Below are 214,763 nucleotides of genomic sequence, written 5' to 3'. Positions count from 1 at the left end.
GCGCACGTTGCCCGGCCACTCGTAGTCAACCACTGCCCGGAGCGCCTCGGGTGAGAGGCTGCGCGGCGCGAGGCCGTTTTCGTCGGCATAGTACTTGAGGAAATGCGCGGCCAGCAGCGGAATGTCCTCACGGCGCGAGCGCAGCGGGGGCAGTTCGATGTTGATGACGTTCAGGCGATAGAAGAGATCTTCGCGGAACTTGCCTTCGCGCACGGCCTGGCGCAGGTCGGCGTTGGTTGCAGCAACGATGCGGACATCCACCTGCATCTCCTGCACGCCACCCAGGGGCATGAAGCGCTTGTCCTGCAGCACGCGGAGGATCTTGGCCTGTGTATCCATCGGCATGGTGCCGATTTCATCTAGGAAGAGCGTGCCGCCATTTGCGACCTCGAAGAGGCCCTTCTTGGCGGCGACCGCAGAAGTGAACGCGCCGCGCACGTGTCCGAAGAGCGTCGATTCGAGCAGGTCGGTGGGCACCGCGCCGGTGTTGATCGGCACAAAAGGCTTGTCGCGGCGCGTCGAGTTGGCGTGCAGAGCCTTTGCGATCAGCTCCTTGCCGGTGCCGCTCTCGCCCTGGATCAGGATTGTGGATTTGCTGGGCGCGACCTGTGCAACGAGGTCGAAGATGCGCAGCATCACTTCGCTCTTGCCCACGATGTTCGAGAAGCTGTAGCGCTGCTTCATGGCGCGCTTCAGCTGCACATTCTCTTCTTCGGCGTGGTATCGGCCGATGGCCGAGCGGATATCGGCCAGCAGCTTCTCGTTGTCCCACGGCTTCTGGACAAAGTTCTGCGCGCCGGTGTGGATGGCCTCGACAACGTTGTCCACCTTGCCGTAGGCGGTGATCATGATGACCGGCAGAGAGGTGTGTTTTTCGCGGATGAGCTTGAGAATCTCGAGACCGTTCTTGCCGGGCAGCGCGAGGTCGAGCAGGACGAGGTCATAGACCGAGTTCTCGATCGCTTTGAGACCGTCTTCGCCGTTCACCGCCATCTCGATGGTGTAGCCCTCGAGCGTCAGGAGGGTCTCTAGCGATTCGCGGATCGCGGATTCATCGTCGATGATGAGAATGCGTTCGGTAGCGGTCGCCTCGGTGTTTGCCGGGGTGTCGATCGCGAGGATGCCTTCAGACATGCGCAGGTTTCCTTAACATCGGGAACTCGAGGTGGAAGGTTGTGCCCATGCCTACCTCGCTTTCCACATGAATCTTGCCGGCGTGCTCCTGGATGATGCCGTAGGTCACGGCCAGGCCGAGGCCTGTGCCGCGCCGCTGGCCTTCCTTCGGCGCCGACTTGGTAGTGAAAAAGGGATCGTAGATGCGACGCAGATGCTCGGGCGAAATGCCGGAGCCGGTATCGGAGATCGAGACGCTGACATGGCCATTGGCGACAGTCGAGATGCGCAGGGTGCCGCCCTCGGACATCGCATCCTTGGCATTCAGGAAGAGATTCAGGAAGACCTGCTGCAGTTTGCCTGCGTTCCCCAGAATCGGCGGTAGCTCGGGCAGCAGGGAAGTGTCGAGCGTGACCCCTGAGGTCTTGAACTGGTGCTCGATCAGCGTCAGCGTGTCGCGGATGATCGCGTTAAGATCGGTCTCCTTGAACTCGGTCGTGCCGGTGCGCGAGAAGTTCAGCAGGCCGTTCACGATCTCGGAGGCGCGGAAGGTCTGACTGGTGATCCTCTCAAGCAGGGGGCCGAACTTGGCATCGCCCCGGAGCTGTTTCGAGAGCATCTGCGTATAAGACGAGATCACGGCCAGAGGAGTATTGACTTCGTGCGCGACGCCGGCAGCCAGCAGGCCGATCGAGGAGAGTTTCTCTGCCTGCGAGAGCTGGGCTTCGAGATCGGTGCGATCGGTGATGTCGTCGACGAGGATGATGCGGCCGACGGTGGTGAAGTCGCGTGACACCAGCGGAGCGATGGCGATGTTTGCGGTGCGCGTTTCGCCGGTGCGGGTCTCGAAGCGGAACTTGTATAGATTGTGGACGCCGCTCTCGGCCGTCGCGCGGTGATAGGCCTCGACCAGCGCGGGGGGCAGGATGTTCGCGATCGGCTGCCGGAGAGCCTCGGCGCGGGGCAGCGCGTACATCACTTCCATCTGCGAATTCCAGCTGTCGATGCGGTCTTCGAGATCGACGGCGAGGATGCCGACATTGATCGACTCGACGATGTTCTCGTTGAATTCCTTAAGGCGCTCGTACTCGACGATCTTTTCTTCGAGGCTGGCGTAGAGTCGGGCGTTCTGGATGGCGATGCCGATATAGTCGGCCAGCGATTCGAGCAGTTCGACATCTTCGCTCGAAAGAAAGTCGCCGTCGGCGGTGCGCCCGAGGCCGATGACGGCGATGGCCTTATCCTGCACACGACAAGGCAGGTAGTAGTTCAGGTCCAGGAGTTCGGCGGCTCGACGTTCGCTCTCGGTGAGATGCAGCGCCTGCTGCGGATTCTCGAGGAAGATGTGCGAGCCCGCGTCCGGCTGGTCGAAATCCAGGAAGCTGAGCTCGAGGCGCCCCTTGCCCGCGAGTTCGTAGGTGCTTGGCGGCAGACCATGCCCGTCGGCGAGCCGGAAGCTGCCTGCGCCATCGGTGAGGAAGACGGCGATGCGCGTCACCAGCAGGGTGCGGGGCAAGCGGTCGACGATGGCGTGTAGCAGCGCCTTCAGGTCCGTCTGCGTATTCAGGCCGCGGCCGAACTCGATCAGCGTCTGGCGGTAGTCATAGCGCTTGCGGTCGAAGACGCGATCCACGCGGTCCTGGATGCGCCGCTTGATGGGATCGAAGAGCTGCGCCGTGATGATGATGACCGCGATGACGCCCCAGGTGCCGGCATTCGGCACGCGCTTGCGCACCACTTCGCCGGCAATCGCCACTACGGCGAAATAGAGGCCGACCAGAGCCGCGGTCGCGAGCGTGTAGGTCACACCGCGCTTGAAGATCAGATCGGTATCCATCAGGCGGTAGCGCACGATGGCCCAGCTGAAGGTCAGCGGCAGGAAGACCAGCGAGATGCCGGCGATCTTGGTCACCAGATCCGGCACATGGATGTTCGCGAGGTAGGGAACCGCGACGAGCAGGGCGAAGGGCATCACCGCGACCAGCGTGCCGCGCGTGAGCCACTTCAGCTGCTGGCGGCGCAGGGGAGCCGCCGTGGTCCGGTAGCTGACAAAGAGCACGACCGCGGCCAGCACATAGAACGTCGCGTCGTAACCGACGCCGATCTGGTCGAGACGATGGCGCAGCACCTCGGTCGCCGACCACTTCCACATGGCGAAGAGCCGCAGTCCGACCACGAAGACGCCCGGCACGTAAACCAGGGACATCAGCCGCGGACGCCGCCGTCCGCGTTCATCGGCGAAGGCCAGCGCGAAGTGCAGGAAGAGCGCCGGCTGCAGGGCTTCGGCAAGGATGTTGCCCCAGTAGATCGCCAGGTCCAGGCCGTCGAGCTCGCCCGTGTACTTGAACGAGTAGAGAACGAACGAAGCCAGGCAGAAGATGTAGAAATGCGTCGAGTGGGGAGCGGTCCAGCGGCGGAAGAGAACGTAGAGGCCGATGCAGAGATAAACCAGGGCGATGGCGCGGAAGCCATCGTTGAAGCTGCGATCCTGCGCGCCGAGGATGACCTGGACCTCGATGCGGATGCCTTCGCGCATCACCGTGTAGTTGATGGTGTTATAGGCGCGGGTGCGGATCATCTCCTCGGCCAGGGAGGCCCAGCGCGGAATAGCGCGGTCATTGGCCCGGATCAGCAGGTCTCCCGTCTTCAGTCCGGCGATTTCGCCGTTACTGCCGGGAGCGACACGCTGCGCCACGAGGCCGCCGGGCGCCTCTACCCAGATCACCCCGTCGGTAGGGGACTGGTAGATGTCCTCCTGCATACGGTTGAAGACCGCAAGAACCGCTGCCGCTACGGTAAAGACCGCGAGCAGCACCACGGTAATGCGGGTTTGGAAGGACCTCTCCATGGGCGGCAGAAACGAGAGTGAACTGCTCACTCAGGGTGCCTTGCTTGCAAACGCCCTGCCAAGCTGTAAAGGAACTCGACGTCTCTTTGTAACGCTCAGTATATCGTTGCAGCGTAAGGAAATACGAGCACGGGCGGAGAAATCCACGCAATCCTGCTGCCAAAATAGGCCTGAGGAAATGTAGAATTCCGTTTGCGAATATGAAAAACCATAGAGGCTACGCGGGAACGGTTGCCTCTCCTGGGAGCATTCTCCGGGTACCAGCTTTTAGACGTCTGCGACTGTCTTTAGTGGTGATCGGAATGATGTCCGTGAGCGTGGCTGCTGCGGGCAGGGCGAGTCGCCCACAGGATCGATACCGCGAAGACCGTTGCAAAGCCGAGAATCGCGAAGAGTGCCAAATCCGCCTCCAGAATGGATCGGCAACAGCATACTCCAACTCCGCTGCTATTGCCGCCCCTGTTTCTCTCGCCGAGATTCTGTGGCTTTCTGGGCTATTCGCTTCGTAGCGCCCGCAAGGGATCGACCGTCGCGGCGCGCCGTGCCGGCAGGAGCGTCGCGGCGACAGCGACGACGCCAAGGCCGATCACTGCGCCGGTATAGGTAGCGAGGTTATAGGGAGTGATGCCGTAGAGCTGCGCGCTCAGCAGCTTCGAAACGCCGATGGCCAGAGGCACTCCGAGCACCGTACCCAGGGCCGCCAGCACCAGGCTCTCCCGCAGGATCATACACACCACCTGCTGCCGTTGCGCGCCGAGCGCCATGCGTACACCGATCTCCATGGTGCGGCGGCTTACGCGGTAGGCCATCGCGCCGTAGAGACCGGTCGAAACCAGCACGACGGCGATGAGGCCAAAGAAGCCGGCAAGACGGGCAAAGAGCGCCTGCTGCGAGATCGAGACCTCGAACTGCTCCTGCTGGGTCATGGGCTGCTGTAGGGGCAGGTTCGGATCGATCGATGAGATGGCTTTCTGGGCCAGAGGCAGAACCGCCAGAGGATGTGGGCCGGAGACACGCATCTCGATATGCATCTCCCCGACGCCACCAACCTGCGTATAGAGCACCCAGGCCATGGGGATGGGGCTCTCGTCGATGCTGGTGTACTTGCTGTCCTTTGCAACTCCGACGATCTCTGCCGCGTCCGCTCCGCTGCCCAGGTGATGTCCCAGCGGGTTGGACTTGGGAAAGAAAGTATTGCGGAAAGTCTCGTTCACGATAACGACCATGGGATGTCCGGCGTCGTCCGCATCCGTAAAGTCGCGGCCCGCGACCAGCGGAATGCCGAGCGTGTGGAAGAAGTCCGGGGCGACGGTATTGCTGCGCACCATGACGTCGGGCTTTGGCCTTGCGCCATCCACCGTGACGCCAGAGGAATTATTCGACCAGCCGGTTCCGGGCCGGTTCTCCGCGAGCGAGACCGCGCGGACTCCGGGGAGCATGCGCAGGCGGCGCAGAACTTGGCCGTAGAAGGCGCGGGCCTCGGTGTCACTGTGTGTTGTCTGCGGATTCAGGCCGAAGACCACCAGCTCGTCGGTCTTCATGCCGAGTGGAATCGTCTGCAGGTTGTGCAGTGTGCGCACCAGCAGACCCGCTCCGGCGAGCAGCGTGAGGCAGAGCGCCATCTGCAACGCGATGACCGTGCGCGAGGTGCGCGATTTATCGCGATCCGTGTTTGCCGTGGCTACGGAGGTTTTCAGCACCAGCCCCGGGCCGGATGAGACTGCTGTCTTCAGGGGCGCGAGCCCGAATGCCAGTGCGGCAAGGATCAGGATGCCCAGCGTGAACAGCAGTACCGTCGCATCCGGCGCCATGCTGGTTTCGATCTGGGCCCAGTTGCCCAGCGCCCGGGTGGCGAGTTCGGCGAATCCCCATGCCGCGATGCCCCCGGCTGCCACCACCAGCAGGCTCTCGGTCAGGAGCTGGCGGAAGATCTGTCCCCGGGCTGCACCCAGAGCGAGGCGCAGGGAAAACTCCCGCAGCCGTGTGGAGTTGCGGGCCATCAGCAGCATGGCCACATTGCTCAGCGCGATCAGCAGTACGAGACCGACCATGGACATGAGCACCTCGAGCGGCTTGCCATAGTATTCGTCGTAGCCGGGAAAGCTCTTGGCTTCATGCAGGGACAGCACCGGGGGCTTTTCGCCCTTTTGCGGCTGTCCGCCCTGCTCGTAGGCTGCCGATTGGAAGATCCCCTGCACGCGGTTGACAGCCTGGGCCTTCGAAACACCCGGCGCCAGCCGCGCCAGCATGCGGATGCACCACCATCCCGGCTGGTCGATATAGGTCTTTCCGTCCTTGCTGGCCGGATGTCCCCAGGCATTGAGTTCGGCGCGGCGCTGCAAGGGGATCCAGAAGTCGGTGGAGCTTCCGGCTTCTACGCCCTCGAAGCCCTGGGCCGCGATGCCTACGATCGTCACTGGCACGCCTTTGACCGTCATCGTCCGGCCGATCACGCCCGGGTCACGGCCAAATCGCCGATCCCAGTAGGCGTAGCTCAGCACCACTGTCGGTGTATGGTTTCTCTCGTCGGCCGCGGAGAAGCCGCGCCCGCGCTCCATCTTTACTCCCAGCCCGGAGAAGAAGCCGCCGCTCACCATGTCCGCCTCGGCTTCTTCCGGCTCGGTTCCGATGCGTACAGGAATCTTGTCGGCGCTGAGAGGCACGTAGGCGATCACATCGGAAAATACACTCTTTTGCCGGCCAAGCTCCTGGTACACCAGGTAGGAGAAGGATGTGTTGCTATTGCCGGTGTTTACGGTGTTCTGGGGCATTCCCGAGGTGTTGAGATAAAACACCCGGGCCGGATCGCTCACCGGCAGGGAACGTAGCAGCACCGCGTTCATCACGCTGAAGACCGCGGTATTAGCGCCAACGCCGAGCGCAAGTGTCAGTACGCAGGTGATCGCCAGTCCGGGCGTTTTGCGCCATTGGCGGAGAGCAAACCGCAGGTTCTGCCAGACACGATGCATCGCAGGCCTCCAAAAAGAGTGTTTGAGAGAGGTGCTGAGCCAGGGATTCGCCGTGGAAAATGCACGTTCAAGGCCAAGACTAAAGGCTTTACTTTCAGAGAATTCACCGAGAAGCGTAACTCCGGATTGTCCAAATGCGGACAATGATCGGATGAAACCGGACAACGGTTCACCGGGGGACTGCGACGCTCGGGCAGGATGGCAGATCGCATGGGAGAATAGGGCTGGCTGATCCCATCATCCCGCGAGGAGATATCCCCTTTGAGCATTCGCACTCTCAGCACCCGCGAGGTTTATCGCAACAACTGGCTCAGCGTCCGTGAGGACCAGATCGAGCGCAGCAACGGCGTTCCCGGCATTTACGGCGTCGTCGATAAGGAAGACTGCGCCGTGATTCTGCCTCTGGAAGGCGATACGGTCTATCTCATCGAGCAGTTCCGTTACACCATCCAGGAGCGGGCGCTCGAGCTGCCGCAGGGCGGCTGGGAGACGGCGGGTGTCGACCCTGAAGAACTGGCTCGCGGCGAGCTGCGCGAGGAGACCGGCCTCGTCGCCGACACGATGATCTACCTCGGCACCATGTGGATCGCCTATGGCTTCGCAAAGCAAAAGCAGCACGTCTATCTGGCGACTGGACTCACCCAGCAGGAGACCGATCCCGACCCCGAAGAGCATGACCTCGTCCTCAAGACAGCTACAGTCGCTGAGTTCGAGCAGATGATGATGGATGGCACCATTCAGGACGTGTGCACCATCGCAGCCTGGGGACTTTACAAGATGTGGAAGGAACGCCAGAAATAAGGCTTTTGGGGGCGCGTATTTTGAGACTCACCGATGCCAAACTCCGGCGCAGGTGAGTCACACGATCAGGCAATCGTTAAATCTGCGGGATCAGCAGCTTAATCAGAAGAAACATGGCCACGCCGGCAAAGAACACCAGCGCCATGCGGATGCCGGGCTCGCGATTGACTTCGGGGACGAGGTCGGTTGCCGCAACATAGATGGAGACGCCGGCCGAGAGTGGCAGGCCGGCCTCAACCCAGTGTGGCAGCAGGTTGATGACCAGCACGCCCAGCACCGTGGTCAATGCCAGTACCGATGCTGAAATCAACGCGGCCGCGCGGCTGCGTCCCGAGGCCAGCATGACCGAGGCCACGGTGAAGCCCTCCGGCATCTTGTGGAGGAATACGGCAAAGAAAATCAGCCAGCCCAGCCAGCTTGAGAGGACAAAGCCCGAGCCAATGGCTACGCCGTCAAAGAGCGCATGAATGGCGAGCCCGGTGAGCACCGAATAGCCGGTATGCGCTGAGAGCTCATGATGATGCGTCTCCTCGCCGAAGTGGAAGTGCGGCGTGATGGTGTGCTCGAGCAAGTGGATCGCACAATAGCCCGCGAGAATCAGTACCGGTGACCACGTCGGCGAAAACTTCAGGCTTTCCGGGGTCATCTCGAGGATCGCAACCGAGAGCATGAAGCCTGCGCCGATGGCCACGAAATAGCGCAGGTAGCGCTTTTCCCAGTGGCGGCGCACCAGCACCAGCCCGCCGAGAACATCGGCGAGCGCGGCAATCAATCCGAGCGTGAGCGAGAGCAGCATGAGGTCGGTCAGTATGGACTCAGAGAGTGCAAAAAGACGGCTGTGTCCAATCTGCCATGATAGCAGCCTGTTAGGCCTATACCTTTTGCGGCTCGCGTGAGATCAGGACGATCAGTATCAAACCGAGGAGCAATACGCCCTGCTCGGTTTTCTCCGAAACATGATGCAGGCGATTGAATTCCGCATGGTGTGGTTCGGTTGCCGGTACCGTGTCGATGGCTCCGCCGACTGCGATCCGATCGGCTTCCATCTTGGGAATGATCCAGAACTGGGAGAAGGCGGTGAGGCCGAGCATCAACAGGGTTGCAATGACCGGCGCAGGGCCGGAGCGGAGCGCCCGTGTTACCTGTGCGGCCAGCAGCAGCACGACGATGGTGGCTCCGGCGAACAGCCCTTCCTCATGCAGAACATGGAGGCTCTTGGCGACGATCGTTCCCGCGATATGGGTGTCCGGCACGGTGCTGAACGAGTAGTACGCGAGGATGGGGAAAAACATCACGCCGCCCAGCCAGAGGACGACCATCAGCAGAATGAGGGAACGGATTGCAGTCTTCATCGATCTCTTTCTTCGTTTTCAGGAGCGAGGTCTCGCGCTATCTACTGGCGCGGGTTGCCGTACAGGCTTGGCCGGCCGATCAATCGTTCGATACGCTTTGCGATCGGCGGATGGGTCGAGAACAGGTTGCCGAGGTCGCGCGCGCTGATGACCGGCGCCACAATAAACAGGTGCGCCGTCGAAGGTGAGGCATCCATCGGCAGCCGCTTCGAGTAGGCGTCGAGTTTTTCGAGAGCCGAAGCCAGGGCGTAGGGATTGCCGGTGATTTTGGCGCCGGTGGCGTCGGCCTCGTATTCACGTGAGCGGGAGACGGCCATCTGCACCAGCAGGGCAGCGATTGGCGCAAGGATGAGCATGGCCAGTGCGCCCAGTCCTCCACCACCGCGTTCACGATCGCGTCCTCCTCCGCCGTATCCGCCAAAGAGCGAGGCCCAGTAACCCATGCGGGCGAGCATGGTCACGGCTCCAGCCAGCGTTGCGGCGATCGAGCTGGTTAATATGTCGCGATTCTTGACGTGACCGAGTTCATGCGCCAGTACTCCTGCAAGTTCTTCGTCATTCAGAAGATTGAGGATGCCATGCGTCACCGCTACCGACGCGTGCTGCGGGTTGCGTCCGGTCGCGAAGGCGTTGGGGGAGTCGGAGGGTATGACGTAGATCTTCGGCATGGGCAGGCCGATTCGTTGCGTCATGTGCTCGACCACGGCGAAAACCCGCGGGAGTTGTTCGCGGGTGACAGGCTGGGCGCGATACATGGCCAGGGCCAGCCGGTCAGAAAAGAAGTAGGAGACGAAGTTCATCCCGGCAGCGAGGAGAAAGGCCAGGACCATGCCGTTCCGTCCGCCAAAGTGCTCGCCGAGCAGCACCAGCAGAAGGGTGAGGGCGGTCAGCAGGAAGGCGGTCTTGAGAGTATTCATAACCAGGCCCACTCCTTGGGCTCGGACCTATCTATATTGTTCCACGCCGGAGCAGGGGTGTGCGGATAGCAAAGAGGCCTGTTTTCAGTGCCAAAATGGGAAGCCTGTCTGATGCCGGGTTGCCCGCATCTACGGCTTTTTGTAGGTGGCGTTCTGATAACTGGAAGGGCATGTCGTCCATTACCGGACAGTAAAGGAATCCCACCCTCAGAATTGAGGGCAAAGCCTTTGTCATCATGGCGTTAAGAGAATGTGAAAAATGTCATGAGAAAGGTATGACAATTGCAACTAGGCAGACCATGAAGATCTGCCCGCATCGCTCGTTTCGAGCTGTATTTACTCTTGCAGTGGCTCTGCTGCTGGGAGTCACGCTTACGCCAGCCAGGCTCTTTGCCCAGACCGCAACTACCGGCGCGCTTTCCGGCGTAGTTGCCGACAGCTCGGGCGCCGTTGTGCCCGGTGCGACCGTAACAGTGCGCGATACCGCAACCGGTGCGACTCTCACTGTGACGACAAATGCAGAGGGTCGTTTCTCCGCTCTGCTGCTCAAGCCTTCGACGTATGAAATCAGCGCTCAGTACACGGGACTTGCTTCCGGCAAGACCTCGGTCGCAGTCACTGTGGGTCAGACTGTCACATCTGATCTGAAGGTCACCCCTTCCGGCGAAAACACGACGGTTACGGTTTCCGCGCAGGCTGCTCAGCTGACCGACACCCAGTCGCCAGCTCTTGTAACCACTTTTACTGAGCAGCAGATCCAAAACCTTCCGGCACCTGGTGGTGACATCACCACCGTGGCCTTTACTGCTCCTGGTGTTGCAGTGAATGCTGGTGGTTCGTACGGCAACTTTAGCGCCGATGGTCTTCCGGGTACATCGAACCTTTATGTTATGAACGGTTTCGACGATGAGGACCCGTTCCTGAACCTGAACAACTCCGGTTCTTCGAACCTGAGCCTTGGCCAGGGAGAAATCGACGAAGCGAGCGTAGTGCTGAATGGCTACAGCGCGCAGTATGGTCGCGCTGCAGGCGCCATTCTGAACTACACGACCAAGTCGGGCACCAACAAGTTCCATGGCATGCTGAACTACTTCTACAACGGCGACGTGCTGAACGCGAACGACTGGTTCCGTAATTATTCGGGTGAAGGTCGTCAGCGAGCGATTTCGAATGAGTGGGCGGCCAACGTCGGTGGTCCGATCATCAAGGACAAGCTTTTCTTCTTCGCCGATTACGAAGGCCTGCGCTACGTGCTGCCGGATACTGGCTATGCCGTTTTCCCGTCGACTCAGTTCCAGAACTACATGCTGGCCAATGTGCCCTCAGACGCGCTGCCGCTTTATGAGCAGGCTTTTGCGCTCTACAACGCTTCGCCCTCGCATGCTTCTGCAGTCGCAGTGACTACGGGTAGCGGCCCGCTTCAGGATTCGACAGGGTCGTTGGGTTGCGGTGGCTTCGCTGGCACTGCCGGAGCAACGGCTGCCGGACTAGGTACACAGTATTCCTGCGAAACGGCGGCTGTGGGTTCTGCTTCTGCTACCAACAAGGAATGGCTGTTTACGGCTCGTGTTGACTGGAACATCAGCGACCGCCAGAAACTCTTCGGTCGCTTCAAAATGGATCGTGGTACCCAGCCGACCTACACCAGCTTCGTCAGCCCGGCATTCAACACGATTTCTTCGCAGCCCTCTTATGAAGGCCAGCTGAATGACACAATCGTGTTCAACCCGCACTTGACCAACCAGTTCATCTTCGCCGCCAACTGGTACACCGCATATTTTGGACCTTCGGATCTGTCCCAGACGCTGTCAACCTTCCCGACGTACTGGGGCTTCTATGATGGCGCCATCAACGGTAACGGTACTGCTTTCGGTTCGCTCGGCGCGCCTTATTACTTCCCGCAGGGCCGCAACGTCAGCCAGTACCAGTTTGTAGACGATCTTTCGTGGACCAAGGGCAGCCACACCTTCCGTTTCGGTTATAACTTCCGCCGTGACGATATCTCAGACTATGACGCGCAGGAGCTCGAGAATGGGTTCTACGAATTTCTGAGCTTGGACAATCTGGCGAACGGTCAGTTGGCCACCTCGGATGGATCGCAGTCCTACTACCTGCAGAATTTTGCAAAGCAGTCGACTGCTTATCTTGCGCTTTACAATATCGGTGCCTATTTGCAGGATGAGTGGCAGGCTACTTCCCGCCTCCATACAACCGTAGGTATTCGCTTCGACCGTACCGGCAATCCGCTTTGCAACAACAACTGCTTCGCGCGTTACAATGGCACGTTCCCTGATGCAACGACGGACGATCCTTACAACCAGGCGATCAGTGCGAACTTAGCTGATGCGTTTCCGAGTGTTGAGGCCGTGGTTGTACAGCCACGTTTCGGCTTCAACTACGATGTGACCGGCAACGGTCGCACGGTCATCCGCGGTGGTATCGGCCTGTTTGGCGATTTGCCGGCCGCCACGTACCTCGACAGCTTCGTTCAGAACTTCCCACAGCTCTACTCAGCTACCGTCACATCGGGCGAAATTGCTCCTGCCACTTCGGTGAACAGCGCTCCGTATTTTGCAGCGCAGTCGAATTCGCTGTTGCAGAGCGGTTTCAGCTCAGGTCAGACGGCAACTCAGATTAGCAACTCGCTCGGAGCGATTGGCGTTCCGTTCACTGCCCCGAATCTGACGATTTCGCAGCAGCAGTGGCGCAGCCCGAAATACCTGGAGTGGAACCTGCAGGTACAGCATCAGATCGGCCGTTATGACGCTATTATCATTGGCTATGTTGGCAATGAAGGCTATGACGAACTGATTCAGAACCCATTCGTTAACGCTTCATCTTCGACTCCGTTTGGCAATCTGCCCACGACCTCTCCAGATACCCGTTTCGGAGCTGTGAATGCCTTCCTGAACGAGGCAAACTCGAACTACAACGGTGGATCGATCACGTATAAGCATATCGATCGTGGTCTTACGGTTGATGTGACCTACAACTACAGCCACGCGCTGGATGACGTCTCAAACGGTGGCGCCGGTGAGTACTACAATGCGACGGCGGTGAACCAGATGGCATCTCCGTCGAGCATTGCGGCGCTCAATTATTCGAATGCCGATTATGACTATCGCCATAACCTGACGGCTGACTACGTTTACCAGATGCCGTATCTGAAGGGACACTCGGCTTGGGTGAACTCGGTAGCAGGCGGTTGGTTGTTCTCGGGCAAAACCTACTGGCGCACGGGTTCGCCGTTCTCCATCGTAGATAGCTCTCTGTATCAGAGCACGTTTGGTGGTTCAGCTCAGATCCTTGCGGCTGCAGTGCCGGGCGCGAAGCTCAAGTACCACTGCAACGGCAATGGCATCACTACTCCTTGCCTCTCAGATTCCGAATTTGAGACCTCCGATACCCAGACGACCTTTGGCAATGTTCGCCGTAACGCGTTTTACGGACCGCACTATGCCGATTCCGACTGGACCCTGAGCAAGAAGTTTGTGAATCTGGAACGCTTCACCGTCCAGATTGGTGCTTCTGCTTTCAACGTATTCAATCACCCGAACTTCGGTCAGCCTTCCAACGACGTCGGTGCTGGCAGCATTGGCAGCAGCGGTAACATCGTTGCTCCTCCGACCAGCCCCTACGGTTCATTTCAGTCTGCTGGCGTCGGTGGCCGTGTGCTCCAGGTGTTTGGCAAGGTCAACTTCTAAACACATTTTCTCCCCACCAAAAGGGCAGCCCTCGGGCTGCCCTTTTCCTTGCTTCGATGTTTCTACTAAATCCTTTAGGCAACCGGGGCGTTTTTCGCCGCATCAGTTGTATACAAAGTGGTAGAAATAGATAAGCCCACATCCTGATCCCCCAGGAAGTTATTGCAGCGCATGAGTTCAGCAGAAATCCTTATTGTGGATGACAACGCCGTCCAGTCGGCAACGCGCAGGGCGATCCTGGAGAGAGCAGGTCGGACGGCTGAAGTTGCCTCCGGTGCGGCTCAGGCTCTGGAGTTGCTTGAAGTTGAAGGCTTCCGGTCTGGCCTGTCCCTGGTCATCACGGATCATTGCATGCCCGGCATGATGGGGCCGGATTTTGTCCGAGAGCTGCGTGCCCGCCGCATGGGTGTACCCGTGGTGGTGCTGAGCGGCATGGCGGACGCCGAGAACGAGTATGAAGGCCTGAACGTGATCTATCGCATCAAGCCGTTTCCTCCGGATATGCTGATTTCACTGGTCGCTTCACTCCTCGACACGCCGTATCAGCAGTCGGCCTAGTTGCAGGCTGGTTGACTGCTAAGCGATATTCGCTCTCTTCGGGCGTATTGCATCTCTCCTGGTTTTCTCCCCCTCTTTCCGCACGGAACGTCTCAAATTCACAGTTTGGACCCCACGCATTGTGACGACCGTCATTGCTGAGGCGAAGTTCGGTCTGAGACAATGAGGGGTTCAATCATGCCTACATTCGGCAGCTTCGCTCTCCTGCTCGCTCTTGCGCTGAGTGCCTACACCCTCCTGGCCGGAGCTGTTGCTCTGCGTCAGTTGGCTATGGGCGCCCGCTCGCGTGTCTCCCCGGAACGACTGGCCGAAACGGCTCGCCGCGCGGGGATTGGCACTTTCGTCGCCACTACGGCCGCAGCCTTTGCTCTGGTGTGGGCCGCGTTCACCGATGACTTCTCGGTCTCCTACATCCTGCACCACTCGAACCGCGCGTTGCCCGGAGCCTACAAGTTTGCGGCGCTTTGGTCGGGGCAGGAGGGCTCGCTGCTGCTGTGGGCTTGGCTGCTTGCCAGCTATGGCTTCGTGCTGCGGCTTCGGCACAAGGTGGATGTCAAGCTCACGGCCTATGCTTCGACGATCCTCGCCGGTATTCAGGTGTTCTTCCTGCTGATCCTCAATTTTGCCGCGCCACCGTTTTCGCTGGTGACCGGCAGTATTCCGGCAGATGGTTTCGGCCTGAATCCGTTGTTGCAGTATCCGGAGATGGTGATTCATCCTCCGATGCTCTATCTGGGCTACGTGGGATTTGCGGTGCCGTTCGCTTTTGCGCTGGGCGCGCTGATGATGCGTTATCCCGGCGAGAAGTGGATCCAGATTACGCGCCGCTGGACGATGGTGACGTGGCTTTTCCTGACCTGCGGCATCTTCCTCGGCGCGCACTGGGCGTATGCCGTGCTGGGCTGGGGCGGCTACTGGGGGTGGGATCCGGTCGAGAACGCCTCGCTGATGCCATGGCTCACGGGCACGGCCTTTCTGCATTCGGTGATGATGCAGGAGAAGCGCGGCATGATGAAGACATGGAACGTGTGGCTGATCTTCTCCACGTTCATGCTCGCCATCCTCGGCACGCTGCTGACGCGCTCCGGGCTGGTGAGTTCGGTGCATGCCTTTGCGCAGTCTTCGATCGGCAGCTGGTTCTGGGCCTTCCTGGTGATCGTGCTTTCGGTGTGTCTCTTCACCTATATCCTGCAGCGCGATCACCTCAAGACAGAAAACAAGCTGGAGTCGCTGGTATCGCGCGAGTCGAGCTTCCTCTTCAATAACCTTGTTCTGCTTGCCGCCTGCTTCACTGTGCTTTGGGGCACGTTGTTCCCGGTGCTTTCGGAGTACGTGCAGGGCAATCGTGTCACGGTAGGCGCGCCCTTCTACAACCGTGTCGCAGTACCGATCGGTCTCTTCCTGCTCTTCCTTACGGGGATTGGGCCTCTGCTGGCGTGGCGCAGCTCGTCCTTCAAGAGCATTCGCAAGAACTTCGTGCTGCCTGTGATCGCGGGACTCGTGATGGCGGTGGTCGTGATCTCCTCCGGCGTGCGTCCGTGGGAGATTTTTACGACCGATCACCAGGGCTCGTTCTATGCGTTCTTCGCTTTCGTAATCGGGGCCGTGGTGGTGACCGCGATTGCCTCGGAGTTTCTGCGTGGCGCGCAGGTCATTGCGCGGCATACAGGGCGTGGTTTGTTCGCTTCGATGGTGCAGCTCACGCGCCGCAACACACGCCGTTACGGCGGCTACATTGTGCATTTCGGCGTAGTCGTCATCTTCATCGGCATGGCGGGCGGGGCGTTCGACCTTTCGCGTGAGCAGGAGCTCAGCTACAAGCAGAACATCTACATCGGTCCCTATCGCCTGGAGTGCGAGAGCTTCTCGCAGGATACGAACCCGAACTATGACAGCGAGTACGCGCTGCTCGACGTCTATCACGGCGACAAGAAGCTCTTCCAGATGGCTCCCGAGAAGCGATTCTATGCGGCAAGTCAGCAGCCTTCGACGATTGTTGCCAACCACTCCACGCTTGCGTGGGATCTGTATGTGGTTTATGAGGGCAAGAACCCCAGCACCGGTCAGCCCATCATCAAAGCCATTCTTCATCCGTTGATTGCGTGGATCTGGATCGGCGTTGGCATCATCATCTTCGGCACGGCGGTGGCGCTGATGCCGAACATGACCGCCGCACTCGCGGCGAGCCGCAGCAAGGCGGCGGAGACCACGCATCTACCCAGCGCTGTGCCTGCATCGGGAGGCGACTGATGCAGGTGTTTGCCGCTTACCGGCGCCGCGCTGGCGCCGCGGTGATGGTTATTTTGCTCGCAGTGTTGACCATGGGAGCCGCCGACAACGGCGAGCGCATGAACGACCTCGGGCACAAGATGATGTGCGCCTGCGGCTGCGGACAGGTGCTTATCGAGTGCAATCACGTCGGTTGCCCGAGCTCGGGTCCGATGCTCGACGAATTGCGTGCGCAGATCGAACAGGGGCAGGGGGACACTGCGATCCTCACGGCCTTTGAAACGAAGTATGGCCCCACGGTGCTTGCGGCCCCGATGTTCACACGCTTCAATATGCTGGCGTGGATTATGCCTCCGCTGCTTCTTCTGCTCGGCATCGGCGGCACCGCGGTGCTGATCCGCCGCTGGCGGCAGCGCGCCGCGGCAAAGCCGGCACCCATACAGACACAGCAGATTGAAGGCATCCGTGAGCGGGTGCGGCGGGAGACCGAGCTATGACCCTTTTGGCGTGCGCCCTGCTGCTGGCGGCCCTGATGATATATGTGTTCTATCCGGAGCGGAACGTTGCCGCGCAGCGGCAGAAGACTCGCCTCGAATACCTGCGAGAACGCAAAGATGCTCTCTACGACAACCTGCGCGATCTGAATTTCGAGTATCGTTCGGGTAAGTTCGTGGAAGAGGACTACGCGGCGCAGCAGGCTCTGCTCGAGAATGAAGCGGCCGAAGTGATCGCCGAGATGGAACTGCTGGAAGCGCAAGCGCGCTGAGGTGAGGAGAAAGATGAAGGCTTTCCTGGGTTCGCGGCCCTTGGCGGCATCCGTATGCACGGTGGCGATGTTCGCCGGAATTTCGGCCTTTGCTGCAACTGTAACCGGAACGGTTACGGATAAGACGACCCATAAGCCCGTTGCAGGCGACGATGTGGTCCTCATCGGTTTCGGGCAGGGGATGCAGGAGGCAGGACGCACCAAGACGGACGCTTCGGGACATTACAGCATCGATGTGCCGGACAACGGTATGCACCTGATCCGGGTCGATCACGAGAAGGCGAATTACTTTGAGCCGGTCCAGCCTGGGAAGACAGTCGTGGACGTGGATGTCTACGATGTCGCCGAGAAGGTAGAGGGCGTCAGCACCGAGGCCGATGTGATGCGCATCGAAGCTGGGCCGCAGGGCATGCAGGTGGTCGAGAGCTTCTTCGTGAAGAATGAGTCGACGCCGCCCCGCACGCAGTTCAGCAAGGAAGCCTATCCGATTTCGCTGCCGCCTGAGGCGAAGATTCAGTCCTCGGCTGCCATGGGACCGCAGGGCATGCCGGTTGCGTCCTCACCGATGCCTACCGGAGAGCCTGGGCGTTATGCCTTTGTCTTTCCGGTGCGGCCGGGCGAGACGCGCTTCCAGGTCGGTTATTCCATTCCTTACAACGGCAGTTACAAATTCACGCTGAAGCCGATTCTGCCTACGCAGAACGTTGCGGTGATCCTGCCGAAGGCGATGAAGTTCGATGGTGGCTCGACCTTCACCTCCGCGGACGTGGAGCAGGGGGCACAGACGTTCCTGGTGCGAAACGTGAAGCCGAATCAGTCCCTGGCCTTTACTGTCTCCGGCGAAGGTGTCATGCCGCGCGAGGCGCAACAGCAGCAGGGGCAGGACGCCGGCGATGGATCAGGCGCTGGCGCGCAGGCATCCCCCGAGGCGGATGCCCGCCCTGGCGGCGGCATGGCCGCACCGATCGATACGCCCGATCCGCTGCAGAAGTACAAGTGGTGGATCCTCAGCGGTCTCGCGCTTCTGCTTGTTATCGCGGCAGCGTTTTTCCTGCGTGGCAAGCCTGCGGATGCGTCTCCAGCTGTAGCGGAACCTGCTGCATTGCCCCCGACGCCGAAGCCGGCATTGAGCAGCGGCGATCCGCTGCTGGCCAGCCTGAAGGAAGAGCTCTTCGCGCTTGAGACGGAACGGCTCGCCGGACGCATCTCAGAGGAGGAGTACCAACAGCAGAAGTCTGCGCTGGAAGTGGTGTTGAAGCGGGCGCTGGCCCGCTCCTCTGCCGTGCAGGCCTGACGCGAAATCTCAAAAGGACAGAAGGCATGGTTCGAGAGAAGGGAATTGCTGACGAACGGCTGGCCTACGGACTTCTGCGTGCGCTGGTTGGGCTGAACCTGCTGATGCATGGTGCAAGCCGGATCCTGGGCGGCGTCTCTGCCTTCAGCGGCAAGATGCAGGCGGAGTTCGCGCATAGCGTGCTGCCGCCTGCGCTGACGCAGCTCTTCTTCAATGTGCTTCCACCGGTGGAGGCGCTTCTTGGGGCTCTGCTGCTCGTGGGGCTGCGCACCCGCGCCGCGCTGGTGGCTGCGATGGTGTGGATGATGGTGCTCACCTTCGGCTCATCGCTGATCCAGGACTGGCAGGCGGCGTCGATCCAGATTATTTATGGATTGGTGTACGCGGCTTTGCTGGCGCTGCACCGCTTCGATAGGCTTTCGGTGGATCGCTGGATAGGTAGTTGAAGCGGGGAATAATAATCCGGGGTGAAGTTTGGATTGATCCCATGTTTCAGAAGCGAGATGTGGGGCAGCCAATTTCTCGAAAATTTATGCCAGACTATTAGCCAAATCTGGATGGTGGATAAGAAAGATGATCAGGCTGAATGCTTGAATGAAACACAAAACAAACTCGGCAAGGATGAGCGCTAGCATGATCTGGGCTATGCGGTTGTCTTCAATCAGTTGAGTGTCCATCCCTAGTCGCCCTACTCTGAGAACTAGAGGAATAGCAAGGAGCGCTAGACATCCGCACTCTATCCATAGCCAGCCCCTTTTGGTAGCGATGGGAGCGCCGATGAAGGCGAAGAAAAAGGTCAGGCAGTAGATAAACGTTGCAAAAACCGATGCAATCCAGAACAGGAGATAACTGGTTCTGGACCGTTGGTTGCGTGCATGCGAATCATCTTGCATAAGTTTTCCTGACTATAACAACAAGCTTGTGCCTGTTACCGCGGTATTTACTCCCCGAACGCAGTCTTAAAGAACTTCACGATGCGCTGGCGGCCGTCGAAGCCATGCCATGGCTCGGGGCTGGGGTTGCCGTAGATGCCGGTGGCCAGCGGGCCGTGGTTTTCGCGTGGATACTGCACCATGTCGACGGGGACGCCCATCTGGCGGAGGGCGCGATACATCTCGAGGCTCTGGCCAAGCGGGTCGGTGGTGTCGCCTTCACCCTGCAGCAGCAGGAACGGCGTCTTCGCGTGCCCGACGCCGGAGAGCGGGCTCTGCCGCCAGGCGTCGGCCTCGTGATCCCACGGCTTGCCGTAGAACCAGCGGTCGTACCAGGAGCCGGACTCCGTGCCGTATTCGCTGTTCTGATCGATGACCGGCGCGCCCGAGACAATGGCCTTGAAGCGCGTGGTCTTGCCTTCGACGAAGCCAGCCATTTCGCCGCCGTAGCTGTAGCCCATCAGCGCCATGCGTGAGGGATCGAGCGGATAGCGCGCGAGCACAGTGTCGATGCCGGTCATGATGTCGCGATAGTCCGCTCCGCCGAGGTCGTTCTTGTTCGCTGCGGCAAAGGCTGCGCCGTATCCGGTGGAGCCGCGAGGATTCGTGCGGAAGACAGCCCATCCCTGGCCAAGCAGGAACTCGATCAGCGGATAGTAGCCATCCTCGAAGGCGCCGGTAGGGCCGCCGTGCACGTCGACGATGAGCGGGACTTTCTTCGCGGTGGCCTCGGGAGGCAGATAGAGCAGTCCCTCAATGGTCTGGCTCTCGTTCTTCCAGCTCACCAGCTGTGACTGGACCTGTCCCCAGCTTGCGGGCATCAGCGTTGGAGCGTTGAGAGCGCGTGCATTGCGGCCCAGTTTTTCGGCGTAATAGAGCGTGAGCGGCTGGGTGCTGGAAGCCCCGAGCCATACCCATCCGTTGTGCCGGTCGTTAGTGTCGAGATTTGTCACCGTGGCGGTATCAAATTTCACGGCCTCCTGCTTATCGGCAGGAGAATCCGGATTGATGCGCAGTACGCCGACGCGTGTGCCGGCCTGAACAGGAACCAGGAGGCGGCTGTCATCGGGGATAGGCAGCTGGTGCGCGAGGCTCCCGGTATAGGCGGCAGTGAGATTCCGGGTCGAATCGTCGGCGAAGTTGTAGACGAAGAGATCGCTGTAGCCCGGAGGGGCGTCCGCAGCGGACTGCCCAATGAAGTAGAGGCGTTTGCCGTCTTCGGACCATGTGGCGCTTTCGAGCGTGGCAGGCAGCTGCGTCAGCTTGCGGGGATGAGCGGGATCGCCGGTCGAGACCAGCCAGGTCGAGGCGTCCGGACCGAGATCGCCGGCGTTGTTCATGCCCCGAGCCACGACGATCAGGCGATCGGACTGCTTTGCCCAGGCGATGGACTCGGCATCCGGTTCGACGGCGACGGGCGTGAGCTTGCCGCTTTCGGGGTCGAGCAGGTAGAGCCGCGAGCCATGCGGATCGTGATCCACCCAGACGGCGTCTGCCTTCTCGTCCTTGGCCTTCTTTTCCCCCGGTGTTTCAGGATCGTGCGCGAGCAGGGCGATCCAGCGCCCATCCGGGGAAGGCGCGTAGTTTTCGACGTCGATGGGCAGCGGTTCAACCTTCGTGTCGGAGCTGTCCGCTTTCGCAGGCGGAATGGCATCGGGCAGCTTCGAGGTATCGACCGTGGGCGTGATCTTCAGGTCGTAGGCGCGTGCCTCTCCGCCCTCCATGGAAAGCCGGTAAAGCTGCGTGTGTTCGCCGCGGTGCGCAAGGAAGAGAATCGAGTCTCCATCGGGCATCCACTGGCCGTTATTCTCACCGCGCTTTTCTCCAGCGGGGGTGAAAGTGAGCTGGCGTGCGGTGTTCTGCTTGATATCGACGAGCCAGAGATGGCTGCGCGCGCCATCGGCGGTGGAGTCTGTGACGGTGATGATCACGCTGCGGCCATCGGGTGAGAGGCGCGGCTGGGCCATGCTGCGGACGTGCCGCAGGTCTTCATTCGAGGGAAAGCGGGGAGCGGGCGAGGCTGCCTGGCCGAGCGCCGGAATCACCAGCGAAAGTCCACAAGCAGAAATAAGAAGCCCGAAGGAAAAGCGTGTCACCATGGGCTACAGCATATCTTGTACGGGCGGGAATTCGACGTATGAATCCTTCGGTTGAAAACACGATCCCTGGGCGGCCTTCCACGGGCCTATGGGCATCGGTGCGCGAAGCCCTGCGGGGCTCGCACCAGGACTACACCACGGGCAGCCTGAACCGGGCGATCCTGCTGCTGGCGATCCCGATGGTGCTCGAGATGGTCCTGGAATCGCTATTCGCAGTGGTGGATGTCTTTTGGGTGGGCAGGCTGGGCGCAGACGCCGTGGCGACCGTCGGCATGACGGAGTCGATGCTGGCGCTGGTCTTTGCCGTGGGCATGGGGCTTTCGCTCTCGACCGGCGCCATGGTGGCGCGCCGCATCGGCGAGAAGGATCCCGAGGATGCCGCGATCTCCGGCGTGCAGGCCATTGCACTTGGGCTGCTGGTGTCGCTGGCGATGGGCATTCCTGCCGGCATCTATGCACCGAAGCTGCTCGCTGCGATGGGGGCTTCACCTGCGATCGTCGCCACCGGCTCAGGCTATGCGCGCATTGCGCTCGGCGGCTGCGGCGCGATCATCCTGCTCTTTCTGAATAACGCAATCTTTCGCGGCGCGGGTGATGCGGCTATCGCGATGCGGCTGTTGTGGGTTTCGAACATCCTGAACCTGATCCTCGATCCGCTGTTGATCTTCGGTATCGGGCCGTTTCATCGTTTCGGAGTTACGGGTGCCGCGCTTGCGACCTTCACCGGCCGCAGCATCGGCGTGCTTTACCAGTTTTACCGGCTGCTCAAGGGAACGGAGCGTATCCATGTGCTGACGCGGCATCTGCGCATCAACGCTGGTGTATTGTGGCGGCTGCTGCGGGTCTCATTTACGGGAATCCTGCAATTCACCATCGCCAACGCCAGCTGGATCGGCCTCGTGCGCATCATCGCGTTTTTCGGAGCCTCGGCGGTGGCAGGGTACACGGTTGCCATCCGTATCGTGATCTTCTTCATCCTGCCTTCTTGGGGCCTGAGCAACGCGGCGGCCACGCTGGTGGGGCAGAATCTGGGGGCCAAGGAGCCGAAACGCGCGGAGCAGGCGGTATGGCGTACCGGCTTCTACAACATGGTCTTTCTCGGCCTGATCGGACTCTTCTTCTTCCTCTTCGCAACCCCCGTGGTGCGCCTCTTTGTGAGCGATCCGGAGGTGGTGCCCCTTGCCGCGACGTCCTTGCGCATTATGAGCTGCGGCAATGTGGCATATGCCTATGGAATGGTGATGCTCCAGGCCTTCAACGGTGCCGGAGATACGATTACACCGACGATTGTGAACTTCTTCGGCTTCTGGGTGCTGGAGCTTCCTCTGGCCTGGTGGCTGGCCACGCATACCCGGTTGCATTCGCATGGCGCGATCCTGTCGATCGTGGTCGCGGAAGCCGCGATGGCTGCGGTGAGCATGGTGCTTTTCCGAGGCGGGCGCTGGAAGAAACAACAGATTTAGCTGCTGCGCGCAGGGCGGATCGCCTTCGGCCTACGCTCCCGATGGTCATGAGTTCGAGTGCAAGGAATGTTCCGGTCACTGATTTTCCGGTGGGCTCAAAGTCTGGCATCCGGTTTCTTTATGGGTTCCCTGTAGGAAATTAGAAAAGCGATTGTCTACACTAGAAATATGCTGGAGATTCGGAATGTGCTCCCCGCGGATGAGATCCGCCTGATCGTATTTGACCTGGATGGAACGCTGATCGATTCGAAGAAAGACCTTGCAACATCCGTGAATGCCATGCTGACCCAGCTTGGACGGCAGGCGCTTCCGGAAGAGATCATCGCGACCTATATCGGCGACGGTGCGGGCATGCTGGTGCGGCGCGCGCTTGGCGATCCCGACGGCGAAGCTCTGGTGGAAGACGGATTGCGGCGCTTCCTCGATTACTACCGCGAGCACAAGCTGGATCACACGTATGTGTATGACGGCGTGTTCTCCGCGCTCGAGGCATTGAAAACGATGCCTGACGGAACACCGCGCAGGATGGCCGTGCTCACGAACAAGCCGGTGAATCCGGCGATTGCCATCTGTGAGGCTCTTGGACTAAGCCCGTATTTCTTTCAGATCTACGGTGGCAACAGCTTCACGACCAAAAAGCCTGATCCGGAGGGGCTACGCACACTCATCGCGGAAGCCGGTGTAAAGCCGGAAGAGACGCTAATGGTGGGCGACTCGGATGTCGACATTCTTACGGCGCGTCGCTCGGGCGCGTGGGCGATGGGTTGCAGATTCGGCCTCTCGTCGCATACATTGGAATCCATCCCATCAGACTGTCTTGTAGACGCGGCAGAGGAATGGGCAGAGGCACTCAAACAAACCATAGCGCCCCGGTGAAGCAGGTGGAGAGGCGCGAACCGCCTCGGGACCTTTTGGAGCGCCAACCGCAACACCCCAGCACATCGATACGCCAGAGCAGGCGGGAGCCTGCCTGCAACCATTCTTCGCAATGCTGATCAATCCGGGCTGTGACCTGGTGTTGGCAGGAATGGAAACGATTCCCTTCGGGCAGGATGCTGCCCATTACCATCTACTGCCTGAGGTTGCCGTGAGCCGTAAAACGATTGCTCTTCTGTGTCTGCTCTCCCCCACCGCACTCGCCCACAGCCAGACAACACCCTCTCAACCCGCACTGCCGGCTGTAGCCAATGCTGCTGCTCAGCTGGCGGTCTCCGGCACTGTTGCCGATCCTTCGGGCGCGATCATTCCCGGGGCCGAGGTGGACCTTACCAACGCGAATGGCGCAACCATCGCGAAGACCACCACCGATGCTTCCGGCAGCTTCAGCATCCGTGCGCCGCAAGCGGGCAGCTACTCGGTCATAGTGACACTTACCGGCTTTCAGCCGGCGACCAAGGCCGTGACGTTGGGCGCCAGTGCAGCTGCCGCAGCGCCGCTGGCCTTCACGCTTTCCGTGGCCGAGGCTGTGCAGCAGGTGACAGTGAATGCGGGCTCGCAGGTTGACCTTACCGCGTCGGATACGAACGGCAACACCTCGGTGATGTCGGCAAGAGACATGAAGGACCTGCCGATCTTCGATAACGATTACGTAACCGCGATGGGCGCTTTTCTTGACGGCGGTGCGTCGGGTACCTCGGGTTCGGGTCTGCTGGTCGATGGCATGGAGGCGAACCGCGCTCTCGTCTCGCCATCGGCGGTGCAGGAGGTGCGCATCAATGAGGATCCGTATTCGGCGCAGTACTTCTGGCCGGGTCGCGGACAGATCGACATCATCACCAAGCAGGCGGCTGACGCGTATCACGGCGAGTTCAACTTCACGTACCGCGATTCGGCGATGAACGCGCAGCAGGACTTTTCCTCGAGCAAGCCTTTTGAGCAACGGCAGATGTACGAGGGCAGCCTGACTGGACCGGTCGCCCACTCGAAGTCGACGATGTTCCTCTTCTCGTTGAATCGCAACGTGGAGGACCTGACGTCGGTGGTGAATGCGACGGTTGCGCCGACGGCTGCGAATCCCGAGGGCACCTACGATGTGAACGTGCCTGCGCCTACGACGGATACGGAGTTTTCGATCAAAATCGGGCATCAGTTTACGGACAGCCACAGCGCGTCGGTGATGTATTCGTTCCAGAATGCGTATGCGACGAATGTGGGTGTGGGAAACCAGACGTTGCCCGAGGCCGGCTATAACACGCAGACACGCGAAGACGACCTGACGATTCACGACAACTACATCGTCTCCAGCTCGATGCTGAACGAGGCGTCGCTGGCGCTCGAACGCAGCTACGATCCGGTGAAGGATGTGCAGGAAGGTCCGATGCTGGTGGTGAGCGGCAATTACACCGGCGGCAGCGCACAGGCCGACCAGCTCAACACCGAGTACAACCTGCGCGCGAACGAGATGATGACCTGGACCGTGGGGCCGCACACGCTGAAGTTCGGCGTGAACGTACCGCACTTCGGCCGCCGCGTCCGCGATGACGAAACGAACGAGGACGGAACCTACACCTTCAGCCCCACCTATGCAGCCGATGGCTCCGTGGAGGCAACGTCGATCGAGAATCAGCAGGCTGGCATTCCTTCCGGCTTCAGCATGGCGAATGGGCAGACACGCTTTGTCTATCACCAGCAGGAAGTGGGCGCGTTTGTACAGGACCAGATCAAGCTCAAGCCCTGGTTCTCGGTGACGCCAGGCCTTCGCTATGACTGGCAGACCTTCCCCGGCGACACGAACAATTTTTCTCCGCGTGTCTCGTTCGCCTGGGTATGGGATCAAAAGCACGAGATGGTGCTGCGTGGCGGCGCAGGTATTTACTACGACCGCAGCGGTTCGGGACCGATCCTCGATCTTGCACGTTACCAGGATGCGAAGCGGCGGCTGATGGAGCTTTCTTCGAACCAGGAGACGCTCTGCTACCCGATCACGAACTGCGTCGATACGGCGACGCTACCGGTCTCGTACGTCGAGCTGGAGAACGGCATTCGCACGCCGTATGACACCGAATATGGCTTGACGCTGGAGCGTAAGGTGGGCGAAAAGGGCGTGGTTTCCGTCGGTGGGCGCATCAGCCGCTGGACCGGGCTCTATCGCTCGATCGATGAAAACGCGCCTCTGGGCCCGGACTACACCACGCGACCGGATGCCAGCATCTCGCAGCTGCGCCAGATCCAGTCCGAGGGCAAGCAGATCGGCTCGGCGCTGGACATTAACTACCGCGGCCGCTTCAACAAGCGCTTTACCGGATTTGCCTGGTACACGCTGGCTCACAGCGGCAACAATACTGACGGCATCTCGTGGTTCCCTGAGAATCAGCGCGATCCTGAAGCAGAATGGGGCCCGTCGTCGTGGGAGCAGCGGAACAAGTTCGGCGTATATGGAGCCATCAATCCGCAGCATCTGCTGAACCTGGGTGTGGGTGTCTTCGCGAACAGCGGCAAGCCGTGGTCGATTCTTACGGGCACGGATGCATATGGCACGGACCTCTTCAATGCACGGCCGGATGGTGTGGCTCGCAACTCGGAGATCGGGCCGGACTATGCGGACGTGGATCTTCGCTGGGGCTATGACTTCAAGCTGCAGCCGAAGGAGACGGACAAGAGCCCGACCCTGGGCTTCTCGGTGTCATCGTTCGATGTGCTGAATCATCCGAACGGATCCTACGTGGACACCACGGAAGGCAGCACGGACTTTGGCCAGGTGACGAGCGCGTACGCTCCTCGCCGGACCCAGCTCGCGATGCGCTTCCAGTTCTAACCAGCGAAACTGCCTCAATAAAAAGCGGAGAGCCTTGGCTCTCCGCTTTTTATTGCTCGCTCCGTTGCGCGCTTCAGTGCGCAGGGTTTCCATCGTGAAGCAGAGCCAGCGCACGAGCGAGTGAGGCCCTGTAACTCTGCGCTTTCTCTGCGCTGATGTTTTCGCCGAGCTGCTTTGCAAGCTGCTCATCGGGCACATTGGCTTTGTCGGCGAGGTCCTGCAACTGCTGCAGCGCCTGCTGGTAGATAGGAGGGAAGCGAGCAATCTCGGACTGCGCCGTTTCGGGATGGTAATGCAGGCGATCTCCTGTCTGCGAAGCATCGATCAGCGGAGCAGGAGACCAGGTGAAAGGCCACATGGCGTTGACCGCATCGTAGGCGGCGCGCAGGCGATCGATGGAACCGGCGAAGCCATTCAGTTGTCCCCGAGCCGTGAGCGAGCCTGATGCGCGGTGGATCTCCACGCTAAGCGCGTTGTGCGTGGAGCGGCTGGGGATGCGGATGATCGTGGTGAGCGTGTTGCCGTCATAGGACCAGCTTCCGCCCTGTTGGGCGAGATCTGTGCCGTTCACAGTTACAGATGCCGGCGGCCAGTCGCCGGGCAGACGCAGCTCGTAGCCGCGAGACTCCAGCATGCCAGGATATGTGCCCTCGACCGGAGCGACGCTGACGGTGAGCGCGTCACCGGATTGTGAGGCGGAAATTGGAGTCCATGCACACACGCCATTCTTGTAGGACTCCGAATCGCTTGCGTCTTCATAGAGCCGGTAGTTTGAATGCTGGCCATCGGCCAGAGGGTAGATGTTCAGGATGAGTGGGTCGACGGGCTTCTCGCCGGTGTACTGCATGGGCGGCTGCATCGGTACGATTGCGCCGGAGCGAACGTAAACCGGAATCTGATCGATAGAGAAGCTGCGTTCGATCGTGCGTGGCCCGGCAAATGCCTGGCCGCTGGCGCGCTCGATCCATGTTCCCTCCGGAATCCAGATACTCTCTTTCGCCAGATGTGTCGTCGTGTCTTCAGGTGAGGCCACCGGTGCGACGATCATCTGGCTGCCGAAGACATATTCATTCTTCGTGGTGTAGGCCGCGTCGGCATCAGGCCAGTCGTAATAGAGAGGATGGAAGAATGCGACGCCAGTGTCATAGGTGCGGCGCGCCTCGGTGTAGATGTAGGGCTCCATCGCATAACGCTGCCGAAAGGTCGCACGCATGATGTCGGCGTAAGGTTCGGGATAAGCCCAGATGCGACGCTCGGAGTCGGGATTCTTGGTGGTGTGCGTGCGCAGGATGGGGCTGAAGGCGCCGAACTGAATCCAGCGTGTGTAGAGCTCGGGTGAGACCGCACCGGGCATATGCCCGCCGATGTCATGGCTCCAGTAGGCATAGCCGACGTTGGCTGCGGTCGCGGTAAACCATGGCTGAAAGGCGAGCGATGGCCAGACGGAGACGGTATCGCCGGAGAAGCCGATCTGGTAGCGATGGTTGCCGAGCCCACCCCAGCGATGGAAGAGCAGCGGACGCTTGCCTTCGCGCTCCTGATCGGTGAAGTGGACGTAGTTGAGCCACCACGTGTTGTTGATGCCCGCGATCTTCGAGTCTGACTCCTGTTGCCAGTCGAGCCACCAGAAGTTGATGCCCTGTTTCTCGAGGGGGTGATGGAGCAGATCCATGTAGTTCAGAGCAAACTTTTTATTTGTGATGTCGAAAGGCACATATTTCCGTGTGGCCGGATCGATGCCCATCGCCTTCGCCATCGCAGGGTACGCACTCTCCCACGGCTGCACGCCGGAAGCCGGATGCAGGTTGAGCGTGGCCTTCAATCCTTCGTCATGGATATGGTCGAGAAATGCCTTGGGGTCAGGGAAGAGCAGCGGATTCCACGTGTAGCCGGACCAGCCGAGATCGTGGTCGGACTGATCGGTCTCATGCATGGCCTCAAGCTGCCGCTTGTTGAGATGCCAGTCCATGTCGATGACGAGGACATCGAGCGGGACGTTGTTCTGGTGGAAGCCGTCGACAAGCTGGTTGAGCTCCTGATCGCTGTAGGCCCAATACCTCGACCACCACGCGCCGAAGGCGAAGCGCGGCGGAAGCGGAATCCGTCCAGCGACAGTTACATAATCCTGAAGAGCCTGCCTGTAGTTGTGACCATAGCCGAAGAAGTACCAGTCCAGGCGGCTGCCGGATGGCCGTTCCATGACCCAGGGCCATTCACTGTTTTCGCCCTGGGCGAACGTGAAGTTGTCGGAGTCGAAAAGCGGACGCTGCGAATCGTCGACGAGCACCCAGCCGTTGCGCGAGACGAGTCCCTCGCCAATCGGTTCCTGGGTCTTATCTCCGAGTGCGCGGTCGAGTGTGCGCGTGGTTCCGAGCAGGTTGCCCGTGTCCGCGAGGCCGGGATGCCAGGAGACAGGTTTGCCTTCGAGTGAGAGCACAATGCTGAGGTTGTCCGCCGTAAATCTGCCGTCCCCGCGATCGGTGTAGGTCAGCGTAAGGTCGTGCGTGGTGAGGACGAGCTGCTTGCCGTGGCGTTTCGCGGAGAAGTCAGGAACCGGAAGCCGGCGATTGAGGAAGACGAGCGAAGGATGGTCTTCGAATTTCTGGTCCGCGGCCCACTCCATGCGGATGAGCTGGGGCGTAAGCACGGTAAACCGGGCGTGGCCGAACTGGACGACGGCTTTCGGATCGGCGACTGCGTTATAGGACGCCTCGGGCGCGGTTGTGGAGACCGGAGCTGGTTGGGCCTGGGCTTCAGCGTAGGTGGCGAGTGGACCAAACGGCGAAAAAATGGACGCAGCAAGGCAGAGAAGGGGGAGACGTCGCACGGAATTCATCGCGAGGCCATGATAACGGCTGCATGGAACGACTGCGAAGGAGAACACGAGTCGGACAGGCCTTCTTCGGCATCCATTACCATGATGAGCGTGGACTTTGAACTGGTAAGCGAATATACGCCGAGGGGCGACCAGGCGCGGGCGATTCCCGAGCTTGTGTCCGGCGTGAACACGGGTGAGAAGCACCAGGTGCTGCTGGGCGTGACCGGCTCGGGCAAGACCTACTCCATGGCGAAGGTCATCGAGGAGCTGAACCGGCCTGCGCTGGTGCTGGCGCACAACAAGACGCTGGCGGCGCAGCTTTATCACGAGTTCAAGCAGTTCTTCCCCAACAACGCGGTCGAATACTTCGTCTCCTACTACGACTACTACCAGCCGGAAGCCTATATTCCGTCCGGCGACCTGTACATCGAGAAGGAAGCGACGATCAACGAAGAGCTGGATAAGCTGCGGCTCTCGGCGACACGTTCACTCTTCGAGCGGCGAGATGTGGTGATTGTCTCGTCGGTCTCGTGCATTTACGGTCTCGGCTCGCCGGAAGCCTATTACGGCATGCTGCTGCTGCTCGAGAAGGGGCAGAAGATTCGCCGCGACGACATCACGCGGCGGCTGGTGGAGATCCTCTACGAGCGCAACGATGCCGATTTCCGGCGCGGTACCTTCCGTGTGCGCGGCGACGTCATCGAGGTGTATCCGACCTATGATGAGAACGCGTATCGCATCGAGCTTTTTGGCGACGAGATCGATTCGCTGGCGCAGATCGATCCGCTCTTCGGTACGGTAAAGCAGCGTTACGCGCGTCTGCCGATTTATCCGAAGAGCCACTACGTCGTCCAGCCGGAGAAGAAGAAGACGGCGATCGAGTCGATCCTCGACGAGCTCGGCTGGTGGGAGAAGGAACTCGAAGGGCAGGGGCGTCTGGTGGAGTCGCAGCGCATTCACCAGCGCACGCGGTTCGATCTCGAGATGATCAAGTCCGTGGGCTACTGCCACGGCATCGAGAACTATTCTCGGCATTTCTCCGGACGGCTGCCCGGTGAGCCGCCGCCAACGCTGCTCGATTACTTTCCGGAGGATTACCTGCTGTTCATCGACGAGTCGCACGTGACCGTGCCGCAGATTCACGGCATGTGGCACGGCGATCGCTCGCGCAAGCAAAACCTCGTGGACTATGGGTTCCGTCTGCCTTCGGCGACGGATAATCGGCCGCTCAAGTTTGAGGAGTTCGAGGGGCGCGTGAACCAGGTCATTTATGTGTCGGCGACGCCCGGGCCCTATGAGCTCACCAAGAGTGCTGGCGTGGTGGTGGAGCAGATCATTCGTCCGACCGGCCTTATCGATCCCGAAGTAGAGGTGAGGCCGATTCGCGGACAGATCGACGATCTGCTGGCTGAGATTCGCGACCGCGCGGCGAAGAACGAGCGCGTGTTGGTAACGACGCTGACCAAGCGCATGGCCGAGGATCTTGCCGGCTACTACTCCGAGGTTGGCGTGAAATGCCGCTACATGCACTCGGAGATCGAAACGCTCGAGCGTGTGCGCCTGCTGCGCGATCTGCGCAAGGGCGAATACGACGTGCTGATCGGTATCAACCTGCTGCGTGAGGGGCTCGATCTGCCAGAGGTTTCCCTAGTCGCGATTCTCGATGCAGACAAGGAAGGCTTCCTGCGTTCGAGCGGATCGCTCATCCAGACGATTGGCCGTGCGGCGCGCCACCTGAACGGCCGCGCGATTCTCTATGCTGATCGGCATACCGATTCGATGAAGCAGGCGATGGGCGAGACCAGCCGCCGCCGCGAGGTGCAGCGGGCCTATAACGAGGAGCACGGCATTACGCCGAAGTCGGTCTCTCGCTCCGCGGATATGTCACTGGCCAAGATCCTCAAGGCCGATTATGCGGACCTGACAGACGAAAGCGAGTCGATGCCGGAGTTCGCGTCGCAGGCTGAACTCGATGCGCACATCGTGAAGCTCGAAGGCGAAATGCGTGAGGCCGCGAAGAAATTCGAGTTCGAGAAGGCCGCAAAGCTGCGCGACACGATCAAGGAACTGCGTACGAAGGAGTTCCTGTTTTCGTAGAGAGGCTTTCGATGCGTATCGTTGTCGAAGGCCTTTCACGATCTTTTGTCCGCGCGCAAAAGAGTATGTAGTTCTTGCCGGTTAGTGTGTGTTTTCTACTACGGCAACTTATTCATTTTTATGGGTTAGAGTGCGTTGGTAGTTCTTGCCTCGCGAGCTCTCTCCGTTGTTCACCGCGCAGGCGTCAGAGGAACGGTAGCACTTCACGGAGAAAACCCACGTATGAACCGGTTAAGAACGATACCTGCGTTAGCTGCGGCCGTTGCAGCTGCCGCACTGCTATTCGCCCCAGCGCTCCATGCGCAGGAGATGGATCCGCCTGCGCGCGTTGCGAGAATTGGATATTTGCAGGGCGTAGTGTCCCTGCAGCCTTCAGGTGTGGATGCCTGGAATGCAGCTCCGCCCAACTATCCGATGATCAGCGGCGATCGCCTTTATACCGATCCCGGATCGCGGGCCGTCATTCAGCTCGGGGCCTCCGATGTGAGAATGTGGGGCGGTACCGATGTGACCCTGACGAATCTCACCGACAACTATGAACAGATCGGACTCGCTTCGGGCTCAGTGCATGTGCGCGTATTCGCCATCGATCCGCAGAACGTGATCGAAGTCGATACGCCAAACGGTGCAGTGATCATCGAGCAGCCCGGGGACTATCGCATTAACGCGTACGCTCCGGATGCTTCTCTGGTATCTGTGGACGCGGGTGCTGTGCAGGTCACGGGACCGGGAGTGAATCAGGAGGTTGTACAGGGGCAGGCAGTGCAGCTGTATGGCACGAATCCGCTGGAGCTGGGCCTTGTCCAGACGCCGGGCTACGACGAGCTCGACCGCTGGTCGATGGATCGCGATCGGCACATCCTGAACTCGATTTCCGCGCGCTATGTCAGCCGCGAGATGCCCGGTTATGACGATCTGGATGACTACGGCAACTGGTCGGTGACGCCCGACTATGGGCCGGTGTGGTATCCCACGAACGTCGGCATGGGTTGGCAGCCGTACACCGTGGGCCACTGGGCGTATGTGGCGCCATGGGGCTACACCTGGGTGGACGATGCTCCCTGGGGATACGCGCCATTCCATTATGGACGCTGGGCGGTGATCGGAGGCCGCTGGGGATGGGTACCTGGGCCGCCTGCGGCGCGTCCGGTTTATTCGCCCGCGCTGGTGGCCTTTGTTGGCGCACCGGGCTTCTCGGTTGGGATCAATATCGGCGGAGGCGCCGGTGTTGCCGCGTGGTTCCCGCTGGGCGTGGCCGAACCGTATGTGCCGTGGTACCAGTGCTCGCCGCGTTACGTGACGAACGTGAACGTGACCAACGTGAATGTGACCGTCATCAAAAATGTGACGGTGATCAACAACTACAACACTTTCATCACAAATACGCGCAACGTCACGAATGTAAACCAGATCAACGTCACCAACGTGAACTATGTGAACCGGCAGCGCGTGGTGGCAGTCCCGGCAAACAACTTCGCGGCAGGCGGACGGGTGCAGCCCGTGCGGCTGAATCAGGCTCAGGTGCAGCAGATTGCGCGTGCTCCCATCGTGGTGGCTCGTCCTCCGGCACCGGCTCCGCAGCGTCCGCTTCTGCAGGCCCGCCCTGCGGCATCCGTCGCCCGGCCTGCGGCTCGTCCCGCGCTGATGACACCGCATGGAAAGGTTGTTGCTACCCCGGTCGCCAATCGCCCCGCGGCTCGTCCGGTGTCGCTGCCGAAACCACAGCCCGCGGCAGCCATCAAGCCGGCGACGCGGCCTATCGCTCCCGATCTGAAGCCTGCGGCTCCTGCCGGCAATGCGGCTCGTCCTGCGGCTCCGGCAAACAATAATGCACGGCCTGCGGCAGGAAATGCTGCAAGACCGGCAGCGCCCGTAAACAATACTGCCCGGCCTACATCTCCGGGGAACAACAACTCCCATCCCGCGGCTCCAGCTGAGGCAGCTCGTCCGGCGGGGAACAACGGTCGTCCGGCAACGGCACCTGCAGCTAACGCGCCTCGTCCCGCTGAGCCAGCCTCGAGTGCGCGTCCGGCACAACAGGCAGGGCGGCCAGAGCAGCCCGCTGTTCGACCTGCAACCCGACCAGAGCAGCCTGCTGCAAAGCCCGGGCAGCCTGAGGCCCGTCCGGCGCGTCCCGGACAGCCCGCTCAACAGGCTCGTCCGCAGCAAAAGCCATTGACGAAGCAACAGCAGGATGAGCTGAGGAAACGGCAGGAGGAGCAGAAGAAAGAAGAGCAGGAAAAACAGCCGCAGTAGGAATGCAGGAAAAGCAGAACGGCCTCGCTCCGAAGCACATTCGGGGCGAGGCCGTTCTGTTTGTGGGTGTAATTAGCGGATGCGTACGTCGCCGGAGCCGGTTTCGATACGGACCACGGGACCACCGCCGTTGATGTCGCCAGTAATGTGGTGGCGTTCGAGGCTGCCGTGCGTCGAGATCGGCGGATCGCTATGGATGGAGCCCGACCCGGTGGTCGCATCGAGGGTGAATTTTGCTCGCCCGCCGGTATCGAGCGAAATGGAACCCGATCCAGTCTCAAGCTTCCAGTTGGTTGAGGGGTTGCCCGCGATATCGATATCGCCCGATCCGGTCTGGGCATAGAGCGCGCCGTCCACACCGCTCAGCCGGATGGAGCCGGAGCCGGTTTCGGCCTTTACATCGGGCGTGCCGTGCAACTCGGCGTGAATATCGCCGGAGCCTGTGCCCAGGGCCACGCGGCCGGTGAAGCCGTTGGCCTCGATCGAGCCCGATCCGGTCTGTGCCTTGAGGGGGCCGTTCAGCTCGCGCAGTTGCAGGTCGCCGGATCCGGAGCTGGCATCGAGCACCGTGCCGCGCGGCGCAGTGATTTCATAGTCGATCGAGATGTTGTGGTAGTTGGTGTGCTTGCCGATCTCAACGCTGTTGCCGTTCTGCTCAATGGGAGGGTTGTCGACGACCTGCTTGACGGCATCCTCGGGCGAACCGCCCCAGTTGCCCCAACCATGGCCCGCATGCACGTGACCGATGATATGAATCTGCCCGTCGGATCCGGGCGACACGTGGATATATCCAGCGCCGGTGGAGACCGAGAGCGAAACGCCTCCGCCAACGTGCAGGGTCTTATCGAAGTTGCCATCGGCGGCGAGCATTGCGGCAGGGGATGCGGCGAGCAGCGCGGCTGCGATCCAGGTGTATTTCATGGTCTCTCCTTCAATTTGGAAGCGGAACCGGACGAGCAGATGCTTCCCACGCATCCGGATACGCAGGCGCAGGCAAATTGGTTCCCAAGGTTCTCAGCTCAACCTATTGGGTCGTGCAATGACTAGTCTTTTCTTTGATTGAGGATCGTGCCCGGGAGCAGAAGATTTCCTCTATGCTCACTGCAATATGCAGATCGAGGGGCTAGAGCGCTACTTTTTCTTCAAGACCGACAAGCGGCAAAGAACATCTTTCCCTTCTGCCTTGAGCAGTTCAATCGCCGCCTGTTTCAGAGCCTCCGTTACTTGAGGGGAGAACTGTGTTTTGCCGCCAACCCGTCTTCCTTTGAATTTCTTCCGGATATGTTTCATCGAGCGCGATCGCACGTTTAGCCGGATGGCGTCCGCTTGTCGTTTTTTTCGGTTCTGATCGATGCCATGCAACTCATCTCGCTCCACCCGGCGGAGATCGGCGGATCCGCCATCCTTTTTTGCACCCAGGAAGCTGGCGGTGCTCTTGTTGGGCCCTTTCGTGAAGGAGTCTTCAAACGTACTCCGCCCAGCCTGTATATTCTCGCTTTCTACTTGGAAAGCCTGGAGTCCGAGTGTCGCGCGCTCATACTCCGAGCCGCAGCTGATGCTCATTAGCGCAAAGCCCTTCTTTTGCTGCTCCTCGGTCCAGCTTGGAGGGATGGTTCCCTGTGCGAAGCTCTGGAAGTGCGCGAAGGCTTCTTTCTCTGTCTCATCCTTCCCCTTGAGTTTTTCGAAGTCTTCATAAGACGGGCTGTCCTGAGTGCCGGCATAAAAGAGCAGATAATTGCCTGGATTTCTGTGAGTCTTGTGCATCAGCCGGTAATTCGTCTTCATGCTATTGCTCTTGGGGTATTTCGTATAAACAGTCGTTTCTCCCCGATCGATGGTTCGATCCATGACCTTCACGACATCGCGTGCGCTCTTGACCCGAAGATACTTCCTGCCTTTGAGGGTGGGATGTTCTTCATCTGACTCTTCCGCGTCGGAGAATACCTCTTCCTCAATCGCCGTCTGTCCGCCGAGATAGAAGGACCGAATGACTGTGTCATCATCTACTTCGTTTAAGAGGTCGACCTCGATTTCTTCCTCTGGGCTGGCTTTTTCCGCTTCCATTCGTTGAATAGCGGCGAAGGTTGCCGTTTTTACCGGCGGCGTCGCCCAAGCAAGGGATCTCTGCAACTTGGGTTGAGTGGGCGCAGACACTGCTGGCAGGTGGTACGGGAAGGGCGAGCCTCCCCGATGCACTGGAGAAGCCATGGCCGCAAGTGCAGGAGGCGCTCCACGGCTAGCCATACGGGGCAAGATTGGCGACTGGCTTGGCGTGGCTGCGGGGCGATAGACGGGAGGTGCTCCCCCAAGGTGAATCGGCGCGGCGGAAGGAGAAAACGCTACTGGACTCCGGCCGCCTGCCATCTTGGGCTGAGCCGCAGCCGATGCGTTTGGGCGATACACGGGAGGTGCGCCGCCTGCGTAGACAGGCGCACTCGTTGTGGAGAACAATCTAGGCGTTTCCACAGGCAAAGATCGATATCCGATGCCAGGTCGCTGATTCGTCATCCTTGCGAAAGAGCTTACATCAGTAAGAGCTTTCCGGCTGGAATTTTCGGCTTCCGAGTGTTCGATCAGCCGCGGATGCGGGGATTCACGAGGAGGTAGAGCACGTCCGTGGCCAGGTTCACCAGCACGTAGGTGACGCCAACGGCGAGAATGCATCCCTGGAGCAGGGCATAGTCACGGTTCGAGATAGCATCGACGGTAAGGCGGCCGATGCCGGGCCAACTGAAAATCTTCTCGGTGACGATGGCTCCGGCGAGCAGTGCGCCGAACTGGAGGCCGACCAGCGTGATGACGGGGATCAGCGCGTTGCGAAGGGCATGGCGATAGACCACCGTGCGCTCGGGCAAGCCTTTGGCGCGCGCGGTGCGGATGTAGTCCTGGCCCAGCTCTTCGAGCATGGCCGTGCGCACCATGCGGGTCAGGATGGCGGCCAGCGCGCTGCCCATGGTGGTGGCAGGTAGTACGAGATGAGCGGGGCTGTCCGCGCCGCTCACCGGCAGCCAGCCTAGCCGGATGGAAACCAGCAGGACGAGGATGGGACCGAGCGCGAATCCCGGAAACGAGAGCCCAAAGAGGCTGATGACGCTGAGCGCCCGGTCCTGCCAGCGATCGCGATGGGTCGCGCTGGCGATTCCGGCAGGGACGGCCAGTGCGAGCGCTACGATCAGCGCAGCAACGGTGAGCTCGACCGTGTAGGGATAGCGCGACAGGACGAGATGCGTGACCGAGTCCTTGAGCCGCAGCGATTGCCCGAGGTCGCCATGCAGCACGCCGCGCCAGTAGTGCAGATACTGCGTGTGCAGTGGCAGGTCGAGGCCGTAGACATGGCGCAGGGCGGAGATATCGGCAGGGCGTGCGCCATCGCCGAGCATCTGCTGGATCGGGTCGCCGGGAACGAGGTGAATGAGCAGGAAGACGACGGAGACAACCAGCCACACTACGGGCACGGTGTAGAGCAGGCGCAGGAGCAAAGCGCGCAGGGCGCGGTGGGACTGGGCCATCAGCGGGCGTGCTCCAAAGGCTGCGACGGAGAGCGGGCTGGCTTGCGCTGTGGCGCGGCTGGTTTCATCGCGCCCGCTGCCGGTTCCTCCGGGATTGTCTCGATGCGGATCCGGCTGATGCGATGGCCGTTCATCTCGAGAATGGTGAAGCGGCGCCCTTCGAACTCGATGATCTCACCGCCCGTGGGGATTTTCCCGAGGCGGGCAAGCAGGAAGCCGGCCAGGGTTTCCACGCCGCCGTCGCGGGGCAGGCTCCACTGCATCTGGGTCTCAAGGTCGCGGAGGTTCACGCCGCCATCGAGGACAAGGCTGCCACTGGCGTTGGTGAGCACGGCTTTCGCTGCTACATCGAATTCGTCATCCACCTCGCCGATGAGCTGTTCGATGGCATCTTCGACGGTAACCAGGCCAACGGTCGAGCCGTATTCATCGACAACGATGGCCAGGTGGCGTCGGCGCTGCTGGAACTCACGCATCAGGTCGAGGACAGGCTTGGTCTCAGGAACGACGAGTACTTCGCGCATGACCTGCTTGAGACGAAGATCGACAAAGGGAGCCTGTTTGAAGCGAGTGCGGGCCGAGGCGCGGAAGTGCATCAGGCGGGAGATGTCTTTCGAATAGACCAGGCCGACGATCGACTCCGGTCCCTTGGCCGGGTCATAGACGGGAACGCGGGAGTGCTGCTCTTCAATGATGCGGGCGCTGGCGTCTTCAATTAGCAGGTCAAACGGCAGAGAGAAGATGCGCTGGCGCGGAGTCATGATTTCGCGCGTGGGGATTTCGCCGACTTCCACGGCGCGATGGATCAGGGATTCCTGATACGCGGGCAGCGCGCCGGTGCGCCGCGCGGCGGTGGCGATGAGCTTTAGCTCTTCCGGAGAATGCGCCGAGGATTCGTGCGCCATCGGCGTATGGAAGAGGTACAGCACGATGCGTGCCGAGTTGTTCATCAGGCGTACGGCCGGGCGCGTGAGGCGGATGAACACATCCATCGGGCCGGCAACGGCGACGGCCATCTGCTCGGTCTTGCGCAGCGCCAGCGCCTTGGGCACCAGTTCTCCCAGCAGAACGTGAAAATAGGTAATAAAGGCGAAGGCGACCGGCACGGCAATAAGGTGCGCGTAGAGATGCGCATGCGGGATCGCGTCGAGCCACGCAACGAGGACGTCGGCGACGGCAGGCTCGCCTACCCAGCCGAGTGCCAGGCTGCACAGGGTGACGCCGAGCTGGACGGCAGGCAGAAAATCGTCCAGGTGCTGCTGCAGCCGCCGCACGAGCGCGGCTCCGGGACGGCGCTGCGCGATGAGCTGTTCGATACGGGTCTCGCGCACGCTGACCAGGGCGAGCTCGGCGGCCACGAAAAAGCCATTGGCCAGAATGAGCACGACGATGGAGGCGCCACGGAGGAACAGGAACTGGAGCATCGGTTGCATTCCAGTCTATCGCGGGCAGGGAAAAGGACGGTTACTTCGGAATGGCGGATCCGTGAATGGGCAGGCTGAAACAGCGCGAGGCGAGCTTAGGCTGGAGGCATTTTTCTTTGCCGGTTCTGTCGCAGTAGAAAGGTGCAGTGCTGCATTGCACTCCGGTGCGGGTCGCGCCAAAACGCGACAAAGCCCGGAAAGTGCGACCAACACTCTCCGGGCCTTCTTAGCAAAGGAGGACGCATATGAGGTTTAGGCTCAAATGCGACGTTCGCGTGTCCGTACGCGAATTGCTCGTATTTGCTGCCATCGTCGCCGCGATCGTAAAGCTGATTCGGCGATAGCCCATTGCCATTATCGTGGGGCAAGAGGTTGGAGGACCGACCCCACACTGCGCCTATTCTAATCCTGCGCGGACGAAACCTCGGCCAGCGTTCCGCGCATGGCATGGGCATAGCGGTCGGGCAGGTTCCGTTTCTGCATATTGCGTCCGACACAGACGTGGGCAGTTTCGGCTTCGGCGAGAAGTACCTCCGCTCCTGACTCCATGCGGAGCAGTCGGTAGCCGAATTTCACGATAGGGCCGCGGAGGAGCTTCACGCGGGTTTCGATCACCACCTCGTCGTCATAACGAGCAGGGGAGCGGTAGCGGCAGGAGGCTTCGACGACGGGGAGATGGCAGTCGTCCTCGACTTCCATGCTCTTGTAGTCGTGGCCCAGCTGACGGAAGAACTCGACGCGGCCGATCTCACACCAGACAAAATAATTAGCGTGGTAAACGACGCCCATCTGGTCGGTTTCGGCGTAGCGCACGCGGATGGTAGCGCGCGCGATAGGGGATGTCATGCGGACTCCTTAACAGGCTTTAGGGTATCAGCGCGTTGCTCCGCAATGTGGTCAGATGGAGAGATGGAACGACCCCAGGTTCACGGTCTCAATCTCGATGCCGAAACGCGCTGTACGCACTGGCATTCGCCGCTCGATGTCATTGCCATCCGTATGGCGTGCTGCGGCGAGTATTACGCCTGCAAGGATTGCCATGAGGCGATGGCAGGACATTCGATTGCGGTATGGCCGCGCGATCAGCGGGAGACAAAGGCCGTGCTGTGCGGGGTGTGCGGCACGGAGTTGACGATTGCCGCGTATCTCGCCAGCGGCTACGCCTGCCCGGAGTGCGGCGCCGGGTTCAACCCCGGCTGCCGAAATCACTACGAGTTTTATTTCGAATCGACCGAAGGCTGAGGTCTGCCTATCCCGGCTCAAGCCAAAAGCAGGCTTGAATGGGCCACCGTCGGGTTACTTTGTGCGTTCGACGTAGCTGCCGACGATCTTCGCGCACTGCTCGAGGAAGTCGCGGTCCGCAGCGGTAAAGGCTGCGAGGTTGTGGCTGTCGATATCGATTTCGCCGATGACTTTGCCGTGCGCATGGATGGGTACGACGATTTCCGAGCGGGTTTCGAGCGAGCAGGCCAGGTAGCGGGGATCACTGTTCACGTCGTCGACGATGACGGTCTGATCCTGGGCCACGGCTGCGCCACAGATGCCCTGGTGAACCGGGATGCGGACGTGCTCGGTGGGCGCACCGCGATAGGGGCCAAGAACCAGCGTCTCGGCATCCTCGGGATCGAGCATGTAGAAGCCGGTCCAGTTGTAATAGAAAAGCCGCGCGGGGATGAGCTCAACGAGAAACTCCTGTAACGCGTTGAGGCTGGGCGCGGTGGCGGCAAAGGCCTTGAGCTCGGCGAGGATCAGCGGAAAGACGTTCTCTGACATAGCAAATATTGGATGAGGATACGGCAACTTCGATGCGGAGCGTGAAAAAGCCGAAGGGGCACAGCGGACTGTGCCCCTTCGGCTTTGGTTTTTCTGAAGCCTACGGCTTGAGCTTCGAGAGGATGTTGAGCTTGGCGACGTCGTTGAACATCACAAACGCTGCGAAGAGAATCAGCATCACGAAGGCGACCTGGTAGACGCGCTCCTTAAAGTCCTGGTTGAGATCGCGGCGCAGCGTGCCTTCGATCAGGAGCAGCAGGATCATGCCGCCGTCGAGGATCGGGATCGGCAGCAGGTTGAAGATGCCGAGGTTCAGGCTGATAAGCGACATCAGCGCGATCAGAGGCTGCCAGCCGGGCATGGTGACGGCTTCGCCGGTCTCGCGGGCGATGCCGATGGGACCGCTCAGCTGTTGCATGTTCGAGCGATGCGTGACCAGCCGCTTCAACACGTCGAGGATGTAGCCCGAGTTATCGCGATTGAAGACGAAGGACTCGCGGACAGCGGCGGCAATCGGAAGCTGCTCGACGTGGAAGGGCGCCTGTGCAGGGTGGAAGCCGAGGCGATAGCCCATGCGGCCCGTGCCGTCGTCACCCCAGATGGGCTGCGCAGTCAGGTTCAGGGTTTGAGCCTTGCGGATGGCTACAATCTGAACCGGCTTGCCCTGGGTCTGCTGAAGGACGGCCATGACGGCGGAGACAGAGTGGACCGTCTGACCGTTGATCGAAGCGATGGCGTCGCCGGTCTTCAGGCCAGCCTTGTCTGCCGGGTTGCCGGGCATCACGTCACGCACGCCGAGGGGGCCGTTCTGCTCCTTGGGAAGCAGTCCGATGGACTCGATCTCGAAGTCGCCGCCGTGTGTGGAGTCCGTGAGATAGAGCTGGGTGTTGTAGGTCTGCGTCTGGCCGTTGACGACGCGCTCCACGGTGACCGGGACGGAGGAGTTCACGTCCAGCGCCGCGCGCATGCGGACCTGCTCCCAGGTGGGATTCTTGTCCTTGTCGAAGCGGACAATGCGGTCGCCTGCCTGGAGGCCGGCGCGTCCGGCCGGGGAATCCTGCGGGATGAAGTCGGTAACAGCGGGGCCGGAAAGGTAGTTCTCGACCTCGTTATGCATCATGTAGAGGCCGGTCATGAGCACGAAGGCCAGGATGAAGTTGGCCACTGGACCAGCCAGGCCGATGAGCACACGCTGCCAGCGCGGATGCGAGGCGAATTCGTCGGGATCGCCGGTACGTGCTTCTCCCGGATTCTCGCCGGCCATCTTCACATAACCGCCCAGGGGCAGCAGGCTGAGGCGATAGTCGGTGTCTCCGCGACGGAAGCCGAAGAGGCGCTTGCCGAAGCCGATGGAGAAGACTTCGACGCGCACGCCGAAGAACTTGGCCACGGCAAAGTGGCCGAACTCGTGCACCAGCACCATGATGCCGAGCACGATGAGCATGGAAACGATGGCGGTCAACGCAAATGACATAGATTCGGTAGGTTCCTACGTATGCGGATCACCCGTCTGCCGGTGGGGACAACGCCAGCTTCCGGATGGGCAGGACCGGAACAGCTCTAGGCGCCGATGGGGGCAGATGTCCGGCCAGCCGTTGCAACGATACGCCGTGCTGCCTCGCGGGCCTCAGTATCCAGGGCGAGCACTTCGGCGATCGTGGTCGGATGGGTCTCGGGGGTTTCCTCTAATACTGCCTCAATTGTACGCGGGATGGCTGTAAAGGGGATGGCTCTTTCGAGGAAGGCCGCAACCGCGATCTCATCGGCGGCATTCAGGGCAATAGTATGCGCGCCACCGATTTCGGCTGCTTCATAGGCCAGCCGTAGGCAGGGAAAGCGTTCAAAATCAGGCGTTTGGAAGTTCAGCTGCGAAAGTGCCGCCATGTCGAAGGTCAGGTTGGAGACCGGCCGCTCGGGGTAGGCCATCGCATACAGGATTGGCAGCCGCATGTCGGTGACCGAAATCTGGGCGAGGATGCTGCCGTCTACGTACTCGACGAGCGAGTGCACGGTGGATTCCGGATGCACGGTCACCTTGACCTGCGACGGAGGCATGTCGAAGAGGCGGCAGGCTTCGATGATTTCGAGACCCTTATTCAGCAGTGTGGCCGAATCGATGGTGATGCGGCGGCCCATGACCCACGTAGGGTGCTTGAGCGCCTGCTCCACGGTGATGTGCTCGAACTCGGCAAGCGGCTTGTTGCGGAAAGGACCGCCTGAGGCGGTCAGCCAGATCTGTTTGATCTCGCCGCGTTCGCCGGCGCGCATGCACTGGTGAACGGCGTTGTGCTCTGAGTCGATAGGCAATAGAGGGACATTGCGTTCGCGGGCAGCAGCGGTAAGGATTTCTCCTGCTGCCACCATGGCTTCCTTGTTCGCCAGGCCGATGGGCTTGCCGGCGAGGACCGCGGCGTAGGTGGCTTCAAGCCCCGCGACACCCACGATCGCCGAGACAACGAAGTCAGCCTCGGGCAGGGTTGCGACGCGAACGGTGCCCGAGGTGCCGTGGACGATTTCGATGCCGGTTACTGAGGCTTCCCGCAGCCGCTTCGAAAGTTGGTCGGCCAGCTCGGCGGTGGCCACGGACATAACAGCCGGGCACCAGCGAACAGCCTGGCGAAATGCCTCATCGAGATTCTGCCCTGCGGCGAGCGAAGCTACGGCGTAGCGGTCGGGGAAGGATTCAATGATGCTGAGTGTGCTCTGACCGATGGAGCCGGTGGAACCGAGGATGGCAATCCGTTTCAACTTGTTAAGTCCGTCAATCAAAAAGACTTGTGCGCGGTTAAAAGGTCTGCTGCGCTAATAGAGCGTACCACAGCACGGGGGCGGCGAGCAGCAGCGCGTCGATACGGTCGAGGATACCGCCGTGCCCGGGGAGCAGGGTGCCGGAATCCTTGACGCCGGCACCGCGCTTGATCGCCGACTCGATCAGATCCCCGACCTGTGCAGCTACGTTCAGCAGGATGGCGAGGAAGATCCAGCGAAAGAGGGAGCCCGGATAAGAGAGGATCTCGATATTGCGGGCATTGAGCGCCTGGGCCAGGAAGACAACGCCAACGCCAATAAGGACGCTTCCGCCAATAGAGGCAATGGAGCCTTCCCAGCTCTTGCCGGGGCTGATCGACGGGGCGAGCTTACGCTTGCCGAAAGAGCGGCCGACATAAAGCGCGGCAATGTCGCCGGTCCAGACCACAAAAAAGAGGAAGAGCAGCAGCGATGGGCCGTTTTCCTGTGCGCTGATGAGCGGAATCGTCGCCAGGGAAAGGCCGGTATAGAGCACGCCGAAGACGGAGAACGCAGCATCGGGTAGCGCGCGGGCGAGCGGTGAACGAAAGGCCGAGATCGTGAGCAGCGCGAGCGCAATAGCGCCCAGCAGCTGCGCGAGCAGCTCCGGACGGTAGAAGACGCAGAGGAAGATCAGCGCAACCGCAACCATGGTGGCAATGCGCGGTGTCTTTGCGCCGAATCCGTCGGCAAGGGCAAGATACTCCCAGAGTGCGAGCTCAGCGACGAGGGCAACGACAGGGGTAATCAGCCAAAACGGGCCTTTGAAGATCAGCAGCAGGACAAGCGGAATCAGAACCGCAGCAGTGAGAACACGTTTCATGCTGAAGTTGAGGATACACGGGCAAGCGGTTGAGTACGCAGCCGCGTCGGGTCTTTAGAGGACATCCGGACGTCCAAGCAACAGATGTTCCGGAATGGGGTTCACAGGAGTGGAGATCGTACTGGTCCGGAAGACCGGTGCGACGGCGGGTCCGTTGATCCGGGCCGGCCAGGGAGCAGAAAGATGAAGATGCGTGAATTGCTTGTAGCGGCGGTGTGTGTGTCTGCTATGGGTTCGGCGGCAATGGCTCAGGACGGTGCGGTGCCATCACAGTCGATCGTCACAGTCATGACCAAGGGTGCAGAGAGCCAGCCCACACTCGACGCGAAGGATTTCAAGGTACAGGTCAATGGCAAGACCGCCCAGATCAATAGCGTGACTCCTCTGCGCGGCGATCGCGCCGGGCTCGAGATGGTGGTCCTGATCGACAGCGGCGCGCGCAACAGCATGGGCCGCAATATGGAAGATATTGCGAAGTTCGTCCAGAGCCAGCCGCTGAGCACCGCGATCGCCATTGCCTATATGCAGAATGGCCGCGCTGTTTTCGCCACGCCATTTACTTCGGATAAGCTGGCAGCGCTCAGGGGACTGCATCTGCCGGGCGGTGTTCCGGGTGAGAGCGCGAGCCCGTATTTCTGCATCTCGGATCTGGCCAAGCAGTGGCCGTCGAATAGCCGCGATGTGCGGCGTGAAGCGGTTGTGATCACCGATGGCTTCGATCCCTACAATCCGCGCTTCGATCCGGATGATCCGTACTTGCAGGCTGCGATCGCGGACTCGGTCAAGGCGGGCATCGTGATCAATGCCATCTTCTGGCATGACCAGGGCTTTGCCAGCCGCACGCTGCGCGGCACGGATACGGGCCAGAACCTGATGTCCCTGCTGACCGATGCCACCGGCGGCAACTACTACTACCAGGGCTTCAGCAATCCGGTGTCGTTCGTTCCGTTCTTTGAGGATCTGCAGCGGCGCCTCAACAACCAATACGAGCTGAGCTTCTCGGCGCCTTTCAAGGGCAACAAGCCGGATGTGGCTTCGCTCAAGGTGAAGCTCGATGTGCCAAACACGAAGCTGACCTCGGCGAGCCGCGTCTTCATGCTGCCGGGCGCTGTGCCGGTAGGCCAGTAAGCCGAAGCGCGAAGAACAGCAAAAGGCCGGAGATCACTCTCCGGCCTTTTTGCTGTCTGGAAAGAGTCGTTACCGCGGAACGAGCGTGTTGCTGGAGGGTTCGTGCGAGATATCCTCCGCGTCGGTGCTGACGCCCAGGCCGCCATAGCGGCGCTCGCGGCGCTGGTAGGCCTCGATGGCCTCGAGCATGTGAATGCCGCGGAAGTCAGGCCATAACCGGTCGGTCACGAAGATCTCAGAGTAGGCGATCTGCCAGAGCAGGTAGTTCGAGATGCGCATCTCTCCCGAGGTGCGGACCAGCAGGTCGGGGTCGGGCATGTGCGCGGTGTAAAGGTGGCGCTGGATGTCCTGCTCGGTGATGGCATCGAGGCTGAGTTCGCCTGCCTTGACCTCGCGGTGCAGGGCACGGAAGGCGTCTACGAGCTCCGAGCGCGCGCCATAGTTGAGGGCCAGGGTGAGGACGGTGCCGGTGTTATGCCGGGTGGCGTCGGCAGCCCACTCCATGCTTTCGCGGACAGCGGGCTCCAGCTCCTGGATGCGGCCGATGTACTGGATGCGCACGTTGTTGTCGTTCATCCGCTGCACGTTATTACTGAGATAGCTGCGCAGCAGGCGCATCAGGAAACTGACTTCGAGACGGGGCCGGCGAAGGTTGTTTTCGAGCGAGAAAGCGTAGAGCGTGAGCCACGGCAGCCCGATACGGGATGCGGTTTCGACGACATACTGTACGGATTCGGCGCCCTGCTGGTGGCCGAGGAAACGTTTCAGGCTTCGCTTGCCGGCCCAGCGGCCATTGCCGTCCATGATGATGGCGACGTGCTGGGGCAGGCGTGCGGGATCGAGGCGGCGATAAACGGCCAGCTCGTCGGCGGGAAGCTCATGAACGCGGCTGAAATTCAGGGACAACCAGGACCTCTATCTCGTTTCGGCCACTGCCGGCGAATTGCCATGCGAAGGCACGTTTGTGTTCCATCTCCATGATAACGGGGGAAGGGCGGGGGAGGCCTGTTCCTCCCTCATGCCTGACCGTAGCACGCGGCCAAGCGCAGGAGCAATGCTAACGCGGACCAATCACGGCGATGGTTCCGGAACTCCCGGCTATTTGGGCCGCGCCATGTCGAAGCGATCCCGGGTGCGGATGTAGGTTGGGCCGCCCATGCGACCCACGGCCTGGAGAAGATCCGGATCGATCTTGTTGCCGTTGAGGACCTTTTCGTCGACATGAAAGCGAAGAACGTCGCCAAAAACGATGATGCCGCCATTGGGCTGGTCGCTGATGGTAAGAATCTGGCGCACGCGGCATTCCATATGGACATGGCTCTCGGCAACGCGGGCCGGCCGGACGAGTTCGCTGGGCAAAGGCGTAAGGCCGGAGAGCTGGAATTCATCGACTTCGGGCGCGACTTCCGCGGCGGTGAGGTTCATCCGGTCGGCGAACTCTTCGGAGACGATATTGACGACGAACTCCCCGATGGCGCGCACGTTGCTCAGTGTGTCCTTGTGGGGCAACGGGCCGGGGCGCACGGTGGTGCAGAAGCAGACGACCGGAGGGTTCGAGCTGCACGCCATGAAATAGCTGAAGGGCGCAAGGTTGGGGATGCCATCCGCGTCGATCGTAGAGACAAAAGCGATGGGGCGCGGCACGATCGCCCCGGTGATGAGCTTGTAGATCTCAGCGCTCGGGTGTTCCGCGGGGTCGATTCGACGCAACAGGCTACTCCTGAACAAAAGGCTGGGGCAGAACGCCAGGCAAACGCAGCGGCGCCGACGCGCAGCGCTGCGGGGAATGATGAGTAGAGTTAGCTGGCTGCCTGGGAACGGCGACGGCCGGAGGCCATTTCACGCACCTGGTTCAGGAACATCGACTTCTGGAAGGCGTCCAGGCGCGGGATCAAAGCGGAGATCTCGGCCAGGAAGGGATCCGAGAAGATCGCATTGGTCTCAGCCTGACGACGGCTGCGTGCATCGCGCAGCAATGCGCACACGTCCACCTGAAGCGCGAGAGCAAGGCGCTCGAGCGAGGAGAGCGTGGGCATGGCCTTGCCATTTTCGATCTTCGAGATATAGGTGCGTGGGACCTGCATGCGTCCCGCAAGCTGACGCTGGCTCATGCCGCGTGACTGGCGGATTTCGCGCACAGCGCGGGCCACATCGATATCATCCTGTGGAGTGACAGCAGGGGAAGCGACGACCAAGTGCGGCGTCTGCGGCTCGGGTTCATCGACCTCGAGAGGCTTGTGGCAGCGGCGGCAGAGTGAGTTTGTGGTGCGAAACTGCACGAGACTGCAATGCTCGCAACGTAGTACCTCACGCGCCTCGACGGTAGCTAAGGTAGTTGCCATATTTTGTAGCAGAGAGCCAGAGCGGGCTTCTCTTGAAGCCGTGGAACTGCTGGGTCTATCGGCACTTCCGCGGCAACTTTCATGAGGATGCATTCGAGGTATCTTCATTGTCAAGTGAAAACTGTGATTCTGCCAAAGAAACCGGGAAGAATCCCGGAGAAAACCAAATGATGAAAGGAATAAGGGAAAGCGAATGACGATTGCGGATGCGTATACGCGGGAGAGAGCCTGGGAGTTGCTGACGGAGTGGACGCGGTCGGCGAGCCTGCTGCGCCATGCGCTGGGAGTGGAGACCTGCCTGCGCGCTTATGGAGAGAAGGAAGCGGACGCGCGGAGCCTTGCCGGGACGGAGCGCGAAGCGTTTGTGGAACGCTACGCGATCACGGGACTGCTGCACGACTTCGACTACGAACGGCATCCTTCACTCGAAGAGCATCCCTTCGTTGGTAACCGTGTGCTCGCTGAGCAGGGCTGGCCGGAAGAGATTCGGACTGCCATCCTTGGCCACGCAACCTATTCCGGCGTGCCGCGGGTGACGCATCTCGATAAAGCGCTCTTTGCATGTGATGAGCTTTCCGGCTTTCTTACTGCCTGCGCCTACGTGAAACCGACAAAATCCATTTTTGATGTGGAAGTTGCGGGTGTGAAGAAGAAGTTGAAGGACAAGGCCTTCGCGCGCGGCGTGCATCGTGAAGATGTGTATCAAAGTGCTGAGGAGCTGGGTGTGCCGCTCGATGAGCATATTGCCTTTTGCCTCGCAGCGATGCAGGCGGATGCGGACCGGCTGGGGCTGAAGGGTTCTGAAGGAGTGGTCACGGAATTGTAACCGTGGCAGTGCAAGACGCCGTTTAGTGTGAAAGCAGGAGGTCAGCGCGAGCGTGGGGCAATGGTGGCGGCGCATATTCTGGGCTCTGTTGATCGTGCTGGGCGCGGCCGTGCTGGTGCTGGGCGTGGCCTACCTGTGGATTCGCTACCTGCCGCCGCCTTCTCTGCCGCAATCGAAGATTCTCGTGCCGGTGGGCTGCATCACTGCGAGCGCCGGGCGTGGACAGATCACCGTAGCGTGGACGCCGGTGGAGAATGCCGTCGGCTACCAGGTGCAGCGCAGCACGCATGCGAACGGACCGTTTGCGCTGGTCAGCTCCGCTTATGGTGCTGCACCGGTATTTCTCCAGAACCTGCTTGAGCGCGCCTATCCCGGTGAGCCCTTTGGCCGGCTGCCGCGATCTCCTTTTGTCGATACGGATATTCGGCCTGGCACTACCTACTACTATCGTGTGCGTGCAAACGATGGCAGCGCGTGGAGTCCGGTAGGTGCGACTGGTTCGGCTGTTGCCGCGAGCGACAGCACATCTGAACCAATAGTGCGCATTGAGGTGGATGCGGGGCAGGATGCGGGCCTCTTCGCGCACAAATGGGAGATGGCCTTCGGCTCCGAGCACCTGAGCTACATGCTGAAGGGCGACATCAACGATCATCTGCGAAACGCGGGCGCTGGCCTGCGGGCGGGAAACAGGCTGGCGCATGACACGCTCGGTATGCGCTACGTGCGGGCGCACGGCATTCTCATGGACGATCCGAGTGTCTACACCGAAGACGCGCAGGGTCACGCTCACTACGACTGGAGCAAGGTCGATCAACTGTATGACATGGTGCGTGCCGACGGCATGCGGCCGTTTGTAGAGCTGAGTTTTATGCCGCGGGCGCTGGCGGCGCATCCGGGTGCGACGACGGTGTTCACCTACAAAGGCATCAGCTCGCCGCCGAAAGATTATGCAAAATGGCAGGCGCTGGTCGCGGCGTTGACGCAGCACCTCGTCGATCGCTATGGCCAGGCCGAGGTCGAGACGTGGCCCTTCGAGGTGTGGAACGAGCCAGATCTCAAGATCACGCCCGACTTCTGGAGTGGCACCATGGAGCAGTATTTCCGGCTCTATGACTACGCCGCTGCGGGGATCAAGGCCGTTGATCCGAAGATCATGGTCGGTGGACCGGTTGTGGCCTTCACGACCTTTCAGGAGCCATTCCTGCGGCACGTGACGACGAAGGATTACGCGACCGGAGCGACGCATGCGCCGCTCGACTTCCTGGATATGCACAACTACTACCTGCCGGTCTCGGATTATCGTCCGCTGCTGCGGCGGTACGGACTCGGGAATGTGCCGGTGTACTTCACGGAGTGGGGCGTCTCTCCGGAGTACGGAGATGCCGTAAGTGATACCGCGTATGCAGCGGCAGCGGCTATCCACGGCGTATTCGACAGCCTGGACCAGGTGACGGTCCTCAGCCCGTGGACAGCGAGCGATTACTTTGAGGAGAGCGGCAATCCGAAGGCGCTGTTTCATGGCGGCTTTGGAATGATCGGTCTCGACGGATTGCGCAAGGCGCGGTACTGGGCCTTCTACGAATTGCATCGCATGGGGACGCATCGCGCAGCGATGACGGGCACAGGCGATGGCTATGGAGGGCTGGTGCAGGGCGTGGCTACGCGCGATGGTGGCACCGTCGCCGCACTGCTTGCGAACGCAACCGATGAACATGCAAAGTCGATGGGAGCGCCGGCACTCGACCGGCACGTGGTGCTGACGGTGAAAGGGCTCGTGCCGGGACAGGCCTATACCGTCGAGCATGACCGCATCGACAACACGCACTCGAATGTCTACGGCGCGTGGCAGTCGATGGGCAGCCCGAAATGGCCGGACGCGAGTGCAATGCGTGTACTGCATGAGCGGGACGGATTGCAGACACTGGAACCGGACGCGCGGATTATGGCTGATGCGCAAGGCGAGGCGGTGCTCGAGTTCGATCTACCTATGCCAGCGGTTTCGTTTGTGCGGTTGAGCCTGGATTTGGCCGTGCGGTAGCAGTTTCTCGTCCGTTCTCTGCATGAGCGCTGGATCGCGACTGAAAGAAGCGAGGGTCGAAGGCGTATCGCCCTGCGCGCAGCAGGGATCGCGTGCTATGCTGGCCGGTCGCTATGGCTGCCGGAAATTCTGCCCGTCTGGATAACACGATCGCATCGAAGCTGGACCGCAACGCTCCGCGAGCGAAGCAGCACACCGCTGCCATGCTGGCGAAGTTGGGAGAAGTGCGTCTGCAGGAGAGCAGTATTCGCGAGGGTGGCGGCACAAAGGCCATCGAGGCGCAGCATGCGAAGAAGCGGCTCACCGCGCGGGAACGCGTCGATCTCCTGATCGATGCCGAGACTGTTTTTGTCGAGCTCGGACTCTTCGCGGCCTTCGGCATGTACGAGGAGTGGGGCGGCGCGCCGGCGGCAGGTGTGATCACGGGCCTGGGACGGGTGAGCGGACGGCTGTGCCTGATCATCGCCAATGACGCAACTGTGAAGGCGGGCGCGTTCTTTCCGATGACGGCGAAGAAGGTGCTGCGGGCACAGACCATCGCGATGGAGAACCGCATACCGACGCTGTATCTGGTGGATTCGGCCGGTGTCTTTCTGCCGCTGCAGGAGGATGTATTTCCGGATCAGGACGACTTCGGACGCATTTTCCGCAACAACGCGGTCATGTCGGCGATGGGTATTCCGCAGATGACGGCGATCATGGGCATGTGCGTCGCGGGCGGTGCGTATCTGCCGGTGATGACGGATACCGTGCTGATGACCGAAGGCAGCGGGCTGTTTCTGGCCGGGCCTGCGCTGGTGCAGGCAGCTATCGGGCAGAAATATTCGGCAGAGGAGCTGGGCGGGGCCGCGATGCACGCGGAGATTTCAGGCACGGTCGACTTTAGGGAGCCGAACGATTATTTGTGCGTGGCACGGTTACGATCTCTGGTGGCAAAGCTGGGGCAGCGGCCGGGCGCGCCATTTGCCCGGATAGCCTTCGAGCTAAAGCAGGATGCTCCGAAGCATGCGGCCGAAGACCTGTACGCATTGCTCGACCCCGATCCTGCGAAGGCGTCGGCGAACAGCTATGACATGCACGAGGTGATTGCGCGCATCGTCGATCGCAGCGAGTTTGACGAATATCGGCCCGACTACGGGCGCACGGTGATCTGCGGCTATGGCCACGTGGGTGGCTATGCGGTGGGTATTGTGGCGAATCAGAAGACACCGCAACCCCAGACCAGCCACACCGGCGAGAAGCGCGTGGAGTTTGGCGGAGTCATTTACTCCGAGAGCGCGGAGAAAGCGGCGCGCTTCATCCTCGACTGCAATCAGAACCTGGTGCCGTTGATCTTTCTGCACGATGTGAACGGCTTCATGGTGGGGCGGGATGCGGAGTGGAGCGGAATCATCCGTGCGGGCGCGAAGATGGTTGCCGCGGTTTCGAATTCGACGGTCCCGAAGATCACAGTGATTGTCGGAGGCTCGTTCGGAGCAGGGCACTACGCGATGTGCGGCAAGGCTTACGATCCGCGCTTCGTCTTTGCCTGGCCGACGGCACGCTACGCGGTGATGAGCGGCGCTTCGGCGGCATCTACGCTGGTCGAGATCAAGGTGAGGCAGCTGGAGCGCGGCGGCCGCAAGCTGAGCGATGAAGAAAAGCGCGATCTGGAGAGCTCGATTCGCGCCACCTACGAAGAACAAGCCGATTGCCGCTATGCCGCCGCGCGGTTGTGGGTGGATGCGATCATCGATCCGGCGAAGACACGGGATGCCATCCTGACAGCGCTCGAGGCTGCCGCGCTGAATCCAGAGGTCGCGAAATTTCATCCGGGTGTTCTGCAGACGTAGATTTCGCAGGCATAGTCTCTGTTGTCAGGGCTACAGTGCTTCGCACACAGGCATCTTTAGTATTCTGTCGCTTATGTCTCCTGCATCGACAAAAGGTAAGCGGCGGACGGGCTCCCGCGCCAAGAGCAGTGGCGGTTGGTTGCGGTGGTGGCCGGTGGCACTGGGCATCGCCGTCACGCCGGTGGCTGTGCACTTTGCAAGCATCTTCGCGCTCGAAGGACCGGCGGCGCTGCGTCTGCTCTATCCTTACGTGCTGTTATTGAAAGATCCGGCGCTTGGTCTTTCGAGTGATATGTCGGACGGCCTCTCTCAGGGAATGATGTACGCGCAGTTTCCTATCTACGGACTGCTCATGATGCTCACCATGCGCTCGCGCGGTGTTGGCGCGGGATTTGCTTCGGCGGTGGTGATGCACCTGCTTGGAGTGTTCGTGCTCTTCCTGATGGCGCATATGCAGGTGCCCAAATGACGAATCACACAACGAAGAATAATAAGGTGAAGCTGGTCGAGTGCCCGCGCGACGCGTGGCAGGGGCTGCCGACGCAGATTCCGGTAGAGATCAAGGCCGATTATCTGCGGCTGCTCTTTGCCGCGGGATTCAAGCACGTGGACGCCGTGTCGTTCGTTTCTCCAAAAGCGGTGCCGCAAATGGCCGATGCCGAAGCGGTGCTGGCTTTTGCCGATGCGCCGAAGGACGTCGAAATTCTCGGCATCGTGGTGAACAAGAAGGGTGCGGACCGGGCGATCGCGACGAACGCTGTGACGACGATCGGCTTTCCGTATTCCATTTCTCCGGAGTTTTTGCGCCGCAATCAGAACCAGACGCCCGAGGAGAGCAGCGACGCACTCGATGCGGTGGGTGAGGCCGCGTACAAGGCCGGGCTGGGGCTGTCCGTATATGTATCGATGGCCTTCGGCAATCCTTATGGCGATCCATGGGATGAGGATGAAGTCATCACGGCCTGCGAGCTGCTGGCCGATTCTGGCATCGAGCAGATTTCCCTCGCAGACACGGTGGGTCTGGCGACGCCGGAGCAGGTAGGTTCTCTGATCGCCGCGGTGCAGCCGGTGCTGGGTGAGGGCATCGAGCTCGGTGTGCATCTGCATGCGCGGCCGGAGACAGCGGCGGAGAAGATTCGTGCCGCATACGAGGCTGGCTGCCGTCGATTCGACTCGGTGCTTGGCGGCATCGGTGGCTGCCCATTTGCGCAGGACACGCTGGTCGGCAATATCGCCACCGAAACGTTGTTGGCGGAGCTGACGCGGCTGGGGGCAGAGCTGCCGAAGCTCGAGCCGCTCGATACGCTCATTCGCGCCAGCCAGGGTATCGGGCAGAAGTTCGGGACGAAAGTTCAATAAGCCCGAGAGCCTGTTATGCCTTTTCGCGTGCCGCTCAGATAGGTTCAATATCCGTCTCGACGCGCTCCTCGATCTCAGAAAAATTGGCTCCCATCCACGACCGCGCGAAAAGGCATAACAGGCTCTAGGCTCAGTCGTGCATGGCGAGTTCGCTCTCGAGGCAAAGCTGGAGTTAGACTCTCCTGTCAGTCCGGTTGGAGGTCTCGATGGGCCGTTTCACTACCATTCTTTGGCAGAAGGAAAACCACGTTGTCACTCTGAAGCTCAATCGGCCCGATCGCCGCAATGCTTTGAACCCGGTGATGGTGCAGGAGCTGACAACGGCGCTGGAGACGGCGGCTGTGGACGATAGCTGTGGAGTGGTGGTGCTAACCGGGGAGGGGCAATCCTTCTGTGCGGGGCTCGATCTCGACCACCTGGCGACGATGGAGCAGCGCACCGCGGAAGAGCATCGGCAGGAATCGGAATCGATTGCGCGCCTCCTGCGCGTGTTGCACGATCTGCCGCGGCCGACCATTGCGGCGGTGAACGGATCGGCGATTGCGGGAGGCATGGGGCTGGCGACTGTCTGCGATATGACGCTGGCTGTGCCGGAGGCGCGGTTCGGTTATTCCGAGGTGAAAATCGGCTTTGTGCCGGCGGTGGTGTCGGCGTTTCTGCGGATGCAGATCGGCGACAAGCGTGCACGCGACCTGTTGCTGAGTGGCCGGCAGATGAGAGCCGTCGAGGCCCTGGACCTGGGGCTCGTGACGCGGATCGTGCCCGAATCTGAACTGATGGAAGAAGCTCGAAGGCTGGCCGTATGCCTGCTGCGCAACAGTCCGGCTGCGATGCAGGCGACCAAGCGGCTGATGAACGAGTACGGGCGGGCTGAGCTCGATGCGGGGCTGGCCTTGGCGGTCACCGCGAACGCAGAGGCGCGCTCCACAGCGGATTTCCGCGAAGGGGTGCGATCCTTCCTGGAAAAGCGTGCGCCAGTGTGGCCCTCACTCCAGCCCGAAGAAATTTCAAAGAGATAAATTGCCGGTTGGGCTATATTCGCAGGCGGGTGCCGGCGATGTGGAGATCGGTGTGTCCTGGGTGAACAGGAGAGCGGCCCGGACACACCAATCCCAAGAAGGAGTTCCTTCCAACGGATTCCAGCTTTGGGGAAACTCTTAACAGGTAGACGACAGCCGACAAAGAAAGATGCAGTTTTCTGATTTTTTTGTCATGTTAAGCGATAAAAAGGCAGGCTCGCGGGCCAATCGGTTTGGTTTCGAAGTGTGAGTATGGGGATGTCTCAACCTTTTGGAGGAGATTCATGGCGAAGATCACGGGATTGGGCGGCGCGTTCCTGCGGGCTCGCGATCCAGAGGCGCTGTATGCGTGGTATGAGCACCACCTGGGGCTGAAGCGCGACCAGGGATGCTTCCAGCTTCCCGCGCAGGAACATCTGGGACCTGTCGTGGTTTCTTTCTTTTCGCAGGCCTCGGCCTATTTTCCCGTGCAGCAACCGGTGATGTTGAACTTCCAGGTGGATGCGCTCGATCCGCTGCTGGACGCCCTGGCGGCAGCCGGGGTGGAAGTGGATGCGAAGCGGGAACGGTCCGATTTTGGCGACTTCGGGTGGTTCACCGATCCGGAGGGGAACCGGGTTGAACTTTGGCAGCCAAAAGGGGAGTAGCGGTTGGGCAGTCAGCAGGTAACCTGGGTGATCCTTGCAGGACTCCCCGGGACAGGCAAGAGCACGCTGGCCGGGGCGCTGGCGCAACGCGCCGGCGTTGCCGCTGCGATTCTCGACAAGGACCGGGTGCGTGCCGCGTTGTTCCCGGATGCTCTGACCGACTACACCCGCGAGCAGGATGATCTCTGTATGACGGCTATCTACGACGCGGCGGCTTATCTCACGCGTCAGGGCAAGACCCGGCTGATTCTGCTCGACGGGAGAACGTACTCCTTAAGGGCGCAGCGAGAGACCGCAATCCGCGCGGCCGAGTCCGCCGGGGCGCAGTGGCGGCTGATCCATGTAGTGTGCCCGGACGAGGTAGCCGAGGTACGGCTGTCGCAGCAGCAGGCAGGGCATCCTGCGCAGAACCGCACGCCGGAACTTTACCGCGCGATGAAGGCGCGGTGGGAGGAGATTGCGGAACCGCATCTGGTGGTGGAGATGACGGCTGAAGTCGAGGCGGCGGTAGCGATCGTTGAGCCGTATCTCAAGAAAGGTGTTTGAGTTCTTCAAGCATTCTTGTCCACGCATGCCGAGCGCCACCCAAAATCATGATGTAGTGATAGCGCAACGACGGTGTTCTGTGGATGATAATGAGGCAGTTTTCCCCGGGTACCCAAAGGGCAATTCGACAGATAGAGATCGATAAGGAGGACAACGCCATGGCGGCAGAGACAAGAAAAGGCCGGTTTGCGCAAGTGGTGAGCGCGGGCGGCGCAATCGAGGTAGTAACACGCGAGGTGAGCAACCCCGGCGCAGGACATGTACTGGTGCGGGTGGAAGCCTGCGGGGTGTGCCACAGCGATTCGATTACCAAATACGGGATCTTTCCCGGCATCCAGTACCCTCGTGTGCCGGGGCATGAGGTGGTCGGCCGCGTGGAGGCGATCGGCGACGGTGTGACCGAGTTCAAGGTTGGTCAGCGCGTGGGCCTTGGCTGGTATGGCGGACACTGCGGCACCTGCGAGCCCTGCCGCCGTGGCGACTTCGTCTGTTGCATTCGCGCGAGCGTTCCGGGCATCACCTATGACGGCGGATGGGCCGACTATGTGACGGCTCCGCAGGCCGCGTTGGCCGCGGTGCCGGAGTCTCTCGATTCGGCCGAAGCAGGACCGCTGCTCTGCGCGGGCATCACCACCTTCAATGCGCTGCGCAACAGCGGTGCGCGTCCACCGGACGTGGTGGCAATTCTGGGCATGGGTGGCCTCGGGCACCTGGGCGTGCAGTATGCCGCGAAGTTGGGCTATGAGACGGTGGCGATCGCCCGCGGCGCGGACAAGGCTTCGTTCGCGAAAGAGCTAGGCGCGCATCACTATATCGATTCGACCGCGCAGGACGTGGCCGCAGAGCTGAAGAAGCTGGGTGGCGCGAAGGTTATTCTGGCCACCGTGACGGACGCGAGCGCGATGACGGCTGCTCTCGGCGGCCTCGGATACAACGGAAAGTTCGTTGTCGTCGGCGTGCCATCCACTCCGCTCGAGGTGCCGGTGGTGCCGTTGATCCTTGCGAAGCAGGCGGTAGCGGGCTGGCCCAGCGGTACCTCCATCGACTCCGAAGACACGCTGAAGTTCAGCTCGCTTACGGGCGTAAAGCCGCTGATCGAGAAGTATTCGCTGGACAAGGCCGCCGATGCCTTCGCCCGCATGGAAAGCGGTAAGGCGCGCTTCCGCGTGGTGCTTGAAACTGGGGCATAGGCCTCTTCGCGCAAACAAAACAGCCGCCGAGTTTGAGCTTGGCGGCTGTTTTATTTTGCATATGCGGATTAAAGCTTCTGCAGGAGCGCCTGTCCGTGCGTGGCACCGACAACCGTACCGGAGATGGTGCCGGTGTCACCGAGGCCGGTGACATCGATGACCAGCTCATCGGGGTGAACGGGGACGTGCTTGAGGAGCTTAGGCTGCGGCGCGCCGTCGAGGATGAGCGTGATGTCCCTGATCTCCGTGATCGCGCCCTCCGCGGGGACGAGGCGGAGCAGGTACTGCGCGGCTTCATTCACATATTTGTGCAGATCGAGCGAGAAGCGGCCGTCTTTCCAGTCGCCGATGAGGTTGTGCGACCATAGCGCCGAAGTCGCGTTCCAGTCCGAAGGTGGCGCAACGCCTGTGTCGTAGACCGCAAGCGTGCGTACTTCCGGTTCGGCAGCAGCTTTGGTCACGGTGATGCGGACTGCGTCGACGACGGTGGACGCAACTGGCTGGATGCGCTTGTGGCCGATGGCCGACCCTTCGCCGAGCGTGGTCCAGCTCCCGTTCACTCGGCCTTCGAGTGTATAAGCGCGAACCCGCTCGCCTTGTTCGATGGACTCCTGCAGGATGACGGTATCGATACGGGTTGGGCTAGCGAGCTGGAGCGTGACCTGTGCGCCCTTGCCGGAAGTTGTTGCGATAGGCCTCGCGAAGCGGCGCCTGATTTCTGTACCGAAGGCAGTCGCTGAGGCGACATCCGCCGCGGGCAGCAGGCCGCTGGGGTCCGGCGGAATGTTCAGCATCAGCTGCGCGCCGCGGCCAACGGAGCGGTAGTAGATCGAAAACAGCTGGTCCACCCTGAGAACCTTCTTCTCGTTGTCCGGAGTCCAGAACCAGTCAGGGCGGCGGATGGAAACATCGACCTCGCTGGGCAGCCAGCGGTTGCCGTTGGGATCGCTATCGAGTGCAGTCGCCGTGCCCGCCGCCGAAGCTCCCCGGTCGACGCCGTTCCAGCAGGGATAGGGCGCGAAGCCATCTTCGTTGCCCACCCAGCGAATGGTGGCAGCGGGGCCCTGAAAGACGGCGGCGTGCGGCTGGTACTTCTTCAGGATGTCATTGACCGGAGTAGCCGTTGCGCCGTCGAACCAGATCTCGACCAGCGGACCGTAGCGGGTGACGAGCTCGGTGAGCTGCGCGCGGTAGATCTCGTTATATTTCGCCTGCTCCTCGGGAGTCTTGCAGATGCCGCCCGTGGCTGCGCCGAAATGGTCGTCGCGCGGCGAGAGGTAGACGCCGAGGCCAAGCTGGAACTTGTCGCAGGAGGCACGGAGCATCCGCATGATGTCGCCTTTGCCGTCTTTCCATGGCGAGCTCTTCAGGCTGAAGTCGGTGGTGTCCGTCTGCCAGCTGCAGAAGCCGTACTGATGCTTGGCGACGAAGACGATGTACTTTGCGCCCAGAGCGACAGCGGTGCGTGCCCATTGATCGGTGTCGAGATCGACCGGATTTACCTCGGAGGCCGGCACGGAGAAGTCATGCGAACGGCCGTTGAGATAAGTTTCATTGCCGAAGTGTACGAACATGCCGATCTCGAGATCTTCCCAACGCACCTGGTCTGCGGTGGGATGCGCGAGAGCGACGCCTTCGTGAGCGAAGGACGACAGCGAGCGGGCGAAGAGCGCGGAGGCCCCAAACGACGGCAGGGCCGAGAGCAGTCCGGCTTTGGCGGAAAGGGTGAGCAGAGTGCGGCGATCCATGGAGGTATTTTAGGGGACTCTTCTAGACAGCTATACATTTCGGAGTCACCGCCTCGGTCAGATGCCTCCTGGCGATTGCTGAGCGGGCAGAGCGACATCCTGACAAGGATCGCTGCATGAGGCCAGTTTTGGGATGACTTCTGTAAGTAATCCCGCTTTGACCCAAGATCTGCGCGAAATCCTTATTTCCCCATCATTTGCCGGGGGGCTCACCCGATAATGTGGCGCATATTCATGGCTGCCGCTTTTCAGCGCAATCTGTCGAACATGGCGATCCTGCTGCTTCTCGCGCTCGCTGCGGTGCATTGTGTGCAGTCGACTTTCTACGGCAACGTCAGCTACATCAGCCTCGAGGGCTATGTCGCCGGCACGGATCACCAGCCTTACCAGGGACGCATTGGGATGATTCCGGTGATGAGCCTCGCCTCGCGGAGCAAGGCAATGGAGCGCGTCGCGGCGTTTCTCAACACGCGCGAGCGAGGCGAACTGGGACGCGTCGAGTCGGTCTGCGCCGAGCCGATGACGGTGCGGAAACTGGCCTGCCTGCAGGTGGGCTGCATCTGCACTTTGGCTGCTGTCGCTTTGGCTTCGCTTTATGGGTGGCGGCGAATGCCGATCCTCTGGTGGCTGCCGCCGTCACTGACGATCGCCATCCTGTACGCCTCCTGCGCAGCCCGCTATCTACAGGCACTCTGGTTCCCCTATGACCTGCCACACATGTTTCTCTTCGGGGCCTGTTGCGCCTGCATCCTCACCCGGCGCTGCGGCGCCCTGATACCGTTGTTCGCCTTGGACGTCTTCTTTCGCGAGACCTCTCTTTATCTGATCCCACTCTGCCTCTCTCTTGCTCCGCGGATGAGTCGCAGGCGGGTCACAATGCTTTGTGCCACGATGTTCGCCCTCTGGCTCGTGATTCACCTGCCGATTGCGTACCACTATCGGCATAACGTAAGCGAGACGGGCAATCGCATAAGGGCGAATCTGCGAAGTCTCGAGATGCCGCTGTACTGGCCCCAGATCGCCAGCATGCTTGGGTTCCTGCTGCTGCCTGTGTGGATGGGCCGCCGGCACCTGTCGCAGCACTCCAGGACTTTTCTCCTATGGTCGTTGCCGTGTTTTGCGGTAACTGCCTTTTACGGGTTGTGGATTGAGAGCAGGGTCGCGATTGAGTGGACCATTCCGTTTGCACTACTTGCAGCCGAAGAACTGAATAGCCGATTCCAGCGGCAGGTGGGGATGGCTCCAGCCGGTGGCTCAGCCGTCATGCGAATGCCCGGCCATCCGCGCGATCCCGTGATGCCGTATCTGCCGGGGAGGGAAAAGATCAGCGCAGGTGCGGCGATTGGCACCACGGCGCACTGATCTGGCATCGCTGAGCCCTTTCCGTCCTATGGAATCGTGATGACGATGCGGGGTGAGATCGGCGCCTGCCATGCCTCCTCGATCGCGGACAGGGGCATAGTCTTTGTCGCAATCTGGAGTTTGCCGGCTGCGGCGAGTGCGAAGGTGTGTTTCACAGCCTCAAGCAGCTTTGAGAACGGTACGCTCTTGATGCCGCTGCCCATCAGCACAACGGAAGAAGAGCGGAGTGCGGCGGACGGAAGGTCGATAGAGGATGTACCTGAGGCTGCGCCGACCTGTATAAAGCGGACAGGCGTGGCGTCCTCCACGGCCTGGGTGATGGCAGCGAGGATGGTTCTCGCACTCTGCCCCCAGAGATAGTCGATCACGACGTCGATACCGTGCTCGAACACAGCGCAGAGAGCTTTCTCATAGTGCTGCGCGCCTTCTGGATCGGAACCATCGAGCGAGAAGGGAATCACGGCGTCGGCGTTCAGTTTTTCGAGTTCGATAGCATTGCGACCGCTGACGATTACCTTGCCAGCTCCGAGATGCTTTGCGACTTGTACCGCGATCCTTCCGGCTGTGCCGGTCGCGCCGTTGATGAGGACGGTCTCGCCCGGCTGCAGGTGGGCACGCTCGACCAGCGAGGCCCACGCTGACATGCCAGGATTTGCGATGGCTGCTGCGGTCACCTCGTCGAGGCCGTCAGGAATCGGGATGCACTGGCCTGCCCGGACAATGGACCTCTCAGCCAGAGCTCCGAAGGGTGCTTCCGGCATCACGAAGTAGACGCGGCGGCCGTCCGCGGTCAGACCGGTGCCGTCGATACCGGCAACTGCGGGGAAGAGACCGTCGGAGCTGTAATGCGCGCCTGTCGAACGGGACTTGCTGAACTGACTGAGCGCGGACGCACTTACGGAGATGACTTCGGCGCCTTCCTGAGCAACCGGCTCGCGAAAGCTTCCAAAAATGGGACTGCGTCCTGCGGCTGTGACGATGGCTGCGTTCATACGATTCTCCTTCGTTCAAAATCTAACATTGTTCAATAAGTTTATCGATGTTCAATTTTGGAATGTCAAGCCTGTTATCGTGAAGGCATGAAGGTGAACCGCGACAGAGTGGCGGAGGCTGGGCTGAAACTGCTGAACGAAGTGGGGCTCGAGCAGCTGACGCTGCGCCTTCTCGGCAGCGAACTGAAGGTGCAGGCGGCCACGATTTACTGGCACTTCAAGAGCAAGCAGGAACTGATCGACGAGATGGCGACGCGGGTGCTGGCTGAGGGTGCGCCGCAGATGCTTCCCGGGAGAGATGCGGCCGACTGGCGTGTGTGGGCGACAGCCTACGGAACGGGTCTGCGGCAGACACTGCTGGCTTATCGCGATGGTGCGCGCATGGTCGCGGGCTCTCATCTGACGGACACGACGTACATGAAGACGGCCGAGCAGGTGGCCGCGAAGATTCACGACAAGGGCTTCACGGTGCGGCAGACGGCGGTGCTGATGAGCACCATCTTTAACTACACGCAGAGCTTCGTGATGGAAGAACAGGCGGTTTTTCCGCGGCCGGGTGAGCGATCCCCGCAGTACGACATCGAAGAGCGCAACGCCAGGCTCGATCCGAAGGAGTTTCCGCTGATGCGGCAGGCTGGAGCGATCCTCTTCGACCGCTATGAACGCCGGTATAAGGAAGGTCTCGAGCTGATTGTGCGCGGGGCTGCGCCACAGCAGGACTAGAGCCATATAGGCGGCTGATATCCTTCCCTCACCCCTTCGGGTACAGGAGAGATATGCGGCGTCTGGTCGTTGCGGCATTTGCTGCTTTCACGTGTGTCTGCGCGCACGCGCAGAGGATTGAAGTCTCGATTCCGGCTTCGAGTGGCGTTGCGAAGCCTTTGAACGGCCACCTGATCCTGGTGTTTTCGAAAAACAAGGAATCGGAGCCGCGCTTTCAGCTGGAGGAGAACTATCTTTCCTCGCAGGGATTCGGCGTGGACGTGGTGAATCAGGATCCGGCCAAGCCGATCGTGGTGGATGCGGCGACGATCGGCTATCCGCGCAAATCGCTCAGTGATCTGGATGCGGGTGACTACACGGTGCAAGCCGTCTTCAACGTGTATGAGGAGTTCCACCTCGCCAGCGGCAAGACGGTATGGCTGCCGCCGGACAAGGGCGAGGGCCAACACTGGGACGAGAAGCCGGGCAATCCCTATGACGCGCCAGTGAAGGTGCACTTCGACCCGAAGACGAAGACGGTACTGAAGCTTTCGCTCGACAAGGTGATCCCGCCGATTGCAGGCACAGATCAGGATCCGGCGGTGATGGCGGCGAAGGATCCCGGCGCGAAGTGGCTGAAGTACGAGCGATTCCGCAGCGAAAAGCTGAGCAAATTCTGGGGACGCGATGTGTACGTGGGCGCGTGGGTACTGTTGCCGGACGGCTTCGACGAGCATCCGGACGCGCACTATCCGCTGGTTGTCTACCAGGACCATTACCATGCGGGCTTCGGCCCGCTGCCATGGATTACGAAGCTGCCCGACGGGAAGGACAAGGGAGCTGCGCGCCGCGCCGCGGCCGGCTATCGCTTCTTCCAGGACTGGACCTCCGGCCGGTTGCCGCGCGTGATCATGATCTATGTGCAGAACGCGAATCCGTACTATGACGACTCGTACGTGGTGGATTCCGCGAACCTCGGGCCATACGGATCGGCGATCAACGAAGAGCTGATTCCGTTCATCGAGAAGAAGTATCGCGGTCTGGGGCAGGGCTGGGCGCGCGCGACCTTCGGCGGGTCGACCGGCGGCTGGGAGGCTTTGGCGACGCAGGTCTTCTATCCGGATTTGTATAACGGAACCTGGGCGGCCTGCCCCGATCCGGTGGATTTCCACGGCTACCAGAACATCGATCTCTATAACGATGCGAATGCCTTTCTCCGCAAGGGCGACTTCGGCGAGATTCCAATCGCGGCCGATCGCAAGCCGGATGGCTCGATCATCGCGAATGCCGAAGGCGAATTCCGCTTCGAGTATGTACTGGGCACGCATGGGCGTTCGACCGAGCAGTGGAATATCTGGCAGGCGGTCTTCTCGCCAGCCGGGCCGGATGGCTATCCGGCGCAGGTGATCGATCCGCTGACCGGAAAGATCGACAAGCAGGTAGTCGAGTATTGGCACGAGCACTACGACCTGAACGCCTATTTGCAGAAAAACTGGGCGACGCTGGGACCGAAGCTCGAGGGCAAGCTGCACCTGGCGGTGGGCGATGGCGACACCTATTTTCTGAACAACGCTGTGCATGATCTGCAGAAATCGCTGGCTGCGAGCCGGAATCCGCATTCAGATGCCGAATTCCAGTACGGCCCGGGCGAGCCGCACTGCTATACCGGAGGTCCGGCCGAGTATTCGATGCAGGAAAACAACGCCGACTGGCCGCAGCGGGTGCTTCCGCTGATGGTCGATCACATGCTGAAGACGGCGCCCGAGGGGGTGGATGTGAAGAGCTGGCGTTATTAATCAGTAAACAAAAGGCGGTAACCGGTCACCCATTGTGGGGTTCTGCGAAGTTTTGCAGAATATCCACAATGGGTGGCCTTGTTTGCGCCGGTCGACTCAACTTATAGTGTGGTTATTCCGATGGTTCCTCCCAAGCGGAGGATGAAAAGGGAACCCGGTGAGAATCCGGGACTGCCCCGCAGCGGTTAGTAGGTACGAAAGCCACGAGGACACTGGGTCTCTTGTATCGGACCTCGGGAAGTCTGGCGAGTAGGCTTGAACCTGCGTAGTCCGAAGACCTGCCAACGGAAATATTCGCTCGCGCCTCCGAGGGTGAGGCGAGGCAATGGTGACTGGCGCTACTCCGCCTGGAGTGGCCGTTGCTGTTTCTTCGCGTGCTTTCCGGGGCCAAGGAGACTCTCCCGATGGCCGCAACTTCCGATCGCATTCCTGTACAGACGACTCTCTCCGACGTGACGCCGGGCTTCCCCGTGCCTGAAGAGACGGCAGTGATGCATGTGCGCAAGCGCAATGGATCGCTCGAGCCCGTCGACGTAAACAAGATTGTGCGTGCGGTGCAGCGCTGCGCCCATGGCCTGCAGCATGTGGATTCGATCCGCGTGGCCTCGAAGACGATCGGCGGCCTGTACGATGGCGCCACCACACAGGAACTGGACAAGATTTCGATCGACACGGCGGCTTCGCTGATCGCGGAAGAGCCGCAGTATTCGCGCCTGGCTGCGCGTCTGCTGCTGGCGACGATCATGAAGGAAGTTTCGGGCTTCAACCTGTATTCCTTCTCGCAGTCGATCAGCTACGGGCACCAGGAAGGCGTGGTCAGCAAGGCCGCATTCGACTTTGTGAACACGCATGCCCGCAAGCTGAACGACGCGATCGACGACGAGTTCTCCGATCGCTTCGAATACTTCGGCCTGCGCACCGTGTATGACCGTTACCTGCTCCGTGATCCGCTTTCGCGCCGGATCATCGAGACGCCGCAGCACTTCTTCCTCCGTGTGGCCTGCGGCCTTGCGCAGTCGCCGAACGAGGCGATCAACTTCTACAAGCTGATTGCGTCGCTCGACTATCTACCGTCTTCGCCGACGCTCTTCAACTCGGGCACCAAGCACGCGCAGATGTCGTCGTGCTACCTGCACGATTCGCCTCTGGACTCGCTGAACAGCATCTACGACACCTATAAGAATGTCGCGCTGCTGTCGAAGTTCTCGGGCGGCATCGGTCTCGCGTTCCATCGTGTGCGCTCAGAAGGTTCGCTGATCCGCGCGACCAACGGCCTCTCGAACGGCATTGTGCCGTGGCTGCGCACGCTGGATAGCTCGGTTGCCGCGGTGAACCAGGGTGGCAAGCGCAAAGGTGCCTGCTGCGTGTACCTCGAGCCGTGGCATGCGGATGTCGAGTCGTTCCTCGAACTGCGCGACAACACCGGCGACGTGGCGCGCCGTACGCACAATCTGAATCTCGCCAACTGGATTCCCGACCTCTTCATGGAGCGCGTGGAATCCGACGGCGTGTGGTCGCTCTTCGATCCGAAGGACGTGCCGCAGCTGCCCGACCTTTACGGCAACGAGTTCAAGGTTGCCTATGAGAAGGCCGAAGAGGCGCAGCTCTATCGCCGTCAGATCAAGGCTCGCGACCTGTATGCGCGCATGATGCGCACACTGGCTGAGACCGGCAATGGCTGGATGACCTTTAAGGATGCAACCAACCTGAAGTGCAACCAGACCGGCGAAGCGGGCAACGTGGTGCACCTCTCGAACCTGTGCACCGAAATCACCGAGGTGACTTCGAGCGACCAGACCGCGGTCTGCAACCTGGGCTCGATCAACCTTGGCCGGCACGTGACGTGGGATGCCGACGGACGCCCGAGCTTCGATTTCGAGAAGCTGGCGCGCACGGTTCACACCGCGGTACCAATGCTCGATCGCGTGATCGACATCAACTACTATCCGATTCCGGAAGCGTCCAGCTCGAACGCGAAGTGGCGTCCGGTGGGTCTCGGCCTGATGGGCCTGCAGGATGTCTTCTTCCAGATGCGGCTGGCCTTCGATTCGCCTGAAGCGCAGGCGCTCTCGGCGCGCATCCAGGAAGAGATCTACTATTCGGCCGTGGAAGCTTCGTGCGAACTCGCCGAAAAGTATGGTCCGCATGAGACCTATCCGCAGACGCGGCTGGCAAAGGGCAAGTTCCAGTTCGATCTGTGGGGTGTGCAGCCCGCGGATACGGCCCGCTGGGATGTACTGCGTGCTCGCGTAGCGAAGAGCGGCGTGCGCAACTCGCTGCTGATTGCGATTGCGCCGACGGCGACGATTGCGTCGATTGCCGGCTGCTATGAGTGCATCGAACCGCAAATTTCAAACCTCTTCAAGCGCGAGACTCTGTCGGGCGAGTTCCTCCAAGTGAATCGCTATCTGATCGACGACCTGAAGGCACGCGGGCTGTGGAACGAAGAGATGCGCGTTCGCCTGAAGCTGGCGGAAGGCTCGGTGCAGAGCATCGACGAGCTGCCCGAGGACGTCCGCACGCTGTACCGCACCGTGTGGGAGATTCCGATGCGCTCGCTGATCGATATGGCCGCGGCGCGCAACGCGTATCTCGACCAGTCGCAGTCGCTGAACCTCTTTGCCGAGTCGCCGAACATCGGTCGCCTCTCTTCGATGTACATGTACGCGTGGAAGAAGGGCCTGAAGACGACCTATTACCTCCGCTCGCGTCCGGCAACGAAGATTGCCAAGACGACGGTACCCGGAGCGGCAGCCCGCACTGCGGCGCCTGCACCGGCGGTGAGCACGAGCGCGGCGATTGCCTGCTCGCTTGAGAATCCCGAGTCGTGCGAGGCGTGCCAGTAGGCGCGCTTCCACCGACTGAAGGCCAGCGGTGACTGGCTCAACATGCAACATCACTGACAGAAGATAGGAGTTTTCTATGTCGGTACAGGAAGAAGCAGTACGCAGCTCATCGGTGGAGGCGCCCGAGCACATTCTCGATCCGGGCCTCTGCCTCACGCTGCGCCCGATGCGTTATCCGGTGTTCTATGACATGTTCCGCGACGGTATCAAGAACACGTGGACGGTCGAAGAGATCGATTTTCAGACGGACCTCGTGGACCTGCGGCAGCGGCTTTCGCCTGCCGAGGTACACCTGATCAAGCGCCTCGTCGCGTTCTTCGCGACTGGCGATAGCATCGTCTCGAACAACCTGGTGCTGAACCTCTACAAGCATGTGAACTCGCCCGAGGCGCGTTTGTACCTCTCGCGTCAGCTTTTCGAAGAAGCTGTACATGTGCAGTTTTATTTGACGTTGCTCGACAACTACATTCCCGATCCCGACGAGCGCGCGGGCGCCTTCGCCGCAGTCGAGAACATTCCTTCGATCGCCAAGAAGGCCGACTTCTGCATGAAGTGGATGGACTCGATCCAGAAGCTCGACCAGCTCGAGACGAAGGAGCAGCGCCGCCAATTTCTGCTGAACCTGATCTGCTTCGCGGCGTGCATCGAGGGCCTGTTCTTCTTCGCGGCGTTTGCCTATGTTTACTTTTTCCGCTCGCGCGGCCTGCTGCATGGCCTTGCCGGCGGCACGAACTGGGTCTTCCGTGACGAGAGCTGCCACCTCGAATTCGCGTACGAGGTCATCCACGTGGTCCGTGCGCAGGAGCCGGAGCTGTGGGATGCCGAGCTCGAAGGCCAGATCAAGGAAATGCTGCAGGAAGCGGTCGACGCCGAGGCACAGTTCGCCGAGGATCTGCTTTCGGGTGGCGTAGCCGGCCTTTCGCTGCGCGAGATGCGTCAGTATCTCGGCTACGTGGCCGACGCCCGTCTCTCACGCCTGGGTATCGATCCGGTCTTCAAGACGCAGAATCCCTTCGCGTTCATGGAACTGCAGGACGTGCAGGAGCTGACGAACTTCTTCGAGCGCCGCGTCTCGGCCTACCAGGTCGCGGTGGAAGGCGAAGTGGCCTTCGGCGAAGAGTTCTGAGCTTATTGCTCGGGTAATCGCGGCCTCGCCGCATTTGTACTGGTGAACGATTTGGGCAGAGCTCCCGCTGGTCGCCGCTTAAATCGTTTACTTGTTCAGTAAAAAGGGCACCGGAGGCTTCGGCCTCCGGTGCCTTTCTCTTTATGCCGCATTCTGGTCGGGCAGGCGCGGAGTTTCCGGCTGTTGCGCTGTGCTCTGCATCACGCGCAGCAGATCTTCGGGAGCCTTTACGCTGATGTCGCGCGGGGCACTGAAGCGTGCGGTGGGGAAGGCTGAAGGATAGTGCTCGCGCACCCAGTCCATCATCTCTTCACGCACCAGGCATTGCAGGTCGAAGGCCTGGCTGGAGTCGGGTGCGCCCATCAGGCAGCGGATCTCCATCGACCGATCGGTAAGGTTTGTCACCTGGCATGCTTTCACGCCGCGATCCCACTGCTTGGAGCCGTCGAGAACTCTCTCGAACTGCGCTCGCAATTCCTTCACTGGCACTTCGTAGTCGAGATAGAGATACGAATAGGTGAGGATGTTTGCGCTCTCGCGGGTCCAGTTGGCAAATGGGTTCTCGATGAACCAGCTGAGTGGAACGATGAGGCGACGGAGATCCCATATCTTGAGCACGACATAGGACGAGGTGATTTCTTCCACGCGCGCCCATTCGCCGGAGACGACGACCACATCATCGATGCGGATTGGTTCTGTAAGAGCAATCTGCAAGCCTGCCAGGAGGTTCGATACGGTGGTCTTTGCGGCGGAGGCTAACAGCAGAGAAGCCAGTCCGGCGGAGGCGAGAAGTCCGGAACCATAGTGCCAAAGTTTCGGGTCATCGAATGTCCAGAGCAGCGTGCCGGCTGTAAGGACGATGACGAAGCCAATGGCGATGCGGCGGAAGAGCTGGAACTGTGTGTGGATGCGCCGGGCGCGGATGTTGTTTGCAACCGTGACATCGTAGCGGCGCAACATGAAGTCCTGCAGCACGTATACGCATCCGGAGAAGAACCATCCGACAGCGAGCACCAGGATCATGTACGTTCCGTGGCGGATGGTATGCAGAATATCCTGCGGGACGCGGGGGATGAACTGCAGTGAGACGAGGAAGCAGGTAAGGAGGAAAATGGCGCGTGACGGGCCCCCGAGGTGCTTCTGCAGTCCCCAGCCGATGCGGGCGTTATTCTTGTTGGCGCTGTGCTTCAAAAAGCGTAAGAAAAGATATTGCCCAAGGTTGCCGAGGAACAGCGCAGCGCAAAACGCGAAGATGACGAAGAACCACCGGTGGTGGGCGAAGAGCGATGAATAGAACATGGCGCCTGCACTCCTGGTTACACAGAAATCAGCCGTGCCGAGACGTTCTCTACCCAGGTTGGACGCGAGGTGGGGCGATCAGATTGCCTCGGATCTGAAAATCACTCTGCGTCGCGGTATGAGCCTGCCTGTCACATCTCTGTATGCGATGGAAGAAACGGCGCTTTTCTGTTGGTGCTCCTATACTTTGCGACTATGCTGCGGGCATGGGCACTCCTGCGCTGGCAATCTACGGGCTCACACGACGTTTCGGCGATTTCACGGCTGTCGATGATTTGTCTTTCTCGGTGGCTCCCGGGCAGTTCTTCGGTTTCCTCGGCCCGAACGGCGCTGGAAAATCAACGACCATCAAGATGCTGACCGGGCTACTTGAGCCGACGGCGGGACGCATTGAGATCCTTGGACAGACCTTCACTGCCGGATCGATGGATCTCAAGCGGCAAATCGGCGTAGTGCCGGAAGGGATGGCGCTGCTGGGGCGGCTTACTGCGTCGGAGTACCTGCGCTTTGTGGGACGCATGTACGGGCTCGATCGCGAGACGACGGCGCGGCGTACGGAAGAGCTGCTCGAGTTCATGCATCTTGCCAATGAGCCGAAGAAGCTGGTCACCGATTTCTCGCACGGCATGCAGAAGAAGCTGGCACTGGCCGCCGCCGTGATGCACGGGCCGAAGGTGCTGTTTCTCGATGAGCCTTTCGAGGGTGTGGATGCGGTAGCTGCGGGCACCTTAAAGTCCATGTTGCAGGGCATGATTCAGCACGGTGCGACGATCTTCCTTACTTCGCATGTGCTCGAAATTGTGGAGCGGCTGTGCAGCCACGTGGCAATCATCGCGCAGGGGCGGTTGGTAGCGAACGGATCGCTCGACGAACTGCGTGCCGGTGTGGCTTCGCGGCTGCCGGGTGAGGCAGCCGAGCAGCGGTTGACGCTGGAAGAGATCTTCCTGAATGCGGTCGGCGCGGATGCGAGCGAATCTGCGGCGGAGTTGTCATGGTTGGCATAGGGGCTGGCATAGACGCTGGCGCTGGCGGCAAGACGTATGGCGCTTTCTCCGCGCTGGCACGGCAGCAGTATGCAGCCGTTGCCGCTGTGCGCATGCAGATGCTTCGCCACGGGCTGAAGACGAAGCGCGGGAACTTCGAGCTGGGCGCACGCATCTTTAGCATGGTTTTCTTTGGCGGCATTGCTGCGCTTATGGGTGTAGGGCTCGGCTTTGGCGCGTACTCCATCGCGAACAGCCACCACCTGGCGTTTCTGCCTGCGCTGTTCTGGCCTGTCTTTGTGGTGTGGCAATTCCTGCCGCTGATGCTGGCGTCTTTTCAGGAGCACACCGACTTCAGCGCGCTGCGGCGCTTTCCGCTGAGCTTCGGTTCTTGGGTGATGCTCACGCTGACCTATGGGCTGATCGATATCGCCACCATCATGGGTGTGATCTGCCTGTATGGCATATGGATAGGGCTGATTGTGGCGAAGCCCTCGGCGGTGCTCGGCATTACGCTTGCTCTGGCGTTGTATGCCGCATTCAACTTTCTCTTTTCGCGCATGATCTTTGCCTGGCTTGATCGCTGGCTGGCGCAGCGCAAGACGCGCGAAATCATGGGTGGAGTTTTTCTCTTTCTGATGCTGGCTCTACAGATGGTCAATCCGGCGATCCAGCACTTCAGCAAAGAAGGGCATGGACATGCAGTGAATCATGGTGCGATGCCTGCCTCGGTGACAGTGCTGGCGCATGTGCAGGCCTTTCTGCCTCCCGGGATGACGGCAATGGCTGCCGAGTCCGCGCTGCGCGGCAGTGTAGGACAGCTGACCCAGGCTGGCGGCGTAGCCCTCTATGCGGCTCTGGCAGGGCTCGTGCTGGGCGTGAGGCTCAAGGCAGAGTATCGCGGTGAAAGTCTCGGAGAGTCGGCCCGGCGCGAAGACCGTAAGGTCCAGGTGCGTAGTGGTTGGCTGAATGGCGCGGGGCCGATAGGCGCCATCGTTGAAAAAGAGCTTCGTTACCTAATGCGCAGCGGCGTGCTGCTCTATGGGCTGGCTGCACCGCCCATCCTGATGATGGTGATCGGCAGCGGGGGCCGTCATGGACAGGGCGGTATTCCTGGCATTGGCCATTTCGCGCTGCCGTTTGCCGCGGCATATAGCTTTCTCGGCCTGACCCGCCTGATCGCGAACAGCCTGGGTGGAGATGGCGGTGGAATTCAGTTGTATTTCCTGGCTCCGGTGAGCTTCCGTACAATTTTCGCGGCAAAGAACCTGGTACATACGGTGCTGTTCGCGGTCGAGCTGGCGCTGGTAACGGCCGTAGCCGTATTTCGCTTCGGTCCGCCTCCGTTGCAGATGATCGTGCTGACGGCATGCTGGCTGCTCTTTGCATTGCCGACGCAGCTTGCAGCGGGAAATCTCATGTCTTTGCTGATGGGATATCGCATGACGCTCACGCGCATGTCGCGTGAGCAGGGAGCGGCGGGCAATGGGCTGCTGAGCATGGCCATTCAACTGGGGATCATTGGCCTGGGAGCCGGCGTGTATTTCTTATTCGTGGTGCACGGGCAGGTCCTGCTGGCGGAACTGTCACTGCTCCTCCTGGGGGCTGGTGGCTTGTTTTTCTGGTTCCAGGTTGCAGAGAGAGTGGACGGCATTGCATTGAGGAAGAGGGAAGAGCTGATTAGCGACCTCGTGCGGTAATCTCATCCGCAAACCTCGTTTATTGGCCAGAAATCAGGCGCGCCGGGCATCCGGAATGGGCTTGAAGCTCCCCCGATAGTACGCCCGCCCCGGGTGACCAATGACTTGTCCCGAGTTACCAAATGAGGAGCACAATTTGTTGTCACCAGTGGAACAATAGGATCAGTTCGAAAGCGACGGGTGAATCCATGCCCGTCTAAACGGAGCGAACGCGATATACGGCAGGTCCGGTTTTCGGGTCTGACCCAGGCGTCCATCAGAGACTGCCGTTTCCGCTCCCCTTGGAGATTATCGAATGACGCACTCCGCTCGCCCCGTTTCCCGTCTGCCGTTGTTTGTCCTGGGCGCCAGCCTGCTGGCATCGCCCGCGCTGTTCGCGCAGAGCGCGCCAGTTGCCGCCCCCCCTCAGCAGCCCCAGCCTCAGGCTCAGTCTGCGGCTCCAGCCACGGCGGTCGCCGCAACCGCGGTCGCAACCGGTCAGACACTCGTAGTCCCGGCCGGAACCAAGATTCCTCTTACGCTCAAAGCGGCAATCAGCACATCGACGGCAAAGCCCGGCGATGCCGTCTACCTGACCAGCGACTTTCCTGTGATTGAAGGTGGCCGCGTGGTCATTCCTGCGGGCGTTTTTGTGCAGGGTTACATCGACGGCGTGGAGCGTGGCGGCAAGGTCAAGGGCCGCGCGCAGATCATGATGCACTTTGTGTCGATGGCCTTCCCGAACGGCGTGGTCATTGCGCTGCCGGGCGCTGTGGACAATGTGCCGGGTGCGAAAGATGTTCAGGTGAAGGACAAGGAAGGCCTCATCGAGAGCAAGGGCAATAAGGTGGATGACGCCAAGACTGTCGGCGGCGCGACCGTTGCCGGTGCAGGTATCGGTGGTCTTGCCGGCTGGGCGGGTGGTTCGCCGGGCCTGGGCGTCGGCATCGGCGCGGGCGCAGGTGCTGCGGCTGGAATCGCGGAGATGTTCATGAAGCATGGTTCGGACATCACGTTCCCGGCTGGCACGGACGTCACGATGGTGATGCAGCGTCCTCTCGAAGTACAGGAGCAGCAACTGCAGGGCATGACGTCGCTGACTGGCTATGAGCCGCCGGTGGCCTCACCGACGCCGGTCAATCCGCCGCAGAATCAGCTGCCCAAGCCGCAGCCTCAGTCGCAGTCCAACTGACAAGGGTGTTTTTTTGCCCGCAGCAGATGGCGCGGGCTTTGTATCGCTCACTGTCCTGGGCTCTTGGAAGAAAAGGTGAAGCCGAATACCGGCTTCACCTTTTGTGTTTTGCGGGAGAGCGCTCAGAGAGCTCATGCGTGCTGTGAGAGCGAGAGGACATTGCCATCCGGATCGCGGAACCACGCTACCTTATCGCCATTCGGAAAGGTAGCGATGCCGTGCTCGTCCTGCCCCATCCCCGGGTAGTGCTCGAAGGCGACACCTTTATCCGCGAGCTCCGCGACGCTGGTTGCGATGTCGGCGACCTCCCATCCGAGGATGGTGTGATTCGCCGGGGAGTGCGCCGGAACTTTGCTGATGCGGAGCATCGTCGGGCCATTGTGGAAGATGAGGGCGAAGCCGTCATCGCGTTGATAGCCGAGGCCGAGGGTATCGCGGTAGAACACGATGGCCTGATCGGGCAGGGCGGTAAGTAGAAAGGTCACAGGCTGGTCAAGTGGCATAGTCTCTCGCAAAGTTTGAATAGATGTCGGCGCGCTTATCGTACGCCAGCTTTGTCTTCGTGGAAGAGAAAGTTGTGTTGGGATGGTGCGCCGCCAGAACAGGCTCCAAAAGCCGATTGCCTTATCCGCACGGTCGCCGTTATCTTGCGAGACAGGATCTCGGAGGCTCGGATGGCAGGAGGTTTGAAGATGAGACGGCGGAGACTTGCGGCGCAATGTGCGCTCGCGGCGGTGGTAACGATGGGCGGTGTCGCAGCCCTGGGGCAGGACGCCATGATGGCGATGAGTGGTATGGCTGCGCCACCGCAGGATTGGGCGAAGGCGCGGCTGGAGCAGTCGCCTCGGCATCAGGAATGGGTCGATATCAAGTACGGGAACCGCACCCTGCACGCGTATGTGGTGTATCCGGAGGTAAGCAGGAAGGCTCCGGCGGTGCTGGTGATTCACGAGATCTTCGGGCTTACGGACTGGGCGCGCGAGGCTGCCGATGAGATCGCAGCGGCGGGATATGTCGCGATCGTGCCTGACCTGCTTTCCGGCGAGAAGCCTGACGGAAGCACTGCAACGAAGGACGGCTTTAGTGCTTTTCCGTCGCAACAGGATGCGATGAAGGCAGTCTCCGGGCTGAATCCGGACCAGGTAACGGCCGACCTGAACGCCGCGGCGGACTACGTCAAGAAGCTGCCTGCAGTGAACGGCACTCTGGCGGTTGCGGGCTTCTGCTGGGGAGGCGGTCAGAGCTTCCGCTTCGCAACTAACCGGCACGACCTGAGCGCAGCCTTTGTTTTCTATGGACCGGCGCCGGACAACCTGGGCGCAATCACCGCACCGGTCTACGGCTTCTATGCCGGGAACGATGCGCGCATCACGGCCACGGTTCCGGATACCAAGGCTGCGATGGAGAAGGCCGGCAAGAAATACGAGGCAGTCGTCTACGAGGGCGCGGGACACGGTTTCATGCGCGCGGGGGAAGATCCGACCAAGACCAGCGACAACGAAGCAAATGTGAAGGCGCGGACAGAGGCATGGGCGCGTTTTAAGACGCTGCTCAAGGGGCTGTAGGCGGCAGTTTTTCGCGGCATACTTTGAGGAACAATTTGTTGCTCAAAGTAAGGCCTACGAGCCACTGCTCCTTGCACAACACGGCACCTGGGGGATGCATCCACTTCTACGTTTGGTTTCACGTGGAAGTGGATGCGCTGTGCCTGAGGCCGCGGCGCATGTGAGGTTGCCATGCCGTGGGTGGTGAGATCTTCGGGAGTTTTTCTGGGAGTGATAACGCTGCTTGCGCTCGGAGGGGTCGGCTGCTCCCGGCAGAAGGCACAGGCGGAAAACAGCCCGGCTCCATCTACGCAGCCGGCAGTGAAGCCTCCCGTAAAACCGGCGCCGCCGACCCCTATCGATGTGAAGAAAAGCGAGCTGGGCCAGTCGACATGGGATCCGGCGTGGGATCGGTATGTGGAAGAGGCTCTTCCACCTGCGATGCTCTCCAACGCAGTCCCGCGCGATGTACGGCAGTTCTGTCCGCGCTTCTACCAGATGAGCGAGCTCGATAAGAAGGCCTTCTGGGCCTATTTCTTTCAGGCGGTCGCAGGAACGGAAGCGGGGCTCAATCCTGACACGCGCGTGCGGCATACCGAAGCCGCCGTTGCGGTAAAGGATGGGGTGACGGGCCGGGCGGTGCGCAGTGAGGGCCTGCTGCAACTCACATACGAGGACGCTGACCGGTATAGCTGCGACTTCGATTGGCCGCGAGACAAGACTCTTCCTCCGAACGACCCTGCGAAGACCATCCTTCAGCCGAAGAACAATCTCGAGTGCGGAGTAAAAATCCTAGCCCATCAGATCCTCGATCAGCATAAGGGACTCATCTCTCAGAGCAGCTATTGGTCGACGCTGCAGCCGGGGACCGTGCCATACCACACCTTCGTAAAGCAGATGGTGAATCCTCCGGCCGCATGCGAACTGCATGTGCATCGCGCCGAGGCAAGGCCGAGCAGCCGATAGTAAGTAGCCGATAAGATGATGCGGAAGTTTTTCGTCCAGAATGCGGTTTGTTGCGTCTAGAGTGAGTTGCGGCAGTGATTTCAATCGGGCAGGTAGCAGAGTGAAGAGGGTGTCAGGCGGCAGGCTCAGTAGGTGGTTCGGAACTTTGATGGTGATTGGCTGTGTGGCAGCATTGCCGGCCGGAGCGCAGCATCACCCCCGCTATCCGAATGCCCCGGTCAATGATCCGCAGCTCCTGCTGCCGACGGACCAGGCGCCATCCTGTTTCAATCCGCGGCCAAGCGGCGGTGGATACGACCAGTTCGAGACCTTTGACGTCTATGCGCAACCGGCGAGCAAGGGCTATCTGTGCATCGTGGTGCCGGAGGGGCGGACCTTCGTGGTCGATACGCTCTTTGCCGAGGCGGACTATGATTCGGAGACGCCTGCGCCGCCGGAATGGTATCTGGACACGACGGTTGGGCACTATGAGCAGCTGACCGGCTTCGCCGCGCTCCGGGCAGGAGGGTTGACCTCGCGTCCACACTACCTGTTGAGCCAGACGGTCCACATCCCGGTAACCGGCGGGACGACCGTGACTCTGATCATGCACAATTTCGTCCAGGGCCAGAATCAGCAGATCGTGGAGACGCCGGGCACGGCGAGCCTTTCTCTGATCGGCCACTGGGAATAGGGTGAGGGGAGCAGGGAAGAGATGGCGTTTTCGATCGATCGCATCGACCATTTGGTTTTGACGGTGGCAAATATCCCGGCGACCTGTGATTTTTACAGCGAAGCCCTGGGGATGGAAGTGGTTTCAGAGGGTGGACGTACGGCGTTGACCTTTGGCGAGCAGAAGATCAACCTGCACCAACGGGGTCACGAGTTCGAGCCGAAGGCGGCGCACCCCATGCCGGGCTCGGGCGATCTCTGCCTGATCACGGAGAGCCCCATCGCCGAGGTGGTCGAGTATCTGAGCGCGCTCCGGGTGCACATCGAGGTGGGTCCGGTGGAGCGGAATGGGGCGATGGGCAGGATGCAGTCGGTGTATGTCCGCGATCCTGACCGGAATCTGGTGGAAATCTCGAGCTACGAGTGATGGGCAGGGTTGGGAGCGAGACGGCTATTTTCGGTGGTTGTGGTTGTGTACGCAATTGCGCCCATAAAGTACCGAAATTGCGCAGAAACGCCGTGTAAAGACATCCGGTTTAAGATTGTCTGAGAGCCGAACATCGGCTTGCAGCCGTTCCCGACGGCCTGTGGAAGACCGGGTATGAATTCATTGACCCCGGGTAAAAATTGACGTATTCTAAAGTCCTTGCGCAGTGTGCGTCTGCCTGGCTGTGTGCAGTCCTCTGGCCGGGACGTGTACGTGGAAAGACCGAAGGAAGTGCGTCTGCGCCAGCCTCACGCGAACAGCATTCTGTAAGCTGCGGGGATATCCGGTCCGCGGCTGCTTTTTGCGCGTGGACGAAACATGTTTGGGGTGGCCCGAGAGGCTGCCGACCTGGGTCTCGGACGGCAAGGCCGGCCCGGTTTTTGAGGGAGAAGGAAAGAGCGATGTCGACATTTATTCCGAGCGCACACGAGATTGACCGCAAGTGGTACGTGGTGGACGCGACCGGCAAGACGCTGGGGCGCCTCGCGACCGAAGCTGCCAGCGTGCTGGCCGGCAAGAGAAATCCGAAGTATGTGCCCTACATCGACATGGGTGACCATGTGATCGTGATCAACGCGGAGAAGGTTCGCCTGACCGGGCTGAAGAGCCAGCAGAAGGTTTACCGCCGCTACACCGGCTTCCCGGGCGGTCTGCGCGAGGAGTCGTTCCTCCGCCTGCTCGAACGCAAGCCGGAGCAGATCATTGAAGAGGCGGTAAAGGGCATGCTGCCCAAGACCAAGCTCGGCCGCAAGATGGCGTCCAAGCTGAATGTCTACAAGGGCGATCAGCACCCCCACGCGGCGCAGAAGCCGGTGGCGCTCGAGATTAACGCGTAAGCACCCAAGGATCAGGACAGAGCATGGCAGATTTGGTTCAGTATTACGGAACGGGCCGCCGCAAGTCGGCGATCGCCCGCGTCTTCCTTCGCCCCGGTACGGGCAACTTCACCGTCAACGACAAGCCGAGCGAAGTGTACTTCGTCACCGAGCAGCAGCGCGTTTCGGCGCGCCGTCCGCTGGGTCTGACCGAGCTGACCGGCTCGTTCGACGTGGTGACCACGGTTCGCGGCGGTGGTGTGAGCGCGCAGGCTGACGCAGTGAAGATGGGCATTGCCCGCGCCCTGCTTGAGTTCAACGCCGAGCTGCGCAAGACCCTCAAGACCGATGGTCTGCTGACCCGTGACTCGCGCAAGAAAGAGCGCAAGAAGTACGGTCAGAAGGGCGCCCGCGCACGCTTCCAGTTCTCCAAGCGCTAGTCGCTGGCTGCTGGATCGGGCTTTAGCCCGGGTGTATCAGGTTTGCCGGTTCCTGCTTCGCTCTATAAAGGGCGAGGCAGGCGCCGGAGAGCATCAGGTAGTTCAATCTTCCCGATAGGGAATCAAGGGAATCAATCGCTGCCACGTGCAGCGATGCATTTCACGAGGAGGCTGTTTGGCCACGATCACCATGAAGGAGCTGCTCGAAGCGGGTGTTCACTTCGGGCATCAGACGAAGCGCTGGGATCCGCGGATGAAGGAATACATCTTCGGCGAGCGCAACGGCATTTACATCATCGACCTGCAGAAGACCTTGAAGATGTTCAAGGAAGCCAGCAAGTTCGTCACTGATCTGACGGCTCAGGGCAAGGTGGTTCTGTTCGTCGGCACCAAGCGTCAAGCTCAGGATGCCATCGCTGAAGAAGCGACCCGCTGCGGGATGTTCTACATCAACCAGCGCTGGCTGGGCGGCCTGCTGACCAACTGGGTGACGGTGCAGAAGTCGGTGAAGCGCCTTCAGGAACTGGATGAGATGGCCACGGACGGCCGTTATGACCTCCTCACCAAGAAGGAAGTCATCAAGCTCGAGCGCGAGCGCAAGCACCTGCAGGCGAACCTTGCCGGCATCAAGAACATGCGCCGCCTGCCGGATGCGATCTTCGTCGTCGACTCGAACAACGAAGCGATTGCCGTGAAGGAAGCCCGCAAGCTGGGTATCCCGGTTGTCGCGGTTGTCGACACGAACTGCGATCCGACGGTTGTGGACTATGTGATCCCTGGCAACGATGACGCGCTGCGCGCCATTCGCCTCTTCACCTCGAAGATCTCGGACTCCGTGGTCGAGGGTGTGCAGATGGCCGGCGACAAGCAGTATGCCGAGATCGCCGGTGTGACCACGCAGACCGACGTCGAAGTTGCGGCCGAGGGCGAAGCTCCGGCGGCCACCGAAGAAGCCACGGGTGAGGTTGTCGACCTCGAAGCGGCTCTGGGCGGCGGCATCCGCAAGGCTCCGGCGATCGTTGCGGCGCTGGATGAGGCCGAGGCAGCCGAGAGCGGTAACTAATTGCACGCGACGGCCTCTTGAGGCCGCCAACGGGCTCCGAGGGCGTGGCTGCGGGAATCATCCAGCCACGCTTTCTTTACGTAGAGCCTCTTTTGCCCTAAAGCTGGAATTCATGGCGGCTTGATCTGCCGGGTCGGCGTGGGGTGGGATTCTATAGAGAAGGAAACAGGGAAAAGGATGTCGACTGTGACTGAAAAGATTGATGCAAAGCTGGTAAAGCAACTGCGTGACAGCTCCGGCGCTCCGATGGGCGACTGTCTCAAGGCCCTGCAGGAGTCGAAGGGCGATATGGAAGAGGCCTTCGTCATTCTGCGCAAGCGCGGTATGGCGTCGGCGGCCAAGAAGGCTTCGCGCTCGACCAACGAGGGTGCGGTGGGCACCTATATCCACGCGGGCGGCAAGATCGGCGTGATGATCGAAGTCAACTGCGAGAGCGACTTCGTTGCCCGCACCGAGGACTTCCAGGAGCTGCTGAAGGACATCGCGATGCACATCGCCGCCGTCGATCCTCGCTACATCCGCAAGGAAGATGTAACGGCCGAGGACATGGAGCGCGAGAAGGAAATCTATCGTGCCCAGGCTGCCGCGACCGGCAAGCCGGCTCCGGTGGTTGAGAAGATCGTCGAAGGCAAGATGAGCAAGTTCTACGAGGAAGTCTGCCTCCTCGAGCAGCCCTTCATCAAGGAGCAGTCGGTGACCATCAAGGACCTGATTGCGACCAAGGTGGGCAAGCTCGGTGAAAATATCACCGTGCGCCGCTTCGCGCGCTTCAAGGTTGGCGATCCGAACTGGACCGTTGCCCAGGTGAAGGCGACCGAGACGGAAGAGGCTGCGAGCTAAGCTCCGCACTTCTGCTATAAGAAGGGCCCGGACCAATCGGTCCGGGCCTTTCTCTTTTGTAACCGTGCTGGTGACAGTTACAGTTTACTGGTGTCCGTCATGTTGTCCTCTGGATTGCGGTCGATCAGCTTGTTGTATGGATCGATGCCAGCCCGCGTGGGTTTCTGATCGACGATGAAGGTGATGGTGTTGCTGGCTCCGCTCAGCCATTGCTTCTCGACGCGGATCGGCTGCTCGTGATCCTTCTCGCCGGAGAAGACGCCGACCTCGATCAGGTCATGCACCGGCACCTCCTGCTCGACTCCATCGCCATTGGCCCTGAACTTGTGGCTCTGGACCTTCATGGTGACCTTGTATTTATGATCGGCAGTCTCCTGCCAGTTGGCAGATACGACGCGATTGTCATACAAGGTGATGGTCTCGAACATGTCGGTGATCAGATACTGCAATTCGGGCGGAGTCGCACCACGAAGAGCTGCGGTGAAGCCGCGCGTGTCCGGATACGGCGATTTCGCATAGCGGTTGTCGCGCAGATACTGGCCGAGTGCGTCGTTGAGCTTGTCCTCGCCGATGTAGTCGCTGAGCGCATAGAGCACGAGCGAACCTTTGCGGTACCAGACATATGGCTCGTCCTGGACGAGTACGAGTGGCGGTTCGTGGCGGACTTCTCCGGCGCGCCCACGCAGGTAGGCGTCGAGTTCATGCCGGAGGAAGCGGCGCATCTGTGCATCCCCGTATTTGTGTTCCATGATGCGCAACGCGGAGTACTCGGCGAGACTCTCGGACATCATGTTCGAGCCCTGCACGTCTCCGCCGATCAGCTGATGACCCCACCATTGGTGGGCAAGCTCATGCGCGGTCACAAACCAGGTGAAGTCGATATCCTCCGGTTTGAGCACGCGGCCGATGAAGCCCATGCCCTCTGAGTAAGGAACCGTATTCGGGAAGGACTGCGCGAACTCGCGATAGCGCGGGTATTCAAGAATGCGGTACTGCGCAAACTGGTAGGGCGAATAGTACTTCGAGTAATAGTCGAGACCGGACTTCGACGCACCGATCATCTTGTCGAGATCGTAAGGATGCGCGGGATCGTAATAGACCTCGAGGTTCACGTTGTTCCAGCGATCCTGCTTCACCGTATATCTTCCGGAGAGGTAGGAGAAGAAATCCTGGATCTGCGTAGAGCCCATGCTGTACTCGAAGTAATTGCGGTTGTCGGCCGTCCACTTCTTCTGGAGATAGCCGGGTGAGATCGCGATCTGGTCGCCACTGGTACTGACGACGGTGTGATAGGTGACCCAGTCGGAGTCAGGCCGGAAGAGATTCAGCTCCGAATAGTAGGCATCGCCACGCGGCGCCATCTCCTCGTATTTGCCCAGTCCCTCTTCGCGCCGGCGAACCGGGTTGTCGAGTTCCACACCGCGGTTGTAACCGAGGTAGGGGAAATAGTCGGCGTCGAAGAAGGTGCCGTTGTAAGCAAACTCAGCGCGCTCGTTGCCGTCCTTGAACCCATGCGAGGTATAAGCGCAGGTGAAGAACATGCGCATGCGCTCACCGGGTGCGAGAGGCGTCGCAAGGTGGTAGATCCAATACCAGTGGCGGCGATCATTGAGCGTTTGCGTTGAGGGCCGATTGAAGTGGACCTCAACGATCGATTCCTTATCGCCGCTGATGTGGATGTCGCTGATCGGTTGAGCCGAGCGATTTTCCAGGTCATACCACCCTGTAGCAGAGAACGACCGCTGTTGAGGGTAGATGTTTACGTTGGTGTCGACCGCGATGATCTTGGGCAGCGGCTGCTTCTCGTATTTCTTGTAAAGCTTCTCGTACTCCGCCTGCAGGTGCCGCTGCTGCTTTGCAGTGCGGAAGACGTTCAGCACATGTGTGTTGTAGTAGAACCAGCTTCCGCTGCCAATGGCGATGATTGCGAGCACGATGGAGATCGGTATGAGTCCCGGCAGGCGCTGGGATGCAGCATGCAGGCGGGCCCGCCATGCGAGATCGCTGCCACGGCGATGCAGCAGGACTGCGATAACCCCGAGCAGGCCTCCAATGGAGAGCCAGTAGACAAGCGACCAGGTTAACGCAGCGACGAAGTGGCCATAGCCGTTCATGTCCGAATAGGTGTACGGCGTGATCTCGCCATAAAGAACGAGTCGACTCTCTACGCCGACCCGATAGAGTACGGGGACGAGAATGAAGAAGCCAACGACGATACCGTGGCCGAGGAATTTGTTGCCGATCACCGTCTGTACAAAGAAGGCAAGCAGCGCGTAGATGATGATCTGCGCGAAGGTGATCAGATAGAGCTCTTTGAAGTACTGAAGCGGCTCGAAGTGGAAATATCCCTGCACTGCCTGCGACAGCATGCCGCAAAACATGACCACGGTGAGCAGAATGAGTTCGACGATGGCGAGGGAGCAGAACTTGCTGATCCAGTCGATCCACTCGCGCGAGGGCAGTGCGTCGTGGATGAGCTCAAATCGAACATCGCGCTCGCGCCAGATCAACTCGCCCGCGTAGAGCGTGGAGACGATGAGGAAGAAGAGCATGGCCGAGCCTTCGACCGCACCCAGCATGAGATAGGTGACCGGCCATACATTCGACTCTTCGAGGCGGCCGGCAAAGTGCCCGTTGATCATGATGTAGACAATCATGACCAGCGTGATGGCCCAGAAGGGAATCTCGCGGACCACGTTGCGGATACGTAGCCGGACAAGGCTCGTGAACTGCAGCAGTGTTGTGCGTGCGCTGAAAAGTGGATGCACGGCGGGAAGTGCAACCGTGAACAGGCGGCGTGGGGGCCTTGCTGCCTCCTGCTCCGTCTTTTTCTTTTTGTGCGACGCGCGTGCGGTCAGTGCCTCGGCGGACATGGGGAAGAAGATCCATGTAGCCGCCAGCGAAAGCAGCCCCACGGAGATCCAGAGGACACGGTTCCAGAGGAACATGCCCGTCCATGCAGGGATAAGAGAATTGCGTTCGGCGACTGTCCAGTAGCGAGTGACGTTGCCAGTCAACAGCATTCCCAAAGGATCGAAGACGGAAGGCCAGTAGACGTTCAGGCTGCGCGTCTGGTCTACGGAGATGGCGAGGATGAGATAGACGACAAAGAAGACCACGCCCTGCAGGTAGACCGTGATGATTTTGCGTGTGAGCGCAGCCACCATGAAGAAGATGGCTCCCACGAAGAAAACCTGGATAGCGGTGAAGGAGAAGAAGAGCTTCGCCATCATGCCGAGATGGATGGGAGCGATGCGCGTGTGATCGGCCCATGGCGCGAAGCAGCCCGCGATCTCACCAAGCGGCAGGCTGATGAAGATGGCCAGCGTGATGAGCAGGGAACCAAGCCATCGGCCGCCGAGGTACGCGATCTTGGAGATGGGCTTGGTAAAGACCATCTGATAGGTGTCACGCTGGAAGTCCCGCAGGATCGAGGTGCCGAAGATCGCCGACATCACGATGATGCCGAAGGCGGGAAACTCGGCGAAGATGATCCAGGTGGCGTAGGGGCTGTTGAGCATGATCTTTCCTGCCCCGGCTGGACCGAAGTCCTCTGCGGCGATGCAGAGGAAGGCGAGCAGGAAGAAGATCGCGAAATAGACGTAAGTCGAGAGGCTCTTCAACCGGAGCCGCAGTTCGAAGAGCAGGAAGTCGAGAAACATGGAAGATCTCCGGCGCGACTAGTTGACCTTCGGGGTATGGCGGTCGATCTGCAGGAAGTACACGTCCTCGAGATTGGCCTCGACATGGCGGAAGCCTCCACCCGGGTCGGACTCGGAGTAGATGCGGACCTCGTGCGCTCCACCGAGCAGCTGCACGGAGACGATCTGGCGGCTTGCTTCGATCTCGGCGAGCTCCGCATCGCTGGCAGCGAGCTTGCTCCAGATGTGTCCGCTAAGAGCCTCCAGGGCCTCGGACGGTGATCCCTCGATCAGCACCTGACCACTGCTGATGATCGCCATGCGGTTGCAGAGCTCGCGTACATCCTCGACGATGTGCGTCGAAAGAATAACGATGACATCCCGTCCGATGGAGCTTAACAGGTTCAGGAATCGATGCCGTTCGACCGGATCGAGGCCGGCGGTGGGTTCATCGACGATGATGAGTTTCGGATTGGCGAGAAGCGCCTGCGCGATGCCGAAGCGCTGCTTCATGCCGCCGGAGTAGGTGCTGAGCGCCTTCTTGCGCGCGTCCCAAAGATTGGTCTGGTTCAGGAGCGCTTCGACGATGGCCTTGCGTTCGCCGCTGTTAGTGATGCCCTTCATCACAGCGAGGTGATTGAGCATGTCGAGCGCCGAGATCTTTGGGTAAACTCCGAATTCCTGCGGGAGATAACCCAGCACGCGCCGGACGGTATCTTTTTCCTTGAGGACATTGAGGCCATCGAGCCAGATTTCGCCACTGTCGGGCTCCTGCAGTGTGGCGATGGTGCGCATCAGGGTGCTCTTGCCGGCGCCATTCGGGCCGAGCAGGCCGAACATGTTATTTCCGATGGTAAGGTTTAGTCCTTTGAGCGCCTGGACCCCGTTGGCATAGGTCTTGGTAAGACCGGTAATCGTAAGCGGCACACTCTCTCCCCTGCATGGAATGAAACGACGTGCGGCCGGAAACCAGCGCGCGAAGAAACAAACGGACGGAATGGTAGTGAAGTATACGGCGGGGCTGCCGGATTCGTTGCAATTCTTTTTTGGCGGAATCAGGGTAAACCGCAGCCGATTTGGGGTTTAGCTCTGGCGATGGTATTATTCATCTTGTCTCCTCGCTCCTGAGAGCATCTGCGGAGAGGTGGCAGAGCCCGGTTGAATGCACCTGACTCGAAATCAGACATAGTCGCAAGGCTATCGGGGGTTCGAATCCCTCCCTCTCCGCCATAAGCCATAAAATCAGTGAGTTAGAGTTGCAGGCTCAAGATCAGCGGCCACCCTTCAGGTGGCCTTTTTCATATTTTGGCGGTTAGTGCCTGCACGGCATCTGGCAACTGAGCGGCGGTCATTTTGATAGACCGAACTACCATTGTGACGATGCACGCCTGGCAGGCCGTTCGGTGAAATTGAGATGGACTTTAGCCTGATCAGTCGTATGACGACCGTGAGCCAGAGGCCGTGCTCACATGAGACCGCTCCGTGTGTCTTGTGGCCTGCGCAGACCTATATGAATCTCAGGGGCAGAATGGCTTGCGATGTTCAGCAATTGGCGCTCTCTACGGAGTCAGCTGCCGATGAGTCGTGAGGTGATTCCACACAAACTCACGCAGCAGGCCCTCGCCTGCGGTTCCCAATACGCCGAAGGCGGCACGCGTAAACACCAGCCCTGCACCTCGATCGGCGTGGGGATAGTACGCATTGGAGAGCGCGCCCGAAGTGAGATACCCCGCCACATATGCGTAGTTGATCTCGTCCTGGCCGTCGTCCCCTCGCAGAATCACCGAATAGCTGATCGCGTGCAGAAACCGTGAACGGAAAGTGCCTGTTCCCTGGTAGTAGTAACGCGGGTCCTCATGAAACAGCGATGCATACACGGCATGGCGGAAGATATCGCTGGTAAGTCCGTCGCCATAGGCCGCGGCAAAGCGTTTGCCATACCCTGCTGCGCCCTGCCCATAACCCTTATAGTCATTCCGGGCCTGTTCTATGCCCGCGGAAACGCCTGCTGACAGAAACGTGACCGGGTCCAGTTCATCGCGAAACGCCAGCGAAAACTTCTGCCTGCTCGAGAGCGGCGCAGCATCGGCAATAAAACTGGTGTAGAAGTTAGGTACGACTCCGATGATGCGCTGCTTCTCCGCTGCATGAATCTGCGCGGTTGCAATTTCTTCGGTTGTGGCAGCAACATGCACGCTCGTTGCTGCCGCCTTCAGCGCAAGCGTAATCGATAAATCCGCTATCGGCTGTGCCGCGTTCAGCAGGATGTGCGGCATCACCTGCTCCACATAGCCCGTGGCATTTACATCGACCGAATACTCGCCGGCAGTCAGTCCTGCGCAAGCAAAACTACCGTCGGCTAGAGATTGAGTCCTGCATGCTTCACGTGCAGAAGCATTCTTGACCACAATCTCCGCTGCGAGAACGGGCCCACCGGCAGGATCTCTCACCACACCATGGATGCCCGTGCTCTCTGCTCTCTGCGCGACCGCAGTTCGCACAGGAATGATCAGCAAGAGAAGCAGTGCATATGTGATTCTCTTCTTGCGACAAGAGCGAGTTTTGAGAGAAGGCTGCGCATCGCAGGAATGTCGAAAATGGATGCGTGTCTTCTGGGTCTGGTTCACTTTGATCCTCGCACTGTAGGTTCACAGTAGCGAAGTGAACTTAACCTCGCCTTAAGGCGGCAAAGACAGTAGAACCTCCTTCAGCGTCTTTTCTTGGCGAAGCGCTGAAGGAGGCGAGATCAGCAACCGGAAAGGTTTGCCGATGGGCGCAGTATGGCATGCCAAAGCTTATGCGAACCTTAACGCCGGTAAAACCGCCCGCGATGATCGCCTCCCGTTTGCCATCCTCACTGCGCCCCCTCCATAATTTGTCTGCTTGAAAAGTCAGGCTTGAAGGGGATGAGCGGCGAATGCGGATGCGAGTGGGAGTCTGTGCAGCTTTATTGTTGGGTACCGTATTTTCGGCATCGGGGCAGGCACCCAATATCCCGAAGCATGATCGTGCCGTGAAGCTCTTTGACGGCAAGGACCTGAACGGCTTCGATACCTTTCTGAAGAAAGACGGGTTAAATTCCGATCCGAACCACGTCTTTACTGTTGATCATGGGGTCGTGCACGTCTCCGGCACCGAGATGGGGTATTTCATCACGAAGCAGGAGTATTCCAACTACTATCTGCGCGCTGAGTTCAAGTGGGGCGAAGGCACCTTCGGCGAGCGGCATGGCCAGGCGCGCGACAGCGGCATTCTCTACAACATCCAGGGAGAGAATAAAGTCTGGCCACGCTCGGTGGAGTTCCAGATCAACGAAGGCTGCACTGGCGACTTCTGGATGACCGATGGTGCGGCGCTCACCGGCAAGGATGGGAAGCGGGTGACCGGTCCTGAAGGCAGTGCGATGAAGATCGATCGTTTCGACAAAGGACCTTATCAAAACGTGACCGGTTACCGCGACCCAGTGAACGAATTAGAAAAGCCGCACGGTGAGTGGAACGTCGTGGAGCTTGTAAATCGTAATGGCCACGTGTGGCAGTATGTGAACGGAAAGCTGGCGAATGAGGGCACCGATGCTTCGCCGGCAAGCGGAAGGATTCTCTTTCAGGCAGAGGGTGCTGAGATCTACTTCCGCGATATAAAGCTGTACCCGCTCAAGTAGCACTGCGTTCGTAGAGGCTGCAGGAGGACGATTTCTTAATCTCCTTTTGCAGCTTCACGCTCTGCAAAGGCCGCATATCGTCGCTCTCGTATTTGCCGATTGCCTCTTTCGGCATCCGGCCAATACCATGCGTGTGTATCTGAATCCTGAATGCCTGGGCCCTGTAAAACTTTTGCTTCTGCAACCGGAAAGTCTGTGGAGGTCGGGTTATGAGAGATCTGCTGCGGGATCTGCGATACGCATTCCGTCAACTGTGCAAGACTCCGGGATTCACGATCACCGTGCTGCTCACGCTTGCACTCGGCATCGGCGCCAACTCGGCTATCTTCACGCTGGTCAATGCCATCCTTCTCCATAATCTTCCGGTAGTAGATCCCAAGACTCTCGTACGTATCGGCGACAGAGACGATTGCTGCGTGAATGGCGGCTGGAGCGACGATGGGGACTATTCGCTCTTTGCAACGGACAGCTATCGCATGCTCAAGAAGAACTTGCCGGAGTTCGAAGAGCTGGCAGCGTTGGAGTCGGGCTATGCCTGGCGGCCGATTACCGTCCGCAGGGCCAATGCGGGAAGTCTTGCGAAGTCTGTCATGGGAACTTTTGTCTCTGGCAACTACTTTCGCGTCTTCGGGTTGTCTCCCGCGGCCGGACGCCTTTTAACAGATACGGATGACCAGAAGGGCGCACCGATCACTGCCGTCATGAGCTATGACACGTGGCAGCAGGACTACGCAGGCGATCCGGCTGTCGTTGGAGCTTCGTTTTATATCAACACCAAGCCGGCCACGATTGTCGGCGTTGCGCCGAAAGGGTTTTACGGCGATCGCATCGACACGAATCCTCCGAAGTACTTCCTCCCGATGAATTCGATGGATGGGGTTATTGGCGCACCATACTTTAACGATCCCGATTCGCAGTGGGCTTACATCATTGGCCGCGTAAAGCCCGGAGTTTCTTTGCCGGCTCTGCAGGCGAAGGCCAGTGCATTGCTGAAGCAACAACTCTCGCCGCTCAAGACATTTTCCGACCCGCGTGCCAAACAGGTTCTCTCTCGCACGCATGTGGTGCTGACTCCCGGCGGTGGTGGCATCCAGAACATGCAGGAGGACTACAAGGAGCACCTAAGGCTGCTTCAATGGATAGCAGCGATGGTTCTTCTTGTCGCGTGTGCGAATATCGCGAACCTCTTGCTGGTGCGTGGCATGAGCCGCCGTGCAGAACTTGCCATCCGTTCCGCGCTGGGCGCTCAGCGCAGCAGGATCGTGCGCCAGCTTCTCACGGAGAGCATTCTTCTCTCCAGTGCGGGAGGTTTACTCGGTCTCGTCATCTCGTACCTTGGTGCACACGCACTGTTGGCGCTTGCCTTTCCCGATCAGCACAACATGCCGATCTCGGCCTCGCCGTCCCCGCTGGTTATCGGCTTTTCTTTCGTTCTTTCTCTTGTGACCGGAGTCCTCTTCGGTCTTGCGCCTGCCGTGATGGCCGCGCGTACGCATCCTGCGGAAGCCCTGCGTTCCAATGCGCGCACAACCGCGCAGGGGGCCTCTCTCCTGCAACGTGTTCTCGTCGTGATACAGGCGGCTCTCTCGCTTGTGCTCCTTGTCGCCGCGGGGCTCTTTGCACAAAGCCTCAATAAAGCCGAGAACGTGGATATGAAGCTGGATGCAAGGAACCGCTATATCGCTCACATCAATCCACAGGCTGCCGGCTATAAGAACACGGAAGTGGAGCCCCTCTACCAGACCATTGTGGATCGCTTCCACGCCATTCCCGGTGTTGTGAAGGTCGGTCTTTCCACCTATACACCGATGGAGGAAAACAACTGGGGATCTGGCGTGAAGATAGAGGGCGAAAAAGACCTGAACAAAGGCGCATCCTGGGTGAAAGGCACTCCCGAATATTTCGATTCCGTGGGGACACGCGTCGTGATGGGCCGTGGCTTCAAGCCGCAGGACGTACTGGGCGCGCCACCCGTTGCCGTGGTGAACGAAGAGTTTGTGAAGCAGTTTTTCGGTAAGCGTAATCCTATCGGCCACCACTTCGGCAACTCTGGACCGGGGAGGGCCGGGAGAGATGGTGCACATGAGATTGTTGGCGTCGTAGAAGACACCACGTATAGCAGCGTTTACTGGAAGAATCATGCCATGTACTTTCTGCCTCTGACACAGCGCGCTGGCCTTGCGAACGATCCCGACGATCCTATCGAAGAGGATCAGTCGATGTACGCTGGAGCCATTGTCATTCAGACGGCGCACCCGATATCCGGATTTGAGAAGATCGTCAGCGACACTCTGGCGGGCATCGATCCGAACCTCACCATTGTGAAGTTTCAGACCTTTCAGCAGCAGATCGACGATCGTTTTACCGAGGAGCGGTTGATCGCGCGACTCACCTCTCTCTTCGGCCTGCTTGCATTGCTGCTCGCGGCGATTGGGCTCTATGGCGTTACGGCTTACACCGTGGTGCGCCGTACGCCTGAAATCGGCATCCGCATGGCTCTGGGAGCGGCGCGCAGCCGCGTTGTGGGAGCTGTCATAAGAACCGCAATGCTGCAGACTGCCATAGGGCTTGCGATTGGCATCCCGATCGCAATCTTCTGCGTGCGATATGTCAAGTCGCAGCTCTTCGATATCACCAGCGTTAGTGTGCCGCTTATGGCGATTGCCATCGGGGTCTTGCTTTTGGCAGCAGCTGTTGCGGGCATTATCCCGGCCAGGCGTGCTGCCTCTATCGATCCCGTGCGGGCTTTGCGCATCGAATAATGCCGGTGACCCGCATGAGCCGAATTCGTGCATAAGGCTGCGGGTGAAAGTTTATTGGGTTAGTGCACAATTAATTTGTGATGGTTCTCTTCAGCCCGGCCAATGAAACGCATCATTGGTGGACGGATTCGGTTCCACTGTGGCAGCAGCAAACTTTTCCGCGTTTGATTCTGGCCCTCGTGCTCGGAATCTGTGTCGGAGCGGAACGTCAGTGGCGGCAGCGTGCAGCTGGACTTCGAACCAACACGCTGGTGTGTCTGGGTGCAGCTGCGTTCGTGGATCTGGGACTCACCGTCGCTCCGAACACGACACAGGTTATTGCGTACGTGGTCTCCGGTGTGGGCTTTCTTGGCGCAGGAGCGATCATGAAAGAGGGCGCCAACGTTCGCGGCCTCAATACAGCTGCAACTCTCTGGTGTTCGGCGGCGGTAGGCGCATGTGTCGGCGCTGGAGAGCTTCTTGATGGAATCTTTGTTGCCGGTCTCTTGATTGCGATCAATTCAGCTTTGCGGCCGTTATCCCGTTTTATCGATCGACGATCACTGGCAGCTTCCAATCCAAGCGTCCTCTTTCGACTGAGCGTAATCTCCGAAATCGAGCACACCTCCGAAACCGAGCAGCACCTCACTCAGATCTTGTCCAACCGGGCGATTCTTCTGCGCGAGCTTCGCCGGCAAGATGACCGGGAGAGCGCAACGTCCATGCTGCAGGTGGTTCTTGAGTCACAGTCGAAAAATCTTGAAGTGCTGCAGAAAGTCGTGGCAGATCTTCGCCTATGCCCGTGGGTGAAGTCTGTGGATGTGTACGAGACCGATCCCGACAGTGAATGAGTCGAGCCAATGCTCGTTCATGCAACGATACGTGCTCCACACTAGGAGTCATGGGTGAGAGTGCCCGAAGCGATAGACGAGGCCTGTGCTGATGCGCACGTTGTTTTGCAGGTCGTTCGTGCGGTTGCTCGTGGACGTCATCATGTAATCAGCATCGACGAGTCGCAGCCACCAGTGATCGCCGAGCCGCCTGTCGATGCCCCCGCCGATGTTCATTGCGAAGACCACACCGGGATCGCTGGCTGCGGGCGTGTTTCCCTGTACCAGGGTGCCGCTCGCGTGTTCTCCGCCGAGCAGCACCTGGCCGTAAGGGTTCCACCGCTCGTGGGGGGCGGGACGGAAACGATAGCCCGCTGTAAATACTGACAGCGTGAGGTCATAGCCGGCGGGGCTGATGCCCGCAGCATGCACGACCGTTGTATCGAAGACGAACGCGGAGTAGCCCGAGTAGAAAGTGCGCGCAATTTCGCCGCTGCCGCCATTGAGCGAGAAGCAGCCGCACTCCGCAGGAGGCGCGTTCGAATGCACCCACGTGTATTCGCCAGCGACCTCGGTCTGACCCTGCCAGGTACTGGCCGAGGGCTGTGTCTGAGCGCATGCAGAGGAGACGGCCAGAGCGAGCAGGAGCAAATGGGCGATAGATAGTTTCATGGCGTCTCCCTTACTTCACCGTCAGCTGAACGGTCGTTGAGTGTTGTACGGAGCCGCTGGTACCGGTCACCGTGACGGTGTAGGTGGTCGATGAAGATGCGGCCTGCGGTAGAGCGAAGCCTGCGCCGCATCCGCTCATAACGGCCATGGTGCCGAGCAGGAGCAAGAGGCAGCCCGTGCCGGTGAGCCATGCACGCCGCATCCGCATATTCCATCTCCGGCGCGTGCGCCAGCCTGGAATGAGTATCAGAAGCGCTGCGAAGATCGGTGCGAGCCTCATCCTGGACCACGGCGTATCACTCGCAGCCTGCGCGCTCTGCGCCGCCGTCTGCATGGTCATCGTGGAAGTCGCACCCGAGGCGCCCGGAGTGACCGAGGTGGGCGAGAAGCTTACGGTCGCACCTGGTGGGAGACCGGTCGCCGCGAGCGCGACGGCACTGGTAAAGCTGCCGCCGGTGGACGCGACATTCACGGTGAAGGTCGCCGCATTCCCCGCAGTTACAGACTGTGTGGAAGGCGTCGCGGCCACGGTGAAGTCGGCGGTCGCGGGAGCCGCGGTGCCAGTGCCGGTAAGCGCGGCCGTCTGCGGTGAGCCAGCGGCATCGTCGGCCACCGAGAGAGTGGCGGTGAAGCTTGCGGTTGTGTCGGGCGCGAAGGTGACGGCGATGGTGCAGCTTGCGCCAGCCGCCAGCGTCGCGCCGCAGGTGTTGGCGCCGATGGCGAACTCCGATGCGTTCGCACCGGCGAGCGAGATGCTTGCGATGTTCAGCACAGCCGTGCCGCTGTTGGTCAGTGTCGCTGTCTGCGCGGCTGAGGAGGTTCCTGCCGTCGCGGTGTAGGTCAAGGATGTAGGCGTGAGCGTAGCGATGGGGGAGCCGGGCGGTGCGGTTGCTCCGGTTACAGTCCCGGTGAGCGTTGCGGTTTGCACGGCAAGCGGAGAGGCATTGTCGTTTACTGTGAGCGCCGCGCTATAGCTTCCCGATGAAGTTGCGATGAAACCGATGCTGACGCTGCACGTTGCACCTGCCGCAAGCGTTGTGCCGCAGCTGTTGGCCGCGATCTGAAATGCGCCGGTATTGCTTCCGGTAATGGTGATAGATGAGATGTCCAGCGTCGCGCTGCCCGTATTCGTCAGGTTCGCAGTTTGGCTTGCTGCCTGCGCGCCTTGACTGACGGTGAAACTCAACGAAGAGGGCGTGAGCGTGGCCTGCGGCGTTCCACCACCCGAGCCGGTGCCGGTGCCCGTCAATGAAATCGTCTGTGTCGACGCTGCGTTATTCAGCGAGTTATCGGTCAGCACCATCGTGCCGTTGTTTGTGCCCGATGCGGTTGGGGTAAAGTCGACCGGCAGCGTGCAGTTCTGGCCGGAGAGCAGCGTGAAGGAACTGAGACCGTTCGCTGAACAGGTGGAGGAAGCATCGAGCGCCCATCCGGGCGTCGTTACCGGATCTGCCGGTGAAGAACTGAAGGGCACACTCAGCTGGTTATTGCCGATGTCATTCAGGATGGCCGTCTCCGGATCGTCGGAGCTATCTTCTGTCCCCACCGCGGTCGGTGTCGGCCATACGAGCGCGGACTGCGAGACGTTGATCTTGCGGATGCGCGACTGCACATCGTTGGCGCTGTAGAGGTTGCCGGAGCCATCGAGCGCGATGCCCGTGGGCTCGCCGAGGTCGGCCTTGGTCGCGGGCCCGTTATCGCCCGGCGCATTCGAGTCGTCGAGCCCGGTGCCTGCGATGGACGAGATGATCCCTGTGGCGGAGGAGACCATGCGGATGTAGCTTCCATTCGCCTCCGAGATGTAGAAGTCTCCCGCGCTGTCGACGACCACAAAAAGTGGCTCGTTGAGAGAGGCGCTGGTGGCCGGGCCGCCGTCACCGCTGTCTGTATCGTTGGGGTTGCCCGTCCCGGCGACGGTGGAGATGTAACCGGTGGAGGCATTGATGACCCGTATCTCGTTGTCGTTCGGATCGGCGAGATAGAGATTGTCGCTGCTGTCGAAGGCCAGCGAATTGACGGAGACGGCCGCGTCGATGGCCGGGCTGCCGTCGCCTCCCGTGCCGTTTCCGGCGATGGTGGTAATGATGCCGTCGCTTGCATCCACGCGGCGAATGGAGGTGCCGTCCGCGATGTAGAGATTGTCGTGGCTGTCGAACTTCACATCGCTGGGGTCATGAAATCCTGCGCTGGTGGCCGGGCCGCCGTCGCCCGAATCTGTCTTGGTGCCGTTTCCGGCCACGGTGGTGATGATGCCGGTTTGCGCATCGACCCTGCGAATTCTGAAGTTCTGGTGGTCGGCGATATAGAGGTTCCCGGCGCTGTCCATGCCCAGGCCTACGGGGTAGTTCAGCTCGGCGCTGGTGGCCGCGCCGCCGTCGCCGGAGAAGCCCTCCTGGCCATTGCCTGCGACGGTGGTGATGACGCCGGTGGCTGCGTCGATCCTGCGCACGGCATGGTTGCCATCGTCAGAGAAATAGAGATTGTTTGCGTTGTCGAGTACCACGCCCTCGGGGCCGTTGATGGTGGCGCTGGTGGCCGCGCCGCCGTCTCCGGTGTAGCCGAACCCGCCCGTGCCTGCGATGGTGGAGATGATGCCTGGCGTCAAGGCGGCGAGCGGTCCGACGCCGAGCCCGTTCAGGCCGATGTTGGTGTTGCCGGTGCTCGTGACGGCTTGCAGAGGCACCGGCCGCCGCCCCGGATAGGCCGGGCTGAAGGTGATGGGGATGGTGCAGATGGTGCCCGCGGGATTCGAGGTGGCGCCATCGACGGTGCAGCCGCTGACCGTGCCGACGGTGTACTCCTGCTTGTTGCCCTGGGAGGCAGGCACCTTGAAGCTGGTGATGGTCTCGGCGGCGGTGGTGGCAAGGAAGAGATTGACCGGCGTGCTGCTGCTGGCCACGTTGGTGTTCGGGAAAGTGATCGGGCTGATTTCGCGGAGGTATTCCAGGTCAGAGGAGTAGAGGTTGCCGTTGCGGTCGAGGGCGATGCCGGCGGGCAGCTGGAGCTCCGCTTGTGGGGCCGGTCCTCCATCGCCCGAGTGGCCGTCCGTGCCGTTGCCCGCCAGGGTGGTGATGATCCCGGTCGAGCCCGAGACCACGCGCAGCCGGTTGTTGTAGGAGTCGCAGATATAGAGGTTGCTGCCCGCATCCACCTTCACGTCGGAAGGCTGATACAGCTCCGCACTGGTCGCCGCACCGCCATCGCCGGAGTAGCCTGCGGTCCCGGTTCCGGCCACGGTGGTGATGATGCCGGTGCTTGCCGCAACCTCGCGGACCTTGTTGTTGCCCCCGTCGGCAATGTAGAGATTGCCGGCGCTGTCGAGGGCGACGCCCAGGGGGTAGTTCAGCTTGGCGCTGGTGGCCAGGCCGCCATCCCCGGATGAGCCGGCAGAGCCCGTTCCCGCGATGGTGCTGATGATGCCGGTGGAGGCGGCGATCTCACGCACGACATTGTTGGCGGCATCTGCAATGTAGATATTTCCGCTGCTGTCGACCGCGATGCCTGCCGGGCTGGCGAGTTCGGCGCCGGTGGCTGCACCCCCGTCTCCGGAGTAGCCGCTCGTTCCGTTTCCGGCCACGGTGGTGATGGTGAAGGTGTCATCCACCTTGCGCACCCGATTGTTGCCGGTATCGGCGATATAAAGATTGCCGTCGCTGTCGAGCGCTACTCCTGCGGGGTGGTTGAGCTCGGCACTGGTGGCCGAGCCGTTATCGCCCGAGTAGCCAGTGGTGCCGTTCCCTGCCACGGTGGTGATGGTTCCGTTGAAAGAGCTGATGCTGCGGACGACACCGGCCACGGAGTCGCTGAAAGAAATGTTTCCGCTGCCGTCCACCACGATGCCGTAGGCATCGCTGATGCCGGCGGCAGTAGCCTGGCCTCCGTCTCCGGAATAGGTCGTGGAGCCGTTGCCTGCAATGGTCGAGATGCCCTTGACCGGGACCAGCTGCCCCAGCATCAGGCCCGTGGCCGATATCGTGAGAGCAAGAGAAAGCACGGTGCGCAGGACTCGGCAGGAGATCAACCGGCGTGTTTGCCATTTCCACATGCGGACGAGGGGAAGACTTCTCAGAATGGGCGGTTGCATCGGAGGCTCTCCTTGATTGCGTCAAAGAACTCGGGTCAGAGAATTTCGTCAAAACGGGCCTGCTCCAGGGATCTGCTGCAGAGCCACAGCCGGCCGTCGGGGAAGGCGTGCAGGTGCAGGCCATGTTGCTGGAGCAGGCGCGGCAGGGTGTTTGCGCAAGGGGTATCCGCCTCGGCCGCGTAAGCCGTTACGACAATCCACGAAGCTCCGCAGGCGGGACAGACCGGTGGCGCGGAGGAGACGTCAGGCCCTGCGCCGTATCGGGAGCTGTCGTCGGTGGATGAGGTGCGGGAGGCAGGCACTCCGCCGGGGGTAAGGACAAGGGTGAGCTTCCGCTGCTCGATCTCGATGGAGACATGACGGGTCCGTTTCATCGGCGCCTCGCGTCGCTGGACTCCGGCTGGAATGCAAGAACTCTCTTCCCGGCATGGCTTGTGAATGCAATTTGTTGTCTGAACTTACGGCAGTGTGCAGGCATAATGGCTCCGATCCTTGCTATGCGGTTCGCGCTACCCGGGACAGGGCTTTCCGGGGCAGACAGCTTCTGTCTGCGCACACCATGCCCCTCCGCTCGCCGCGCTGTCCTCAAGCGGTCTCAAAACTTCTCAGGGGTTCTCATGCCCGGTTTATTGAAGGAAATCAGCAGCTTGCGCTTTGGGCAGTTCACGCTGGACAGGCGTCTGCGTGAGCTGCGGCGCAATGGAGAACTGCTTCTTGTGCCGGGGAAAGCCTTCGACCTGCTGTCCTACATGGCGGCTAATCCGGGCCGCCCGCTCAGCAAGTCGGAGCTGTTGGATGCCGTGTGGCCGGAGACCACGGTCGAAGAATCCAATCTGAGCCAGAACGTCTTCCTGCTGCGTAAGGTGCTCGGTTCGTCCGGCGACGGTCCTATTAAGACGCTGGCTGGACGGGGATATCAGTTCGCCGCGGAGGTCATCCCGGTCGAAACCGATCCGGACCCCTCCCTGTCCGGCGTGTCGTACTCATCCCTGGCCTCGGTGACTGTCGAGGCGACGGAGACGCGGGTGGTAGTTCGCGAGGATGTGGAGGAGTCAGTTCTTCCGATCCGGCAGATCGTTTTCTGGGCGGCCGCCGTGCTGGCGCTCGCGGCGCTCGCGATTGCAGGCTGGCTGTGGCGGCAGCGGTGGCTCGATGGCTCGGAAGGAGCAGCGGTCAAGGTCGTGATTGTGCCTATGGAAGGCACCACGGGAGATCCGTGGCTGGACAAGTCTCTGGTCCAGGCGCTGCGCATGGATGTAGCCCAGAGTCCCTATGTCTCGGTTGTGCCGGCCTCTACCGTAAGCGTGACGCTGACCCAGATGATGCACAAGCCGGACGACGCGATCACCGCGGAGATCGCCCGCGAAATCTGCGAGCGCACGGACAGTCAGGGCGTCCTGTCCGGGAATATTGCGAGGCTCGGCCAGCACTTTCTGGTGACCGAAGAGGCCAGCAGTTGCGTGGATGGCGCCGTGCTGGGGCAGGCGAAGTTTGAAGCGGTGCGGGCCGAGGATCTCCCCCACGCCATTGATACGGTAGCCGCGAGCCTGCGCCGGAGCCTGGGTGAGTCGCGCCGCAGCATCGCGCGCTTCAGCATGCCGTTATTCCACGAAAACACTCCGTCGCTCGAAGCGCTGAAGGCCTTCACTCAGGGCACGCAGCTGATCCGCGAAGGGAAGGTGCCCGAGGCGATCAGTCTTCTCAAGACGGCTGTCGCCGCAGATCCGAAGTTTGCCACGGCGCAATACAACCTGGCCGTGGCTTATGCCACGGCCGGTGATGACCTGCATGTGCGGGATGCGATCGCAAAGGCTTATGCCTTGAAAGACACGGCGATGAAGCCCACGCAGTTCGGCATCGTGGCCATGTATGACTCCGTATATACGGGCGATATGTACGATATGGTGCGTAGCTACCAGAGCTGGGTCGCTCTCTATCCCAATTCTTCGCAGGCGTGGAGCGGCCTGGCCAATGCTCAGCGGGGTCTGGGTATGTTTGCGGAGGCGCTGGCCAGTCAGCAGCGCACCGTGGAGCTTCTGCCTCACGAGCAAGGCATGCTCGCCAACCTCGTCCTCGACCAGATGATCAACGGCGATCTGAAGGGAGCGCACTCTACCCTGGAGCGGGCGCTCCACGACAATCTCGACGGCGACGGCATCCGCGTCCGCTACCTCCTGCTCGCATACATGCTCCACGATCCGGCTATGCTGCAGGCACAGCAGGTCTGGCTTGCGTCGCATCCCGATGCGACGGCTGTCCTCGGTATCGAATCGCAGATCGCCATGGCAGAAGGCCGATTCTCCGATGCGCGCAGGCTGTTAGGCCGTATCCGCGATCAATATCGGCAGCAGGGGCTGTTTGGCCAGGATGACGAGGCGACCAAGTTAGGCGCCGTCGATCTTATGCAAAGCGGCGATATGGAAGCCGGCAGAGCACTCTTTCGCCAGTCGCCGATAGATCCGGAAGAAGGCCAGGAGGTGCTGGGGCTCGCTGTTTTAGGCGACTCTCAGGATGCTCTGAGTGCCATGCATGCCAGCGAGGTCAAATATCCGCGCTCCACGATGACTCAACTCTTTTGGGGGCCGAGGGTGCGTGCGGCTATCGCCATGGCCCAGCACCGGCCGGCCGATGCGGTCAGGCTGCTCGAAATGATTCCCCGCCCACTTGGGGAGACCGCTTTGCCTGTTCCGTGGAGCCGCGGCACCGCGTATCTTGCTAGCGCCCAGCCAGCCGATGCCGAGAAGGATTTTCGCTGGGTCGTCGATCACCAGGGAATCGATGCCTCCTCGCCTTACATCCCGCTTTCGTGGCTCGGGCTTGGAGAGGCCCTGGCTGCGCAGGGAAAGAAGCAGGACGCAATCGCAGCGTATCGGCAATTCTTCACGCTATGGGCGCATGCCGATCCGGATGCCACTTATCTCAAGCAGGCAAGACAGGAGTTCGCTGTTCTGTCGTCTGAGACCGCGAAATAAGTCGAGCGCATCTCTGTGCCAGATAGATATGTATTCTATCTGACTATTCCGGATACTCATTCCCGCTTTACTGCTTCAGTAAAGATAGGAAGAAACTCGAAATCTTAAGAGGCTGGGACATCGGGTGTCTGACTCGTCGTGAGTTACTGCGCACCTCGCCAGATTGTCGGCGTGATGCCTTCTTTCCGTCGAAATGTGCGCGTGAAATGGGTGTGATTGGTGAACCCTACTTCGCTGCCAACTTGAGAAACAGAGAGGTGGCTAAATCGAAGGAGCCACTTTGCCCGGTTGAATCGCTGATCCAGCAGGTATTGATGCGGAGTTTGTCCGGTGGCATTGCGGAAGAGCCGTGCAAAGTGAAAGGGACTCATCCCTGCCGAAGCTGCGATCTCTCGCAAGGGCAGATCTCGATGTAGATTGTCCGTTATGAACTCAAGGCTGGACTTCAGCGTCTTGGGAGATAAGCCACCTCGTAATTGAGGAAGTTTGATTTTTTCGTTGGCATGGCGTTGCAGCAGGAGTGTCGTTAGCGAGAGGCCGAGCAAGTCGCCATATAGAGTTCCGAGCGGCCATCCTTCAGTAGCTTCCCGCCCTATCTCACCTAGCAGGGCTCGCAACGCTTCATCATGAAAATTCCATTGCGCTTGAAAAGAAGGTTGCAGGCCATATTTGAGTTCGTTCGCGAAGTCGCGCACAAAACCTGCATCCAGTGAAACTACAAACCGTTCCGTTCCGCCTTTCCAGCGTAAACGATCGCGAGTGCCGGGAGGCAGAAGGATGAGCGCGCCGGTCAATGGACGTTCGACCGCGTTCTTGCCGTCGCACCACCACTCGAGTTCTGGGCTCCCGCTGAGTTGCAGGTGCAGGCAGAAGCTTTCGTGTTCATGTTCCGGCACTTCCAGAGTGCCTAAATGATGCTTCTCGCTCAGAAGCCTGGGCCAAGGCGATGAGATGACGTCTCGGTCTTTGGCTGGATACAGTGAAACCGCGACGTTGTTGCGGAGAACCGAGATTCGGGATCCTGTTCCGCGCCTCATTTTTAGATGATGCTTCTTGCGTGGGTTTATAGCAAGAAATGCATAGTGTGGGCCGTTGACCTCGCTAATCTCGGAAACACGGATGCATGATCGTTGCTATCCGACGGGCCCAGATTGTGAGATGAATGAGACCGCAGATCGTGCCGTGAAGTTCAGTCGGAGTGCACCGAAGCTTTCGCGCTGCAGGCCTATGACAGTTCAGTTCTTCCGATGAAGTCCAAAATGTTTGTTTAGAAAAGGAGTCTTCATGCCGCAATCTCAAATCAGTCCGACCTCTCGTCACGCGCTGGCCGAGCATATCGTCACACTCAAAGCAGAAAGAGGCCTCACGTTCGAAGATCTGGCGAGTGATACCAACCTTAGCCTGGTCTTCGTAACCGCAGCTCTTCTTGGCCAACATGCATTGCCGGAAGACGCCGCGATAGCAATCGGCAAGCGACTCCAACTGAGTGACGAGCAGATCGCCTTATTGCAGACGATCCCGATACGGGGAAGCTTGCAGGATGTCGTGCCTACCGATCCGACGATCTATCGTTTTTATGAGATTGTCCAGGTTTACGGAACTACGCTGAAGGCTCTCGTGCACGAACTCTTCGGAGATGGCATTATCAGCGCGATCAACTTCCGGCTCGACATCAAGAAGGTCGAAGATCCCGAGGGCGGCTCGCGCGCGGTTATCACGCTCGACGGCAAATTTCTGACGACCAAACCTTACTAACAAAGTTGCGAAGGAGACACAATGTCAACCACAGCGCCAGCCTTAGTACCGCCATTCACCCGTGAGACGGCCATCCTGAAAGTGCGTAAAGCTGAGGATGGCTGGAATTCGCGCAACCCTGAGCAGGTGGCTCTTGCTTACACGCTGGACAGCGTCTGGCGTAACCGGGCCGAGTTCGTTACCGGCAGGGACGAGATTGTTCAGTTCCTGACTCGCAAATGGCAACGGGAACTTGAATATCGGCTGATCAAAGAGCTATGGGCATTTGATGGGAATCGCATCGCGGTGCGATTTGCCTATGAATTTCACGACGACACCGGGCAGTGGTATCGCTCCTATGGCAATGAGAACTGGGAGTTCAACGCCGAAGGGATCATGCATCACCGCCACGCCAGCATCAACGATCTGCGAATCACAGAGTCCGAGCGACTTTATCACTGGCCCCAAGGACGTCGCCCGGATCATCACCCAGGCCTCAGCGAATTAGGCCTTTGATTCAGGCGATTCTCCATCGAAGATGGGCTCAAACAGAACGACAGGATTGGTGCTTCAAGACGCTGCAATCGCTAGCCCTAGCGGATTGGCGATTGCAGTTATCTCTTTGTCGTCATCGGCGTGGACCAGCCGTGTAGACGATAACCGATGCCAAGTTGAACGCCACTGGGACGGATGCCGAAGTGTGGTTCGTCGGTGAAGTCAGGAGAATGGAACAAGTACTGATACTGATATTGGGCGCGTACAGACCAACGCGCATTGAGACGGTAATCGAGCCCGCCAGTCGGCGCGAGAGTGAAGAAACTTCCGCTTCCCAGCTCGAAGGGATAGTGGATGCGAACAGCACCAGCCTCTATCGCTGCATAGGGTCTCCATTGTGGACTGTGTAGAAAGGTGTAGCGGGGACCGGCAAGATAGTCGCTCTCGGTCTCGCCTTCAAAGCCCTGAAACCTCAACCAAGAGGCTTCGCCCTGCACACTGATGTGGTAGTTCCAGTTGAAGTCAGCATAGGCACCTATTCCTCCCAGACGATAACTGCTCTCATATGGAAATCCTGCGCGCAGATTGCTATATTCGCCGCCTACCCAAAGCGATTGGCCTGCTCCAGTGGAAGATTGCGCAACCTGCGCACTTGCGGTCATCATGGCGCTGGCAATACCGAAAACAACTGCTGCGCTGAGTGTGAGATGACGCAGAACAGATATAGGGATTGGCAATCTCATGACCCCTTGTTTTGTGTGCATTCTTGTCCTTCGCCGTGGTTACGCCCGGGGAGTCAGAACATCGACTTTACGGTCAGAGTTGTCGTGGCAGTCTTCGTTGTAGTGACGGAGCCGTCTACCGCAGTGCCTGTGATCGTGATGGTGTATGTGCCTGCCGGTGTTCCGCCGGTTAATGTGCCGGAAGAGCCGCAGCCGGTTATGGATGCTGTTGCCAGGAATGCACAGAGGAAGACGATCATCAGCCGTTTCGCCTTCCTTCGGCTGAGCCACGGTAATAGCAGCGTGAACAACCCGCTTGCGATGGCGAGATATCCGCGCTTGTACCACGTGACAAACCCTGCAGCGGACTGAGTCGGCGCATTGGTTACGACGGTTAGCTTAGAAGAACCGCTGCCCCCGGTAACAGTTGAGGGCGAGAGCGTGCAGGTGCTGTTACTTGGAGCGCCTGAGCAGGCAAGTGCGACGTTCAGAGTAAAGCCGCTGCCTGGAGTCACCGCGACGGTATAGGTAGGCGACTCGCCCGTGTACACCGTTCGGGAATCCGGAGTGATAGAGAGGCTGAAGGTAGAGGTAATGACCTCAGTGATGGTGTTCGATGTGCTGCTCGCATAAGGAGCAGAGCCTGCGTATACGGCACTGATAGAGTGCGATCCTACCGAGAGGCTGCTGGTCGAGTAGGTTGCAACACCGTCGTCAAGCGTTGCTGTACCCAGGCTGGTAGTGCCGTCGTAGAAGGTCACGCTTCCAGCCGGAGTGCTGGAGGGACCGCTCACTGTTGCCGTGCAGGTTACCGTTGCTCCATAAGCTGCAGGATTAGGAGAACAGCTAAGCGTGTTGCTCGACGTCAGCAGAGATTCGACTACCTGTGTGAGGCTGGCTGAGGCGCTTTCATGACTGCTGTCACCGCCATACTCCGCGGTGATGGTATGTGAGCCTACAGTGAGCGCGCTGGTCGTATAGGTCGCGGCCCCTGAAGACATTGTGCCAGTGCCCAACTCGGTCGAGCCGTCGTAAAACGTTACGGTGCCGGTTGGCGTATCGCCGCTGCTCGAAGCTGTCGCGGTAAATGTGACGCTCTCACTGTAGTAGGAAGGATTGAGGGAGCTGGTGAGCTTGAGCGTCGTCTCGTATGGGATGGTGATGAGCGCGATTACGCCATCATGACTGGAAGCATAGAGCGGTGTGGTGGAATCGTTGAGATCGACGAGAGGGAAGTCCGCACCGAAACGAGCGTAGGAGATGGATGTTTCGCTGCTGAGGTCTGAGGTGGTGAGGATGTGGTCGGTCTGCTCTGCGGAGCCATTTTCTACATAGTTGTAGCGATTCGTACTCGTATTTGCGCTCAGCGTGGTGAGGTTCGTGAGTTCGGGCGACGTGGTGGTGCTGCTTGCCAGAGTTACGAGGCTGGAAGACACGGGATCACCCACGATAGCTCCGAGAGTATCGACATAACCGTCAGAGAATTGAAAAGAATTGAAACCGCCAGCGATGACGACATGCTCACCATCCTCCTGATAGCTCTCGATGAGCGAGCTTAGATATTCCGCCTGGGCGTTACGCTGCGAGCGGACATCGGCGCCGGTGGAGGTGGAGTCGATATCGGTGCGGTCGAGCAATTCGGTGTTAATGACAGTGAGGTCGTAGCTGGAAGAGCTTCCGCGAGAGATCGCAACCTTTAGCACCAGAGGCGGACGGCCAAAGAGCGTGCTGGTTGTTCCCGACGAAGAGGTCCATGTGGAAGTAGCGCCGACTTGTGTAATGGACTGAAGGCTGATGCGGCCAGTCTCATTTATCAGGAAGCCGTTGGTGAGGCCGGTGGAATCATTTCCGGCTAACCAGTAGACCGTATACGTAGGACCACCGTCAGAACTGATCTGGCTGGCAAGTGCGGATAGCGCAGAGAGGCTTTGCGCCTCCTGCACGGCGATGATATCGGGTGAATTCTCTTCGTCTACGATGGCCAAGGCTAACTTCGCGATTCGCCGCGAGAAGGCGCTGGAGCTCACTGTGCTTGTGTCGTAAAGCTCATCGAGGTTTTGTTCGGCAATGGTGATCTGACCGTCTGCGGCGGCAGAAGCGGCTGTAGCTGTCACGGTATTGCTGGCTGTGAGCGAGCTGACACTCGAAGAAGTGAGTAGTAGACCGGTGTAGCCAAGCGTGCTTACGTGGTAGTCAATGATGCCAACGAGGTTGGAGCTGCCGGTATAAAGTGTGCCCGCTGCAGCATTGATTGCAGTGCCACCGAGCGTGGTGGTGTCAACGAGCAGCAGTTGGGGATTGCCGGACCATCGTGAGACCGTAGACGGCGCGGTGGAGGGCACGGTCTCAAGTTCGCTGATGCCGGTAGCGCGAAATGGCCGGTCACTGGAACTGTCGCTATCTGTGAAGACAGCCCAGAATTGGCCATTGGTAGTTGCAGTCTCGTCCTCTGTGGTTACCGTTCCGCCGGTGGCTTGCGTCACCAGAAGAGAGGAGCTGGATGGGACGTTAACTCGCATGACTTCGAACGGCAGCCATTCCCCGAAAGTATCCGCTGAGTAGAGAGAGCAGGTTCCATCGATGGCGCTGGACATGGTGCTGGCTGAGACTGCGGATGGAAGAGAGTTGCCGGTAGAGTTTGTGACTACATTCGATGTACTCGGAGAGCTGATGTAGATTTGTGTGCCCGCATAGTCAGAGCTGTTCGAAGCTTGTACGACGCCTGTAACCGTGACGCTGTTTTCCAGTACAGCATTCGTAGGCACGCCTGTTGGCGTATAGACATAAATGCCTTCTGCGGTGCAGACATTCGAGTCCCACTCAGAGTCAGGATTCTCGATGTAGAAGCCATCCGAGAGAACTGCAACGACAATGCCTATGGTGGTTACGGTGTCACCAAGGTAAGGAGAACTGGGCAGATCGATTTGGACCGCGTGGATATTTACCGTGGAGTCTGCCCACAGGGTCGGAGCGCACAACAGAGTTCCAAAGGCAAGGAAAGCTCTCACGACTGGGAGCGCTTTCCACTGTTTCGTGGGATTGTGCCGCACTGTCTTCTCCTCGGCGCAGGGACTCTCTGAATCTTGTTGCCGTGCAAAAAAGTTTGTTGGAGATTTCTTCCAAGAAACGCAACCCTGTCTTTGACGACAGCTTTATTCGAAGTCATTACAGGCTGTTATTTATTTTTTGGGTGTTCTGTAGCGCGGAGATGCTGCTGGTAGCGCTATCTCGTCGAGATGAATGCTCTTGAGGAGCAACGTACGGAAAGGATTGTCATAACTGAGGCAGATGTCATTTACTCAGAAAATGATTCGTCTGTATGCATATCGACGGAGTGGTGCGTCCAAGCTTAGTACGAATCTTTACAGGGGCGCACGTTGAAGCATGCAACATCTGTATCCGCAAACAAATGCCGGAGTCTTCTTCTCGAAAAAGCAGGATGGCACTGTAATTTCGAATATCCTGGCCTACCTGATAGCGGCCGGAATCGTTTGCTGCATCATTCTCGCTAACCAGAAGGTCTGGGAAGTGCTGCAAGGATTTTTCATCGCCAATGAAGTCTCTGGTGTAGTTGTCGATGCAAGATCGCATCAGCCAATCGCCGGCGCATCCGTCTGGATTGAAGAGGAAAGCGACCATAGAACCTACTCAGATCGTTTCGGGCGCTTCAGCCTGGTGCCAAAGAGCAATTTCAAGTTTGGACAGATCGTCACAATCCACACAAGCGATTCGGGCCATCAGGATGAGCGCTTGCAGTTTCGTGCAGGAAAATCTTTTCAACCTTTCGAGTTGCGATCGTCTGCGTTCATCGCGGCTCACGATACGTTAGGACAAGCGGAGCAGCAGGAGTTGTCGGACGCGCACACGGGCGCCACGTTAGTTTGCCGCTTTTATGGTGCGGCGGTATCCGGAGGCGTCCAGTGGAAGAAAGACGATAGCTGCTTGATTCCGCAGGCGTCGAAACTGAATTCGGCCTATCGGGAAACGATGCTGGTTTCTTCCGGAGGAGGTGCGGGATCCACGATGAAGATTGCCGATGTTCCTGCCGGTATCGAGTTGCGGATTACTGGAGACCATGACTGGTCTGTCGGCAATCCTCACATCGTGGGAAATCAGTTTTCTCTCTTTACGAATTGCATCCCCGAGATCGCTCCTGGTCCTGGATGCTCGGTCAGAGTCGACGTCATTGCTCACTATAAGACGGCTGATCGCAGCTAATCGCTGGCTGTTGCGAAGGTAAAAGTGGGCTCTAAATGCTAAGTGAAGGGAGTAAAGAGGCAGCTGCCAGTTTGAGTGAGAAGCTTGCGTGAATGCAAGGGCACTCCCCCTCAAACGCGATGTCGCCTTTAACTGCATGGCTACACCCGATTTTTTCTCATCAGAAATGGACTATCCCGAAGCTAGGCAGTATACCGGCTTTGTTCATGCCAGGAATGCGGCTACGGCGCCGGACGGTATCCCCGGTAGTTTTCCGATTGCCTCGTTTTCCTACAGGATCATCAAGCCTGCAGTTGACCGGGCGATCATTCTCCTTGCGGCACCAGTCTTATTGCCTCTGAGCCTGCTCATTGCGCTGATTGTTTTCGTCACTTCTCGAGGGCCGGTGCTGTATCGCCACCGCCGTCTGGGCCGGTTTCAGCAGCCAATCCATGTATGGAAGTTTCGTACGATGTATCAGAACAGCGACGAGCTGCTTGCGCAGCATCTGCATGATGACGCAGCCGCGCGCCTGGAGTGGTCGTCGTGCCACAAGCTGAGGGATGATCCTCGCGTGACGCTGATAGGCCGCTTTCTACGTAAGACCAGTTTGGATGAAATTCCTCAATTGCTCAATGTGCTGACTGGCGAGATGAGCATCGTTGGTCCCCGCCCGATTGTGAACGAAGAGAAAAGCAAATACGGGATGTATCTGCAGGCATTTTCATACGCGATGCCGGGGATCACGGGGCTGTGGCAGGTCTCAGGCCGCTGTGACCTTACCTATGAAGACCGGGTGCAGCTCGACGTGCGTTACGTAACACGCTGGAGCTTGTGGATGGAGGCAAAAATTCTGCTCCGAACCGTCCTGGTGATGATTCATCGCGAAGGGGCCTATTAAGAAGGGCTGGCCTGAGAGCTTCCCTCCAGAAAAAAAGAGCGGGATGTAATCATTTTCGCCCGGTCCCGCTACTCATGAAATAGCAGTTGCTTACCGAGGCTGCTCGTCGTGAACACATTGGCGGGCAGCCATTTTTCGGAAGAACTGTCAGATCGGCGGAAGCGCGCATCGCAGTCGGAAAACAGCCGAAGTGCCTGCCGCCAGCGGAATCGCTAGAGAAGCAGGGACTTCGAAAGATGAACGCGATAGCAACTGCCGACTGTATGGACCTGGCGCCCCACGGTGAAATAAAATCGCGCTTTGTGGAGAAGTCCCGGTCTGCCAGCGAGCTCGATGACATTGATGGGCTGGTGAGGACGTATCGAGCCCAGATTCTGCGATTTGTGACCTTCACGACGGGCGATCCCGACCTGACTGAGACAATCACGCAGGACACCATGCTGCGCGCTTATATGGGCCGTGAAAGCTTTCGCGGCGAGTGCAGTGTCAAGACCTGGTTGACTGGCATTGCCATCAACCTGACCCGCGATCACCTGAGGTCGGCTAAATACAAATTCTGGAAGCAGGCCAAGGCGACCGCAATCGACGTGCATGAGATGGCAGCGTTCCTGCCATCCGCAGGCTCAAGTCCGGAACGCCAGGTGCTGGCCAAGGAAAAGGTAAAAGAGCTTGCGAAGGTACTCGCGACACTTTCCATCAAGCAGCGAACCGTGTTTCTGATGAAGTTTTCGCATGAAATTCCAGTGGCAGAGATCGGTGAGATTCTGGGGATGCAAACGCACACGGTGAGAACGCACCTGCATCGGGCTCTCAGTGCAGTTCGCAGCCAGTTGGGAGCGAAACTATGAAGAAAGATAGCTCCGTACACCTGACAGAAGAAGCATTGAACGACGCGTTGATCGGCATGAGCTCTACTGAAGAAGATCTTCATCTTGCGGCATGTGAACTTTGTCGCGCGAAGCTGCAGGCATTCGAGTCGGACATGTTGATGTTCGACGAAGCGTCGCTGGCCTGGAGTGAGGCGCGATCCGCTACCATGCCCGCCATCGAAGTGCAGCGAAAGCGTCATAGCAAGTTGTTTTTCAACGCGGCATGGGCCATTTCGATGGCGCTCGTACTTCTTGTGTGCCTGCCGACGTTACACTTCACCCATGTTTTTTCCCTGCATCGGCACGGTTCGCTGACCACGGCCGGTGACAGCGAATCGCAGATTGCGCAGGACAATGAACTCCTGCAAGCTGTAGATGTGGCCGTAAACGCAGACGATTTATCATCCATGGGCGAGTACAGCACTTCCACCCGAATCCATCCGCACTCAGGCCTCCAAAGGAGCGCTCGTTAACGATATGCACCGTCGGTGGCTGAAAGTTATTTCTCTGAGTCTCTGCCTGCTGGCCGGAGCGGCTGTAGCTGCCCATGCGCAGGCTGGGGGGCCGGGCGGACCAGGTGGTGGGCCAAGAGGCCCCGGCGGGGGTGTGCCTGGCGGTCCGTCTTCTCCCACTCCGCCTGCGGCACCGTCATCGTCCTCTAAGGTGAATGGGAATGCGACGACGGGTGGTGGCGTGCAATTCGGTCCTCCGCGGCGCTGGTGGGATGACAAATCCGCAATCAAGAGCGTCGGTATCAGCGGCGAGCAGAAAAAGAATATGGACGCGATCTTTGATGCGAACAAGCCTGCGATCCTGGAGAGCTATCAAAAGCTCTTGAAGGAGCAGGCGAAGCTCACCGCGATCAGCAAAGATTCGCACGCGGATAAGGCCAGCTTATTTGCGGAGATTGATGCGGTAAACCAGGCGCGTTCTGCGTTGCAGAAGACGGTCGCACAGATGTATCTGCAGATTAGGCAACAGATGGATGCTCGGCAGATCGAAAAGCTCGAATCGCTTCAATAGAACGCGTCCCGTGACTGTTTACGGACGGATTCGTCTGGCTTTTAAGGCTGATCGCTTCCTAAACCTGCGGCCTCACGCAGCGCCCGGTCAATCTTCGACAGTCTCTTCCAGCCGGGAGGATTGTGGAGTACATAGGTGATGCCGGTCGAGACCGTGTCCGTATCTCTACGCAGGCTGTGATTGTAATAGCCATTGAGAAGCAGGTGCCCAGGCAGAGGAATTCCTGCCGCTACTGTGAAGCCGTTGTCTTCGCTGGCCCCGTTGCCGTAGCTTACTGTGCGTGACGGGCCATTCCCGTTCGGGTTTCCAATCGTGTAGACCGTCTGGCTGCCCATCGGCAGCTGTTCATAGGCGACTGACTCCACATAGTTGTTTCCCAGGAACCAGAAGATGGTGCCGACCTGGAAGTGCGCCAGCAGGCCAACCGAGTCGTAATCCTTACTCACGAGATTATTGGCTACGCTCGATGAATTTCCCAAACCGAGATCGAGGAGAAATCCCGCACGGCGGACATAGCGCTCTGTATGGTTATCGAGGTCGAAGGATACATGGCCGGTTCCGAGGCCCTCTTCCCGATCGCCACTCGGGGCGGTAAGGGAAGCCGTCGCGATATCGGTGAGGTGAGCCGGTCGCCACGTGGAGTGGAAGCTCATTAAGGTATCCCCTGCATCGAATGAATCCAGCACCTCAGGCTGGCTCGTGCTCGAATCATGATCCAGATTTCGCACGCGCAGGTGCATGTAGAGCGGAACGCTGACGTCCGCGGAATAATGATGCGAAAAGGTATAGCTTACGGCCGGCGTTGCGAGCTCGTACCAGCCCTGAGAAGAGACATGAACAGCGGAGTAGCTGAATCCGGCGTTCAAGCCCGAGAAGAGCGTGCTCATTCCAGGGACACGGGGCACAACGTTATTCGGCTCGGAGCCGGGCTTGGAGGCGTCGGACTGCTGAGCGCTCTGCTGTGCGTCTGCTCCGAGGCAGACACCCAGGGAAAGGACCATGCAGACTATACGGTAGAAAACGGACGACAAACCTCAGAGGCTCCGGTAAAGAAAGCTAAAAGTCACCTGCGACGGCCTCGCCTTTCCGGGCTGCTGGAAGAAAAGCGAATTGCCATTATTATGCCAATTCTTGCATTCCGCACGGGCAATCGCTGGTGGCGCCTTCAGACTCTGATGTTTTTAGACTCCCGGAGCCTGTAATGGTTTATGGCCCGAAGACAGAGCATGCTTAGCTATGGTGAACCGTGACCGGTGCTTTAGAGGTTTCTGCGGCGATCGTCTTCTTACAGCTTGCGCAGATATTCCGCGTCTACCTTGAGTGAGTCCTGCCAGGGCATGTCGAACTCCTCCTGCTCGACGAATGCATACTCGATATGTTGCGACTGGGCTGCAGCTGCGAAGATTTGTCTGTAATCGATGTTGCCTCGTCCCAGTTCGGTAACTTTGGCGTCCTGTGGCTGTGCTGTCGGCGTGGCTGGCAGCTTGAAGTCTTTTACATGCAGCATTGAGATCCGGTGAGGATAGTTCTTCAGGATTTTGGCCGGATCCTGCCCCGCCACGGCTGCCCATCCGCAATCCAGCTCGAAGGTCACCTTCGCGGGATCAGTCCATCCGAGGAGCTCGAAGTACGGCGTCTTTCCCTCCAGCGTTGCGAATTCGCCTACGTGGTTGTGATATCCAAATCGGACGTCGTGCGACTCCAGCGTCGTTCCCATCTCATTGAACTGTTCCGCGTTGTATTTCCAGTCGTCCAATGTCATCGCGGCGTTACCCCCCGCATTCCGATGCCCCGGGCTTGCGCAGATGATGAACTTCACGCCAAGCGCCTTGTCATACTCCAGAATTTCATCGAAGCGCGAATGGAGATCGTTGAAGGGATGGTGTGCGCCCACGCACTTCAGGCCCGCTTTATCTAGCGCTGTCCGGATTTCAGCCGCAGGTTTCTTCGGTAGCGCCGCGGCCTCTACAACAGTGAACCCAGCAGCGCTTACTCCTGCGAATGCAGCATCGAGGTCATCCTTCATCTGGTCGCGAACTGAATAGAGCTGTATCGCCAGCGGCAGCCCAAGCGGGTTCGCCATCGCTATCGAACTTCTGAAACCCATCGCCGCAAATGCCGCTACACCGCCTGCAAACTCCCTGCGTGAAATTCTCACCGTGCCTCCTCTAAATGTTTGCCTTTCCCATCTCGTCCGCAAGATACTCCGATGCCCGCATCGACAGTGCCAGGATCGTCATCGTTGGGTTCTGCCATCCCGCACTCACAAAGCTCGCTCCGTCCACAACGAACAGGTTCCTGTGGTCGTGGCTCTGGCACCACTTGTTCAGCACGCTCGTCTTCGGATCGTCGCCCATGCGGCACGTTCCTACCTCGTGAATGCTGTACCCCGGTGGGTTTGGAATTGCGTTCTTCGCCAGCACTTCGAATCCTGCGGCCTTGGCTACGGCGCTGCTCACCTCTACTGCATCCTGGGCCATTCTGTACTCATTGTCGGTATACTTTGTCTCGACCCGTAGCACTGGAATCCCCCACGCATCAACCTTCTGCTCGTCGATGCGTACGTGATTCTCATACCGACCCAGTACCTCGCCCATCATGCTCATGTAGAAGGCGCTGCCATCGTACTCCTTCTGCTTCGCTTCCAGCTCAGCCCCGTAAGCAGCGAAGTTCTTCGCATCCAGTCCGCCCATGCTGCTCGTCACGTTCAGCGCGTATCCGCGGAGAAACCCGTCGTGTTTCGTCTCAATGTTCCGGAACCTGGGAACGATTGCGCCACCGCCCATCAGCTCCTTGGTAGCCCTCCCGTTCCGCGCCTCCGGAACAGAGCACGTAATACCAGGTCCGTACACCTGATCCATCAGGTAATGCCCCATCACCCCGCTCGAATTCCCCAGCTTCGAGTTCAATAACAGCCGTGTGCTCTCGAGTGTCCCCGCAGCCAGCACCACAATCCTCGCTTTCACATGCATCTCACGCCGCGACAGGCGATCGACGAAGTGGCATCCATTCGGCAGCCCGGTCTGTTTGTCGACTGTGATCTCGCGCACGACTGCGTTCGCAACCGAGGTGAGGTTTCCTGTCTTTTCCGCATCCGGCAGTAACAGGTTCACTGAGCTCGCCAGCCCGTCCCGTCCTCGCGCTCGCCGTTGCTTGCATACCGCCATACCGTAAGGCTTCGCTGCCTTCACGAAGCGGTCCATCGACTCCGACCAGACATCGTCTACCGGAATAAAGTTGCCATCAGGCATCTGAGGCGGTCCATCCATAGCTCCCGCTACCTGAAAAATCTCTTCCACCCGGGAGTAGTAGGGAGCCAGATCCGCGAGGCCGATCGGCCAATCCTCTCCAAAGCCATCATGCGATTTGCTCTTGAACTCGTAGTCGCTTAGACGGAACGACTGCCGCGACCAGAAAAGCGAGCGTCCGCCAAAGAGCCGCACTCGCACCCAGTTATAAGGAGTTGCCGGGTCGAAAGTGTACGGGACCTCTTCTTCATCCACCCACACATTTGCATTGAACTCGTTCGCCTGAAAGACGTGCTCCAGCCTGCCTGGCGGCTTGAATCCACGATAGGGCAGGTCGTACGCCGGCATTCGTCTCGCATCCCGCGCCACGTCCGCGACCGGTCCGGCGTTCAAGATCAGGCATCGCGCGCCCTTCTCTGTAAGTATCTTTGCAGCCATCCCGCCTGCATGGCCGGACCCGATAATCAACACGTCGAAGTTCTTATCCGTCATCGCACCTGTGGCCTCTGCATCGTTTTCAACGCGGATAAGACGGCATAGCATGTGCCGCTTTCGGCGCCGCCATTCCATGCTGAGGCAGATGTGTTGCCGTCGCTCCCAGTCCTGCCATGTCCGGCTCGATCGGCGACCAGTACAGCCCGCCCGTTACCCAGTCCTGACCCGCAGCTGCGCTTGCATCGTTCCAGGCTTTCGAATTTCTGGTTGCAGTCCGTATATCTTCGTGCGCGATGTTGACGAAATCCGCATGAACTTCCGTCGGGGGATGGTCGCTCATCCAGGTCCGCAGCCAGGGCTTGATGACTGCGTCGGCCCGTGCCGCATCGAGTTCCGCAAACGATCGCTCGTACTTCTGCTTCGCCTCTGCATGCAACCAATCCAAGCCGCCCTGATAGACCTTCTGGCGCGGTTCCCCTGACTGTCCGATCAGAAAATCCAGAAATGCCGGGGCGCCCGCCTCCACGGCTCCGGGTTTATCTCCCAGAGCTGGCAGCAGGAGCTCGCAGAGTCGAGTCAATGCCGCCAGCTGCGTCGCCGTGAAGAAGCGCGTCACGCCGTCCGCAACGCCGTCCGCGGTCTCTGTCTCCGGTAAAGGCGTCTTTGGGTTCAGTCCCAGAGTCCAGGGCACTGGAGCCGGCGGAGGTGGCGCGGGAGTTGCCGTTTGCTGACTGAGCAGCGTATTCGGCAACAATCCCGCAACCGCCAGGGACCGCAAAAAGTCACGACGCAGCATAGGCTCTCCTTTGTTCGCAGAGAGACTACACTCCCGCTCTTACGCTGGTCCAATGCAAGTGAGAACTACACCGTTTGGTCGAGGAAGCGGAAAACGTATTCGGCTCTATTGGTTGTGACTGAAGGCTGCATCGAAGCGAGCGGAGGGGCGCTTCCAAAGCAGGGAACGAACAAATTTCACCGCTTCGGCTGCTCCATGGAGCCGATCCATACCGGCGTCTTCCCACTCCACAGAAAACGGACCGCCATAGCCGACCGCACGCAGCGTGCGGAACGCATCTTCCCACGGAACATCGCCGTGGCCCGTCGAGACAAAATCCCATCCACGTCGCGGATCTCCCCAGGGCAGATGGGAACCGAGGACACCTGCGCGGCCCTGCGCCGGGCAAAGGCGGGTGTCTTTACAGTGCACGTGAAAGATGCGGTCGCGGAAGTCCAGGATGAAGCCCACGGGATCGATGCGCTGCCACATCATGTGGGATGGATCCCAGTTGAAGCCGAAGCTCGGACGATGCTGGATAGCCTCGAGAGTGCGAACGCTGGACCAGTAATCATATGCGATCTCTCCGGGATGGACCTCGTGTGCAAATCGCACCCCGTGCTCTTCGAAGACATCGAGAATCGGGTTCCAGCGGCGCGCAAAATCTTCGTACCCCTCGTCGATCACCGACTCAGGCACAGGCGGAAACATCGCTACATAAGGCCAGATGCGTGAGCCCGTGAAGCCGACGACCGTATCGACATGAAGCTTACGCGCAACCTTCGCGGTGAGCTTCATCTCCTGCGCTGCGCGCTGACGGACCCCTTCGGCCTCACCGTCTCCCCATACCTGCTTCCGCACAATCGCCTCGTGGCGAAAATCGATCGGGTCATCGCAGACGGCCTGTCCGGCGAGATGGTTTGAGATGGCAAAGATACGCAGGTCGTACTTTCTCAGAATCTCCGTACGCTCAGCCAGATAAGCATCGTCTTCTGCTCCGCGCCACACATCGAGGTGCTCACCGGAGCAGGCGATCTCGAGACCGTCATAACCCCATTCCGAGGCCAGCCGGGCTACCTCCTCTAACGGAAGATCAGCCCATTGCCCTGTAAACAATGTGACCGGTAGTGCATCGGAATTCTGCATAAACTGCTCCCTGCGGCTTCCCATCTGTGTATGACCGGAATGCTAGAAATATGAGCGCACCTGAAGGCTGCCATCGCAGATGCGACGACAGCGTCGACAATTGCGCCGATCGCAGGCTATCAGATCGGGCTGACAGGATATCCAGTTCCTGAAATTCTGCGGTACGGAAATGGCTCCTGTGGTGATGAGAGATGAGCGTCCACATACCATGATGCCCGATCAAGAACCGCACGCAGATCTTAATGGTTGTCCTGAGGGTTGCGTGGTGTCAGAGGTTGGTCGCTCATCACAAACTGCAGCGTGCCCCCGTCCATGAGTTGAGCGTGTTGGATTTGCGAGTTCGTGATGGGCTTTCCGTTGAACGTAATCTTGCTGGCATAGATTTTGCCGGACTGTGCCCCCGGTGCCAAAATCCGCAGCATATGGCCGTTCGGTAGCCTGATAGAGATATGGTCGAATCGTGGCGCTGCCAATGTGTAGACGGGACGTCCCGGGCAGACCTGATAGAAACCGAGGGCGCTCATCACGTACCAGGCGCTGATCTGCCCAGCATCATCATTGCCCGGGATCCCCGCCGGCGTATCTGCATATTGTGTGTCCAGCAGTTGGCGAACGTGTTGCTGTGTCTTTGCTGGATCGCCAGCTAGCGCGTAGAGATACGCAATGTGATGGCTTGGCTCGTTGCCCTGGTCGTATGCGTTGTGCGCGAAAAGCGTATCGAGCTCGGTGAGAAAGCGCTGTCGCCCGCCGAGGTAGTCGATGAGTCCAGGAATATCCTGCGGCACGAAGAAGGTGTACTGAACAGGCAGCCCTTCCGTGATCCATGTGGCATGTTGTTCGGGCTCAAACGGCGTAATCCACGTGCCGTTTGCGTAACGCCCGCGAGCATAGCCGGACGTCGGATCGATTACATTGCGCCAGTTGCTGCCACGCTTACGGAAGGTTGCAGCGTCATCGTCATGCCCCAGCTGTGCTGCGAGGTCGCCAAGCATCGCATCGTCGTATGCGTACTCAAGAGTGCGGGAAATCTGTTCGTTTTTGTGGAAGGCCTCGTCCAGATGGTCTTCGAGCGGAATATATCCGTACTTGAGATACGAATCGAGACCACGTCTGCCTTTACCGTCGATATACTCAGCGCGATCGCTTGGCAGTTGCAGCGCACTCTTGCGCATCAACATGTAGGCCGTGTCGATATCGAAGTTGCGAATACCTTTTTCGTATGCGTCGATGAGCATCACCGCCCCGTGGTCGCCGATCATCTCCGAGGTGTAGCTGTTCCATGCGGGAAAGATGGGGAGATATCCGCCCTGCGTTCCTTTGTCGATAAGCGATTGCATCATGGAGGACTCGAGGCTTGGATCGAGAATCATCATGAGAGGCGCCTGCGCGCGGAAGATATCCCAGATGGAATAGTCATCGAACTCGGTGCTGCTGGATTTCACATGCTCAACAGTGCCATGATCGTGAAATCGAGGGTATGTGCCGCTTACATCGCTGAGCGTGCGCGGTTGCAGCATCGCATGGTACAGAGCAGTGTAGAAAATTGTGCGCGCAGGGTCATGGCCGTCGACCTGGATCTGGCTGAGTCGCTGATGCCAGGCGTCACGAGCTTGTTGCTCGACCCGGTCGAAGTTGAAATCGGGAATTTCGGTATCGAGGTTCCGCTGCGCTTCTTCAGCTGAAATGAAGGAGCTGCCGATGCGTACAGAGATCTCCTGCCCACGATGCACTGCGCCGAAGTGAAGGTAAATTCCAAAGCCCGGTCTCGGTGCGGAGGTTGCAAGGTGTGCGCTCGCTACGGAGCTTCCGCCAGCAGGTGAGCGCGTAGCAGCGATGTTGATGACACCGGGCGGCATGCCGTCACCGTGCTGCACGCTTTGATTGTCCTTCGAATGCGCGCCGATGTATGTGCCAAAGCTGCGTACCGGGCTGCTGAATCGTGCAACGAACCATGCGCTGTATCCAGCGGGCTTGCCAGAGCCTGCATATTCGCGGCGGATCGGGACTTCAGCTTCGACCTCGCATCCATTCTCAAGCACGGCAACCGAGCCCTCCCCTGCGCGTGCATTGTCTTCGAGCACTACCCATGCATCGGGGGCATCCTCAGTGAAACGAAAGCGCATAAGGCCCGCACGCGTGGTGCCAGTGATGGAGGCAATGGCGTGCGCGTCCTTCAACTCGACTGTGTACGCATACGGCGTAGCATGCTCGCTTGTGCGATCAAAAGATGAGGAGCGAGCCACAGCATCGGTGCGCAGTTCTCCCGTTCCAGGCATGAGCGTGATGCTGCCGTAGTCGGGTACGCAGCCTCCACTCAGAAAGTGCGAACCGCGAAAACCCTGAATGCGATTGTCGCTGTAGTAATAAGGCGAGACGCATTTCGTTTCTCCGGCGCGGGTCTGCGGCGTCCAGGATGTCATGGCAAAGGGCATGCCTGCGGCCGGATAGGTCTGTCCTTCGTTGGCAGTGCCAATGAGCAGGTTGACCTGGTCTTCTACAGCTGTTTGCGCGGCGAGCGGAAGGCATACTGCGGAAGCAAAAAGAAGAAGGGAAGAGCAGCGGCAGATGGAGCGGGCAACGAAGGCGTACATCATCATCCTAGACGCTCTCCTGCTCGACCGGACGAACTGCGATAACGACAGATTTTTCTCCGAAGTGAGCATGCTTCGCTGTCAGGCGCACAGTGCCGCTCGTGTGGGTGCTACGAACCCATACAGCAGCACTGCCGCCGGTGAGGGTGAGTACTGCTGGGCCGATCAATGTGGCTGGACCTTCAAGGCGCAACTGGATAGGATCGTCTGCCAACGGCCTGCGCGATCCGAACTCATCCGTGACCCGAAAGACGACACGCGTCGCATCCGCACCATCGGCTGCGAGTTCAGAATCATCGGCGGTGACATGAAATTGCCGCGAGACTCCGGAGCCCGACATCGTGCGTGTCGCCACTAACTTTCCGCCGATATATCCCTCTACCTTCAGGTCGCCCCAAGGCACATTCATATGCGCTGTACCGGGCTCGCTGAGCGGAAAGAAGAACGGAGGATATTGCAGGTGCGGAAAATCCTTATGGTTCGGGTCCAATTCGGCGACCTTCTGAAAGCCTGCTTCCGGTTTGTCGTAGTCGAGGATAGAAACCTTGATCATCTCGCAATTTGAGCAGAAGACCGCTTCAGTGAAGATCGTCGATTCATCGCCACGGGCCCAGTGGAAGGCAGGTTCGAGTACAATCTCTGTCTTCGGATCGACCTGCGATTTGTAGAATCCAGCAGCGGGCTTGGGCTCGCGGAAGATGTCAAAGACCCCGTGATAACAGATCCGATCACCCGCGCCAAAGCTGGAATGTGTGTTGTAGTCAAAGGCGCACCAGCCGATGCCGCCGGCATACTGCGCGTTCGAGGCAATCTGATCGTGAATGCGTGCATGACGGAGTGTGTGCTCGCGCTGCCGCTCATCATCGTCCGTCATGCGCGTGGGGTAGGTGTGGCCCACAAACTCGGTATTGAGATAGAGCGGATGGTTGGGAGCTCTCAGGGGGAACCCGAAATCATTGATGGTGAAAACATCCTCGAGTAATTCGGAACCGGCAAAGTTACGAATGCCTCCGGTCTGCCGGCTCGGATCAAGCGCGTGTGCGGCCTGGTTGGTGCGCGTGTAGAAGTCGTGATTGTCCCTGGATTCGTTGATGCGGACACCCCAGAGAATGATCGATGGATGATTCCAGTCGCGGCGGATCATTCGGGTAACGTTGTCGACAGCGAGGTCCTGCCAGGCAAGAGGCCCGATATGCTGCCATCCAGGGATCTCTTCGAGCACCAGTAACCCGATTTCGTCGCAACGGTCGAGGAAGTGGCGTGACTGCGGATAGTGCGAGGTGCGAACGATATTGCAGTGATATTCCCGGCGCAGGATATCCGCATCGCGACGCTGTGCGCGTCTCGGCATGGCCTGGCCGGAATATGGGAACATCTGATGGCGGTCAAGCCCGCGTAGCTTGATCACTCGACCGTTCAGTGAAAATCCCTTGTCAGTAAAACTTGCCTCGCGCACTCCGATGCGGCGGGTGTCTTCATCGATGCGCTTGCCATGCTCGAGCAGGCGCACGCGCACGGTGTAGAGGTGAGGATCATCAATATCCCACAGCCGCAATTTTTCTTTCGGCTCAAGCGTAAGCGTAACGCGATTGGGATCGCGCGTGGCCTGAGAGCTGGCCCACACCGGCGCGGGCGTCTTCGGAAGAGTGGCTGCGAATGTCTCAGGTGCTGCATCAATGGCGACGGGCGCAGTAGCGATAGCCACTACCCGGCTTCCCTCCAGCAGTTCCGCTTCCAGTGAAAGGCCGCGCGCATTTGCAGCGGAGGCGAGGAAGCTATCGACCTCGATGCGCGGTGCGGCGCCGAGCGGATCGATACTGCGCACGAAGATATTGTCGAGATACGTCTGCGGCACTATGCGCAGCGCGACTTCGCGATAAATACCGCCGAAAGTCATGTAGTCCACTTCACCGCCAAAGGGCGGAATGTCCGCGCGCTCGGTGGAGTCGAGTGAGACCGCGAGCACATTGTCTCCGGTCTGGCGCAGGTATTCAGTCAGTTCGAAGCTGAACGGGGTGTAGCCGCCGCGATACTCGTCGAGCTTGTGGCCATTGATCCACACGGTGGAAGCTACCATCGCTCCCTCGAAGTCGACGAAGACGCGTTTGCTACGTGCCGACGCAGGCAGGCGGAAGCGCCGTCGATAGCTGGAGAGGAACTGGTAATCCTTGTCATCGAAATCATGCCAAGGCAGTGCGACCGTGGTATGTGGCACCGTGACGGTCACAAAATCCAAGTCGTTGAACTCCGGCTGCTCAAATCCGGATACGGCCCTAGGTGAAAAGCGCCAGCCGCTGTTGATCGGCAAAAAGCGAACGGAGCCAGGGTCGTTCGAGCCGGTGCCCGCAAAGGCGAGCGGCGAAAACGACCCAAGTGCGGAGGCGGCAGTCAGGGCAGCGGAAGACTTCAGGAAAGAGCGGCGTCGCATGGGAGGGAGTCTCCTGTCGTGGGGCAAAGAGCTTCTGAGATAGAAATGCAGAGGGCTCTGGTTGTGAACCCTCCGCGAAGTCGAACATGGGATGCATGAGAAGGTAAGCTTCAGTCCGGCCTGCATCACACGCGGAGGCTCCACGCCTACCGCGGTGATTTTACCGAAGCTGGTGTCGCCACGGTGTTATCTGCCGAGGTGTGCAGGACGCGGCGACGAAGCAGCCGCCGAATGACGTTGAGTGCGTTTTCAGATTGACAGTCGAAACCCGGGACACGTATACGGCTACCGCAAGCGCTTCCAGTGCTTGCAACTCACATCGATGTCCGATTTCCGGAGGCTCCCCCATGCCATTGAAGATGACCCTGCCCCAGGGGCAAGGCTCGCAGTTCGTGCGTTTCCTGTCCGCGATGCTTCTTCTGTCTTGCCTTTCCACTTCACAACATATTCGGGCTCAGGCCACTTCTTATAATCCCCCACTTGCGGTCTCTGACTGGACCCTGGCCTACAGCGGTCAGGATGCTTCGTTCGCTGCGGTCACTTATGCAGGTCAGGCTGCGCTGCAATGGCAGGTCGCTTCCGCCCTCGGCCATTCTGACTGGGTCTACGACACGCTGCCGTTGCCCACGGACGAGATGTACACCTTCACGGTGGAACTCGCTGGAACCGGTACGGCCGCACTCAATGTCTGGAATGGCGAGGAAAATGTTACGAGTGCGCCAATCCAGTTGACATCGAAGTTCCAGACGGTCAGCGAGACGGTCTCCGTGCTGTCTCCGAATCCGCAATTCCAGATCCTTGACCCGGACAGCACCACGTCCGCCGTGAATATCTATTTCACCAACCCGACTGTGACACTTGCAGGCCCGGCAAGCGGTCTCTCGCTGTATCAGATTGCATATGGCGGCCTGGACTCCACGCTGAGTTCTACAACCTACGACGGTGCGACGGCGTACGAATGGCAGGTAACCTCAGCGCTCGGTCACTCTGACTGGATCTACAGCTATCCACCATTCATTCCCGGGGACACGTACCAGATCTCGGCTCAGGTGGCCGGGACAGGGACGGTAGAGATCAATGCCTGGGATGGCAACGAGAATGTTTCCGGCGCGCCGGTGACGTTGACTCCGAATTTCCAGACGATCACTGAAACCGTCAAGATCCTTGCGCCGAATACCGTTGTGGTTGCACCCAGCACCCCGGAGTTTCAGCTGGTAGACCCCGATAATAGCGGCTCATCGGCGCTCACGGTGTACTTCAAGAATGTGACGTGGAAGCAGGTTGTCGCACCACCAGAGCCTCCCACCGGTGTGTCGGCGCAGTTGCGTGGAGACAGCATCAAGGTCGACTGGAGCGTTCCGGCCCAGTGCAGCGGCTCCGGATTGCCGACCATCACCGGCTATGAGGTGTATGTCACCGCGCAGCCTTCAGCTCAGGATGCTTCGAGTCCAAATGCGAAGGTCACCGGTTGCGGTAATGGGGTCACGAGCACTACAGTACAGCTTCCGCTTCAGAATCAGACGCAGGGATCGGGGCAATCTCAGGGCGGTGGTTTTGGTGGCAAATCCGGCGGCGACAAGGTCTTCTACGCCACGGTTGTCGCAACCAGCGCAGCGGGCAACTCAACTCCCAGCCCGCAGGTCTCTACCGATCCGCTCACCGGCTCCGATGGAAAGGCCGAGTCCGCAGTGGAGGAGTTGCAGACTTACTATGACTCCTCGACCGGATTGTTCAACACGACTGGCTGGTGGAACTCTGCGAACGCGCTCAACGCGATCATCGATTACATGAAGCGCACCGGCTCACGAACATACCTGAGCGATGTCTCCAACACCTTCGCGAAGGCAGTCAACGAGGCGCCGTCTCCGACGCCGGGTGATTTCATCGATACCGCTTACGACGATACCCAGTGGTGGGCGCTCACGTGGCTTGACGCATACGAGTTTACGGGCAACCCTGCCTATCTGCAGATGACGGAAAAGATTTTCTCGTATGTGACGCAGGCATGGACACCTTCCCAGTGCGGGGGCGGTCTTATCTGGCAGACCACAAACGCCTATACGAACTCGGTCACGAATGAGCTCTTCCTAGAGCTGTCTGCTCGCCTCTACCTGGTCACCCATCAGGCGTCGTATCTGCAGTGGGCGCAAAAAGAGCTGACCTGGTTCAATGCAAGCGGGCTTATCAACTCGTCGAACCTTATCAACGACGGTCTCACTACTTCCTGTCAGAACAATGGTCAGACAACATGGACCTACAACCAGGGCGTCATTCTTGGTGGCCTCGCCGCTCTCTATCAGGGAACGCACGATGAGACCTATCTCACGGAGGCGAAGCAGATCGCGGATGCAGCAATCAGCACGCTGGTCAGTTCCGACGGTGTTCTGACGGAGCCCTGCTCCGGATCCTGCCCGGGCGAGAATCCCGATCAGACCCAGTTCAAGGGCATTTTCATCCGCAACCTGGAGGCGCTTTACCAGGTGACAGGCGACCAGTCGTATCTGGACTTCATACACAAGAATGCATCTTCGATCTGGGAGAACGACTTGAACATCTACGACCAGATTGGCTTCGATTGGTCCGGACCGCTCAGCGCGCAGGATCAGTCCTTCAATGCCTCTACGCTGAGCTCGGGCCTCGACGCTCTAAACGCGGCTGCGCGCGCTGAACACCACCAGCATGCAGGCAGCAGTTATTTCGGAGGTCCTCAGTGAGGCGTTAAGCTGAATCCTTCGTGCAGCATTTGCCGGGCATGCTTCGAGACTCGACGCCATGCCCGGCACCGGAAGGCATCACCCTGCTGGATGGATGCACGTCTTTTCTACTGACGAGGGTGATTTTTGCAAGATACCGCTGAGCCTGATCTGCAATGCGTTGAACGATCTCTTGCTGGTGCTTATCTCCTGTCTGCCTTCTCTTCATGAAGAGATTCCGCGCTATCGGATGTAACCGCGCGAACTGCGAGATGATTGCAGGGTGCAAATGCCTCTCATAAGTTGACAATTCCCGAGCGTATCGGCACCATCGATCCATGCGATTCTTTGCCGGATACGTGACTCTGGCCAGCGCTGCGAATACTCGCGCGCTTTGTTGTTCCTCATTCGCATGTCCGTCTCTCTAAGCTGATTCCGCAATCGCCGCGAAGCTTGTATTGCATCAGCAAAATGATCGTCAGGTCTTTTTCTCCAATCTAATCGATGACTCGAGGTGTACCGGATGCGCGGTGTTGCGCAGTGGATTGTCAGCTCCCTGATGGTGGGTCTAGTAACGAATACCTCGATGGCGCAGACCGCAGACAGCGCAAAGCCAGTCGCGGCTAAGCATGCCATGGTTGTTACGATTCACCACGACGCATCGGATGTGGGCCTGCAGATACTCAAGGAGGGCGGCAACGCCGTAGATGCTGCGGTTGCCGTGGGCTTCGCATTGGCAGTCGTCTTCCCGCAGGCCGGCAATATCGGCGGTGGCGGTTTCATGCTGATCCGGATGCATGACGGGAAAGCGCACTTTATCGATTACAGGGAGAAAGCGCCCGCGGCCGCTACCGCTGACATGTATCTGGACGCGCAGAAGAACATCGTCCCGGGAGCATCCACGGTGGGATACAAAGCCATTGGGGTTCCGGGCACCGTAGCAGGACTGGCCTATGCGGAGAAGACATACGGACGGCTGACTCTGGCGCAGGTGATAGCGCCAGCGATACGGCTCGCACGCGAAGGCTTCATCCTCGCGCCTGAAGAAGCACATAGCATGAGTGTCGCGCGCAATCTGCCGAAGTTCCCTGAATCACGGAAGCTATTCCAAAGGAACGGCAATCTCTATCAGGCCGGAGAGAGATTCGTTCAGCCTGAGCTCGCGGAAACGCTCACCCGGATCTCAAAGGATCCATCGACCTTTTACACCGGAAGCATGGCAACGGAGCTCGCGGCTGAGATCCAGAAGGGAGGCGGACTGATCACCACAGCCGACCTAGCCGCATATCAGGTGAAGGAGCGCACACCTTTATATGGGAAATATCGCGGCTACGACATCCTTACTTCGCCGCCACCATCGTCCGGCGGAATCGTCCTACTGGAGTCTCTGAATATTCTTTCAGGCTTCGACTTGAGCAAGATGGGAGATCGCACGCCGGAGCAGGTCCACTACCTTGTCGAAGCGTATCGCCGGGCTTATATGGATCGTGGAGACTATCTAGGCGATCCAGATTTCACAACGAATCCGCTTCACCAGATGGCCGATCCTGCTTATGCTGCAGCATGGCGAAAGACGATCGATCCCCACGCGCCTTCGCCTTCTGCTTCGTTGGTAAGGCCGGCTGGATACCTTCCACCTGTGCCGCAAGCTGCATCCGGACATGAGTCGGACCAGACAACGCACTTTTCCGTCGTCGATGCCGAAGGCAATGCAGTTTCGAACACCTATACGCTGAATGGTCTTTTCGGTTCTGGCGTTACTGCAGGATCGCTCGGCTTTTTGCTGAACAATGAGATGGATGATTTTGCCTCGAAAGTCGGAGTTCCGAATATGTTCGGGCTCATCCAGGGGCCGTCCAACTCCATCGCTCCGAATAAGAGACCGCTCTCGAGCATGACGCCCACCATCGTGTTGAAGCATGGCAAGGTGCTGCTGGTGCTTGGGTCGCCGGGTGGATCGACCATCATCACGACCGTAGCAAATGACTTGATCAGCATCCTGGACAACCATCTCGACGTACAGCAGGCCGCGGATGCGCCCAGGTTTCATCACCAGTATCTGCCCGACCGGATCGAAGTTGAGAAGGCTTTTTCACTCGACACCGTGAGCGCATTGCGGTCCTCTGGTTATCAGGTGAATCGCTCAAATGAAGCCGACGAAAAGAATCCCGGCGTATGGGGAGACAGCGAGATGATCTATATCGATCCCATGACCCACATTCTGTTTGGTGCCGATGATCAGCGTCATAAGTTCGGCAAGGCAGCGGGATATTGAGAGCCTCTTTGCGAAGGATCAATTTATATCTTGCGGGATTTGCTAAGGCTCATTAAGATTCAGACCATGCAGAGAGCGAACAGCGGACATTATTGTCGTATGTCCACATATACCCGGCGGGTATGTGTTGTCATCTGCGGTCCAGGCTTGGTCGGTTAACGGCGACGCGAGCTACAAAAGCAGAGGCACCTGCCCACCGCACACGTGGCCACGGACGCTCTGCTTCCTCTTCGGGATTTATCCGCTCTCCATCACAATGAATGCAAAAGCATTCACAGTGATCCATGAGAAGGCACGGGCCCACGGCCGGATAAAACACCCCTTGTAGCTTGTGAGGCCATTTCTATGTCACGCCGTACTTCATTTCTCAGGCAATTCCATCTCTTTTTTGCTGCTATTGTGCTGTGGTCCTTGCCGTCGGCAGCTCAGACCTTCCGTGGAGGAATTAGCGGATCCGTCACGGATAACACAGGAGCAGCCGTTCCGAATGTCGGTGTGAAAGCGACCGCAGATGCGACCGGGCTGACCCATAGCACCGTTTCGTCCGGAGCGGGGGAATACGGCTTCCAGGATCTGCCGCTTGGAGGCTACACGATTCAGGTCGAGGCCAGCGGCTTTCAGACTCTCGTAGTCAAAGGTGTCTCCGTCAACGCTGGCGTCATCCTCGCCCTGCCTCTGAAACTCTCGGTTTCAACCGTCAACACTACGGTGCAGGTATCTGCCTCGGCGCTCTCGCTCGACTCGGCTTCAAGCGTGAACAACTCTGTCATTGCTGGGAAGTCGCTTCAAGATCTGCCGCTTGACTCGAGAGACTTCAAGAAGGTCGTAGGCTTCGTGCCAGGGTTCGGGGGCTATTCGGGCGTGCTGGGATCAGTGAACGGCGCGCGTTCGAACCAGACGAACTGGCAGATCGACGGAACGGACAACAACGATCTGTGGGCGAACAACTCCGCTATCAATCAAAGTGGTATCGGAGGCATCGCCGGCACCATGATTCCGATCGATGCGATCGATCAGTTTTCACTGCAGACGCAGTCGAATGCGGAGACCGGCCGCAATCCCGGGGCGACCGCAAACCTGATCATCAAGTCTGGTACGAATGAACTACACGGCAGTGGATATTACTTCCTCCGCAACGAAGCGCTCGCGGCGAGTCCTGTGTTTGTACCGAAACGCGAGCTACGAAATGAGAACTTCGGCTACTCCCTCGGCGGTCCAATCGTTCGCAACAAAACATTCTTCTTCAGCGCATTTGAACGTCAGCAATTTACGATTGCACTATCGGGACTGGCGACAGAGCCATCTACCGCATACCAGGGGCAGGCAGAGAGCTTGCTTGCCGCGAACGGTCTTTCCGTTAACCCAGTCTCAACGGCCTTGATCGGAGCGCTCTATCCAGCCTATGCATTAACCGGGCCAGCATCCGCAAACAACTACATCAGCCCTGATCCAGAGACGGGTTACAGCAATAACGGCATCGTCAAGCTTGATCACAGCTTCAACGATCGGAATACGATCTCTGCGCGCTGGGCGATTGGCCAAGGCAACCAGATCGCACCTGTGGGTTCGAATCTTAAGAACTTCTACGAAGTTGCACCGATACACGTCCAAAACTATTCGGTGGTTTACAACCGGATATTCAGTCCGAAGCTGGTCAATCAGATTCTTCTCGGCGTGAGCACATATAACCAGGTGTTTCATGATTTTGACACTAACATTGATGTCATCGCACTCGGTCTAAACACCGGCGCCTCGCATAGTGGAGCTCCGAGCATTAATATCTCCGGCTTTGATGGCACGGGCGAAACTCCGCCCGAGGGTCGCAATGATGTGACAGGCCACATTACCGATGCGCTTTCCTATGACATCGGCAAGCATCAGTTCCGGTTTGGCGGCGAATATCGCAGAGCGCAGCTCGACGAGTTCTATTTTCGCAATTCACTCGGCACGTTCGCTTTCGATGGATCGCAGGGTGTAGATCATACGGGGTACGCCAATAATCCGAACGGATATGGATCGACGGTGAAAGCCCTTGCCGACTTTCTTGCAGGTGAGGTGGATACGTCTTCCTTTGCGAAAGGAAATGCAGAGCGCCTGATCTATGTGAATACTTACGATCTGTTTGCCCAGGATGCCTGGCAGATCACACCGCGCCTGAATGTTAACTACGGCCTTCGTTATGACTATGTCGGCCCTCTTTATAACAACGACGACAATCTCCCGACCTTTATTCCCGCTACCGCAACGGGCCTGTCGGTTCTTGGGGAAGGGCTCGATACTCTTTATCCGCAGGACCGCAACAACTTTGGTCCTCGTTTCGGCTTTGCCTACCAGCCGCGTGAGAATGGAAGTCTGGTGCTGCGCGGATCATTCGGTGTGTACTACGACGCATCGAGCCTCAGCCCCTTCTTTGATAACCGGCCAAGCAATGGCGGCCCGAACGGTTTCGAAGGCAATCCCGCGGGAACCAGTCCTGTGCAGACGTTCACCCCATCGGGTTACACGATCGTAAGTGGCCAGCCAATTTTTGACACCGGTGCGGCTTCGATCGTCGGTATATTCTCAGTCGATCCTCGCTTCCGTACTCCCTACACCTACAACTATCAGCTTGGCATTCAGCAGAGCCTTGGCTCAAGAGCGGTCCTTTCAATCGGCTATGTGGGAAGCGAGAGCCGGAAAGAGATTACGCTTGCGGATATCAACCAAACTCCACTCAATGCCACTTCAACAACTCCTGTGCAGAGCACCCGGCCGTATTACAGCGAGTATCCGGATTATGGCGTTATCAATCAGGTTGAAAGCAACGGCAACGGGAATTACAACTCGCTCCAGAGCACGCTGCGAACCAGCAACTTCCACGGGCTTTCGACGGTGGTCAATTACACCTGGTCGCATAACCTGGACGATATGACGGTATATCGCAGCCGACTGCCTCAGAACAGCAGAAACCTGAAGGGCGATTACGGAAACAGCGACTACGACACTCGGAATAACTTCAATGCGGCTGCTTTCTATACGCTGCCGCGCCTTGGTCATGGGCGCGACTGGATATCGAGCGGCTGGGAGATCAATGCGGCTGCAACTTTCCGTGGTGGGCTCCCTTTCAATATCGCGACCTCTTCGGATAACAGCGGCACCGGTGAGAAGTATCAGCGGCCTAATCTGGTTGGAAATCCCCATGCCGGGATCACTCACTCGATCACATCGAGTGGCGTTCCGTGGATTAATCCCGCAGCGTTTGCACAGCCCGCAGCCGGCACTTATGGCGATCTTCGCCGCAATCAGATCTTCGGACCTGGTTATGGAGATATCGATCTTTCGGTGTTCAAGAATACGAAGCTGTGGGACAGACTGACACTGCAACTGAGAGCAGAGATGTTTAATCTCTATAACCGCAACAACTATGCGCAGCCTGGTGGAACCTTTGGTTCGAGTTCCTTTGGGATCGTGAGCGACACAATTGGTGATTCGAACGGTTCGCCGGGAATCGGTCCGGGTGAGCCGTTCAATACTCAGATCGCCGCAAAAATATTGTTCTGATAGAGCTGTTGATCGTTACGGTCCCTGCGAGCAACTCCGGGGACCGTGACTTTAGATGCATGTTATTGCACTGCGCCGGACTATGTGAGGTCTAGTCCTGGCAAGTGCTGTTTTTATTGCGTGTGAAATGGATTCCTATGGCCGATGTGCGGAATTTTGGTGATTTGTCCAGAACGCTCACTCGTTTTGCGCGTGGCTTCTTGCCTGTAGCGGCGCTGAGCTTGTTTCTCCTCGCCTGCAATCTGCATGCATACGCTAGCTCTGTTGCTGAAAGATCATTCTCTCCGCAAAGCGCGCGGGATCAGATCGCTGCCGAACGACACGCAATGCGCTTGCTCGCACGAGCGGATCTGCAGGTTGAGTTGCGATCGCTGGAGGCGAAGTGGAAAGCGCAGTGGCCACAATTGCTGCCCTCCACGCAGACACAAGCGCATGATTCACTGGAAGAACTGGCTTTTCTTGTGAGCCTTGAAGTCGTCAACGGTGATCCACGCAGGCCGCGCGTGATCCAGATTTCCATTCCTCCCCATACGTGGTTTCAGACGAAAGTTTCCGGTGGACGATGGGGAATCGACAATCCAGACACGCAATATTTTCTCGTTCCGGTCGAAGCGAATTCCAGCTACGTGATCAGAGGCCAGCGGCATGCTCCAGGCCCTATCGATTCCAACTTCTCCTTCAGCAACCTCGATGGATGGCGCACACTGGCGAACATCGGTCAGAAGCAGCTGGAAGTCAAAGCTGATGGATCCTATGAAATTACTTTAGACAACACGCCCGCTGGCGATCGTTCTAATCACATCCAGTTAACGGAGGCCGGCAATGCGTTGTTGATCCGAAATACGCTGGCCGACTGGAGTAAAGAAAACGTCGACAGCATCGAAGTGAGACGCGTAAGTGGTCCTCCGCCGGAGAAAGAGCAGAACGATACAGAGCTCGAGCGGCGGATTGTCGTCCGTTTGCGCAATCGGCTTGATCACATCATCGCGCATCTCCAGGCTCCCGTTCTTGCATTGCCTCCGAACGAGCTGCCGCAGCCTGGCAGGCCGGGAGACAAGGCCGGTTTCCTCGTGACGCAGCGGAATGCGCTAGGGCATTTCCGTCTTGGATCGAATCAAGGTCTCATCGTCACGCTGAATCCAGGCGGGGCATCGTACTGCACACTTCCGGTCAGCAATGTATGGGGCGTAACGCCGGACTACTGGGATCACCAAAGCAGCCTGAATAACAGGCAGGCGGTTGCAAATGCAGATGGAACGATCACGTTTGTCGTTTCGAGCTGGGATCCTGGTGTCGCCAACTGGGTCGACGCGGCTGGGCTGGAGGAGGGAATTATTATGCTGCGTTGGCAGGGATTGCGAGAAAGCGGTGATGCGGCTGGCCCGTCTGTTATTCGCACGGCGGTTGTAACACGAGACACTCTCAAGAGCGAATTGCCTGCGGGGATAGCAACCTTGAATGCGGCAGAGCGCAAGAGCCAATTACGGAGTCGCAGAGCTGCCTTTGAGCGTCGGTTTGAAGTGGAATTACTTCCATAGCTCATCGTATGAGGCTGGCAAAAAGCAAGTCATTTGCGATTTCTATCTTATATTGACGCTCTTTGCTGGCTATGCTAGTTTCGCTTCATGTCAAAGCGGCTAGAGCGCTGTTGTACCTTCTCCGGCAATTAGCTGGGTGAGCGCTGGCACTGTGGCATTCCTTCCCGACTCATCCAGAATCGACAAGTAGCCCGTTGTCGGGCTCGAACGATTATTTTTCTGGAGGAGCTTCTTGCAGACTGTCACGTATATCCGCCGTTTCTTGCTCGCCGCCATGCTGTTCGGCATGCTTCCATCTTTTTCTTCTCCCGCAAACGCTTATCAGGCTCCAGCCACAGCCTCTCCGGCCGCGCATCCCGAGACGATCGAGTGGGTATATCGGGTGCGATATGGATTTCATGACGAATGGTTTGATCTTTTCCGCAAATACCAGCTCGCGATCCTGGATCGTCAGAAGCAACTGGGCTATGTCCTCAGTTACACCGTATGGGCTCCCAGTCTTCATACAAGCGAAGAATCGCGTTGGGACTATCGCATTGTGATTACGCGCGCCTCGCATGATGCTCCCCCGGGACAATCTGAGGCTGAGGTTGCCAAGCAGCTCTTTCCGGACCAGGCAGCATTCCGTAAAGATGAGAACAGAAGGTGGGAGCTGACGACGAATCACTGGGACCTCCCAATCCATGAGGTAGATCCAAACAAGGCTGAGTAGCCAGGGAGGCATGCCATGAGTGAGATCCTGACAGAAGTCCTGAACGCAAATGAACGCTATGCATCGGAGTTTGGCGATAAGGGCAAGCTGGGATTGCCGCCCGCGCGTCATTTCGCCGTGTTGACATGCATGGATGCCCGACTGGACCCAGCGAAATATGCAGGGCTAGCAGAAGGGGATGCTCACGTCATTCGCAATGCCGGAGGCCGCGCCAGTGATGATGCAATCCGCTCACTCGTCATCAGCTATAAGCTTCTTGGCACGCGCGAGTTTTTTGTTATTCATCACACCGACTGTGGCATGTTGTTCTTCAACAACGATGGAATCCGCGGTCTTCTTGCAAGCAGCCTTGAGACGGCAGAGCTAAGTGCAGATGGCTTTCGCGATGTAGGCGCGGGGCCGGGTTCCCGAGCCGGTGAGTTTATTGAATGGCTCACGATTCCAGATGCCGAGCAGGCAGTTGTGGACGACGTGGAACGTATCCGTAATCACCCACTTATCCCAGGCGCTATTCCCATTTACGGTTATATCTACGATGTGAAGACAGGCAAGTTGAACGAAGTGAGCCGGGCGAGTGCGGTTGGCAAGCCGCGATAAGTGTCAAGCACATGCCGCAGAAGAAAGATATGGAATGAACGGGATCTTTATGCAGAGAATCCAGCATTCATCTTCTCGCATGAAGACCCCGTCACAAGAAAGGTAAACTTCAGCAGGCGTTATTCGCGCGCGGTGCCTTTGCGTCCAGTTAGCCTGCCGTCTATGTCTGCCAGCACGTAAGTGGTTACGGCGAGCAGTCCTATATTTCGGCGGAAATCTTCAAGGTCTACCTTGTCAAAGGTGTCCGCTTCGGTGTGGTGCCAGTCGAAATAGTGTTCTCCCACGGTACGCGGACTTAAGGACGGTACACCTTCGGCCACGATAGGACCGATGTCAGAACCGCCTCCTCCCGGAGACCAACCCGCGGCATCGATTGGCTTGAGCAGATCGACCAGATCGAGGAGGGTATCCACCGACTTCTTCTCCTCGGGTGAAAGTCTCTTGATATCAAAGGCGGCCCCCGGATTCACGCGCGGTGTGCCTGGACGATCATCTCCTGGTGTGCGCGGCGGCCCGAAGGAACCATATGCCACTCCCAACGGCCGCTCCGCGCCGTTGTCCATCTCGATGGCCGCGACATGATTGCCGACTTTGTCGCCAACGAGCTTTGCATAGGCACGTCCACCTGCGCCGCCATTCTCTTCATTCACCCAGAAGACGAGTCGAATGGTGCGTTTGGGATGCAATCCGAGTTTGTGCAGCAGGCTGACAGCTTCGAAGGTGGCCATGATTCCAGTGCCATCATCCTGAGCGCCCTGGCCAACGTCCCATGAATCGATGTGTCCGCCGAGAACGACAACCTGCTCGGGATGCTCACTGCCGGGAATTTCGCCGATAACATTGCCAGCTTGAACATCCGGTAATTGCTGTGCATCCATTTTCAGATGAACAGTGACTGGCCCTTGGTGGGCAAGGCGTTCGATCAGCTCTGCATCTTCGATGGAGATGGCGGCCGCGGGAATCTTCGGCGCGTCCGGTGCGTACCGCAGGGTTCCGGTGTGCGGCAGTTGCTGTGCGAGCGGAGTCGCTGAGCGTATGAGTGCTGCGATCGCACCTTTCGCCGCCGCGCGCGAGGGGCCGCCAGTGCGATAACCGGAGTTGACGCCGTAGCCGTGCCAACCGGGATTGAATACCACGATCTTGCCTTTGACTGCGCTATCGGGCAATGCGTCCAGTTCTTCGAAGGTATGTACAAAAACGACCTGCGCTGTAAGTCCTTCGGGAGGTGTTCCATCGCTCATTCCGAGACCGAGCAAGTGAATCTTTTTCTTTATAGGAGCTACAAACTCGGCGCTTTCGTCCCCGCGCACCCAGTGAGGAACATCTACCGGTTGGATCTGCGCATTTTCAAGACCTGCCTTGCGCATGAGGTCTGCGGCCCATGTAATCGCGGTGTTCAATTGAGGCGTGCCGGAGTTGCGGTTGCCAATGTGATCGCAGAGATATTCGAGATCGTTGTAGCCGTCCGTGTCCTGTAACGCCGCGGCGAGAATTCTGTCAGCATCGGGTTTATATTTTGCAGTGATTGGCCCTGGGACTGCCGGAAATACGATAGGACGCGCAGGTTCCTGTGCGAGCAGCGATGGTGCAGTCGCCAGAACCAGGGCGATGGAGACGAGATGTTTCATCAAAAGCTCCTGTTGGAAAGAGAAGACGCAGCATGGAGTGCAGGTGGAAAGGAGACGAGGGACACGACAGGGGGGCCTGCTGGCTCGCCGTAATGAGAAGAGAAAGGTGCGACCGAAGCCGCACCCTTCCTCGAGCTATGTTGAGACGGGTTAGAAGATGAACTTGCCTGCGAACTGCACATTGAAGGGTTCGCCTGGGCCAATGCCCGGCGCTCCGCTATTGTTGCGCGTTGCGGAAACATGCCCAAAGCTCGAAGAACTGAGCGTGGCGGTTGGATTGGCGAGGTTTGTGCGGTTGAACACGTTAAACATTTCCGCGCGCAACTGGAATGTAACGTTTTTGTGGATGGGCGTGTTTTTTACCAGCGCGACGTCGACCGTGGAGAACGCCGGTCCTCGATAAGCATTGCGCGCAGAGGTTCCGAAGGTATTTGCAGGATTCGCCACCCAGGAGGAGGAAGAATCCCACAGGTAGTAGGGTGCAGAGGTGGTGCTGGTTCGTACCAGGCGGCGCGTAATGCCCGCTGCCGGAGATGCTACCTGATCAGCGCGGTCCTGATTCTCACCGGTGTGGCTGTTGTCGGCTCCTGATTTTACGGAGAAGGGAGTGCCGGTGAATGCGCTGATAAAGGCATTTCCTTGCCAGCCCTTCGTCAGGAGAGGAAGATGATCGGTGAACTTCGGAGCCTCGTACACGATGTAGCCGTTGAAGGTATGGCGTACATCGAAGTCCGAGTTGCCGTATTCGCCGGAGATGTCGGCCGAATTCTGGGGAGCAAATCCACGAGTGCCAGACACGGTATCGAGAGCGTGCCCGTAGGTATAGGAACCTTGCGCCGTGAGGCCGTGATAGCCCGATGTGCGCAGGCTCAGCTGCAGCGAGTTGTAGTTTGACGTGCTAACACTGGCAATGTCGTTGATCGCAGCAATCACCTCCGCATTCGCGATGTCAGAGGCAGAGTAGTAGGGGCGCCGGGTCTGGATGTTCTTGGTAGCTGTCGTGCCCGTAGAGCTGAGCGTGGCCTGGTTGATATCTACGAGCTGGAAAAGCCTGCGGCCGAGGGAACCGACATAGCCGGCCTGGAAGATCGTGTTTCTGCTCAGCTGATATTCGAGGTTGGTGTTGAAGTTCTGGATATATGCCGTGCGGAAGTTAGGATCGACGCTTGCGAGGCCGTAGACAGACGGTGTGGTCGCATTCGTGAATGGATCGACATTGTATTTCCACTGGTAGTAGGTGCCGGTGAGAGTCTCCACGGGAGTTGCGCCTGTAGGGTTGGCCTGCACGCCCACCGCGGCGCCATTGCCTGGACGATTATCGAAGAAGCCGTTGAAGTTAATTGCGTCGAAGAAGATGCCATACGTTCCGCGGATGGCTACCCGTGGCGCAAACTGCAGGGCAAAGCCGATGCGAGGCGCAAGGTTGGTGAAGTTTCCGGGGTAGATCTTGTCGATGCCTGCTCCAGGCTGAACGAGTCCGAAGGCGTCCGCTGAGGTATTGCCTGGGCGGAAGTCAGACAACACGCCTGGCGAGTGAAACGGTGCGTTGTAGTCGTAACGAAGACCGTAATTGAGAGTCAGTTTCGGTATCACCTGGAAGATGTCCGAAGCGTACAGCGAATAGGTGTTCTGGTAGATATCGCGACGCAGGTAGCCCTGCGTGAAGGTGGAACTAGCCACGTAGCCCGCAAGGTAGTCGGCCAGCGCGCGCACGTCACTGCCGCCATAGGTTGTGTCGGTGTAGTACGAGGTTGCACCCGTCGGCAGCGTTACGTTTGTTTGCCCGGTTGAAGTGTTGACCTCGGTCGCTGTGCCATTGAATGTGAAGGTGCCGCGGACATTGCGTTGGTACTGGAGGTCCATGTAATTACGTCGAAACTCGCCGCCGAATCGTAGCTGGTGCTTGCCGAAGACCCAGGTCGCGGTGTCGGTGAGATGACCGGTGAAGTCCTTGCGGCCGAGTGGCTGCGTTTCGCCGGTGGTGTCGAGGCTGGTGATGCTGATCGTGGGCGCACCGTAAAGAGACGGGTTGGTCACGCCATCGGCAAGACCAAGCGCGGGCATATCGAAGCTGTGGTTCTCGTCGTTAAATGTTTGATTGAAGATGCCTACGGCCGCCAGAAGTTGGTTGCTGAGGTGAGGTGTGAATGCGAAGTTGTGCACGGCGGTAAAGTTTTGCGTGATGTCCGGTGCGACCTGATAGTAGTCATAGACGTTCGTTCCCACCGCGGCGTACTGCCGTCCCGTGCCTACGAATGCGCGCACGGAGAGAGACTGACGGTCAGAAATCTGCCAGTCGATTTTGCCGATTGCATTGTCGCTGTAGCCTTTCTGCGGATGCTCGTCGAGATAGTTGCCGCTGGACGAAGCGGGTCCCGAGCCATTCGCGTCCGGCCACAATGTAAGCAGGCTCTGCGAGAGCGAGTTCACCCCGAAGCCGTGAGCGGCAAGCAGATTTGTCGCAGCAGTCAGATAGGCTGCTGTCGGCTCTACAGCATAGGCGCTGTTTTGAATCGTGTACATCTGCCGTTCGTAGTTCACAAAGTAAAAGAGATGATTTCTGAGGATCGGACCGCCGACCGAAGCACCGAACTGCTGATTGCGAAGTTCGGGCTTGGTCGCGTCAGTGGCTAGAAACGGGCTGCGTGCAGAAAAGAATTCATTGCGATTGAAGTAGTACGACGATCCATGAATCTGATTGCTGCCGCTCTTGATCGCGAGCGAAATCAGGCCGCCACCATTGCGTCCGATCTCTGCATTGCCCTGTGATTGCACGCTGAACTGGTCGATCGAATCGATTGGAATCGTGACTCCGGCAATGGAACCGACGCCGCCCTGATTTGCCGCGGCGCTGTTCTGCCAGATGTCATTGTTGTCGGCGCCATCGATCTGATAGTTGTTCTGGTTCGTACGCGTGCCATTCAAAGATCCGGCGCCGTTATATCCGGGCACGATCTTAATGAGTTGGGTGAAATCACGGCCGTTCAAAGGGATATTTGCAACGGCTTTGTCGGAGACGACAGAGCTGTTGGTGGAGCTTTCGGTGTCCAGCGTCAGTGCGTTTGCGTTGACATTCACGCTCTGCGTGGAGCTGGCCAGTGAAAGCTTCGGACTCAGGGAGTAAACCTCGCCTGGGCGTGTCGTGATGTTTTCAATCCGCGCGACCGCAAAGCCGGATGCGGTAACGGTCAGCGTGTATTTTCCAAGAGGGAGATCCTGGAAAGTGTAGTTACCGTCGACCGTGGAGGTAGTCTGCCGGGTAAGGCCTGTCTCTTGTCCTAATAGCTGAATGCTCGCATTGCCGATAGCGGCTCCGCTTGGATCTTCGATTGTTCCGGAAATACTGCCGCGGAATGTCTGCGCACGAAGTGTATTCGCGGCAATCAGTGAGGCTACAAAAAGCAGTAAGACTGCACCAGGTCTCCAAAAGAGGTGTCTCATCAATAGTCCTCGCAATTGATTCAGTTGGGGCAGATGTGGGTATGTATCTGCGGCAGTTTTGAGGAAGACTTTGCCGTGTACTACGGGAATGTCCCGAAGTTTCGAGTATGTGCTGATACGACCCGGTGATCGCCAGGGGGCATCCGAAACCTGCGAGGACGAAATCTTGCCTCGAAGAGACAGTGCTGCATACACGCGATGCCGTGGGCGCGGAGATCGAGAGGGAGGGGCCCGGTTAGATCATCTCGAATCTTGTGAGACTCGAGATGGACTTGGCTGTGATAGCAAGCTTGTCAGGATATCGGCTTACCGGCGAGCCGAACATCGTCCGCACACGAAATGCGCATGGGATCTCCGTAAAGATTCTGCGCTGTGGCTGACTGGATGCATGGCACTTACCGTAACACAAAGACTACGTCATGAGTGAAATAGTCTTTGTGCTATTTCAGCGTGATACTTGCCTTGAGAAGGTAAGTGCTTGTGGGAGCGCTATGCGCAGAGGTGCAGGAGCGCGAGTATCAGCGAGGCCGCATTCTTATCATGTCTGGGTGTGTGATGAAGGCGTTGCCGCTTCTATTTAATCGTGAACGTGTGAAGCAAGCCAGTCCAGGATGGTGGCCTGCAGCGCGATACGATGATCGCTGAATGGGTGATCGGTTTTGATCTCAAGGTGCTCGGATTGGGTGTTGCCTTCGGCCTGCAACGCGTGAAGGAGCGCATCGCTGTTGGGGCCGGTTCCATCCGCTGCGGTGATCAACAAGATGGGGCGGCTCCCAAGCGCAGGAGCAAGATTGAGGAAGTCCCACTCATTGCGATGGTCGAAGACCTCTGCACCCAATGCAGCGGCTGAGGTGCCACTCAGGGGTAAAAGGTCAACAGGGTTAACGCGGGAGGTGAATTGAGATACTGCTGTCTGCTTCTCTTCCTCTTTCAAACCAGCGAAGCGATGACCGATCGACGCACCGGAGATCGAAATGGCAGCGGCTACGCCAGGATGATGCGCTGCTGCGGAGAGCGCCATATATCCGCCCAGGGAATGCCCAATCAGTACGACGCGCCTGGGGTCGACATGATACTTCGCGGCGATGTCTGCTGAGGTGATCCACTCGACCTCGGCGTCTGCATCTTCAATCGTGTGCTGATAGGAGAAATTTCCAGAGACGCCCCAACTCCCTCGATAATGCACCGCGAGTACGTTGTATCCCGCGCGGCGCAATGTCTGCGCTAAATCCAGGTTCTGTTCGTAGCCGGGGAAGCCGTGAAAAATGATTGCGGTCGGATGGGGCTGTGAGCCTGAAGCAAGGTAAAACGCACCTAGCAGTTGAGCACCGTGCGAGGGCACCGCGATCTCGACAAGGCTTGCTGGCGATGTTGGATCGGCTGGAGGGTCTACGGAGATAGGCGACGAAGATGTCTGCGCAATGAGCGCAGTCGATGAGAGAAGGAATGTACTGACCAATGGTGCAAGACGCATGCTGGGCTTCGTCCTTATGTGCGTGCGAGCGTCTTCCTGTGCTGAGACCGGGACAGATCCCAGCACAGGAAGAACAAGACTGGTTAGACTTCGAGCTTTACAGTCGGCGTCACGTTCGGGAGAATCTTCTCAACGCGCACCTTACCGTTTTGATCGAGAGGCGCTTTCATGTTGAAAGCATTGACCGGCTGAGAGCGGTTCACCCAAAGCGTGTAGTAGAGGTGATCTGCGCGCGGATCATCGGTGTTCGGATGCACCAGGATCGTGAGGCCCAGGCTGTTGAGCTGAAGCCACGGGATGACGACCGTGAGCAGGTCGTTTGTGAATCCGAAGTAGAACGAAGGCGTGACATGAGGGCCGCGCGGTGCCAGATTCCAATCCCCGAGTTCCACCGGGAATCGTTCGCCGGCCCAGCGACGGATGAGCGCCGCCTTCTCGAAGGTGTCCTGATCAAAATAAAAGTGAGCGTGGTAGCTTTTGATGTCAGTGAATGCGCGAGGCTTATCTGGAAGGCCGTTCTCTGTGCCTGGCCACAGGCCTTTGGGCTGGACAGTCGGTTGCTTCAGCGTCTCGTAGCCCCACTCGCTCACGCCGGTGTCATTTGAGACATAGGGCTTGATCGAACCGTTGAGTGCCGCAAATGCCGCTGCCGAAGCAGAGGCCGTAGCCTGCGGAGACTTGGTCTCTTCGGCTTGCGATGTCTCGCCGAGCGTGAGTCCGATCGCGGCTGCACCTGCTCCAAACAGGAATGAGCGCCGGGTAGGAGAAAGCCAGTCCGCCCATTGCTGATCGATTTCGCTGTTCTTGACGATGCGCTCATTCTGATCGATGCGCAGATGATCTGCATTCTTGTTATAGATGTCGCACATTTCTCGGCTTCCTTTCTTAGACAAACAGCTTGCGTAGGTTCCGGAGAAGCAATGGCAACCACACGTGCATCTGCATGCGCAGATATCCCAATATCGGCGGTGCCCAGAGGATGATGTTCAGGCGGGGTAAATGTCAGTGCGCGGCGGCCGAGTGTCCTGGCTCAACAGAAATGCTATCCATTCCGGAGTCCTCTCCCTCTCGCGAGTGAGCAGACCCACCTGAAACTGAGAGTTTCAGTAGCGACAACAGCGCTGGAAATGGATATAGATGAACATTGCGCTTCAGCTTATCACAGGACAGGTTTGGTCGGATCATACGGATGTGGTTTTAGACTGAAATGCCTGCCCTTCGTATGTATTGCGCAATCCAGGTAATTCGGATAGTTTTAGATTCCAACGATGATCCAGCAGAGGACAACCCGTCGATTCTGTTGTTGCCGCCTCGCTTCTTTCCGGGCGGGACATCGTTTTGTCAGCAGCCTGATCGTGCGCTGACTCGTTTCGCCCCTCCCATTGCAAAGCCTTTGTATTCGCTGCCTGCAAGCATCCTGGTGAGCCGCTGATATCCGCAGTTGACAGTCGTTGTGTCTGCTTACTGTGCTATGCGGTCTAAGGGCAGCTACCGGCTGCGCCACCGCTGGAAATATCTACAAGGAGAAGGAACTATGAAGCTGAACCGACTGTTCGCGGCGTCCGTAATTGCGATGGCACTTGGTGCTACTGCCTATGCGGATTCGATTCCTTTCAAGGCAGACCTGAAGGCCTCGTCGGAGGTTCCACCAAAGGACAGCAGCGGCACAGGGACCTTGACCGCGACGCTCGATACCACCACGCATGAATTCAAGTATCACGTCGAATTCAGCAATCTGACGGGGCCGGTTGTTGCGGCACATTTTCACGGCCCGGCGGGGGAGGGCGTGAACGCCAAGCCCCAGGTTCCGGTAAAGGGTAGTCCTATCAGCAGTCCGGTCGATGGAACTGCGACGCTTACCCCCGATCAGGAAAAGGACCTGGAAGACGGTAAGTGGTACTTCAATCTCCACACCAAGGCGAATCCTGGTGGGGAGATCCGCGGCCAGATACAAAAGGCTCAGTAAGTCATACGGAAACGAGACGACGATTCTTATCATGGGCGGATGCCATCGCCCATCTCTTGATATATGCAACGCCTGACGCGCCGCGACGACTCTATGAGTAGAGCGGCGCGCAGTTGCAAATTTGTGATTGCCCCTTTGAGGTTTTTGCGATGAACCACCGTTTGACCGCGGTCCTGCTTCTGTGCGGGGCTTCCTGTGCGATTGCCGCTCTGGCTGCGCCTCCACAGCAAACAGCTTCTCCGGCAGCACAGACCGCTGATGCGTCGGGTTCTCAATCTCATGCCAAGACAAGAAACTTGAAGGCGCTTCCGGCGGACATATCCGGAAAAGACCTGCACGCGATCATGTTCCAGTATCAGAAGGATCTGGGAGCGCCGTGTGAGTATTGCCATGAGATGGACCCTGATACAAAAAAGATCGACTATGCATCGGATCAAAATCCAGTGAAGGAAACGGCGCGCTTCATGATTGTCATGACAAACGACATCAATAACAAATATCTCTCGCAACTTGGTGATCGACGCTATGCCAGCCCCATTACCTGCGGGAGTTGCCATCAGGGGCAGGTGGAACCACCTGATTTCGATAAAAAGCCTGACGCAAAGGAATAGTTACAGCAGGCAGGGTCTTACTTACTCTTGACATTCAGAAAGAATCGACTTACTTTCATGAACATGATTCGCCTCCTTTCCAGGAACTGTTGCTCGTCTCCACAATTTGCGAGCGAACAGGTGTGCGCGCTCTCGCGCGGCTAAGCGATCATTTTCAGCGATCTCTCAGGTAAAGCCTGCTCGCCACATCCGGCGCAGCGGGCTTTTTCATTTTGTTGCCTGCTCAGCAGGTGAGTGGTGGCCCGCTCTGGGCCTGCTTGTCCGGATATCCAGAATTTCACGTCAGATAGGCCCTCCGAGGGATCTTGTTTCCCCTTGCGACGGCTTGAAGCAGCTCTCCGCATGCGTTTCTGTCATCCGGTGTGGCTATGCAAGAAAGGATCTCTGGCATGACAAGAATCGCTTCTCGCTGGTTCAGCTCACTTATCTTTCTGGCTGCTGCTGGAACTGCGGCAGCGCAAACAACCGATGGCCAATGGGATGCGACCGTAAATGTGAATGGTGTTGTGATCCCATTCCGTTTGGATATCGCAGGCGTCGGCAGTGCGCTTGCGGGCACGCTGTACAACGGAGACCAGAAAGAGACGACAACAGGCGCGGAGATCGTGAATGGATCGCTGGTGTTGTCCTTCGACCACTACTTAACGACCATTCGGGCAACGCCCAGGGATGGAAGGCTCGAAGGGAAAGTGGAGGGTCGCTTCGAAGCAGAGAAGTATCTCAGCGACTATCCATTTGAGGCAAAGCCTCACGTCGAGCAGCAGGATACGGTAGGAAATGCTCCTTCCATCGCCGGTGACTGGATTGTTCCCTACGATAGCGCCAAGGGTGAAAAGGCCTGGAGACTTATCGTGAGGCAGGAGGGAACGGAAGTATCGGCAGCCATCCTCAGGGTGGACGGCGATACCGGAGCTCTTACCGGCAGGTGGCATAGCGGTGGCTTCTTGCTGAGCCATTTTGACGGTTCGCGGCCCCTCAATGCGACAGTTCAGCCGCAGCCTGACGGCACGCTTTCGATACAATTGCAGGGCCCATTTTCGCCGACCGAAAAGCTGACTGCGTACAGGCAGGATGTCGCGCTCGCCAGGGGGCTTCCACAGCCTTCCGATTACACCACTCACACCAGCGTGCGTGATCCCAGGGAAGTATTTGCATTTAGCTTTCCCGATGTAAACGGGAAAACTGTATCGAATTCTGACCCGCAGTTTCACGATAAGGTCGTGCTCGCCATTGTGACCGGGACCTGGTGCCCAAATTGCCACGATGAGGCGCAGTATCTGGTCCAGCTCTACAGGAAGTACCACGACAAGGGGCTGGAGATTGTAGCCCTCGATTTCGAGGAGCCTGAGCAGCAGGACTCGCTCAAGCGTGAGCGCGCCTTTGTGAAGCAGTACGGCGTGCAGTACACGTATCTGATCGCCGGCGCGCCCTCGGAGATGTGGGAGAAGGTGCCGCAGGCAGTGAATCTCAACACGTGGCCGGCTACGTTCTTCATTGGCCGCGACGGCCGTGTGAAGCACATCCATGCCGGATTCGCGGCGCCTGCGAGTGGAGACTTCAACGCGCAGTTGCAGGCAGAATTCACCCAGAATATCGAGAAGCTGTTATCTGAAACTCCAGATGTGACTACGGCAGATCTGGCAAGGCCCCTCGACATCGAGTCGTTGCCTTAGCCCGAACATGGTTGTCCAACGGAGGCAGGCGTGAAGAGAAGCTTGTACTCTTCACGCCCGTTGTATTCGATGCATTTGCAGCAGGAAGGTAGCACTATGAACGTTCGTTTGTCGGCGGCTGCAGTAAGTTACGCGCTTGGCATGGTGGCGGTTTCTGCTTTAGGCCAGAGCGCTGCGCCGCAGCCCGTTCAATGGACAGTAGCGGTTGAGCCCAAAAAACAAGTAAGTGCGGGTGAAGGAATAACGCTTCATCTCGCGGCACCAATCGATCCCGGATGGCACGTGTATGCATTGAATGAACCATCGGGTGGCCCCATTCCTCTTCGAATCGCACTCGATAACGCCGAGATTGCCCAGATTGATGGCGCCATCTCCGGGACGACCCCGAAGACGCAGCATGACGAGAGCTTTCAGTCGGACACTTCCTATTACGAGGGGCATTTCGAACTCCGTGTCCCGGTCAAGCTTGCGCGTGTTCATAGTGGAGAGCAGGCACTTCCGCTGAGTGTTCGATTTCAAGCCTGCAGCAGCCGCACATGCCTCCCACCGCGCACCGTTCATCTGCCGGTTTCTGTTGAGGTGATTCCGGGTGCCTAGAGATAAAGAACACGGCAGCCTTTCAGGCCTCACACATCGAGCGCGTCTTCTTCGTGTCATCACAGGATTGCTTCTCGGGGGAGCGTTGCTGCCGCTGGGTTGGCACGCGTTTCGTGCTCATGGACAGATTGCCGTGCGAAATCAAGGTTATGTTCCTTACAGCGATGCCCCCATCAACTATCGCTCGGAGGATCTGCACGATCCTGTCGCAGCGCTGCAGCACCAACTCGATCAGGGGAAGTCGGATCTCGCATACGATCCGGAGTTCGGCTATCTGAAGTCGGTGTTGAAGGCCCTGAATGTCCCGGTCGATTCTCAGACACTCGTCTTTTCCAAGACGAGTTTTCAGTACAAGAAGATATCGCCGGATCACCCGCGCGCGCTTTACTACAACGATGACGTGTATGTGGGGAAGGTGCATGACGGAAAGGCGATCGAGATCGTCTCTTTCGATCCCACGCAGGGAGCTATCTTCTATCTTCTCGATGAGCACAAGGTAGAGCATCCGGTCTTCCAACGTGCGGAGCTGGATTGCACCCAATGCCACATCGCTGCAGGTACGCGTGGCGTTCCCGGGGTACTTTTACGCTCGATCTACCCCACTGCTACGGGCACACAGGCCTCCGAGACCCGCTCATTCATTACCGATCAGGAGAGTCCGCTCAAAGAGCGCTGGGGAGGCTGGTATGTGACCGGCGCAGCAGGCGCTCTCGCCAGCATGAGCAACGGCGTCACTCAGCAGCCGGCGGCCGGGGCGCCAGCGCAGGCTTTACCGGTGAGCCTAACGCAGGTAGGGCAACCGTTCCGTGCGGAAGAGTATTTGTCGAGTGACAGCGATCTGGTGGCTCATCTGGTGCTTGCGCATCAGACCCAGATGCATAACCTGATCACACTTACGAACTACCAGACACGACTTGCTCTGTATGCGGCGGCCGAGCGCGACAAACGGAATGGCAAGCCTGCTGACAGTCCGCTCTCGGAAAGTGAGAGTCAGCAGTTTGAACGGCCAGCCGAGCAACTCGTCCGCTATCTGCTGTTCGTGAATGAGGCGCAGCTCTCTGAAAACGATACCGTGGTGCTCGACAGGAATTCTGCCTTCGCGAAGGAGTTTTCTGCGCGGGGTCCTCGCGATCGCAAAGGGCGTTCTCTCCGGCAGTTTGATCTGCGCACACGCATATTCCGCTATCCCTGCAGCTATCTCATCTACTCGGAGTCTTTCGACGCGCTGCCGGAACCTGCAAAGAGCTACGTCTACCACCGTTTGTTTGAGGTTCTGACTGGGCAGGATAGAAGCGCAGATTTCACTCGCCTTTCCGATGATGACCGGCGGGCGATCTTCGAAATTCTACTTGCGACCAAGCCCGGTCTTCCCCAGGAGTGGAGAGACTATGCGAAGTCGAACCGCGTGCATGTCCATCTTGCACAGGCTGTGTCCGGACACAAGTCGCAGGGATAAGACATTGGAGCTTTTACTTCTTGGAGGAAAGACAGTCATGCGCATTTCAGCCGTAACCGCTTCCGCCGCTGTTCTGTTAGGCCTTGGCGCCTCACTCGCTGTTTCACAAACTACTTCCCAGGCTGCCGGTATCGATGGCCGGTGGGACGCCCAGCTTACACAGAACGGTGTCGCCGTTCCTTTCCGTCTCGACATCGCGGGGGATGGACCCACACTCAAGGGCATCTTTTACGATGGCTTCAAGCCTTATGACGGCACGACCAGTGCAACCTACCAGGATGGCAAGCTCGTCCTGAATGTGGAGCACTATCTCACGACCATCACGGCCAGCCTGCAGGATGGAAAGCTGGTCGGCAGCGTAGATTCCCAGTCGCGTGGACCCGCATCGCATTATGCCTTCGAGGCGACGCGACATGTGGATGAGAAGACAGTTGCCAGCAATGCGCCATCGATCGCGGGCTCCTGGATCATTCCTCTCGATGGCCCTTCGTCGAAGGGAGAAAAGGCTTTTCGCTTTATAGTCGAGCAGCATGGGCCGGATGTGGCGGCCTCAATCCTTCGTATCGACGGCGATACCGGCGCGTACAGTGGCACGTATAAGGATGGTAAGTGGGTTCTCAGCCATTTCGATGGCTCGCGGCCGGGTGTGATCGAGGTCTCGCTGCAACAGGATGGAACGCTCCATATCCTGCAGGCGACTGCCAAGGCCAGACCGGCAGCGAATCCTGCTTCCTCCGGCGGAGCTTATGCGCAGGAAACGGCGGATAGCCGCTACGCCAGTCAGCTCGTTGCATACCGGCAGGACGTAGCGGAAGCGAAGGGACTGCCGGAACCGGATAACTATCTGACGCACACGACAGCGCGCGATCCCAATGAGAAGTTTACGTTCAACTTTCCCGACGTGAATGGGAAGCTTGTGTCGAACGATGATCCAAGGTTCAAGGGGAAGGTAGTTCTTGCGATTGTGACCGGCACATGGTGCCCGAACTGCCACGACGAGGCGCAGTATCTCGTGGAGTTAGATAAGAAGTATCGGGATAAGGGCCTGGCCATTGTCGCACTTGACTTCGAAGAACCGGAGCAGCAGGCGAGTCTCGCGCGCGAGAAGGCATTCGTGAAGCAGTACGGAGTGCAGTACACCTATTTGATTGCGGGCGCGCCGTCGGATATGTGGGAGAAGGTGCCGCAGCTCGTCAACCTCAACACCTGGCCTGCGACGGTCTTCATCGGCCGCGATGGGCGTGTAAAGGCCGTCCATTCAGGCTTTGCCTCGCCGGCCAGCGGTGATTTCCATCGCCAGTTAGAGGAGGAGTTCACGGCGCGGATCGAGCAGTTGCTTGCCGAGACACCGAGTCAGAGCGTCGCCACATCGACTCCGGCTTCGAGTACGGCAGGACAGTAGAGGCAGGAGTGATTTCGTCGCCGGGGATGCGAAAGCATCCCCGGTCCACATTGGAAGTAGATATCTAGCTTCGGAGTTCTATCGTGAATGTAGAAAACGCCTATACGATATTGGCGAATCCTGGCCATACAAAGGTAAGGCTCGGATGGGTATCGTCTTCGACGGGGCTAACCTATTGCGGACTCTGCCTCCGCGCTCCCGTATCGCCCGAGATAGGAGCTGCCTGCGGCGCGTGCGGGGCCAGCGTCGTGCATATATTTTCGCTGGCGGATGATCCTGGCACGCTGCGGCATGCCTGGAAGGAAGCGTCCATTTCTCTGAGAAAAACGGTGGCGGAGGATCTCGTCACGGCGAAGAAGAGCAACGGTACGGAATACCGAACGGCCGAAATTCACTTATTTGGCTGAATTGAAACTAATTTAGCGGGTTTGAGTCTATAGCTGATATCGCCAGACCGATAGGAGTACACTGCGGGGATTGATGCTTAGACGTTTCTTCTACACAGCGCTGGGAGCGCTTCAGATTTTCCTCCTGCTGGCCGCCATGGCCAAGCCTGCGCATGCCTATGTCGATCCCGGCTCGGGGCAGCTTTTCCTTCAGGTGGGCAGCTCTATGCTGGCCGGGGCGGTGTTCATGTTCCGCTCCAAGGTGAAGAAGTTGCTTCGCATCGGCAGGAAGGAACCGATCAACCAGGCGCAAGATCACTCCACTACGGAGAAATCGGATAGGCAGCACGGTATTGACTCCAGCCTTTGAGACTTTCCGCGATCCCGCAGGCTCTCTTCGGATAGAAAATGACCGCGTCCTGCGCCGTGTGCATGCGGAGTATGCTTCCGAGGCTGTAGCCCTCCTGCAATCGAAGCTGATCCAGGAGTGGGTAAGTAAGGGGCACTTCATCGCGACGAAGATTTCCGAGCAGGCCGATGAGTCCGGCGACTTGCTCTTGGAGCATCCACGAGTCTTCTTCCCGTCCTATCCCTGGGAGTGGACGCCGGGAGCGTGGGTCGCAGCGGCCGAACTAACCCTCGATTTATCAGATGCTTTGCTCGACCAGGGGCTGGCGCTCAAAGACGCGACTCCGCTGAACGTTCTTTTTGAGGGTGCGCGTGCGGTCTTCGTCGATGTCCTCTCGATAGAGAAGCGGGACACGGAGAGTCCGCTTTGGCTTCCGTATGGCCAGTTCATCCGCACCTTTCTTCTGCCGCTGGCCGCCTATCGCTATCTTGGTTGGCCATTGGCCGCCTCACTGCAGAAGCGTGACGGATATGAACCGGCAGATTTGTATCCGTGGCTGTCACGAACACAGAGATGGAGTTCCCCCCTGCGTTCGCTGGTCATGCTGCCGTATCTTCTGGAGAAGCGCAGTGGAGGAAAGCCTGCGGCGAAGCCTCGGTTGCGCCAGTCTCCGGAGATAGCCGCTGCAGTGCTGAAGCGCAATCTGCGAGGCCTGCGGAATGCGCTCCATAAGCTTGCGCCGGATCACCGCAGTTCGCGCTGGAGCAACTATCCGGACGCCGCCGGCCATTACAGTGACACCGATCATGCGCAGAAACAGGAATTTGTTCGTAATGCGCTGGCTGGGATCAAGCCTGCGAAGGTTCTCGATCTCGGGGCGAACACCGGAGTCTACTCGCGTATTGCTGCGGCACAGGGCGCATCCGTAGTCGGGTGGGATACCGATATCGGTGCAACGGAGCGCAACTGGAATCAGGCGCAGAGCGGGCGTCTGGATATCCTGCCGCTCATCGCCGACCCTGCACGGCCCACGCCCGCGGCAGGCTGGCGCAATGCAGAAACCCTCTCGTTGCTTGCCCGGGCACAGGGGAGATTTGATTGCGTGATGGCTCTTGGTCTCATCCATCATCTCCTGCTTTCGGAGCAGATTCCGCTCCCGGACGTCGCATCGCTGCTGCGCGATCTCACGACAAGGTGGGCTATCGTCGAATGGATCCCGGCTGCCGATCCCCGGTTTGCAGATCTGGTGCGCGGGCGGGATGAGCTTTATGCGCATCTCGATGAAGAGGCATTTATCAAGGCGATCGACGCCCATTTCGATCGCGAGCAGAGACTGCAGCTTCCCAATGGGCGCTCACTCTTTTTGTTGAAGGCCAGATAGCGACGAATGAAGACGCGTTTGTGGCTTGAAGGCGCCGGTACAGGCATCGTGTTTTCGATTGGCCTCTGCTGGAACCAGATTTCGCCGACACACCTTTACCTGTATCACCGGCTGCTGCCGGTCACGACCATGGTGCGCGCCACGACCATCGACCTAGTGTTGGCGTGCCTCCTTGGTACGGCCATCGTGTGGCTGCTGGACAAGATCGACTCCCAGGGCCGCACGCTGCTGTGGCTCGCCTTTGCCGGGGTGATCGTGGCGCGCCTGGTCGCAGGACTGATGGCGTCAGAAGTCATTCTGAAAGCCGGCATCACTCCAGTGAAATTCTGGCTGCCGGTCTGCGCCGCAGGGTTATTGCTCTGGCTGCTGGCGCGCAAGGCTTACAGCTTCGCTGTGAATGGTCTGCGCACGCTGCTGCTGCTGCTTGGGATCTGCATCTTCTGGATGCTGCCGGAACTCGTCGCGCTCAGCCTGCAGCACACGAGGGCCGAAGCCGAGACTTTCTCCCGGAACGTGCCGCATGTTCCGTCGCCACATCGAAGGGTCATTTGGGCGCTCTTTGACGAGCTCTCCTGGAATCTCACCTTCGATCAGCGCTGGCCTGGCCTCGATCTGCCGAACTTCGACCAGCTTCGCGCACAAAGCGTGTCTTTCCCCAACCTGCAGCCTGCCGGTTTCTACACGGAACAGGTTGTGCCGTCGCTGCTGCTGGGGAAGCCTATCGAAGAGGTTCGCTCGACACCGCAAGGCTGGCTGCAATACCGGCCTACAGCGCATGGCTCCTGGCAATCCTTTCAGGGGGAGCAGACCTTGTTTGCGGATGCACATCGTCAGGGATGGACGACGGGACTGGCGGGCATCTACAACCCATATTGCCGCCTGCTGCCAAGCCAGCTCGATGTCTGCTGGTCACAACTCCTGCCCTTTGCCGATCACATGTCGCCGGATCAGTCGACATTCAGCAACGTCATGGCCCCGATCCATGCGTCCTGGGTGCGCAGCGTGCAGCATCCCGAGCAGAAGTCTGAGACCCACGACGGGGTGACTGCGATTTTGCGGGAAGCCAACACGCTCATTGCGAATGAGGATGTCGACTTCGTGTTTCTCCATCTGCCGTTACCGCACCCGCCCGGAGAGTTTGATCGCCGAACGGGACGCATTCGCTCGGGAGGGAGCTACCTCGACAATCTGGCATTAGCCGACCAGGTGCTGGGCAGCCTCAGGCAGGAAATAGCCAGGACTGGCTCTGCCGGGCAGACGACGCTGGTGGTTTCTTCCGACCATAGCTGGCGTATCCCTTTATGGCGATTCGAGCGGTTCTGGACGGAGGAAGATGAGACGCTCGCACGCAGCCAGAACTATGTCTTCGATCCTCGGCCGGTCTTGATGGTGAGTTTTCCGGGGGAATCCGCAGGTCTCGGAGTCAAAAGCAGCCTGCCTCTGCTGGATATGCATGAAATGCTTGAGGAGATTCTCTCCGGCAGGATCGCATCTTCCGATCAGCTGCAAGCCTGGGCGCTCCATGCACAGAAGACGCCCTGACTCAGATATGGTTCGATTTGCTACGTTTGTGGCTTTCTTAGACGGAGGGCAGTTGCATGCATCCCTCCCCTGTGTGCTACCGTAAATCTATGAAGTTTTCCGGCCTGACGATGTGTTGTGCGCTCTGTATGGTGCGTGCACACGTGTGTCTTCTGGCCGGAAACAGCCGCTGAGATGAGTTCCTAAACCTCAGCACCTCTTTTCGAAGAGCCCATCGCCAGAAGTCTTGGCGGTGGGCTTTTTGCATTTGCGAGCAACGCGAAGGAGTGGAAGTAGAAATGAGTGTTCCGGAGATTCAGGCAGAAGAGTTGAAACAGCTTCTCGACGCGGGCGCCCCGGTGTTTCTGCTGGATGTGCGTGACGAATACGAGTACGAAATCTCAAATATCGGTGGTCATCTGATCCCGTTGGCGGAGTTGCCGAAGCGCCTGGGAGAGCTCCAGGGGGCGGAAGAGATCGTGGCGGTCTGCAAGCATGGGCCGCGCGGCGTGAAGGCGGTTGAGTATCTGCAAACTCATGGTTTTGATCACGTTATGAACCTGCGCGGCGGCCTTCATGCCTGGTCGGATCGCGTAGATCGAAAAGTCCGGAAGTACTAATCGGTGTCAAAATAGACCAGCGGCGCAAGCCTGCAGGAGTCGTGTGCGTCCGCTATAATTTGCCCGCAGCGCAGAACTTTTCTGTAAGGAGCTTCCGGTGGCCGATACACCAGTCCGCACTTCGCTTGGCGAACAAGCAGCCTATCAACTCGCGAATGTCACTAAGACCGCGCCAATCTATGGCGCAGCAACACCTCGATGGCTGGTTCGCCTGCTGGATTGGAAGCCGCTTGAGTCGGGCATCTTCCGGCGCAACCGCGTGGTGGAAGACAAGGCCATCGAAATTGTCTGCGGTCACCTCGACGAGTCCGATATTCCGGAGACCTACGCCGAATACGAAGAGACGCCGCGTGAATATCGCCTCAGCAGCATCAATGCGCTCGTAAATGTGCAGACGCGTGTCAGCGATCTCTTCAATAAGCCGTATGACCAGGTGCGCGAGCAGCTGCGGGTCACGATCGAGAGCGTCAAGGAGCGGCAGGAAAACGAGCTCCTCAACAACGCCGATTATGGCCTTCTGCACAACGTCGTCGATTCGCAGAAAATCTCAACCCGCACCGGGCCTCCGACTCCGGACGATCTGGACGAGCTGCTGACCAAGGTGTGGAAGGAGCCCTCGTACTTCCTCGCGCATCCACGCGCCATCGCCGCCTTTGGCCGCGAGTGCACGCGCCGTGGCGTGCCTCCTCCGACGGTGACGCTCTTCGGCAGCCCGTTCTTGACATGGCGCGGCGTCCCGCTGATCCCTACCGACAAGATCCGTATTTCGCCGCGTACGCACAAGTCGCAGATCCTGCTCGTACGTTCCGGCGAGCGTAAGAACGGCGTCATCGGGCTCTTTCAGCCTGGGCTGCCGGGCGAGCAGACCCCTGGCCTCTCGGTGCGCTTCACCGGCATCGATAAGCGCGGTCTCGCCTCTTACCTGATCTCGCTCTACTGCGCGGCTTCGGTGCTCGCAGACGACGCCATCGCGGCTCTCGAGAACGTCGAGGTAGGGAACTACCATGAGTACAAGTGAGCGGTTTCCGCTTTCGCCGAACGCCGGGGGCGTCTCGCCCTCGGCCGTAGCGACGGCCATCGATCCCGAGGTGCCTGCCGGATTGCCCGATCCGGCTACGCTCGCGCGACTCGCAAATGAATTCTTTCAGGCTCTTCCCGGCGAAACTGCGGAGCAAGCGGCAGGCAAGCCGAATGCAGGCATTCCCGCTGCGCCTTCATCCATCTCGCTACCCTCGGACCCGCAATTTCCCACGCTGCCCGCAAGTGCGGACGCGGCGGGGATTGCGCCGGTGACCGCGCCGTACCAGTCCCCATCCCCAGCGATTCCCGGAGCTTTCGCAAGTGCTCCGTCCGCAGTCGATGCGCCGGGATTTGGCTTTGCCCAGGAGGCGCGGCCTATCTTCGCGGCGCCGCAATCCGTTGTTGCAGGTCCGTATCCAGATGCTGCGCCGTTCTCCGGCAGCGTTCCGGCTGCTGCTGGCCCCGGATTTTCGTTTCTCGCCGAAGCGCGGCCACTCTTTTCAGCGAGTGCGCCGGATGCTGTGCTTCCACGCGATACCGAAGGCGCATGGGCGCCCGCGGCGATTTTTGGTTTGGAACTCCGCGATGAGTATCAGCCTGCCGCCAACCTGGCGCCGCAGGCGGAGCGCGCGGAGTATGGCTTCTTCGACGGACACCGGCCGCTCGAGTTCCTGACGAGCGAATCCCCAGCATCGCTGTCGCAGGCTCCAGGCCCAATTGGTCAGATCGATCTCACCCCTCATCTGTTCGATGTGCAGGCAATACGCCGCGACTTTCCTATCCTGCAGGAGAAGGTAAACGGGCGTCCCCTGGTGTGGTTCGATAACGCGGCGACGACACAGAAGCCGCAGAGCGTTATTGATCGGCTGAGTTACTTCTATCAGCACGAGAATTCAAATGTGCATCGTGCGGCGCATGAGCTGGCGGCTCGTGCCACGGATGCCTACGAGGCTGCGCGCGAAAAAGTGCGTCGTTTCGTGAATGCTCCGTCGATCAATGAGATCGTCTTCGCGCGCGGCACAACCGAGGCCATCAACCTGATAGCGCAGGCATGGGGCAGACGCAACCTGCGGAAAGACGATGAGATCGTCATCACTTGGCTCGAGCATCATGCGAACATCGTCCCCTGGCAGATGATCTGCTCAGAGACGGGTGCGCGCCTGCGTGTAGCGCCGGTCGATGACAGCGGCCAGATCCTGCTCGATGAATACGAAAAGCTGCTGAACGCGAAGACACGCCTTGTTTCGATCACGCATGTCTCGAACGCGCTGGGCACGGTGACGCCCGCGGCAAAGATGATCGAGATTGCGCACCGCTACGGTGTAAAAGTGCTGCTCGATGGCGCGCAGTCGGTCTCGCATATGCGCGTCGATGTGCAGGATCTGGATCCCGATTTCTTTGTGTTCTCCGGCCATAAGGTCTTCGGGCCAACGGGCATCGGTGTGCTCTACGGTAAGCCCGAAGTGCTCGCTGGATTGCCGCCATGGCAGGGCGGCGGCAACATGATCCAAGACGTGACCTTCGAAAAGACCATTTATCACGGACCGCCTCAGCGTTTTGAGGCTGGTACCGGGAACATCGCCGATGCAGTGGGTCTGGGTGCGGCAATCGATTACCTCGATCGCGTCGGTATGTACAACATCGCCGAGCACGAGCACGCTCTGTTGCAGCATGCGACGGAAGAGCTCTCGCGTATTCCGAAGCTGCGTATCATCGGCACGGCGAAAGAAAAGGCTGGCGTTCTCTCATTCGTCATCGATGGACACAAGACGGAGGAGATAGGCAGCTATCTCAACGGGCACGGTATTGCGGTACGCTCCGGTCATCATTGCGCGCAGCCTATTCTGCGGCGCTTCGGCCTGGAGAGCACGGTGCGTGCATCGTTCGCCCTCTATAACACTCACGAAGAAGTAGAGAAGCTTGCCGAAGCGCTACGCAAGCTCGGATAGCTCATAGCGCTTCGGCCTAAAGCCGTTCTTAACCGGTGGGTACACCGCCGATCCTCAGGGAATATAAGGATTCGGCGGTGGTCTGCCATGCCGGTAGGGGCTGTACCAGTTATGCTCGGCAGACCATTTTGTCTGGTACTTTCCATTCTGCGGGCCGGTCGGCAGGCTATCCTCGGTGCGGATCACCCACATCGCCAGCTCTTCCATCAGGCGTGCCTGTTCTTTTTCGTGCTCCGGTTTATTGAACAGGTTCACTAATTCGCCCGGATCTTTTTCCAGGTTGTAGAGCTGGCCATATCCCATCATGTCGTAGACGAGCTTCCACTGGCCCATACGCACCATCTTCTGGTTGCCGCTCTGCGTGACTTTATTCAGTTCATCCCATGACCCTGCGCGTGCCGCATCGTGCGAGATGGATGTAGGGATATCATCCTTCTCGTCATAGTAGAGCCCGCCCACGCCTACGCCCGCATAGATGCTGCGAAACTCTTCTTCCGGATAAAGCTGGCCTTGCAGCAGCGGCCACAGGCTGCGGCCCTGCACTCCATGCGGAATCGGTGCGCCTATAGCCTCGCACATGGTCGGCATCAGATCTGCCATCGAGGTGAAAGCGCGTGCGACGCTTCTCGATGGTTGCACCCCATAGCCCCACCAGATCTGCGGCGTGTGTGTCAGGTCTTCGTACAAGCCCACGCCCTTTCTGCCCAGTCCGTAATCCATCAGGTAGTCGCCATGGTCTGCGGTGAAGACGACGAGTGTCTTCTTCGTCAGGCCGCGTTCTTCTATATGTGTAGTCAAACGTGCGATCTGGTCGTCGATCATGCGCAGCGCGCCGAGATAGTTGGAGACGTAACGCTGCCACTGTGTTTCGGTCTCAGGAAAATTATCCTGTTGCAGGCGATACTCCCAGTGCGCGCGGGGCCCCATGTGTGCGAGTGCCTCCGGTCCGGCAGTGCGTGGCGGCACGGATTCCGGAGGGAACATATCCCAGTAAGGGCGAGGCACCTGCTCGGGATCATGCGGTTCGGGGATGCTTACCTGCAGGCAGAATGGTGCATCGCCAGTCTCATCGATGAATCGGATTGCCTCCGAGACGATGCGGTAGGGAATTTGCGTTTCCAGTGGATACGGGCTCGGCTCGAGCGCCACATTGAAGTGCAGATTCTTCAGCCAGCGCTCAAAGTCTGCGACTTCACTCGGCGCATCGTTCGGGATATACCCGCCGTCGTGTGAGAATTCGCGCCACACGTCGACATCGTTCTTCGTAAGGTACGTGTGATTCTTACCCACAAGTGCCGTGCGATAACCCTGCTGTTTCGCGACCTGGTAAAGATCCTGCTGGAAGTACGCATCCTTCGCCTGCAGGTTCATGCGCACATGGTGTGCCTCAGGCCAGCGGCCCGTCAGCATGGAGATGCGGCTCGGTACGCAGAGAGGAGTCGTGCAGTAGTTATGTTCGAAGCCTACTCCGGAAGCCTGCAGCTTATCGAGAGAGGGGCTGGTGTCGACTGGATAGCCGGTGGCCTTGCTCAATCCGAAACGGCGCTGGTCGGCAATGAGAATCAGGAGATTCGGCTTCTCGATCTTTTCCTCTGCTTCGGATGACCAGCGCGTCATGCCTGCCGCCAGGGCCATGCCTGACAGCTTCACAAACTCCCGTCTCTGCATGAAGGTGTAACTGCCTCCGTTTCGTAATTGCTTTGGATGAGATGCAGCCCGATCAGAGATGGAAAATGTGGTCCGCTCCCCAGACCAGCCCGAGTGTTAAAACCGCAATGACCACCTCACCGATCGCGCCGACAAGAAAGGGGCGAAGCCCTTGCTTGCTGAGGCTTCGAAAGTCAGTGCGCAGTCCGACGCCGGCAAAGGTAAGCAGGAATGCCCAGCGAGAAAGATTGCCGAGGGCCAGCAGTTGTGGCTTTGAGAAGAAATGAACGGTCGCGAGCAGTGATATCAGCAGGAAGCCCAGGACAAACTTAGGAAACTTGTTCCAGAGGAACGCAGCCTTGTTCTGCACACCCGCAGCCTGGCCGCGCGATGCCCAGTAAAGTGCGTAACCGAGAACAACAAATCCGATAAGCGCATTGCGGCACGTCTTCGTCAGCACCGCGACCTTGCCTGCGGCATCGGAGTAGAGCGCACCGGCTGCTGCTGTCTCCGCGGTGTTGTCTACAGCGAGGCCGGTCCACACGCCGTAAGCGTGATCGCTGAGGTGCAGCGCATGGCCAATAACCGGGAAGACAAACAGGGAGATAGCTCCGAGTGCGAGGATGGCAGCAATCGCGACAGAAGAGTCTTCCTCATCCGCTTCGATCGCACCTTGCGTCGCGATAATCGCGGAGACACCACAGACAGAGGCACCGACGGAGAGCAGAGAAATCAGCTTTGGGGCAAGTCGAAAACGCTTGCCAAGCCAAGTCATAAAGAGGAGTGCAAGGCCAATCTCCACGAAGACCAGCAGCAGGGAGATTCCGCCCAGTTTCGCAATATCGCCGAGAATAAACCGGCTGCCCAGCAGCACGATGCCGGCCTTGAGCCAGAAGTCGTAAGTCGCTACGCCACTGCGAAAGATGCGCGGAATGCCTGCGGTGTTCGCAATGAGAAGGCCGATCAGGATGGCCCAGAGCACATATTCAATATTCGGCAGGACCAGATGATGACTCTTGCCATAGCGCGCAATGAACTGCTCGATGAACTTACCGCCATAGCCAACGACGAAGAGCAGCAGGATTCCAGGAATGAGTTCCAGGAGGCGGATGGCAGAGGAATTGGATCCTCCCGATGTCTGTTTCTCCGCCGCAGGATCAGGGCTCGCATGAATCTGGGACATGGATGCCTCCGGTAATTACCAGGAAACAGACTTGAGAATGCCGAAGCGGATCAACAGCGCAAGGGCGAGCGACAAGAGAACCGCCAGAGAGTCACTCGAAATACGACGCGGGTTTATGGCCATGGGATAGCTCCTATCGGGACAGCACTTCTCATGTCGCTTGGCTGCTGCAACTGAAATAAGGAGAGAGGGAAGAGGCCGCTAAAAGTGGGAGCAACAGCCGGAGAGCATGGCGAAGGAGGGAACGGCTTGTCGCGAGATGCTCATGCTTGCCTCTGTTTGTACCACAAGAGAGTAACCGCGGAAGCCCGAGCCATGTTTATTCACGCTGGTGAAACAACACGGCAAAAAGCACTTCCGGCGCGCGCGGCTACATAGAAATTCGACCTTCACGGGCGATTGCACCATTTCATGATTGAAACTGCTTGCCAATTGATTTATTTTGCACATATGGATTACCTCGACCGCACCGGCAAGTGTTGCCTGCATGGTTGTTGTTGCCTCTCGGCAAGCAACATGCGGCACAGTGCGCGTCTGGCAGGTAACCTCCTCTAGACCTCACCACCTGGACCTGATAGATGACGGCGGCCTGTACGGAACTGCGGAAGCGCAGTTGGATAAGGTCATAAAAGCTCGTCTGTAGCCACCGCTTCTACCCCAGCAAAATCGAAAATCCTAAATTCATCGGGAATTCCTCGATCTGCAGACCGCAGGTTCGATGAGGCAATCCAGGACAGTTGTGTCTCGTTTGAGTGCTGGACTGCAAGTGCATTTCAAGAAAAACAAAGGGAAAGTCAGCTTGGTTCACATGATGAGAAGCCAGAAACCACACCTCCGCCAAGTCGCAAGTCGACTGATCTGCATTCTGATTGCCGGCCTCGGCCTGGTCACGCCGTTCGCCGTAGCGCAAACCGGCGGCCAGGGCGCAGTGGAAGGCACTGTTACAGATCCTCAAGGGGCTCTGGTTCCAAATGCCACAGTTACAGCTACAAATCAGGCGACGAATGTATCGACCTCGATCAAGAGTTCGTCTGCCGGCGTCTATGAGATCACGCCTCTCATCCCCGGCGTCTACACGCTGTCTGTTTCGGCGAGCGGATTCAAGGATCTGAAGCAGCAGAACATCGAGGTGAATGGCCTTACGATCACGGGCTACAATGCCGTGCTCACTCTCGGCGAACAGAGTCAGACGGTTACGGTCACGGAAGCACCGCCACAGCTGCAGACTACCAACGCGACCCTTGGTGGGGTGATCACGAACAAGACCTATGAAAGCCTGCCTGTGCTGATGAGCAACGCGCAGCGCGATCCCACTGCGTACGCCACCCTCCTGCCCGGAGCTACCCCAGGTGCGCGCGCGCCGATTATGTCGGGAACAGGCAGCTATCTTTCCGAGGTGTACCTCGACGGCATCCCCACCACGTTGTCGAACCAGCAGAGCGACAACCGAACGATCTCACTGTCGGTCCCGGTCGAATCCGTTGACCAGATGCAGGTGATTTCGAATGGTCCGTCGGCGGAGTACCAAGGCGCAGGTGCAATCAGCTTCACTTCGAAGTCTGGCGGCAATAAGTATCACGGCACTATCGCTGACTTTGTCCGTAACACCATGTTCGATACGTGGGGCTTTACCGCGCCATACGCAACCACCACAAAGCTGGTTGACGGAGTGAGCACAACGGTCCCTGCGGGCAAGCCTGTAGAGCATCAGAATGAGCTCTCCGCCTCTATCGGCGGCCCAATCAAGTTTACCCACGACAGGGGCTTCTTCTTCTTCAATTGGGATCAGTATCACGGTCGTGAAGGCGTCCAGCCCACGCTGATGACGGTGCCGACCACGCTGATGAGACAGGGAAACTTCACTGAGTTGGGCAGCGATCCGTATATTTACAATCCGCTGACGAGTTCCTGCTCAGGCAGCACGTGCTCTCGCCAGGTATTTGCCTATAACGGGCAGACCAACGTAATCGACCCCAGCTATATCTCTTCGATCTCGCAGTATGAGCAGAGCTTTCTGCCTGCACCCTCACTATCGGGGATTTCCAATAACTATCTGGCCAGCGGCGTCTCAGGATTTGATAACCACGAATTCGCCTTCAAGATTGACTACGATCTGACCTCGAAGCAGCGCTACTCCTTTGTTGCAACGCATGGCGTGGAGCAGTACGTCGGGTATGGAGCGGAACTGCCGGTACCTTACACCACGGGCGAAGATGCGGTGGTCTCCGCAACCAACCTGATCTTTGAACACCAGTACACCCTCACCTCTCAAATGGTGAACCAGTTCAAGTATGGCTTCACGCGTTTCATCACGGTCAAGCATGCTCCGACCGAGACTGGCAATTACGCAAGCGATGCAGGCATTACGGGTTTGCCTGCCGGTCAGGCTTCGAACAACTTCCCATGCTCGGACTTCGGCACAACCACCGCTTTCCCCACTGCCATTACGGAGTGGACCGATTGCGGATCCGCAGACGCTTCCGGCTTTACCACGGCCAACTCTTACACGCTGGTGGACAACCTGCAGTGGAGCAAAGGGAAGCACGCAATCACATTCGGTGCCCAATTGCAGTGGCTGCAGGATAATGTGGCGCAGCAGAGCTCTGCCTCTGGCGTATACGTGCAGAACTGGAATGGCCTCGATACTTCGAACTACGTTGGCACCAGCTTGAGCGATACCGCAACGGGCTACTCATATGCGAGCTTCCTCCTTGGTGCTGTGCACTCTGCAAGCACCTCGGTTCCGAGCTTTAGCGATCAGGGCGGCCGCTACCTTCCGATATCTCCTTATGTGCAGGACGACTGGAAGGTGAAGCCGAATCTCACACTGAGCCTCGGGCTGCGCTGGGATTATCTGCCGCCTTATCGTGAGGTACAGGATCGCTGGAGCTACTTCAATCCTGATGGGAACAGTGGTATCGATGGCACGCAGGGAGCTCTTGAATTCGCCGGCTATCACGGCTCGGACATCAGCTGCGACTGCCGCACTCCTGTTCATACGTACTGGAAGAACTGGGGACCTCGCCTGGGACTGGCATGGTCTGTTACGCGGAAAACTGTGATCCGCGCCGGATACTCGACCTCATACACGCACGGAGGCGGTGTAGGCGGACGTTCTTACGCCGGTACCGGTCCGAGCACGCTTGGCTATGGCGCGGATATTGTGCTGCCCTCGGCAGTTACTACCGGCGCCGATGCGGCTCCTTCTTTCTATCTGAATGACAGTGCCGCTTTCACCGCTGCTGGCAAAGCGAATACCAACTTCGGCGGCCCGGGATACTCCATTCCTGCGCCGCAGACGCCATCGAGTTCTTCGCTCGATCTGAATGTGGGCAACTACGTAAGCAGCGCGGGCAAGTATGTCACGGCCGGCGCGGCGCCGCTCTATGTGGACCCGTATCTTTCGGGCAGAGCGCCGGAGTTTAACTTCTTCAACTTTGGTGTCCAGCACGCGCTCACGGACGATCTCACGATCATGGTCAACTATGCCGGGAGCCAGTCGCACTTTCTTACGGGAGCGACCGTCTCAGGATTCTGGTCCGGAGAGATGGACCCCGTTCACCTTGCGCGGCTTGGTTCGGTGCTGGCCAGCGACAACGCAACGAACATCATGAACGCGCCAGCGACAGCTGCCAACATAGCGATCGCTGAGGCGGCAGATCCCAGCATCTCGATTCCGTCCTGGTACGCGGCGGCCGGTGCGCTGAGCACGGTGCCTACTATCGGCCATGCGCTTTTGCCCTATCCGCAGTATTCAAGCTCGCCTACTCCCGCCTGGGATAACATCTCCAACGTTTCCTATAACTCGTTGCAGATTTCGTTGACGCAGCGCGAATGGAAGGGGCTCAGCTACACGCTGAACTATACGTATTCGAAAAATATCGGAGACGACGGCACCACGCGTAGCGCCTTTGCGGTGCCTGCGGCTGCATCTTCCAATGGTGCTGCCTTGCCGGGCAAGAACCGTGCGGATCGCGGCCTCACACTCACCGATGTGCCTCAGGACCTCGATCTCTACGGGCTGTACAACCTGCCATTCGGCAAGGGACATCTCGGTGGAGACAACCCTCTTCTGCGCACACTTATCGGCGGATGGTCGTTCTCCGGCGTCTTCATCTACATCTCGGGCAATCCGATACCTGTAATTGCTACGGGCTGCACCACACCGGATTCAGGCACCTGCATGCCGGACAGTGTTTCCGGTGTGAAAATCCGCAAGAGCGGCAGCTGGGGTAAGGGCGTCTACGGTAATAATCTCGGCGCTGTGAAGTATCTGAACTCCGCAGCGTTCCAGCTGCCGAATGCATTTGCGCTTCCAGCCGGAGCGAGCAGCAAAGCGGTAGCCATCACCAAGATTGGCGATGCGCCGCGTACAGGCCTCAACCTCTGGTCGCCGAGTGTTTATAACATCAACGCGAGCATCCGCCGCAGCTTCAATCTGACAAAAAGTGAACGTGTGAAGTTCATTTTCCAGGTCGACTGCAGTGACTGCACCAACAAGGTCACTTTTGGCGGCATCTCCTCAACCTGGTCAGCGGCAACGTCCAGCACCTTTGGCGAAGTTACCTCCGCCAGCGGCAATCGTGATTTCCAGTTCTCAGGCAGAGTGAACTTCTAGAGAGACTGGAAGGCATTGTTCCGTAGTAGTTCAACAGCGTGGGCCATCTAAGAGTGGCTCACGCTGTGTCACACAAAGCAACGGTATCCCTGAGAGAGCAACATCGCTACGACCGGATACCGCAACGCATGAGGGTGCATATGTTGTCATCATTTAGGCCCGGCCGCCTGAAGGCGGTACTGATGTTCACTTTTGCGGCGGGAAGCATCATTCCTGCTTATGCCGGATCGGCAGGTGCGCCGGGGGTACACGCTACAGAGAATACCGATCGCATCTCTGTAAACAATGGAAAGATCGATATAGAAGTTTCGCGCTCGGAAGGCATCATTCTTTCGATCCGTAAATTTGACGGTAAGAGCTGGCATGACCTGGGCGTAACAGAGGAGAAGGCTGCCTACGGTGAGCATGGCAACGATTATGCAAATGATCCTGAGACCGCCATGTACTGGGACGCGAACGCGGATGTAGCTGTTGTGCCGCCGGGACTGACGCCCGATAAGAAAGGTTATTACCGTCTCCATGCAGGCCAGGGCCACACGAGCCTGATCGTCAACACGCCGGATCGTGCCGAGATTTCGACAACAGCAGATCCTACACCGCTCTTCCCGTTTGCAGTGGACTATCGCTATGTGGTCTTTCGCGGACAGAGCGGCTTCTATGCCTATGTAGTTCTTCATCACGACAAATCGCAGCCTGAAGCGACGCTTTATCAAACCCGTTTCGTGATCAAGACGGTAATGGACGGCACCTTTGACCAGTGGGCAATCGGAGACGGAAAGTTCTTGCCTATTCCGCAGGCGGCCGTGGTCAAGCAGGTTACAGATGCAACCTTCCAACTCGCCGATGGCACCGTGAAAACGAAATATCTGAACTCCGTTTATTGGGCGCAGGTCCCGGTCTATGGTTATACCGGCAAGAACCTGGGCCTGTGGATGATTGAGCCGAGCCCCGAATACCATAATGGCGGACCCATCAAGCAAGGGCAGACCGTGCACGACAATGTTCTCCTGCGTGTGCTTCAGTCGGTCCACTTCGGTGCTTCGCCCGTTCATGTCGAGAGTGGAGAAGAATGGTCGAAGGTGTACGGACCCTTTTTCGTCTATGCGAATCAGGAGCCGGGATCGTCCTCGCTGTGGAAGGATGCGGACGCACAACTCACGCATCAGAAATCGCTATGGCCTTACACGTGGGTAAGCTCACCGGAGTACAGCCATGCGCGGGGTGACGTAAACGGGCACGTCCAGCTCTCATCCGGCAGCGCGAAAGGCGCGTGGGTTATTCTGGCTCCGCCCGGCGTAGACTGGAGCGCTCAGAGCAAGGGGTATAACTTCTGGACAAAAGTCGATGCCTCGGGCGCGTTCCATATTCCGAATGTGATTCCTGGCGATTACAGCCTGCATATCAGCGGTGCGGATCAGCCAACCGACTTCACTCAGGATTCTGTGCGTGTAACGGCGCATGAGAAAACCGATCTCGGTTCTCTGCAGTGGACCGCTGTCACGCATGGCACGCGCGTTTTCCAGTTAGGCACATTCGATCGTTCTGCCGGTGAATTCCGCAATGGAGATGATGCGCGCGGCTACCAGATGTATCTCCGCTACGCGAAGCAATTCCCAGATGATGTCCACTTCACCGTCGGCAAGAGCAGTCCGAGCCAGGATTGGAACTACGCCCAGTGGACTCTCTACAACAAGGATCCGGAGTGGAAGCTTTCCTTCGATGCGCATCCCTCCGGCGGAGGGCAGGCCACGCTGACTGTCGGGTTTGCATCTTCACAGCCCGCTCATGGCAAAGAGACGGATCTGCGCGTGAGCGTCAATGGAACAGAGGTCGCGCAGATTCATCTGCCCAAGACAGGCACCGCAGGCTATCGCGGAGGTGTGCAGGACTCGCCTTATAACCTGCGGGTGATCACGTTCCCGGAATCTCTGCTGAAAGATGGACAGAACACACTCGGCTTTCGCCATGCCGATGCAAGGCCTTTCAGAGATTTCGTACCCGATCCATCCAGCGCAGTGGTGCCAGCCAACGGAGCACCCGGCCAGGTGATGTATGACGCTATCCGGCTGGAGATCCAAAAATGAAGAGCTGGAGAGCTTTAGGGCTCAGGATAGGTGCATCAGCTGTCATCGCCGCCGTTCCACTCATCTCAGCGGGGCAAGCGGCACCGGCCGCTCCGCCGCGTCACGGCAAGCTGCTTTATAAGGACGACTTTCATCACGGCCTGGATCAGTGGAAGCTCGAAACGGAGAAGCCGGGTAGCGTTATAGCCAAAGACGGCGTGCTCGATATCGACGTGCCGGCCGGAGCCACGTTATGGTTTCGCACAAAGCTAAAGGGCCCTCTGCTGATTGAGTATCAGGCAAAGGTCATAGCGGAGGGTGGAGCGAACGATCGCGTAAGTGATCTCAACTGCTTCTGGATGGCGACAGATCCAAAGCACCCGGATGATATTTTTGCCGGCGATCGTCACGGTGCATTTGCAGAATACAATTCGCTCCTTACGTACTATGTGGGCCTGGGCGGAAACGGCAATACTACTACCCGCTTCCGCCGCTACATAGCCAGCCTAGTGGAGCGCCCGCTGCTGCCACAGAATGATCTGTCTTCAAAGGAGTTCCTGATTCAGCCGAATCATACGCAGACAATCCGTCTCGTCGCTGATGGCAATAACGTTGCTTTTTATAGGGATGCGCAGCGCATCTTCTCACTTGAAGACGATCATCCATACACAGAAGGGTGGTTTGCGATCCGTACGACGAAGAGCCACATCGCGATCAGTCATCTGCGTATCTATCAACTTCGTGCCGATCACCAAGGCTAACTTCCGGAGAGAATCCCATGCCTAGTCCACACACACCACGTCGTGATTTCATCAAAAAGGCAACTGCGGCGGCACTGGCGGGGGTTGTGAGCAAAGCCTCGCTGGCGCAATCGGACAAGCCCGCTTCCCGGCCTCCGAATGTTCTTTTTTTTATGTCGGACGACATGCGCGTGGAGCTTGGTTGTTATAACAGCCGCTTCGGCGCGCTCACGCCGAATCTGGATAAGCTGGCGAGCCAGGGAGTGCGTTTCGACCGTAACTATTGCCAGTTTCCGCTTTGCAATCCCTCTCGCGCGTCGCTGCTCACCGGAAGAACGCCGCTCGATACAGAGGTTCTCGGCAATCGCACGGACTTCCGTGCGGTTCATCCGGAATTGACCAGCCTTCCGCAACTCTTCCGCCAGCACGGCTACGTCACTGCGCGCACTGGGAAAATCTTTCACGGCGGGATCGACGATCAGCAGGCGTGGACCGTGGGCGGTGGCAATCATACGATTGAAAGTCTGCCAAACAATCTTGGTCACGTGAAGACTGTTCCCAGGGGGCCAGTACCGCCGCAACCGCCGGATGTGCTCGGCACCTTGCCGCTCGACAATCAGCAGGCGGCGAACTCGGATCGCATCCTGGTGCTGGATGGGTATGGTGAAGGACACCCCGAAAACCAGGTCGCAGAGACAGCTATCCAGTACCTGCGCACGTATCGCGACCAACCCTTCTTTATCGGATGCGGCTTCTCAAAACCTCATAGTCCGCCAACTGCACCTGAGCTCTTCTTCCATAAGTATGATGCCGACTCGATATCGCTGACTGAAGACTTCGCGCCGTGGCCCAGCGTGCCACCGGGGTTTCCCCGGGCTTCGATCCGCATGCGCAATGCCGACCTATTTATCGGACGCGGCGCGAGCGAAGTAGAGGCGCGAGAGGTGATTCGTGCATATCTCGCTTCTATCTCGTGGGTGGATTGGAATATCGGACGCGTTCTCGCGGAACTGGATGCGTTAAACCTACGGCAGAATACGATTGTCGTATTTGTTGCAGACCACGGCTATCAACTCGGCGAAAAGGGTAAGTGGTCCAAGGCCGGTTCCTTGTTTGAGATGGGAACGCGCGTGCCGCTGATCATCTATGATCCGCGTGCAAAAGGTAATGGTCATGCCTCGCTTCGCATCGTGCAGTCCCTTGATATCTACCCGACGCTCGTGGAACTTTGTGGCCTGCCGAAGCCGGAAGGTATTCAGGGCTCAAGCCTCGTTCCTCTGATCCAGAGTCCACACGCTTCGTGGGACAAGCCGGCGTTCAGCCTGTGGAGTGAGGACGGCAAAAGCATACATGGCCTGATGGTTCGCGACGAAAGATGGCGCTACGTCGAGTACGGTGCTTCCGGAGAAAATGGCGCGCTGCTCTTTGACACGCACAAAGACACGCTCGAGGTTCACAACCTTGCGGATGAACCGTCGCATAAGCACGTTCGCTCCCGGCTCTCTAAAGCTGTCGAGCAATATAGGACAGTAAGGTCATAGGCTGGACGGACGACTGGCAGTCGTATTGCCATCGTGGTCTTCGAACAGCGCACTCATCTCTCTAATGGCCGCCCGATTTCGCGCTCCTGCGCATGGCGTGAAGTCGGCCGGCTCACTGGTTGAGAAGAGAACCGCTCTTCTGAGCACCTTTAGAGATAGCTCAGCCACCAGCTGCGGTTTCGGTCCTTGTAGCTGCTGAACCAACTGCACAGCGGATACAGTGCCAGGACGACAGCGAGCCAGATCAGGTATACGGTCGGGAGTCCGAAACCCCAGCCGTTGAAATGGCTGGTGAAAACCACATCGGGCGTAATCCAGTATCGCCAGTCGGGTGTAATTGCCAGGGCTATCAGCAAGGCCAGTCCGTGAATGACATAGATGTGAAGCACGTAGAAGAAGAACGGGACTCGCCCGTAGACGTCGAGAAACCTACGCACTCTCGGGACCCTGCTTCGTGCTGACACTCTGTCGAAAAAAGCAAAGAGCATCCATACGATTCCGAGTGTCGCTAGCAGATAGTGCAGGGACGGCGGATACTTCTGTACTGACAACAAGGCCATGAGCCGATGGCTCGTCGTCGCCAGATGCGGAAAGCGCGGACCTGGATCTCCGTAACCGTGGAGGTCACGGAGGATGAGAAAGGTTACGAAGCTTACCGCGCCGATCCCGAAGGAGAGACGCTGCCGGAGCTGTGGAGACCTGTCAATGACTGCGCCAAAGCAGTATCCCAGTGCCATCACGCCGACCCAGGGAATGACGGGATATCCAAAGATCGCAAACGGGGACCGATGGAAGGTCAACACACCGCGCTCATGAAGAACGAGCCATGTATCCCTCCACGCTCCCAGGCTCGACGCATGCACGCCATCCATGAGGTCATGGCCGAAAATGACAGCGATGGCGAATAGTGCCAACGCGGGCAGCGGCAACCACTGCAGGCCGGCCAGTGCGATCATGCTGATGCCGATAACCCAGATGACCTGAAGAATCGGCAGGCCGAAACCGAAAGACCATCCAAAGCTGACAACTGTAATCTCCAGAAGGATGAGCCAGAGCCCGCGAAGGACCAGAGTCTTAGTGACTGCGGCAGCGCTCTTGCGCTTGCGCTGAAGATAGACGCTGGCGCCTGCGAGCAGAATAAAGCCGGGCGCGCAGAGGTGCGTGATCCACCGCGTGAAGAAGAGCGCTGGCCACGAGTGAACCGGATCGGCAGGATCGATAGCCGCGCTCGAAAAGTAGTCGCGGGTGTGGTCGATCGCCATGAGCAGCATCAGCAAACCGCGAAGTGTGTCGAGGGACTCGATCCTGTAGCTGCGGCTGGACTTTGTAACCGGCAATAGGGCTTCAGCGACTGGCAGTGTATTCATGCTCGATCCACACACGTCTGCGGAGTGACGCGCGGCAACGGGCTCGGACGATGGATAAGCGCGAGTCCTAAAACGACGACTCCCGCGCCGGCAAACTCAGCTATCGATAATGGCTCATGAGCGATGGCCCCCCACAACAATCCCCAGAGAGGAAGCAGGTACGTGACGGCCGCTACCTGTGTGGCGGAAGCGTGCGCAAGCAGCTTGTAGTAAAGCAGGTATGCGATCCCACTGCCCGCCACACCGAGCGTCAGGATTGCGAGCACTGACGAAAGATGGATGTGACCCGGATGCGGTCCGGCGAACGCAGCAGGAATCAGGGTGATGCCGGCGAGCGAAAGCTGCGTCGTTGCGAGGCCGATTGGATCGAGTCCCTTCAATTTTGTCTTAGCGATCACGGTTGCGATCGCATATCCGAGCGCTCCAAGCGCGATCACCAGGGCTCCGAACAGTTCCTGGTTGTGGAATGTGGAACTGCCCGTCGCTCCTGTCTGTGACATGACCACGAGGGCTACGCCTGCAAAGCCGAGAACGACGCCCAGAACCGTCTGGAGTGAGGCGCGCTTTCGAGTCACGGCAAGCGAAAGCAGCAGTGCCCATATCGGGGTAGTGCCATTGATGACTGCAGCTGTGCTGCTGGGAACAACCCGTTCTCCCCAGGCAAAAAAGCTGAAGGGAAGAGCATTGTTCGTGAGGGCCACGAGGAACAGCCAGACGAACAGCTTCCTGGGAGGCAACGTGTGACGGCCGGCAATCAGCACAATCCATAGAAACAACGCGCCCGTTGCACAACGCAGAAGGCCCACCCAGACAGGAGGGAAGGAAAGGTCGGCAATTCGGATCATCAGAAATGAAACTCCCCATACCGCGGAGAGTGCCAGTAGCTGGGAGAGATAGCGCGGTTTCATTCCATAAGGTTGACCCGCTCTAGTCATCGCGTCCAATGAATTGATATGATGGCTTCCATCGAAAATTCCGATGGAAAACCTGCTTGATCTGCGGCAAGTGAGAACGTTCGTAGAAGTGGCCCGCTCGCGAAGCTTTACCAGGGCTGCGAGTCAGCTGCACTATGCGCAGTCGAGCATCACCGCCCAGGTTCAGGCTTTAGAGGGCGATCTTGGTTTGCCTTTATTCAATCGGCTGGGAAGACAGGTTGAGTTAACAGATGCCGGCCGCCAGTTTCTGGTGCACGCCGAGAAACTGATCAGTGCCGCCGAACAGGCGCGGCTTTCCGTGCAGAAGAATGGGCAGATCGTTGGTCCGCTCGTCGTTGGTGCAGCGGAAAGTCTGCTTACCTATCGCATGCCCGAATTGCTGCGTGTCTTTCAGACAACTTACCCGGGCGTGCGCCTGACACTGCATGCGGAAGTTTCCTGTGCTACCTCATCAGCCCTGGAGCCGGGGGTGGACCTGGCGGTCTCTATCGATGAGCCGATTGAGCTACCGCAGCTGCTTGTACAAAAACTGCGGCAGGAACGCATGCTCGCTCTGGTAGCGGCGGAGCATCCTCTGGCGAAGCGAAAAGAGGTTACGGCCATCGAACTTGCAAATCAGCAGATCCTGTTGACGGATCGCTCCTGCAGCTATCGTGCGCTGTTCGAGCGAACACTGGCACAGGACGGGGGCCGCGTTACCAGGCAACTGGAATTCTCCAGTGTCGAAGCCCTGAAGCAGTGCGCGATTGCGCGCATGGGTATCGCTGTATTGCCGGAACTCGTCGTCTCTGCAGAATTGCAGGAGGGTTCGTTGGTCGCACTGCCCTGGCCAAGGAAACCGGTCTACGTCTATACACAGCTGGTCCGGCACAGGGATAAGTGGTTCTCTCCAGTCATGGAAGCATTCTGGACCATGGCGATGGACTTACTTCAAAAGCCTGCTCAGTAACGTTGTGTTCAGATGGCGCTGTTATGAGCCGGAGGACATAAAGCCCGCATCGAGTAAGTCCACTAATAGTTCCGCACCTGCTCCGGAGCAATCCAGCGTGGGATCGTAAATTGTCAGCTCCATCCCTATGCATTGCTTGCTGGCGAGAACGATCTTCAGTACTGCCGTGAGCTCTTCAGGACTCATGCCACCAGGGTCGGGGCTATCGACCGCGGACATCCAGCGTGGGTCGAGCACGTCCACATCGAGATGAAGCCAAAAATCGCGGCCTCCAAAATACTCCAGTGCTTGCTCTGTCGCGGCACGTATTCCGCGCCTTCGAATGGCTTCCAGTGGGAGGGAAAGCATCGGAGGTTTCGGGTGTGCCGGCGATGGATCCTGCTGCTGCGGCCAGCGAAAACCAAATACAACAACGTCGTCGGCTCGCACATATGGTTTCAGTCCGTCGATGGAAGTGAGGGCATCCGTTCCTGTGCCAGTGACGATGGCAAGGTCCATACCGGCAACCCCGCCGCTCTCCGATGTTTCCGGCGTCAACAGGTCGGTATGGCCATCCATAAATAGCAGGCCGAAGCGCCCTCTTCGCTTCAGACAGAGGGAGGATCCCAGAAGAATGCTGCAATCGCCGCCCAGGATCAGCGGAAACGATGCGCTGTCCAGGAGACTGCCCATCCGTTCGGCGAACTCGAGAGCGTAGCTTCGTATCGCCAACTCGTTTCTTACACCCGTGAACGGATCTGGCCTTTGGTCATAACTGGGAGGAGAAACTTCTCCTATATAGGAGGCAGAGAGCCGGGAAAGCAGGTCTCGCTGCAGAAGTGCCTGCGGAAGCTCGCGAACTCCTGGCTCTACTCCCGGAGCGGGAGGCTTGAGCCCTAAGTTGGATGGAGCCGATAGGACGGAGATCCGGCGCATCACATCACTCCTCGAACTTCATCGATTGGCGGGCGAGCTATTCAGAATGGCCTTCCGAATGAGGAACGCTCAGTGTGAGCAACTCGCCATCGGCAGGAATCAGCAATCGTTCTGCAGAAATGCCCTTTAGCTCTGCAGCCGCACGTAAGTTATGCCGAGAAACCGTGCAGTGGTCAAGAGCTTCAAGATGGACCGCGATTACTCTCGCGTCGCCCGCGTGCTCGCACATCTGAAGTGTCTGCGCGTCATCCATGATGAGCAGCGTATCGCTCAGCGTTGCTCCTCCGGAGTGAGTAATGATCACATCCGGCTTGACCGTGTCGATGATATGCAGCACGCCCTCCGTGAGCACCGTGTCCCCCGCCCAGTACAGTGTGGGTTCGCCAGCCGCCTCCAGGGTAAAGCCGATGACCTGCCCCATCTTTGCGAGGATCTCTCCAGTGCCATGCTGTCCTGGTGTCGGGGCGATCGTCATCCTTTGGATGCCCTCTCGCTCTGTCAATGCGCGCACGTGAGTGAAGCCCTGCTTCACGAGAGCTTCCACATCCGAAGATTGGCACAATACGGGGATAGACTTCGGTAGCGCGGCGGCTGCGGCCGGATCGAAGTGGTCGCGATGGAGATGGGAGATCACCACAAGGTCTATGCCGTCCAGTGCAGCTTCGACTGAGATGGGCAACTCGACAATAGGGTTTGGTGCCACACCGGCGATGGAAGGAGACGAGCCCTTCGCTCCCAGGCATGGATCGACGAGAATGTTCAGGCCCGCATACTTCAGGCGCAGGGTGGCGTTCCGCAGGAGTTGCAGTTCCATCTCTTACCCTTCAGCTCCCTTCAAAACGGGAGCGTTCGTGATGTCATGATTGGCATGTTCGACGCTGGAGTGTTCGCTCGATACATGGGCATCCAGCCGCTCCTGCAAGCGCGAACGAACAGTCGCAAGAGCCTCGATATGCTGATCGAGCTGTGCGAGTTTGCGAGTTAGAAAGGCGCGCAGCTCTGCATCCGGAACTGGATCGAGCACGGAAGACGTGCCATTTCGCCAGCATGGTGCATGAGCGCGGATTTCCGCGAGACTGAAGCCCACGCCGAGCAGAAGTTGGATCAGCTGCACACGATCCACATCGCTATCCATAAAGGATCGATACCGATTTGCCTCCCTCACCGGTCCCAGCAATCCGAAGGCGTCATAGTGCCTGATCGCTCGAACGCTGACGCCAGTCCGTTGCGAGAGTTGTCCGATCCGCATTCCTAAAGGTTAAACCCTGACATATATGTTAGGGTCAAGCCGGCGGCTGAACGGATGGAGCTGCAATGTCGTCTTTTGGAGTTGTCGGGATCATGATCCTCAAGTGCCACAGGTTCAGGCACTTGAGTCGTTTTTTAACGATTTATGCGTGTAAGTCATTCTCTATGTGCAGCTTAACGGGTTTTCCGGGGAGTCGCCCGAAAGCCTTTTTATCGTGGTCATAAAAAAGAAATTTGAGCGGCGCTTCCATCTGTAAAACGGGCTGACACGACTTGCATTCATGTCCAGTTGTCTATACTTTATGAAAGTTGTATGACCAGCAGACGCACTGCTGGCACGAGTGGCATGGAAGTAAATCGATTCATGAAGTGGCTTCACCGCATTTCTTTCCTGCACGGTCGAGAATTCTCTGTTTTTAGTTGGAGGCAACAACACATGAAGTTCAGATCCACAAAGCACTTGTGGGCGCTTGCTATTCCCGCTGCTCTTTGTAGCACCGGCATGGCACAGACCATCACTGGCTCGGTCAACGGCACGGTGACGGATTCCACGGGCGCAATTATCCCCAATGCAACGGTGACCGCAAAGAACGTCGACACCGGCGTTGAGACCAAGACGGTTTCCAACGGTGCAGGCGATTACAACATTCGCTTCCTGCAGATCGGTCACTACACTGTCACGATCGGCAACACCGGCTTTGAGACCTTCACTTCGGCGCCCTTCACCCTCGAAGTGAACCAGATCGCCAAGATCGATGCGAAGCTGGTCCCGGGCAGCGCAGCGCAGACAGTCACGGTCAGCGGTCAGCTGCAGCCGATTCTCGATACCGACAATGCGACTCTGGGCAGCACCTTTACGGCAAATACCGTTGCGAACATGCCGCTGAACGGCCGCAACTTCTCGTCGGTTACTGCCTTCGTCCCCGGCGCGATCTCGACTACGCCCTCCGGCATGACGGGCGTCAATGCCATCGAGCGCGATACCAACCAGCAGGGTCAGGTCTCGGTAAACGGTAACCGTAACCAGACCAACAGCTACCTGCTCGACGGTGTCGAAATCAACGAGACCATCAACAACGTCATCGGCTACAACCCGAGCCCCGACGCGATCGAGAACCTGACCGTCATCACCTCGAACGCTGGCGCCGAGTACGGCAACGTCAACGGTGGCGACGTTCTGGCCGTCATCAAGAGCGGTTCGAACAAGTTTCACGGCGGCGCCTTCGGCTTCCTCGAGAACGACAACCTGGATGCCAACAGCTGGGCCAACAATTACTCCGGTACGGCCAAGCAGCCCTTCACCGAATCGAACTTCGGTGGCACCCTCGGTGGTCCGATCCTCAAGGACAAGCTCTTCTTCTTCGTCGACTACCAGGCCGCGCGTTATCACACCGGCGGTACGGAGACCGAGAGCGTCATTCCTGAGGCCTTCCGTGAAGGCGATTTTTCGTCGCTGCTAACTGCTTCGACGCCTGTGCAGCTGTATCACTGGGTTAATGGTGTTCGTACCGCTTATGCGAACAATCAGGTGACGATCACCAATCCGGTCGCCCAGTACCTCTTCGCTCATCCCGAGCTGTATCCGCTGCCCAATAAGACGGCAACGGACGCTCTGGGTGGTGAGGACAACTACACGGGCAGCTATCGCAACACCGTACGCAATGACCAGGGCGACGTAAAAATCGACTGGCATTACGGCAACAAGGACGTGCTGGCCTTCCGTTATTCGCAGGGTGAAGCTTCGGACGCGACTCCGCAGACTCCGATCGCAATTACCTTCCCGACGACCAACAGCTACCCGTTCAAGGGCTTTGCCTTTAACGAGGTCCACACCTTTTCGCCTTCGATCGTGAACGAGTTCCGCGCCGGCTGGTCCCGCGTGCGCTGGATCCAGGGCGACCCGGTAGACTCGACGGGTGATTTCGGCACCAATGGCAATTCTGTTGTCGGCATCAACTTCTCGAATCAGCCCTGCGCCGGTTTCACCGCTCAGAGCTGGACCTCCACCGGCGGCGACGATAACCTCAGCTACCTAACCGGCATTGGTACGGATTGCTCGGGCAGCAGCCTGATCAACAACATCTTCACGTATGGTGACAACCTCACCGTCGAGCTCGGCAAGCACACGCTCAAGCTTGGCACTGAGATCGTTCGCTACCAGCAGAACAACTTCTACCCGGGTAACGACGGCATCATGGGTAACGAAGAGTACGGTGGCGGCTTCACTGGCAACGACGTCTCGGACTTCCTCGCGGACGACGTCTACTACGCTGGTGTCTCGTCTGACGTAGGCCGCTCCGGCCAGCGCCAGTACCGCGATGCCTACTTCGTCCAGGATGACTGGAAGGCGACCTCGAACCTGACCCTGAACCTTGGCATTCGCTACGAGTACGATCAGCCGATCTACGAAGTGAACAACAAGGAAGCGAACGTCGATCTGGCAACCGGGCAGTACTACTATGCTGGCACTGCAGCGGCAGGCAAAGTCTTCGGCGACGCCCGGGCGATGTATCACCCGGTCTACACCAACTTCATGCCCCGTATCGGCTTTGCGTACCAGCCGAAGGACCGCTGGGTCATCCGTGGCGGCTACGGCATCACCAACTTCCTCGAAGGCACTGGTGCTAACCTGCGTCTGAACTTCAACCCGCCCTATCAGCCGGCTTATACCTATACGGCTGTGAACGCTACGGACACCAGCGCTGGCACTCCGCTGACCGCGGAAGATGCACTCAGCAGCTTCACCAGCACCGCTACCAGCAACACGCTGCGCGCCTGGGACAGCAACCTGCGTCCGGCCTTCATTCAGGAGTTCACGCTCTCGGCGGAATACCAGCTCAGCAACCAGACCTCGGTCTCGGTGGGCTACGTTGGCCAGACCGGTCAGCACCTGGTCGATGCTCGCGCTGCCAACCAGCTGACTTCGGCTGATGCGACGGCTCCTTACTACAACCTCGTTGGTCAGACCGGCAGCATCGTCGAGACGCAGTCGAACTCGATGATGAACTACAACGGCATGCAGGTGCAGGTTCGCCATCGCCAGCACAACGGCGTGGAATACACCGTGAACTACACCTACTCGAAGGCGATGAGCAACAACCCTGGCTTCTACGGAGCCAACGCCTCGGGTAACAACGGTCCGAATTACAGCGCCTACTGGCAGGATGCTTACAACGGTCACGCCGATTACGGTCCGTCCAGCATGGACGTGCGTCACAACCTGAACGCAACGGGCGTCTATGAGCTGCCCTTCGGCCGTGGCAAGCAATTTGGCGGCAACATGAACCGCTGGCTGGACGAAGCAGTGGGTGGCTGGAAGCTGACTGGTACGGCCATGGTCTACACCGGTCTGCCGATCACCATCAGCGCTCCGGATGAAACCTCGGTGAACAACAAAGCGTCGCGTGCCAGCCAGTATCGCAAGCTGGAGATCCGCAACCGCAGCGTTGGTGAGTGGTTCGGTACCGATCCGTCGGCCACGCCTTGCACCACCGCTGGTGGTGGCTCGGCCTCGGGCAGCACTTGCGCTTACGGTGCGCCTGCGACCGGTGAGTTCGGTTCCGCCCAGAACGGCAGCGAGCGTTCGCCTGGCTTTGAGCAGGTCGACCTTTCGGCCGGCAAGGCGTTCCACATCACGGAAGGACAGAGCCTGGAGTATCGCGCGGACTTCTTCAACGCGTTCAACTTCGCCAGCTACAACTATCCGGATGCAAGCATCAGCTCGTCCACCTTCGGACGGATCACCGATACGCGCTCACAGCCCCGTATCGTGCAGATGTCGCTCCACTACACCTTCTAACCAGTTTCCTGCGAGCTGATCGGAACACGTTTAGCCCGCAGCAAATTGCTTCACAACACAAGAAAGCCCCTCCTTCGGCAGGGGCTTTTCTGCTTTTAAGTTTGTTAGTCCTAAGAAAGCAGTTTCTTCACCAGCGCATCTGTCTCTTTTTCCAGATCGCGGTGCGCGTCACCCGTAGCCGGCCCGGCAAAGCCGGTGTGGATCGCCTTTACGCGTCCGTCGCGGCCGATGAAGAAGGTCGTTGGCCAGCTGTCGAGATGCTCTACGCCCGTGATCTTCTCATTGAGCTGATCCGGCGTTCCGGTGAGCAGCACCTGATAGGTAAGGCCAAGTTGTTGAATCATGGCGCGCAGCCGCGTCGGATTGGCGAGCTGATTTTCCTCTTCGAAGCTCAGCTCGACGATATCGAGACCGCGATCGTGATACTTGCGATAGAGCGATTCGAGCAGGGGTGCTTCGTCGTGGCAGTTCGGGCACCAGCTTCCGCCGATCGACACGATGACAACCTTGCCTTTAAAGTCCGGATCGGTGTTCGAGATTGTCTTGCCGTCGAGAGTTTTGCCGGAGAATGCGAGCGGCTGCGAGGGGTTGCTCAGCCGGGTGTGCTGGAGCGGATCGTCCGGCGAGGCCAGGCCCGCTGCGCGCGCCTGCTGTGGACGCCGCGCCGTCCATGTCTGCGTGGTGCCCCCGTGCGCTGGAGTGACGAGTTGCAGCGTGCCGTCTGCCTGCGGGCGCAGAACAGCATAGGACGGACCCGCGGCGGTGAAATGGCTCACCTCATATTGCCCGTTGCGCCACTCGCCGAACAGGCTGCCGGTATCGCCGTCGATGCGCTGGATCACCGCTTCCACATTCGGTCCGGACTGCTTCACATGCAGTGTCCATGCAGATTCGTTCTTGCTGCTCTTGACCTCAACCTCCCAATCGCCGCCGATGTTGACCGGGTTGGGTGACGAAGGCTCGGCTTTCGTGTTTCTTTGCGCAGTGAAGGGGATGCTGCGCCCGCGCGAGGAAAATGTACCGGTAAGTGTGCCGTCTTTCAGACTGGCATCGATGCTATTCGCGTAATAGTCGAACTGGAGCGCCAGGTGGCCATCGGTGTAGCTGCCGCTTGAGGAAGCCGAGCGCTGCTTGCCATTGAGCAGCGCAGCCTGCAGATGATCGCCTTCGCCATGGATTTCGAGCTTCAGGGGCACTTGTTGGCCATTCGACTGCGCGGTTCCGGACCAGACACCGTCAACGCCGGATGTGGACTGTGCCAGAGCCGGAATAGCGCCGAGTGCCAGTGTGCCGGCGAGCAACCACCCTGAACGCTGCCGGGAAAAGGGGTGCTGAAGCCTGGATAGGGAAGCGAGGGCCGAAGCCATGTCCATGGAGCGATCCTTTCTGAGATGGAGCTCCGCTGTCCTCACACCTGTTTCGCCGGATGGCTGAAGCAAAGGCGGAATACAGCGGTGCCCTGCAATATCGCTACTGCGCAGGGCCTGAACGCTCCGGATAAATGAGGGGAAGTGCGATGCGCGAAGAGAGCGACGCCGGGTCAGTCGATCAGCGACAAGCTGAAAGACGACAACAACAGCGATGCATGGACGCGGAATGCATGACCTGAGCGTAGCACATGCCCTTGCAGCATGCCGTCAGCAAACACCCGAACGTGGGGCTGAAAAGTATTCGGTTCAGCTCAGGCGTAGCGGCGATCCTGCGCAGCCATCTCTTCTTTCAGTGCAGCGAGCCATTGCTGGATCTCACCTGATTCCATGCGCGCTTCGTCATCGGCAGCAAAAGCGCGCTCCAGCTTCGTCGCGAGCGCACTGCCCTGTGGCAGGCCGAAGGTTCCCAGCACCCCGGCGAGCTTGTGCGCGGCGGACTCTGCCAGCTTCTGCAACTCTGGAGAAAGAGCACCGGCTGCAAGCGCCTGTTGCGCCTGAGCGAGCACAGAGATGCGTTCTTCCAAAGTGGCGCGGCTGCTAATCCAGATACCGCGCAATGCCTGCTGTATCTTCTGTTCTGCCGAAAGTTCGGGGGAGGACTCGCTCATGGAAGTTATTCACCTGTGAGGACGCTCACGCGATCAGTTCGCCCATCCAAGAGCGTCCGAGATCTGGTGCGTGAGCGTCATCGGATCGAAAGGTTTGAACAGGATCGCTGCGACTCCAAGCGATGCGAAGCGCTTCTGATCCGCGCCCTGTACCTTCGCTGTGAGCAGGATCACCGGGATGTGCGCAATCTCCGGAATCTTCTGCATCTCCTGGAAGGTTGTCGGTCCGTCCATCCCCGGCATCATCACATCGAGCAGGATAGCGTCTGGCGTTTCCGCGCGCGCCCGCTCGATGCCGCTGGCTCCGGAGTTGGCGGTAAGAACGGTCCAGCCGCCGATCATTTCAAGGGTAAGGCCCGCTACCTCGCGGATATCGTCGTCGTCATCGATGATGAGAATGCGTTTCGGCGTGGTGCTCATCTCTCTACGGTACCTGCTGCTTCATCGGAAGAGTGCTGTGCGGTATCTCCGGCATCATGACCGTTATCGCGCAGCATGGTGACCACCAGGGCTTCGACTTCCTGTGGCTGCACCTTGGCCTTGGTGAGGAATTCGGTGCGTCCCAGCCGCAGTTCTTCCTGCTCCGGGGCGGGTACTTCCCGCGCTGAATATACCACCAGCGGAAGCTGACGCAGCAAGGCATGGGTCTTCAGCCAGCGCACGAGTTCCAGCCCATGGCCATCGGGCAATGCGAGGTCGAGGATGATGAGATCGGGCGCGGACTGCTCGCAAAGATGCACCGCTTGGCTCAGGAGTGCCGCATGGCGGATGCTGAATCCGGCACGTTCGAACGTGGTGGTAATCACCTTCGCCAGATCTTCATCGTCTTCGACCAGCAGCACGGCCGCGTTATCCTGTCCGCCCTTGAGCACGCGTCCGAGTTCTGAGAGCAGTGCCAGTTCATCGACAGGCGTTTGCAGCCATGAGTCCGCGGAGCGCGCGGCCAGCGGCTTTTCCGCAGGCGTCAGCACGCTTAGCACGACAATCGGCACGGACATGGTCTGCGGATCGGCCTTGATCGCCTCCATCGTCTCGAAGCCGTTGCGCGGCTTGTGCGAAAGGCCGAGCAAGATGGCCGAGGGAGGGAAGCGATGGGCAAGCTGCATCGCCTGCTCGCGATTTTCGGCTTCGAGTATGCGGTAATTGTGTCTCCGCAGTGGCTCGACAATGGCGCGACGCACGTGGCTATCGGGCTCGCAGACCAGCAACGTTTCGGCCTCGGGCGGAGCCAGCATCACGCTCGCTGGAACAAGCTGCGCCTCGCGGTCAGGCAGCAGGATATGGAAGGTCGAGCCCGAACCGCTGTTCTGCTCGGCCCAGATACGGCCGCCGTGCTGTTCGATGATCGTGCGGCAGATCGCGAGTCCCAGCCCAGTGCCGCCCTTCTGACGTGAATCCGACGCGTCGACCTGGTGGAAGCGGTCGAAGATGCTCTCGAGCTTATCCGCGGGGATGCCGCGGCCTTCATCGATGACATCGATGGCGAGGCCCTCAGGAGCGGGAGCCACCACGACGCGAACATTCGAGTCCTGGGGGGAGAACTTGATGGCATTGCTTAACAGGTTCGTCAGAACCTGGTTGAGGCGATCCGGATCCGCTTCGATCGAGACCGGCTCCGCCTCCACGCTGAGAGTGACGCCCGCATTGTCGGCCATCGGCTGCATGGAGTCGGCGATCTGCCGGGCCAATTCATGTACGGGGCAGGCACGCAGCGCCAGGGGCGCGCGGCCGGACTGCAGGCGTTCGAGATCGAGAATGTCGTTGATGAGGCGGACGAGCCGATCGGAGTTCGAGACGGCGATGCGCAGCAGGTTTGCTGCCTTGACGTCGATTTCGCCGAGCAGTCCCTGCGAGAGTAGACCCAGTGCGCCGCGGATCGAGGTAAGCGGGGTGCGCAGCTCATGGCTCACCGTGGAGATGAACTCATCCTTCATGCGGTCGAGCGCATAGCGCTGGCTGATATCCCGGAAGCTGAGCACGCTGCCGACCACGACACCGCGCTCGAGCATCGGCGTGATCGCAAACTCCACTGGAAAGGTCGAGCCGTCGCCGCGATAGAAAACGTCCTGGCCACTGGTCGCCTCGTGCAGCTGCAAAGCGCGCTGCAATGTGCAGGAGCGGTTGCAGCTGCCGTCGTGGTGCAGCAGCGCGTGGATCGGCTGCCCGTTCAGGCCCTCGGCCGTCGCCGAAAGCATCAGCGCTGCTGCTGGATTGGCGAAGTCGACGCCGCTCTCGGGGTTGATGCCGAAGATGCCGTCAGCGACCGAGTTCAGGATGAACTCCTTCTGACGGTTGAGCTCCTGCACGCGCTTTTCCTGCGAGGAGCGGGCCATGAATTGGCCCAACGAAGCGCAGACGGTCTCGACCGAGGCCATGGTCTCCGCATCTTCACGCTGCCTTTGGCGGCTGAAGAATTCGACCACGGCAATGACCTGGTTTACGGCACGGACAGGAACGGCCCAGCCCGTTTGCAGGCCTTCGAGACGCGCCGCGAAGCGCCGCTCGAAGACACGCTCGTCGCGAAGCTCTTCAATCCAGCGCGGTATGCCGGAGTTCCAGACGATTCCCGGCAGCCCCTGTCCGCGGCTGAAGACGCGGAAGCGGGTCTCGCGCTGAAATTCGTCGTAGATGTGGCCAGGTGTCGACCATCCGAACTGGAAGCGGATGAGATCGCTGCTCTCGTCTACCACCCATAGGTTGGCGAGATCGCAGGAGAGGCTGGCGCACAGCGCGCCGAGCACCTTGGGGAAGGCCTCTTCGGCGGTGGTCGACTCGCCGATCATCTGGTTCACCTGCAGCTGCATCCGCAGGCGGCGCTCGCGCAGGTTCTGCTGCGTCACATCGCGGAAGATACAGCGTACGGCGACCGGCCGTCCGTCACTGTAGCGGCAGCTGAGGCTGGCGGAGACCTCGACCGGCCGGCCTTCGGTGTCCTGCAGTTTCAGCAATTCGCCTTCGACATTCTCTCCCTTGAGCGCGCGACGGAACAGAGCCGCTGCATCGGCCTGCGCGATCACAGGAAACGGCGATTCGAAGCTGATGAAACTCTGGAAGCCCTCGGAGTTGATGCCGAACAGCACCTGCCATGCCGGGTTCACATAAAGATAGCGGCCGCGCGGGCTAAGCGTCGCGATCATCTCCTGCGAGTTATCGAAGAGGTCGCGATAACGGTCCTCACTCTCGCGCAGCGCCTGCTCGGCGCGTTTGGTCGAGGAGAGATCCATGGACACGCTGACCAGCCCCGTCACCTCGTCCGAGGCGCTGCGGACGGCACCGAGATACACCATGGCGGGGAAGGTGCTGCCATCCTTGCGCCGGTACTGCATCTCGATGCCGCGCACACGGCTGGCTGGCGATCCGGATACGTAATGGATAAAGCGGGCCATCAGCGATTCCGGCACCTGGGCCGTGCCTGCACGCTGCAGCGCCGGAAGCAGGGGACGCGAGGCAATGCGGCGGCCGACCCGCTCCAGCTCGCCATCCAGAAACAGCTCTTCCACGCTCAGCCGGTCCCGGGCCTCGGCTTCCGTGTAACCCAGCATGCGCTCTGCTGCCGGATTGAAGATCAGGATCATGCCGTTCAGATCGGTCGCCATGATCATGGGACCGGCAGAGTCGAGAATGCTTTGCTGCAGGTGGGTGATCTGCTGCAGCTGTCCCTCGGAGTCGCGCTGATGGCGGGCGGCGCGGAAGCTGGCCAATGCCGCGGCGACAAAAAGAAGCTGCGCAAGGCTCCATGCGAGAAGAAGCCGGGAGAGCTCAGGGCTCCGGGTGGACTGGGAAAAATCCGCGCTAAGAAGCAGGAAGGCGCCGCCGAGCGACAGCAGGAGAGCCACGGCGAAGAGAGGAACGTGAAGTCGACTGACGCGGAATTCGGCCATGAGCGGTTGCGCAGGCAAGTAATGCTTTACCCAGATTACCGAAGTAATTGTAAGGTGTCAGCAGAAATTGCGATAGCAATTCCTGTATCTGATCCACTACTTCAGTAGCCTTCTACGTCACTTTTCGGCCAAAAAGATGGGGATGTGAATCGACCTCACCCCAGAGGGTGCGGTCTTGCCGACAAGAGCGCCGCGACGAAAGTCCTGAACAGGCTCTAAGCGCGAGAACGGCGGCGAAGCTGCGACTGCACGCCGCGCTCAAAGGGAATCAGCTTGGCAGAGGTATGAGGATTTGCTGAGAGGGTTGCGCCGCGTCGCGCCGAGGAGCGACAGAGCGACCAGAACCAGGCAAAAGTAACCACGTACAGCACAGCGAGAACTTCAACGGCGAGCCACACGGCGAACTCCGAAGGGGGAAGGTGCTGGACCTGCCCAGAGGCATTTCCAAAACGCAGATATTACTCCTCGTTGAAGACGGTTCGCGAGGCCAAAAGCCGCATATTTTTGGGTATGCCAGCAGTTTTTAGTGGTCACAGTCCCTGGTTTGAGGAATTGAGGTTACAAAAGAAACCGCCCGCCGGTTTGGCGGGCGGTTTCGACTGCAAATTTGCTGCAGGAGCTAGGCGTTGACGGGCTCGAGCAGGCGCGCCCAGCGGCGGGTCGGACGCTCGGCGTGCGCATTCTTGTGGTAAGCGTAGCCCGTAACCAGCGGCAGGGCCAGCGTGGCTTCGCTATAGACCATCTGCTCGAAGGTGGTGTCGACCTTGCCCCACGAGCTGGCTTCCTTGAGGGTGCTCGAGGAGAGAGCACCGTCGCGGACGTCCGCCACCGTGATCTGGATGGCGTACTTGTGCATCGGGGCATCCTGGCCGAGGATGTCGGCGGCTACGACGATGTCCTGCGCGAAGTTCTTCGGCACGCCGCCGCCGATCATCAGCAGGCCGGTGGTCGGGTTCGCGATCTTCAGCTGGGTGATTTCGTAGAAGTCCTTGGCCGAATCCAGCGAAACCTTGGGCTTGTCGCCGCGGGCGTGCTGGTGGGCGACCAGGCCGAAGCCGGCCGAGCAGTCGCTGAAGGCCGGGCAGAAGATCGGCACGTCATACTGGTAGGCCGCGTAAACGATGGAGTCGACGCCGCCCTTTTCCGGGGTCTTGCCTTCCTTCTCGAGGTAGGCGCCCATGGCGCGGATGAACTCGCGCGAGCTGTAGGGGCGCGGATCGAGCGAATCGGCGATCTTCAGGGTCGTGTCATCGCAGATGCGCAGCTCTTCTTCGTCGATGAGCGTGTCATAGATACGGTCGATCATCAGCTCGCGGAGCACGCCGTCTTCGGTGCCCTGCTTGAGCAGGTCGCTGGCGATCCAGTGCTTGAAGCCGAGGGCTTCGAAGAAGTCCTGGTCGACAATGTTGGCGCCGGTCGAGACGATGGCATCCACCATGTTGTTACGGATCAGATCGATGAAGATCTGCTTCAGGCCGGCGGAGATCAGCGATCCGGCGAGGCAGAGGATGACGCCGCATTCCTTATCGCGCAGCATGCGCTCGTAGATCGAAGCAGCGCGGTTGAGGTCACGCGAGCTGAAGGCCATGTGTTCCATGGCGTCGACGAGGGCAACGACGTTGTGCTGCTTGATGTCGATGTGCTGGATGGGGTCAGTGAGGAGTTCCTGTTTCGTAGGCATAGCCACTCCAGAATATCAACCTTTGCCCGCGAATCTAAGGGATTTTGATGAATTTCGCGTAAGGCGCGTGGCGTCCGGCGCAGGGCTGGACAGACCGGGGAAATGGCGGCACCGGTGATACCGCGTGAGCGCTTCATCTGCCGTGAATGTGGGGACAGTTATACTCGCCGCATGAACCGCTTCGCTTCCGTCCGCCTTCGTTCGCGTTTGCTCCGTGTGGCCACGCTTGCTCTTCTTCCCATCACGGCTGTGCCGCTTTCCTTCGGCTGGGGCGATGCCGGACATAAGATGATCAACCGGCTGGCCGCCGAGAGCCTGCCCGACGACGTTCCGGCCTTCCTGAAGACGCCGGAGGCGATCAACGAGATCGAATACCTCGGCCCTGAGCCCGACCGCTGGCGCTCGCTGGCCGAGTCGGAGCTGAATGCCGCGCAGGCGCCGGACCATTTTATTGATATGGAGTACGCCGAGGTGATCGGCAAGCTGCCGAAGCGGCGCTATGACTACATTGCCGCGCTGACGGCTGCCGAGATTACGCATCCGGATATGGCGAAGGAGCTCGAACCGGAGAAGGTCGGCTTCCAGCCTTACATCACCAATGAAGTGTGGGAACGCCTGAAAGCCGCGATGCGCGCCTACCGCGAGGCGAGCGCGAAGCACGAGGACACGAAGCCCATCGAGGCGGCGATTCTCTTCTATGTCGGCTGGCTGGGCCATTATGTGGGTGACGGTTCGCAGCCGCTACACGTGACCCGGGACTACAACGGCTGGGTGGAGAAGGAAAACCCGAACGGCTACACCACGGATCACAAGATCCACTGGCAGTTCGAAGGTGTCTTTGTGGGTGCGAACATCAAGCCGGAGGACGTAAAGCCGCTGATGACGCCCGTGCATCCGGTGACCGACGAGTGGGATGAGTACCTCGACTACCTGCACCACACCGGTACGTTCATCGAGAAGACCTATCAGCTCGACAAGGTCCATGGCTTTGACGGCGCGGGCACACCCGAGGCGAAGCAGTTTGCCGAGGAGCGGCTCGCGGCAGGCGCAAGCATGCTGCGTGACCTGATCGACTCGGCATGGATTGAAAGCGCGCAGCCGGTGCCGCAGTGGCACGACGCGGCGAGCGATGCCTCGGGCAAGACCAAGAGCAAGTAGCTTCTATCTCACCGGTGCCGCGCCAGCGACACCATACACAGCGGAGATGCCTTCCCGGCGTCTCCGCTGTGTTGCGTCAGGCCTTCCTCTTCAGCGCCTTCGATGTCTCTTGCCGCATAAGCGCTCTTTATCGCGGGAATAAGTCTTCGCGGTAGAGCGTCATCCCCACATGGGAACGGCCTAAGATGCATCCAAGCAAGACACATGGTGCTGACAGGAGCCGATGAGCCAAACGCTGTTAACGGGTAAGTTCGAGAATCCGCTGCTTCGCGAATACTTTCTGGATGGTGCCTTCGATGAGATGTTCACCCCGGAAGGCGGCATTCGCCCGCAATACGAGGCGCTGCTCACCACACTCACGTCTCTGCCGCCGGAGGAGTTGAAACGCCGCAAGCAGTCCGCTGATGTGTCCTTTCTTATGCAGGGCATCACCTTCACTGTCTACGGCCGTGAAGAGGGCACAGAGCGCATCTTCCCCTATGACCTGATTCCGCGCCTGGTCACGGGTGAGGACTGGGATCGTATCGAGCGCGGGCTGACGCAGCGCATCACTGCCCTCAATCTCTTCCTGCACGACGTCTACCACGAGGGTAAGATCCTGGCGCAGGGTGTCATCCCGCGTGAGGTGGTGTACAGCTGCCAGCATTTCCGCCGGCAGATGCGTGGGTTGCAAGTGCCTCGCAATGTATATGTAGCCGTAGCTGGTACAGATCTGCTGCGGCTGAACAGCGGCGAGTTTGTGGTGCTCGAGGACAATCTCCGCGTGCCTAGCGGCGTGAGCTACATGCTCACCAATCGCCGCATCATGAAGCGCACCCTGCCGCGGCTCTTCCGCAACTATGGTGTGCGTCCCATCGAACACTATTCGCAGGCGTTGCTCAGCACACTGCGCTCAATTGCGCCCGAGGGCAGGCCGGAGCCGACCATCGTGCTGCTGACGCCGGGCGTATACAACTCGGCTTACTTCGAGCACACCTACCTGGCACGCCAGATGGGCATCGAGCTCGTGGAGGGCCGAGATCTCGTCATTCACGACAACATTGTTTACATGCGCACGACTGCAGGCTTGAAACGCGTGGATGTGATCTATCGCCGCGTGGACGATGACTTCATCGACCCTTTGGCTTTCCGTCCGGACTCGATCCTCGGCGCTGCAGGGCTCTTCAATGCCTACCGCGCGGGCAATGTAACGCTGGCCAATGCCTTCGGCACCGGCGTAGCCGACGACAAGGCACTCTATGCCTACGTTCCGGCGATCATTCGCTATTACCTGGGTGAGGATCCGATCCTGAACAATGTTGAGACCTACCTGATGACGGAGAAATCGCAGCGGCAGCATACGCTCGACAATCTCGATAGGCTGGTGGTCAAGGCCGTTGGCGAGTCGGGCGGCTACGGCATGCTGATCGGCCCGCAAAGCTCGGCCGCGGAGCGCGAGGAGTTCAAGCGGCGGATCGAAGCCAATCCGCGCAACTACATTGCCCAACCGACGCTCGATTTTTCGCGTTCGCCCTGCCTGCTGGAAGACGGCAGCATCGAGCCTCGACACGTCGATCTCCGCCCCTACATCCTTTATGGCGACAAGGTCACCATCGTTCCCGGCGGATTGACGCGCGTAGCCCTACGCAAGGGATCGCTCGTGGTGAATTCCTCGCAGGGCGGCGGCAGCAAGGATACCTGGGTTCTCAGCTAAGCGCTGCGTTGAACCGGCGCGGCACGCATCCGTAACAGCAGGAGTGACAATTGCTTTCTCGTGTGGCAGACAGCCTTTACTGGACCAGTCGATACCTGGAGCGCGCCGAGCATACGGCGCGCATGGTCGACATCAACCTCGGCCTGCTGCTCGACAAGTCGCAGGTGAGTGCGGAGCGACGCTGGCAGCGCGTGCTGGCTGCGCTCGGCATGCCGCCGGGTATCGAGACTGGCACGGACGCGTACTCACTGGTTTACAAATTGTGCTTCGACGGCACGCTGCCCGGCTCGGTGATGGCCTGCGTCTTCGCAGCGCGAGAGAACGCGCGGCAGATTCGCGAAGAGATCAGCAGCGAGCAGTGGCAGCGCGTCAATCAGCTCTTTCATGAGATTGCACGGCTCAAGCCGCCGTCGCCTTCCGAAACGCAGCTGGCCGAGTTCCTGCCTGCGCTCATCGACGGTGTACATCTCTTCCAAGGCGTAACAGACACCACATTGAGCCATGGCGAAGGCTGGCAGTTCCTGCAGGTCGGGCGGTTTCTCGAACGCGCCTCGGCGACGGCCAAACTGCTCGATATCTATCACCGCGATGTCTTCTCTAAAACCGACGAAACCGTCGACGCCTATGAGTATCTCGAGTGGATCGGTCTGCTGCGCACGTGTACGGCGTTCGAAGCCTACTGTAAGGTCTATACCGCCGACCTTACCTATGAACAGATCATCGAGTTCCTGCTGCTCGATCCCGAGTTTCCTCACTCCATCCGCTATTCCATCGACCGGCTCAATCGCTCTCTCGAAGCGATCGGCAGGGAAGGCCGCGGCCTGCACGCAACGGAGTTGATGCGCGTCTCCGGGAAGCTCAAGTCTTCGCTGGAGTATGCGCAGATCGCCGAAATCCTCGAGCATGATCCTGGCCGCTATATGCGGCGCATTGTGGACGAGTGTCGTCAGGTGCACAACCTCGTCTACGAGGTCTATATCCAGTACTCAGTGCAGACCGCGCTGGCCGTCTAAGAGGACACTGTCATGCTGTTCTATTCCATCCGTCACCTGACAAAGTTTGTCTACAGCAACGCAGTGAGCGAGAGCGTGATGGAGGTGCGCATGCACCCGCGCTCGGATAGCAATCAACGCTGCCTGACGTTTTCTCTCTCGGTGAGTCCGCGCTGCCGCGTCTTCTCCTACCGCGACCACCTGAGCAACAACATCCATCACTTCGACATCCCGGGCCAGCACGGGCAGTTGGTGATCGTGGCCGAATCGCTCGTCGAGTACCAGCCATTGGCCGATATTCCGCGCTTTCTCGCACCCGATGCCTGGGGGGAGCTCGATGCTATGGTCTCCGAGGGAGATTACTGGGAGATGCTGCTGCCGAGTGAGTTCGCCTGCCCCACGCCGCTGCTGGACCAGCTTGCGAAGGAGATGGAGGTGCGCAGGCGCGACGATCCCATGATGCTTCTGCGCGAGCTGAATGACCGCCTCTACGATGCTTTCAGCTATGCGCAGCGCACCACTCGGGTGGACTCGCCGATCGACGAAGCCCTGGCCTCACGCCAGGGTGTCTGCCAGGACTTTGCGCACATCATGATCACGCTGGTGCGTAAGCTTGGTATCCCGTGCCGTTATGTCAGCGGATATCTTTACCATGGCAAGAATCATCGCGACCGCTCGGTATCGGACGCAACCCATGCGTGGGTGGAGGCGCTGCTGCCGCATCTCGGCTGGGTCGGCTTCGATCCCACGAACGCGCTGGTCGCAGGCGATCGCCATATCCGGACCGCGCTCGGGCGCGACTACGCCGATGTGCCGCCGACAAAAGGCGTATTCCGGGGGCGTACCTCGAGCGATCTGTTCGTCGCAGTGCAGGTGACGGCTTCCGAACAGCCTCCCGCGCTCGACCAGGAGATGCCGATCCCCGAGGACTGGTCGATGCTCGTTGAAAAGGCGCAGGCGCCGCCCCCGCCCCCGGCCGAACCGCTGCTGCAATTGCAGCAGGCGCAGCAACAACAGCAGTAGCGGGGCGGCTACCGCAGCACATAAAGTACAGCCCGGATGGCAATCATCCGGGCTGTTTGCGTTCAGCGACATCACCCGGAAAACACATTGCGGGTATCCAAGCGTGAAATCTTTCAGATATATTGCTGTGGTCAGACCACTGCGTTCCAGTTCGCTCACCAGAGCATCCGCCGAAACAGAACAGGGAGCTGAAGCTTGTCTTTGATTCATCCTGACCGTCTTTTTCCTGCCGACCCGCATGCTCGCCGGATTGCGCGGGAGTTGTATGCCAGCATTGCCGACCTGCCGATTGTGAGTCCGCATGGTCACACGCAGGCGGCATGGTTTGCGCACAATGAGCCATTTCCCAACCCGGCCAAGCTCTTCGTTCAGCCGGATCATTACGTCTATCGCATGCTCTACAGCCAGGGCATCTCGCTCGATTCGCTCGAGATCGGCGTGCCGGAGATCAAAAATCCGCGGGAAGTGTGGCGCATCTTCGCCCGCAACTACTACCTCTTCCGTGGAACGCCGACGCGCATGTGGCTGGACTATGCTTTCCAGGAGCTTTTCGGCTTGGTGGAGCGGCTTTCCGAGCGCACGGCGGATCACTACTACGATGTGATCGACGAGAAGCTCCGTACGCCGGAATTCCTGCCCCGCGCGCTCTTCGAAACATTCCGCATCGAGATTCTCGCGACCACCGATTCGCCACTGGATTCACTCGCCGATCACCAGGCGGTTCGCGACTCTGGATGGAATGGCCGGATTCTTCCGACCTTCCGTCCCGACCCCGTGGTCGATCCGGATTTTGCTGGCTTTCATGACAACATTCGCCGTCTCGGTGAGCTGACAGGCGAGGATACCGGCAGCTGGAAGGGCTACCTTCGCGCGCTGGAAAAAACACGTGCGCGCTTTAAGGCGCTCGGTGCCACGGCTACCGACCATGGACATCCCACGGCACAGACAGCGAACCTCTCATCGCACGCGGCGGCCGAGCTTTTCGCGAAGATCCTCGGACCGCACGCGGACGCCGCCAGCCAGGAACTCTTCCGTGCGCAGATGCTGACCGAGATGGCGCGCATGAGTGTCGAGGATGGCCTCGTGATGCAGTTGCACCCCGGCAGCTCGCGCAACCACAATCACAAGGTCTTCCAAAAATATGGCCGCGATACCGGCGCCGACATCCCAACATCGACCGACTATGTGCACGCGCTGAAGCCGCTGCTCAGCCTTTACGGCAACGAGCCGGAACTCCGGCTGATCCTCTTCACTTTGGACGAGTCGACGTACAGCCGCGAACTGGCGCCGCTTGCAGGACATTATCCGTGTCTGCGTCTCGGGCCACCGTGGTGGTTCCACGATAGTCCTGAAGGTATGCTGCGCTTCCGCGAGATGGCTACCGAAACAGCAGGCTTCTACAACACGGTCGGTTTCAACGACGACACGCGTGCCTTCCTCTCGATCCCGGCACGGCACGATGTCGCCCGTCGCACGGACTGCGCCTTTCTCGCGCGGCTCGTCGTGGAGCATCGGCTCGACGAAGACGAAGCCTTTGCCGTGGCGCGCGATCTCACCTATAACCTGGTGCGGCAGGCCTATCGCCTATAGACGTTGGGAAGGTGTACATGAGCTCGACTGAAAAACTTTCAGCAGATCCACTCGCGGATGCCAGCGAAGCAAACCGCGGACGTGTGCGGTGGACCATCTGTGCGATGCTGTTCTTCGCCACGTCGATCAACTACATGGATCGCCAGGTAATCGCGCTGCTGAAGCCGACCTTGGCAGTGAAGATAGGGCTCACCGAGCTCAACTACGCCTATATCGTCGACGCCTTCCAGGTAGCCTATGCGCTCGGGCTGCTGCTCGCCGGTCGCATCGTGGATAGGATCGGCACGCGCATCGGTTACATGGTCGTGATGGGCGTCTGGAGCCTCTCGGCGATGGGGCACGCGCTTGCGAGTTCAGCCATGGAGTTCGGCGTCGCGCGTTTCTTTCTCGGTCTCGGTGAGTCCGGCAATTTCCCGGCTGCTATCAAAACTGTCGCCGAGTGGTTTCCGCAAGGGGAGCGCTCGTTGGCCACCGGCATCTTCAACTCCGGTGCGAACGTAGGAGCCATTCTCGCGCCTCTTGTGGTTCCATGGATTACGCTGCGCTTTGGCTGGCGCGCTGCCTTCCTTGCGACCGGCGTCTTCAGCATGCTCTGGATCCTGTGGTGGTTCAAGAACTACCGCAAGCCGACCGATCACCCGACGCTCACCGGTGCCGAGCTGCGTTACATCTACCAGGAAGCCGCGCAGCAGATGGGGCCGTCCGTACCTTGGCTGCGGCTGCTCGGCTATCGACAGACGTGGGCCTTCGCACTTGGCAAATTCCTTACCGATCCCATCTGGTGGTTCTATCTCTTCTGGCTGCCGTCCTACTTCAGCGCGAAGTTTCACCTCGATCTTTCCCATCTCGGATTGCCGCTGATCCTGGTCTACAACATGTCCGCGGTCGGCAGTATCGCGGGCGGCTGGCTCCCTGCTCCGTTTCGTAAAATGGGACTGTCGCCCGAGGTTGCGCGGCTTGCTGCGATGGGCTTCTGTGCGCTGCTGGTAGTGCCGGTATTCATGATCGGCAATCTCCATTCGGAGTGGGCGGCGATCATACTACTGGGCATCGCGGCAGGAGCGCACCAGGGCTGGTCGGCGAATATGTTCACGACTGCATCCGACATGTTTCCCCGCCAGGCCGTGGGTGCCGTCGTTGGCATCGGCGGGATGGCGGGCTCGGTAGGCGGCGTGCTGCTGGCTAACTTCACCGGCCACGTGCTCCAGAAAACGCACAACTACAGTGTGCTATTTGTCATTGCATCGAGCGTGTACCTGTTGGCGCTCGTCGTCATTAACCTGCTGGCGCCCAAGCTGCGCCGCGCGGAGTTTGCAGCATGAGTCTTTACCTCGCGACCGGCGGACCGGATCGTGATTTTTCGCCGGAAGAGATTCGGTCACTGTTATTCGAGGCGCTCGGCAAGCTGGGCGAGCGCAAGCGCGTTCTCGCGGTGCCTCCGGATCTTACCCGCTATCATTCGCGGGCCGGTGAGCTGACGCAGATGGCATGGCAGTATTACGGTTCGCAGCTGGAGGCGATTCTTCCTGCGCTCGGAACCCATACTGCTATGACATCCGAGCAGCTGACGCGCATGTTCGGCGATGTGCCGCACTCGCTCTTCCGCGTACACAACTGGCGCACTGACGTAGAGACGATGGGCATCGTGCCCGAAGACTTCATCCACGAGGTTTCAGAAGGGAAGCTGAGCTACGACTATCCGGCGCAGGTGAATAAACTCATCTCGCGTGGTGGGTTTGATCTCGTGTTGTCGATCGGCCAGGTGGTGCCGCATGAAGTCATCGGCATGGCCAATTACAACAAGAACATTCTCGTCGGCGCAGGTGGCGTGGATGGCATCAACCGCAGCCATTATCTCGGCGCGGTCTACGGGATGGAGCGCATCATGGGCCGCGCGGATAACCCCGTGCGAGCAGTGCTCAACTACGGTGCCGATCATTTCCTTACGGAAATTCCCATCGTCTACGTGCTCACCGTTGTCGGACGCAAGGCCGATGGCGCCCTGGCGCTGCGCGGTCTTTTTGTCGGCGACGATGTCGAATGCTTCCACCTCGCGGCTGATCTCAGCCTGAAGGTGAACTTCGAGATGCTCGAGGAGCCAATCCGCAAAGCGGTCGTCTATCTCGAGCCGCATGAGTTTCACAGCACGTGGCTGGGCAACAAGGCTGTTTATCGCACGCGCATGGCGCTGGCCGATGACGCCGAACTCATCATCCTTGCGCCGAATGTGCGCGAGTTTGGCGAGGATCCCACGATCGACAAGCTGATCCGCAAGTATGGCTATCGCGGCACGCCCGCCACGCTTGCGGCAGTTGAGAGGAATGCCGATCTTGCCGGCGACCTGAGCGCGGCCGCGCACCTTATTCATGGCTCATCGGAGGGCCGCTTCCGTATCACATGGTGCCCGGGCAAGCTTACTCGCGAGGAGATTGAGGGCGTGGGCTTCGGCTACGGCGATCTCGAAGCGATGACGAAGCGCTACGATCCCGAGCGGCTGAGCAACGGATACAACGAGGTCGACGGTGAAAAGATTTTCTACATCAGCAATCCCGGCCTGGGCCTGTGGGCCTACCGGGGGCGTTTCTCCAACGGTTCGTAAACAGGAAAGGGAAGCAACGTGGAGCTTAGTAAATATTCCGTAGGCGTCGGAGACCGGTTTGCGCATCAGTCCAAGGCGCAACTGCAGGCGTGCATTCTCGCAGGCAATGCAGGCGTAGAGGTCATTCCGGTATGGAATAAATCGAACCGAGAGCACACCATCATCGGCTCGGAGCCATCGCAGACGCGCCTGGCCGTGGATGCGGCGGTGAAGGCGCTGGGCTGGACAAAGCCATACTTCTGCGACGCCGATCACATCACGCTGGCCACGGTCGATCGCTTCCTCGCGCCTTGTGACTTCTACACCATTGACGTGGCCGACTACATCGGTAAGGCCGCCGAACAGACCAGCATCGATGCCTTCGTCGCACGCCACGGCGAGCTGCTTGGCAAGGTTCAGCTTGAAGGCGTGAGCGAGAGCCTGGAAATCACGCCAGAACTGCTGCGTGCGACTGCAACGAAATTTCTCTTCGCGGTGCAGGAGGCGGGCAAAGTCTATCGCAAGATCGAAAGTGTGAAAGGCGCTGGCAATTTCGTCCCTGAGGTATCGATGGATGAGACCGATGCCGCGCAGTCGCCGCTCGAGCTGCTGATTATTCTTGCCGCAATCGCGGATGAAAAGATTCCGCTGCAGACGATTGCGCCAAAATTCAGCGGCCGCTTCAACAAGGGCGTTGAGTATGTCGGCGATGTCGAGCAGTTCGAGCGCGAGATGGCGCTTGACATCGCTGCGATCCAATATGCGATCAGGCAGTATGGCTTGCCGAAGAGCCTCAAGCTGAGCGTGCACTCGGGCAGCGACAAGTTCTCAATCTATCCGGCGATTCATCGCTCCATCCGGCGCTTCGACACGGGCGTGCATTTGAAGACCGCGGGCACCACGTGGCTTGAAGAGCTCATCGGTCTGGCTGAGGCCGGCGGCGAGGGGCTTGTGCTGGCGAAAGAGATTTACTCCGATGCGTACGATCATCGCGAAGAGCTCTGCGTGCCATATGCAACGGTCATCGACATTCATCCCGACGGTTTGCCGACGCCTGGTGTGGTGAAGGGATGGAGCTCCGACGAGTTCACCTCGGCGCTTCGCCATGACCAGAGCTCGCCACTCTACAACCCGAATCTGCGCCAGCTTCTGCACGTCGGCTTCAAGATCGCAGCAAAGAAGGGAAGCCGCTACATCGATCTGCTGGAAGCAAACGAAGCGATCATTGCAAAGAATGTGACCGAGAATATTTTCAATCGCCATCTCGCGCCGGTGTTTCTCGGCAGGAGTATCAAGGCCGAAAGCAGCAAGATCGGAGCGGAGCAGATCGCATGAGCAATTCGATTCTCAGCCTTGAAGGCAAAACTGCGGTTGTCGTCGGAGGAACCTCGGGTCTCGGTCTTGCAATCAGCCTTGGCCTCGCTGACGCTGGCGCCGATGTCGTCGCCTCGGCGCGGCGCCCGGAGCAGGTGGAATCCACCGCTGCGGAGATTGAAGTGCGTGGCCGCAGGACACTGCGCCTGCCGTCCGATGTCTCCGACCGTGCCTCGCTCGAAGCATTACTTGCCGGTACGCTCGATGCGTTCGGCAAGGTGGACATCCTCATCAATTGCGCGGGGCGCATCAAGCGCGCGCCCACGCTCGATTTCGATGAGGCAGAGTGGACGGCGATCGTGGATACCAATCTGACCGGCACACTGCGCGCCTGCCAGATCTTTGGCCGCCACATGATCGAGCGCGGCTATGGGCGCATCGTCAACATCGCTTCGCTGAACACCTTTGTGGCCTTGAATGAAGTCGCAGCCTATGCGGCCAGCAAGGCCGCGGTGGCTTCGCTCACGCGCTCGCTCGCAGTCGAGTGGTCGAAGAAGGGCGTAGTCGTCAACGCCATCGCTCCCGGTGTCTTTCGCACCGCGCTCAACTCGGACCTGCTCGACAATACGCCGCGCGGCAAGGAGCTGCTGATGCGTACGCCGATGGGTCGCTTCGGCAAGACGGAAGAGGTTGTCGGCGCTGCCGTCTATCTCTCGTCGGATGCAGCGTCCTTTGTTAGTGGACAGGTGCTGGTGGTTGATGGCGGATTCCTCGCCAGTGGCGTGAACCAGTAGCGACGAGATACCTGTACATCGATTCAAGGGTGCTTTGATTAGAGATATTTATTGAACGAATAAATATTGTTTTTATGCAATAGGGCTGCTGCGGCGGCCCTATCGCTTTTTTGTATGAAAGCCCTTCGTGAGTGTCCATCTTCGTACGGTTTTTGTTGCATTAGTAACGACTCTGTCACACAATGAGCACTCACGGGCAGCAGCACACAGCCCGGATGCCGTTCTCTCATCGCAATAGAACAAAGCCAGCACACAGCCTTGCGCCCAGCAGGGGATGTGCTTCTGCATCTTTTTTTACTTTGCTCTTTGGAGGCTGTTGTGACACGACGCTGTTGTACGGTGCTGTCCCTGCTCATGTTGATGCTGACAGCTGTCAGTGCCTTTGCCCAGAATGCAACGACCTCGCTTCGCGGCGTCGTGAAAGATCCCAGCGGCGCGGTGGTCCCGAATGCCACCATCACCTTGAAAAACGCGGCTACCGGCTACACCACCACTGCTACATCAAATGGCACGGGTGAGTATCAGCTCCAGCAGATTCCGCCCGCGAAATACACCATCACCGTCTCGGCCTCGGGTTTTGGCGATCAGAGTAAAGCCGCGGAACTGCTGGTAAATCAGCCTGCGACGATCAACTTTGCGCTGGGCCTGCAGTCCTCGAACGTCGTGGTGAATGTGAGCGGCGAAGCTGAGACCCTGAACACCACCGACGCATCGCTCGGCAACTCGATGAACAACACCACGATCCAGGCGCTGCCCAGCGAAACGCGCAACGTGCCGGATCTTCTCTCGCTGCAGCCCGGTGTGCTTTACCTTGGGCCTTCGGCGTCGAACTCACTGACAGCCGATAGCCGCAGTGGTTCGGTGAATGGCGGCCGTTCGGACCAGGGCAACATCACCCTCGATGGTGTGGACGACAACGATCAGGTCAACGGTTTTGCCTTTCAGGGCGTGCTGCGCGAAACGCAGGACTCGGTCGAAGAATTTCGCGTGACCACGGGTGGCGCGAACTCCGATGAAGGCCGTTCGTCGGGTGCGCAGGTGAGCCTGATGACCAAGGCCGGTACGAACAAGTTCCATGGCGCGGCTTACGAGTACTACCGCCCTACGAACACCGTCTCGAATGACTGGTTCAACAAACAGGCTGAGTTGGAGAGCGGCGAGCCCAATATTCCCGGCAAGCTGCTGCGTAACATCTTCGGCGCCGATCTCGGTGGCCCGATCTTCAAAGACAAGCTCTTCTTCTTCGGCAACTATGAAGGCGAGCGTATCTCTGAGAACGCGCAGGTCACGCAAGAAGACCCGACCTCTTCCTATCAGCAGGGCCTGTTGACGTATCTTTCCGGCGGCAATGCTGTCACTTTGACCCAGGCTCAGGTTGCGGCGCTCGATTCCGGTTGCACGGCGAACGGCGTGTGCCCGTGGGGACCCGGTGCGGACCCTTATGCCCTGAAGTATTTTCAGGCGATGCCCGCGGCAAATGGCTTCACCGAGGGTGACGGCTACAACTCCGGCTCGTACTCCTTCTCATCGCCAAACCCGACCAGCCTGAACACCATGATCGCGAAGATTGACTTCACGCCGGGGCAGCGTCATCGCATCTTCGTGCGCGGCAATCTACAGAAGGACACGACCGATGCGACGGAGCAGTTCCCTGGGCAGGGTCCCAATTCCGTACTGGTGCAAAACAACAAGGGCATCACGGCGGGCGATACCTGGACGATCACTCCGAACCTTGTGAACGACGTGCGCTACGGTTATATCCGCGCGGGATATGGCAATGCCGGTGTCGGCAACCAGAACTATGTCGACTTCCGCTTTCTCTCGACCGAGACGGCGGAAACGCGCAGCACCATCGCCTCCACGCCGGTCAACAACATCGTCGATAACCTGAGCTGGGCCAAGGGCAAGCACAATCTTCAGTTCGGTGGAAACTGGCGGCTGGTGCATCAGAACTTCTCGACTGATGCGAACTCCTTCGACTCGGGCAGCTCGAACCCCTACTGGCTTGGTGGAACGCCTCCGGGATACGCCTCCGTCGATTCGGGCTTTCAGAACTCTTACGAAATCGCCTACGCAAACCTGATCGGCACCATCCCAGATGTGACGGACAACTACAACTACGACATCACCAGCCCCACCTCGGGATCGCTGCTTGCCGATGGCGCTTTTGTGAATCGCCACTACAAGGCCAACGAATACGAATACTATCTGCAGGACTCCTGGCGCGTTCTTCCGAATCTCACGCTGACCTTCGGTGTGCGTCACAGCATTCTGCAGACTCCGTGGGAAACCAGCGGCCAGCAGGTCGCCCCCACCATCGACACGCATGCCTGGTATCAGCAGCGTGAAGCTGCGGCTCTCTCGGGCCAGGTCTATGAGCCGAATCTTGAATTCGCGCCGACTGGTCCGTACTACAACAAGCCGGGCTACTGGCCGAAATCGAAAAACAACTTCGCTCCGCGCTTCGCGCTGGCCTATTCGCCGGACGGAAAGACCTCGATCCGCCTGGGCGCCGGCATCTACTACGATCACTTCGGTGAGGCGCTGGTGAATACCTTCGCCCAGGAAGGATCGTTCGGCGTCAGCAGCGCCATCACCAATCCGGCTGGCACGTACTCATACACCACAGCTCCGCGATTCACCGGACGCAATACTCTGCCTTTCAGCAATGGCAGCGCGCCGACGACCACGTCGTTTCCCTACACGCCGCCCGCAGGCCCAAGTGATGGCTTCGCCATCACCTGGGGCCTCGACGATAAGATCAAGACGCCTTACTCCGAGGCTCTCGATCTCTCCGTGCAGCGGCAGCTGCCCGGTGGATGGACGGTTGAGACTGCCTATGTCGGACGCCTGGGCCGTCACCTGCTCGCCAGTCTCGATCTGGCAGAGCCTGTCGACTTCGTCGATCCGCAGGGTGCGGGCGACTATTACTCGGCCGGATCCAAGCTCTCGCATCTCGTCGATCTCAACGGCGGCAGTGCCAGCGCAACCGTACCGACGATCCAGTACTTCGAGGATATGTTCCCGTTCATGGCGGGCTACGACTATCCAGGTGAAAGCGCAACGCAGGCCATCTATACCAATGAATGGGCTCCGTATCGCGCGAATCTTGGTGCGACCACGGCCCTCTCTGACATCGACTTCTACTGCTATTACAATTGCCCGGCAGGCTATCAGTCGCACTTCTGGCAGCAGCAGTTTTCCTCGCTCTACGCGCTGTCGAGCATTGGTATGAGCTATTACAACGCCGGGCAGATTACACTGCGTCATCCCATGAGCCACGGCCTGCAGGCGGATATCAGCTATACCTACTCGCGCTCGATCGACATGAGCTCGAACGCGGAACGTAACTCCGAGTTCGGCGGCAATGGTTCCGATGCGAGCAGCATCATCAACACCTGGAAGCCCTATCTGAACCGCGGCGTCTCCGACTTCGACACGACGCATCTGCTTACAGTCGACTGGGTCTACCTGCTGCCTTTCGGGCAGGGCAAGTGGCTCGGCGGTAACAGTGGGACACTGCTCAACACCTTCATCGGTGGCTGGCAGTTCTCCGGTATCGCCCGCGCTACCAGCGGTCTCCCCTTCTCGCTCTTCGAGCCCGGGTGGACGACCGACTGGCAGATCGAGAGCTATGCCGTCACGACAGCGAAGGTCAAGATCCGCCGTCACTTCGATCAGAACGGCGAGCCGCAGTTCTTCGACGATCCGGACGCCATCAACAATGGTGTCGCCAACGGATCGCCGGTGCGCCTGCCGTATCCGGGGGAAGCCGGCGAGCGCAACAACTTCCGCGGCGATGGCTACTTCGACATCGATTCCGGGCTGAACAAGTCATGGAATCTCCGGAAGTATGGCAGCCTGAAGTTTGCCTGGGAGGTCTACAACGTGACCAATACGGTGCGCTTCGATCCGAACGACATCAATGGAAGCCTGACCAGCGGCACGCTCGGCGTAGCGAGCGCAGAACTCAGCAGTCCGCGCCGTATGCAGTTCTCGCTGCGTTACGACTTCTAACGGAAACTTTACTCACTTGTTGAGAGCGCCGGAGTCAACCACTCCGGCGTTTTTCTTTGAGCGTGGAAGCAACAACAAGTTATTGTTTAACACCGCAACTTATCTTTGTGCTCTTCTCGAAATTCCCGAAATTGCCGAAAAAATATCCAGCTCCCGCCCCCTCCTCGTGCGAATATTACGAAAGTGTACTGCCCCTCCTGATTTTTCTGCCGATGCTCAACAGGACGGGCAGCAAATTGCCTCAGTGGATCGCCCGTTCTCTCTGTCCCCCTGGTTCAGTTGCTGTGTTACGAGTTAACACCTTGCAATGCATGCGGTTCCCAGGCAGGCAATGTTGGAGGCGGGTGTATGGAGTTGGAAGGTACGGGGAATATCTTGATCTCGCGTTCGCTCTGTTATGCGGCGTTGGCTGTTGCAGGCGTAGGCCTGCTGGCCCTGGCGCCCGGGATGCAGAACGCTTCGCACTGGGCATCGACCGGAGAATTCTTCCATCTGGCACAGGCCCGGCTTTCTTTCGCTCTGCTGCGCGATCAGCTGCATACCACCTGGCTATTCCTCTGGGTTTTTGCGGGGCTGTGGTCCATCGTTTCGATCTGGGTCGTCGTTGAGCGCCGACGCCTTGGCATGAGCCTGGGTGAGCCTGCGATGCACTGGTTTGGAATCAGCGCCGGCGTCGTGGCCGTTGCCGCCTTGCTCTACGGCGTTCTGAGCAACGGGCCGCTCTCGCACCAGATCCCCGGCGCCACTCCGGTGGCCGATATCGCATTCCTGGTCTTTGCCTTTTCTCTCCCGGCCTTTGCAGCCCAACGCATCCAGAGTGAGCGGGAACGGGCTGAAGACGAGTTCGAAGGCGACTTTCGCGAGCCTCTCCCGGCACCTGGCCATGGCCTCCTCGGATTGAGTGGCCTCGGCTCAGAAGAACAGGGCAGGGAAAGCAGAAAAGTGATCGCGGCATACCAGGGAGAGCGCGTTGTTCTGTATGAAGTTCCTCCCCCTGATGAGGCCACAGTGGAAGCTATGAACCGACTAATCGAGACCGCCGAAAAACCTGTGCCTGCCAGCCTCCAACCGGTAGTGGCAGAGCCTGTTTCCACGCCCGCCCGGCCCTCGGCCAGCGGCAGCTTCCGCGAGTTCCTGCGCCAGCTGAACGACTCCTGGGCTGGAATTGAACGCTCGGGCGAGGAAATTGAAGCCTGGTTCGAGCAGCACAAGGCCAATGCACTCACACGGCTGGAGACGCCCCCCGGAGCCCGGCAGCCCGGCCCGCTTCTGCCGACAGCGAGCTTCCTCGAAGAGCGCCTGGACAAGGTCGATGCTGAATGGGACAAGCTGCGGGAGGTGGTGCAGGATCTTGCCCGCTGGTTTGAACAGGGTCCCCGGCTCGGCGCGTGAACCGGGTAAAGGAGAACGACATGGATGGGATGAACGAAAACAAACAGCCCAGGATCCGCTTTGGCGGTCTGGCGTGGAGACTAGGATTGACCGGCGTCCTGCTCGGCGCGGGGCTGGTGTCTACCGTCCGCTCGGCCTCCGGAGCTTTTGAAGGCGAGGCGATACCGGTCGCCGACCTCACCGCGCAGAACGGCATGATCAGCGGCACCGTGCGCATGGCTGGAAATCGCTTCCTGCTCTACAACGGTTCGCGGCTGGAATCGATGGGCGACAGCATGGAAGTGAAGTTCGAGCGTGGCGGATCAATGGTCCTGTGCCCCCGTTCGCAGCTGCAGATTCTGACGGCCGACGCGAACGCCGGGATGATGCTTGCCTTTCAGGCAGGCGGCGCCCAGGAAGCATTCCCCATCAAGATGGGCGATCAGGTCATCACGCCCGACTGGCGTGTGGAGCTGACCAATTCGACCCGCACAGGGGATGTCGGTCTGGTGCAGATCGTCACGAACCGGCATGGGGATCTTTGCCTGCAGGGAAATGCGCAGACCGGATCTTTCTTTCGCGTGACCCCGGTGATGGGAGAGGGATCGTTCCAGGTCGCTGGTGACGGGCAGAGTTCCCGATTCTCTGACGGCAAGATGGAGAATTCGCCACAGGCATGCGGTTGCGACGCGGAGTTCTCCACGCAGGCTGAGAACCCTGCGCCGAGCTCGCCCTCCGGACGGTCGATGTCTTCTCCTTTGGATCGGTATGCCGCTTCGATCACGGCGCCCGCCGATCAGAAAAAGAAAGTGATGGTAGCCGATGCCTCGCCTGCTCCCGCGATGCCTCCCTCGACGGGTGAGGCAGCTAACGGTGTGGCTCCAATGCAGCCGCAGGATTCCGCACCGCCTGCTGCCCCGACAGGCAAGAAGGCCCGGCAGCATCCGGAGGATGTCGCCGGTTATGTGCGCTCCTTCGTGCACTTTATCTTTGGCCGCTAAGCAGACTACAGGATAAGAAAGAGCCGCGATTTCGCGGCTCTTTCTGTTGATCTCAAAAGTCTGTCCTAAACGGCCGTCTTCCTCGACGTGATGGGAGCCGCCGGAATGCCTGCCACCACGGTTTTCGCCGGAACATCGCGGGTGACCACGGCATTTGCGCCCACGGTTGCTTCGTCTCCGATGGTGATGCCTCCGAGCACGGTCACGCCGCGTCCGATCCACACCTGGTTTCCGAGTTGAATCGGCTTTGCGCTGTGGCCCGCGTCGCGGATGGTCACTGCGTCATTGCGCAGATGATTGGCATCGCGCAGGCCGGCATATTCGCCGATCATGGAGCCGTCGCCGATGATGACTCCGCTCATGGCGACGATGTGCGCGCCTCGCGAAATGACGCAGCCCTTACCGATTACGATCCGCGCCGTCCCCTGGGTTTCGAGGTGGATATCCGGATAGAGGAGAACATCCTCACCGATTTCGATATTTCCCGTGCCATAGACGTGCACTTTGCCGAGCAGCACCGCCGAAGCGGGTAGTGGATGCGAAAGCTCCGCCGCGAGAGAGGCGTGCGCGTGTATGCGTTGCAGATTCGTTCGCAGGGAGCGGGTAGCCCGCAGCAGCGCAGTAAGGGGTGCGCCAAGCAAAGTCTTGAGTGCGCGTTTCATGCGATGCTCCGGAAGATTACCATGGCCGTGGCGGTGAGACGCGGCCACCGTTCGTGTCTTTCCAGGCCTGGCGCATGAGCTGAGCCTGATTCCGCGATTCGCGGGCGCGCGCCACGCGCCGGGGATCTTTGCTGAAGGCATTCCGCAGTTCGGTGAGCCGATAAAGGGCCAGTTCCTGTGTTTTGGCGAGCCATGCCTTTGCCCCGTGATGCTTGCGGTAGTAGAGCAACGTGCTGCGCATGCGCCAGAGAACCAGTTGCGCACCGGTCGTGGACATCTCCAGCGTCTTCACCTGCCGCGAGGATTCGCCGCCGATGTGAATGACGCTGATATCCGGCCAGTACCAGATCTGATATCCCGCAGCCTGAATCCGCCGGCAGAGATCGACCTCTTCGCTGTAGAGAAAAAACGCGGGGTCGAAGAATCCGACCTGCGCGAGCACCTCGGAGCGGATGATCGAGAATGCGCCCGGTACCCAGTCGACTTCGCTGGGTAAGGACTGGTCGGCCCAGGTGCGGTCGAAGTAGCCGAAGACTTTGGACTTGGGAAAGCGCCCGGAAAGCCCGGTCATTACGCTGAGATCGCTCAGAATCCCGGGGAACATGCGCGCGGAAGGCTGCCAGGAGAAGTCGCGTCCGACAAGACGTCCACCGGCGAGGCCCGCCTTAGGGTTTTCATCCATATGCCGCACGGCGAGGCGCAGAGAATCCGGGCAGAGGAAGGCGTCCGAATTGAGCAGCACGATGTACCGCCCCGTGCAGCCTTCAAGCGCCGCGTTGTTGGCGGCTCCGAAGCCAAGGTTCGTATCGCTGCGGAGCAGCCGCACATGCGGAAACTCCTGCTCGATCATCTCCGGCGATCCGTCGGAGGAGTGATTATCCACGATCGAGATTTCGACTCTGAGGCCGGCGGCTTCTCGCTCGATCGACTCGACGCACTCCCGCAGTACGTTACGGGTATTGAAGGAGACGATAAGGATGGATACGTCAGGAGCGGAAGCTTGCGAGGTCACTGATGCCATCTGTCAATCGCTCCTCTTGTCCCTGCAATTTCCAAGCGAAGCGGCTAGCCTCTCCATGTTCTTGACCAGGTTCTTGTCCGGAGTGTAGCAGTTCGGGCGTCGTTTTCATCGCGCCATCTTGAGCTTCCGGCTTGCGGGTTTTACAGGCGGGCACCCTGCGCTAAGCCCTTATCTTGCATCCAACAGTCGACGATTGGGCTGCTTCTCTTGTGCTATCCAAACCGGAAATCGGCCTTAGTATAATCGCGGGACAGGCGGACCGATTTCCCGGAAGCCGGGTTCGGGTCGCAAGGCAGGATTCGGGCGATGAATAGGGTTTACCGGACCCTCGCTCGGCCCTGTTGCAGGATGGCAGGATGAAGGATAAGCCTATCCGGAGAGGATTCTTCCCCAGACGCCTTGAATAGCTTGCCACATCAGTCCAACCGCGCATGCCAGCCTGGAGACACACATCCATCTCCTTCACGGAAGCGCGGAAGAACGCTTGCCTGCACGCCTCGCCTCAGCGTGCTGAGCCATAGAAGTCACCGATGCAGATAGTCGTATTATTCGCGCTCGCCGCAGCCTTCCTCGTGATGAAGAGGCAATCCATCGGCAGCGCCGTGTTGAATGTCTATCTGCCGGTGCTGCTACTGGTGCCGCCGTTCTATTCCCTCCGTCTTCCGCACCTGCCGGCTCTTACCGCCGCCGACATGGCGGTCTTCCCGATAGGGCTCGCCGTCATCGGCCGCTATGTGCAGATGCGGCAGGTGAAGCGTGCGGATATCTGGCTGGCCCTCTTTGTCGTCGGGGTCTACTACTCGGAATTGAGCAATACCGGCGCTCCGAATGCCGGACTGGTGCTCTATGGCATGCTGGCCACGGGCATCATGCCCTACCTGATCGGCCGGATCATCTGCGAGGAAGACGGCATGCGGGAGCAGGTGGTGCGCCGCATGGTCATACTCCTTTTCGTAGTGGGCGTTCTCTGTTTTTCCGAGTACAGGCTCGGCATGAACCTGTTTACGCGGACATTCGGAGTCTTTTTCCCCGATCAGAAGCCGTGGGTCGCGCAGATCCGCGGCGGCCTGGTCCGCGCCTCCGGACCTTATATGGCGGCCATTCTCGCCGGCATGGTCATGTCCGTCGGCGTGATCTTCAGCCTGTGGCTCGGATATGTCGAGAAGCAGCGCGGCAACGAGCGCAAGTATCTCGGCGTGCGGCGGTCGACCATCCTGACGCTCGGCATTCTGGCCGGCCTGGGGATGACGAACTCTCGTGGCCCCTGGCTCGGCGCGCTTCTGGGCTTTCTCATCTCCCGGATCGGCCGCGCCAAGAATATCCGTCGGGCAGCGATCGTCACCACGCTGATCTGTGTCATAGGCGGGACCGTCGGCTACATCAAGGCGGATCAGTACACCTCCGGCTCCCTCTGGGACGCCAAAGATATCGAGCAGGAAAATGCGATTTATCGCCGCCTTCTTCTCGACGAATACAAACCGATCATCGAAAAGGGCGGTCTCTTTGGCTATGGCCTGATTGACTGGCCGAAAGTCGGTGGCATGAACTCCATCGACAACGAGTTCCTGTTCATCCGAATCACGCAGGGTGAACTCGGTTACGCCTGCTTCCTCCTGCTGGCCCTCGAGGTCGGGATCGCGGTGGTGGGTGCGATCCGCAGTGGAAGCCTCGTGACCGATATCTATTTCTACTTCTGCCTTGGAGGTTCCATCGCCGGCCTCCTGTTCGCTCTTACGACGGTATACATGGGAGGGCAGAGCTATCCGCTCTTCTTCCTGCTTGTCGGTTGGAGCCAGGGCCTGCGCCAGACGCAGAGCGCGATGTCGCCCGCATTGCCAGCCGACTCCTCCGAGCGCTTCAAGTTCAAGAGGGTCTTCGCGTGAGGGAAGGAAGCCGCCCTCGGACATCCTCTAGGCGCAATGCCGCTGCCGTTCGGGTTATCCTGAACTTCGGATGAACGCTGGGCCGCACGGCGGCAGCGTTCACTCCTCTGTCATCCCCCGAAGAGAATTTTCGAATTGAGGACTCAGGAGCCCTCTGGGAGACCATGCGCGTCTGTATCGTTGCCGAGCACGCTTCATATCAATTTGGCGGAGAGGCGGTTCTTCCGCTCCATTACTTCGCAGGCCTTCGTGCCCGGAACATTGACGCATGGCTGGTGGTGCATTCGCGTACCCGGCCGGAGCTGCTGGCCGCATTCCCGCAGGACCATGATCGCTTCCGCTTCATCTCCGACGCATGGTTTCACAAGCTTCTATTCCGCCTCAGCCGTTTTCTGCCACGGCGTGTCTCGGAAGCCAGCATCGGGTTGCTGAGCCAGCTGACCACGCAGTATCTCGCCCGCAACATCGTGCGTGATCTCGTCACGAGTGAGTCGGTGGATGTGGTGCATCAGCCGATTCCTGTATCTCCCCGCTTTCCTTCCCTGATGCATGGCGTCGGCGCGCCGGTCGTCATCGGTCCCATGAATGGTGGCATGGATTATCCCGCGCCCTTTCGTCACGCAGAGTCGGCTTTCAGCAGGATTGCCATTGCTGTAGGCCGGTCTTTGTCGGACCTTTTCAACCAGTGGCTTTCAGGTAAGCCAAAAGCCGAGGTGCTGTTGGTCGCGAATGAACGAACCCGGCTCGCACTCCCCGCCGGTATGCGCGGGAAGGTGATCGAGTTGCCGGAGAATGGCGTTCACCTCGGAACATGGTCGGCGAACGGGAAGAACACAGCGGACGCAGAGCTGCCTCCAAAGCCTCGCTTCGTCTTCATCGGTCGCCTTGTCGATTGGAAAGGCCTCGACATGGCCATCGAAGCCCTCAGCCGCTTGCCGGAGGGGGAGCTCGTCATCATTGGCGACGGAAACATGCGCGAGGCATGGAAGCAGGCCGGTGAACGGCTTGGCATATCGGACCGCATCCTCTTTGCCGGATGGCTTCCGCAAGCCGAGTGCGCGCCGATCCTGCATGCTTCGCTCGCCCTGGTGTTGCCGAGTATTTATGAGTGCGGCGGCGCGGTGGTGCTGGAAGCCATGGCTAGCGGGATCCCGGTGATCGCCACGAAGTGGGGCGGTCCGGCAGATTATCTCGATAGCTCATGCGGATTTCTTGTTGAGCCTTCCAGCCGCGAGGCGATCGTTCAAGGCTTTGCTGCGGCCATGCAACAGCTGATCGGGCAGCCGGAGCTGCGCGACCGGCTGGGCCGCAATGGCAGGGAACGCGTCGGGCAGTATTTCGACTGGGAGAAGAAGATCGATCTCATCTTGGAGATTTACCGGCAGGCTGGCTCTACCGGCACGCGTCCATCACCCCAAAGTAAGTAGCGAAAGCCGAAGGCTTTCGCGATAATCTAGGCTCATTCCACCCCGGCAATGCTCCTTTCATGCTCGTCCGGATCGGTTGACGTCTGAGCTTGCTGCAATGACCTGTCTTCTGGGTCATCCGGATTTCTAAAGTGTGTGGTGAAAATTGATTCAATCCTGCTTCGCCTGGGCCCGGACGAACCGATGGCCGCTGATTCTGGCAATCCTGGGAACACTGCTGCGCCTTGCTCTCATCGCTGGCACCCTTCACCACGATCACTTCTACGATGAGATGGACTATGACACCATCGGCCGGCATGTATCCCAGGGCCTGGGCTTCAAGGATGGCGATGCTGCCGCCGTCTTACCCGGAGCCGGGCATGTTGTAGTGGACCAAAGCTACTACACGGCCTATCGCGCTCCGGGGCAGCTTGTACTGATCGCCCTTGTCTATACCGTCCAGACGCACACGCCCGCGGTTGTCCTCAATCATCTGCCTGCGGCCCTGACACACGATCCGCGCCTGCTTGTAGAGATCATTGAGGCTCTGCTGCTCGCCGTTCTGCCCTTTGTCTGCGCGCGCCTCGGCCTTGCACTCGGTCTGAGTCCTTTCTGGGCAAATCTCGGAGCAGCGCTGGCGGCTTTCCATCCGGCGCTGGCCTATGCGAGCACGACGATCTATCCCACGGCGCTGACGACCGCTGCCCTTGCACTGGGTGTCTGGTACAGCTGGCAATGCATTCGGCAAAACAACGTTGGCCGGGCTGTGGCAGCCGGTGTTGCGCTCGGCATCGCAGGAGCCGCAACCACCACCTTCGCCCCGGCTGCTTTTCTCGCTGCGGTCATCATCGCGTGGAAGAAGCGCCTGAAGCTGGCAAGCATCGTCCTGCTGATCGGAATTGTGCCCGCTCTTGCCTGGATGGCGCGTAATCAGCGGGTGCTCGGGGATTTCACCCTGGCGACAAACGGCGGATACAACCTGGAGTTGGGAGCCAACGATCAGGCAACACCGCGCTCCGGCAACTGGGTGGAGCTGCAACCCGACTGGACGAAAGGTGAGGTCTACCTCGACGGTGCGGAGCGTGCCAAAGCCAGGGCATGGATTCACGCGCATCGCGGCCGCTATGTCGAGCTGGCGGTGCTGCGCGCATTTGCCGTGTTCGACTCTGCCGGAAAGCCAAAAACCGAAGGATTGCACTCGGGCCGGCTGGCTCAGGTTGCGGCCTGGTCGCTGCTGCCGATCATGATTCTCGGTGTATTCGGGCTCATTCTGTATCGTAAGCACGAGATCGCATGGCTGACAGCGGCCGTTCTCGGGCTGGTGATTCTGAGTTCAGCCGCAACCATTGCGAAACCGCGCTTCCGCTTTCCGTGCGATCCTTTGCTGTGTGTGTTTGCAGTTGCTGCCGTATCGGCAATTGCGCATCGCAGGTGGACGCCTGCGCACGAAGAGCCATCGTTCTAAGAAACATTGAGATAGGTAGGGAGCAGCAATGCGGAGAGGAAGACGGAAAGCTTCGTGAGGACGATTGACTCCATCGCCTTTCAAAAGGAGCGATACTTTCCTACGCTCGATGGTTTGCGTGCCATCAGCATCCTGCTGGTCATCACCTGGCATGTGGATGAGCACCGTTGGTGGTACCTGAGCGGCTACACCGGCGTCATGATCTTCTTCGTGCTCAGCGGATTTCTCATTCATACGCTGCTGCTGCGCGAAGAGGACAGGTCGGGCACAGTCTCACTGAAGGCCTTTTACCTGCGCCGCAGCTTCCGCATCCTACCGCTCTACTTCACGGTCCTGGCCATGTATGTGGGGATGCTGCGTCTGCCGATGCTCGCGAAGCAGGCCGTCGCATTCCGGGCAGCTCTGCCGTATTACCTGACCGGCTTCAACGATATCGCTCCCATGGCCCCATTCAACCAGAGCTGGTCCCTGGGGGTGGAAGAGAAGTTCTATCTCGTGTGGCCGCTTCTCGGCTTCGTAGTGCTTGCCGCACGACGGGCATGGCGTATCCCGATCATGGCTCTGCTGGCGGCGATCCCGCTTTTTATGGGACCACTCGGACATCTGGGCGTGCTGGTGCCGTATGCCATCATCATGCTTGGCTGCACCCTCGGCGCATGCCTGGATAACGAAGCCATCTATGAGAAGTTCCGGCGTTTCCTCGGCGGCATCGGCTTCATTCTCGTGCCTGTCGTCTTCCTGCTCTTTCATGCGCTACTCGGACTGCATCCCGATCGCTCCCGCCCTCTCTTCGGTTACCTGCTGATCGGATACACGCTTTCGACCGCGCTCGTGCAGGCATGGTGTGTCATGGGCCGGTCGCCGGTTCATCGTGTCCTCGGCTCGAAATGGGTTCGCTACATCGGCCAGCGGTCCTATGGCATCTACCTCGTGCATCTGATCTGCCTCTCGGTGACGCAGCGCCTCCTGCCACCGGTGAGCCCGATAAAGACGCGGCTCCTGCTGTTGGCAACGACAGTTCTTGCGCTCGCAGTGGCGGAGGTGCTGTACAGGCTGGTCGAGCATCCGTGCATCGCTCTTGGCAGGCGCGTGCAGGAACGCTGGCTGCATAGCAGAAGAACACAGGAGATAGCCTCTCCCGCCCTGAAGTAAAAATTAGCGCAGGCAGCGCTCGAAGGTGCTTGCTAAGACCTTCACGTTCTTTGCAAGGTCATAGTGCTCCACTACGCGCTCCCGCGCCGATGCGCTGAGCCGCTCTCGCAGGCTGCGATCGGTAACGAGAGATGCCAGCGCCTCGGCCAGCGACTCAGCCGATGACGGGGAGACCAGCAGGCCGTCCTTGTGATCCCGGATGAGCTCAGGAATGCCGGCCACATCGGTGCTCACGCAGGGAATTCCCTTTGCCATCGCCTCCATCAGCGCGACCGGTATGCCCTCCGCAAAGCTGGCCATGGCAAAGATATCGGCTTGCGCGATGCGCTCGCGGGTCTGGTCATGATTGAGCGCGCCGCCGAAAGTAATATGCGATCCCAGCCCAAGCTCTGCCGCCTCGCGCTCGAGGCTCGCGCGGTCCGGACCATCGCCGATCAGCGTCAGGTGCACGGCAAGGCCTTTCGTGCGCAGGTTCGCGAAGGCTCTGAGGAGGATGTGCTGCCCCTTCGCGGGGACCAATCTTCCGACGCAGACAATCTGTAGAGTCTCGCCCGTTTCATGCGGCGCAGGCTGAAACTCTTCTGTATTCACGCCCAGCCGAACGACATGCATCTTGTCCCAGTGCGCCGGATCACTGTACTTCATCAGCTGGCTGCGGCAGAAATCGCTGATGCAGAAGACGAACTTCGCGCGCTCGATTTTGCGCGGGAGATAGCAGGCCTCCACCTCGTAGAACTCTTCCGGCCCGTGAATCGTGATGGAGTAGTCGAACTGCCATGCATCCGCCGTCAGCATGGCGACCGTGGAGACCGGGCCTCCGAAGTGAACGTGCAGATGATGAAGCTTGCGCCTCCGCATCCAGTCTCCGACGAGAAATGCCTCTACAAGATAAAGCAGGGCATAAGCCTTCCGGTAAAGATCGAGTCCGCCCAGCCTCATGGCGCTCCGGAGGCCACGCAGGGCGACGCCGGGCCTGAGAAATGTAACCGTAAGCAGCACAGAAAGCACATGCCATACGCTGGAGTGCTTCACACAATAGGTGGTCGCGGACTCCTCCGCCTCACGGGGCGGAAGCTGCTGGATGGGGCGGTCGGGAGGATTGATGGATGCGGTCTCGATCTCGAAGCCCAGCTCACGCAGGCCGAGAATCTCTTTCAGGAAAAACGTATGGGAGATAGCCGGATACTGGCTGAGGAAGTACGCCACACGGATGTTTCCTGCGCGATTGGACATGAATTTCGCTCGTGCACCTTTGCGGGAGAGATTCTCTGCGATGGTTCTCGCGGATTGACCGGGCTGCCTGTCGCGTCCCTTGTCCTATCGATCTTAAAGAACGCGATCGGCCAATTCATCTACGAAGATGTCAGATCATGGCTTGCTGGCGTGCTCGCTCGCAATTCCAAGAAAGCGGGCATCGATCAGGTCCAGGCATTCCGCACTCCGGTCTGGCTGAAACTTCCGGGCGAACAGCTTCGGCGACGCCGCGAGCTTCTCGAAATCGTTGGACTCGAGCGTCCTTGGATAAAGCGGGTTTGGGTTCTCCCAATCGATGTATCGCAGATCGTCATTTACGATCCGGTCGCGAAACTCGGAGTTGGAAAGGATGCTTTGGAAGATCGCTTCATCGGGGATGAAAACATGCTTGAAATACCGGAGATACGAGCGGTTCTTCCGCAGGAACGATTCGATATGTGCAAGGGCCTCGCGGGAGAGGCACCACCACTGCGATCCGCCATACGGCTCCCATCCAAACGGGAACTTGCGAGGAATGCGGAAGTGGAAGGTCCGGCTCCGAAGGAAGAGTGTCCAGTGCATGACGCGCGCCATCGCCTGGAACGCTCCGCCCTGCTCGGTCCAGCGGTTCGGCTTCGTCAGCGAAAACGACTCCATGAACTCTTTGCCCTTGTTCTGCTCGAGGAACGCGGCAATCTGCTCCGTATTCTTGATCGGGTAATCCTGGCCGGAAAGCAGGAAGGCATACTCGAAGGGTCGATTCGACCGGATGGCCGTATTCACGCACGCAATCATGGCCTGGGCAATACCGAAGCTGCCCCAGTAGCAGCGGTGCCGTTTCGTCAGAAGCACCTCCGGATGGGAGGCGGCATATTCGCGCAAGGGTACGTAGACGTCATCCGCCGCGCGCTTGTCGATATGGATGACAAAAAATGCGCCGGAATGATGCAATGCGCGAACAAGACGAAGAATCTGATCGGGGCTCTTGTGGGCGACGATCAAGTAGGCGATTGCCATGGTTTCCCTTGACACCTGTAGTTTGGGACAGCAGAGTAAAAGCGGGGGAGACGAGAGGATTATACCTTCCGGCATCAGCCTCATCGCCGCGGTACAGGCGGCGCTTATCCAATGAGTTTTTAACGTCTACGTAGGCACGGGCAATCCCTGGAACGGGGTAGAGCGCGTGCGGACGGCATGCACAACTGCAAGGGAGGAACGCGATCGCGCGACAGGCGAAGCTCCGAATGACAGGCGACAAGGCCAACTACACAATGGTGCTGCCGGTGCGGCATTTCCGCATCGATGAAAATCAGGTTGCGGTCGAGAGCGCATTTGCCGAGCATCTGCGGATGCTGCGGTCGCGCATCGGAGCGGGAGCAGAGCAACTGGTCGTCGCATCGCCCGGCATGTCCCGGGCTGCATATGAAGCAGGGAAGAAAGGCTTCGCGGTCATCGATGCTCGCGAAGAGCGAATTGCGTTCTATACGCTCTTCGCGGATGACGCCGCGCTCTCCACCTCGCAGAAGCTGCGGCTTTTCCGGCCGGTGATGAAGTCGCTTTCAGCTCTGGCCAAGAAGAGTGTCTGCGTTCACAGCGGTCTCTCCTGGGATGTGTGGCTCCCCTTCGAGTTCGCATCGATCGTCTTTGCACTGCTCGCGAAGCGGCGCACGGTCTTCGTCGTCGATATCGACTACCGCAACTCGGCGTGGATGAGCTACCGCAGTGGCGAATGGTCTCGCCGAAGCTATCTCCTCTGCAAATATGTCTACGATGTGGCGCGTTCGCTTCAGGTTTGGGTGGCTGCGCGATACTGCTCAATCGTCCTGCTCAAGGGCAGGAAGATGGTCGAGGATTTCGGCGCGGGTAGACCCAATGTGAAGGCCATCCTCGATGCGTCACACAGCGAGAAGAACATCATCGATCGCGAGAGCGTCGAGCGAAAGCTGCAAGCCCTTCACGATCCGGATCAGCCGCTGAAGCTGGTCTACTTCGGCAGGCTGACGGCCTACAAGGGCATCGACCGCTGCGTCCGGGCGACAGCTGCGGCTCGCGCTGCCGGGGCGAATGTCACGCTGGACATTATCGGTGGAGGCGATCAGGCTGAGATCCTGCGGACGCTCACCGCGGAGCTCCATGCGGAAGCGTTCGTCACTTTTCACGGAGCCATGCAGTTCAATCAGGACTTCTTCCGCGTGCTCTACCCCTTTCATCTTCTGCTGGCTGCACCGCTGCGCGAGGATACGCCGAGGAGCGCGCTGGATGCGATGGCTGCCGGGATTCCTTATCTCGCATTCGACACCTACTACTATCGTGAGCTGCTCGAAAGCGGAGCAGGGCGCGTGGTGCGGTGGCCGGATGTCGATGCGATGGCCCGCATGCTGGCTCACCTTGCTGCGCATCGAGAAGAAGTCGCGCAGATGGTTGAAGCCGCGATCGTCTTCGCCCGCGAAAATACGCAGGAGATATGGTTGGAGCGGCGCATGGAGTGGACAATGGCCTCCGCGCTACAGAGCGATCTTTCGTCTACGAGATAAGTAATCCGCGCATTGCAAAAGCAGGAGGCCTCGTTCAAAACGAGGCCTCCTGCTTTTGCGCGCGCCGAGCGGACTTCTGATTGTGCTTCTAAGGTACGTAATAGATCCGGATCGTGCGGCCGGCCGTCCCCACACGGTATTGAGGAAGCAGCCATCCGTATTTTTCGGGATACCAGCGCGCCCAGGTCTCGCTCACAGCAACCCATCCCGTTACGTGCTGGCCAGGATGCGACGCTTCCCACGTCTCGAGGTTGTCCCATGGCGGAAGGCCCTCTCGGCTGAGATCCGCGGAGCCGCTGTACGCAATCCAGAGATGCTGGGCGTTCACCTGCTTCATCCGTGCGCTCAAACGGCCTATGTCCTGGCCCCAATCTAAATCGCTATCCGTTGCGATGTAGCCGGTGTATGGCGCTGCGGGTTCATTCAGGTAGGTCAGAAAATCAGGCGAGATATAGAAGCAGCTCAGCAGCTGCCAACCGGCCAGCAGGGCAACGATGGCAGATCCGAACCAACGCGGCTTCGCAATACTGTGCAGCTTCAAGAAGGAGAGAGCCGCCAGCATTGCCAGGAACGGGTAGACCACCAACACGTGACGAACGCCGAGATTCACATGTGAGAGCGTGGCAACGAGGACCGGGAAGAAGATGCCGGCCAGCGGAACCAGAGCCCAGCCATCGTTTGCCTTCCAGAGTCGATGAACTGCCAGAGCGATTCCCGGAACTCCAAGTAGGAGGAAGGGAATCGGTGTCTTCACCAGCAGGATGACGAGGAAGAAATACCAGAGGCCGCCGTAATAGGTGCGGCCAAAGAGATAACCCATCGGCGGATGGGCCTTCATGTAGGACGCTTCGCGAAGGCTCTCGATAAAGTCATAGCCAGGAATATGTCCGGCAAAGAAAGCCGCAGGCGCACGAAGCGGGCCGAACTTGTTCAAGAGATGCTGGACGTGGGCTTGCGTCTGAGCATCGCGAGTACCCATTGCTCCGATGTCGAAGTGGTAGCCCGCCCATATCGTAAGGAAGAACGCAAGGATCGCAAGGCCCCAGAACTGGATGCGCGGCGCTGTCCGCCTCACAAAGATGAAATAGGCGAGAAAAGCCATCGTGCAAAGCGCCACATAGGGGATTCCGGAAAGCTTAGACAGGCAGGCAAGGCCGACGGCCACGCCCGCGAGCAGGGCATGGAGCGCAGTGGGTTTGTCCAGCACTATCCATAGGCGATCGAGAGCCAGAAGGAACATGGCTGCAAACGCCATGTCTGTCGTGGCCAGGGCGGAGTGGGCAAGTATGGGAGGGCAGGTCGTGAAGAAAGCGATCGCAACCAGCGCAGGCCACGCTCCGAGCCATCGCCTGGTCATGCGCCAGGTGAGAAGCGCGGCAATGAGGAAGTAAGGAAGTATGCCGAGTCGAGCCGCGATGAGCGTCTTATGCGGATCGCGGCTGGCATCGATGATCCGATTGCCCTCAGTCCAGGGGTTGATGCCTTCAAGGTTCTTACGGCCTGCAATCTCTGCGCTGGGCCTTGAGCCAAGCAGATAGGGGCCAATTGCCGTCGAGATGCGCGGAAGCGGCGGATCGATCAGATCCAGAGTGTAAGTGCCGCGCGCAAGCCACTCCATCCCGGTGCCGATGTGTGCCGGCTCATCCCACGTCTGGCTCACCTGCCTGTAGCTGCCCACAATAAACAGGAGCGCGATCAGGACGAGAACGCAGGCGAGGATCGACGGAAGCCGGCCAGCCGTGTCACCGGGCTCGGTGCGATGCAGCGGGCCTGGCGCAAATGGCCGAGGTGAGGGGACTGATGCCGTGACTGACTCTGCCATGAAGGTGACATCCTTGGATGGTGGAGCTTTGTAAGTAGGCCATAACAGCGTGACAACAAATTGTTGTCACGCTGTTATGGCGAAATCTTAATAAACACGCGCCTCCCAGGAGCGCATGCGATTTACGATGGGAACAGAAATATGGATCTCCATTCGCCTCACGCGTCGGCGCATAGCCACGTGGGTGCGCGATACTCTTCTGATTTCAAAGGGCTAAAACTGATCATAGAGGGCGCAGCGCATTTTTACTGTCCCACAAATGCGCTAAGTATTACGAACTTTAGTAATGAGAAAAATCTGATTTCGCGTTGAAGGTAACAAGTTTTGCGCTTACTATTAGGTTAGTTTAAGCCTTGGCAGCAAGCTGAGGGACGTCTCTATTCGCTCGCCATCCCCTGAAGAGACGCGTTGATTTGAACACTCGATACATGCTGTCCCTGTAGACGAAGTTTCATCACCCCTCCCCCACACATCCAGCTGTTGCCGGAAAGACGACTCGTTTGTATTGCAGAAGGCGGGAGTGGTTTGTGATTGTGCGCCATCAGGTGTCAGAGCCAGAAAACAAGATCTCCAGAACTCTGTCTTCACGGATGGATGCGCTGAACCATCTGTGTCGGCGGTGGTCTTCACGCATCGCGAAAGTTCACGTGTTAGTCAAAAATTGCGGAGTAACAATTACGCGCGCGAGCGTATCTTTTACTCGACCAAAATGTAACTATTACAGCCTTTCACTACACAAGAAATTATAAGTTCGAATTTAGCTGAAATGCTTGATTTTTCACTATCGCGCACCCCTTCCTGCGTACGCCTTGCGATGTAGAATGCGGAAACACAAGCAAACAAGAAGCCCGGTGCTGTCCACTTTTCTTTTGTGTTCGGAGTAAGAAAATGACTATCTCTTTACGCTATAGGCTGCGTGTGTCCTATGCTCTCTTCACCTTTCTCGCCGCGTTTGTCATGACTGCGGCGAGCACTTCGCACGCGCAGACCTCCGGGCCCACGGTCACGATGACGGACACAACGGTCATCGGCAACAATGCTCGTCCAGGGTTGAATCTTGGCCAGCCCTCGCCCAGCTATCCTTACTTCAAGAACTACTTCGCGTATTCGAATCCCGGCTTCGAGCCGATGATGATGCAGCAGATCCTTCAGTTCCAATCTCCGCAGGCTGTCTCGTCGCCGCTGAGTTTTCAGTGGAACGTGAACAACACCCAATATGAGGGATACGACGCGAACCAGTGGGCCGGAGCCACGTTCAACGTAGTGCAGGGCTCATATGCAAGTGGATCGGCAGACCCGGCGCTGGGCTGCACAGGCACCATTGTCTCCAGCGCGAATCAGTCTGGCTCGGGTCCGATCTTCATCATCAACCCCAGCACCAGCCAGGGATCGAGTGGCTGCGCCGGAAGCCTCGGCGTCGCAGGCCAGATCATCATCGTCTCGACAAATAACAAAATGTCGAACGTATATCCCACGCCGTCGAGCATCTGGTCGAGTGGGAACAATGGCCTGCCATTCAATGTTTCGACGAGCGGCGGTGCCACCATCGCCTCGGAAACAACGGACCTTTGCGCTACCTGCGGACAGCAGTCTCTGCTCCTGACTGTCCCGGCGAGCAGCAGCATCACGCTCCTGGCTGCCAGCAATCTGAATATGCCGAGCGAGAAGACAATTACCCTGAATGGTAACTACACGGTATCTTTCTGGGCTAAGTCGAATGCGGCAACTGCGCCTCAGGTGCAGGTCGTTGCAACACCTCGTTCCGGAACAGCTTGCACGCAGACTTATAGCGGTAGCACGAGCCCTGCGATAACTTCGCAGTGGACGCAATATAGCTTCATCTGCAATTTCGCAGAGTCGCCCAGTGAGGGTGGACCTTACGGATTCCAGCTCGCATTTACTATCCGTCCGAATGGCAGCGCTGCATCGAGCCTGGAATTCGACAACCTGAGCTTTACGAACAACGCAGATACGAATCCGACAAATTACACGGATGCATTCGTAAGCGCGCTCCAGGCCTGGTGCCAGACTTCCAGCAATACCACCGGCCCTGCCTGCACTCTCCGTTATGGCCCTTCGCCCGACTCGGAAGTGATGTCGAACTGGGTTAAGCCGCAGTTTCAGCACCAGCCGTCCATCGAGACGATGGGAGCTATCTCGACGGCGTACAGCACGAATAAGACGGGCATCTACGACTTTCTCGAGTTATGCTCCTATGTCGGCGCAACCCCGATCCTGATTTTCCCGATTACGACCACAACCGAGGATGTGCAGAACCTTGTCGACTTCCTCGAAGGACCGACCTCGACGACGTATGGAGAGATTCGCGCAAGCCTCGGCCAGTCAACGCCCTGGGTTGGAGCATCCGACTCTCCGTTCTCGAATGTCTATCTTGAGTTCGGCAACGAAAACTGGAACGCGGTGTTCCTCGGCCATGCGATCGGCTATAACACCTCCGCGAGCAGTTATTACGAGGACTATCAGCTGCGCGCGAAGACGGTATTCGCGGCAGCGCGCGCCCGGCAGTCGAGCGAAGGCTACAGCCAGACTGCTACCAAGTGGGTTATGGGCTTCCAGACCGCGTCAAACGGCGATGGCGGAGCCGCGGCAGCAGCGCTGGCTGACGTGGGTGAGATCAACGGCTACACGGCATACAGCATCGGGGCGACCAGCACATCAGGCTGCCTGACCTCCGGCTCGACGAATGCGACCTGCCCACTCTACGGTCCGACATTGACCGAGCCCTACTCGAATACGCACGACGTAAATTCGACAAGCGGGTTCGACCTTTCGGTATCGCGCATTGAACAGGAATCAGGTTGCGGACCGAAGGGGACTGCACTCTGCCAGGTGATGGTGTACGAAGAAAACACCAGCCCGTCCAATGCCAGCACGAGTGGAGTTTTCAATCAGGCCGTCTCTGATTCCTTTGTCCAGACAGGTGTGCAGGGTGTGATCGCTGCGGACCAGATGGGTGAAAATGACGCGGCCGGCGTCATCAACCAGAACGAATACCAGGCGCTCCAGTATTACTACGGCGAGGGCGGTGTGAACGTTCACATGTGGGGATCGATGATCGACATCGGTGGCGATTGCTCGGTCCAGAACAGTGGCTTGTTCGGCGGCAGTTATTGCCCACGTCCCCAGATGCTGGGAGCGCAGGTCTACAACTGGTGCAAGATCGGCCCCATGGTGAGCACCTCCTGGACCTCCGCGCCCACATACAACCTCGCTGCAAACAGCAATTCGGTCGACGCAATCAGCAATGTTCCTGTACTGCGCAGCTATGCCTTCGCGCAGGGGAACGAGCGTTGCATGGTGGTTGTGAATACCGATGTGTACAGCTCTTACAACGTAAACTTCTCCGGGACGAATGCGCCCGGCTCGAATGTGACGACCTACCAGTTTGCTCCTTCATCGTTGGCTTCTACGAACGAGGTTTCGAGTCTGGGCACTACGAGTACGACCGAAGCGACGATGCATAACACGACCGCTACGAGCGTGGATGTGTCTTCGGGCTACACGGTCCCTGCGCACAGTGTGACCGCATTTATGTGGCAGGCCTCGGGATCTTCGACTACGGCTGCTTCCACGCCGTCGTTCTCACCGTCTGCCGGCACATACACAAGCGCGCAGACGGTAACCATCTCGGATTCGACGTCGGGCGCGACCATCTATTACACGACGAACGGCACGACGCCGACGACCTCT

General features: G+C 59.0%; 155 protein-coding genes, 1 tRNA gene and 1 riboswitch. Of the genes, 94 read left to right on the top strand and 62 right to left on the bottom strand.

Features of this window, described 5'->3' with window-relative positions:
* The 3 genes from QM649_RS00780 to QM649_RS00770 all read right to left on the bottom strand — a co-directional run.
* The coding region (locus QM649_RS00780) for a sigma-54-dependent transcriptional regulator (RefSeq protein WP_415197087.1) at window positions 1–1,134 on the bottom strand (1,134 nt) is incomplete at its 3' end.
* Window positions 1,127–3,991: an ATP-binding protein gene (locus QM649_RS00775; RefSeq protein WP_415197086.1), complete on the bottom strand. Its 2,865-nt coding sequence runs from the start codon at window positions 3,989–3,991 to the stop codon at window positions 1,127–1,129. The genes QM649_RS00775 and QM649_RS00780, both read right to left, overlap by 8 nt.
* 464 nt (window positions 3,992–4,455) lie before the next feature.
* Complete coding sequence (locus QM649_RS00770; RefSeq protein ID WP_415197085.1) at window positions 4,456–6,930, bottom strand: ABC transporter permease; 2,475 nt, start codon at window positions 6,928–6,930, stop codon at window positions 4,456–4,458.
* Between the two features lie 261 nt (window positions 6,931–7,191).
* On the opposite strand from QM649_RS00770, the gene QM649_RS00765 reads away from it, so the two are divergent.
* Window positions 7,192–7,731, top strand: a complete 540-nt coding sequence (locus QM649_RS00765; RefSeq protein WP_415197084.1) for an NUDIX domain-containing protein — start codon at window positions 7,192–7,194, stop codon at window positions 7,729–7,731.
* 76 nt (window positions 7,732–7,807) lie between these two features.
* On the opposite strand, the gene QM649_RS00760 is transcribed toward QM649_RS00765, so the two are convergent.
* From QM649_RS00760 to QM649_RS00750, 3 genes are all read right to left on the bottom strand, one after another.
* Window positions 7,808–8,527, bottom strand: a complete 720-nt coding sequence (locus tag QM649_RS00760) for a ZIP family metal transporter (RefSeq protein ID WP_415197083.1) — start codon at window positions 8,525–8,527, stop codon at window positions 7,808–7,810.
* Window positions 8,528–8,603: 76 nt separating this feature from the next.
* Window positions 8,604–9,083, bottom strand: a complete 480-nt coding sequence (locus tag QM649_RS00755) for a hypothetical protein (RefSeq protein ID WP_415197082.1) — start codon at window positions 9,081–9,083, stop codon at window positions 8,604–8,606.
* Window positions 9,084–9,124: 41 nt separating this feature from the next.
* Window positions 9,125–10,000: a zinc metalloprotease HtpX gene (locus QM649_RS00750; protein ID WP_415197081.1), complete on the bottom strand. Its 876-nt coding sequence runs from the start codon at window positions 9,998–10,000 to the stop codon at window positions 9,125–9,127.
* Between the two features lie 236 nt (window positions 10,001–10,236).
* Between QM649_RS00750 and QM649_RS00745 the strand changes: the two genes are divergently transcribed.
* From QM649_RS00745 to QM649_RS00715, 7 genes are all read left to right on the top strand, one after another.
* Window positions 10,237–13,704, top strand: a complete 3,468-nt coding sequence (locus tag QM649_RS00745; protein ID WP_415197080.1) for a carboxypeptidase regulatory-like domain-containing protein — start codon at window positions 10,237–10,239, stop codon at window positions 13,702–13,704.
* A gap of 171 nt (window positions 13,705–13,875) precedes the next feature.
* Window positions 13,876–14,262 (top strand): response regulator, encoded by a 387-nt coding sequence (locus QM649_RS00740; protein WP_415197079.1) that lies wholly within the window; start codon window positions 13,876–13,878, stop codon window positions 14,260–14,262.
* Window positions 14,263–14,439: 177 nt separating this feature from the next.
* A complete protein-coding gene (locus QM649_RS00735) occupies window positions 14,440–16,512 on the top strand; it encodes a heme lyase CcmF/NrfE family subunit (protein WP_415197078.1) in 2,073 nt (690 codons plus the stop codon).
* A complete protein-coding gene (locus QM649_RS00730; RefSeq protein ID WP_415197077.1) occupies window positions 16,512–16,988 on the top strand; it encodes a cytochrome c-type biogenesis protein CcmH in 477 nt (158 codons plus the stop codon). The genes QM649_RS00735 and QM649_RS00730 overlap by 1 nt, the downstream gene beginning before the upstream one ends.
* On the top strand, window positions 16,985–17,257 hold the full coding sequence (locus QM649_RS00725) for a hypothetical protein (protein ID WP_415197076.1): 273 nt from the start codon (window positions 16,985–16,987) through the stop codon (window positions 17,255–17,257). The genes QM649_RS00730 and QM649_RS00725 overlap by 4 nt, the downstream gene beginning before the upstream one ends.
* A 13-nt stretch (window positions 17,258–17,270) precedes the next feature.
* The gene (locus tag QM649_RS00720; protein ID WP_415197075.1) at window positions 17,271–18,551 is read left to right on the top strand and encodes a carboxypeptidase regulatory-like domain-containing protein; all 1,281 of its coding nucleotides are present in this window, start codon (window positions 17,271–17,273) and stop codon (window positions 18,549–18,551) included.
* A 26-nt stretch (window positions 18,552–18,577) separates the two neighbouring features.
* A complete protein-coding gene (locus QM649_RS00715) occupies window positions 18,578–18,997 on the top strand; it encodes a MauE/DoxX family redox-associated membrane protein (RefSeq protein WP_415197074.1) in 420 nt (139 codons plus the stop codon).
* Window positions 18,998–19,081: 84 nt separating this feature from the next.
* Here QM649_RS00715 and QM649_RS00710 read toward each other — a convergent pair whose 3' ends face one another.
* The gene (locus QM649_RS00710; RefSeq protein WP_415197073.1) at window positions 19,082–19,444 is read right to left on the bottom strand and encodes a hypothetical protein; all 363 of its coding nucleotides are present in this window, start codon (window positions 19,442–19,444) and stop codon (window positions 19,082–19,084) included.
* 47 nt (window positions 19,445–19,491) lie between these two features.
* Window positions 19,492–21,582, bottom strand: a complete 2,091-nt coding sequence (locus QM649_RS00705; RefSeq protein WP_415197072.1) for a prolyl oligopeptidase family serine peptidase — start codon at window positions 21,580–21,582, stop codon at window positions 19,492–19,494.
* Window positions 21,583–21,620: 38 nt separating this feature from the next.
* Here QM649_RS00705 and QM649_RS00700 point away from each other — a divergent pair, with 38 nt between their 5' ends.
* The 3 genes from QM649_RS00700 (at window position 21,621) to QM649_RS00690 (ending at window position 26,799) form a co-directional block, all read left to right on the top strand.
* Window positions 21,621–23,045 (top strand): MATE family efflux transporter, encoded by a 1,425-nt coding sequence (locus QM649_RS00700; protein ID WP_415197071.1) that lies wholly within the window; start codon window positions 21,621–21,623, stop codon window positions 23,043–23,045.
* 168 nt (window positions 23,046–23,213) lie between these two features.
* Entirely contained in the window at window positions 23,214–23,921 is a 708-nt protein-coding gene (locus QM649_RS00695) for an HAD-IA family hydrolase (protein WP_415197070.1), read from the top strand.
* Between the two features lie 151 nt (window positions 23,922–24,072).
* Window positions 24,073–26,799, top strand: a complete 2,727-nt coding sequence (locus QM649_RS00690) for a TonB-dependent receptor (RefSeq protein WP_415197069.1) — start codon at window positions 24,073–24,075, stop codon at window positions 26,797–26,799.
* 73 nt (window positions 26,800–26,872) lie between these two features.
* Here the strand turns inward: QM649_RS00690 and QM649_RS00685 are convergent, their stop codons facing one another.
* Window positions 26,873–29,626: a TIM-barrel domain-containing protein gene (locus tag QM649_RS00685; RefSeq protein ID WP_415197068.1), complete on the bottom strand. Its 2,754-nt coding sequence runs from the start codon at window positions 29,624–29,626 to the stop codon at window positions 26,873–26,875.
* A 93-nt stretch (window positions 29,627–29,719) separates the two neighbouring features.
* Between QM649_RS00685 and uvrB the strand changes: the two genes are divergently transcribed.
* Window positions 29,720–31,714 (top strand): excinuclease ABC subunit UvrB, encoded by a 1,995-nt coding sequence (gene uvrB, locus QM649_RS00680; RefSeq protein WP_415197092.1) that lies wholly within the window; start codon window positions 29,720–29,722, stop codon window positions 31,712–31,714.
* 222 nt (window positions 31,715–31,936) lie between these two features.
* Window positions 31,937–33,970, top strand: coding sequence for a DUF6600 domain-containing protein (locus QM649_RS00675; RefSeq protein ID WP_415197067.1), 2,034 nt, complete (start codon window positions 31,937–31,939; stop codon window positions 33,968–33,970).
* Between the two features lie 72 nt (window positions 33,971–34,042).
* On the opposite strand, the gene QM649_RS00670 is transcribed toward QM649_RS00675, so the two are convergent.
* The 5 genes from QM649_RS00670 to QM649_RS00650 all read right to left on the bottom strand — a co-directional run bounded on the left by QM649_RS00670 (window position 34,043) and on the right by QM649_RS00650 (window position 39,749).
* A complete protein-coding gene (locus QM649_RS00670) occupies window positions 34,043–34,891 on the bottom strand; it encodes a DUF4097 family beta strand repeat-containing protein (protein WP_415197066.1) in 849 nt (282 codons plus the stop codon).
* Between the two features lie 210 nt (window positions 34,892–35,101).
* A complete protein-coding gene (locus tag QM649_RS00665; protein ID WP_415197065.1) occupies window positions 35,102–36,100 on the bottom strand; it encodes a hypothetical protein in 999 nt (332 codons plus the stop codon).
* A gap of 443 nt (window positions 36,101–36,543) precedes the next feature.
* A complete protein-coding gene (locus tag QM649_RS00660; protein ID WP_415197064.1) occupies window positions 36,544–37,479 on the bottom strand; it encodes an ABC transporter permease in 936 nt (311 codons plus the stop codon).
* Window positions 37,479–38,903 carry a hemolysin family protein gene (locus QM649_RS00655; protein WP_415197063.1) on the bottom strand — a complete coding sequence of 475 codons (1,425 nt, stop codon included), beginning with the start codon at window positions 38,901–38,903 and terminating at the stop codon, window positions 37,479–37,481. Before QM649_RS00655 ends, QM649_RS00660 begins: the two co-directional genes overlap by 1 nt.
* A 402-nt stretch (window positions 38,904–39,305) precedes the next feature.
* Window positions 39,306–39,749, bottom strand: coding sequence for an acyl-CoA thioesterase (locus QM649_RS00650; protein WP_415197062.1), 444 nt, complete (start codon window positions 39,747–39,749; stop codon window positions 39,306–39,308).
* A 63-nt stretch (window positions 39,750–39,812) separates the two neighbouring features.
* On the opposite strand from QM649_RS00650, the gene QM649_RS00645 reads away from it, so the two are divergent.
* Window positions 39,813–40,145, top strand: coding sequence for a CHY zinc finger protein (locus tag QM649_RS00645; RefSeq protein WP_415197061.1), 333 nt, complete (start codon window positions 39,813–39,815; stop codon window positions 40,143–40,145).
* A 54-nt stretch (window positions 40,146–40,199) separates the two neighbouring features.
* On the opposite strand, the gene QM649_RS00640 is transcribed toward QM649_RS00645, so the two are convergent.
* The 4 genes from QM649_RS00640 to QM649_RS00625 form a co-directional block, all read right to left on the bottom strand.
* Window positions 40,200–40,676: a GAF domain-containing protein gene (locus tag QM649_RS00640; protein WP_415197060.1), complete on the bottom strand. Its 477-nt coding sequence runs from the start codon at window positions 40,674–40,676 to the stop codon at window positions 40,200–40,202.
* Window positions 40,677–40,776: 100 nt separating this feature from the next.
* Entirely contained in the window at window positions 40,777–42,150 is a 1,374-nt protein-coding gene (rseP, locus tag QM649_RS00635) for an RIP metalloprotease RseP (RefSeq protein ID WP_415197059.1), read from the bottom strand.
* An 86-nt stretch (window positions 42,151–42,236) separates the two neighbouring features.
* Window positions 42,237–43,424, bottom strand: coding sequence for a 1-deoxy-D-xylulose-5-phosphate reductoisomerase (locus QM649_RS00630; RefSeq protein WP_415197058.1), 1,188 nt, complete (start codon window positions 43,422–43,424; stop codon window positions 42,237–42,239).
* A gap of 37 nt (window positions 43,425–43,461) precedes the next feature.
* Window positions 43,462–44,286, bottom strand: coding sequence for a phosphatidate cytidylyltransferase (locus QM649_RS00625; RefSeq protein ID WP_415197057.1), 825 nt, complete (start codon window positions 44,284–44,286; stop codon window positions 43,462–43,464).
* Window positions 44,287–44,469: 183 nt separating this feature from the next.
* Between QM649_RS00625 and QM649_RS00620 the strand changes: the two genes are divergently transcribed.
* Entirely contained in the window at window positions 44,470–45,414 is a 945-nt protein-coding gene (locus QM649_RS00620; protein WP_415197056.1) for a hypothetical protein, read from the top strand.
* 69 nt (window positions 45,415–45,483) lie between these two features.
* Here QM649_RS00620 and QM649_RS00615 read toward each other — a convergent pair whose 3' ends face one another.
* The 3 genes from QM649_RS00615 to QM649_RS00605 form a co-directional block, all read right to left on the bottom strand.
* On the bottom strand, window positions 45,484–46,320 hold the full coding sequence (locus QM649_RS00615) for an isoprenyl transferase (protein WP_415197055.1): 837 nt from the start codon (window positions 46,318–46,320) through the stop codon (window positions 45,484–45,486).
* 192 nt (window positions 46,321–46,512) lie between these two features.
* A complete protein-coding gene (locus QM649_RS00610) occupies window positions 46,513–47,124 on the bottom strand; it encodes a flavin reductase family protein (protein ID WP_415197054.1) in 612 nt (203 codons plus the stop codon).
* A gap of 89 nt (window positions 47,125–47,213) precedes the next feature.
* Window positions 47,214–47,756 (bottom strand): helix-turn-helix domain-containing protein, encoded by a 543-nt coding sequence (locus tag QM649_RS00605; RefSeq protein ID WP_415197053.1) that lies wholly within the window; start codon window positions 47,754–47,756, stop codon window positions 47,214–47,216.
* 193 nt (window positions 47,757–47,949) lie between these two features.
* Between QM649_RS00605 and QM649_RS00600 the strand changes: the two genes are divergently transcribed.
* From QM649_RS00600 to QM649_RS00560, 9 genes are all read left to right on the top strand, one after another.
* A complete protein-coding gene (locus QM649_RS00600) occupies window positions 47,950–48,582 on the top strand; it encodes an HD domain-containing protein (protein WP_415197052.1) in 633 nt (210 codons plus the stop codon).
* Between the two features lie 52 nt (window positions 48,583–48,634).
* A complete protein-coding gene (locus QM649_RS00595) occupies window positions 48,635–50,620 on the top strand; it encodes a GH39 family glycosyl hydrolase (RefSeq protein WP_415197051.1) in 1,986 nt (661 codons plus the stop codon).
* 113 nt (window positions 50,621–50,733) lie between these two features.
* Window positions 50,734–52,452 (top strand): acyl-CoA carboxylase subunit beta, encoded by a 1,719-nt coding sequence (locus QM649_RS00590; RefSeq protein WP_415197050.1) that lies wholly within the window; start codon window positions 50,734–50,736, stop codon window positions 52,450–52,452.
* A gap of 154 nt (window positions 52,453–52,606) precedes the next feature.
* A complete protein-coding gene (locus QM649_RS00585; protein WP_415197049.1) occupies window positions 52,607–52,921 on the top strand; it encodes a hypothetical protein in 315 nt (104 codons plus the stop codon).
* Window positions 52,918–53,811 (top strand): hydroxymethylglutaryl-CoA lyase, encoded by an 894-nt coding sequence (locus tag QM649_RS00580; RefSeq protein WP_415197048.1) that lies wholly within the window; start codon window positions 52,918–52,920, stop codon window positions 53,809–53,811. Before QM649_RS00585 ends, QM649_RS00580 begins: the two co-directional genes overlap by 4 nt.
* Before the next feature lie 206 nt (window positions 53,812–54,017).
* Complete coding sequence (locus QM649_RS00575) at window positions 54,018–54,830, top strand: enoyl-CoA hydratase/isomerase family protein (protein ID WP_415197047.1); 813 nt, start codon at window positions 54,018–54,020, stop codon at window positions 54,828–54,830.
* Window positions 54,831–55,114: 284 nt separating this feature from the next.
* A complete protein-coding gene (locus tag QM649_RS00570; RefSeq protein ID WP_415197046.1) occupies window positions 55,115–55,477 on the top strand; it encodes a VOC family protein in 363 nt (120 codons plus the stop codon).
* Between the two features lie 3 nt (window positions 55,478–55,480).
* On the top strand, window positions 55,481–56,023 hold the full coding sequence (locus QM649_RS00565) for an AAA family ATPase (RefSeq protein WP_415197045.1): 543 nt from the start codon (window positions 55,481–55,483) through the stop codon (window positions 56,021–56,023).
* Between the two features lie 158 nt (window positions 56,024–56,181).
* Window positions 56,182–57,213, top strand: a complete 1,032-nt coding sequence (locus tag QM649_RS00560; protein WP_415197044.1) for an alcohol dehydrogenase — start codon at window positions 56,182–56,184, stop codon at window positions 57,211–57,213.
* A gap of 68 nt (window positions 57,214–57,281) precedes the next feature.
* Here QM649_RS00560 and QM649_RS00555 read toward each other — a convergent pair whose 3' ends face one another.
* Complete coding sequence (locus QM649_RS00555) at window positions 57,282–58,961, bottom strand: alpha-L-fucosidase (RefSeq protein ID WP_415197043.1); 1,680 nt, start codon at window positions 58,959–58,961, stop codon at window positions 57,282–57,284.
* 234 nt (window positions 58,962–59,195) lie between these two features.
* Between QM649_RS00555 and QM649_RS00550 the strand changes: the two genes are divergently transcribed.
* A complete protein-coding gene (locus QM649_RS00550; protein WP_415197042.1) occupies window positions 59,196–60,323 on the top strand; it encodes a hypothetical protein in 1,128 nt (375 codons plus the stop codon).
* A gap of 26 nt (window positions 60,324–60,349) precedes the next feature.
* Here QM649_RS00550 and QM649_RS00545 read toward each other — a convergent pair whose 3' ends face one another.
* The gene (locus QM649_RS00545; RefSeq protein WP_415197041.1) at window positions 60,350–61,315 is read right to left on the bottom strand and encodes a zinc-binding alcohol dehydrogenase family protein; all 966 of its coding nucleotides are present in this window, start codon (window positions 61,313–61,315) and stop codon (window positions 60,350–60,352) included.
* A 93-nt stretch (window positions 61,316–61,408) separates the two neighbouring features.
* Here QM649_RS00545 and QM649_RS00540 point away from each other — a divergent pair, with 93 nt between their 5' ends.
* The 4 genes from QM649_RS00540 (at window position 61,409) to QM649_RS00525 (ending at window position 67,785) form a co-directional block, all read left to right on the top strand.
* Complete coding sequence (locus QM649_RS00540) at window positions 61,409–62,038, top strand: TetR/AcrR family transcriptional regulator C-terminal domain-containing protein (RefSeq protein WP_415197040.1); 630 nt, start codon at window positions 61,409–61,411, stop codon at window positions 62,036–62,038.
* A gap of 53 nt (window positions 62,039–62,091) precedes the next feature.
* Window positions 62,092–63,813, top strand: coding sequence for an alpha/beta hydrolase-fold protein (locus QM649_RS00535; protein ID WP_415197039.1), 1,722 nt, complete (start codon window positions 62,092–62,094; stop codon window positions 63,811–63,813).
* A 104-nt stretch (window positions 63,814–63,917) separates the two neighbouring features.
* A riboswitch (cobalamin riboswitch) is annotated at window positions 63,918–64,114 on the top strand.
* A 103-nt stretch (window positions 64,115–64,217) separates the two neighbouring features.
* The gene (locus QM649_RS00530) at window positions 64,218–66,659 is read left to right on the top strand and encodes a ribonucleoside-diphosphate reductase subunit alpha (protein ID WP_415197038.1); all 2,442 of its coding nucleotides are present in this window, start codon (window positions 64,218–64,220) and stop codon (window positions 66,657–66,659) included.
* A gap of 76 nt (window positions 66,660–66,735) precedes the next feature.
* Window positions 66,736–67,785 (top strand): ribonucleotide-diphosphate reductase subunit beta, encoded by a 1,050-nt coding sequence (locus tag QM649_RS00525; RefSeq protein ID WP_415197037.1) that lies wholly within the window; start codon window positions 66,736–66,738, stop codon window positions 67,783–67,785.
* A gap of 141 nt (window positions 67,786–67,926) precedes the next feature.
* Here QM649_RS00525 and QM649_RS00520 read toward each other — a convergent pair whose 3' ends face one another.
* Complete coding sequence (locus tag QM649_RS00520; RefSeq protein ID WP_415197036.1) at window positions 67,927–69,084, bottom strand: mechanosensitive ion channel family protein; 1,158 nt, start codon at window positions 69,082–69,084, stop codon at window positions 67,927–67,929.
* 206 nt (window positions 69,085–69,290) lie between these two features.
* Between QM649_RS00520 and QM649_RS00515 the strand changes: the two genes are divergently transcribed.
* From QM649_RS00515 to QM649_RS00505, 3 genes are all read left to right on the top strand, one after another.
* Window positions 69,291–70,088, top strand: a complete 798-nt coding sequence (locus QM649_RS00515) for an ABC transporter ATP-binding protein (protein WP_415197035.1) — start codon at window positions 69,291–69,293, stop codon at window positions 70,086–70,088.
* Window positions 70,076–71,767: a hypothetical protein gene (locus tag QM649_RS00510; protein WP_415197034.1), complete on the top strand. Its 1,692-nt coding sequence runs from the start codon at window positions 70,076–70,078 to the stop codon at window positions 71,765–71,767. Before QM649_RS00515 ends, QM649_RS00510 begins: the two co-directional genes overlap by 13 nt.
* Window positions 71,768–72,062: 295 nt before the next feature.
* Window positions 72,063–72,938 carry a hypothetical protein gene (locus tag QM649_RS00505; RefSeq protein ID WP_415197033.1) on the top strand — a complete coding sequence of 292 codons (876 nt, stop codon included), beginning with the start codon at window positions 72,063–72,065 and terminating at the stop codon, window positions 72,936–72,938.
* Between the two features lie 131 nt (window positions 72,939–73,069).
* Here QM649_RS00505 and QM649_RS00500 read toward each other — a convergent pair whose 3' ends face one another.
* Entirely contained in the window at window positions 73,070–73,423 is a 354-nt protein-coding gene (locus QM649_RS00500; RefSeq protein ID WP_415197032.1) for a VOC family protein, read from the bottom strand.
* Window positions 73,424–73,630: 207 nt separating this feature from the next.
* Here QM649_RS00500 and QM649_RS00495 point away from each other — a divergent pair, with 207 nt between their 5' ends.
* From QM649_RS00495 to tsf, 8 genes are all read left to right on the top strand, one after another.
* A complete protein-coding gene (locus QM649_RS00495; RefSeq protein ID WP_415197031.1) occupies window positions 73,631–74,503 on the top strand; it encodes a dienelactone hydrolase family protein in 873 nt (290 codons plus the stop codon).
* Between the two features lie 300 nt (window positions 74,504–74,803).
* Window positions 74,804–75,448, top strand: coding sequence for a hypothetical protein (locus QM649_RS00490; RefSeq protein WP_415197030.1), 645 nt, complete (start codon window positions 74,804–74,806; stop codon window positions 75,446–75,448).
* Window positions 75,449–75,611: 163 nt separating this feature from the next.
* Complete coding sequence (locus QM649_RS00485) at window positions 75,612–76,121, top strand: hypothetical protein (RefSeq protein ID WP_415197029.1); 510 nt, start codon at window positions 75,612–75,614, stop codon at window positions 76,119–76,121.
* 21 nt (window positions 76,122–76,142) lie between these two features.
* A complete protein-coding gene (locus tag QM649_RS00480; protein WP_415197028.1) occupies window positions 76,143–76,526 on the top strand; it encodes a VOC family protein in 384 nt (127 codons plus the stop codon).
* Between the two features lie 461 nt (window positions 76,527–76,987).
* Window positions 76,988–77,422: a 50S ribosomal protein L13 gene (gene rplM / locus QM649_RS00475; RefSeq protein WP_415197027.1), complete on the top strand. Its 435-nt coding sequence runs from the start codon at window positions 76,988–76,990 to the stop codon at window positions 77,420–77,422.
* Window positions 77,423–77,445: 23 nt separating this feature from the next.
* A complete protein-coding gene (gene rpsI / locus QM649_RS00470) occupies window positions 77,446–77,841 on the top strand; it encodes a 30S ribosomal protein S9 (RefSeq protein ID WP_415197026.1) in 396 nt (131 codons plus the stop codon).
* A 175-nt stretch (window positions 77,842–78,016) separates the two neighbouring features.
* Window positions 78,017–78,904, top strand: coding sequence for a 30S ribosomal protein S2 (gene rpsB, locus QM649_RS00465; RefSeq protein WP_415197025.1), 888 nt, complete (start codon window positions 78,017–78,019; stop codon window positions 78,902–78,904).
* Between the two features lie 177 nt (window positions 78,905–79,081).
* Window positions 79,082–79,744: a translation elongation factor Ts gene (gene tsf / locus QM649_RS00460; RefSeq protein ID WP_415197024.1), complete on the top strand. Its 663-nt coding sequence runs from the start codon at window positions 79,082–79,084 to the stop codon at window positions 79,742–79,744.
* Window positions 79,745–79,821: 77 nt separating this feature from the next.
* Here the strand turns inward: tsf and QM649_RS00455 are convergent, their stop codons facing one another.
* Both QM649_RS00455 and QM649_RS00450 read right to left on the bottom strand, forming a co-directional pair.
* On the bottom strand, window positions 79,822–83,406 hold the full coding sequence (locus QM649_RS00455; protein WP_415197023.1) for an ABC transporter permease/M1 family aminopeptidase: 3,585 nt from the start codon (window positions 83,404–83,406) through the stop codon (window positions 79,822–79,824).
* Window positions 83,407–83,424: 18 nt separating this feature from the next.
* Window positions 83,425–84,312: an ABC transporter ATP-binding protein gene (locus QM649_RS00450; protein WP_415197022.1), complete on the bottom strand. Its 888-nt coding sequence runs from the start codon at window positions 84,310–84,312 to the stop codon at window positions 83,425–83,427.
* Between the two features lie 211 nt (window positions 84,313–84,523).
* On the opposite strand from QM649_RS00450, the gene QM649_RS00445 reads away from it, so the two are divergent.
* Window positions 84,524–84,615 (top strand) — tRNA-Ser (locus QM649_RS00445).
* A 329-nt stretch (window positions 84,616–84,944) separates the two neighbouring features.
* Here the strand turns inward: QM649_RS00445 and QM649_RS00440 are convergent.
* Window positions 84,945–85,886, bottom strand: coding sequence for a carboxypeptidase-like regulatory domain-containing protein (locus tag QM649_RS00440; RefSeq protein WP_415197021.1), 942 nt, complete (start codon window positions 85,884–85,886; stop codon window positions 84,945–84,947).
* A 512-nt stretch (window positions 85,887–86,398) separates the two neighbouring features.
* Here QM649_RS00440 and QM649_RS00435 point away from each other — a divergent pair.
* The 3 genes from QM649_RS00435 (at window position 86,399) to QM649_RS00425 (ending at window position 90,638) form a co-directional block, all read left to right on the top strand.
* Complete coding sequence (locus QM649_RS00435; protein ID WP_415197020.1) at window positions 86,399–87,046, top strand: DUF1080 domain-containing protein; 648 nt, start codon at window positions 86,399–86,401, stop codon at window positions 87,044–87,046.
* 209 nt (window positions 87,047–87,255) lie between these two features.
* Window positions 87,256–89,808 carry an ABC transporter permease gene (locus QM649_RS00430; RefSeq protein ID WP_415197019.1) on the top strand — a complete coding sequence of 851 codons (2,553 nt, stop codon included), beginning with the start codon at window positions 87,256–87,258 and terminating at the stop codon, window positions 89,806–89,808.
* A gap of 80 nt (window positions 89,809–89,888) precedes the next feature.
* The gene (locus tag QM649_RS00425; protein WP_415197091.1) at window positions 89,889–90,638 is read left to right on the top strand and encodes an MgtC/SapB family protein; all 750 of its coding nucleotides are present in this window, start codon (window positions 89,889–89,891) and stop codon (window positions 90,636–90,638) included.
* Between the two features lie 48 nt (window positions 90,639–90,686).
* On the opposite strand, the gene QM649_RS00420 is transcribed toward QM649_RS00425, so the two are convergent.
* The 3 genes from QM649_RS00420 to QM649_RS00410 are packed head-to-tail and all read right to left on the bottom strand — an operon-like array spanning window position 90,687 to window position 95,747.
* Window positions 90,687–91,289, bottom strand: a complete 603-nt coding sequence (locus QM649_RS00420) for an outer membrane beta-barrel protein (RefSeq protein WP_415197018.1) — start codon at window positions 91,287–91,289, stop codon at window positions 90,687–90,689.
* 10 nt (window positions 91,290–91,299) lie between these two features.
* Window positions 91,300–95,373 carry a choice-of-anchor D domain-containing protein gene (locus QM649_RS00415; RefSeq protein WP_415197017.1) on the bottom strand — a complete coding sequence of 1,358 codons (4,074 nt, stop codon included), beginning with the start codon at window positions 95,371–95,373 and terminating at the stop codon, window positions 91,300–91,302.
* 35 nt (window positions 95,374–95,408) lie between these two features.
* Entirely contained in the window at window positions 95,409–95,747 is a 339-nt protein-coding gene (locus QM649_RS00410) for a hypothetical protein (RefSeq protein WP_415197016.1), read from the bottom strand.
* Window positions 95,748–95,990: 243 nt separating this feature from the next.
* On the opposite strand from QM649_RS00410, the gene QM649_RS00405 reads away from it, so the two are divergent.
* Window positions 95,991–98,345: a tetratricopeptide repeat protein gene (locus QM649_RS00405; RefSeq protein WP_415197015.1), complete on the top strand. Its 2,355-nt coding sequence runs from the start codon at window positions 95,991–95,993 to the stop codon at window positions 98,343–98,345.
* 143 nt (window positions 98,346–98,488) lie between these two features.
* On the opposite strand, the gene QM649_RS00400 is transcribed toward QM649_RS00405, so the two are convergent.
* Window positions 98,489–99,382: a helix-turn-helix domain-containing protein gene (locus tag QM649_RS00400; RefSeq protein WP_415197014.1), complete on the bottom strand. Its 894-nt coding sequence runs from the start codon at window positions 99,380–99,382 to the stop codon at window positions 98,489–98,491.
* A gap of 247 nt (window positions 99,383–99,629) precedes the next feature.
* On the opposite strand from QM649_RS00400, the gene cynS reads away from it, so the two are divergent.
* Window positions 99,630–100,100, top strand: a complete 471-nt coding sequence (cynS, locus tag QM649_RS00395; protein WP_415197013.1) for a cyanase — start codon at window positions 99,630–99,632, stop codon at window positions 100,098–100,100.
* A 21-nt stretch (window positions 100,101–100,121) separates the two neighbouring features.
* Window positions 100,122–100,595, top strand: a complete 474-nt coding sequence (locus QM649_RS00390) for a DUF1348 family protein (protein ID WP_415197012.1) — start codon at window positions 100,122–100,124, stop codon at window positions 100,593–100,595.
* 98 nt (window positions 100,596–100,693) lie between these two features.
* Here the strand turns inward: QM649_RS00390 and QM649_RS00385 are convergent, their stop codons facing one another.
* Window positions 100,694–101,317, bottom strand: coding sequence for an outer membrane beta-barrel protein (locus tag QM649_RS00385; RefSeq protein ID WP_415197011.1), 624 nt, complete (start codon window positions 101,315–101,317; stop codon window positions 100,694–100,696).
* Window positions 101,318–101,370: 53 nt separating this feature from the next.
* The gene (locus QM649_RS00380) at window positions 101,371–104,274 is read right to left on the bottom strand and encodes an Ig-like domain repeat protein (RefSeq protein ID WP_415197010.1); all 2,904 of its coding nucleotides are present in this window, start codon (window positions 104,272–104,274) and stop codon (window positions 101,371–101,373) included.
* A gap of 406 nt (window positions 104,275–104,680) precedes the next feature.
* Here QM649_RS00380 and QM649_RS00375 point away from each other — a divergent pair, with 406 nt between their 5' ends.
* The 5 genes from QM649_RS00375 (at window position 104,681) to QM649_RS00355 (ending at window position 108,286) form a co-directional block, all read left to right on the top strand.
* The gene (locus tag QM649_RS00375) at window positions 104,681–105,514 is read left to right on the top strand and encodes a hypothetical protein (protein WP_415197009.1); all 834 of its coding nucleotides are present in this window, start codon (window positions 104,681–104,683) and stop codon (window positions 105,512–105,514) included.
* A gap of 136 nt (window positions 105,515–105,650) precedes the next feature.
* Window positions 105,651–106,394 carry a sugar transferase gene (locus tag QM649_RS00370; protein WP_415197008.1) on the top strand — a complete coding sequence of 248 codons (744 nt, stop codon included), beginning with the start codon at window positions 105,651–105,653 and terminating at the stop codon, window positions 106,392–106,394.
* Window positions 106,395–106,480: 86 nt separating this feature from the next.
* Complete coding sequence (locus QM649_RS00365) at window positions 106,481–107,242, top strand: RNA polymerase sigma factor (RefSeq protein ID WP_415197007.1); 762 nt, start codon at window positions 106,481–106,483, stop codon at window positions 107,240–107,242.
* Window positions 107,239–107,736, top strand: coding sequence for a hypothetical protein (locus tag QM649_RS00360; RefSeq protein WP_415197006.1), 498 nt, complete (start codon window positions 107,239–107,241; stop codon window positions 107,734–107,736). Before QM649_RS00365 ends, QM649_RS00360 begins: the two co-directional genes overlap by 4 nt.
* Before the next feature lie 4 nt (window positions 107,737–107,740).
* The gene (locus QM649_RS00355) at window positions 107,741–108,286 is read left to right on the top strand and encodes a periplasmic heavy metal sensor (protein ID WP_415197005.1); all 546 of its coding nucleotides are present in this window, start codon (window positions 107,741–107,743) and stop codon (window positions 108,284–108,286) included.
* Window positions 108,287–108,327: 41 nt separating this feature from the next.
* Here QM649_RS00355 and QM649_RS00350 read toward each other — a convergent pair whose 3' ends face one another.
* The 7 genes from QM649_RS00350 to QM649_RS00320 form a co-directional block, all read right to left on the bottom strand.
* Window positions 108,328–109,287 (bottom strand): hypothetical protein, encoded by a 960-nt coding sequence (locus QM649_RS00350; protein ID WP_415197004.1) that lies wholly within the window; start codon window positions 109,285–109,287, stop codon window positions 108,328–108,330.
* A gap of 284 nt (window positions 109,288–109,571) precedes the next feature.
* The gene (locus QM649_RS00345) at window positions 109,572–110,369 is read right to left on the bottom strand and encodes a sugar phosphate isomerase/epimerase family protein (protein ID WP_415197003.1); all 798 of its coding nucleotides are present in this window, start codon (window positions 110,367–110,369) and stop codon (window positions 109,572–109,574) included.
* Between the two features lie 85 nt (window positions 110,370–110,454).
* Entirely contained in the window at window positions 110,455–112,026 is a 1,572-nt protein-coding gene (locus QM649_RS00340) for a GMC oxidoreductase (RefSeq protein ID WP_415197002.1), read from the bottom strand.
* A 25-nt stretch (window positions 112,027–112,051) separates the two neighbouring features.
* A complete protein-coding gene (locus tag QM649_RS00335; protein ID WP_415197001.1) occupies window positions 112,052–112,765 on the bottom strand; it encodes a gluconate 2-dehydrogenase subunit 3 family protein in 714 nt (237 codons plus the stop codon).
* Window positions 112,766–112,870: 105 nt separating this feature from the next.
* Window positions 112,871–113,890 (bottom strand): sugar phosphate isomerase/epimerase family protein, encoded by a 1,020-nt coding sequence (locus QM649_RS00330; RefSeq protein WP_415197000.1) that lies wholly within the window; start codon window positions 113,888–113,890, stop codon window positions 112,871–112,873.
* A 239-nt stretch (window positions 113,891–114,129) separates the two neighbouring features.
* The gene (locus QM649_RS00325; RefSeq protein WP_415196999.1) at window positions 114,130–116,487 is read right to left on the bottom strand and encodes a GH92 family glycosyl hydrolase; all 2,358 of its coding nucleotides are present in this window, start codon (window positions 116,485–116,487) and stop codon (window positions 114,130–114,132) included.
* Window position 116,488: 1 nt separating this feature from the next.
* Entirely contained in the window at window positions 116,489–118,909 is a 2,421-nt protein-coding gene (locus tag QM649_RS00320) for a glycoside hydrolase family 2 protein (protein WP_415196998.1), read from the bottom strand.
* A gap of 347 nt (window positions 118,910–119,256) precedes the next feature.
* On the opposite strand from QM649_RS00320, the gene QM649_RS00315 reads away from it, so the two are divergent.
* From QM649_RS00315 to QM649_RS00290, 6 genes are all read left to right on the top strand, one after another.
* Entirely contained in the window at window positions 119,257–121,623 is a 2,367-nt protein-coding gene (locus tag QM649_RS00315) for a glycoside hydrolase family 76 protein (RefSeq protein ID WP_415196997.1), read from the top strand.
* 502 nt (window positions 121,624–122,125) lie between these two features.
* Window positions 122,126–123,877, top strand: a complete 1,752-nt coding sequence (gene ggt / locus QM649_RS00310) for a gamma-glutamyltransferase (protein ID WP_415196996.1) — start codon at window positions 122,126–122,128, stop codon at window positions 123,875–123,877.
* A gap of 345 nt (window positions 123,878–124,222) precedes the next feature.
* On the top strand, window positions 124,223–127,417 hold the full coding sequence (locus QM649_RS00305; protein ID WP_415196995.1) for a carboxypeptidase regulatory-like domain-containing protein: 3,195 nt from the start codon (window positions 124,223–124,225) through the stop codon (window positions 127,415–127,417).
* 137 nt (window positions 127,418–127,554) lie between these two features.
* Window positions 127,555–128,955, top strand: coding sequence for a hypothetical protein (locus QM649_RS00300; RefSeq protein ID WP_415196994.1), 1,401 nt, complete (start codon window positions 127,555–127,557; stop codon window positions 128,953–128,955).
* Between the two features lie 232 nt (window positions 128,956–129,187).
* Window positions 129,188–129,667, top strand: coding sequence for a hypothetical protein (locus QM649_RS00295; protein ID WP_415196993.1), 480 nt, complete (start codon window positions 129,188–129,190; stop codon window positions 129,665–129,667).
* 15 nt (window positions 129,668–129,682) lie between these two features.
* On the top strand, window positions 129,683–130,264 hold the full coding sequence (locus tag QM649_RS00290) for a beta-class carbonic anhydrase (protein ID WP_415196992.1): 582 nt from the start codon (window positions 129,683–129,685) through the stop codon (window positions 130,262–130,264).
* Window positions 130,265–130,383: 119 nt separating this feature from the next.
* Here the strand turns inward: QM649_RS00290 and QM649_RS00285 are convergent, their stop codons facing one another.
* The 4 genes from QM649_RS00285 to QM649_RS00270 form a co-directional block, all read right to left on the bottom strand.
* Window positions 130,384–131,892, bottom strand: a complete 1,509-nt coding sequence (locus tag QM649_RS00285; RefSeq protein ID WP_415197090.1) for a M20/M25/M40 family metallo-hydrolase — start codon at window positions 131,890–131,892, stop codon at window positions 130,384–130,386.
* A 150-nt stretch (window positions 131,893–132,042) separates the two neighbouring features.
* Window positions 132,043–135,333, bottom strand: a complete 3,291-nt coding sequence (locus QM649_RS00280; protein ID WP_415196991.1) for a TonB-dependent receptor domain-containing protein — start codon at window positions 135,331–135,333, stop codon at window positions 132,043–132,045.
* Window positions 135,334–135,910: 577 nt separating this feature from the next.
* Window positions 135,911–136,807, bottom strand: coding sequence for an alpha/beta hydrolase family protein (locus QM649_RS00275; protein ID WP_415196990.1), 897 nt, complete (start codon window positions 136,805–136,807; stop codon window positions 135,911–135,913).
* Window positions 136,808–136,890: 83 nt separating this feature from the next.
* On the bottom strand, window positions 136,891–137,676 hold the full coding sequence (locus QM649_RS00270) for a DOPA 4,5-dioxygenase family protein (RefSeq protein WP_415196989.1): 786 nt from the start codon (window positions 137,674–137,676) through the stop codon (window positions 136,891–136,893).
* A 665-nt stretch (window positions 137,677–138,341) separates the two neighbouring features.
* On the opposite strand from QM649_RS00270, the gene QM649_RS00265 reads away from it, so the two are divergent.
* The 12 genes from QM649_RS00265 (at window position 138,342) to QM649_RS00210 (ending at window position 151,738) form a co-directional block, all read left to right on the top strand.
* Window positions 138,342–138,773 (top strand): CHRD domain-containing protein, encoded by a 432-nt coding sequence (locus QM649_RS00265; protein ID WP_415196988.1) that lies wholly within the window; start codon window positions 138,342–138,344, stop codon window positions 138,771–138,773.
* 149 nt (window positions 138,774–138,922) lie between these two features.
* Entirely contained in the window at window positions 138,923–139,384 is a 462-nt protein-coding gene (locus QM649_RS00260; protein ID WP_415196987.1) for a c-type cytochrome, read from the top strand.
* Window positions 139,385–139,773: 389 nt separating this feature from the next.
* A complete protein-coding gene (locus QM649_RS00255; RefSeq protein WP_415196986.1) occupies window positions 139,774–141,057 on the top strand; it encodes a peroxiredoxin family protein in 1,284 nt (427 codons plus the stop codon).
* 96 nt (window positions 141,058–141,153) lie between these two features.
* Window positions 141,154–141,654: a protein-disulfide reductase DsbD domain-containing protein gene (locus QM649_RS00250; RefSeq protein WP_415196985.1), complete on the top strand. Its 501-nt coding sequence runs from the start codon at window positions 141,154–141,156 to the stop codon at window positions 141,652–141,654.
* A 133-nt stretch (window positions 141,655–141,787) separates the two neighbouring features.
* Window positions 141,788–143,110, top strand: coding sequence for a hypothetical protein (locus QM649_RS00245; RefSeq protein WP_415196984.1), 1,323 nt, complete (start codon window positions 141,788–141,790; stop codon window positions 143,108–143,110).
* A gap of 37 nt (window positions 143,111–143,147) precedes the next feature.
* Window positions 143,148–144,512 (top strand): TlpA family protein disulfide reductase, encoded by a 1,365-nt coding sequence (locus QM649_RS00240; RefSeq protein WP_415196983.1) that lies wholly within the window; start codon window positions 143,148–143,150, stop codon window positions 144,510–144,512.
* 477 nt (window positions 144,513–144,989) lie between these two features.
* A complete protein-coding gene (locus QM649_RS00235) occupies window positions 144,990–145,268 on the top strand; it encodes a hypothetical protein (protein ID WP_415196982.1) in 279 nt (92 codons plus the stop codon).
* Window positions 145,252–146,628 (top strand): class I SAM-dependent methyltransferase, encoded by a 1,377-nt coding sequence (locus QM649_RS00230; RefSeq protein ID WP_415196981.1) that lies wholly within the window; start codon window positions 145,252–145,254, stop codon window positions 146,626–146,628. The genes QM649_RS00235 and QM649_RS00230 overlap by 17 nt, the downstream gene beginning before the upstream one ends.
* A 6-nt stretch (window positions 146,629–146,634) precedes the next feature.
* Window positions 146,635–148,170, top strand: a complete 1,536-nt coding sequence (locus QM649_RS00225) for a sulfatase-like hydrolase/transferase (protein WP_415196980.1) — start codon at window positions 146,635–146,637, stop codon at window positions 148,168–148,170.
* 278 nt (window positions 148,171–148,448) lie between these two features.
* Window positions 148,449–148,769, top strand: a complete 321-nt coding sequence (locus QM649_RS00220; protein WP_415196979.1) for a rhodanese-like domain-containing protein — start codon at window positions 148,449–148,451, stop codon at window positions 148,767–148,769.
* Window positions 148,770–148,866: 97 nt separating this feature from the next.
* The gene (locus tag QM649_RS00215; RefSeq protein WP_415196978.1) at window positions 148,867–149,787 is read left to right on the top strand and encodes a family 2A encapsulin nanocompartment shell protein; all 921 of its coding nucleotides are present in this window, start codon (window positions 148,867–148,869) and stop codon (window positions 149,785–149,787) included.
* Complete coding sequence (locus QM649_RS00210; RefSeq protein ID WP_415196977.1) at window positions 149,774–151,738, top strand: family 2A encapsulin nanocompartment cargo protein cysteine desulfurase; 1,965 nt, start codon at window positions 149,774–149,776, stop codon at window positions 151,736–151,738. The genes QM649_RS00215 and QM649_RS00210 overlap by 14 nt, the downstream gene beginning before the upstream one ends.
* A 54-nt stretch (window positions 151,739–151,792) precedes the next feature.
* Here the strand turns inward: QM649_RS00210 and QM649_RS00205 are convergent, their stop codons facing one another.
* Window positions 151,793–153,406: a sulfatase gene (locus QM649_RS00205; RefSeq protein ID WP_415196976.1), complete on the bottom strand. Its 1,614-nt coding sequence runs from the start codon at window positions 153,404–153,406 to the stop codon at window positions 151,793–151,795.
* Window positions 153,407–153,458: 52 nt separating this feature from the next.
* Window positions 153,459–154,568, bottom strand: coding sequence for a YeiH family protein (locus QM649_RS00200; protein ID WP_415196975.1), 1,110 nt, complete (start codon window positions 154,566–154,568; stop codon window positions 153,459–153,461).
* 808 nt (window positions 154,569–155,376) lie between these two features.
* On the opposite strand from QM649_RS00200, the gene QM649_RS00195 reads away from it, so the two are divergent.
* The 4 genes from QM649_RS00195 (at window position 155,377) to QM649_RS00180 (ending at window position 163,530) form a co-directional block, all read left to right on the top strand.
* On the top strand, window positions 155,377–159,186 hold the full coding sequence (locus QM649_RS00195) for a TonB-dependent receptor domain-containing protein (protein ID WP_415196974.1): 3,810 nt from the start codon (window positions 155,377–155,379) through the stop codon (window positions 159,184–159,186).
* Between the two features lie 182 nt (window positions 159,187–159,368).
* Window positions 159,369–161,270, top strand: coding sequence for a polysaccharide lyase family protein (locus tag QM649_RS00190; RefSeq protein WP_415196973.1), 1,902 nt, complete (start codon window positions 159,369–159,371; stop codon window positions 161,268–161,270).
* The gene (locus tag QM649_RS00185) at window positions 161,267–162,010 is read left to right on the top strand and encodes a DUF6250 domain-containing protein (protein WP_415196972.1); all 744 of its coding nucleotides are present in this window, start codon (window positions 161,267–161,269) and stop codon (window positions 162,008–162,010) included. Before QM649_RS00190 ends, QM649_RS00185 begins: the two co-directional genes overlap by 4 nt.
* Window positions 162,011–162,027: 17 nt before the next feature.
* Window positions 162,028–163,530 (top strand): sulfatase, encoded by a 1,503-nt coding sequence (locus tag QM649_RS00180; RefSeq protein ID WP_415196971.1) that lies wholly within the window; start codon window positions 162,028–162,030, stop codon window positions 163,528–163,530.
* A gap of 149 nt (window positions 163,531–163,679) precedes the next feature.
* Here the strand turns inward: QM649_RS00180 and QM649_RS00175 are convergent, their stop codons facing one another.
* Together QM649_RS00175 and QM649_RS00170 are read right to left on the bottom strand one after the other, a co-directional pair.
* Window positions 163,680–164,897 carry a DUF1624 domain-containing protein gene (locus tag QM649_RS00175; RefSeq protein ID WP_415196970.1) on the bottom strand — a complete coding sequence of 406 codons (1,218 nt, stop codon included), beginning with the start codon at window positions 164,895–164,897 and terminating at the stop codon, window positions 163,680–163,682.
* Window positions 164,894–165,805 (bottom strand): DMT family transporter, encoded by a 912-nt coding sequence (locus QM649_RS00170; RefSeq protein WP_415196969.1) that lies wholly within the window; start codon window positions 165,803–165,805, stop codon window positions 164,894–164,896. The genes QM649_RS00175 and QM649_RS00170 overlap by 4 nt, the downstream gene beginning before the upstream one ends.
* A gap of 70 nt (window positions 165,806–165,875) precedes the next feature.
* On the opposite strand from QM649_RS00170, the gene QM649_RS00165 reads away from it, so the two are divergent.
* A complete protein-coding gene (locus QM649_RS00165; protein WP_415196968.1) occupies window positions 165,876–166,781 on the top strand; it encodes a LysR family transcriptional regulator in 906 nt (301 codons plus the stop codon).
* A 21-nt stretch (window positions 166,782–166,802) separates the two neighbouring features.
* Here QM649_RS00165 and QM649_RS00160 read toward each other — a convergent pair whose 3' ends face one another.
* Genes QM649_RS00160 through QM649_RS00150 form a run of 3 tightly spaced genes read right to left on the bottom strand, consistent with a single transcriptional unit; the run spans window position 166,803 to window position 168,945 of the window.
* Window positions 166,803–167,696 carry an arginase family protein gene (locus tag QM649_RS00160; protein WP_415196967.1) on the bottom strand — a complete coding sequence of 298 codons (894 nt, stop codon included), beginning with the start codon at window positions 167,694–167,696 and terminating at the stop codon, window positions 166,803–166,805.
* 37 nt (window positions 167,697–167,733) lie between these two features.
* The gene (locus QM649_RS00155) at window positions 167,734–168,510 is read right to left on the bottom strand and encodes an MBL fold metallo-hydrolase (protein ID WP_415196966.1); all 777 of its coding nucleotides are present in this window, start codon (window positions 168,508–168,510) and stop codon (window positions 167,734–167,736) included.
* Window positions 168,511–168,513: 3 nt separating this feature from the next.
* On the bottom strand, window positions 168,514–168,945 hold the full coding sequence (locus QM649_RS00150; RefSeq protein WP_415196965.1) for a MerR family transcriptional regulator: 432 nt from the start codon (window positions 168,943–168,945) through the stop codon (window positions 168,514–168,516).
* A gap of 435 nt (window positions 168,946–169,380) precedes the next feature.
* On the opposite strand from QM649_RS00150, the gene QM649_RS00145 reads away from it, so the two are divergent.
* Window positions 169,381–172,743, top strand: coding sequence for a carboxypeptidase regulatory-like domain-containing protein (locus QM649_RS00145; protein ID WP_415196964.1), 3,363 nt, complete (start codon window positions 169,381–169,383; stop codon window positions 172,741–172,743).
* A 110-nt stretch (window positions 172,744–172,853) separates the two neighbouring features.
* Here the strand turns inward: QM649_RS00145 and QM649_RS00140 are convergent, their stop codons facing one another.
* The 5 genes from QM649_RS00140 to QM649_RS00120 form a co-directional block, all read right to left on the bottom strand.
* Complete coding sequence (locus QM649_RS00140; RefSeq protein ID WP_415196963.1) at window positions 172,854–174,116, bottom strand: TlpA disulfide reductase family protein; 1,263 nt, start codon at window positions 174,114–174,116, stop codon at window positions 172,854–172,856.
* A 308-nt stretch (window positions 174,117–174,424) separates the two neighbouring features.
* Window positions 174,425–174,781 (bottom strand): Hpt domain-containing protein, encoded by a 357-nt coding sequence (locus QM649_RS00135; RefSeq protein WP_415196962.1) that lies wholly within the window; start codon window positions 174,779–174,781, stop codon window positions 174,425–174,427.
* 33 nt (window positions 174,782–174,814) lie between these two features.
* The gene (locus QM649_RS00130; RefSeq protein ID WP_415196961.1) at window positions 174,815–175,201 is read right to left on the bottom strand and encodes a response regulator; all 387 of its coding nucleotides are present in this window, start codon (window positions 175,199–175,201) and stop codon (window positions 174,815–174,817) included.
* On the bottom strand, window positions 175,198–178,662 hold the full coding sequence (locus QM649_RS00125) for a PAS domain S-box protein (protein WP_415196960.1): 3,465 nt from the start codon (window positions 178,660–178,662) through the stop codon (window positions 175,198–175,200). Before QM649_RS00125 ends, QM649_RS00130 begins: the two co-directional genes overlap by 4 nt.
* A gap of 619 nt (window positions 178,663–179,281) precedes the next feature.
* A complete protein-coding gene (locus QM649_RS00120; protein WP_415196959.1) occupies window positions 179,282–180,343 on the bottom strand; it encodes a 1,9-bis(guanidino)-5-aza-nonane synthase in 1,062 nt (353 codons plus the stop codon).
* Window positions 180,344–180,514: 171 nt separating this feature from the next.
* Between QM649_RS00120 and QM649_RS00115 the strand changes: the two genes are divergently transcribed.
* The 12 genes from QM649_RS00115 to QM649_RS00060 all read left to right on the top strand — a co-directional run bounded on the left by QM649_RS00115 (window position 180,515) and on the right by QM649_RS00060 (window position 197,874).
* Window positions 180,515–181,501, top strand: a complete 987-nt coding sequence (locus tag QM649_RS00115; RefSeq protein ID WP_415196958.1) for a S1/P1 nuclease — start codon at window positions 180,515–180,517, stop codon at window positions 181,499–181,501.
* 223 nt (window positions 181,502–181,724) lie between these two features.
* Window positions 181,725–183,194 (top strand): circularly permuted type 2 ATP-grasp protein, encoded by a 1,470-nt coding sequence (locus QM649_RS00110; protein WP_415196957.1) that lies wholly within the window; start codon window positions 181,725–181,727, stop codon window positions 183,192–183,194.
* Window positions 183,195–183,244: 50 nt separating this feature from the next.
* Window positions 183,245–184,207, top strand: coding sequence for an alpha-E domain-containing protein (locus QM649_RS00105; RefSeq protein WP_415196956.1), 963 nt, complete (start codon window positions 183,245–183,247; stop codon window positions 184,205–184,207).
* 15 nt (window positions 184,208–184,222) lie between these two features.
* Window positions 184,223–185,209, top strand: a complete 987-nt coding sequence (locus tag QM649_RS00100) for a transglutaminase family protein (RefSeq protein WP_415197089.1) — start codon at window positions 184,223–184,225, stop codon at window positions 185,207–185,209.
* Window positions 185,210–185,410: 201 nt separating this feature from the next.
* Window positions 185,411–186,799: a glucuronate isomerase gene (gene uxaC / locus QM649_RS00095; RefSeq protein ID WP_415197088.1), complete on the top strand. Its 1,389-nt coding sequence runs from the start codon at window positions 185,411–185,413 to the stop codon at window positions 186,797–186,799.
* Between the two features lie 17 nt (window positions 186,800–186,816).
* Complete coding sequence (locus QM649_RS00090) at window positions 186,817–188,121, top strand: MFS transporter (RefSeq protein ID WP_415196955.1); 1,305 nt, start codon at window positions 186,817–186,819, stop codon at window positions 188,119–188,121.
* A complete protein-coding gene (locus QM649_RS00085) occupies window positions 188,118–189,398 on the top strand; it encodes a lactate racemase domain-containing protein (RefSeq protein WP_415196954.1) in 1,281 nt (426 codons plus the stop codon). The genes QM649_RS00090 and QM649_RS00085 overlap by 4 nt, the downstream gene beginning before the upstream one ends.
* Window positions 189,399–189,416: 18 nt before the next feature.
* Entirely contained in the window at window positions 189,417–190,712 is a 1,296-nt protein-coding gene (locus QM649_RS00080; RefSeq protein WP_415196953.1) for a tagaturonate epimerase family protein, read from the top strand.
* Window positions 190,709–191,485, top strand: coding sequence for an SDR family NAD(P)-dependent oxidoreductase (locus QM649_RS00075; RefSeq protein WP_415196952.1), 777 nt, complete (start codon window positions 190,709–190,711; stop codon window positions 191,483–191,485). Before QM649_RS00080 ends, QM649_RS00075 begins: the two co-directional genes overlap by 4 nt.
* 318 nt (window positions 191,486–191,803) lie before the next feature.
* Complete coding sequence (locus QM649_RS00070; protein WP_415196951.1) at window positions 191,804–195,502, top strand: carboxypeptidase regulatory-like domain-containing protein; 3,699 nt, start codon at window positions 191,804–191,806, stop codon at window positions 195,500–195,502.
* A 375-nt stretch (window positions 195,503–195,877) separates the two neighbouring features.
* Window positions 195,878–196,894, top strand: a complete 1,017-nt coding sequence (locus QM649_RS00065; protein ID WP_415196950.1) for a hypothetical protein — start codon at window positions 195,878–195,880, stop codon at window positions 196,892–196,894.
* A 29-nt stretch (window positions 196,895–196,923) separates the two neighbouring features.
* Window positions 196,924–197,874, top strand: coding sequence for a hypothetical protein (locus tag QM649_RS00060; RefSeq protein WP_415196949.1), 951 nt, complete (start codon window positions 196,924–196,926; stop codon window positions 197,872–197,874).
* 65 nt (window positions 197,875–197,939) lie between these two features.
* Here the strand turns inward: QM649_RS00060 and QM649_RS00055 are convergent, their stop codons facing one another.
* Window positions 197,940–198,536: an acyltransferase gene (locus QM649_RS00055; protein WP_415196948.1), complete on the bottom strand. Its 597-nt coding sequence runs from the start codon at window positions 198,534–198,536 to the stop codon at window positions 197,940–197,942.
* Between the two features lie 16 nt (window positions 198,537–198,552).
* Entirely contained in the window at window positions 198,553–199,557 is a 1,005-nt protein-coding gene (locus QM649_RS00050; protein WP_415196947.1) for a glycosyltransferase family 2 protein, read from the bottom strand.
* Between the two features lie 530 nt (window positions 199,558–200,087).
* Between QM649_RS00050 and QM649_RS00045 the strand changes: the two genes are divergently transcribed.
* From QM649_RS00045 to QM649_RS00030, 4 genes are all read left to right on the top strand, one after another.
* Entirely contained in the window at window positions 200,088–201,440 is a 1,353-nt protein-coding gene (locus tag QM649_RS00045; RefSeq protein ID WP_415196946.1) for an O-antigen ligase family protein, read from the top strand.
* A gap of 164 nt (window positions 201,441–201,604) precedes the next feature.
* Complete coding sequence (locus tag QM649_RS00040; RefSeq protein ID WP_415196945.1) at window positions 201,605–202,867, top strand: glycosyltransferase family 4 protein; 1,263 nt, start codon at window positions 201,605–201,607, stop codon at window positions 202,865–202,867.
* Between the two features lie 145 nt (window positions 202,868–203,012).
* Window positions 203,013–204,311 carry a hypothetical protein gene (locus QM649_RS00035; RefSeq protein WP_415196944.1) on the top strand — a complete coding sequence of 433 codons (1,299 nt, stop codon included), beginning with the start codon at window positions 203,013–203,015 and terminating at the stop codon, window positions 204,309–204,311.
* A 54-nt stretch (window positions 204,312–204,365) separates the two neighbouring features.
* On the top strand, window positions 204,366–205,463 hold the full coding sequence (locus tag QM649_RS00030; RefSeq protein WP_415196943.1) for an acyltransferase family protein: 1,098 nt from the start codon (window positions 204,366–204,368) through the stop codon (window positions 205,461–205,463).
* A 3-nt stretch (window positions 205,464–205,466) separates the two neighbouring features.
* On the opposite strand, the gene QM649_RS00025 is transcribed toward QM649_RS00030, so the two are convergent.
* Window positions 205,467–206,696: a glycosyltransferase family 4 protein gene (locus QM649_RS00025; RefSeq protein WP_415196942.1), complete on the bottom strand. Its 1,230-nt coding sequence runs from the start codon at window positions 206,694–206,696 to the stop codon at window positions 205,467–205,469.
* A 135-nt stretch (window positions 206,697–206,831) separates the two neighbouring features.
* A complete protein-coding gene (locus QM649_RS00020; RefSeq protein WP_415196941.1) occupies window positions 206,832–207,713 on the bottom strand; it encodes a beta-1,6-N-acetylglucosaminyltransferase in 882 nt (293 codons plus the stop codon).
* Window positions 207,714–207,940: 227 nt separating this feature from the next.
* On the opposite strand from QM649_RS00020, the gene QM649_RS00015 reads away from it, so the two are divergent.
* On the top strand, window positions 207,941–209,230 hold the full coding sequence (locus tag QM649_RS00015; RefSeq protein WP_415196940.1) for a glycosyltransferase: 1,290 nt from the start codon (window positions 207,941–207,943) through the stop codon (window positions 209,228–209,230).
* 88 nt (window positions 209,231–209,318) lie between these two features.
* Here QM649_RS00015 and QM649_RS00010 read toward each other — a convergent pair whose 3' ends face one another.
* Complete coding sequence (locus QM649_RS00010) at window positions 209,319–211,052, bottom strand: ArnT family glycosyltransferase (protein ID WP_415196939.1); 1,734 nt, start codon at window positions 211,050–211,052, stop codon at window positions 209,319–209,321.
* 888 nt (window positions 211,053–211,940) lie between these two features.
* On the opposite strand from QM649_RS00010, the gene QM649_RS00005 reads away from it, so the two are divergent.
* On the top strand, window positions 211,941–214,763 hold a 2,823-nt coding region (locus QM649_RS00005; RefSeq protein ID WP_415196938.1), incomplete at its 3' end, for a chitobiase/beta-hexosaminidase C-terminal domain-containing protein.

This window comes from Silvibacterium sp. (assembly GCF_047605705.1).
Lineage (GTDB): Bacteria > Acidobacteriota > Terriglobia > Terriglobales > Acidobacteriaceae > Silvibacterium.
This window is presented reverse-complemented; position numbering and strand designations above follow the sequence as displayed.

Excerpts from the sequence above, each read along its gene's own strand:
- QM649_RS00645 (WP_415197061.1), top strand. The coding sequence starts at position 39,813 with ATGGAACGACCCCAGGTTCACGGTCTCAATCTCGATGCCGAAACGCGC.
- QM649_RS00210 (WP_415196977.1), top strand. The coding sequence starts at position 149,774 with ATGAGTACAAGTGAGCGGTTTCCGCTTTCGCCGAACGCCGGGGGCGTC.
- QM649_RS00150 (WP_415196965.1), bottom strand. The coding sequence starts at position 168,945 with ATGCGGATCGGACAACTCTCGCAACGGACTGGCGTCAGCGTTCGAGCG.
- QM649_RS00270 (WP_415196989.1), bottom strand. The coding sequence starts at position 137,676 with ATGTGCGACATCTATAACAAGAATGCAGATCATCTGCGCATCGATCAG.
- QM649_RS00015 (WP_415196940.1), top strand. The coding sequence starts at position 207,941 with ATGACAGGCGACAAGGCCAACTACACAATGGTGCTGCCGGTGCGGCAT.
- QM649_RS00055 (WP_415196948.1), bottom strand. The coding sequence starts at position 198,536 with ATGAAACGCGCACTCAAGACTTTGCTTGGCGCACCCCTTACTGCGCTG.
- QM649_RS00125 (WP_415196960.1), bottom strand. The coding sequence starts at position 178,662 with ATGGCCGAATTCCGCGTCAGTCGACTTCACGTTCCTCTCTTCGCCGTG.
- QM649_RS00555 (WP_415197043.1), bottom strand. The coding sequence starts at position 58,961 with ATGGATCGCCGCACTCTGCTCACCCTTTCCGCCAAAGCCGGACTGCTC.
- QM649_RS00675 (WP_415197067.1), top strand. The coding sequence starts at position 31,937 with ATGAACCGGTTAAGAACGATACCTGCGTTAGCTGCGGCCGTTGCAGCT.
- QM649_RS00620 (WP_415197056.1), top strand. The coding sequence starts at position 44,470 with ATGAAGATGCGTGAATTGCTTGTAGCGGCGGTGTGTGTGTCTGCTATG.
- QM649_RS00420 (WP_415197018.1), bottom strand. The coding sequence starts at position 91,289 with ATGAAACTATCTATCGCCCATTTGCTCCTGCTCGCTCTGGCCGTCTCC.
- QM649_RS00370 (WP_415197008.1), top strand. The coding sequence starts at position 105,651 with ATGGCTACACCCGATTTTTTCTCATCAGAAATGGACTATCCCGAAGCT.
- QM649_RS00550 (WP_415197042.1), top strand. The coding sequence starts at position 59,196 with ATGGCTGCCGCTTTTCAGCGCAATCTGTCGAACATGGCGATCCTGCTG.
- tsf (WP_415197024.1), top strand. The coding sequence starts at position 79,082 with ATGTCGACTGTGACTGAAAAGATTGATGCAAAGCTGGTAAAGCAACTG.
- QM649_RS00670 (WP_415197066.1), bottom strand. The coding sequence starts at position 34,891 with ATGAAATACACCTGGATCGCAGCCGCGCTGCTCGCCGCATCCCCTGCC.
- QM649_RS00250 (WP_415196985.1), top strand. The coding sequence starts at position 141,154 with ATGAACGTTCGTTTGTCGGCGGCTGCAGTAAGTTACGCGCTTGGCATG.
- QM649_RS00400 (WP_415197014.1), bottom strand. The coding sequence starts at position 99,382 with ATGAGGCGCGGAACAGGATCCCGAATCTCGGTTCTCCGCAACAACGTC.
- QM649_RS00715 (WP_415197074.1), top strand. The coding sequence starts at position 18,578 with ATGGTTCGAGAGAAGGGAATTGCTGACGAACGGCTGGCCTACGGACTT.
- QM649_RS00755 (WP_415197082.1), bottom strand. The coding sequence starts at position 9,083 with ATGAAGACTGCAATCCGTTCCCTCATTCTGCTGATGGTCGTCCTCTGG.
- QM649_RS00300 (WP_415196994.1), top strand. The coding sequence starts at position 127,555 with ATGGCCGATGTGCGGAATTTTGGTGATTTGTCCAGAACGCTCACTCGT.
- QM649_RS00205 (WP_415196976.1), bottom strand. The coding sequence starts at position 153,406 with ATGCAGAGACGGGAGTTTGTGAAGCTGTCAGGCATGGCCCTGGCGGCA.
- QM649_RS00530 (WP_415197038.1), top strand. The coding sequence starts at position 64,218 with ATGGCCGCAACTTCCGATCGCATTCCTGTACAGACGACTCTCTCCGAC.
- QM649_RS00350 (WP_415197004.1), bottom strand. The coding sequence starts at position 109,287 with ATGGTCCTTTCCCTGGGTGTCTGCCTCGGAGCAGACGCACAGCAGAGC.
- QM649_RS00285 (WP_415197090.1), bottom strand. The coding sequence starts at position 131,892 with ATGAAACATCTCGTCTCCATCGCCCTGGTTCTGGCGACTGCACCATCG.
- QM649_RS00190 (WP_415196973.1), top strand. The coding sequence starts at position 159,369 with ATGTTCACTTTTGCGGCGGGAAGCATCATTCCTGCTTATGCCGGATCG.
- QM649_RS00425 (WP_415197091.1), top strand. The coding sequence starts at position 89,889 with ATGGTTCTCTTCAGCCCGGCCAATGAAACGCATCATTGGTGGACGGAT.
- QM649_RS00050 (WP_415196947.1), bottom strand. The coding sequence starts at position 199,557 with ATGGCATCAGTGACCTCGCAAGCTTCCGCTCCTGACGTATCCATCCTT.
- QM649_RS00325 (WP_415196999.1), bottom strand. The coding sequence starts at position 116,487 with ATGATGATGTACGCCTTCGTTGCCCGCTCCATCTGCCGCTGCTCTTCC.
- QM649_RS00740 (WP_415197079.1), top strand. The coding sequence starts at position 13,876 with ATGAGTTCAGCAGAAATCCTTATTGTGGATGACAACGCCGTCCAGTCG.
- QM649_RS00390 (WP_415197012.1), top strand. The coding sequence starts at position 100,122 with ATGTCAACCACAGCGCCAGCCTTAGTACCGCCATTCACCCGTGAGACG.
- QM649_RS00730 (WP_415197077.1), top strand. The coding sequence starts at position 16,512 with ATGCAGGTGTTTGCCGCTTACCGGCGCCGCGCTGGCGCCGCGGTGATG.
- QM649_RS00520 (WP_415197036.1), bottom strand. The coding sequence starts at position 69,084 with ATGTTCTATTCATCGCTCTTCGCCCACCACCGGTGGTTCTTCGTCATC.
- rplM (WP_415197027.1), top strand. The coding sequence starts at position 76,988 with ATGTCGACATTTATTCCGAGCGCACACGAGATTGACCGCAAGTGGTAC.
- QM649_RS00580 (WP_415197048.1), top strand. The coding sequence starts at position 52,918 with ATGACGAATCACACAACGAAGAATAATAAGGTGAAGCTGGTCGAGTGC.
- QM649_RS00355 (WP_415197005.1), top strand. The coding sequence starts at position 107,741 with ATGCACCGTCGGTGGCTGAAAGTTATTTCTCTGAGTCTCTGCCTGCTG.
- QM649_RS00705 (WP_415197072.1), bottom strand. The coding sequence starts at position 21,582 with ATGGTGACACGCTTTTCCTTCGGGCTTCTTATTTCTGCTTGTGGACTT.
- QM649_RS00375 (WP_415197009.1), top strand. The coding sequence starts at position 104,681 with ATGCAACATCTGTATCCGCAAACAAATGCCGGAGTCTTCTTCTCGAAA.
- QM649_RS00130 (WP_415196961.1), bottom strand. The coding sequence starts at position 175,201 with ATGAGCACCACGCCGAAACGCATTCTCATCATCGATGACGACGACGAT.
- QM649_RS00040 (WP_415196945.1), top strand. The coding sequence starts at position 201,605 with ATGCGCGTCTGTATCGTTGCCGAGCACGCTTCATATCAATTTGGCGGA.
- QM649_RS00220 (WP_415196979.1), top strand. The coding sequence starts at position 148,449 with ATGAGTGTTCCGGAGATTCAGGCAGAAGAGTTGAAACAGCTTCTCGAC.
- QM649_RS00535 (WP_415197039.1), top strand. The coding sequence starts at position 62,092 with ATGCGGCGTCTGGTCGTTGCGGCATTTGCTGCTTTCACGTGTGTCTGC.
- QM649_RS00735 (WP_415197078.1), top strand. The coding sequence starts at position 14,440 with ATGCCTACATTCGGCAGCTTCGCTCTCCTGCTCGCTCTTGCGCTGAGT.
- QM649_RS00145 (WP_415196964.1), top strand. The coding sequence starts at position 169,381 with ATGAAGTTCAGATCCACAAAGCACTTGTGGGCGCTTGCTATTCCCGCT.
- QM649_RS00265 (WP_415196988.1), top strand. The coding sequence starts at position 138,342 with ATGAAGCTGAACCGACTGTTCGCGGCGTCCGTAATTGCGATGGCACTT.
- QM649_RS00415 (WP_415197017.1), bottom strand. The coding sequence starts at position 95,373 with ATGCAACCGCCCATTCTGAGAAGTCTTCCCCTCGTCCGCATGTGGAAA.
- QM649_RS00165 (WP_415196968.1), top strand. The coding sequence starts at position 165,876 with ATGGAAAACCTGCTTGATCTGCGGCAAGTGAGAACGTTCGTAGAAGTG.
- QM649_RS00385 (WP_415197011.1), bottom strand. The coding sequence starts at position 101,317 with ATGAGATTGCCAATCCCTATATCTGTTCTGCGTCATCTCACACTCAGC.
- ggt (WP_415196996.1), top strand. The coding sequence starts at position 122,126 with ATGCGCGGTGTTGCGCAGTGGATTGTCAGCTCCCTGATGGTGGGTCTA.
- QM649_RS00090 (WP_415196955.1), top strand. The coding sequence starts at position 186,817 with ATGAGCTCGACTGAAAAACTTTCAGCAGATCCACTCGCGGATGCCAGC.
- QM649_RS00140 (WP_415196963.1), bottom strand. The coding sequence starts at position 174,116 with ATGGACATGGCTTCGGCCCTCGCTTCCCTATCCAGGCTTCAGCACCCC.
- QM649_RS00315 (WP_415196997.1), top strand. The coding sequence starts at position 119,257 with ATGCCATTGAAGATGACCCTGCCCCAGGGGCAAGGCTCGCAGTTCGTG.
- QM649_RS00480 (WP_415197028.1), top strand. The coding sequence starts at position 76,143 with ATGGCGTTTTCGATCGATCGCATCGACCATTTGGTTTTGACGGTGGCA.
- QM649_RS00060 (WP_415196949.1), top strand. The coding sequence starts at position 196,924 with ATGAACGAAAACAAACAGCCCAGGATCCGCTTTGGCGGTCTGGCGTGG.
- QM649_RS00570 (WP_415197046.1), top strand. The coding sequence starts at position 55,115 with ATGGCGAAGATCACGGGATTGGGCGGCGCGTTCCTGCGGGCTCGCGAT.
- rseP (WP_415197059.1), bottom strand. The coding sequence starts at position 42,150 with ATGTCATTTGCGTTGACCGCCATCGTTTCCATGCTCATCGTGCTCGGC.
- QM649_RS00695 (WP_415197070.1), top strand. The coding sequence starts at position 23,214 with ATGCTGGAGATTCGGAATGTGCTCCCCGCGGATGAGATCCGCCTGATC.
- QM649_RS00405 (WP_415197015.1), top strand. The coding sequence starts at position 95,991 with ATGCCCGGTTTATTGAAGGAAATCAGCAGCTTGCGCTTTGGGCAGTTC.
- QM649_RS00260 (WP_415196987.1), top strand. The coding sequence starts at position 138,923 with ATGAACCACCGTTTGACCGCGGTCCTGCTTCTGTGCGGGGCTTCCTGT.
- QM649_RS00700 (WP_415197071.1), top strand. The coding sequence starts at position 21,621 with ATGAATCCTTCGGTTGAAAACACGATCCCTGGGCGGCCTTCCACGGGC.
- QM649_RS00710 (WP_415197073.1), bottom strand. The coding sequence starts at position 19,444 with ATGCAAGATGATTCGCATGCACGCAACCAACGGTCCAGAACCAGTTAT.
- QM649_RS00135 (WP_415196962.1), bottom strand. The coding sequence starts at position 174,781 with ATGAGCGAGTCCTCCCCCGAACTTTCGGCAGAACAGAAGATACAGCAG.
- QM649_RS00195 (WP_415196974.1), top strand. The coding sequence starts at position 155,377 with ATGATGAGAAGCCAGAAACCACACCTCCGCCAAGTCGCAAGTCGACTG.
- QM649_RS00240 (WP_415196983.1), top strand. The coding sequence starts at position 143,148 with ATGCGCATTTCAGCCGTAACCGCTTCCGCCGCTGTTCTGTTAGGCCTT.
- cynS (WP_415197013.1), top strand. The coding sequence starts at position 99,630 with ATGCCGCAATCTCAAATCAGTCCGACCTCTCGTCACGCGCTGGCCGAG.
- QM649_RS00575 (WP_415197047.1), top strand. The coding sequence starts at position 54,018 with ATGGGCCGTTTCACTACCATTCTTTGGCAGAAGGAAAACCACGTTGTC.
- QM649_RS00725 (WP_415197076.1), top strand. The coding sequence starts at position 16,985 with ATGACCCTTTTGGCGTGCGCCCTGCTGCTGGCGGCCCTGATGATATAT.
- QM649_RS00170 (WP_415196969.1), bottom strand. The coding sequence starts at position 165,805 with ATGAAACCGCGCTATCTCTCCCAGCTACTGGCACTCTCCGCGGTATGG.
- QM649_RS00640 (WP_415197060.1), bottom strand. The coding sequence starts at position 40,676 with ATGTCAGAGAACGTCTTTCCGCTGATCCTCGCCGAGCTCAAGGCCTTT.
- QM649_RS00075 (WP_415196952.1), top strand. The coding sequence starts at position 190,709 with ATGAGCAATTCGATTCTCAGCCTTGAAGGCAAAACTGCGGTTGTCGTC.
- QM649_RS00020 (WP_415196941.1), bottom strand. The coding sequence starts at position 207,713 with ATGGCAATCGCCTACTTGATCGTCGCCCACAAGAGCCCCGATCAGATT.
- QM649_RS00175 (WP_415196970.1), bottom strand. The coding sequence starts at position 164,897 with ATGAATACACTGCCAGTCGCTGAAGCCCTATTGCCGGTTACAAAGTCC.
- QM649_RS00495 (WP_415197031.1), top strand. The coding sequence starts at position 73,631 with ATGAGACGGCGGAGACTTGCGGCGCAATGTGCGCTCGCGGCGGTGGTA.
- QM649_RS00185 (WP_415196972.1), top strand. The coding sequence starts at position 161,267 with ATGAAGAGCTGGAGAGCTTTAGGGCTCAGGATAGGTGCATCAGCTGTC.
- QM649_RS00345 (WP_415197003.1), bottom strand. The coding sequence starts at position 110,369 with ATGGCGAACCCGCTTGGGCTGCCGCTGGCGATACAGCTCTATTCAGTT.
- QM649_RS00560 (WP_415197044.1), top strand. The coding sequence starts at position 56,182 with ATGGCGGCAGAGACAAGAAAAGGCCGGTTTGCGCAAGTGGTGAGCGCG.
- QM649_RS00115 (WP_415196958.1), top strand. The coding sequence starts at position 180,515 with ATGAACCGCTTCGCTTCCGTCCGCCTTCGTTCGCGTTTGCTCCGTGTG.
- QM649_RS00515 (WP_415197035.1), top strand. The coding sequence starts at position 69,291 with ATGGGCACTCCTGCGCTGGCAATCTACGGGCTCACACGACGTTTCGGC.
- uvrB (WP_415197092.1), top strand. The coding sequence starts at position 29,720 with ATGAGCGTGGACTTTGAACTGGTAAGCGAATATACGCCGAGGGGCGAC.
- QM649_RS00760 (WP_415197083.1), bottom strand. The coding sequence starts at position 8,527 with ATGCTGCTCTCGCTCACGCTCGGATTGATTGCCGCGCTCGCCGATGTT.
- QM649_RS00505 (WP_415197033.1), top strand. The coding sequence starts at position 72,063 with ATGACGCACTCCGCTCGCCCCGTTTCCCGTCTGCCGTTGTTTGTCCTG.
- QM649_RS00430 (WP_415197019.1), top strand. The coding sequence starts at position 87,256 with ATGAGAGATCTGCTGCGGGATCTGCGATACGCATTCCGTCAACTGTGC.
- QM649_RS00360 (WP_415197006.1), top strand. The coding sequence starts at position 107,239 with ATGAAGAAAGATAGCTCCGTACACCTGACAGAAGAAGCATTGAACGAC.
- QM649_RS00180 (WP_415196971.1), top strand. The coding sequence starts at position 162,028 with ATGCCTAGTCCACACACACCACGTCGTGATTTCATCAAAAAGGCAACT.
- QM649_RS00545 (WP_415197041.1), bottom strand. The coding sequence starts at position 61,315 with ATGAACGCAGCCATCGTCACAGCCGCAGGACGCAGTCCCATTTTTGGA.
- QM649_RS00280 (WP_415196991.1), bottom strand. The coding sequence starts at position 135,333 with ATGAGACACCTCTTTTGGAGACCTGGTGCAGTCTTACTGCTTTTTGTA.
- QM649_RS00330 (WP_415197000.1), bottom strand. The coding sequence starts at position 113,890 with ATGCAGAATTCCGATGCACTACCGGTCACATTGTTTACAGGGCAATGG.
- QM649_RS00625 (WP_415197057.1), bottom strand. The coding sequence starts at position 44,286 with ATGAAACGTGTTCTCACTGCTGCGGTTCTGATTCCGCTTGTCCTGCTG.
- QM649_RS00200 (WP_415196975.1), bottom strand. The coding sequence starts at position 154,568 with ATGTCCCAGATTCATGCGAGCCCTGATCCTGCGGCGGAGAAACAGACA.
- QM649_RS00770 (WP_415197085.1), bottom strand. The coding sequence starts at position 6,930 with ATGCATCGTGTCTGGCAGAACCTGCGGTTTGCTCTCCGCCAATGGCGC.
- QM649_RS00720 (WP_415197075.1), top strand. The coding sequence starts at position 17,271 with ATGAAGGCTTTCCTGGGTTCGCGGCCCTTGGCGGCATCCGTATGCACG.
- QM649_RS00120 (WP_415196959.1), bottom strand. The coding sequence starts at position 180,343 with ATGCCTACGAAACAGGAACTCCTCACTGACCCCATCCAGCACATCGAC.
- QM649_RS00510 (WP_415197034.1), top strand. The coding sequence starts at position 70,076 with ATGGTTGGCATAGGGGCTGGCATAGACGCTGGCGCTGGCGGCAAGACG.
- QM649_RS00290 (WP_415196992.1), top strand. The coding sequence starts at position 129,683 with ATGAGTGAGATCCTGACAGAAGTCCTGAACGCAAATGAACGCTATGCA.
- QM649_RS00225 (WP_415196980.1), top strand. The coding sequence starts at position 146,635 with ATGAAGACGCGTTTGTGGCTTGAAGGCGCCGGTACAGGCATCGTGTTT.
- QM649_RS00160 (WP_415196967.1), bottom strand. The coding sequence starts at position 167,696 with ATGCGCCGGATCTCCGTCCTATCGGCTCCATCCAACTTAGGGCTCAAG.
- QM649_RS00255 (WP_415196986.1), top strand. The coding sequence starts at position 139,774 with ATGACAAGAATCGCTTCTCGCTGGTTCAGCTCACTTATCTTTCTGGCT.
- QM649_RS00275 (WP_415196990.1), bottom strand. The coding sequence starts at position 136,807 with ATGCGTCTTGCACCATTGGTCAGTACATTCCTTCTCTCATCGACTGCG.
- QM649_RS00340 (WP_415197002.1), bottom strand. The coding sequence starts at position 112,026 with ATGACGGATAAGAACTTCGACGTGTTGATTATCGGGTCCGGCCATGCA.
- QM649_RS00335 (WP_415197001.1), bottom strand. The coding sequence starts at position 112,765 with ATGCTGCGTCGTGACTTTTTGCGGTCCCTGGCGGTTGCGGGATTGTTG.
- QM649_RS00600 (WP_415197052.1), top strand. The coding sequence starts at position 47,950 with ATGACGATTGCGGATGCGTATACGCGGGAGAGAGCCTGGGAGTTGCTG.
- QM649_RS00085 (WP_415196954.1), top strand. The coding sequence starts at position 188,118 with ATGAGTCTTTACCTCGCGACCGGCGGACCGGATCGTGATTTTTCGCCG.
- rpsI (WP_415197026.1), top strand. The coding sequence starts at position 77,446 with ATGGCAGATTTGGTTCAGTATTACGGAACGGGCCGCCGCAAGTCGGCG.
- QM649_RS00525 (WP_415197037.1), top strand. The coding sequence starts at position 66,736 with ATGTCGGTACAGGAAGAAGCAGTACGCAGCTCATCGGTGGAGGCGCCC.
- QM649_RS00745 (WP_415197080.1), top strand. The coding sequence starts at position 10,237 with ATGGCGTTAAGAGAATGTGAAAAATGTCATGAGAAAGGTATGACAATT.
- QM649_RS00690 (WP_415197069.1), top strand. The coding sequence starts at position 24,073 with ATGGAAACGATTCCCTTCGGGCAGGATGCTGCCCATTACCATCTACTG.
- QM649_RS00110 (WP_415196957.1), top strand. The coding sequence starts at position 181,725 with ATGAGCCAAACGCTGTTAACGGGTAAGTTCGAGAATCCGCTGCTTCGC.
- QM649_RS00305 (WP_415196995.1), top strand. The coding sequence starts at position 124,223 with ATGTCACGCCGTACTTCATTTCTCAGGCAATTCCATCTCTTTTTTGCT.
- QM649_RS00750 (WP_415197081.1), bottom strand. The coding sequence starts at position 10,000 with ATGAATACTCTCAAGACCGCCTTCCTGCTGACCGCCCTCACCCTTCTG.
- QM649_RS00010 (WP_415196939.1), bottom strand. The coding sequence starts at position 211,052 with ATGGCAGAGTCAGTCACGGCATCAGTCCCCTCACCTCGGCCATTTGCG.
- QM649_RS00155 (WP_415196966.1), bottom strand. The coding sequence starts at position 168,510 with ATGGAACTGCAACTCCTGCGGAACGCCACCCTGCGCCTGAAGTATGCG.
- QM649_RS00660 (WP_415197064.1), bottom strand. The coding sequence starts at position 37,479 with ATGGCCCAGTCCCACCGCGCCCTGCGCGCTTTGCTCCTGCGCCTGCTC.
- QM649_RS00590 (WP_415197050.1), top strand. The coding sequence starts at position 50,734 with ATGGCTGCCGGAAATTCTGCCCGTCTGGATAACACGATCGCATCGAAG.
- QM649_RS00025 (WP_415196942.1), bottom strand. The coding sequence starts at position 206,696 with ATGTCCAATCGCGCAGGAAACATCCGTGTGGCGTACTTCCTCAGCCAG.
- QM649_RS00410 (WP_415197016.1), bottom strand. The coding sequence starts at position 95,747 with ATGAAACGGACCCGTCATGTCTCCATCGAGATCGAGCAGCGGAAGCTC.
- QM649_RS00650 (WP_415197062.1), bottom strand. The coding sequence starts at position 39,749 with ATGACATCCCCTATCGCGCGCGCTACCATCCGCGTGCGCTACGCCGAA.
- QM649_RS00455 (WP_415197023.1), bottom strand. The coding sequence starts at position 83,406 with ATGTTTCTCGACTTCCTGCTCTTCGAACTGCGGCTCCGGTTGAAGAGC.
- QM649_RS00320 (WP_415196998.1), bottom strand. The coding sequence starts at position 118,909 with ATGCGACGCCGCTCTTTCCTGAAGTCTTCCGCTGCCCTGACTGCCGCC.
- QM649_RS00605 (WP_415197053.1), bottom strand. The coding sequence starts at position 47,756 with ATGGCAACTACCTTAGCTACCGTCGAGGCGCGTGAGGTACTACGTTGC.
- QM649_RS00045 (WP_415196946.1), top strand. The coding sequence starts at position 200,088 with ATGCAGATAGTCGTATTATTCGCGCTCGCCGCAGCCTTCCTCGTGATG.
- QM649_RS00655 (WP_415197063.1), bottom strand. The coding sequence starts at position 38,903 with ATGCTCCAGTTCCTGTTCCTCCGTGGCGCCTCCATCGTCGTGCTCATT.